The following is a 171,221-nucleotide window of genomic DNA, read 5'->3' as shown; positions in this document are numbered from 1 at the left end:
CCAGCCCCGACGACTCCGGGCAGCGCCTGATGGTGCTGACCGCCGAACCGGGCACCCCCTCCCACGACGCCCTGCGCATCCTCACCTCCTGGACCGCCGCGGAGCCCGGCACCGGCCGGACGGAGGGTGTGACCCGATGACCGCTTGGACACCCGAGGACCAGGCCCTGCTCTCCGAGACCTACGCCCTCACCCTGACCGCCGGGGACGACGGTCGGGACGGCGTGGAGATCGGCATGGTGGTCGTCGACGGCGAGCTGTACGTCCGCGCGTACCGGGGAGTCCGCTCCCGTTGGTACCGGGCGGCGCGGGACCACGGCCACGGACGGATCGAGGTGGCCGGCGTCACCCGGGAGGTCTGCTTCCGGACCCGTGGCCTGGACCTCTCCCCCGGGCTCGAGGCCGCCTTCCGCGCCAAGTACGGCGCGCTCGCCGACGCCCTCGTCGCGAGCCCGCAGGCGCGGGCCGCGACGATCCGCATCGACCCGGCGCCCGTTCCGCACCCCGGCACGGCCCCGGCCCGCCGGGACCCGGCCGGCTGAGGCGCGGCCCGCCGAGCCCCGGCGTACGGTCCGAAGGCCCTGGATGGTTCGCCGGTCCGGGTCCGGGGAGCCCCGGCCGGGCAACCCGGGCGGGGCCGCCCGCGTCCGGTCCCCGCACAGGGGAACGGCCGTCGCAGCCCCCCGCTCCTCGACCGAGCGAGGGGCGTGCACAGGTTACGACGGATCCGGTCGGCCCTGGGCTCACGTTGACGCACGTATGAACGGGTGGACACCTCCGCCACGGTCGCGGCGCGGGGCAGCACATTGACTTACGTCACGTTCCTCTGGCCCCGCGGGGCGGATCTCCGCGTCATCGGCCGCTCCACCGCGCCCCGGCCTTCGACCGTCAAGTGACCGATGTGCGGATCGCGCCCCGGGCGAAGAGTGGGAGGCGCAGGCTTCCTACCACGGAGGGGAACTCCCGTCATGCATCGTGATCAGTCACCACTGCGGGCGCGGTCGACGCCCCGGCACCTGCCTTCGCTGCTCCTGGACCTCGACCAGATGCTCGACGAGTTCACCCGGCAGCCGCTCCAGGCGGAGTTCCGGTTCGACGCGGAGATGCCCGCGGTGATCACCGTCGAGTTCCTGGCGGAGCGGGGACCGAGTCTCATCTGGCGGATCGGCCGTGAGCTGCTGTACCGCGGCCTGACGTCGATGAGCGGCTGCGCGGACGTACGGATGTGGCCGACGCTGCCCGGTGAGCGTCCCTCGTCCTGGCTGCTCCTCGAATCGCAGGAGGTGGAGGCCCTCTTCGAGCTGCCCACCGAGCCGCTCGCCGAGTGGCTGGAGGCCAGCTACCGGATCACCTCGGCGGAGGCGGAGATGGACGGTCTCGACTGGGACGGCTTCCTCCTCCGGTTGCTGGACGCTCCGGCGGCGCCGCCGGAGTGAGCAGGACCGGGCCGGGCAGGGAGGACTTGCACCCCGATGCGTCACCTGTCAGAGTGGTGACGCACAGGCTGGCCGGGAGTGGACCGGTGGGCGGCGTGTCACACGTATGCCGCCCAGGACACCCGAGGACAACGCTGTGCCGCAGGCCGCACCCGCGGCGGACGAGGAGGAATGACGTGAAGAGCAGCAACCCGGTCTTCTCCCGCTGGGGCGCCACCCGTGACGCCGCCCCCGCCGGGGCGCCCACGCGCCACCCGGTGGGCGCCACGGCCGGTGGCCGGCCGGCGGACGACTACCTGACCAACCCCTACGCCCCGGCCGCCGGTGCGGGCCCCGACGCCGGCGCGCGGACCGCGGGGACCGCGGGGACCGCGATCACGATGGACGACGTCGTCGTCCGCACCGCGACCACGCTCGGCACCGTGGTGCTGACGGCCGTGCTGTCCTGGCTCCTGCTGCCCGTCGACGAGGCGAACATCGGCCGGTCGTACGGCATCGCCGTGGGCGCCGCCCTGATCGCCTTCGTCCTGTCGCTGGTCCAGGCGTTCAGGCGGGCGCCGGCCCCGGCGCTGATCCTCGGCTACGCGGCGTTCGAGGGTGTCTTCCTCGGCGTCATCTCCAGCGCCACCTCGACGTACATCGCGCCGGGCGTGGTCGTCCAGGCGGTGCTCGGCACCTTCGCCGTGTCCGCCGGCGTCCTGATCGCCTACCGGATGCGCTGGATCCGCGTCGACCGGCGCTTCGCCGGGTTCGTCGCCGCGGCCGCGACCGGCTTCCTGCTGCTGCTCGTCGCCGACCTGCTCTTCTCCGCCTTCGGCGCGGGCAACGGCCTCGGCTTCCACAGCGGCGGCCTCGGCGTCCTCTTCGGCGTGATCGGCATCCTGCTCGGCGCGGCCTTCCTCGCCCTGGACTTCAAGCAGGTCGAGGACGCCGTCGCCTACGGCGCCCCCCGCGAGGAGGCGTGGCTGGCCGCCTTCGGCCTCACCATGACGCTGGTGTGGATCTACCTCCAGGTGCTCCAGGTGCTGAGCATCCTCAACAGCGACAGCTGAGTTCTCCGGCACCGGAGGGGGCATGCGCGGTGCGCATGCCCCCTCCGGCGTTGCCGGCCGCGCTGAACCGAGGCGGGACCCGGCTCGTTCTCCCCACATGACGACCTGACCGCGCGTCGGGTGCCGGCCGGGACCGCCCCGGGCGGTCCCGGACCGACAGAACGCGAGAGGCATCCATGAGCGCGCAAGAGCACTGCCCGTACCAGGACGGCAGGGTGGTCATCGATCACGCCTTCAAGGCCGACTCCCCCGCACGGTACGCCCGGCTCCGGCAGTTCGGCCCCATCCACCCGGCCGAGTTCCACCTCGGTCTGAAGGGCTGGGTGATCGTCGGCCACGACCTGGCCCGGGAGGCGCTGACCCATCCCGCCCTGCTCAAGGACGCCACGCCCGCCGCCGAGGCCCTGGCAGCCGCCGGATACGTCCTGCACCAGCCCTCGGTGGGACTCGGCGCGCAGATGATGGAGGCCGACCCGCCCGAGCACACCCGCCTGCGCCGGCTGGCCTCGGCCGCCTTCACCCCCCGCCGTACGGCCGAACTCGCCCCGCGCATCGAGCGGATCGCCCACGACCTGATCGACGCCATGCCGCCGTCGGGCGAGCTGGACCTCGTCGAGGCCTTCAACGCCCCGCTGCCCGCCACGGTCATCGCCGAACTCCTCGGCATCCCGCACCGGCACCACCTGGACTTCCGCCGCTGGTCGGGGCAGGCCCTCCAGGTGGCCTCACCCGGGCACCGCCCCGCGCTCGCCGCTCTGCACGCACTGCTGGCCGGGCTGGTCGCCGACAAACGCCGCCGCCCCCAGGACGACCTGCTGTCCGCCCTGGTGGCCGTGCGCGACGAGGAGGACGGCCGGCTCTCCGAGGAGGAACTGGTCGGCACCGCCATGATGCTGGTCGTCGCGGGCCACGAGAGCACGGTGAACCTGCTGGGCAACGCCGTGCTGGCCCTGCTGCGCCACCCCGGCCAGCTGCGGCTGCTGCGCGAGCGGCCCGAACTGGTGCCCGGCGCGGTGGAGGAGTTCCTGCGCTACGACACGTCCGTCGAGCGCTCCACGAGCCGCTACGCCGCGGAGGACCTCGAACTGGGCGGGGTGCCGATCCCCCGGGGCAGCATGGTCGTCGTCGCTCTCGGCTCGGCCGGGCACGACGCCCCGCAGCAGGACGGCGGCGACCCCGCCGTGCTCGACGTGACCCGGCCGAACGCCCGCCATCTGGCCTTCGGCCACGGCATCCACTACTGCCTCGGCGCCCCGCTCGCCCGCCTGGAGACGGCCATCGCGCTGCGCACCCTGCTGTCCCGCGTGCCCGAACTGGAACTGGCCGCACCGCCGGACTCGCTCGACTGGATCGGTTCCGGGATCATCCGGGGCGTGCTGTCCCTCCCGGTGCGCTACCGCGTCGGCTGACCCGGCCGCCGGCGAAGGACCCGGCGCACGACGAAGTCCCGGCCCGCGCCACGGGGCGCGGGCCGGGACGGCACCGGTCGAGGGTCAGACGGTCCGGGTGCGCAGCTGACGGGCCTTCCAGCCCAGCAGCAGGGCCTGGAGGATGAACCACACCCCGCCGCCGGTGGCGTACACGGACAGCACGTCGAGCGAGGGACTGTCGCCCGCGGCCTGGACGTTGTAGAAGAAACCGACCAGGAAGGACAGTCCGCCCGAGATGAGGGTCGGCCACTGCCTGCCCAGCTCGGGACCGCGTCGCCGCAGCCCGACGACCACCTGGGCGGCGCCGGAGACGACGGCCCAGGCACCGAACACGTGGAGCACCGGTGCGACACCGCCGGCCCCGGCGATGCCGACCGCGAGGGCGGCCACGGTGCTGAGCACCCCGTTGAACGCGGTCACCCGGCGCTCGGAACCGTCGGGGGTGGCGCGATAGTCGATCAGCGAGGACACCGCGTCGATCAGCGGGTAGACGACGAGCAGGGTGATGGCCACGGCGTCGACGTTCTCGTGGGCTCCGGCGAACGCCAGGGCCCATGCCACGGCCAGCACGCCGCGGCCCAGGTACAGCCTCAGCAGGGAGGAACGTCCGTCCGCCGCCGTCGGGTTCGACGGTGCGGCTGTCTGCGTGCTCATGAGGGAGGGTGCCTTTCTCGTGGGGTCAGGTGGTCGGCGGCCGGGTCAGTGCCGGGACGGCAGGACGCAGCGGAAGCTGGAGGCGGCGGCCGGGTCGCCGTGGCCGTCGTAGCGCGACACCGACGGGTAGCTGCACAGGTCGCGGGTGACGGTCTTGTGCTCGGCGTTGATCAGGGTGGCGGGCAGCGTCCTGGGGGCCTTGCCCTTCTCGACCCAGGTGCGCAGCGCGCCGAGGTCGTCGGTGGCGGCACCGCTGCCGTTGTTCAGGCCGCAGTGCGCCGTGCCCGGGGCGAGGAAGAGACGGTAGAAGTCGTCGACCTTCCTGGTTCCGCCCAGCTTCCGCTCGACCTGCTCGCGGTACTTCACGGTGCCCTGGTCGGGAATGTACTGGTCGGCCCGGCCGTGCCAGGTCAGCAGCTTGCCGCCGGACTTGCGGAAGGCGGACAGGTCAGGGTCGTCGGTGCCGATGATCTTGTCGTACTCGGCCTCGGACTGCTGGAACAGCCGCGTGAACCGGCTGTAGGTGATCGTGCCGAGGTCGAAGGACGGGTCCTTCTCCAGCCAGGTCCGGACCCAGGCGGCGGGCACCGGGAAGGGAGCGCCCTTGACGGTGCCGTTCGCGTCCGGCGGGGTGACGCCGGCCAGGGCCGACAGGTCGGCGCCGATCGGGACGCCGGCCCACAGCTTCCTGCCCGAGGCGGTGCGCGGGCCGTCCCAGATCTTGCGGACCACGGCCGCGTCGGCCGCCGTGATGGTCAGCTCCTTGCCGTCGCACACCACCTTGGTGCCGATCAGCCGGCGCGGGTCGAAGTCGCACCGGGCCGGGTCGTTGACCAGGCCGTCCTTGACGCCGTCGAGCGGGTCACAGGCCTTGACGGCGGCGTCGGTGAAGGCGGCGAACTCACAGGAGGTCGGGTAGGTCTTCTCGTTGTTCATGACCACCTGCGGCCACAGGGTGGCGACCTCGAACTCGTCCCAGTTGACGGCGGGCGCGTCGGCGAGGATGCCGTCGTAGTCGTCGGGGTGGCGCTGGGCCTCCATGTAGCCCTGGCGTCCGCCGGTGGAGCAGCCGTTGAAGTACGCGTAGGAGGCGGGCCTGCTGTAGAAGCCGTCGATGACGTCCTTCGCGACGACCGCGGCCTCGTGCTCGGAGCGGCTGGCGAAGTTCTTCAGCAGGGTCTTGTCGACCTTGCCCCTGCCGGTCAGGGCCCAGCCGGTGTCGATGTAGGTGCCGACGCCGGCGTCGGTGGTCGCGGCGGCGTACCCGTTCTTGACCGCGGCGGCCAGGCCCGCGCCGTAGTCGCCGGCGGCGTAGGCCGAGCCGCCGATCGTCTGGAGGCGGCCGTTCCAGCCCTTCCGCGGGAGCCACACGCGCACCTTGGCGTGGTCGCCCTGACCCGGGTGGGTCAGCGTCACCGTCACGTCGCAGAACGCCGGTACGTCGGGGACCTGCGCCCCGGGCAGCGGGGTGACCGGAGGCACGTCCACGGTGCCCGCCGCGTGGCTGACCACGGTCACGCTCTCCACCTTGGTGCCGGCGGGGGCCTTCACGGGCAGCGAGCGGCAGCCGAGCGGCGCGGAGGCGGTGTTCGCCGGCTCCGCCGACGCGGTCGGCACCCACACCGCGGCGGCCAGCGGCACACCGGCGGCGAGGGCGGTCAGAAGTGTGCGTCTCATTGGTTTCCATCCCGGAATCAGGTGTGCGCCTCACCGCGGCGGCACAGGTGCACGGCACGTGAGCTGGACAAGGGCCGAGGCCGGCGGGCCTGCGCGGGCGGACGTCCGCACGCGTGCCTCCGCGACCTCGGTACGCGGCCCGAGGCGGTCTCGGGCGCCGAAGACTGAGCCGGACACTATCACCGGTTCAACTGGTGACGAAAGAGCGCGGGTCACATGTTTCGCGACCACATGTCGTACGGCCGCGGGACACCTCGCCCCGCAGCCGTGAGCGTCCCCTCGGCCCGTGCTCCCACTCTGGCCGGGCGCACCCCGGCTGGACCACAGTCAGTTGACGGTCCGTGACCCTGCTTCGGTGCGGGAACCCACCGAGGAACTGTTGGGTCATTCGACGGCCGGGCGGGCGGGCCCTCCGTCCGGCCTTCCGTGCCAGCCGTTGCCTCACCTATCGAAATTCGATAGATTTCCATCGCAACTCGATGGAAGGGCGAGGCATGGGAAAGCTGACGGTGCGTGCACTGCGAGCGGTGCTGGTGGTGGTGCTCACCGGCACCGTGTTCGTACAGGCGTTGATGGTGTGGGCCTTGGCCACCGACAAGGAGGGCGGGTCGCTCCCGCTGACGCCGCTGCGCCTGATCACGATCCTGGGCATGGTGACGGCCCAGGTGGCCCTGGGCTGCGTATGGCGGCTGGTGACGATGGTCCGACGTGGAACCGTGTTCTCCCACGCCGCCTTCCGGTACGTGGACGGCGTGATCGGCGCGATCGTGGCGGCTGCCCTCGTGTGGTTCGCGGTCACCGCCCTCAATGCGCCGGGCCAGCGGGACGACCCGGGCGTCACCCTCATCATGGGCGGGATCGGCGTGGCCATCCTGGGTGTCGCGCTCATCGTGCTCGTGTTGCGGATGCTGCTCGCCCAGGCCGTCGCGCGCGACGTCGAAGCGGCACGGATGCAGGCCGAGCTGGACGAGGTCATCTGATGCCGATCGTCGTCGACATCGACGTGATGCTGGCCCGGCGGAAGATGTCCGTGGGCGAGCTCGCGGACCGCGTGGGGATCACGCCCGCCAACCTCGCGGTACTCAAGAACGGTCGCGCCAAGGCGGTACGGTTCACGACGCTCGCGGCGCTGTGCGAGGTGCTCGAGTGCCAGCCGGGCGACCTGCTGCGCTGGGAGGCCGGGGACGCCGCGGACGGATGAGCCGCGCCTGCCTGCGCGGCGTTCGGCATGTTCTGCTCGCGCTGACATGTGCGCGTTCCGGCCGGAGCGGAACCGCCCCTCCGGCGGTGGGGCAGCGGATCACCGACGCCCCGCCGTCCGTCCAGCAGCGCATCGCCGTGCGGCCCGATCCGCCGCCCCCGTCGCGATGCCTGCCGGCGAAGACGACGGTGCGGCGGCTGCCGAGCCGCGTGGACGGCGACGCGTCGGGGGCCGGGGCCCGGCCCGGAGGTGTCTGCTGTGCGGTGCTACTTCATGCTCGACGGTGGACTGATCAGCCGGTTGGTCATCGCTCCCTGATCCCCGGGCTCCATGCCGCGAGCGTGCCCGAGCGGCACGCGTCCGGTCTTGTACGTTCCTGACCCGAGCGGGCGGCACGGCGGACCAGCGGCCCCGGATCCGGATCAGTGCCTGGCGTCCCCGGTCGCCGGGATCACCGACTCCCCCGCCCACTTCACCGACCACGCCCGGCGGTTGCCGCTCGGGGCGACGGCCCGCCGACGTCACCACCGGTGTCTGCTTCCACGACAAGGCTCATCTGAACCGGCGCTTCGAACGCCACCTGGGTGTTCCGCCCGGACGCTACGTCGCGGGGCGCGGTCATGAGCTGCGACACCCCGCGCTCGGCTGCCTCGGACATCTCCGTCCAGGGGCCTACGCGCCGGGGATGTCCATCTCCAGCCAGACCGTCTTGCCCCGGCCGCTCGGAGAGGTGTTCCACGTGTGCGCCAACGCGTCGACCAGGTACAGGCCGCGGCCGTGTTCCGCCCGTGCGCTGCCCTCCTCGGTGAGCGAGTAGGCGGTGGGCACGGGCGGGTCGCTGTCCGAGTCACGCACCTCGAGACGGACCCGGTGGCCGGACGCCCGCAGCCGTACGTCCACATCGCTGCCCGCGTGGATGAGCGCGTTGGTCACCAGTTCCGAGGTGATGAGTTCGAGGTCGTCGGACAGATCGGCCAGACCCCACTCGCACAGGCACTCGTGCACGAAGCCGCGGGCCTCCCTGACCGCCCGCAGATCACGCCGGTGGACGTGGAAACGCGCGGTCCGGGGTGCGGCGGAGCCGTCCGCCCCCTCGTAGCGGGCCAGCAGCAGCGCGGCGTCGTCGCGCCGGCCGGGCGTACCCGCCAGCAGACGGTCCGCGAGGATCTCCAGGTCGGCGCCCGCCCCGCCGGCACCCAGGCGGGCGCCGATGTCGTCGCGCTCCGGTTCGTGCACGCCGTCCGAGTAGAGCACGACCACGGTTCCGGGCGGGAGCGTGTGCTCCTGGGAGCGGTAGGGAGTGCGCCCGTGCAGTCCGAGCGGCACGTTGGCCGGTGCCCACAGCGGACGGACGGTGCCGTCGGGCAGCCGGGCGAGCGGCGCCGGATGTCCGGCCAGCGCCACCTCGGCCACTCCGGTCCCGGTGTCCACGGCCATCACGCAGCAGGTGGCGAGCAGTTCGGTGCCCAGCCGGGGCAGCAGCCGGTCGGTGCGTTCGAGCAGCGCGGCCGGCCCGTGGCCCTCGGTGGCGTAGGCGGCCACCGAGGTGCGCAACTGGCCCATGACGGCGGCGCTCTCCAGCGTGTGGCCCTCGACGTCCCCGATGACCAGCATCACGCGGTCGTCCGGCATGGTGATCACGTCGTACCAGTCGCCGCCCGCCCCGCTCGCGGCCTGGGCCGGCCGGTACCGGGCCGTGGTGGGCAACCGGGGCGCCTCGGGGAGTGCGGCGGGCAGCAGCCGCCGTTGCATGCCCTCGGCGAGCGCCTGACGTGCGGCGCTGAGCTGGATGCGCTGGACCGCCGCGCCCAGCAGCCCGGCCATCATGGTCAGCACGGCCCGCTCCTCGGGCGGGAACGTCCGCGGCCCGTCGAACGACAGGCAGCAGACCCCGACGACCGGGGCGGTACCCGCCATCGGCAGATCGACCACGTGCCGGCTGCCGACCAGCGGCAGGTAGGCGGCGGCATGCCGCCCGTCGCCCCCGCCGGGCACACCGCTCGACGGATCCCCGGGGCCGGCGTCCGGGACACGGCCCGTGGCCGGCGCGCCGGCGGAACCCGGGACGAACAGTGCCCGCCCCCGCATCGCCCGGGCGGCGGGCGTGCCCGCGTGCAGGGCGCCGCCGTGCAGCTCGGCCACCAGGTCCGCGGAGTCCCCGCTGTGGCCGAGGACCCACAGGCGGCCCTCGGCGGCCGAGGTCAGTGCCAGCGCCCGGGCGCGCATCGGGGCCATGACACAGAACTCCGCCACCCCGACGACGTCCTCCATGGTGGTCGCCCGGTTCAGCATCTCCGTCAGCCGCTGAAGGGCGTACAGCAGGGTCATCCCCGCGGAGCCGGGCACGCCCGGCACACCCCGGACGGCGACCCGCTCCCCGGTCGCGGCCGGCGGTTCGGAACCGAACACCGGCACCAGCACGGGCAGGCTCCCGGGCGCGATCGTGGCGCCGCGGGCGTGGAGACCGGCCAGCAGGACGGCCAGCCGGTCGCCGATCCGCGTGAGCTCCCGGCTGTCCGTGCCGCCGTAGTCCCCGCTGTCCTCGGTGCGCAGTACGGTCAGCGAACCGAAACGGCGCCCTTCCGCCTCCAGGGCGACGGCGGCGACGGTGTACGGGTAGGCCAGCGCCCCGCTCTCCGGTTCGGCGAGCGGATCGGGTTCGGCCAGGAACGCCACGCGCTGCCCGGCCAGGGCGCGCGCGGAGGCGTAGGGGGAGTCCAGCCGCATGCGGCCGGGGAGCGTGAGCACGGACGGCGGGCTGCCGCCGATCACGGCGGCGCGCAGTTCGCCGCCGTCGGGGGTCAGCAGGTACACGGCGGCCGTGACGGCGCGCAGACGGTGAGCGGCCTGGTGCACGGCACGGTGCAGCACCGCCGTCAGCTCGTCCCCGAGCGCTCCGGCGGATCCGGGCTCCCGCGCGTCCGGGAACCCGGCGTCTGGAGCGCTGCGGTCGTCCATGAACCCTTCCGGCCAGAGCCGCCCCTTCTCGGGGGACATGTCACACCTTGTCCGCTTCCTCGGTTTCACCGGTCACGGTACCCATCCGCTCCTCCTTCAGCCACCGGGAGTGGTACCGCTCGGCCCAGGACCGGCTGACGTATCCGGTGCGCATGCCGAGCCTCGCCTCCGGATCCTCGAACGCCCGGCGCATGTGTCCGATCAGCACGAAGGTGATGGCCCAGGCCAGGAGGTCGTGGACGAAGATCGCGCTGGTGCGGGAGATGAAGGGCAGCAGGCCCATGAACCACATCAGCAGACCGGTGGACATCATCACCAGCACGGCGCCGGCGATCCAGCCCGCGTAGATCTTCTGGCCCGCGTTGAACTTGCCGGCCGGCCGTGCCTCGGGCCACTTCCGGCGCTTGCGCACGGCCCGCAGCCACTGCCGGTCGTACACGGCGAAACGGTTCAGCCTGCGCAGATCCGCGCGGAAGTCGGCGGAGAGGAGTCCGAGCAGGGAGGGGACCGGCAGGGAGACGCCCGACCACTCGTGCAGGGTGACCATCAGGTGGCGCCGCCCGACGAGCTGGGCCAGCGGCCCGAGGTACAGGCAGGCGGCGGTGACCAGGCACACGAGCATCAGGTAGCCGGTGGTCCGGTGGACCAGGCGCTCGGCGGTGCTGAACCGGCGCACCCGGCCGGGCGGTTCAGGCCGCGTCGCCGTGCCGGTCGGCGTCGTCGAGCCAGCCGTCGACTGCATAACCGCGTTCCTCCCAGTAGCCGGGAACGACCTTGTCGGTGACCGAGATGCCGGACAGCCACTTGGCCGACTTGTAGAAGTACATGGGGGCCACGTAGAGGCGGACCGGTCCCCCGTGCTCGTGGGTGATGGGCTTGTCCTGCATGTTCAGGGCCACCAGGACGTCCGAGCGGCGGGCCTGTTCCAGGGTGAGGCTCTCGGTGTAGGCGCCGTCGAAACAGGTGAAGCGGACCGCCGCGCCCGGGGAGCGCACCCCGGCGGCGTCCAGGATGTCCGCCAGCTTCACCCCTTCGAAGGGTGTCTTGTCCACCCGCCACCCGTCCGTGCACAGCACGTCGTGGACGACCCGGGTCTGCGGCATCGCACGCAGTTCGTCGAGTGTGTAGGTCTTCGGCTTCTCCACCAGACCGTCGACCTTGAGTGCGTAGTTCGTCGCGTCCTTGTGCGGCACCGAGCCGACGACGCTGTAGTACCGGAAACCGCCCGGGTTGGGCAGCAGACCGGTCAGGCCCGTGGCGTCGACCTGGGAGGCGGCACCGAGGAGCCCCTCCCAGCCGCGCTGGAGGTAGGGCGCGGCGGCGAGCCCGGCGGCACCCGCTCCGAGCATGCCCAGCATCGCCCGCCGTCCCACCGGTGCGCCCCCGGCCCCGCGCTTCGGCTTTCCTGCCATGGTCAGTGTGCTCCTTAGAGGTGGCGACGATCCCGGCGAGGTGCGGCCGGACGCAGGCACCGGTTCGGGCGGGCCCACACGTGTGAACGCGGCCGGCCGTCTCCGGTACCGTCACCTGTTCAACTGGTGACGATGGTGGCATGTTCGTCCAGGACTGTCAACGGACGGGCGCATATGTGTGAACCCTCACTCCAGGGAGACGACGGATGTCCGCCTGCTACACTTGCGCCGACGTTGACCGTGTATCGAGGAGTCGCAGACGTGGTGGGTGACGACGACATCTCCGGGTGAGATCCGGATCTGACGGCCACCGGCCGGTGCTCAGGAGCGCCGCCGACGTGGCCTGTCTCGTCGTACCCCTTTTCCCACGTCTGCCCAGGGCAGAGGTCCAAGCTCTGCCCTCAGTACCTCTGAGGTCGCCTCCATGTCCGACGCCGCCGTCGTCTGCTCGAACCTGTCCTTCGCCTGGCCCGACGACACCCCGGTCTTCCACGACCTGTCCTTCACCGTGACCACCGGCCGCACGGGGCTCGTCGCTCCCAACGGCTCCGGCAAGAGCACCCTGCTCAAGCTGATCGCCGGAGAGCTCAGGCCCGCCACCGGCTCGGTGTCGGTGGCCGGCACGCTCGGCTACCTCCCCCAGAGCCTGCCCCTGACCGGCAACCTCACCGTCGCCGAGGTGCTCGGCGTCGATGCGGTGATCCGCGCCATCGACGCCGTCGAAGCCGGTGACGTGAGCGAGGAGCACTTCACCACCATCGGCGACGACTGGGACATCGAGGAGCGCACCCGCGCCCAGCTCGACCGCCTGGGCCTCGCGGACCTCACCCTGGACCGCAGCCTGAGCACGCTCAGCGGCGGCCAGGTCGTCTCCCTCGGCCTCGCCGCCCAGCTGCTCAAGCGCCCCGACGTGCTGCTGCTCGACGAGCCGACCAACAACCTCGACCTGGAGGCCCGGCGCAAGCTCTACGACGTGCTCGGGGACTTCAACGGCTGTCTGCTGCTCGTCAGCCACGACCGCGCGCTGCTCGACCGCATGGAGCGCATCGCCGAACTCGGCAGCGACGAACTGCGCCTCTACGGCGGCAACTTCACCGAGTACGAGGAGGCCGTGCGCGCCGAGCAGGAGGTCGCCGAGAAGAACGTCCGCAACGCCGAGGCGGAGCTGAAGCGGGAGAAGCGGGAGATGCAGCAGGCCCGCGAGCGCGCCGAACGCCGCGCGAGCAACGCCGCCAGGAACCTCAAGAACGCCGGTCTGCCGAAGATCTTCGCCGGCAACATGAAGCGCGGCGCGCAGGAGGCCGCGGGCAAGGCCGGCACGATGCACGCCTCCCGGGTCAGCGAGGCCAAGGCCCGCCTCGACGAAGCCGGGCGCGCGCTGCGCGACGAGCAGCGCCTCACCCTGGAGCTGCCCGACACCCAGGTGCCCGCCGGACGCAACCTCTTCCTCGGCGAGGCCATGCAGGTCCACCACGCGGGCAAGGCCGTGTTCGCCGACGGCGGGGTCGACCTGTCCATCCGCGGCCCCGAGCGCATCGCGCTGACCGGTCCCAACGGCGCGGGCAAGACCACTCTGCTGCGGCTGATCACCGGCGACCTCGCCCCGGACAGCGGGGAGGTCAAGCGCAACGACGGCCGCATCGCCTACCTCTCGCAGCGCCTGGACCTGCTGGACCTGGACCGCACCGTGGCGGAGAACTTCGCCGGGTTCGCCCCCGAGCGGCCCGAGGCGGAGCGGATGAACCTGCTCGCCCGCTTCCTCTTCCGCGGCGCCCGGGCCCACCTGCCGGTCGGCGTCCTGTCCGGCGGCGAACGGCTGCGCGCCACCCTGGCCTGCGTGCTGTGCGCCGAACCGGCCCCCCACCTGCTCCTGCTCGACGAGCCGACCAACAACCTCGACCTCGTCAGCGCCGGACAGCTGGAGAGCGCGCTCAACTCCTACCAGGGCGCCTTCATGGTGGTCAGCCACGACGAGCGGTTCCTCGCCGAGATCGGGGTGAACCGCTGGCTGCGGCTGGCCGACGGGGCGCTCAAGGAGACCGGGGCCCCGGCGGTGTGAGCCACCGGCGTGTGACGTGGCCCGCGTCCGAGGCCGTGTGCCCGGCGGGCCGACCACCGATCACGTTGGACGGTACCCGTGCCCCGACCCGCCCTGCTCGCCCGCGACATCGTCCGTGCCCTCGGCGGCCGTCGCGTCCTCGACGGCATCTCCCTGACCGCCTCTCCCGGCCACCGCATCGGCCTGATCGGGGAGAACGGCGTCGGCAAGTCCACCCTGCTGCGGGTGCTGGCCGGCGTCGACGAACCCGACGCGGGGAGCGTCACGCGCCCCGGCGACCTCGGCTTCCTGCACCAGGAGATGCCCTTCGACACCGGCTCGACCATCGCCGCGGTGCTCGACGAGGCGCTGCGCGAGGCCCGCGAGGACCTCGCGGAGCTCGAACGGCTCGGCGAGGAACTGGCCCGCGTCCCGGAGGACGATCCCGGCCACGCCGAACTCCTCGAGACCTACGGCAGGCGGCTGGAACAGGCCCAGGACCGCGAGTCCTGGGACGCCGACCGCCGCGCGGCCCTGATGCTGGACGGCCTGGGCCTCGGCTCGCTCGGACACGAGCGCACGCTCGGCTCGCTGTCCGGCGGGCAGCGCGGGCGGCTGGCCCTGGCCGCGCTGCTCGTGCGCAGGCCGTCGGCGCTGCTGCTGGACGAGCCCACCAACCACCTCGACGACACGGCGGCCGCGTTCCTGGAGGAGCAGGTCCGCGGCCTGCCCGGAACCGTGGTCGTCGCCAGTCACGACCGGGCGTTCCTCGACGCGGTCTGCACCGACCTGATCGACCTCGACCCCGCGGTGGACGGCCCGGTCCGCTACGGCGGCACCTACAGCGCCTATCTGGCGGAGAAACGCGCCGAACGGGAGCGCTGGGAACGGCGGTACGCCGAGGAACAGGAGGAACTGGAGGAACTGCGGCAGTCCGCGGGTGTGACCGCGCACCGGGTCGCACCGGACCGGGGCCGCACCGACAACGAGAAGATGGGCTACGGCCACCGGGCCGGCCGGGTGCAGAACCAGATCTCCCGCCGGGTGCGCAACGCCACCCGGCGGCTGGAGGAGCTGGAGCGCACCCGGGTCGCCGAGCCGCCCCGTCCGCTGCGGTTCGCGGCCGGGGAACTGGCCGCCCTCGCGGAGGAGAGCCCCCAGCCGCTGGTGTCCCTGCGCGACGTACGGGTGCCCGGCCGGCTCGCGCTGGACGCGCTGGACGTCCCGCCGACCGACCGGCTGCTGGTCACCGGCGGCAACGGCGCGGGCAAGTCGACCCTGCTCGCCGTGCTCGCCGGCCGGCTGCCGGCCGAGGGGGAGGTGCGCAGGCGACTCCGGCTCACGGTCGGCCTGCTCACCCAGGACACCGTCTTCGACCGGCCCGAACGTACGGTCCGCGACACGTACGAGCTGTCGCTGGGCCCGGCGCGCGCCGAGAAGGTGCCGCTGGGCTCGCTCGGTCTGCTGCACGAGGCGGACCTGGACAGACCCGTCGGCGGGCTGTCCGTGGGTCAGCGCCGGCGGCTCGCGCTGGCCCTCCTGGTGGCCCGCCCGCCGCACCTGCTGCTGCTCGACGAACCCACCAACCACCTGTCCCCCACCCTGTGCGACGAACTGGAGGCCGCACTCGGCACCGGCCCCGGCGCGATCGTCCTGGCCAGCCACGACCGCTGGCTACGACGCCGCTGGCAGGGCCGCGAGATCCATCTGTCGCCGGGCACCGGACAGCGGGACGACCCGGGGCCATCCGGTTCGCGGGGCTGAGCCGGGGGTGCCTTGCGGGGGGCGCCTGCGGGGGCGGGGGCGCCTTGGGGCGCCGGGGAGCGATGCCGGGGGCGGCATGGCGGCGGGCAGTGGCAGGCCGGGTGCAGGGCCGCCTTGCCGGTGCCGGGCTGCCTTGCCGGATCCCGCGCCCCCGACCAGGTTCGGGCGCGCCAGGATGCCGGTCGCCGACCCGGTCCGGAACCCGCACCGGCCGAAACGCGCCCCTCACCCTGTCTCCCCCGCCCCCCAACCGGTACCCGTGATCGCGATCCCTCTGTACTGTGACGACCGAAGCCCGCCCCCGTACGGCACCGCCCGAAACGGTGACGCTTCTTGCGCTCCCCGGCAGTCACCTGTCAAGATGGTGATGTGAACCTTGACCATGTCTTCGTATGCGGGCACCCGGCGCTCGACTTCGCGGCCACTCTCCGCGCCCGGCGCTCGACCCGGTTCGAGATGTTCGTGACACCGGAGCGGCTGAACGCCTGGTACCTGGAGTCCGGACTCGTGGACACGATCACACCGGGCGACGAGGAAGACGTCCGGCAGGCGACGACCGTGCGCGAGGCCATCTACCGCCTCGTCACCAACCGCCGTCTCGGCGAGCAGTTCGACCGCGAGGCACTCGCCGTGGTCAACGGCGCCGCACGCGAGACCCCGGTGACGCCGCAGCTCACCATGGCCGGCCGGCACAACGAGGCGACCCCCGGGCAAGCCCTGGCGACCGTCGCGCGGCAGGCCGTCGAACTGCTCAGCGGCCCGGACGTCCCCCTGATGAAGGAGTGCGGCAACCCCGAGTGCACGCGCGTCTACATCGACCGCTCCCGGGGCATGCGGCGCCAGTGGTGCGGCATGGAGTCCTGCGGCAACAAGATCAAGGCGGCCGCCTACCGCGCACGGAAGAAGACCGCGCCCGCCATGCCCGTCCGCTGATCCGCTCACCCGCTGCCCCAGGCACAGCCCGCAACGCCCGCACCCAGCGGACGCGAGGACGCGGCCCCGGCGGACGTCCGTTCAGTCCGCCGCCAGCGCCCTGAGCGTCCTGCGGAACCTGCCCGCCAGCATCCCCCGGGTCCAGCGCACGGACGGCGGGAGGCCGGCGTACAACCGGTCCCCGCCGGCAAGCGGCTCCGGGTGCTCCAGGAGACCGAGGACCAGATGCGGTCCGCCGTGCGGGACGGCGTCGGCCAGCGCCTCGCGGAGCCGTACGACGTCCTCGTCCAGGATGACGGGCACCAGCGCCCTGAGCAGCGGCTCTTCCACACCGAGGCGTGCGGCCAGCAGGTCCTGGGCCCGGTGCGAGGCGAGCGTCCCCTCCCGCATCGCGTGCCCCCAGCTCAGCGACCCGCCGACCCGGCGCTCCTCGGCGATCCGCGCGATCACGCTCTCCAGTTCGTCGAGCGCCTCGGCCAGCGCGTCGGCGTCCTCGGCCGGCCGGTCGAGTCGGCGGACCCTCTCGGGGAACCGCTCCCGCAGCGCGGGCCAGAACAGCTCGTCCTTGCCGCGGTGGAGACGGCGCACGAAGTCGACGAACCACTGCACGGTCGTCACCAGCGTCTTCGTGTCGACGGCCGCACCGCCCGCCAGCCGCGTGAAGGATCCGGCGACGAGCTGCGCGCCCCGGGTCATGACGCCGTGCACGGCGCACAGTTCCTCGAAGAGACGGGTGCCTTCCTTGGCCGGCACCTGCATGGCGCACATCGGTAGACCTTTCTCGCCGGAGAGCCGGGCCCCGGGCAGGCGTGCCACCCACACACACCGCGCGGGCAGTCGCACGCGATCACCGGACCGGCCGAGCACGGAACGTACCACAGAGACACGTGTCAGGAGATCCTGTGGAGGAGAGGTGTTTCGGCCCTCGTTCCGCGGCACATGCCTCGGTCCCCCGGGCCGGGAAACACCGGCGGTCCCGAGCGGGGGACTCGGGACCGCCGGCGCGGGGACGGTCATCCGTCCGCCAGGGGGATGGACACCCCCCGGCAGGCCCGCCCCGGCCCCACCGTCCGCGTGTCCGACGGCGGGACCTTCCAACTGGACAACGGTCCCGGCGCCGAGAAGGTTCAGCGACCGCCCGAGGGATCCGGGACAGCTCACACGTACAGGGCGCGATGGCTGTGGTAGGCGAACGCGTCACCGAAGCTGAGGATGGTCACGACGTCCTCGCAGTAGCGCCGGTACTCCGCCTCCTCCTCGGCCGGCAGGGTCACGGAGCCGGTCCGGCCCTGGCCCACGACCTGCCGCAAGGCGCCCAGGAGCCGCTGCGGCGGCGGGAGCAGCAACACCTCCATGACGCGCCGGAAGACGTCGACGAGGGTGTCCTTCCGCTCGGAGCGGTCGGCACCCGCATCGGTGTCCGCCCGGCCCGGCTCGGCCCGCCGGGTCCTGCCGGCCGCGGCGAACAGGTCGAGGCAGGCCGTCAGGTGCCCGAGGTCGGCCGCGTCGACGTCGACCGGGTACAGACTCGTCAGCTGGGTGCCGCCCGCGCCGTAGAGGGCGTACCCGTCCGGCTCGCCCGGAGCGTGCCCGGCGGACGTGTCCGTGGCGTGCCACTGGGACCACAGCGGCAGTTTCAGCAGCACCCGCACCCAGCTGTCGTAGGCGTCCGCGATGATCCGCTCGTCGTCGGACTCCGCTCCCGCGCCGTGGAGCAGGTGGAGGTGGCGGAGGAGCGGCTCCTCAAGGCTCTCGAACTTGGCGAAGAACACGGGGTCGTCGGGGACCAGGACGTACAAGGGGGCTCCTCCTGTCACCAGCTCGGCGACGCGTGAAGGCGAGCCGTCGGCCGGACCGGCCGGCCGGCGCAGCAGGCGCCCGCGGCGGCCTCGCGGCCGTGGAAGCCCGTCATGAGGGCGAACGGCGCGGGATTCCGCATGCTTCACCTGCCGTCCTCGCACCATCGGCGTCCCGGCACACTCGACGCCCGCCGAACGCGTACACATGCACACCCGTGTGGGCGGGCACGTGTACACGGGTGGGCGGTGCGGCCCGGCAACCTCCGGCTGTCACCCGGCCATGATCCACCATGCCGGACTGATCCACACCCCTGCTGACGCTCCCCATGTCCTCTCACGCAATCCGTCACCTCCTTGACTGGTGACGCTGCGGGGAGGATGATGAGTCCCGTCCCCATTGACACGTCAGGCGAGGCGCACATGCCGGTCATACACATCCAGGGTCCCGTCACCCGCGGCCCGGACCAGCGTTCGACAGGTCGAGGTGCGCACTTCTATCGTCATGTGACGCATCGGAGACCCGGACGGCGCCGCAACGGCAAGTCGGCGGACTGACACGCCCGCGGCCACCGACTGCCATGCTTGCCCGGTGAGCCCCCCGCCCCGGAACGGCCCGTTCCCACCGGGGGTGCCATGACATGTCTGACACCGCCCCGGGCCTGCCGGGAACCACCTCGCGACGGACGGCCCCGTCCCGGACCGGAGCGATGACCCCGCCGGACGGGCGACCAACGGCACGACGTGAGAATGACGAGGCCAGCGGCGAGATGGACGCGACAGTGCGCTACTCAATCCTCGGCACCGTGCGGGCATCGCGTGGTGACACCGAGATCGACCTGGGCCCTCCGAAGCGACTCGCCCTGCTCGCCCTGTTGCTGCTGCGCGCCCCCGGCCCGCTCACCGTGGGCGAAGCCGTGGACATCCTGTGGGACGACGAGCCACCCGCCAGCGCCGTCAACGTGGTGCACCGGCACATCGGCGCGCTGCGCAGAACACTCGAACCCGAACTCCGCAGCAGGACGCACGCGACACACCTCATCCGCGCCGCGGACGGATACCGCCTGCTCGTCGACACCTCGACCTCGGATCTGCTGCACTTCCGTGACCTGCGCGCCCAGGCGCAGCTCGCGCTCAGCAGCGGCGCGCCGGCGCGGGCCGCACAGCACTTCATGGAAGCGCTACGGCTCTGGCGCGGTCCGACCGTGGCCGCCGGCACCCATGTGGCCCGGCACCCGGTGTTCACGTCGGTGGGGCACGAGTTCGTGGCGACGGTGAAGGAGGCGGCCGACGCCGTCCTCACGGCGGAGCCCGCACTGACCGAGGAAGTGCTGACGATGCTGCGCCGCGCCGTGGAGAGCCACCCCTTCGACGAGGCCCTGCACTGCCGGATCATCGCCGCGCTGGCCGCCAGCGGCCGGCAGGCCGCCGCCCTGGAGCAGTTCGAGAACATCCGCCGGGGACTGGCCGAGGAACTGGGCGTCGAACCCGGACCCGAACTGCGCGCCGCCCAGCAGCACCTGCTCCAGCGCCGGATCGCCGCCGGTACGGACCATCCGGCCCCCCGGCCCGTGGGCGTGCCCAGGCCGGCCCAGTTGCCCGCGGACTGCCTGTCCTTCGCCGGCCGCGAGCAGGCACTGGACCAGTGCCTGGAGCTGCTTCCGCTGGAGGGTGAGAGCCGGCCGCCCACGATGACCGCGGCCATCTGCGGCATGGCGGGTGTGGGCAAGACGACGCTGGCCGTGCACTGGGGCCATCTGGTGGCCGACCACTTCCCCGACGGCCAGATCCACGTCGACCTCCAGGGCCACCACCCGTCCCAGGCCCCTCTGGAACCGGGCGCGGCCATCGCCGAGGTCCTCGAGTCGCTCGGCGCGGACAGCAGCCAGTCGTACCCGAGCACCGCCGCACTCGGCGCCGCCTACCGCAGCGCCCTGGCCGGACGCCGGCTGCTGCTCCTCCTGGACGACGCGGTGGACTGCGAGCAGGTACGGCCGCTGCTGCCCGCCACGCCGGGGTGCCTCGCGATCGTCACGAGCCGGCGGCGGCTGGAGGGCCTCGCCGTCACCGACAACGCCCGGATCATCACACTCGACCCCATGACCCGGCAGGAGGGGCTCGAACTGCTCGACCGGCGGCTGGGCGCCGACCGGACACGTGCCGAGCGGGCCGCCGCGGAGGAGCTGGTCGAGCTGTGCGGCGGGCTGCCGCTGGCACTGGCCGTCGTCGGCGCCCGTGCCCTGACGCAGCCGCGGTTCCCGCTGGCCTCGCTCACGGCCAGACTGCGCGACACGGCCGACAGCCTCGACGCCCTGTCCAGCCGGGACGCCCGCACGAGCACCCGCGACGCCTTCCGCCGCTCCTACGACACTCTGAGCAGCAGCGCCGCACGCCTGTTCCGGCTGCTCGGCCTGCACCCCGCGCGGGACATCGCCCTGCCGGCCGCCGCCAGTCTGGCCGGCACCGATCCGCGCAGGACCCGGCAGGACGTGGCCGAGCTGATGGACCACCACCTGCTCGTCGAGCTGGTCGCCGGGCGGTACACGTGCCACGAACTGCTGCACACCTACGCCGCGGAACTCAGCTCGCTGCTGGACTCGCCGAGCGCCCGGTCGGAAGCGGTCGCCCGCATGGTCGAGCACTACCTGTACAGCGCCGAGGCCGCCACGGCGCTGCTCGCACCGCACCGCAGCACCGTGATCCTGCCGCCGCCGCGACCGGGTGTCCGCCCCCAGCGCTTCGAGGGACGCGCGGACGCCGCCGCGTGGATCGTCGCCGAGCAGTACCTGCTGCCCGAACTCGCCCGCTCGCTGAGTCACCACCCGAGAGGCGACGCCTTCCGGCGGCAACTGACCTCGGCACTGGAGATGTGCGTCGGGGACGAGTAGAGGCCGCGACCGGTTCCACGGGGCCGGTCCGCGCGCGACGTCCATGACGGAGGCGTCGGCTCGAAACCGAGCCTCACACGTCCCGGCCTACGGGCGCGGGCGCGGAGGCCGCCCGGCGGCGGCGCCCTCTCTCCGCCGGGACCGCACGGCTCCCCCGGCGGTCCCGCCGCGAAGACAACGATGTCTAAGCGGCCTCCGGCCGTACGACGGCGCGCAGCTTGCGCAGGGCGTTGTGCTGGCGGCTCTTGACCGTGCCGGCCGGCACACCGAGGATGCCGGCGGTTTCCTGGATGGTGCGGTCACACAGGTAGATGTGGACCAGCACAGCCCGGTGCTCGGGAGACAGCCGGCGCAGCAGCGGCTTGACCACCAGGGCGTCGTGCACCGCCTCGGTGCCGTCCGTACCCGACACGGGGTCGTTGTAGTTGTCTCCGATGACTTCCCTCCGCGCGTGGGGTTTGCGCACCCAGTCGATGACCAGGTGCCGGGTCACGGTGAAGAGCCAGCCGCGGACCGATCCCTCCATCCCCACCAGGCGGTCGATGTTCCGCCAGGCCCGGATGATGGCCTCCTGGACGATGTCCTCGGCCAGTCCGTGGTCACCCAGCATCTTCTCGGCGTACGAGACGAGGCCGTCCCGGTGTTCCCTCGTGATCGTGCCGAGCAGGTCGGACCGGGACATAGCCGTGAGGGGCGTAGCCATAGTGTTCTGAACCATCCTGGTTCTCTGTCGTGCGGCGACCGGGGGCCGGATGTAACCCCCGCTTTCGCACTGTAGGCAGCGGCGAGTGCCAGAAATCTGCTGCTTTTGTGTCGTCGCGGTGCCGTGTCCCCGTCCCACCGGCACATGTGGGCGCACGCAGTCCGAGGCGGAGGGGCGAACCCCTTCTCACCAGGTGGTTTTCTGTTCCGCCGGCTGATTCCCGGTCTTAACGGACTCTAAACACGTACGAACGGTGAGTTGTATGTCACGTGCGTCACGCCGCCTTGACTCGCCGGACGATGCGGCCACCAAGGTAAACACATGTGATCGTCGTGCGGCAATGGGGTGGAGAGTGTGGTGGCCCAGGGCGTCTCCCGCCATGGGTGTGACACTGTCGGCCCGGCACGCGACGCGCGCGGGCACGGTACGGACCCCCAGGTCCCCTGTGCCGACGGCGCCGGTCATCACCGCGTGTTCCAGTGAGCCGGCGCGCCGGCCCGACCGGCCACACCGGCCCCTGCCGACGCGCTGCCGATGCACCTGAAAGGTTTGACCCACATGCGCAAGAACCTGCTGCGCCTGGGAGCGACCATGGCCGCGGCCGTCGCCCTCTCCCTCGGCGCGAACACCGCGTTCGCCACACCGGCCGGTCCCGGTGTGAAGGGCACGGTCATCTCCCGGACGACGTTCGGCGGGAAGGACTACGTCCTCCGCCAGATCACCATTCCCCCGGGCCAGAGCACGGGCTGGCACTACCACGACGGAACCGTCTACGGCCTCGTCCAGCACGGCACCCTCAGCCACTTCGCCTCCGACTGCGCCTCCGACGGCGTGTACCGCGCCGGCAGCAGCATCACGGAGCCGTCCGGCGCCGACCACGTGCACATCGGCCGCAACCTCGGCACGACCGACGTCGTCCTCGACGTGCTCTACGTCCTGCCGCACGGCGCCCCGCTGTCCGAGGACGCCCCCAACCCGGGCTGCGACTTCCAGTAGGCACCGCCCCCGCCCCGCTGACGGGTGCACGAAGAGACCGCCACGGCAGCACGCCGTGGCGGTCTCGCCGTACGAGGAGGCCGAGGGTCGGCTCGGCCATCGACCGGTCCGGCCGGTCACACGCGCCGCTCGTACGACGCCCACGCGATGTGCGACTCGTGCAACGTCACGGCCACCTCGCGGATCCCCCGGGCGCCCTCCCCCAGTGCTCCCGCCTCGATCCGTTCCACCAGACGGTCGGCGATCACCTTGGCGAGGTACTCCGTCGACGTGTTGATCTCCCGGAACTCCTCCTCGTCGTCGAGGTTGCGGTAGTTGAGCGCACCGAGCACCTTGCCGAGTTCCGCGGTGGCGAGACCGATGTCGACGACGATGTTGTCGTCGTCGAGCTCGGGGCGACGGAACGTCGCGTCCACGACGAACGTCGCACCGTGCAGCCGCTGAGCGGGCCCGAAGACCTCGCCCCGGAAGCTGTGGGCGACCATCATGTGGTCACGTACGGTGATGCTGAACAAGAGTCCTCCAAGGTGGGGCCACGGACCGGCGCGACAGACACCTGGCGCACCTGTGACGGAGATGTTTTCATACCTGGCCGCGGCCCGGTGAAAAACGTTTCCAGTTTCCCGGCATGAAAGTCGCCCCGGTAGGTGTCCGCGGCGCACGCGGCCCCCCGGCCGTTTCGAGGTCATGCCGCCGCGCCCGGTCTCACCGGCAGAGGAGGACGATGGACAGACCACCGGGGAGCCGCCTGGAGGCCCTGGAAGGCGCGAGCGGGGACGCACCGCTCGGCCCGGAGCCGATCCGTGACGCACCGTCCGTGCGCCGGCGCCGCCTGGTCCACGAGGCCCACGCGGCGGCGGCCGGCCCCGGCCCGGTCCGGTCCACGAATCGGCGTGGACCAGGCCGTTGTGGGGTCGCCCCGCTACGCCGTCCGCCGGGCCGCACGCTCCCCTGCCGTCGGAGCTGCACGAGGCCGTCAGGGCATTGCGGGATGCCGTGTGCGCCGCGTGGGGCATGCCCTCGCCCACGAGCCGGCGCTGACCGACGGACCTCCCCCGCATACCGGCAGACGTGTTCCCCCGACTCTCCATCATCCGGCCCAAGGAAACCGGCCACCCCGGCGACCGCGACGCCGTGTGGGACGAGGTGCCGCACGCCCGCCGCGGCTTCCTCGATCAGGTGTCGGCCGGACAGGTGCTCGGCCAGGCGTGGCGGCCCGGCGTGCTCCCGTGGGCCGCGCACGCCCTGCGCGCGGGCGGGACCACCCGTGTTCCGGTCCGCGAGCCGCGCGCCTTCCCCGTGCCGGGAGCCCTGGACCTGCCCGGCACCCCCGTTCCGTGCAGACCCCCGGTCACACCAGGGGGCACTGCGCGTATCACCTGCCCGGCAGGGGCATCCTGGTCAGCGGTGACGCCCTGGTGACCGCGCACCCCACGTCACGCCTCCGCGGGCCGCACCTGCTGCCCGACATGTTCCACACCGGCCGCGCCAGGGCTCTTCGGTCCCTCGCGGTGTGGGAGAGGATCGACGGAGACCGCCCGCCTTCATCACCCGCGAACGCGCGGCGATGTGACCTCGGGGACCGGTGGGGCGGATGCTTCCCGTCCCACCGGTGCGCCAGGGTTCGACGACACACTCACCGGGCAGTCTGTCCAAAGGAGGAACCTCGTGCGGGTGGCGGTCACGTCCCGGAAGCCGTGTGAAAAGCCGGCACTTGCCACGTGCATCGGGCGCATCGCGCTTATGGTGAAGAGTGAACATGCCCGGCGAACCGTCCGGCGTCGACACTTATCTGCACGGGACCCTCGGCGTGGGTACCATGCGCAACGTCATCCATATCGAGGGAGTGAACGGTTGTGACCAGCCAATCAGCCGCCACGCTCCGGTCGCGGTACGTGGAACAAGCCGCATCGGACCTGGAGGAGAACCGCCGGCGACAGCAGGAGCTGGAGGAAAGGATCAGGGTGTTGAAGCAGGAGGAGGCCCTCCTGGCGGACATCCTGAACCTCGCCGAGCGGTATGAGGGCTTCGCCGACCCGTCACGTCTGCCCGAGCAGTTGCAGGACGAGCCGGTCCTCGCGAAGGCGAAGCCCGCCTCCGGAACCGCTTCGCGGCGTCCGGCGTCGGTCAGGACCGCGGCGAAGGGCAGGCCGGCGAAGGCCGGTGCGAAGGGGAAGTCGCACCGGCCTCTGCTCGGCGACCTGCTGACGGAACTGCTCGCCGGCTACGACGAGCCGCGCCTGGCGAAGGAGCTGCGGGACGAACTGCTCGAGAAGCACCCGGACCGCAACCCCACCCCGCAGGTGGTCCGGAACACCCTGGAAGCCCTGGTCGCCAAGGGCCGCATCCGGCGTCACAAGCAGCAGCGTTCCGTCATGTACACCCTGGTGAAGCCGGCCTCGGCCCCGACGGAGACCGCCGACTGACACCTGTGCGCCCGTCCCGTCGGCGGTGGTCCCGCCACCGGACACCGGCACGTGTCCGGTGCGGCGGGACTCGCCCCGCGGGACGGGTGAGCCACTTCCGGGCGGAGCGGCAAGGACGCGGCCGACGGCGCGGCGCCCCGTCGGGCGGCCCCCGCCGGACACCTCGGCGCCGGTCCCCACAAGCACGTCTCCCCTCATGTCCGCACCGGCGGGCGGCCCACACGGCTTTCCTCCACCCTCCCTACGTTCACGGACAGGCGAGGCCGAAAGGTTCACCCCGGATCCGCCCCCGCGTCCGACGAACCGGCGGCCCCCGGCGAACGCAGGCACCGCACGAGGCCCGGACCGCCGGCCGCATCCCCGCGTCAACGTGGTGAATCCGTTCGGTTCGCTCATGGGTGTCACGGTCCCTCACCACCGGCATACCAGCCCGGCCGCATGTCGGCCCCGGGACCTCTCGTTCGGATCACGCCGGGCCCACGGGCCCTGGAACCGCGCTCTGATCCCGCCTGACCCGAACGAAGGACCCTAGCCCCGCCACATGTTGTCGAACGCGGCGTTCTCGACGTTCCTGCGCAACCGCAGCGCCTCCAGGCTCGTCACCGCGTCCCCCACGGCGGCCAGCACCGTCGTGACCGCGTCCCCGGTCGCGCTCTCGTCCTCTGCCGATGGGCCGGCGCCGATCCCCACGGCTGCCAGCAGGGCCCCGAGGACGGGCTCGCCCGACTCCCGGCGTTCCTCGGCGCGCGCCCGTTCCGGCGAGTCCGCCGGCACGGTCCGCCCCGACCACAGGTAAAAGCCATGGCGCCGCGGGTGGACGAAGAGCCCGGCCCGGTCCAGGTCGTCGACATAGACCGCGGCGAGTTCCCGGCCGCGGCGCCACAGCCAGTCCTCGACCGTCTCGTGCGGCTCCTGCCCGACGAGCGAGGCGGCCGCCTGGTCCAGCAGACGGTCACCCGTCGCCCTCCGCGGACCGGGGACCATGCGTGCGCCGTCCAGGGTCAGCGCCCCGCTCCCCAGCAGATCGATCGCCTCGGCCCCCGCCAGCGCGAGGGACAGGTCGCCCTGTTCCACGGGCTCGTCGGGCAGCAGCCCCAGGACGACGAGCATGAGGTCCTGTGCGGTGGTCATGAGTCCCTCCACGTCTCCAGCAGGCGCAGCCACACTTCGCTGATGGTGGGGAAGGCGGGTACGGCATGCCACAGGCGCTCGACAGGCACCTCCCCGGTGATGGCGACGGTGGCCGAGTACAGCAGCTCACCGACGCCCGGCCCGACGAACGTGGCGCCGACGACGACGTGGCGGTCACGGTCGATCAGGACGCGGGCGCGGCCCCGGTAGTCGGGGCGGTACTGCACGGCACCCGCGAGGTGGCCGATCTCGTAGTCGACGACGTCGACGGCACGGCCGGCACGCTCGGCCTGATCCGCGGTCAGGCCCACGGAGGCGACCTCCGGATCGGTGAAGACGACGCCGGGAACGGCCTCGAGGTCGGCCGTGCTGCTGTGCGGGGCCCAGCGGCCGGTGTCGAGTTCCTCGCCCCGGGCGCGGGCGGCGATCACGGCTCCGGCGATACGGGCCTGGTACTTGCCCTGATGGGTGAAGAGCGCCCGCCGGTTGACGTCGCCCACGGCGTACAGCCAGTTCCCGGGGACGGAGGTGACGGTCAGGCTGTCGTCGGTGGGGATCCAGTCGCCCGGGGTGAGCCCCACGGTGCCCAGTCCGATGTCCTCGGAACGCGGAGCACGTCCCGTGGCGAAGAGGATCTCGTCGGCGGTGAGTTCGTCCCCGTCCGACAACGTGATCCGCACCTCGCCGTCGTCCGGCCGTCGCGCGGCGACGACCGAGACGTCGAACCGTACGTCCGCGCCGGCCTCGCGCAGACGCTCGGTGACCAGTTCGCCCGCGAAGGGCTCCATGCGCGGGAGCAGCCCGTTCTCGCGGGCGAGCAGGGTCACCCGGCTGCCCAGGGCCTGCCAGGCGGTGGCCATCTCGACGCCCACCACACCGGCGCCCACGATCACCAGGCGCCCCGGCGCCCGCCGGGCGCTGGTCGCCTCCCGGCTGGTCCAGGGCCGCAGCGTGTCGATTCCGGGCAGGTCGGGCAGGGCCGCGCGGCTGCCGGTGCACACCGCGACGGCGTGCCGGGCCCGGAGCCGGACGGTGTCGCCCTCGGGTGTCCGCACCGACACCTCACGAACCCCTTCCAGGCGTCCGTGGCCACGCAGCAGGTCGATGCCGGCCGACTTGATCCACTCGACCTGCCCGTCGTCCTTCCAGTCGGCGGACATGCGATCGCGGTGTGCCAGGACGGCCTCGACGTCCAGCGGGTCCTTCACGGCCGGGTCGAGCCCCGGAACGTGCGCGGCGTCCGCGCGCAGCAGCGCGGGGCGCAGCAGTGCCTTGCTGGGCTCGCAGGCCCAGTACGAGCATTCGCCGCCGGCCAGTTCACTCTCGACGAGCACGGTGCTCAGCCCGGCGGCGACGGTGCGGTCCGCTACGTTCTCGCCGACCGGGCCCGCGCCGATCACGATGACGTCGTAGGTCCGGATGTTCTCGGTCGGCATGTGTCCTCCGGTGGATGCGTGCCGGTCGGGTGGGTGTCGTGGTGCCCGAACACACGGGCGGTCCCGGCGTGACGGGGGTGACGGTCGCGCCGGGACCCGGTCTCAGCGACCGGGCGCGCGCTCGGTGACCTCTTGGAGGAACCACTCGTTGCCGTCGAGGTCCTTGAAGGCGGCGAACGTGCCGTAGCTGGCCCGCTCCGGGTGGAGGCCCGGGACCCGGTGGGAGTCACCGGCGTGGTGAAACGCGCCGGTCTCGTCACGGAACGGCCCGGTGACCTCCACACCGCGCCCGGTCAGCTCCTCCTGGGCCTTGACGATGTCCGTGACGGTCAGCTGGAGACCGTGGAGCGTGCCCGCCGGCTGTTCGGTGAGACCCTCGCCGAAGATGACCGAGCACTCGGAACCGAGTGGCGTGACCTGCACGATCCGGTAACCGTCGTGGATGGGGAAGTCGGCGTCCAGACGCCAGCCCAGCTGCTCCACGTAGAAGCCCTTGGCGCGGTCCACGTCGGAGACGGGGAGGATGACGACTTCGAGCTTCATGTCCATGGGGTATCTCGCTTTCGGTTCGAATGTGGAGGTGGGTCTGCGGACCACGTGTCGACGTACCGGCATTCGCCGTCTCCGTACTCACTGTCGTCCGGAAACGGCAGCCCCGCTTCAGTCACCTGACGGTGTGTTCGGTACGGCCCGGCGAGCCGGCGTCCTAAGCCGCCCGGCCGGGGTGTCCCGGTCCCCCGGCCCGACGCGGCCACGTGTGCCGTGTCACGGCGTCGCGGTCGGGGGCGAAGCGGGTCCCGTGCCGGGGGAAGGGGCACGGGACCCGCGGTCTGGTGGGTGTGGGTGTGAGTATCAGGCGGCGGCGGTGGCGTTGATGATGACGGGGATGTTGTCGCGGGTGGCCTTGGAGTAGGGGCAGATCTGGTGGGCCGCGTGGGCGAGTTCCTCGGCGGTGCTCTGGTCGACGCCGCCGAGGACGGGGTTGAGGACGGCCGAGAGACTGAACTCGCCGTCGTCGCCGTGGGTGAGAGTGATCTCGGCGGTGATGGTGGTGCTGGTCAGGCGGATCTTTCGGGTGGTGGCGGCGCGGCGCAGGGCGCCGAGGAAGCAGGCCGCCCAGCCGGCGGCCAGGAGCTGCTCGGGGTTGGTCGCGGTGCCGGCGCCGCCCAGTTCCTTGGGCAGGGCCAGGCTCGTCTGGAGCAGGCCGTCGGAGGAGCGGACGTGGCCGCCGTTGCGGCCCTCTCCGTCGACGTCGACGACGGCGGTGTAGCTGACTGCCATGGCTGCTGCTCCCGGTCTGGAACGAGTGGTGTGCGGACACCTCGGACCGGACAGTCATGTCACCGGTCGAGGCGGTGACGCAATCATGGCAGGCCTCTTCGTCACCAGTCAAGACGGTGACTTGTATATTCCAGTGGCTTGCCAACGGCTCGACCGTCACCGGCTTCGTCGCTACGGGCGGGCGCCCCAGCACGATCGACCGACACGTGTGACACATATCCCACGTCCATCGGTCATGAGGGAGAGTGTCCACACCGAATTCATTGAACACGTGTCGCGATGTGGTTCATACATGTGCATGGCGGAGTCGTCCGAGGGCGGCTGGTTACGGCAGCCGGAAGCCCAGTTGCTCGGCGGTGGCCGCCAATCCCGCGGGGCCCCACCGCTTCACCTCTTGCTCCGTCGTACGCCCTGCGTGCTCCTCCACGAGGCGCCGGCCCGTCTCGTCCTCGCGGGCCAGAGTGGTCCGGTCCGGACGCGCCACCGCGGCCTGCCAGCCGGACACGCTGAGGCACCCTCGAAACTGACGGCGTTGCGGGTCTTCTCCATCGTCTCGCGCTACCCGTCGTGGGAAGCCGTCCTCTGCCGGAGGACGGGATCACCATCCTGAACTCGGACGACTTCGGGAAGCGACACGTGCGCGTTCTCCGGTGTACGGACGGGCCGCGACGTCAGTATAGAGACACATATCCCAACAACCGCCGCTGCGAAGTCTCCGTACACACGTATGTCGAGGCTCATGCCGGACTGCGGGAGGGAACGGGGACATCGGGCAAGCGGCGCATGATCACGCCGGGCGGGAACAGACCGCCGAGACTGCCGACGCGGAGGCAGAGAAGGGCATGCCGACCCCGGCAGAGCCATGCCGACGGCCGCTGTGGGGCCGCCCTCAGCGCGAAATCGTTCTCGGCTCTCCGGAGGCGTCTACGGGAGAATCGTTCTGAGCGAAGAATCGAACTGTTCGAAAGTCGGGCCGTTATGATGCGATTCGCCCGACTGATACGCATCAGGGATTCCACCCAGGGGCCGAGTGCTCCTCCCCCTCGGAGACGGCTCAGCCCACGACGTCGGCCCGGCCACGGACCAAGAAGGGACCGACAGGGGGCCGACAGGGGGCCCGAAGAGACCGGGATGGGACGGGGATGGGTCAGGGAGAGGACCAGCCCCTTACCAGGACGACAGTCAAAGGCGTCCTACGGATCGCGCCTCATTGACGTGACGTACATCTAGCGCGATCCGCAGACCGCCTCAGATCGATCCGGGGAGCGCCTCAGGTGGCCCGTCGGAACGGGACCACGACCCGCTCCCCCAGCTGCCCCGGGGTCAACCGGTAGTACTTGATGTGACCGATCTTCTCCGTCTGCTCCAGCCACCCCAGTTCGATGACCTGCTTGCGGGTTCTGGAGAAGACGGGTGGCGCCATGCCGACCAGCTTGGCCAGCTGAGCGGCGGTTTCCAGGACGGCGCCTGAGCGATCAGTCGGGTGCAGAGCGTAGAGCATGACGACGAGGCGCTGGTTGGCGGTCATGCCGGCCGTGGCCTCCAGCAGCCTGAGGTTTTGCTGCCTGTCGTCGCTGGTCACTTTGCCTCCCACCGTGCTGGCGTGTTCTCGTCGAAGCCGGGGATGTCTGGTGGATTACATGATTTCACCGCTTCACGCTGTTCCAAGCCTGTGCCGTGGAAAGCGATGTAAGGACTGATGCGGTAAAGGTTGTAATTTCCGATACGTCCACGCACTACCAGGATGCGGTGCTTGGTCAGCTTCCTATTGATTTTCCCCACGGCGTCGGTCGACATGCCCACCCGTTTGGCGATGTCGGCTCCCGTGGCCCTCAACGGCTCCATCCCTTCCGGAGAGACGCCGATCCACCAGAGGACCAGGAACTTCTGGCTGGGCGTGAACGCCTTCGACTCCGTGATGGCCTCGACCCTGGCCTTGTCTACCTGGGTGTGCCTGCCGGAGAAGGCGTATGGCGCATAGAGGACTGGCTCGCCCGTGTCGGCATCGACCAGTCTGCGTGCTGCTCCCAACAGGCCCTCCGTGCATGGGTCATTGCCGCACCGTTCCTTGAGAGCGGCCTTCGAGCCGCCCTCATGAACCTAACGTACATGAGCAGGAAGTCAATCAACTCCGCCTGTCGGCCGTGTCGTCTGTCGTCGCGGATCACTTCGCGAACTGCTCGACACCGATCTACACCTGCGTGAGAGATGTACGTGACGTCAATCTACCGCTGCTGTAGAACAGCGGTACTCAGTTCCTGTGGACGTGGTGGCAGTTCCTGGGAACTGCCTGGCGGTCCCTCAGAACTGCCTGGCGGTTCCTCCAGTCGTGGTGGCGGTCCCTGGGAACTGACTGCCACGATCCGTGGAACCGGGCACTCGGTTCCACGGATCCGCCTCTGCTGTCACAGGAACTGCCTGGCAGTTCACACGGTCTGGGTCCAGACCACTGTTTCCGCAGGTCAGAGCCCTTTTCAGAGGTGTCGCTCTCTTTACTTAAACCCAGCGCCGTACGGGGTTCCTGGACTCGGTTCGGGCCGGTGAACGCAGCTACTGTCACCAATCGCGCACTCCCCTCTCCCCCGCTGCTCCCGCACCACAGAAAGTCAGCCACGACGTACCGGTACGGGCACGATCAGGCGCGCGTGTGTCTCCATCAGCCCCCCACCTGGCTCAGCCACGTTCATCCGATTCCGGGAAGCCACCACCGACTGGCAGCGGTTGACGAGGCCTCAGGCCGCCAGGCCGGGACACCGACTCCATGGCACGCGGCGGAGTCTGAAGGGCTCGCGTCACCGGAGGGGGCGCACGCCCAGGCAGCAGAGCCACGCCGGGTCGGGCGGACGAGTAAAAGGAGACGGTGGCTCAGCCATGGAGAGCTCGGAGTTCGACGGGCTACTCCGTGGGACATCTGGACAGGGGTCGCCAGCGGGGTCCGTGCTCCTCGGTGACGCAGTCGTGTAGGTACCGCTGGCCGGCGCCCGTTCTACCGGCGACCTATTACGGCGTAATAGCTCGGGCCCACTCCCCTAGCCGCCCACTCCCCCGCTCCCTTGCCTTCGACGCCTGGGCGTTGGTGCCGTGCCTGATCGGCTGTGGGAACTGTTCCAACGAGTCGAGCCACCAGGGCTCACATGGTTTGGCGTCAGCAGGCCCCGCGAGCTGAGGGTCGACGACCCTGACCTACACCACGAGCCGCAACCCGTCCTGGCAAAGGTTCGGGTGCCCCGCATTGCGCCGGGCCGGCCACGCGTCCGCCCTGCTCAGTGCGGGCTGACAAGGTGTACGCCTCCGGCGAGAACCGGCGAGGGCGAGGTTGTGCAGGCGCGCAATGCCGTGCATCACGTGGTGGGCGCCTTCGCCTCTGAGACGGCAGTCGCGGAGGATCTTCCAGCCCTTCATGCCGGCGAAGGCGTGCTCGACGCGGACCCGGACCCTGCGGTGGGAGGCGTTGTGCTCCTTCTTCCAGGCTTGGAGTCCGGCCTGCCCGTGTCCGCGGCGGTGAGGGATGACCAGGCCCGTGCCCAGGTAGCCGCCGTCCGTGATCACCATCGTGTCGCCCACGGCGGCTTTCACGCCGGACAGCTCCCACGCCTTGGAGTCGTTGCGGTTGCCAGGCGCGGACCGGCCGACGGCCAGAACGAGACGAGAGCCGACGTCAATGACGGCCTGTGGGGACCAAGGCACCGTCCACGATCAGCAGAGGGCCCCTGCGGAACCGCCTGCGAGTCTGCAGCGCAAGTGACGGCCCGAGGTGGCGGATGATGCGGTCGTCCGGGGACTTTGAGACGCCGAACAGAGGGGTGAGTTGCCGCAGCGTCAGGTTCGTACGCCAGTAAGCGGCGATTACTAGGAGGCGGTCCTCCAGCGGTAGGCCCCACGGGCCAGCCCCTGGGGGGCCGAGCCGGCACCCTCACGCCGCAACGTGAATGGTGGAGCAGGACGAAGCAGCCCCGCAGCTCGCCGTGGCATTTCTCGCGGAGAGCCAGAGCGAGTACGAGCCGTCGCTTGCCATCGACACAGGGCGAGTCCGCCAGAGCAACGGGCTCCTGTTCGTGCCCTATAACTCTGTGCAGTACCTCGCCCCGCGCGACGTGAGAGAGCAAGCTCTTGGACTGCTGGCCCATCCTCGTCGACCTTGAACACGGAGACGTGCGGTTCGGGACCCTGGAGGAGCGGCATCTGTGGAGGAACTCGAACCCCTGACGACGCTGTGGGTGTGCGCCACCACAGTTATGGGACAGCCCTCAGCAGGGCGGTTCCTGCGGATCATCCCGTCGCCGCCGGACCGGAAGCTGAAGCGCGAGAGCGGTGTAGGGATCAACCAGACGGTGGCCGAGCCGGTGCCGAAAGCGACGTCGAGTTGGTTCGCCGGGGTCGACTTCACGATCACCCGTGCGCATCGGGAAGCCGCCGGGCCGCATCAAAAGGTGCTCCTGTCGGCGAGCCTGGCGACCACGCCCCTTGACCCGTCCCGCGGCAGGCCGAGCACAAAAGGTCAGCCTGGTCGCAGACAGCCGCTGTCCCCCGTTCCCGTTCGTCATCACGCCCTGACAGGCAGGTGACCTCCCCGCGTTCGCCCACCTCATGAGCCGACTACGGTCGAGCCTCTACTTCGCCGGGACTGCACCTCGGCTCGATCCCTATCCGGGCTGCAACTGATCCGGAGAGGCGGGCCCAACGGAGCGGGCCCGCGCCCGATGAGACCGGCCGCACAGCTGCGGTGCCCTGCTTCAACGGGGTTCGATGTCCTCCGCGAACCCGAACTTCTGACCCCCTCGTATGCGGCGAAGCTATTACGCCGTAATAGGTCGACAGCGGGAGTGCCGCGCGGAGCCCTGCTGGGCCGTGTATCGAAATGGGGCGGGGAGACCTCACGGACAAGCAGGGGCCGGCCGGCCGCCCGTCTGGCCTCGACGGCAGCTGATCGACGGCATACGGTTCCGGGTCCACAACCTCTTCCGCCGATGGCAGCGGAACGGCACCCGGCACCGCATCCTCACCCGCCTCCAGTCCCTGGCCGATGCGGACGGTGTGATCACGTGGAACCTGAACGTCGACTCCACGGTCTGCCGCGCCCATCAGCATGCGGCCGGGGCCCGCAAGCAGGGTGATCTGCAGAAGGAGCCGCCGGGTGGCGTGTTCGCCGAGCCTCGTGATCACGGGTTGGGCCGCTCGCGCCTCTCCCCGCTGCCCGGCCGTCACCACGATCGCCATGGGCTTCTGATCCTGCTCGACGGCCAGGTGCAGCTTGGTGCTGAACCCGCCGCGCAGTGGCTGTGTCCCTCGGTCGCCACGCGGAGGGATCCGCGTTCCACGCCGCAGGTAGATCGCTGCCGCAGAAGACGCAGACGAAGTCGTCCTCACGGATGATGTTGTGCTCCTGGCACTCGGGGCACCGCCGGAACACCACCTCGTGGGTGAAGCCGGAGGGCCGCTGCAGCTCTACAGCGTTCAAAGCGCGGGCGACCTCGACCCAGGAGGTGACGTCCGGGCAGTACCCGGTGGATTGGTTGCTGACCTCGCTCACGGTCCACCGGCCTGCCTCGCACATGAAGCTGATCTCGCCGGCACTGAGGACTATGTCTCCGCCGGCACAGGCCACGTACTCGCTTCGTCGCGGACCCAGCCGAAGCGCACCGTCCAAAGCGGCTGCCAGATGAGGAAGGCAGCGAGATGGAGTCCTGACTGGTAGGCGATAGCCAGCTTGTTCGTTCACATGGCCAGGCCACACCCTGCTTCGACCGGACGGCGTTGCGCGTCGAAGGCCGGCGGGCGGTCTCCATCACGGCCCCGGCACAGCCGGGGGAGGGCGACCTGTTCGGAGGGCTGGGGGATGACAGAACGGCATCGGGTCGGGTTCTCGGTCATCCAGGTCCTCTCGCGGAACACGGATGTCTGCCATGACCGCCTCAAAGGCAGGTGCGTCGCCCACCTGGATTGCGGTGACGCGGAGGACCAAGGGCCGTGCACGGCTGTCGCGGGAGCGTCCGAGGGCATGGTCGTCAGGTTCGGCCCCGCCTGGCGCCCCTATTCCTGGCACCTGCAGCGCGCCAACCGATCTCGTCCGGCAGGTCCCGCCAGGGAGAGCAGATGCGGTACCTCCACGCGATGACTTCCGAGGTTCGGCGGTGGTCGGCCCTCCGTCGACCGCGGACCGAATCAGCTGGCATCAGCGGCTCGATCCGGTCCCACATCCCGTCAGTGATCACTGATCGGCGCGAGCGGGGTGCCGTGGCGGTCCACGATCACGGGGTGCCTGGAGCTTGGGCGGTTACGGTCCACCGGCGAGGGGCCGACGTGATCCCTCTTTCAAGGCCCTGTCGTGGGAGCCGTCGATCGGTGCCTGACCTGGGGCCGACGATACTTCCGGCACTCCGACTGTTTGATCACCCGAGGATCCAGGCATCGTCGGCATGACCCAGGTGTGCGCCGGCCTGCTCGGCTTGGAGGGTCCCCAACTATTACGGCGTAATAGCCGGAGACCCTGAACGGAACGACACTCACGCGCGACGCGGCACGGCGCTGGGGGAGTCGGGTTCGTGACTGGCCCCCGCCCCTTTCTCTAGTTCCACCGCAGCGTCCAAAGCCAGCCGGGCCTCCTCGGTCAAGGCCGGTGAACGGCCCGTCCGCTTCTCCACCTTGAACAGAGCACGCAGGGCCGCGTCGAGATAGCGGTTGAGGCTCACCATCTGCAGCGGAGTCTGGCAATGGGGGAGTACCGCCTCGATCTCCTCGAACCAGTAGTCGGCGTCCTCGTAGCACCGCAAGGACTCGCGTTGCTCCAGCAGACGAGTGGCTACCGGGACCAACAGCTCATGCCTCCGCTGCGCCGCCTCCTGGGCGCGACGCTCGGCAGCCTCCTCCAAGGCGATCCGTCGCTCAGCATCGAGGACCGCCTCAGGCGTCCGACGTACGGGGTGGGCCTGAGGCGTTCCGTCCATGAGCTGGACGGCCTTCAGCCGCTTCGCCTTGTTGTAGGCGGCGTTCGGTGCGCCGACAGCCAACGCGGGGGCCAGCTCGATCCACTGGGCTCCCGCTCGACGGGCGTCATCCACTGCTCGCGCCTGATGGACCTCGGTCTGCTCACGAAGGTACTCCCAGAGCTGCACACGCTTCAGCGCTGCGGCACGCTGCACTTCAGGTGACTGTCCCCGCAGCGCCTGCACGTGCTTCTCGGCATACACGAGCGCACCGAACAGTTCGTCATCGGCAGGCATGCGCTCCACGTCTGGGTCTTCCGCGTCCTCGTGCATCTTGCGGAGTTCACCGACGACGGCCGGAGCATCAAGGGAGCCGATCCGCATAGGGGGTTTGAGCAGCGGTTTTGTAGGGCGGCTCGCACTTCGCACGCGCTTCTTCATACGCACATCCTGCCCCGCCCGAACGCCGTTTCACAGACTGTGAATCGCCTCCTGCGTCAGCGAGCCGAACAGTATGGAGGGGCGGCTGACCTGCTGTGGGAGGACGTGAGTTCCTTCTTCCGAATGGCGAGTGCCCGGCCCTGCGGGGCTGGCCGAGTGACGACGTGTTGGCCATCTTCCGTTTCCATGCCGACGTCGAAGTCGACTTCGATGTCGACTTGCGGGAGTTGCAGGGCCAGGATCGACCTGATGTGTTCTGTGGCTTCCTTCGGGAGGTCGGGCGACGACTGCGCAAACCCGTGCTGGTGGAACCGGAAGGCGACTGTGGCCACCCAGTGCTCGGCTTCGATGTCGAGGCCGACCGAGCCGTGCTCCTCGCAAACTCACAGATCGGTGACCTGCTGACCATTTCCGAGTGTCGTTCTGCGACGACACTGACGGGCGCCCTGCACGGGGGGACCTCATGCTCGGTCACGTCCACGCCTTGAACGCGATTGCCGACCGTCAGGATGCCGTTCGTCAGCACTGGTACGGGCTGAGCCTGCCGGAGCCTTTTGACGTCACGGATCAAGAGCTGCGGGCCGCCGTACCGTCGCTGCAACCGTTACTGACCGCTGGCCTGACGCCGAGCTCGGTCCAGTCCCACAGCCGACGGATGCGGGACTGGAGGAGGCAGACCCGGGACACTGGGACGCCCAGGGCTGTGCATGGGGGAGGTAGAAGGCTCGTTGAAGGTGCCCTCCAGCTGTTCCCGCTTCACCGGGCCAGCACCTTCCGATGGTCAAGAACGGTGGTCAGAGATGCAGCCATCCTCGGTGCCCGTCGGCCGCAGGGTGGCAGCCAATGCCGGCCAGCCAAGCGGCCTGCGGTGGGAGCACGAAACGTTCCGACAGTGCGAGGGCTACCGGATGCTGTAAAACCCTGCCCCAAGCCCACTCCAGCAACGGAGGATCTGGGGCAGCAGACCGTGCAGTCAGGTCAGGGCACAGGTGGCTCACTGGGACAGGGGTCGGGGATCCGCCGCAACGTCAGATCCGTAGGCCTCTCCATCACGCGCCCGCCCGGGCTTGTCCCAGGACCGAGCTGCCTCATCCACGTTACAGAGAGCCTTTCCGGCTCGGGGGAGTGGTGGTGCTGCGAAGCAGCAGACGGGGGAGGAGGGGCCATCAGCCGCGGAGCTATTACGCCGTAATAGCTCTAGCCGAATGAGTCCGATGTCAGGGGCGGTCACTGAGGCTGGCGGCCACGGTGGTCAGTCGGTACCTGTTCGACGACGATGACCTCCGAGTCTGTGTTCTCCTGCACAACGACCTCGCGGATCTCCTGCGGTTGCGCCGCGCCTGGTTTCGTTCGAACTCGACGCGCCATCGGAGGAACACGATGGATGGAGCGACCGCCCCGGAACTCCTCTCCCTGGCGGGGACTCGGGGCCTGCGGCATGTCACGCTCGACCGTCCAGTGCGCGGAACTGGCGAGCTGAGCCGGCCATGCCTACTGCGCCTCTTCTCCCGTCTTCTGCGGCCTGCGCCTGTATCCGGTCTGCACGCCGAGGACACGCCGATCCTGTGAGCCCTGGCCGATCCGAAGATCTGCGATCGGCAGCTCCTACCCGCGAGGCTCGAGGTCGACGTCGAGTTGGTCGTCCCGATGGGAGGGCGTCCTCACTCTGCCGGAAGGGACTGAAGTCCCGGCGCCTGGGGGCGCAAGACTGACCGGCGGCAGGCTGATGACCCCGCTGTGGCGACGTTCGACCACATTGCAGCGCCGGTTGAACGACTCCGTCAAAACCCCAGCGCCGTTCGTGTCGCCATACCCATCCCGCCGGCTGGGCAATGCATTCCGGGATGGCGGCCTTCACTGTGCGTCTGCGCAAGTAGGGGGGCCGTCCCGGCTCGGGGGACCCGGAGCGGGCGATGATGGCGGGGGCAGCGTCCGTGCACTGTCCTTCCAGGGCCCTCCGCGGCACACCGGTACGGAGCTTGAGCACGATGCCCTTCGGTCTGCACCTCACCGCTCGCGGGGGAGGGCCGACCGGCGACGACGCCGACGCGCGCCTGCGACTCGCGGACTACGGGTGGTTGACAAATGCGCCCTGTCGGTAAAAACCTGTCAAAGAGGGGCTGGTCCCTTCCCTAGGCCGGGTTGGGGCGCGCCAAAGTCCCGGAGGGGGCGACCGCCAAGGACCGAGGAGAAACGTTGCGCCTCCTCAAGGGGAACGAGTGCAGGGACCGAAAAGGTTCAGTCCCTGCTTCGCGGCGCGCCCGGGCGCGGGCGTCGCCAGGGAACGCTGCGCCACAAGGCAAGGGACTCAAGGGCCGAAGGGACTCAAGAGGTTCACAGGGGCCGGCAGGGCAGAACAGGGAGTCCACAGGACGGCCAGGGGCCTACAGGGCCTGACCGCAGGGGCGGGAGGGACTGCGGTTGTTTTGGTCCCTGAGCTTCCGTCCCTGATGTTTGTGCAGGTCAGAGCGGTTACACAGGGTCTGAGAGGGACTGTAGGGACTGAAAAGCGCAATTATGACGTAGAGAAGAGTTGTATTCGTACACGCGCGCGCATACAACACAACACTCAAGTACAGCTCATAATGGCGACGTTGAGTCCCTACAGTCCCTGCCCTGATCAGGCTCAAGGCTCTGACCTGCGGTGATGCTCCCCGACTGGTCAGGGACCGTCCAGATTTCCAGCCCCTGGCCGTTGGTCCCTGGCCCCTTTGGACCCTCGCCCCGCCCCTGGGAACGGGCTCCCACCGCTTCCTCCCCGAAACGCAGGCGAAGTTCACCGTGCTGTTCAGTCCCTTCAGCCCCTAGGGTGGGAGCGGAGCACCTAGCCAGGGACCCAAGGGACCCACGAAACTGATAGAACGGCACGCGGGTCAGACAGACACTCCCTTTTCAGTAAGCGGGCCTTACACTCGTTTGGCATCAGAGTCCCTTCGGTCCCTGGTGGGGGCAACGTCCCACGCCAGGTGTGTGAAGTGATCGGGCAGACAGAAGTGACGAGGACGATTCCCGTGCGCCGCGAAGACGAGAGCAGCCCTAGTGCAGCCGCAGTTGCGCACGTGTCGCCGCGGGCTGTCGCGCGCTGGTGTGCGGCCCAGGGCTGGCCGGTTCACCCGCTGACACCGGGACGCAAGACCCCTGTGGGCAACTGCCCTGGCTGCTCGGGTCGCCGGCACGAACCGGCGGAGTGCCCGTGTATCCCCGCAGGACGGCCTTGTCACGGCTTTCACGCCGCCACCACGGATCCCGGCCTCATCGAGCGTTGGTGGGGCGACACGCCCGCCGCCGGCGTCGGGGTCGCCTGTGGTCCCGCCGGCCTCGTCGTGGTTGACATCGATGCCCACCAGGCCCCCGTGCCGGACCGGGGACGGCTCCTCCCCGGCATCCCGATCCCCGACCAGGTGCAGCTCGCCGGGCTGGCCTCAGGTTTCGACACGCTGGCTCTCCTGGCCGCCTATCGGGGTGAAACCTCCCCTGCCGAGGACGAGAACACATTGCGCGTACGTACTCCCTCAGGTGGTCTGCACGTCTGGTACCGCAATCCCGACACAGCGACGCGGTACAGGTGTTCGACCGGGTCCGCCCGCCATACGGCGCTCGCCTGGCAGGTCGACGTACGGGCCGAAGGCGGCTACATCGTCGCCCCCGGCACCCGCACGCCGCAGGGTGTGTACCGCGCGGAGGGAGCGGCCCGCCGCCCTGCCGTGCTCCCGGAATGGCTCCAGCGCGAGCTGCGTCGTACGGGACACGTGCTCGGGTCCGAGCGCCCCGCTGTGGCCGCTGTGGCCGCCGTTCCGCCCCCGGGGCCCCGGCCGCGGGGCCGAGGCGCCTCCGCGGAGCGGCTGCTCGACCCCCTGATCGCCAGTGTCGCGGAGTGTGCCGCCGCCTCCGAGGGCACAGGGTTCACCGAGAAGCTCAACCGCGCCGCCTACACGGCTGGTGGCCTGGTCGGGGCGGGGCATCTGGACCACGCCACCATTCGTGACCGACTTGTCCGTGTCGCTTCCTACGCCCGGCCGTGGCAGCAGACCAGGAATGAAAAGATCGTCGACGACGCCCTTGCCGTAGGGTCCGTCCGCCCTCTTCACCTCAAAGGACGTCCATGAGCAGCAGCGCCGAAGGCTCACCGCGCTTTGATCCGCAGGCCGCCGCTCAGCAGATGCTCGACCTGGAGACGGTGGAAGTGGTGGCCGCGCCCGCACGTCTGCCCGCGCAGGGCTTCGTCAACGCCCCTGTGGCGTCGTTCGGCAGCGGAGCCGCCTCCTCGGCTCCCTTGTTGCCTCCTTCCCTCTCGGACCGGGGCAACGCGCGCCTGTTCGTGCAGATGCACCGCGATCAGTTCCGGCATGTGGAGGGACTGGGCTGGTTCGCCTGGGACGGCTATCGGTGGAAGCGCGGGGGAGGGGAGAAGGCCGCGCTGTGGGCCGCGGGGGAGATGGCGGAGGACATGCCGGCCACCGACCCGCGGGGGGTCTTCAGCGATCGGGAACTGGCGAACCACAAGCGGCGTACGTTGTCCACCACCGGCCTGAAGGCGCTCCTCACCCAGGCGAAGGCCTCACCGGACATCTCCGTCGCCCCCGACAGGCTGGACGGGGACCCCTACGCCCTGTGCACCCCCGTCGGAGTGGTCGACCTGCACAGCGGGCACCTCCGCAAGCCCGATCCCACCCGTGACTTCCACTCCCGTGCCACCAGCGTCGCCCCGCAGGCCATGGAGACCCCGCGCTGGCACCGGTTCCTCGCCGACACCTTCGGCGAGGACGACGAGGGCCGGGAGATGATCGACTTCCTGCACCTGCTGCTCGGCTACTCCATCACCGGCGACGTGGGCGCGCAGGTGCTGCCCTTCCTGCACGGTGAGGGCAAGAACGGCAAGTCGGTGCTGCTCGACATCATGATCCAGATCCTCGGTGACTACGCGGACGCGGCTCCGCCGGGCTTCCTGATGGACCGCGGGGCCTTCTCGGAGCACTCCACCGAGCTGACCGAACTGCACGGGCGCCGCCTGGTGGTGTGCAGCGAGCTGAAGCCGAACGACAAGTTCGACGAGGCGCGTGTCCGCCTCCTGACGGGCGGCGACAAGATCAAGGCCCGGCGTATGCGGCAGGACTACTTCTCGTTCACCCCGACCCACCACCTGTGGCTGCTGGGCAACCACCGTCCGGAGGTGTCCACGGGCGGCTTCGCGTTCTGGCGGCGCATCCGGCTGCTGCCCTTCACCCGGACGGTTCCGGCGCACCGCAGGATCGACAACCTCGCCTTTGAACTGGTCCGTGACGAGGGGCCGGGAATCCTCCACTGGCTCATCGAGGGGGCACAGCGCTACCTGCGCACCAGGGACCCCCTGGAGGGCCCTGACAGGGTCCGTATCGCCACGACGGCCTACGCCACCACCGAGGACCACATCGGCCGTTTCCTCGCCGAATGCTGCACGCGTGACGGCGAGGGGAAGGACCTGAGGGTGGAGCAGGGGCTCCTCTACTCGGAGTACAGCTCGTGGTGCAACGCGGGCGAGGGGATCCGGCCCGCGACGCCCCGGGCCTTCGCCAACCGCGTCCGCCAGGAGGTGGGTGTGGCCTCGCCCGCCGATATGATCAAGTCAAATGGCCGGAAATATTATCCTGGCATCGCCCTATTGGAGCACTCATGACGGCCTCCGTTTGTCTGCTCTCTCCACCACGTGGCCTACACGGTCGTCGGAGTGCGCTCTACGATGGTGAGCGGGCCCCGGATGCGGTGAGCCCCCGAGAAGCGGCCCGTCCCCCGGGGAAGGGCGGGCCGGAGCGACACGGACAGATGCCCGGCCATGTCCCATGGCCGGGGAGCACGCCGACGAAGGAGAGGCTGCAGCCATGAGTTCGCTGTTGACCGAGAGCGACCTCATCCACGAGGCCGAGGTGGTGTGGCTGGAGAACCTCGAACGGCTCGACTACGTCCGTCAGGCGCTGGACAAGACAAGGCGGCGCAACACCAAGCCGCCGTACGCGCGCGACGGCCGCATGGTCGGGTACGCGCTGCTGGACGAGGACGCCTCCCCGGACCCGGACAGCGGCCTGTACAAGCGCCGGGTGTTCTTCCTGCTGCCCCACGACCGTGACAGCCTGCCCGACGGCCTGTACCGCGAGGGAGCGCCGGGGGAAGCGGTCGACCCGCGCACGATCGCGCCGAAGAAGCCGGGAGCGAAGACGCCCCGGTCCCAGTCCGGTTCCGTGGCCATAGCGACATCCACTCCCTGAGGCAGGGCTCCCCGGCCGGGCGCGGGCCGGGATTCCTCCGCTACGGCGACGAGCGGTGCGGTCTCACGGAGTTCACGTGCGTCCGGGAGGCCGCCGCCCGCAGGTGCCGTCCCGCTCGGCCGACGGGCCTCAGTACCAGTGGTTGGCCTGCCAGAACGTCCAGGCCTGGCAGGGGCTGCCGTAGACGCTGTTCATGTAGTTCAGGCCCCACCTGATCTGGGTGGCCGGGTTGGTCTGCCAGTCGGCGCCGACGGAGGACATCTTGGAGCCGGGCAGGGCCTGGAAGAGACCGTAGGCACCGGAGGAGGCGTTCACCGCGCGGTAGTTCCAGCCGGACTCGCGGGTCACGATGTTGCTGAAGCACTGGAACTGGCCGCCGCCCACCATCTGGCGCGCCATCGCCTGGATCTGTGCCACGGTGTAGCTGCTCTGGACCGGGAAGCCGGAGGAGTCGCGGACGTCGGTCCCACGGCTGGCCGCGGTCTTCGCCTCGGCGCGCTCCTTGGCCTCCTTCTCGGCGAGCTCCTTCTTGGCGATCGCCGTCTCGGCGGCGGCCTTGCGGGCCGCTTCCTCGGCGTCCTTCCTGGCGCTCACGTCCGCGGCGATGGCCTGCGCGTCGGCCTGCTGCGTCAGGGACGCGGTCTGCACCTGCGCCTGCTGACCCGCGGGTATGTCCACGAGGAGCGTCGCGTCCGCTGCCGTCGCCCCGGCGTCGTTGGTCTGCGCGGTGCTGCCCGAGGCGATGCCGACGACGCTTCCGACAGCGGTGACCGTGGTGGCCGTGGCCACCGCCAATCCCCGGACCGAGATCGTGCTCACGCGTGTTCCTTCCGGTTCGTCCGTGACGCCGAGCCGCCGCGCACGCACATGGCTCGTCTGGCGCATGCGGCAGCGAAGCACTCTGCCGTGCCCGGGCGCGCGGCGCAACGGCCGGTGAGGAAGGTGTGGGTGGTCACACAGCATGCCGATCGCGCGGACCTCACGGAAGCCGGGCGGGTCGGCTTCCCGGGACGGAACGAAGCACACTCGGCGCTGTTCCGTGCGTGTTTCCGTGTGTGGCAGCATGTGTGTGTCCCAGCATGAAGAGACATGTGTCGTAGAACAGCGCTCTCCGGAGGCTTCCGTGTCCGCATCGCCACCGAACACCGGCCCTGCTGCGGGCGGCGCCCTGCCGTTCGGTGAGGACCCGGTGGCCGCCCTGGAGGCGGCCGCATGGGCGATGGCCGCCGTGGTGAGCACCCAGCGGCAGGCGCTGTCGCAGCCCCTGCGGGACGTGCTCGCGAGCGACCCGGGGCGTACGGCGGTCCTGGAGAGCGTCGGTCTGGTCCGCAGGGACGCCGACGGTTTCACCGTCCACCCCTCGCTCCTCCAGGCGGACGCCCTGACCGCACGCAGCGCGGTGGAGGCGAAGCTCAGCTCGCTGCGTCAGGCCGTCTCCGCCGCCGCCTCGGACGCGGAGGGCTCCGCGGGACCCGGATGGGGCGCCCAGGACGACGAGGTGCTCCTCGGCCAGGGGCGGGCTTCCGCCGCGACCGGCCGTGCGCTCGCCGGGAAGGTCGTGCCGGAGCTGCCGGGGTGCGCCGAACGGCTTCAGGCGGAGGGCAGCCGCATCCTCGACGTGGGCACCGGTGTCGGCGCGCTGGCCGTGGTGCTGGCCGCCGGCTTCCCCGCGGCCCGGGTGGAGGGCATCGACGTACTGGAGCGGGCCCTGGAGCTGGCGGGAGCGGAACTCGCCGCGGCGGATCCGGCCGTCGCCGCCCGGGTCCGCCTGCGCCGTCAGGACGCGGCGGAGCTGTCGGAGAAGGAGCGCTACGAACTGGTCTGGCTGCCCGCGCCCTTCCTCTCGGAGGAGGCGCTGCGGGCCGCTCTCCCGCGCCTGGCCGCGGCTCTGGTGCCGGGCGCGTGGCTGGTGGCGGGGACCAACCCCGCCGCCGAGGACGCGCTGCGCCGCTCGGTCGGCCGGTGGACCGCGACGCGTGGCGGCGGAAACTCCTTCGACACGGCGCGCATGAGTGACGAGCTCGTCGCCCTCGGGCTGGAGGAGCCGAGGACGTTCCCCACGGTTCCGGGCGGCCCCGTCCTCGTCGCCGCCCGACGTCCCGCGGGCCGGGAGCGTCCCGCGTGATCAGTCGGACGCGGCCTCCCGGCCGTCGAGCAGGTCCGCGGCGGTCGTGTCCCAGTCCATCCCGGCCAGCTCGTGACCGGCGGGAACGAGCTCGTAGGTGTGCTCCAGCCACTCAGCGAGCGGTGGCACCGGCAGTTCGAACAGCGCGGCCATGTCACCGGAGGCGAGCTGGAGCCGCGCCGTGGCCCGTTCCTCCAGGTGCGTCGGCCAGACCTGTACGTCACCGAAGCCGCTCATCGAGTACAGCCCCTGGTGGAGGAGGTCGCGGCCGATCCGCCACAGGACGCGCGGGCCGCCTGCGATGAGGAACTCCACGCACACGATCAAGGGGCGCTCCGGATCGTAGCTGAACTCGGCCCTGATCGCCTGCCGGGCGGAGACGTCCAGCACGCGTTCGATGTCCAAGCTCAGCCGAGGACGACCGTGCGATGCCGTTCGGCTGGCCTGTACACCTGGCTGGTAGCCGCTCATGACGGGTGGATCCTTCCCTGGGGCGGAGGCTGGCCCCACCCACTCTCGCCGTCGCGGGACCGCCGTACATAAGTAACTTGACCGTCGAACACGCATTGCAGTGACGGTGAACGCCGTGACGGCCGCCCGCCAGGCGGACCGCTCTCCGTCTCCGGGCGTCCTGTCCGGGGATCGGGTTGAGGGGCCGGTCCGGGCCCGCGTGCCACGGCCGCGAACATTAAGTCATTCGACTGTCGCCCTTGATCCGTGCCTGAACGATGCTGAAACGGTCGCCGGTGTTCCGGTGCCGGATGGTCGTCATGCTCGGAGGAGCCAGCCGTGGAACGTACTCCCGTCGTCTTCATCCATGGCGCGTGGCTGCACGCGCTCTCCTGGGAGTCGTGGGCGGAACGCTTCGCCAGCCGGGGTTTCCTCGCCCTCGCGCCCGGATGGCCGGGGGAGGCCGCGGCCGCCTCGGACGTGCGCAAGTCCCCGGAACCGCTCGGCGGCATCGGTCTGGACGCGCTGACCGACCACTACGCCGAGATCGTGCGGTCCTTCGAGACCGCGCCGGTGATCGTCGGGCACTCGGTCGGCGGTCTCATCGCGCAGCACCTCATCACCGCCGACGTCGGTCGTGCCGCGGTGGCCATCGCGCCCGCCCCGATCAACGGCGTCCTGATCGACGACGTGCCGCCGCCCGGGGCCGCCGCCCGGCTGTCCTGCTCCGCCGAGCACGATCCCGCCGGGCGGCTGGTGTCCCTGTCGGCGGAGCAGTTCCACCGCGTCTTCGCCAACACGGTGAAGGCGGAGGAGTCCGACCTGCTCTTCGACCGCTACGCGGTGCCGGCGCCGCGGCGCCTGCTCGCCGACATCGGGTGCACGGGTGCGCCCCGCAGCCCGCGCGCCGTGGCGGACGTGGCCAACCCGGAACGCGGCCCGCTGCTGCTGATCTCCGGGCAGGAGGACAGACTCGTACCGGACGCGGCCACCCGCGCGGTGTACAAGCAGTACGGCGACACCACCGCCGTGACCGACCTGAAGCAGTTCGCGGACCGGGGTCACTCGCTGGTCGTCGACGGCGGATGGCGCTTCGTCGCCGATTACGTGCTCGGCTGGCTGGACGGGTACGGCATCCGCGGCCACCCCACGGAGGGCTGACCGCGGCGCCGCCGACGGGCCGTGTCGGTGGGCCACGCGGTCACACCCGGGCCTCACATGTCCTGGCTGTCGGGCATGGTGCCCAGGGCGTCGCGCAGGGCGGCGCGGGAGGTGATGCCGAGTTTGGGGAAGACCCGGTAGAGGTGGGAGCTGACCGTGCGCGGTGACAGGTGCATCCGCTGGCCGATCTCCTTGTTGGTCAGGCCGCCGGCGGCGAGATCGGCGATCCGGCGTTCCTGCCACGTCAGCTCGGCCAGGTGTGCCGGGGAGGCGACGGTGGCCGCACCGGTGGCGCGCAGTTCCGCCCGTGCCCGTTCGGTCCAGGTGGGTGCGCCGAGCCGTTCGAACGTCTCCGCGGCCACGGTCAGCGACACCCGCGCCGCCTTGCGTCCCTGGGTATGGCGGAGGTGGATGCCGTGGGCGAGGCGGATGCGGGCGTGTTCGAAGGGGAAAGTGGCGGCGGCGGGGTGGGTTTCGGCCTGCTGGTAGTGGTGGTCGGCTTCCGTGGGGTCGGTGGTGGTCATGGCGAGGGCGCCGTGGGTGATCAGGGCGAGGCGGGGGGAGATGTCGGGCAGTCGCGCCCGCTGGGCGGCGAGGGCGTGGGCGCGGGCCTGGTCGGTGCGGCCGGTGTGCAGGGCGGCTTCGACCAGGTCCAGGAGGGTGCGGGGGGCTTGGTGGGCGTAGGGGGTGAAGGTGCCGGGGGGCGTGATGCCGATGGCGTGGAGGTAGGCGGCTTCGTAGTCGCCCTCGCTGAGGGCGGCGGTGGTGCCGATGGCGTCGGCGATCTGGGTGAGGAATCCGACGCCGCGGGGGCGGGCCCAGGCGTCGACGGCGGCCTGGAGCTCCCGGGCCCGTTCCCCCTCGCCGCGCATCGCCGCGAGCAGACCGAGGTAGGCCCGTGTGTGATGGGCGAACAGGGCGTGGTGGCGTGATGCCGCCAGTTCCAGGCCGCGCCGGCCGGTGCGTTCGGCCTCGTCCCACTCGCCGACCGCCATCTGGTCGAGCATGATCAGGTGCAGCATGATCATGCCGGACGCCGTGGCCCCCGTCTCCACCTCGCGGTCGACGATGCGCTGGAGGTGCGGCCGGTACCGGCTGAGGGTGTCCACGTGGTACGCGGCGACCGACAGCCGGCTGATGTCCCACGGTTCGAGTGCGCGGAGGTCGGCGAAGGCGCGTTCCACCCGGTCCGCCACCCCGGCACCGCGCCGGACCACGTCCCCCCACGCGTCCTCGTAGACGCGGGAGAGCGGGGACACCAGGTCGCCCAGGGAGCCGAGGAGCGCGTGCGTCCCTTCCCACGACGTCTCGTCGCTGGCGTACTGGTCGATCGCGAGCAGCAGGTTCACCAGCCGGGTGAGCACCTCGTTCGGCTCTGTCACACCGCTGTCCCGGACGCCCTCGATCGCCGCCAGGACCTGGCGGTGCGAGGAGCGGACGTCCCCGTCCTCGTACAGTGCGCCGTAGGCCGACACGACCACCGAGGCCGGAGAGTCGGTCCCACCGGACGCGGTGTCGGAGCCGACCAGCTGCTGGGCCCGGTCCAGCAGACCGGCGTGACCGGCGATGAACGCCGCGCTGCCCAGTCGCCGGGACCGCTCCTCGCGGTCCTCGCTCAGCTCCGCGGCCCGGGTCAGCCAGGCCACGGCGGCCTGGGAGCCGCCGCGCCGGGTCGCGGAGTCGGCCGCCGCCTCCAGCGCGGCCGCCACCTCCTCGTCCGGGTCGACCGTCGAGGCCGCCAGGTGCATGGCACGCCGTTCCACGTCGTCGCGGTGCACGTGCGCGAGCACCGCGTGGGCCGTGCGCCGCTCGTTGGGGGTCGCCGTCTGGACGACCGTCGAGCGCACCAGGGGGTGCCGGAAGACGAACTCGCCGCTGAGCGGGTCGATGTCCAGCAGTCCGCAGGCCGCGGCCTCGTCGGCGTCCCTCATGCGGTAGCGCGTCCTGCGCGTACGGCCCGCGGCCGTGCCCGCTCCCACGCCGTCCAGGGCGCCGCGCAGCAGTTCCGCGCGTACGGCGTCGCCGAGGGCCTGGATGCGGGCGCCGTAGACGTGCCGCAGGCGCAGGGGCAACGGGACGCCGCTGTACCCGACCGTCTCGTCCCGGTCGCCCGCCGTCCGGCCACTGCGTAGCAGGTGGGGCGGCAGTTCCAGCAGTGCCAGCGGGTTGCCCAGCGCCTCGTCCAGGACGAGACGGCGGACCCCGGGGTCCAGCCCGGGGTGGTGCAGGTCCAGGAGCTGCTCGGAGGCCTTCTCGGACAGGGTGGTCACCGGCAGTTGCGGCAGCGCGGCCGTGTCGAAGCCCGAGGGCACGTCGGAGCGCAGGCCGACGGCGAGCTTCACCGAGCTGCCGGTGAGCCGCCGCCCGACGAACCCGCACACCTCGGTGCTGGAGGTGTCGAGCCACTGGCCGTCGTCGAGCACCAGGAGGAGGGGTTCCTGTGACGCCGCGAGGGAGAGCAGGTCGAGGACGGCGATGCCGAGGGTCATGACCGAGGGGGGCGGGCCCTCGCTCCGGCCGAAGACGACATCGAAGACCCCTCGGTGGCTGTCGTCCAGCCGGTCCAGGTGGGGGAGCAGCGGGTAGAGGAACTGGTGCAGGCCGGCGAACGGCAGTTCCGACTCGGCCTCGACCCCGGTCGCCCTGATCACCCGGTGCCGCTCGCCGGCGGCGAGGTCGGCGACGTGGTCCAGCAGGGCGCTCTTGCCGACGCCCGTGTCGCCGCGCAGGACGAGAGCCTGGCCCCCCGGGGCCGTCACGAAGCCGGACAGCACCTCCTGCTCGTGTTCGCGGCCGACCATCGTCCTGTCGATCGACTCCACCGTCCCCCACTCCCTTCCCCGCTGAACCGGCCCGCCCGACGCTGTCGCGCCCGTGCGCACGGATCGCGCCGGCGCGGGGACGAGGACGTCGTCGCTCTCCCCGTGGCGGCGCTTCTGCCCGTGGCCTCTCCTCGGGGCCCCGGGACCGCGCGTGTGCGTGCTCCGTGCGGCCTCCTGGGCAAGTGATCGTGCTCCACGGCGGGCCCGCCGCCCTGCGAGCCGCCTTGAGTCGAAAGACTAGATGCACCTCATGAAGTTCGTCACCTGGTATGGCCGGAAATGCTCTTGTTGCGCGGTCTTCACCGTGACCCTGACGGCGTCGGACGCGGTGGCGCGCACCCGTACGAGCTGTACCTTGCCATCCGCGGCCGTCCGGGGCCACCGTCCGCGACCACTGGAGACACGTGTCATTGGTGCGCCGACTGGGGAACATGTGGGCTAGTGTCGTCCGTGTCCTTCGATACGTGTGTACGGACGCGGCAGGCGGCCCGGCCGGGCTGCCGCAGGGGAGCGAGGCGGGCATGGACTGGGTCGGCCAAGGGCTGTGCCGGGCGCAGCCCGACCGGATGTTCGCCGAAGGCGCCGCGCAGAACGAGGCCAAGGCCGTCTGCGCCGCCTGCCCGGTGCGGCTGGACTGTCTGGCCTACGCCCTGGACCACCGCGAGCAGTACGGCGTGTGGGGCGCGATGACCGAGCGGGAGCGCCGGGCGCTGCTGCGCCGCCGCCCGGCCGTGGCGTCCTGGGCGGAGATCTTCCGCACGGCTGCCGCACACCCGGACGTGGCGCCGGTCGCCATGCCCCGTGGCGTGACCCCGGGGGCGTCGTACCCGACCGCCCCGGCACGCAGGCGGCGGCCGGGTGCGGCACCGGCGGGGTCCGACCGTTGAGGCCGTGACGGGTTCAGGGCCGTAGCGCCTGAAGGGTCAGTTCGCCGTACCTGCGCCACAGTGCCGGATCCCGCTCCTCGAGACGGACCAGTTGCAGGCACATGCCGCACAGCACCACGCGCAGGTCCAGCGGGACGGCGTCCGGGCGGACCCGGCCGGCGGCCCTGGCCTCCGTCATCAGCGCGGCCAGCCGCTGGAGCAGGGGACCGGTGTACGCCGTCGACCGCCCCTCGGCGAGCACCTCGGACAGCAGACGGTCCCGGGCGAGGTTCTCGAAGAGCAGCAGGACGTAGGTGTCGAAGGCCCGCGCCGGCTCGGCCTCGGCCAGAGCGGGCGCGGTGACCCGCTCCAGCTCCGCCAGCCGGTGTCCCACGACCGCTTCCACCAGGTCTTCCTTCGTCGGGTAGCTGCGGTACACCGTCGCCTTCCCCACGTCGGCGCGCTCGGCGACCTGCGGCACGGTGCCCTGGAGCCCGTGCTCCTCGAAGACCTCCAGTGCGGCGGCGAAGACCCGCTCGTGGTTGCGCCGGGCGTCGGCCCGTCTGCGGGGGGCGTCCAGCCCGTTCTGCTGCGGAGTCGTCTGCACCGGATTCACCCGTTCATTGTGCCTGCCGTGCCTCCTGGGGTGTTTCCCGCCGTGTCTCCCGCCGTGCTTCGTCGCCGGGAGCGCAGGGAGCGCCGGTACAAGTGGACCCTTGAGTCCGGTTATGCTGGCGGTGGCAACCGGACCCGTGAGTCCGAATCCTGCTGTTCCTGGAGTGGTGATGACCGCATCGATCAGCGGCGAGCGCGCCCCGCTCACCGATCCGACCCGCCGGCTCGTGGCGGCGACCCGAGAGATCGCCCCCGTGCTGCGCCGTGCCGCGGACGCGGCCGAGCGCGACAGCCGGCTGACGCCCGAGGCCGAGCGGGCGCTGCGGGAGGCGGGCCTGTTCCGCCTCGGCGTGCCGAAGCGCTGGGGCGGTGAGGAGCTCGCGCCCGCCGACAGCCTGGACGTGACGGCCGAAGTGGCGTCGGCCTGTCCGTCGAGCGCCTGGGTGGTGATGGTCTCGTACGTGGCACAGCAGATCGCCGCCTCCTTCGGACAGCGGGCCTGCCAGGACCTGTGGGGCGACGGCCCCGACGTCGCCATGTGCGGGGTGTTCGCCGGCACGGGTGTCGCCTCCGCGCCCGTCGAGGGCGGACTGCTCGTCTCCGGCTCCTGGGCCTGGGCGTCCGGCAGCCACCAGGCCGACTGGGCCCTGCTCGGCGTCCCGCTGCCCGGGGAGGCGGGTGCCGGGACCGAACGAGGACTGGCTCTCGTGCGGATCTCCGCCCTCGCCATCGAGAAGACCTGGGACATGGCGGGCATGCGCGGCACGGGCAGTGACACCCTGGTCGCCGACGAGGTCTTCGTCCCGTACCACCGCCTCCGGCGCTTCGCCGACGTCCTCCAGGGCCGGGGACTGCCCGAGGAGCCGTTGTACCGGATTCCCCCGGGGTCCATGACGGTCGTCTCCATGGGACCGCTGCTGGGCATCGCGAGGGCGGCCCTCCGGCTCACCCTGGAGACCGTCGGGAGCGGCAAGCCGATGGCCATGTCGCTGCACGCCCGGCTCGCCGACTCGCCGAGCGTGCAGGCGGCGCTCGCCGAGGCGGCCACGCTCGTCGACTCCGCCCACCTGCACCTGAGGCGCTCGGCGGAGTTCATCGCCACGGCGGCGGCCTCCGGGAGCACCCCCACGCTGGTCGAACGGGCGCGGGTGCGGATGGACGCGGGACACGCCTCCACGTGCCTGCGCCAGGCGATGCAGGCCCTGCTGACCGTCAGCGGAGCGGGCAGCTTCTCGCTCACCAGGACCCTCCAGCGGCACTGGCGCGATCTGGAGACCGGGTGCCGGCATCCCACGCTCAACCCCGGGCTCGCCAAGGAGATGTACGGCCGTGCGCTGGTGGGCGACGAGCGCCCGGTCAGCCCCATGGTCTGAGGCACCGCCCGCGGCCCCGTACCCGCTCCCACGCCCGCCGGGCGGGCCCATGGCCGTCGCCCGGCGGGCGAGAAAGAAGAGAAGGCACATGTTCGACCTCAGCGCGCCGGCGGACACCGCGGGCGCCGTGCGCGAGGTGCTCGGGCACTTCGCGACGGGCGTGGCCGTCGTCACGGCCGGCGGGCCGGCCGGCCCGCTCGGCTTCACCTGCCAGTCCTTCGTCTCCCTCTCCCTCGAACCCCTGCTCGTCTCCTTCTCCCCGGCCCGTACCTCGCGGACCTGGCCCCGCATCCGTACGGCCGGCACCTTCGGGGTCAACGTCCTGGCCGCCGGCCAGGCGGACGTCAGCGCCGCGTTCGCCGGCTCCGGGAACGACAGGTTCCGCGGGGTCGGATGGTCGCCGGGCCCGGGCGGCGCACCACGGCTGGACGGCGTGTGCGCGTTCGTCTCGTGCGAGCTGTGGGACGAGTACGAGGCCGGTGACCACACCCTGGTCGTCGGCCGCGTCCTCGCGCTCGGCGCGGATCCCGCACGAGAACCGCTCGTCTTCCACCGCGGCCGCTACCGTGCGCTGGACCCGGAACCGCCGCCCCACCCGCAGTGAGCGGGCCGCATGTCGACACGTGTGCAGACCGGGGAAGCCAGACACACGCCCGGGTGACGAGCCTCACATGAACCCCCACGCATGACACATACGTTCTCACAAGTGAGGAAACGAGTACATGCCGACCGAGGCGGTCCCGGACACCGTCGCCGCGTGGACAGGTTCCGCGGGGACGCGGTCCGGCGCGGACATCCCACCGCCGTACGAACGGCCGCACGTCGGTGCCGCTCCACGCGGCACCTGAGCGGGAAGAAGCTGATGCACGATGAAGGACGGCACGACCGTCTGGCTCCCGTACCACCGCAGCCGGACACCCGGCCTGCCGGACGAGCTCACCTACGCGTACTGGGACGGGTCCGGCCCGTTGCCGGGTGACCCCGCCGAGGTCCGCTTCCTCGTCGGCCCGCCGGTCCCCGGCGCCGAACGCGTGCTGCGCCCCGTCCTGCCGCGGATGCGGAACCTGGAGGTGCTTCAGCTGCTCAGCTCCGGCTACGACCACATGCTGCCGCTGCTGGACGCGATGCCGCCCGGAACCCGGCTGAGCACCGGGCGCGGCGTGCACCGCGAGGCCACCGCCGAACTGGCGGTCACCCTGCTGCTGGCCCTGTCCCGGGGGCTCGACGTGTTCGGCGCCCGCCAGGCCGAGGGGACCTGGCGGCCCGAGTACCGCACCTCGCTGGTCGGCAAGCGCGTCCTGGTCATCGGCTACGGCGCCGTCGGCGCGGCCGTCGCCGCCCGGCTCGGCGCGTTCCGGTGCGAGGCGGTCCTCGTGGCCCGCACGGCGCGCACCACACCGGCCGGACGTGTGCACGGGGCGGCGGAACTGCGCGAACTGCTGCCCACGGCGGACGCGGTGGTGCTGTGCGCGCCGCTGACCGAGCGGACGCGCGGCATGTTCGGCGCGGACGCGCTGGCCCTCCTGAAGGAGGGTGCCCTGCTGGTGAACGTCGCCCGGGGCGAACTGGTGGACACCGGCGCGCTGGTCCAGGCGGTGCGGGCGGGCCGGATCCGGGTCGCGCTCGACGTCACCGATCCGGAGCCGCTGCCGCCCGGCCATCCGCTGTGGCACCTGCCCGGCGTCCTGATCACCCCGCACGTGGCGGCCTTCACCGACGCGTTCCCGGCGATGACCGAGGACTTCCTGCGCCGGCAACTGCGCCGGTACGCACGGGGCGAGGAACTGCACAACGTCGTCCTGACGACGGCGGCCGGCGGTGCCGATGTCGGACAGGCGGCGTGAGGCCCATGACGACGTCCACGCACGGTGACCAGCTGCGGGTGCTCGGACCCGACACCGGCCTCGCGCAGGTGTTCGCGTTCTACGAGGGCCACGCCCACGGCGACCCGTCCGCCGCCTGGGAGGCGTTCACCACCGCCTGGAACTGGGCCGCGCCGCTGGCCACCGCCGTAGCCGGCGCGGACGCCCGGGACATGCCGGTGGCGCTGCCTGCCGCAGGCGGCGGCTTCACCCTGTCCGGACGGTGGCACCTGCCGGCGCACGACGGGACCGGACCCTGGCTCGCGCTGCCCCTCGCCGGCGGCGAACGGCCGTCCCGGCCGGTCATGGACTCGCCCGGCGGCCCGGACCTGTTCGCCGTGCCCTCCGAGGTGCTGCGGGGCGCGGTCCATGCCGTCCCGGGCGAGGCCGCCGGGCCCGGACCGGTGTTCCGGCTGGAGGGCGTGCACGTGCCCACGGGGTTCGCGACGCACGCGGCGGCCACCCCGCTGCGCGCCGCGGACGCGCCGTTCCTGTGGACCGCGGTCGCGGCCCAGGCCCTCGGGGCGGCCCGGCGCATCACCGACGCACTGGCCGCCCCGGCCACGGCGTCCGCCCCCGCCACGGCGTCCGGCGCGGCCCGGGGACCGATGCGGCCCGCCACCGTGGCCGCCGAACTGGCCGCCGTGCTGCACGACGAGCGGCTGAGCCTGGCGGCGGCCCTGCACGGCGCGCCCGCCGCGCGGCTGGGTCTCGTCCCGTCCGCCGAGGAGCGGCTCGCCGCGCGTGTGCGGCGGGCCGGGAACGCCGTCCACCAGGTGGTCGCGTCGGCCCTCGACCAGGCACTGGCGTCGTACGGGTACGCCGGTGAGCACCCCCTGGTGCACCTGGTGGAAGCCGGTGCACCGATACTTCAGCAGGTGCGGTACGCGACGCAGCTTCTGCCGCCCGACGACGGGACCTCCTGGAAAGGTGCAAATCTGTGACGACCGTCACATATCAGGGTGAACCTGGCTCCAACTCCGCGACCGCCGCGCGCGCCCTGTACCCCGGGAGCGCCGAACTGCCCAGCACGAGCTTCGAGCAGGCGCTGGACGCGGTGACACTCGGCACCGCCGACGTCGCCGTGATCCCGGTGGACAACTCCGCGGCGGGACGCGTCGCGGACGTGCACCATCTGCTGCCCGAGTCGGGACTGTTCATCGTGGCGGAGTACTTCCTCGCCATCCGCTTCGACCTGATGGGGGTGCCCGGCGCGACCCTGGACCAGGTGGAGTGCGTACGCAGCCACGTCCACGCCCTGGGACAGTGCCGCAAGCTGCTGCGGGAGGGTGGCTGGCGCACCCTCGTCAGCGACGACACGGCGGGAGCGGCCCGCGAGGTGGCCGAGCTGGGCGACCCGCGGCACGCCGCGCTCGCCCCGCCCGCCGCGGCCGGCCTCCACGGCCTGGAGGTGCTGCGCTCCGGCGTCGAGGACGACCCGGACAACACCACGCGGTTCGTCGTGCTGTCCCGGGACGCGGCCCCGGCCCCCGACACCGGGGAGCCGACGATGACGAGTCTGTTCTTCTCCGTGCGCAACATCCCCAGTGCGCTGTACAAGGCGCTCGGCGGATTCGCCAGCAGTGGCGTGAACCTCACCAAGATCGAGAGCTACCAGATCGGCGCGGGGCTCAACGCCAGCCGCTTCTACGTCGAGATCGAGGGGCACCCCGACGACGAGCGCGTCGCCCTCGCCCTGCACGAGCTGCGGTTCTTCTCCTCCGAGGTGCGCATCCTGGGTGTGTACCCGGCACATCCGCACCGGCTGAAGGGCTGAACCGTCACGGGTGGCGCGCCGGGTACCCGCGCGGCCCGGGCCGGGGTCTTCGCCGCCGTCGCCGGGGCGGCGAAGAACCCCTTCACCAGGACAACGCAGTGGCCGCCCGCGAGGTTCACACGGGCGCGGGCGCCGCACATGTGCCTGCCCGGCGAGAAACATGGGCAGGGGGAAACACGACCCGGCCAGAAACATGGTGGCCCGGTGGCACCCCGGATCCGGCGGCCTTCTAGGGTGTGGACATGATCCAGCACCGCAAGGGCCTCGTCCTCGACTTCGGTGGTGTGCTGACGACACCTCTGCTGCCCGCCGCGCTCGCCTTCGAAAAGCGCGCGGGACTCGCCGAGGGCACGCTGCTCACCGGCCTGTACCTGAATCCCGAGGGGATCGGGCTCACCGAGGAACTGGAGCGCGGCACGCTCACCCAGACCCAGTGGAACGAGGCGGCCGGACGGCTGCTCGGCATATCGCCGGACAACCTGATGGGCCGCATCTTCGCCGACCTGCGCCCCGAGACCACGGTGATCGCCGCGGCCGCCGCCGCGCGCCGCGCCGGGGTGAAGGTCGGCATCCTCTCGAACTCCGTCGGCCTGACCCCGTGGAACCTCTACGACGGGTACGAGGTGGACGACCGCTACGACGCCGTGGTGCTGTCCGAACTCCACGGCACGCGCAAGCCGGAGCCGGAGATCTTCCGGCTCGTGCTGGAGCGACTCGGCCTGCCGGCCGAGGAGTGCGTCTTCGTCGACGACACCGAGCAGTACCTTCCCCCCGCGGCCGCACTCGGCTTCACCACCGTCCACGCGGTGGAGCCGGCACGGACGGTCGCCGCCCTGGAGAACCTGCTCGGCGTCGCGCTGACGGACGCGCGTCCCGAGCGGACGACCCCCTGAGGAGACACACATGCGACTGGGTCTGGCCCTTCCCACCTTCGGCCCCGACGCCACGCCGGAAGGCATGCTGCGCGTCTGCCGCACCGCGGAGGAGACGGGGTACGACTCCCTGTGGACGGGCGACCGGGTCCTCGCCCCCCGCGTTCCGGGCGCCCCGTACCCGAGCCGCGACGGCGTGATGCCGCGCGTCTACGAGAACCACATGGACCCCCTGGTGGCGCTCACCTTCGCCGCGTCGCACACGACCCGCGTCCGCCTCGGCACGAGCACGCTGAACGGCCTGTGGCAGCCGCCGATCATGCTGGCGCGTTCGCTGACCACCCTCGACGTCCTCAGCCGGGGGAGGCTCACCGTGGGCCTCGGTCTGGGCTGGATGCCCGACGAGTACACCGCGGTCTCCGTACCCTGGCAGGGCCGGGGCGCGCGGCTCGACGAGACGCTGGACGTCCTCCAGGGGTACTGGGCCGAGGACGTCTTCGCCCACGAGGGACCGCTGTTCACCGTCCCGGAGACCGTGGTGGGGCTCAAGCCGCGCCAGCGCCCCGGGCCCCCGGTGCTGCTCGCCGCGTTCACCCCCAGGGGCCTGCGGCGGATCGGGCGCAGGCTCGACGGCTGGCTGCCCGGTGCGATGCCGCTCGCGCACCTGATGGCCATGTGGGACACGGTCGTGAAGGAGGCGGTGCGGGCGGAGCGGGACCCGTCCACCCTGCACATCGCCCTGCGCGTCAACCCCGAGCTGACCGACTCGAGGACCGCCCCGGATGAGATGCCCCGGGCGGGCACCCTGGACCAGTACGTCGACTACGCGCGGGCCGCGGCCGAGGCAGGGGTGCACGAACTGTTCGTGGACTTCGGCCAGACGCACACCACCCTCACCGAACGGGTGGACCTGGCCGGCCGCTTCCTCGAAGGGGTCCGCGCGGGGTGAACCGCCGGGCGTCGCGGTCAGCGCAGCACCCGGTACACCGACGCCGCCGTGAAGCCGTACGCCAGGTGCGGGACGATGTCCGACACCCACGACGTGAGGCTCCAGGTGGTGGGGTCGGTCACCTTCAGGGCGGTGGCCGGGAGGTCGCTGCCGGCCATGGCCGCGGCGGCGAGCAGCGGCCCGGCCGCCCAGACCGGGAGCTTCCCGTCGCGTCGCGCCAGCCCGTACGCCGCCCCGACCCCGAGGCCGGTGACATAGCCGAGCAGCGCGCCGAGGGCCTCCTCACGATGCTCCTTGTCCTCACCCTCCCCCAGCCGCACCCCGGCTCCGCCGGCGAGTTTCCCCGCGATCGTCGCCGGCACGCTGCTGGACCCCCTGCCGCGCAGCAGCATGTCTCCGTACGAGACGACGTTCAGCGCGGCGGTGCCGGCCGCTCCGGCGAGCAGGCCCTTGGTGAGTGACCGCATGAGATCTCCTTGGCGTGACACATGAGAGCGAGAACCATCCAGCGATACGACAAAAGAGACATTACCCGTATTGTCGCACTCAAGTGGTGTCATGTGTCTGACGAAGGGCACGTCGGGTCGTCACACCTACAGGCAGGGGACGCGGTACCGGGGCGGCCTGGGGCCGGCCGCCCCACCCGGTGCCCGTGTGCCGCAGCGCCGCGTGCCGCCGTGATCAGCGGCAGCCGGTCGCGGTGCGCGTCGTCGCGGCCGTCGGCGCGCCGCCGGCCTGCCGGACCGCGAACTGGTCGACGTCACCCGGCTGTTGGCCGGCCAAGGCAGAGGCGGCACGACAGGTCCCTTCGTAGGACGTGTGGTGCGGACCGGTCCGGCCCGGAATGTGTGTGCGCCCTGGCTGGTTGCCCTTGAACACCCACCCCGTCCGCCCCTTCGGCGCCGCGCGTGCCGCGGGGCGGGTACGGCCGGTCGAACGCATCGATGGGAGAAGCCTTGAAGCGCACCGACTCCGCCCCCCAGCCGTCCCGACTCCGTCGCGTCCGCCTCCCCGGGACCGTGGCCCCGGCCGCGTCGGCGGCGCCCCCGCGCCACCGTGACGAGGAGACACGGCAGACCTCGGGGCCGGACACGGCCCGCCAGGTCGTGGTGTGAGCTGAGCGGCGGCGGACGACCGCACCGCCGCGGCAGCGGCCGACGGGCCCCGGCTGACACATGGGCACATGTGTCACCCGGGGCCCGTCGGTGTGCCGGGAGAGGGGGTCAGGTGGCCCCGACGCCGTTCAGCAGGGTGTCGACGACGAGGTCGGCGGCCTGTCCGGGACTCAGCTCTGGCATCTGCCGGGACACCAGGTGCATCAGCTGGGGCAGCAGCGCGCCGGCCCACCCCTGCGGCAGACCGGGGCGCAGGAGACCCTCGTCGGTGGCGCGGGCGAGGAAGGTCTCGACCTCGCGGACGGCCGCGTCACGGCGTGCGGGGACGGCCTCGTCGGCGAGCATCCGGCTCAGGTCGACCGGCCAGGTGCGGTTGACCACGATGATGTTCTCGACGAAGCGGTGCAGGGCGACGGCGACGGGTGCCTCGCGGAGCCGGGCGTCCTCGATGGCCTTCTCGATGGCCGTGAGGCGGGCGTCGTAGATGGCGGCGAGGAGTTCCTCACGGGAGGCGAAGCGCCGGTAGACGGTGCGTCGGTCCACGCCCGCCTCGGCGGCGATGCTCGCGATGCTCGCGCCGGGGTCGGCGGCGAGCATACGCGCTCCGGTGGTCAGGACGGCTTCCAGGTTGCGTGCTGCGTCGGCTCTCACCGCACCGAGTCTAGGCCAGGAAATGTGGAGCCTCGCACAGTTAAAGCCACTGGAGTGTGTACGTGCACCAAGTAAGTGCTACATTGAAGTGACAGATAAGCGAGGTATTGCGGTTGCGCTGAGGCTCTTGCCTGTGCCGCGGCCGACGCGCCCGCCCACCACTTCCAGAAAGGCACCTTCGATGCCGGAGACACAGCAGTCCACCTCACCCCGCAAGGGGGGTGTCGCCGCCGCGATGAGCGCGCTGATCCTCGCGGTCCTGCTGGCGGCCCTGGACCAGACGATCGTCTCGACGGCGCTGCCCCGGATAGCGGAGGACCTGAACGGGTTCGACGACATCGCGTGGGTCAGCGCCGCGTACCTGCTCGCGTCGACGGCGGTCACCCCGCTGTGGGGCAAGCTCGGCGACATGTTCGGCCGCAAGCGCCTGTACCTGGCCTCGACCTCGATCTTCCTGATCGCGTCGGTGGCCTGCGGCCTCGCGCAGAACCTGCCCGAGCTGATCGGCGCCCGGGTGCTCCAGGGCGTGGGCGGCGGCGGCATGATCGTGCTGACCTTCGCCCTGGTCGGTGACATCGTCGCGCCGGGCGAACGCGGCCGGTACCAGGGCATGTTCGGTTCCGTCTACGGCGTCGCCAGCATCGTCGGCCCCCTGCTCGGCGGTGTCTTCACCGACCAGCTGTCCTGGCGGTGGGCCTTCCTGGTCAACCTGCCGTTCGGCATCGTCGCCCTGGCCGTCGCCGCCCGTGCGCTGCCCGCCGCCGCCCGCGGCACCAAGGCCCGCGTCGACTACGCCGGCGCCACCGTCCTGGCCGGCATCGCCACCGGCCTGGTCCTGATCACCTCGTTCGGCGAGCGCTGGGGCTGGGGTTCACCGGCCATCGTCGGGCTGATCGTCGCCACCGCCGTCCTCGGCGCGCTGCTGGTGCCGGTCGAGCGCCGCGCCGCCGCCCCGGTCCTGCCTCCGGCCATGCTGGGCTCGCGGACCGTGGTCTTCTCCTCGCTGATCGGCTTCTTCGCCAACGCCGCGATGTTCGCCGTCCTGGTCTACCTGCCGACCTACCTCCAGATCGTCCACGGTGTCTCGGCCACCCTGTCCGGCATCTCCATGCTGCCGCTGGTCGCCGGCCTGGTCGTCAGCCAGTCCCTGGCCGGACGCTGGGCCGCGCACGTCGAGCGGCTGCGGATGATCCTGCTCGCGGGTCTGACCGCCAACCTCGCCGGACTGCTCCTGCTGGGCACCATCGGGGCCGGCACCGGCACCCTGGCGCTGAGCGTCTACTTCCTGATCACCGGCATCGGTATCGGCATGGTGCCCATGGTCGTGCTGACCACCGTCCAGAACAGCGTGCCCGCCACCGACCTCGGCGCCGCCAGTGCCGTGGTCACCTTCGCCCGGTCCATCGGCGCGGCCTTCGGCGTCGCGGTCTTCGGCACCCTCCTCAACACCGGCTTCGCCCACCGCACCCACGCGCTGCCCGCCGGCGGCGGCTTCGACGCCGCCCGCCCCGACACCATCGGACAGCTGCCCGCCGCCCCGCGCGAGGCCGCGCTGGACGCCTTCGCCCACGCCACGGCCACGGGTTACCTCTGGATCGCGCCCGCCCTCGCCGTCGGCATCGTCCTCGCCGTCTTCCTCCGGCCCGCCCGGAAGCCCGGGCACACCACCCCCGCCGCCCCCGCGGCCGACGACGCCCGCCTCACCGCCGAGGGCACCGCCCAGGCCGCCTGAACACCCCGCTCCACGCCCTCGAACGGCCGACGCCCGCACCGGGTGCCGGCCGTCGGTGCGTTCGGACGCGCACGGCCACCGGGCCGTGCAGGCTACGCGTCACGCTCCTCCGGGGCGCTTTCGGAGAGCCGCTTGAGCTGCGTGATCCACAGGGTGTTCAGGTGCCGCGCCCACACGGGGGACAGCGCGGCGAGGGACTTGGCCACGGGACCGCGGACGACGTTCTCCGTCACGACATGGGTGCCGTCCGCGACGGCGGTGAACAGCCACGCCTGGTACAGCTGCACACCCGCGCCGACGCCCGACCAGCCGAGCCGGCGGTGCGGCTCGTGCTCCCCCACGAAGATCTCGAAGCGCTGCTCGTGGAAGACCACCTCGAAGGTACGGGGGAGCGCCCCGGTCCGTGCCCCGGTGACGCCCGGGACCCAGTCCGGCCACCGCGTCACATCGGCGAGCAGGGCGAAGGCCGTGGCGGGCGGGGCGTGCACCACCGCCTGCGCCTGGCAGAAGCTGTGGGCCTGATCGGGCGAGAAGCCCGACGGCCAGTGGATGTCCGGATGGCCATCCGGAGCGTCGAGCATCCGGTTCCCCTCTCGCGCGGCCCGGCGGCTCAGGCACGGCCGCCGTGGGAGGACTGTCCGGGCAGGCCGTCCCCGCCTCCACTCTGCGTGGCCGGGCGCGGAACGGCATACGTCAAATGACTGGGCGGACGACCCGTCACCGGCCCTGTCCGGCGGGCGCTCAGCCGTCCTGCCCGAGGTCGAGGCCGGAGAGCGCGTCTCTGAGCGCGGCCCGCGAGGTGATGCCCAGCTTGGGATAGATCTGGTAGAGGTGTGTGCCGATCGTGCGGTGGGACAGGAACAGCCGCTCCGCGATCTGCTTGTTGGTCAGTCCCGTCGCCGCGAGCGTGGCGATCTGCAGTTCCTGCGCGGTCAGCGCCACGGGACCCGGCCTGGTGGCGGCCGGCGCGGACAGGCCGCTCGCGCGCAGCTCGGCCGCCGTGCGGGCCGCCCACGGCTTGGCCCCCAGCCGCTGGAACACCTCCAGCGCCTGGGTCAGCTGTTCCCTGGCCTCCGCGGTGGCACGCAGGCGCCTGAGGCGTTCACCGTGGAAGAGGCGCACCCGTGCCGCGTCGAAGGGCCAGCGCTCCGGTCCCGGCAGGGACAGGGCGCGTTCGAAGAGGGCGACGGACTCCTCGCCGCTGGCGGTCAGCGCCTCGCAGGCCAGGACGAGCAGCTCCAGCCGGGGTGACAGCCCGGCCATCGCGGAGGCGCGCATCGCCGCCGCGTGGGCGGCGGCCTCCTCCTCCCGGCCGGTCCGGACGGCGGCCTCGACCAGGTCCATCGCACCCCACATGGCGATCGGCACGTAGGGGGCCACGGTCCCGGGCGGGCTGAGCGCGCAGGCGTGCTGATAGGCGGTCTCGAAGTCGCCGCTGCCCAGGGCGGCCAGCGCCCTGGCGTGGCAGGCGAAGAACCGGGCGCCGTGGGCCCCGCGGGGCGTCGCCCACCGGACGATGTCCTCGGTCAGTGTCGCGGCGGTCTCCGCGTCGCCCTGCGCCGCGGCCACGGCGGCCTGGATGTAGTCGAAGTACCACGCGAAGAAGCGGTAGTCGTGGTTCGTGCACAGCGTGTGCCCCTCGGCGGCCAGTTGCGCGGCGTCGTCCCAGCGGCCCAGGTGGTAGTAGTCCAGGCCCAGGTGCATCAGCGCGCCCAGGTGCCGGCGGACGGGCGCCGTGCCGGCGCGGCCCTGCTCGATCAGCCGGCGCGTGGCCCACCGGAAGTCCCCGAGCCGGTCGGCGAAGACCGAGGCGGTGCCGACGCGCACCACGCGGGTGGGATCGTCCCCGACGCCGGCGATCAGCTCCGCCAGGCGGGGCAGTGCCGGGGGACCGGTGCGCGCGGGGTCGGCGAAGGTCTGGGAGACGACCCAGAGCAGCTCCGGCGGTCCGGGGACCAGCCGGTCCATGAAGACGAACAGCGGCTGCCACAGCTCGGGGGCACCGCCGTACCAGCACAGCAGCACCAGCAGGTGCAGGGCCTCGATCAGGGCGTCGTCGCAGGCGTCCCAGCCGTGGTCCCCGGACTCGATCGCCCCGACCAGCAGCCGGTACGCGGTGTCGATGTCACCGTCCCTGTTGATCAGCAGGAACGCGGACGCGGCCGCCGCGTGCAGCGACCGCTGTCCGGTGCCGGGATGGACGAGCCGGGCGCCGGCGAGCAGTCGCGAGGCGTCCTCCAGCTCACCGCTGGAGTCCACGCCGACGTAGGCCGCCTCGGCCAGCCGGCGGCTCTCGTCGGCCGCCGTGGGGCTCAGCCCGGCGGCCCGGGTCAGCGCCGTCACCGCGCCGAGGGCGTCCCCGCGCCGCAGCCGGCGGCGCGCGGCCTCCTCCAGCAGGGACGCGACGGTCTCGTCCGGGCCGACGGCCGCCTCGCCCAGGTGCCAGGCACGGCGCTCCAGCTGCTCGCCGAGCACACCGGCGAGCGCCTGGTGGGCCCGTCTGCGTTCCGAGGCGGTCGCCAGCTCCACCACCGCGGAGCCGATCAGCGGGTGCCGGAAGGACAGCCGCCGGTTGTCCGCCGAGACCGTCACCAGCCGGTCGCGTTCGGCGGGGGCCAGGTCGTCGACGCCGGCCCGGCCGGCCGCGGCGGCCTCGATCGCGGCCAGGTCGCCGGTGCCGTCGAGGGCCGCGATCAGCAGCAGCTCACGGCTGCGGTCGGGCAGCGCGGCCACGCGCGAGGCGAACATGGCCTGAAGGCGCTCGGTCAGGGGCAGCACGGTGGGCACCGCCGCCAGGGTCGCCCGCTGCTCGGTGGAGAGCGCCACCGGCAGCTCCACCAGCGCCAGCGGGTTGCCGCGCGCCTCGGCGGCGATGCGGCGCCGTACCGCGGGGGAGATGTCGGGGTGGGCGAGCGCGAGCAGCTCGGCCGACGACGCGTCGTCCAGCGGCCTGAGCCGGTGCTCGGTCAGGCCGCTCGACTCGAAGAAGCTGTCGGCGCCCTCACGGGAGGCCGCGAGGAAGCCGATCCGGCTGCCGACGAGCCGCCGGGCCACGAAACCGAGGACGGCGGTGGTCGCCCGGTCCAGCCACGGCAGGTCGTCCACGACGATCAGCAGCGGCGTCTCGGCGGAGATCAGCCGCAACAGCAGCAGCACCGCGGTGGAGGTCAGGAGGCGGTCGGGAGCCGGTCCGCTGCCGATGCCGACGGCGACCCGCAGGGCGTCGCGGTGCGGGTTGTCCAGGACGTCCAGGTGGTCGAAGAGGGGCACAAGGAGCTGGTTGAGGCCCGCGTAACTGATGTCCGCCTCGAACTGCACGCCGGCCGCGCGCAGCACCCGGACACCGTTGTGCACGGCGCCGGTCGCCACCGCGTCGAGCACGGCGCTCTTGCCCACCCCGGCCTCGCCCGACAGCAGCAGAGCCGCTCCCTGGACCTCGGAGTCGGCGAAGAAGGACTGGATGAACGAGAGGTCCGCTTCGCGTCCGACAAGCCGTGTCGAGGCCGGGCAGACGGTCGGATCCAGGTCATTCATCGGGCGTCCTCCCACGGCCGTCGTACGGAGGCCCGGTGTTCCGTGCCGACCTGGCCGTGCCTGCACCCGGCTCCGTGCGGCCCATGCAATCACTGGAGTCTAAAGGACGTCCATAATCGGCCATTCCTTCTCCGTTGCCGTTCCCCGCCCCGCCTCGCGGCCGGGGCGGGGCCGCTCCCACGCGGAGCTGTACTTATTACGGCGTAATAGCCGGGGCCGGGAGGCGCCGGGAGCGAGGCACGGGGTGACGCGCCGTGGCCGGAAACGGCGTGGCCGGAACGGTGCGGGACGTCCCGTTCGTGCCGTGCGTCGCGCCACGGGATCAGGAACGGCGCAGCAGATCGGCGGCGCGCTCGGCGATCGCGTACACGGTGGCGTTGGTGTTGTTGGAGGGGATGGAGGGGATCACGGAGGCGTCGGCGACCCGCAGGCCGTCCAGCCCGTGCACGCGCAGCGCGGAGTCGACGACGGAGGCGTCGTCCTCGCCCATCATGCAGGTGCCCACGGGGTGGCAGTACGAGCCGAAGTACCGGCGGGCGTGGTCGGCGATGGACTCCTCGTCCACCGCGGCGAGCCCGGGACTGACCTCCTCGATCCCCCACGCGGCGAGCGCGGAGGACCAGGCGATCCCGCGGGCCGTCCTGATGCCCGACAGCACCGCCCGGACGTCCGCCTCCTCGGTGAAGTAGCGGGGGTCGATCGCCGGCGGCGCGTACGGGTCGGCCGAGGTGATCCGCACGGTGCCGCGACTCGCCGGCCGCATCGGCGAGATGCCGATGGTGAAGCCGTTGTCCACCGGGGCGACCGGATTGGGCACCGGGATGTCGATGAAGATGATCTGCACGTCGGGGCCCACGGCGTCGGGGGTGCTGCGCAGCAGCCCCAGGATCTCGCCGTGGTTGTTGCGGGCCGGGGGCACCGGCCGCTGGGCCCGGTAGACGAGGTTGGCCCGCGGGTGGTCGTGCAGGTTGTGCCCCACGCCGGACAGTGCGTGGAAGACCTCGACCCCGGCCTGCCTCAGCTCGTTCTCGGCGCCGATGCCGGAGCGCTGGAGGATCAGGGCCGATCCGATGGCCCCCGCCGTCAGCACCACCTCTCCGGCCGCCCGCACGGTGTGGGTGCGTCCGTGCGCGCCGTACTCCACCCCGACGCAGCGGTGTCCCTCGAAGAGCAGCCGGTGTGCCGCCGCCTCGGTGATCACATGGAGGTTGGGGCGGTCCATGGCCGGGGTCAGGTAGGCGTCGGCGGCGCTCTGCCGGCGTCCGCCGACGATGTTGAGGTCGACCGGGGCGAAGCCCTCCTCCAGGCCTCCGCTGATGTCGTGGGCGCGGCGGTGTCCGGCTTCGAGGGCGCCCTCGAGGCAGGCGAGCAGGATCTCGTTGGGCTGCCGGGCCGGCGCCACGGTGAGCGGGCCGGAGGTGCCGCGCCCGGGAGCCCCGCTGAGGGCGGTCTCGCTGCGCTGGAAGTAGGGGAGCAGGTCGTCGAAGGTCCAGCCCTTGGCGCCGTGCTCGCTCCAGCTGTCGTAGCCGGTGCGGTGGCCGCGGGCGAAGACCATGGCGTTGATGGCGGACGAACCGCCCAGGCCCCTGCCACGCGGCAGCGGCACGGGGGCACCGGAGACCCGCTGGACCACGGTCGTGTCGCCCCAGCCGGCTTCCGAGGCGGCGAGCGAGGGCCAGGCCGGCGGGTGGGCCACCGCGTCCGGAAGCTCGGCGGGGCCGGCCTCCAGCAGCAGCACGTGGAGGTCCGGGTCCTGCGTCAGACGCGCGGCGAGCACGCAGCCGGCCGTTCCGCCGCCGACGATGACGACGTCATAGGCGGAGTCGTGTGAAGACATGGTGGGTCCGTTCTGGCTGAATCAGTGATCCGCACACAACGGTATCATCGGTACGTATCAATGCTCCGTAAATACGTGTACCGGGCGGGCGCACGTTTCCGGAGGCGACACGTATTCAGTTGTCGCGGGTGGGGTAGGACGTACGCACACAACAGAAGGCGAGGGAGTTGCGGTGACGGATCTCGCGGCTGCGGTCGAATCGGTGGAGCAGCTCTCCACGGTCTGGCGCGCCATGGTGCTCGACCGGGACGCGGAGGCGGACGTACGGGACCTGCCGGGTCTCGCCGTCCGCTGGGCCGACTGCCGCTTCGCCTTCTGGAACGCGATCACCCTGAACGAGGCCGGGGCGGACGCGGAACTGCTGGACCGGCGCCTGGGCCAGGCCGCCGACATCATGCGGTCCAAGGAGCGGCCCGGCTTCCTGTGGCTCTTCGAGGACCTGCTCGCGGACGACGCCCGCGCGGCGCTGGAGGAGGCGGCGGGACGCGCCGGACTGGTCCATGCCTTCCCCGGCACCGGCATGGCCGGCGACCTGCTGCCCCTCCCCGAGCCCCACCACCCGGACCTCACCTTCCGGCGAGTGACCACCGGCGCACAGCTGCGCGCCTACGCGGACATCAACTCGCGCGCCTACGGCTTCGACCTGGAGGACGGCCGCGACGGGCTGGCCGGCTCCACGCTGTGGAAGCGGGAGGTGTACGCCTACCTGGCACTGCGGGACGGCGTCCCGGTCGCGTGCGCCGCGACCGTCGAGGCGCGGGGCCGCCTCTTCGTGGTGCTCGTCGCCACCGAGCCGGACCTGCAACGCCGGGGATACGGGGAGGCGGTGACCCGCAAGGCGCTGTACGAGGGTGCCCGCGCCACCGGGCTGACCCGGGCCACCCTGCACGCGACCGCCGCCGGGGCACCCGTGTACCCGAGGATCGGTTTCGAGCCGAACTCGCCGATGCGCTTCTACGCGCTGGCGGACTGATCCGGCACCACGTGCGGTGCCCACCGGCAGCGCGGCGACCGGAGGGCCGGCGACACACCCGGTCCTCGCCCGACGTGGCCGCCGGGACTGCCCGTCGCGAGCGCGGCAACCGCTCCGCGCACCGTCAAGTGACTGATGCGCGCGGTTTGTCCCCTGCGACAGGCTGGGACAGGCCGGTGCTCCGGCGAGCCCGTCGGCTCCGGACCGGCCACGACTGCCGGGAGCGGCACGTCCGACATGAGAAGGGGACCTGGCGTGACACCGATCGAGCAGCAGCCCTCGCTGACGAGCAGCAATCCGATACTCTCCCGGCCGCAGTTCGAACGGCGGGGCGGACAGAAGACGGCGGCCAGGGACCCGCGGGCGGGGACCGCGGTCGTACGGGACCGGATCAGGGTGGGCAGCGACCGGGAGCAGGCGCACGCCGCGGACGCCGCCCCGCTGCCCGTCCACGTCGGCGACCTGATGACGATGGACGACGTCCTGCCCCGCGCGGCGGCGGGGCTCGCGGTCACGGCCCTCACGGCCGCGCTGTCGTGGACCCTGCTGCCGCTCGCCGCGCTCGGTACGGCCGCGTCGTACGGCGTCGCCGCCGGTGCCGCGCTGCTCGCGGCGGCGCTGGTGGTGGTCCAGCGCCGCGGGAACCCGCCGTCCGCGTCCCTGGCCCTGACGTTCGCGGCGTTCCAGGGCGTGTTCCTCGGCGTGCTGTCGACGACGGCCTCCCGCCATCTGTCACCGGGTCTCTTCGTGCAGACCGTGCTCGGGACGATGGCGGCCTGCGCCGCACTCCTCCTCGCCCGCGCACTGCACTGGATGCGGGCGAACCGCCGGTTCCACGGCCTGGCGGGCGCCGCGCTCCTGGGACTCGGCCTCCTCGCCCTGGCGGACTGGTTCCTCCACCCCCTCATGGGCACGGACGGCCTGGGCCTGCGTCCCCTCGGCCTCGGCGTCGTCATGGGGGTCGTGGGCGTCACCCTCGGGGTGTCCTTCCTGCCCCTGCACTTCCGGCAGGTGGAGAACGGCATCACCTACGGCGTCTCCCGCGACCAGTCCTGGCCGGCCGCGTTCGGGCTCACGCTGACCCTGGTGTGGCTGTACGTGGAGACCGCGCGGCTGTTCACCCTCTTCCCGGGCGACGAACTCTACTGAGCCTTGATCAGCACCGTGGCCAGCAGTCCGGCGCCGTACGCGACGCCGTAGTAGCGGAGGACCGGCTGCCGGGGCGAGAGCCACAGCAGGACCAGCGCGAACACCGCTGTCAGGCCGACCACGAACGGATCGAACCCGGCGTTCTCGAAGGCCAGGTTGGCGGTGATGCCCGCGGCGATGAACAGGGCGTTCACGGCGATCAGGACGTTGTCCCAGACACGCGGCGCACGGTCGGTCGGGAAGAGATACTGGGCCAGCATGACCGTGGTGTTCAGCACCGTGAACCCGGCGAGGAAGACGGCGTCGGAGAACACGTCGTCGTTGAAGGCGACCACACGGCAGATCGGGGGCAGGCTCCCGGCGCAGAACCGCCCGTGCAGGTAGTTGGTGACCTCGTGGTCGCCGAAGCTCAGGGCGTACAGGTACGCGCCCGCCGTGAACAGGGCACCGAGCGCGAGCAGGCCGCCGCGCCGCCGCGGCCGGCCGTCCCGCACCAGGTGGGCGGTGACCAGGTAGTACAGCAGGACGGTGCACAGGCCGAGGACCATGTTGTCGATCTCGACCCAGCGCAGGAACCGGTTGTCCGCGACGAAGGCGAGTGTGCCGCCGGCCTTCCTGTTGACCGAGATGAGCACGACCACCAGCGAGTCGAGGGTGAGCAGCAGATGCAGCCTGCCGTGCGCGAGGCGGCGCCCGGGGAGGTTCACGTCCCGCGCCGCGTCTCGCCGGGGCGCTCGGCGTCCTGCGCGGCGGACGCGGGGCACATCCCGCGGATGAGCACGTCGAACAGCCGCGCGGCCCGGGTGGGCTCCTCGTCCTGGGGGCCGACGTGCCACAGGGGGCCGAGCAGCACGAGCACGTCGTCGGCCGTCGTTCCGGGAAGGATGGTTCCGGCGGCCTCGTTGGCGCGCACCAGCGACGTCAGCGCGTCCAGCAGCGGCCGGTACGGCTCACGGCACTGCCCGGTCATGGCCGCGGTGGCCCGCCGCATCGCCTCCGCGAACTCGGGTGTGCTCCGCCCGAGGCTCAGCAGGCGCTCCAGCCACGCCCGCAGCGCGTCCGGCGGCGTCAGGGCCGTCAGGAGCGCGGGCACCGCGGTGACCAGCTCGTCCACCTCCGCTCCGTACACCTCCAGCATCAGGGACTCGCGGGTCGGGAAGTGCCGGTAGAGCGTCCCCTGGCCCACGCCCGCTCTGCGCGCGATGGACTTCAAGGAGGTGTCGCCGGGGCAGGCGAGTGCCTCCGTCGCCGCCTCCAGGATGCGCAGCCGGTTGAAGCGTGCGTCCGATCTCATCGATGCTCCGGTCTCCTTCCGTGGTGATGCCGTCGGGCGGGCTCGGGCGGCGCCCGCTCGGCAGTGTGCCGACATGCCGCACACATGGCTGGGGTCTTCCGGCGCTCCGAGCGGTGACGGCCCGCGTTCGTCGAGCCGGTGCAGCGAACACCTGCGAAACACATATCCTGAGGGAAATCTACACTCCGCCGCCGCCCTTCGGGGCGGTCCGCCCGCGCGGGCACGTCGTCCGGCGAGCTGGACGGACACACCCCACCCGCACCGAGCAGAAGGCCCTCGATACCCATGTCCCATGACGCAGTCGCTCGTGCCGCCGTCCCGCGGCCGCACACGTCGGCGGTGGAACGGCTCGGCGAGCTGACCGCCGCCCTCGCCGAGGACCTCGACGGGGGCAGGTGGGCCCCGGGGCCGCTGGAACGGACCCTGGCGTCCCGCCTGCTCGTGGCCTGCGCCGGGGACGGGCAGTTCACCCCGGCCCGCCTGCGCGAGACCCTCTGGGAGGGCAGCGTCGCCCTGGCGTACGCCGGCGGCGGCCGGCTGGCCCGGCTCCTCGCCCGGCTGTCCGCGGTCACCACACATCCGGTACCGGACGCCGAACCCGCGCTGTCCGCCGGCGCCCGCCTGCTGGAACGGGTCGCACATGGCACACCCGCGGGCGACCCGGACCGGGAACAGTCGGATGACGGATGTGTCCGGAACCGCGTCTCCGGAAGACTCGTGCCATGAACCACACACCGGTCCTGAAGGGGGAGAGAACATGACGAGGTACCACAGGTGCGGCCGACCCTGCTGTGACCCTTCGCCGGTCAGGCCGCCGTCCTCCGCGCGGAGGCCCAGGAGCGCCCGCGCGGGCCGGCCCGTTCTCACCCTGGTGCGGGGCACGGAGACCCGCCGTACCGTCGAACTGTCCACGCTGACGCGCGAACCCATGCCGGCCGACGTCCGGGGCGCGCTCGTGACGCCGGTCGACGGCAGGCTCATGGCCACCTGGATGCCGCTGAGCGCACCGTCCCGCGTCCCGCAGGGCCGGGTCCTGCTCTCCTGGACGCACGCGGGTGAGGACCGGACCGACGTCACCGCGCACCTCGGCCTCGCCGGGGCCCAGGTGCTGCTCGCCGTCTGGCCCGGCCTGCGCGGTGAGTGGTCGGGCGTCGTCCGTCCCACCGTCGCCGAGGTGACGGAGCTGCACGCCGCGCTGCGCCTCGCGACGACGGTCCTGGACCGGCTGGCCGACTGACGGCCGCGGGGGCGTGCGGTGAGGCGCCCCACCACGCCGCGGCCCTCCTCGCGCCGACGGCGCAGTCCGCTGAGCTGTGCGGTGCCGATTGCGGACCTCGCGTGTCGGGCGGCCGGCTGTTACGGCGGTGTGTGTGGCCGTGAGCCTGTCGGCCGGGGTGCCCCGTGCGGGAGCACCAGAGCGGGTCCGTCGGCCCACGGGCCGGCCGCTACGGAGTCCTGTGCTGCGCCGGGTCCGGGGCCGCGTGCGCTGTGGTCCAGGAGGTGAGGATGCGCAGGGCGTCGTGGGAGGGGGTGCCCGGTTCGGCGGTCAGCACCATCAGGCGCTGCCCGGAGTCGTCGGGGCTGGCCCAGGTGTCGCAGTCGAGGGTGAGGTCGCCGACCAGGGGGTGGCGGTAGTGCTTGGTGCCGTAGCCGGCCGTGATGACGCGGTGCTCGGCCCACCAGGTACGGAAGTCGCGGTCCTCGGCGGACAGCTCACGGACGAGGTGGGCGAGTTCGGGGTCGTCGGGGTCGGCCGCGGCCTCCATGCGCAGGGCGGCGACCGCGTCGCGGGCGTCGTGGTGCCAGTCCCGGTGCATGGCCCGGACGGCCGGGTCGGTGAACAGCAGCCGTATGTAGTTGCGGCGGGCCGCCGGGAGTGCGGCGAAGTCGGTGTAGAGGGCCGTGGCGGCCGGGTTCCAGGCCAGGACGTCCAGACGTCTGCCGAGGACGAGCGCGGGGGTGTCGGTGAGCTGTTCGAGCAGGCGGCGCATGGGCGGCCGTACGGGCTGGACGGGCCGGCGCCGGGTTCTCGGCCGGTCGTCGTTGCGGCCGGCGAGTTCGTAGAGGTACTTCTGCTGGTCGTCGTCCAGGCGCAGGGCGCGGGCCAGGGTGGCCAGCACGGGGGCGGAGGCGCGGACGCGGCCCTGTTCGAGGCGGGTGTAGTAGTCCACGCTGATCGCGGCGAGCCGGGCGACCTCCTCGCGGCGCAGCCCGGCGACCCGGCGGGCGGAGTCCGTCTCGGGCAGGCCGCACTCCTGCGGCGTCAGCTGCGCCCGACGCGCCCTGAGAAAGTTCCCCAGCCGACGGGAGTCGGGATGTGGGTTCATGTCGTCCATTCTCACGGAGTGGGCCGTCGTCACGGAGCGGGCCGGACACGAGGGCCGTACGGCCGTGCCCGGTACCGCCGCATCCGGCGGTACCGGGCTCAGGGAACCTGTCGGGCGGTCCGGCGCCGCGGGGGTCAGCGGACGGTGGTGCGGGCGGCCCGCTCGATGACGTCGGCGACGAGGTGCGGGTGGGAGACGGCGACGGAGTGGGAGGCCGCCACCTCGGTGGTGTGGGCGTGGGCGCGCTTGGCCATGAAGCGCTGGACGGCGGCGGGGATGTTCAGGTCCCGGGTGGTGACGATGTCCCAGCTGGGCTTGGTCTTCCAGGCGGCGCTGGTGGCCTTCTCCTCCAGTGCGGCCTGCGCGATGGGGCGCTGCTCGGCGGCCATGAGGGCGGCCTGGCCGGCGGGGACGTCGGCGGCGAACTGGTGGTGGAACTTGTCCTGCCGGATGTACAGGTCGGTGGCGGTGGTGCCGTCGGCCTGCTTGTAGGTGACGGGGTCGAGGGCGTCGGGGAGGGTGGAGCCCGGGTACTTGTTGGTCAGCCCCAGGGCGGTCTCGCCGGGCGCCGGGAGGAAGGCGGCCACGTAGACGAGGGCCTTGACCTGCGGGTCGTTGGTGGCGGCCTCGCTGATGACGCTGCCGCCGTAGGAGTGGCCGACGAGGATCTTGGGGCCCTTGACGTGGTCCAGGAGGGTGCGCAGGGCCGCGGCGTCGGAGGCGGGGCTGCGCAGCGGGTTGGCGGCGGCCACGACGGGGTAGCCGTCGGCGCGCAGGTCCGCGATGACGCCGTTCCAGCTGGAGCCGTCGGCGAAGGCGCCGTGCTCCAGGACGATGGTCGGCTTGACGTGTCGGCCGGCTCCGGCAGCCTCGGCGGACTTGGTCGCCCCGTTGGCGGTGCCGCTGAGGGCGAACGCGCCGAGCGCGAGACCCGCCGTGAGCGTCGAGACCACACCGGTCACCACTCGCTTGCGCCCACCCTTGATGCTCACCACGACTGACCCCTTTCAGGTGTTCCGTTGACGGGCGGCCCGGCTTCGCCGGTGCGTCACCGCCTTGACTGGTGATGAATCTTCCATGCCTGCCGTCACCTGTCAAGCCGGTGACGAACGTTCGGGAGGCTGCCGGACCGGTGGCTACCCGGGCCCGTCGCGTCCGGACACGGGAGCGGCCGGGCAGGGCGTCGCCCCACCCGGCCGCGTGTCCCGGGACCGGACGCACACGTGTCCTGTGTCCTCGGTGCGCGCCCATGGCCCGCGTGTCCTGGGCTCGCGTGACATCGGCGTGTGTCACTGGCCCTGGCTGTGCTCTCCGGCAGGCGTGCGCTACCGCGCCCACGGATCGCGCTGGATGATGTCGGCCAGGGCCCTCGCGCAGCCGGAGAGCATCGTCTCCCCCTTCTGCGGGCTCGCCACCCGGGCGTCGCCCGCGACCCCGGACTTCGTGATCCGGTCGAAGGACACGGCCATGTACACCGGCTCGGTCGACTCCGCGGGCAGGGTGATCCGCGGTCCGTGCGCCTCGGCCAGGTGCTCGTGGTGGATCAGCTCGGGGTAGGCGGCCATCATCATGGACGTCTCCCCCTCACAGGCGTGCATGAGCCCGTCCTGGGTCTCCAGCGTGTCCCGCACCACCTCCCGTCCCGCGCCGAAGTAGCTGGCGAAGGCGATCGGCGTCGCCAGCTCCGCGGTCAGTTCGGTCGTGAGGGCGTTGAGGGCGGTCATGTTCCCGCCGTGCCCGTTGACGATCAGGATGCGTGAGAAACCCGCCCGGGTCACGGAGCGGCAGACGTCACGCAGCAGCGCGTGCAGGGTGGGCAGGGAGAGTGTGAGGGTGCCGCCGAACGCCATGTGGTGCTCCGACAGCCCCGTCGGGATGGAGGGCGTCACCACCACACCGGTGTGTTCGGACGCCAGCAGTGCCGCCCTCCGGCACACCTCGGCGGCCAGGAAGTCGTCCACGCCGGTGGGAAGATGAGGGCCGTGCTGCTCCGTGGCCCCCACGGGCAGCAGCACGACCGCGTCCTGGGCCGCGAGGGCGCGCAGCTGTGCGGCGGTCAGACGGTTCCACTGGACTTCGCTCATCTGTGACTCCTCCTGGGAGTGACCGGTGGGGGACGGTTACCGCGTCGGTGCCGGGCGGGGATCTAGAGGTAGTCGGCGTCGACGACTGCCTGGGCGAAGGTGGTGGGTGCTTCCTGCGGCAGGTTGTGGCCGATGTTCGCGATGGTGCGGTGCTCGTACTTGCCCGTGAAGTGGCTGCGGTAGGCGGTGCCGTCGCCGGGCGGGGTGAAGGGGTCGAGGGCCGGGTCCAGGGTGATGGTGGGAACGTGGATGGGGGGCTGGGCGGCGAGCAGCTTCTCGTAGCGGGCATAGCGGGGCTCGCCCTCGATGAGCCCGATGCGCCAGCGGTAGTTGTAGAGCACGATGGCGGCGTAGTCGGGGTTGTGGAACGCCTGGGCGGTGCGGTCGAAGGTGGCGTCGGAGAAGTTCCAGTTGGGGGAGACCAGGGTCCACACGTAGCGGCAGAGCGCGATGCGGTCGTCGAGGTTCTCCATGGCCTGCTTGCCGCGGTCGGTGGCGAAGTACCACTGGTACCACCAGTTGTGCTCGACGGCCGGGGCGGCGGGCGTCAGCTGCGCCTTGACGTTGGTGATGACGTAGCCGCTGGTGGACACCAGGGCCTTGACGCGCTCGGGCCACAGGGCGGCGATGATGTCGGCGGTGCGCGAACCCCAGTCGAAGCCGGCGAAGACCGCGCGGTGGATCTTGAGCGCGTCCATCAGGGCGATGATGTCCAGGGCGATGGCGGACTGCTCGGCGTTGCGCGGGGTGCGGCTGGACAGGAAGCGGGTGCTGCCGTGGCCCCGCAGGTAGGGGACGATCACGCGGTAGCCCAGGTCGGCGAGGAGCGGGGCGACGTCGACGTAGCTGTGGATGTCGTAGGGCCAGCCGTGCAGGAGGATGACCACCGGGCCGTGCGCGGGGCCGGCCTCGGCGTAGCCGATGTCGAGGACGCCCGCCTTGACCTGCTTCAGCGTGGGGAACGTCGTGTGCGTGCCGGGGGTGATGGTGGGCACGGTGGGCACGGGCCTGCCGCTCGACCCGTGCGAGGTGGCGGCGGACGCCTGGTTCTGCAGGCCGGACAGGGAGACGGCGGCCACGCCGGTGCCCAGGCCGACGGCCTTGCTGAAAGTACGCCTGTTGATCATCTGAAACCCTCCGTCGTGCGTGTTCGATGACCCGTCCGGGCCCGGGGAACCTTCGCTCACATCGGCGGTACGGGGTCACTGCGACTGCTGGCGCGATGACCCTCGCACACGGCCCGTCACCTGTCAAACAGGTGACGGAGAGGCGTTCCCGGCGGGCGGGTGGGAGAGGGGGACCGTCTCCTTTCCGTGCCGGACCGGCGGCACATACTCTGGCCTGTCGCGAATCAGGACACATCAGTCACATGACGGTCCGATGCGGTGACGGATCCGGATGTCCGGCATGCCTCCGGCGGCGCCCCGGCGCACCGCCACGACGGCGCAGGTGGGGGCGCAGATGGCGAGCCCGGCCGCCCCGTACGCGGCTCACCTGCTCCGCGGCCCGGAATCCCGGGGCCTGAGTCATTCGACTGAGAGGCGGACAGCTGCCGCGGCTCGTCGTCCCGGCCGGTCATCGTTACGAGCGGCTCCACGGCACCCCACTCCCTTCCCCACCGGACCCGCCTCGTGCTTCACCTTCCGAGCCTATGTGTGCGCGGTCGTGCTCTCGCGGTGGGAGGACAGGAACACGTGGCCGGGGGTCGTGTGAGCGAGTGTGACGAGATGGTGTGAGCGAGTGTGCGGGCCGACGCCGGAGCGGTGGGGCGACGAGGGCCGCCGTAGTGCTCCCTGCCGGGACGCGGCTCGGTGAGTGCTGCTCGCTCCTCGATCGAGCGCCTCCGGATCTCCGCCTCAGGACGCTCCGACGCCGTGCAGGAACGTGTCGACCACCACGTCGGCGGCCTTCCCCGGTGCCAGGTGCCTGTGCCGGTGCGCCACCAGGTTCACCAGCTCGGGCAGCAGCGGCCCCGCCCAGCCCTCCGGCTGGTCCCGGCGCAGGAGCCCCTCCTCGACGGCCCGCCGCAGGAAGGCGTCGACCTCGGCGATACAGGCGTCCCGGCGCCGGCGGATGGCGTCGTGGGTGAGCATGCGGGCGAGGTCGACGGGCCAGGTGCGGTTGACGACGATGACGTTCTCGACGTAGCGGTGCAGGGCGACGGCGACGGGTGCCTCGCGGAGCCGGGCGTCCTCGATGGCCTTCTCGATGGCGGTGACGCGCGACTCGTAGATGGCGGCGAGGAGTTCCTCGCGGCAGGTGAAGCGCCGGTAGACGGTCCGCCGGTCCACGCCCGCCTCGGCGGCGATGCTCGCGATGCTCGCGCCGGGGTCGGCGGCGAGCATGCGGGCTCCGGTGGTCAGGACGGTTTCCAGGTTGCGTGCAGCGTCGGCCCTCATCCCCTAAGAGTATCTCCGCTGAGGACGATCGTGACTGTGTCGCCATAGCTGTGTGTATGTAACTAGAGGAAGTGCTACATTGAAGTGGCAGTTGGACGAGAGGTCCGAACGAACCGGAGCATGGAAGAGAGAAAGCGCATGATCACCTACGACCGGCTTTTCATCGGAGGATCCTGGGTCGAGCCGAGCGACCCGGAGCTGCTCGACGTCCTCTCGCCGCACGACCAGTCGGTGGTCGCCCGCGCGGCCCAGGCGCAGCCGGCGGACATCGACCGCGCGGTCGCCGCGGCACGGAAGTCCTTCGACGACGGCGGGTGGCGGCTGACCCCGCCGGCGGAGCGGATCGCGGTCCTGCGGCGCTTCAACGCGCTGCGCGAGGAGAACGCGGAGAAGATCGCACACCTGATCTCGCTGGAGAACGGATCCGCCGGCTGGTTCACCCGCGCCGGACAGCCCGGCCTGACCAGGCAGGCGAACGCCTACCTGAAGGCCGCGGAGGAGTTCGGCTGGGAGGAGACGCTCGTCCCCTCCGACCCGGCGTCCCCGGTGCGCAGCGTCGTGCGCCGCGAGGCGGTCGGTGTCGTGGCCGCGGTGATCCCCTGGAACTCGCCGTTCTCCTCGGCCACCTCCAAGATCATCCCAGCCCTGGTGGCGGGCAACTCGGTGATCCTCAAGGTCTCCCCGGAGAACTCCCTGAGCATGGGTTTCCTGGCCGAACTGCTGGAGCGGGTGGGCCTGTCCGAGGGCGTGATCAGCGTCCTGCCCGCGGACCGGGAGACCAGCGAGTACCTGGTCTCGCACCAGGACGTCGACAAGATCGCCTTCACCGGCTCGACGCGGGCCGGCCGCCGCATCGCCTCGATCGCGGGTGAGCAGCTCAAGCGGGTCAGCCTGGAGCTGGGCGGCAAGTCCGCCGCCGTCATCCTGCCGGACGCCGACATCGAGAAGGCGGTCGCGGGCCTGAGGTTCGGCTCCCTGCTCAACAACGGCGAGTCGTGCATCGCCCAGACCCGCATCCTGGCCCCTCGCAGCCGGTACGAGGAGGTCGTGACCGCGCTGAAGGAACTGGTGGAGTCGCTGAAGGTCGGCGACCCGAACGACCCCGACACCTTCATCGGCCCGATGATCCGCCCCGACCAGCAGCAGCGGGTGCGCGACTACATCCGGCTCGGCATCGAGGAGGGAGCCCGCCTGGTCACCGGCGGCCCGCAGATCCCCGAGGGTCTGGAGAAGGGCAACTACGTCACCCCCACCGTCTTCGCCGACGTCGACAACTCCATGCGGATCGCGCAGGAGGAGATCTTCGGCCCGGTCCTCGTGGTCATCGCCTACGACGACGAGGACGACGCCGTCCGCATCGCCAACGACTCCGAGTACGGCCTCTCCGGGGGCGTCTGGTCCTCCGACGAGGAGCACGCCCTGGCGGTCGCCCGCCGTGTCCGCACCGGCACCGTCACGGTCAACGGCGCCTCCGTCGCCTTCGACGGCCCCTTCGGCGGCTTCAAGGCCAGCGGCATCGGCCGCGAGTACGGCGCGGTCGGCCTCGGCACCTACACCGAGTACAAGACCATCACCGTCTGACCCCGGTCGTACGACCCCGTCGCCGGCGAGCGCCGCCGACGGACGAACCCAGGACCACGGAAAACGACGCACAGCACCGCCGACGGCGGCAGGTGGCCCCGCCCGCCTGCCGCCGGCGCGGTGTCGGTGGACACGTGTTCCGACAGCGCCGGCAGCACCTGGCGCGCGCGGAGCGGGCCCGGCCTGTCGCACACCGGAGGCCGTTCACCGGATACAGGAACATATGTTCGTTATGCGCGCCATGTCGGCCGACAGTCTGTCCATACACGCTGTATGGTCTTCCGTAGGATGTCTTGGCGGAAGCGACACGTGTGCGACGTCCCGCCGAGCGCTACCACTCCTCTGAAGGCAGGGCACTGCTATGACACTGACCACCACCCCGTTCGGAATGCGCGCCACCGCCGCCGAGGTGCTCGACGGAGTCGATCTGACCGGGCGCCGGATGATCGTCACCGGAGGGGCCTCCGGTCTCGGTGCCGAGACGGTGCGCGCGCTCGCCGGTGCGGGAGCGCAGGTGACCGTCGCCACCCGGAACCCCGCTGCCGCCGAGCCGCTGGTCGAGGAGTTCCCCGGCACACGGGCCGTCGCACTCGACCTCGCCGACCTGGCTTCCGTGCGTGCCTTCTGTGACGACTGGAGCGGGCCGGTCGACGCCCTCGTCGCCAACGCCGGCGTGATGATGCTCCCGACCCGCCAGGTCAACGCGCAGGGCTGGGAGATGCAGCTCGCCGTCAACTACCTCGGCCACTTCGCCCTGGCCGCCGGCCTGCGCCCGGCCCTCGCGGCGGCCGGGAAGCCGCGCGTGGTCGTGGTCAGCTCCGGCGCCCAGCTGCGGGCGGGCTTCGACTTCGAGGACCCGCAGTTCGAGCGGCGTCCCTACGACCCGTTCGTCGCCTACGCGCAGTCGAAGACCGCCGACGTGCTGCTCGCCGTCGGCATCAGCCGTCGGTGGGCCGAACACGGCATCGCCGCCAACGCCTGCGCCCCGGGGTTCATCCACACCAACCTGCAGCGCCACCTCGACGAGGCGACCATGCGGGCCTTCGGTGCCATGGACGCGGAGGGCAACCTCGTCACCCCCGACTACTACAAGACCCCGGCCCAGGGCGCCGCCACCACGGTGCTGCTGGCCGCGTCACCGCTCGTCGAAGGTGTGAGCGGGAGCTACTTCGAGGACAACCAGGAGTCGGAGGTCGTCGACGGGGGCCCCGAGGTGATGACGGGCGTCGCCAAGTGGTCGGTCGACCCCGCCGCCGCGGACAAGCTGTGGGAGTACGCCCTTCCCGTGGTGCGCTGACCGCCGCCCCCCTGTCCACGCCGCGGGGCCGTCCCGCACGGCCGCACACCGGTACGAAGGAAGAAGACCTCCTCGCCGACCGGGGCTGCCAGATGACGTGCTTCGGCGGCGAGCAGCCGGACTCCGCCCTGGTGGAGGGGGTCGTCCCCCTGCGGCCCCGGACCGCGCTCTCCTTCGCCGAGCCGGTGGACCGTGCCGGACGGAAGACGCCTCCCGCCGGCTGCCTCCTCTGCGGGGACGAACGCGGCCTCCCCGGCCCACCAGGAGCCGTTCGCCGAACGGACGGATGCCACGTACCGCCTCCCCAGCGGTCGCGCCCCGCTGCTCTCCCCGCCCGGCGAGCCGGCCGATCTTCTCGGACAGATCGCGCACGGCGTTCCGGCATAGGGTGCGAGAGCGGCCTGCGGGCCGTGGAACCGCATGATGACCGGAAGGTGCCCGATGAGACCCGTGACCCGACGCCAGGCCGACCACCATGCCGCGCGGTCGGCCGCGACCCGGGCGCAGGTGATGTCCGCCCTGGAGCGGCTGCTCGATTCCGGTGAGGCGTTCTCCGAGATCAGCGTCCAGCGCATCCTCGAGGAGGCGGGCGTGTCCCGGGCCACGTTCTACGCCCACTTCCAGGGCAAGTCGGACGTCCTCGTGCGGCTCACCGACGAGCTGCGCGAGTCACTGCTGGCCCTGGCGCGGCAGTGGGACCCGGGCGCCGGGGGCGGGGCCGACCGGTTCGCCCGGTTCTTCGAGGAGGTCATCACGATCCACCGTGCCCACCAGGGCGTGCTCACCGCGGTCCGCGAGGCGGCGGCCTACGACTCGGCGATCGGCGACTTCTACACCGCCGACCTCGAAGGTTTCGACGAGGCGGTGCTGCGGACGCTGCTGTCCGAACAGGCCGCGGGCTCGACGCCGGCCGACCTCGACGCCGTCGCCGCGAGCCGGATCATCGTCTGGGGAGGCGCCCAGGCGATCGCGCACCACATCCGTGTCGACGACGGCAGCGGTGACACCGCCTTCGCCCGCGAACTCGCCCGGATCTGGTGGCACGGCGCCTACCGACGCCCCGCCGGGCAGTAGACCCCGCCGTTCGGATCGGGGCGGCCGTGGGGTGTGGCGCCCCGGGGCGGCTGGCAGCGTGGTGGGGGGAGGGAGGCGCCGACGCGCGCCTCACGGGCGCGGCCGGGCGTGGGGGAGCCGGCAGCCGAGGACAACGGGGCCGGACGTGTGTGCCAGGCCGCGCGACGCCGGGGTGATCCGAACACGACGGCGGACACCCCGGCCACACGTACCGAACTGGAACCCCGGCTGCTGGACCAGCCGAGGATCACCATGCCCACGGTCACCCCGGGCGGGCAGGCCGACGGCGTCATGAGGTGACCGGCAACACATGCGTCACCGGCTTGACGGGTGACGGAGCGTGGGGCACGCTGAGGAGTGTCCCCGGCAGAAGCGAGGACGCCTTCCACGGTCGACGAAGTGGAGCATGGTCATGAACAAGGAATCCACCAACGACGCCGCCGCCGCGGCACTGCGGCACGCCCGTTTCGGGCACCTTCCCGAGCGCATCCGCTTCGAGGACATGACCCAAGGGGTGAAGGCCGAGGAGGGCGGCGGGGCGAACGCCTCGTACAACCCCGAGGGCTCGTGGCAGTACTTCTCGTGCCTCGCGCTGGACCTGGGACTGTAGACCGGACCCAGCCATCTCCCCGGGGATGGCGCCCCCACACCGGAGCGACGGTCGGCGCGTCACCGCGTCGCCCGCCGCGTCACCGAGTACGGGAGTCACCGCAGCCACCGCGACGCTCCCCCCGGCGCCGCACACGCGCTCACCGTGCCCCTCCGGGCGTCTCACACCCGCCCACCGCGGACACCCCCGGTTCCGCACACCCGGCCCGTGTGAGAGGTGACATACCGAGACGTCCAGGTAGCCAAGCGGACACACGCTACCGGATGATCCGATACGCTGTCGGGTCGTGTGTTGACACGGCACGGACCCACGTACAGCACGGGGGAGGTCCCCTTTCCTCGCAGCACTTGGAGACAGCAGCCCGATGAGCGCCCTGGACCACCAGGCCGGTTCCGCCGCAGGACGGCTGATCGGGCGGGACCAGGACCTGGAGTTCATCCGGTCCCACCTCAACGGCTCCCCGGTCCACGGCGCGTCCCTGCTGCTGACGGGCGAGCCCGGCATGGGCAAGACCGCGGTCCTCGACACGGTGGCGGCGGAAGCCAGGCGGCAGGGCACCCGCGTGCTGCGGGCGAGCGGCGTGCAGTTCGAGGCGGACATCGGCTACGCCGGTCTCAACCAGCTGCTCGTGCCGCTCTTCGACTCCTTCGACCGGCTGGACAGCGGCCACCGCGACGCCCTCCGGGTCGCGGTCGGCATCGGCAGCGGCCCGCCCCCCAACCGTCTGCTGACGTCCACCGCGGCCCTGATGCTGCTGCGCCTGATCGCCGAGGACACGCCGTTGCTGGTCGTCGTCGACGACCTGCCGTGGCTGGACCGCGCCACCTCCTCCGTGCTGGGGTTCGTGGCACGGCGGCTCATCGGCAGCCGCATCAGCTTCCTGGCGGCCTCCCGCGTCACCTCCGACGGCTTCTTCGAGTCGAGCGGCCTCACCGAACACCGGCTCCGGCCGCTGGACGAAGCCGCGTCGGCCGAGTTGCTCACCCGCACACACCCCGGGATGTCCCTCGCGGTGCGGCGCCGGGTCGTGGCGGCGGCACACGGCAACCCCCTCGCGCTGCTGGAGCTGTCCGCGGCCCTGGAGGCCGAGCAACGCACGGCACCGACGGCGGTGCCCTCCGTACTGCCTCTCAGCGAGCGCCTGCAGACACTGTTCGCCTCGCGCGTGGCCCATCTGCCGCAGCCCACCCGGGAGTTGTTGCTGATCGCGGCGCTCGACGGCACGGGCGACCTGGCCGTGATCGAGGCCGCCGGGGCCGGCCGTGCCGTGCTCGACGACCTCGAAGCCGCGGAACGCGACCGGCTGATCACCCTCTCCGCCCCCTCCCGGCGGCTGTCCTTCCGGCACCCGTTGATCGGTTCGGCGGTGGTGGCGCAGGCGACGGCAGCCGACCGCCGCCGGGCGCACCGGGCACTCGCCGCCGTACTCACCGACCAGCCGGAACGCCGCGCCTGCCACCTCGGAGAAGCGGCGACCGGCCCGGACGAGACCGTCGCCGCCCTCCTGGAACAGGCCGCCCTGCTCCGCCTGGCACGCGGGGACGCACTGGGCGCGGTGGCGGCGCTCACCCGCGCCGCGGGGCTCAGCCCGGCACCGGCCGACGAAGGCCGCCGGCTGGCCAAGGCCGCCTACATCGGCGCCGACGCCTGCGGTGAGCTGGCGGACGCCTCACGCCTGCTGGCCGGAGCCCGGCGAGCCGATCCCGGCGCCGGGGAATCGCTGTACGCGGCGGCGACCTCCGCCCTCCTCCTGATCAACAAGGAGGGCGACGTCGACACCGCGCACCGGCTGCTGGCCGGCGCGATCGAGTCGGGAGGGCACGGCTGGGACGCGTCCGACGACGCCCTCGTCGAGGCCCTGTTCACCCTGACCACCCTGTGCTGGTACAGCGGCGACCCGCAGAAGTGGCGGCCCCTGTTCCGGGCGCTCGACCGGCTCACTCCCGCACCCCCCGAGCTGCTGCGGGTGTGCGCCCAGACCTTCGCGGACCCCGCTCGCACCGGGCACCGGGCACGGGAGGCGCTCGACGCACTGCTGGCGGACGTCGGCGAGGACCCGACCCGCGTCATCCGCGTAGGCACCTGTGCCGTCTACCCCGAGCGGCTGGCGGACGTGCGGGGGGCGTCCCAGCGCCTCGTCGAACAGGGCCGGGCCGGCACCGCACCCGTGCGCCGGCACCTGGCCGCACTGCTGCACCTGTGCCTGGACCACTACCAGACGGGCCGCTGGGACGAGGCCGTACGCCTGGCCGGTGAAGGCCTGGTCCTGTGCGAGCAGCACGGCTACCGCTCCTTCGCCTGCAAACTCCAGTACGTGCAGGCGCTGGTGGCCGCGGCACGCGGCGACGCGGAGGCGAGCACGGCCCTGTCCGAGGAGATCGCCGGCTGGGCCGTCCCGCGCGGCGCCCACGGTGTGCAGGCCCTCGCCTTCCACGCCCGGGCGCTGACCGCCCTCGGCGCCGGCGACTTCGAGGCCGCCTACCGGCAGGCCACCGCCCTCGGCCCGCCCGGAACCCTCGCTCCCTACCTGCCGCAGGCCCTGGCCGTCACCATGGACCTGGTGGAGGCGGCCGTCAGAACAGGACGCCCCGCCGAGGCCGCCGCCCACGCGGCGGCCATGCGGGAGTCCTCGATGGCCGAACTTGCGCCGCGCCTCGGTGTGCTCGTGCTCGCCTGCCAGGCCCTGACCACGCCCGGCGACGACGCCTTCGCCCTGTTCGACGAGGCGCTCGGCCGGGCCGAACCCGGCGCCTGGCCGTTCGACGTCGCACGGATACGCCTGTTCCACGGCGAACGCCTTCGCCGCCGGCGCCTCACGAAGGAAGCCCGTGAGCAACTGGCCCGGGCTTTGCGGACGTTCGAGGAGCTGGGCGCGGCCCCCTGGGTGTCCCGCGCCACCGCCGAACTGCGTCCCGGCGGCCACGGCGCGTCGGCCACCGCACAGCCGGGGAAGGGCGCGCTGACCGCCCAGGAGTGGGAGATCGCCACACTGGCGGCCACCGGACTGACCAACAAGCAGATCGCCGAACGGCTGTTCCTGTCGCACCGGACCATAGGCACGCACCTGTACCAGATCTACCCCAAGCTCGGCATCAGCTCGCGGGCCGCGCTGCGCGACGCTCTGGCCGCCCTCGACCTGAACGACGTCGGCTGACGTACGGCACACCGGCCACCGCCGTGCCCTCCTCCGCCGTGCCACCGCCGCTCCCGACGAGCGGCCGGCCCCGGCGGCACCGGGCCCCGCCGAGCCGGCCGGGCCGACCGGGGCACAGGTGTGGAACCGGGCGGGGAGCGTGGTCCTCACGGGATACGGCCCCGGGCCGTCCGGCCTGCTTGGACAGCGCGCGGCGCCCGCCCCGCGGAACAGCGAAGGCCGGCCCGGTACGCGAGGTACCGGACCGGCCCGCGACACAGACGGGGCAGCCGGGCCGACCTGGACGGGGCGTCATGTGTCCCCGGCCGGTCCGGCGGCCGTGCCACGCCGTGAGGGTCAGCGGTGCGAGGAGTGGCGCGGGAGCGCGGTCTCGACGGCCGAGGCCATCACACGCTCACCCGTGGCGTTCGGGTGCACCGGCGCCGCCGGAGTCTCGGGGGCGAAGGTCTCGATCCACCGCTCGCCGGCCGGCTCGCACAGGTCATGGCCGACGGTGGGCGTGTACGTGTCCACGTACCGCGCCCCGCTCTTCCGGGCCTGGCGGGCCAGCATCGCGTTGAGTTCCTTCTCCTTGTCGCGGAGCCAGGCGAAGTCACCCATGGCGAGCGGCACGGTCTTGCCGGTGCAGCCCACGCCGTCGTCGGGGAAGAGGTCGGGGTAGCCGACCACCAGGACCCTGGCGTGCGGCGCACGCTCGTGGATGCCACGCAGCACCTGGGCGACCTCGGGCCCGGTGCGGGCGATCGCGTCCGAGATCCGGTCCGTCCCGGCGCCCGCGAAGTGGGTCCGGCAGGGGGTGCCGGCCGGATCGGCCGCCGTGAGCTGGGCGCAGGTGCCCAGGACGGTCGAGAAGCCGATGTCGTTGCCCCCGACCGTCACGGTGACCAGGTCGGTCCCGCGGTGGACGGCGTCGAGCTGGGCCGGCACGCCGTCGGCCCGGGGTGCCGTCATGTCGGCGGTGGTGGCACCCGAGCAGCTGACGTCGGTCAGCGTGGCGCTCCTGGACTGCGCGACCAGCGAGGGGTAGTTCCGGCTGGAGCGCAGGCAGGTGGCGTCGACCTGGGTGGGCACGAGCGGCGCGGAGGCGTACGAGTCGCCGAGAGCGACGTAGTCCACCTCGCCCCGGCTCGCCGTCACCGTGCTTGCCGCGGCCGTTCCGGCGGGGGCGACAGCGGCCCCGGCGGAGAGCAGGACCGCGCCCACCGTGAGTGCGCGTCCCGCGCGGGTGGTGGGAAACAGTTTCCTCAAGATCTGTCCTTCCGTGATCGGTGGAGGGGCTCTGCCCGGGGCGGTCCGCGGGCGAGCACCCACCCTTCACACGTATGTGAAGGCGCCCGGGTGCCGTGTGTTTCGGTAACGAATCGGGCAGTGCGGTCCCGCGCTGACGGCAGCAGAAAGCCGGGCGTCGTCGGCGCGCACGGACGACGCCCCCGCACGGTTCGTGAGCCATCCGGCGATGGCCGGGTGGACGGGCGCGGCGAGGGAGCGGTGGGAGCGGAGGACCCGCGAGGTAGGCGCAGCGATCCGGACCGAGGGGTCGAGGCGGAGTGCGCTGGTGCACCGGCCCGACGTCGACGTCGACCGTCCGGCCGGCCCGAGGAGAACCCGGGCGCGGGCAGGGAGGCGCGGCCGGGCTGTAGGAGGGGTTCCACCCGTCCCGCGAACACGGCGGTGTCCGGCTGGTGGACAGCCTGCCCGCGGGACTGGCGCGAACGTCAGGCGCCGGGCCTCAGCAGGGTGTACATGACCGAGCGATCCTGCTTGTGACGCCGGATGCGGCCCTTGGCGACCAGCGACTCAAGGGTGTTGCGCACCACCTGCGGGGTGGGGGCGCGGTTCGGGTACTTCGCCATCAGCTCGTCCCGCAGTTCCTTCGCCGGCTGCGGCTCGTCGTGGTGGCCGAGCAGATCCGTGAGCAGGTCACCGAGCAGAGGCTGACGCGACTTCCCCTTCGCGCCCGCCTGCGCGGCGCCGCCCGCGGTGGCGGTCCTGGCCGGTGCCGGCCGCCGTGTGCCGCCTCGGCCCGGAGCGCGCTTCGCCTTCCCGACGGCCGGCTCGTCCTGCAACTGCTCCGGCAGGCGCGACGCGTCCGCGAAGCCCTCGTACCGCTCGGCGAGGTTCAGGATGTCGGCCAGGAGTGCCTCCTCCTGCTTCAACACCTCGATCTTCGACGCCAGCTCCTGCTGCCGTCGGCGGTTCTCCTCCAGGTCCGATGCGGCTTGTTCCACGTACCGCGATCGGAGTGTGGCGGCTGACTGTGTGGTCACGACCATTCACTCCTCGATATGGATGACGTGTGCATGGTACCCACGCGGGGGTCCCGTGCCGGAAAGTGTCGACGCCGGACGGTTCGCCGGGCATGCTCACCGTTCACGATAAGTGCTGACGTGCCCTCGCACGGAAGAGTGATGCGGACGTTTCCTACCCACGTGAGCCGTTCCCCGAACGGAATACCTGGTAGCTGTGCGGGCCAACCGTGCGCGGTAACACGCGTAACGTCGATCGTGCAGCGGTTCAGGGCCGAAGGGGCAGGTTCCGGGGGCGGTCCGCGCTTCGGCGTCCAGCGACATGTGTGCCAGGATGCATGTGACGGGTGGCAGACGGATGAACTCCGCGCGGGGCTGCTCCGTTCATCCTCATGACAGGCTTCCCGCCGCCGGGCGACCGCTCGCCCTCACGAGGCGACGCGCTGGTGAGAGGAAGAGCCCCTTTGCACGTTCTCATCCCCGACGATCCCGTGTTCTTCGCGAAGTTCGAGAGCCTCGAGGAACCCCTTCTCCAGCACCTCCACCGACTGCACAGCGAGGGACTGCGGACCGACGACGAGGACGTCGTCTCGGACGCCTACGACAGCTGGGTCCACGTACTGGTGCAACTGCCGCTGTGGTTCGAGTGGTACGCCGCGAGCCGGTCCGCCGGCCCCGCACCGGGCGACCGGGTCCGGGTCAGGTACGCCCTGTACGGTCCGGGCGGCGACCAGCTCACGAGCCTGTACCCGGTGGAGGTCACGGCGGCCGACCTCGGCAATCTGCTCGCCTGTCTGGAGCTGCTCGCGTCCACCGGGACATCCGCCCCGCCACCAGGGCGTAAGCAGGTCCTGCCCGACGGCCTCCGGCGCGTCCTGGGCGTACTGCTGCTGACGCCGTCGGACAGCCTGTTGCACACCCTGCGGCAGGCGATGGGCCCCGAACCGGTCGTCTCCGTGACGCTGTCCGCCGAACAGGAGACGGACTACCGGCGCTTCTGCGAGGACATCGTCACCATACTCAGCTCGGGCGACGCGTTCGCCTACCGCAACCACCGCGCCCTGTACTTCTGAAGCACGACCGCGTCGCCCGTGCAACCTTCGGCGGACGGCTGCGAAAGCGTGGGAGCGCAGGTCCGGTCGCGGCTGTGGAAGGGGGGACGTTCCGGTTCCGCCGACTTCGTCAGCCTGGAGATGTCCGAGTGCTCGCGCATCCCGGTCGCCACGGTGACGAGTGACGCCATGGCCGGCCTGCTGAACAGCGTCAGACCGGCCGCCGGCACGTGCCCCGCGTGCCCGCGCCGCGCGAACGGCGTCCGGCGCGGCGTCGTCGCCGCCGCGCGTGCGCCGCGCACCGGGGGCACGGGGTCGTAGGTCACGCCGGACCGACGTACGGCCGGACCGGCGCGTCCGCTCCGCGCCATGCCCGCCGGTCTGCCCCCGGCCCCGGACGCGTCGCGCGGCGAGGGCCCGCTGCTCCCCGGGGGCCGCTCCGCCGGGGTTCCCGTGAGGCAGCCTTGCCGGGGTCCCGTGGAGGGTGCCCCCGGCGCAGTCACCGTCGGGTGTGTCCCGCCGGGGTTTCCGTGGGGCAGCCCCGCCGGGCCCACCGTAGGGCGTGTCCCGGCACAGTCCCCGTCGGGTGCGCCCCGCCGGGGTCCCCGTCGGGCGTGTCCCCGCCGGGGGGCACTGTGGAGCGTGCCCCGGCGCAGTCCCCGTCGGGTGTGTCCCGCCGGGGTTTCCGTGGGGCAGCCCCGCCGGGGTCCCGTGAAGCGTGCCCCGCCGGGATCCCGTCGGGTGTGCCCCGCCCGGGTCCCCGTCGGGCGTGTCCCCGCCGGTCACCGCAAAGCGTGCCCCCGCCGCAGTCCCGTCGGGTGTGTCCCGCCGGGGTCCCGTGGAGCGTGTCTCCACCGGGGGCACCGGGGAGCGTCCCCCGCCGCAGTCCCGTCGGGTGCGTCCCGCCGGGGCCCCCGTCGAGCGCGCCCCCGCCGGGGCCCGCGCGGCATGGCAGGTGGGCGCTACGCGGTCCCGCCCCGTGGCGTCGTCTCCCGGACGAAGTCGAGGACCGCGTCCGCGAACCTCCGGGGTTCCTCGACGTGCCCCATGTGACCGCTGTGCTCCAGCACCAGCAGCCGGGAGTCGGGGATCAGTTCGTCCAGTTCCAGACCCCAGCGCAGCCCGCAGATCACGTCGTGACGGCCCACGATCACCAGAGCCGGCACCGTCAGTCCCTTGAGCGCGGCACGGTCGTCGATGACGTCCGGGGTGAGGTCCTCGTCCAGGCCGGAGATGTACGTGGCCCGGACCGCGTCCCGGAAGGGCGCGTACTTCTCCTCGTTCCCCCAGTAGTCGGCGAAGTACGACGGCAGCACACCCCGGGCGACGGCCACGGTGTCCTCGTCACTGGTCATGCCGGACATCGCCTCGAACGCGGCCAGCACGCCCGGCAGTCCCGGGTGGCCGGCGTGCTTCGCCACGAACGCCTCCACCATGCGGGCCGCCTCCGCGCCGTGCTCGGGCCCCGTGACGGGAGCGCCCTCGTAGAGCACGACACCTGCCAGCTGCTCGGACCGGCGCAGGGCGTGGTAGGCGGCCACGAAGGCGCCGTGCGAGTGACCCAGCAGGTGCACCCGGGACACCCCCAGCCGGTTGATCAGTGTCTCCAGGAAGCCGCTGTAGCGCTCCCGGGTGTATCCGTGCGGGTGCGAGGGCAGACGGCTGTCCTCGGCGGTGCCGACGGGCTCGACGTACACCATGGTCAGGTGCTCCTCGAGGGCGGGCATCCGCATGTACTCCCAGTGGATGCCGGGCCCGCCCGAGTGGGCCACGCACACCGGGCCGTCGCCGTGGACGTGGTAGCGCTGCACCAGCCCGGCCAGCCGGTAGGTGTGGGTGCCGGGGGACAGCGGGTCGGTGCCGGGGGTCGAGCCGTCGTGGTGCGTGTGGAACGCGGTCATCGGGGCCTCCATGAGCCGTGTGGACGTGGGTCGCACCGACACGACACCGCCGGGACCGGAAAGTTGGATCCCGGTGAGGTGACCTGCGTCACACGTCCGGGGAGGGGTGGGCTCAGGCCGCCACGGGCTCGGGAAACACCTCCGGGCGGGGGCTGTGGTACAGGCAGACCCGGTCGACGCGGCCCGCGTCCAGCGTCATGATCCAGGCGACGCCCGGCGGGCAGTGGTCCGGGTCGTCCGCCGGGCTGATCAGCTCCATCTCCCACACGACCAGGGACCGGCCGGCCACGACGTGACGGGGCCGCTGGCGCACCCCCGCCGAGAGGTCGAGGTCCATGCCCGACAGCAGCAGGTCGGCACCGCCGAGCCGTTCCCCGCCGACCAGCAGCGAGACCCCGGGGGCGTAGCGGTCCCGGACCACCTTGCCGAACTCGCCGCGTTCGGCGGCCGCCAGCGTGTCGTGTGCCTCCCGCCAGCTCTCCGCCGTGCGGCGCAGCACGTCCTCGTGCCCGGAGTCCGCCGTGTCCGCGAGGGTGCGGGCCAGTGCGGCGCGTGCCTGGTGCAGGCGGCTGCGCACGGTACGCACCGGCACCGCACAGGCCTCGGCGATCTGCTGGTAGGAGGTGATCCCGGTGGAGAAGTAGCGCAGCACCACCGGCAGCCGCAGGGTCGGGGACAGCGACTCGACCGCCTCCCAGATCCAGTCCCGCAGCGCGTGGCCCTCCAGCACCTGCTCGGGAGTTCCGCCGTCCTGCGGCAGCGGCACCTCGTCCAGGGGTTCCGTCCGCCGGGAGGCCCGCAGCAGGCCGCGGCAGTGGTTGCGCACGACCATGCGCAGCCACGGTCCCACCGCTTCGGGATCGCGTACGTCCACGATCCGCCGCAGCGCCACCAGCGCCGTCTCCCGAAGGACGTCGTCCACGTCCGGGCCCGGCCCCAGCAGGCTGAGCGCCACCGCGCGCATCCTCGGCCGGTGCCGCTCCAGCAGCAGCGCCAGCGCCGACACGTCGCCCGCCTGCGCGGCCCGGGTCAGGGCGGCGTCCTCCCACGTCCCGGCGTTCTCCTGCGGCCCGCCCATACCCGTCCTTCACAACGAGACACCGACACTTCCCCCGACTCTAACGCCCTGGGGGACAGGTGTCTCAGTGGGTCCGCGGCCCGCGGCACCCACCAGGCTCATGCGCACCCTCGCCCGCAGCGACACGTGTGACAACAGGGCGCTTTCCGGGGACGGGACGGGGGTGGAGCGGCCGCCCCCACGTCAGGGAAGAACGCGTGGACGGCCGCTCCCTTCCTGCGGCCGGGCCAGCCGATGAACACACCGGCCGCAGGAGTCCTCCTCTGGATCAACGGGACGGAAACCGGCACGGGTTCACGGATCGGCCGACTAATATCCGCCCCGAGCGCTCCCCTCCCCTCGCGCTTTTTCTGTTGCCGGGTGCCCGGCCGTCGGCCGGTGCGTTGTCCCTGATCCCCGTGGTGAGCGGAGTACCGGATGACGAACGACCCGACGGCGGCGCCCGGCCGGAGCCCCCGCCCGGACGCCGGCAGGCTGCGGCGGCACGTGGAGTTCCTCGCAGCGGGCCCGCGCAGCCGGCTCCGGGCGCCGGACATGATGGAACGTGCCGAGGCGTACGTGCACGACGAACTGACCGCCGCGGGCTGGCTGGTGCGGCGGCAGCCGTTCGACGTGCGCTGGCAGGTCGGCGCCACCGACCGGCACGGACACCGGGCCCTCGCCCTCAAGCCCCGGCTCCACCGGCGGCTGCGCGGCGCGAACCTCGTCGCCGAGCTGCCAGGCCGCGGTGCCGGGCCGGCCGTGGTGATCGGCGCGCACCTGGACAGCGTCAGCGGCAGCCCGGGCGCCGACGACAACGCCTCGGGGGTCGCGGTGGTCCTGGAGACGGCACGTCTGCTGGCCTCCTCGCCCGTCGCCCCGCGCGTCGTCCTGGCCGTGTTCGACATGGAGGAGCTGGGCCTCATCGGCTCCCGCCAGGCCGCCCGGGAACTGGTCGGCGACGGCGGTGTGCGCGGGATGATCTGTCTGGAGTCGGTCGGCTACTTCGCCGACGACCCGGGGACCCAGCGCCTGCCGGCCGGCTTCGGGCGCGTCTTTCCCGAAGCGTCCGCCGCGACCCGTGACGAGGGCTACCGGGGCGACTTCACCCTTGTGGTGCACCGCCGTTCCTCGGCCGCCGCGGCCGAGGTGTGGAAGCGGGCCGCCGCGGCGGCCTCGCCGTCCGTCAGCGGCCTGCTGCTGCGCGACCCGCGTCCCGACGGGCTGCTCGGACTGCTGATCGGACTCGCCGTGCCTCCGGCCAGCCACCTGGGGCGCAGCGATCACGCGCCGTTCTGGAACCGGGGTGTTCCCGCGCTCATGCTCACCGACACCGCGAACTTCCGGAACCCCCACTACCACCGGGGCACGGACGTGCCGGAGACGCTCGACTACGACCGGCTCGCCGCCGTCACCGAGGCCACCGCGGTGACGGCCGTGTCGTGGGCGTCACCGTGACGCCGTGCCGTGGGCGTCATCGTGACGCCGTGCCGCGGGTGTCACCGTGTCCCGCGGCCTTGGAACAGATCCGCGGGGCACGGTCCCGGTCGGCCCCGGCCGGTTCGTGCCGGGCCGGAACCGTCCCTTTCCCGGCCTTCCCCTCACACGCTCTGCTCGTCGCGGAGTTTGCCCAGGGCGTCGCGGAGGGCCGCCCGGGAGCTGATGCCCAGCTTGGGGAAGACCCGGTAGAGGTGGGAGCTGACCGTGCGCGGTGACAGGTGCATCCGCTGGCCGATCTCCTTGTTGGTCAGGCCGCCGGCGGCCAGATCGGCGATCCGGCGCTCCTGCCAGGTCAGCGCGGCGAGGTGGGCGGCGGAGGGGTGGGCGGGGGTGCCGGTCGTCCTCAGTTCGGCACGGGCCCGTTCGGTCCAGGTGGTGGCGCCGAGGCGTTCGAAGGCCTCCGCCGCCAGGGTCAGGGGCGGACGCGCGGCCTTGCGTCCCTGGGTGTGGCGCAGCCGGATGCCGCGGGCGAGGCGGATCCGGGCCAGCTCGAAGGGGAAGCGGGTTCCGGCGGGCCGGCTCTCGACCAGGCCGTAGAACTGTTCGGCCTCGGCGGGATCGGCGGCGGTCATGGCGAGGGCGCCGTGGGTGATCAGGGCCAGGCGGGGTGAGATCTCGGGCAGTCGCGCCCGCTGGGCGGCGAGGGCGTGCTCGCGGGCCTGCTCGGAGCGGCCGGTGTGCAGGGCGGCCTCGACGAGGTCGAGCAGGGTACGGGACGCCTGGTGGGAGTACGGCTCGAAGGCGCCCGGCGGTGTGATGCCGATCGCGTGGAGGTAGGCGGCTTCGTAGTCGCCCTCGCTGAGGGCGGCGGTGGTGCCGATGGCGTCGGCGATCTGGGTGAGGAAGCCGATGCCCCGGGGGCGGGCCCAGGCGTCGACGGCGGCCTGGAGCTCCCGGGCCCGTTCCACCTCGCCGCGCATCGCCGCCAGCAGCCCCAGGTACGCCTTGCTGTGATGGGCGAACAACGTGTGCTGGTGCGAGGTCATCAGCTCCAGCCCGCGCTGTCCGGTGCGGTCGGCCTCGTCCCACTCGCCGACGGCGATCTGGTCCAGCATGATCAGGTGCAGCATCGTCATGCCGGAGACCCGGGCCCCGGTCTCCAGTTCGCGCTCCACGACGCGCTGGAGGTGCGGCCGGTACTGACTGAGCGTGTCCACGTGGTAGGCGGCGACCGACAGCCTGCTGATGTCCCAGGGATCCAGCGCGCCGAGGTCCGCGAAGGCCCGCTCCACCCGCTCGTGCACGCCCGCTCCCCGGCGCACCACGTCGCTCCAGGCGTCCTGGTAGACGCGCGAATGCGGGGACACCAGGCCGCCCAGCGAGTCGATGAGGGCGTGCGCCCGCTCCCAGGACGCCGCGTCGCTCGCGTACTGGTTGATGGCCAGCAGCAGGTTCACCAGCCGGGTGAGGACCTCGGTCGGCTCGGTCGCACCGCTGTCCCGGACGCCCTCGATCGCCGCCAGCACCTGGTGCTGGGAGGAGCGGACGTCCCCGTCCTCGTAGAGCGCAACGTAGGCCGATGCCACCACCGAGGCGGGAGAATCGATTCTTCCCGCGGTCGAGTCGGAGCCGACGAGCTGCTGGGCCTGGTCGAGCCGGCCGGCGTGTCCGGCGATGAACGCGGCGTCCCCCAGTCTGCGGGAGCGCTCCTCGTGGCTCTCGCTCAGCTCCGCCGCCCGGGTCAGCCAGGCGACGGCGGCCCGCGCGCCGCCCCGTCGGGTGGCCGACTCCGCGGCCGCCTCCAGCGCGGCGGCGATCTCCTCGTCCGGGTCGACCGCCGAGGCCCCGAGGTGGTACGCGCGCCGTTCCACGTCGGCGCGGTGCACCTCGGCGAGGGACGCGTGCGCCGCCCGCCGCTCGTTCGGGGTGGCGATCTGCACGGCGGTCGACCGGACCAGGGGGTGCCGGAACACGAAGTCGCCGTTGAGCGGGTCGATGTCCAGCAGACCGCAGGCCGCGGCCTCGTCGGCGTCCCTCATGCGGTAGCGCGCACCACGGGCACCGCCGGCCGTGGTGCCGGCCGCGACACCGTCCAGGGCGCCGCGCAGCAGCTCCGCGCGTACGGCGTCCCCGAGACCCTCGATACGTGCGCCGTAGACGTGCTGGAGCCGCAGGGGCAGCGGGACGCCGGTGTAGCCGAACGATTCCCCGGAACTGCGGGCCGAGAGGTTGCCGCGCACATAGGGCGGCAGTTCCAGCAGGGCGAGCGGGTTGCCCTGGGCCTCGTCGAGGACCAGCCGGCGCAGCCGGGGGTCGAGGCCCGGGTGGCGCATGTCCAGCAGCTGCTCGGAGGCCTTCTCGGACAGCGTGGTCACCGGCACGACGGGCAGCGCCGCGGTGTCGAAGCCGGAGGCGAGGTCGGAGCGCAGGCCGACCGCGAGCTTCACCGAGCTGCCGGTGAGCCGGCGGCCCACGAAACCGCACACCTCGATGCTGGAGGAGTCCAGCCACTGGCCGTCGTCCAGGACCAGCAGGAGCGGCTTCTGCGACGCCGCGAGCGAGAGCAGGTCGAGGACGGCGATGCCGAGGGTCATGACCGAGGGGGGCGGGCCCTCGCTCCGGCCGAAGACGACGTCGAACGCTCCTCGGTGGCCGACGTCGAGCCGGTCGACGTAGGACAGCAGCGGGTACAGGAACTGGTGCAGGCCGGCGAAGGGCAGCTCCGACTCGGCCTCGACCCCGGCGGCCCGGATCACGCGGTGTTTCTCGTCCGCGGCGAGGTCGGCGACGCGGTCCAGCAGGGCGCTCTTGCCGACACCCGTGTCGCCCCGCAGAACGAGGGCCCGCCCCTCGGGAGCGGCCACGAACGCGGAGAGCACCTCCTGCTCCCGCTCGCGGCCGACTATCGCTCCGATGCTCGGTTCCACCGTCCCCCACTCCCTCCAGCACCGACCTCACACCCGGTGCGGATCGGCCCACCTGTGCGCACGGGTGCTCCGGGCGCAGTGCGAGGCTACGCCGCCGCTTCCGCTCCGTCGCGGCGACGGCCGCCCGGCCGGTACCGCACCGCCCGCCACCTTTCGACCCCACCAGGGACAGCAGCCTAGATGCCCATGAGGTTTCCGTCACGCGGTATGGCTGAGATGTTTCTTGTGCCCCCTCTGTGCGGGTGACTCCCGGCAGCGGGCAGACGAGCAGCTCAGGGTACGGGTCCGGGTGGCGCCGAGGGGGCCGAGGAGGGCCCGCCGGCCGGCCCGGGGGGATCGTCCGGCAGCCGGTTCACCGATTCACATGTGCGTGTGCGGGCCCGGTGGAGTGAACGATCAGGTGTGCCCGACTCGTTGAGGTGGCGTCAGGGTGTGTCCCTGTGCGTTCCGCCTGCCGGTGCATGGACGGTCCCGGCGGAACGCTCCGCATGTGTGCAGTGAGGTGTGATCAGCGTGGCGAGTGTCAATTTCCGGCCGGAGGACCTGGCGGACCTGAGTGGGTCCGTGCGCGGCCCCGTCCTGGAGCCGGGAGCCGAGGGGTACGAGGAGGAGTGCGCCACGTTCAACCTGACCTGCGCCCTCCGTCCGGCCGTGGTGGTCGGGGCCGCCGACGCCTCCGACGTGCGGGCCGCGGTCCGCTTCGCCGGGCGGCACGGCCTGCCCGTCGCGGTGAAGTCCGCGGCCCACCAGGTGGTCTCGTCGGCCGAGGGCGGCCTGCTGATCACGACGCGGCGGATGCGGGGCATCGTCGTCGACGAGCGGGAACGCCTCGTGCGGGTCGAGGCGGGTGTCCGGTGGGACGACGTGCTGCCGCGCACCGCCGAGCACGGCCTGGCTCCCCTCGTGGGCTCGGCTCCCGGCGTCGGCGTCGTCGGCTACACCCTGGGCGGCGGCCAGAGCCCGCTGCTGGGGCGGAGTCTGGGCTACGCGGCCGACCACGTCCGCCGGCTGACGATGGTCACCGCGGACGGGGAACTGCGCGAGGTGACCCCGGTGAGCGAACCGGACCTGTTCTGGGCCGTGCGCGGCGGCAAGGGCAACTTCGGTGTGGTGACCGAGATCGAGTTCGAGGTGTTCCCGGTCTCCCGCTTCTACGGCGGCTGCATCTACTTCCCCGGTGAGCACCTGGCCCAGGTGCTCACCGCCTGGCGCGCCTGGCTGCCCACGGTGGGGGAGGACACGACCTCCTCCTTGGCCGTCCAGCGACTGCCCGACATCCCGGTGCTGCCCGAGCCGCTGCGCGGCGCCTTCGTCGTCAGCCTGCGGATCGGCTACCTGGGCTCGGCCGCCGACGGCGCCGACCTGATCGCGCTGCTGCGCGCGGCAGCGCCGGCGCTGATCGACCTGGTGGGGGAGAAGCCCTACTCCGCCATCGGCGAGATCCACATGGACCCGGTGGACCCGATGCCGTACTGCGACCGCAGCGTCTGCCTGGACGAGTTCACCGAGGAAACGGAACGGGCACTGCTGGAACTGGTCGGCGCGGAGTCGGGGTGCACGCTGGCGAACGTGGAGATCCGGGCGCTCGGCGGTGCCTTCGACCGGCAGCCGGCCGTCCCCAACGCCGTGTCGAGTCGTGGCCTGCCGTACGTCCTCTTCGCCTTCGCGGTGGGGGCGCCGGGCCATGACGACGCGCTGCGGGCCGACCTCGCCAAGCTGATCGACGGGCTGCGGCCGTGGGCGTCGGGGCGGAACATGGTGAACTTCCTCTCCCCGGACGAGGCGACCGACACCGAGGGGGTGCGCGAGGTGTACGGGGCGGAGCGGTTCGAGCGGCTCGCCGCGGTGAAGAAGCGGTACGACCCGCACAACGTCTTCCGCTTCAACCACAACGTCCTGCCCGCCTGATCCCGGCGGCGCGGCAGGCGCCTTCACCGGCCGTCCGGGCTTACCGGCGGCCGGTGCCGGCCCGGCAGAACTCATGCCCGCTCCGCAGCCGACACCCGCCTCCCTCACCCGGCTGGTGCTGGTGGCAGGACTATTACGACGGCCGGCTCACGGGACACCGACCTGGGGCGCGGCCGGTCCGACGCCCGGAGCCGCGAGCATCGTCTCGCGCGGCGCGGCCACGAACCGGTCGAGCAGCGCGTCGTCGAGGCATCGCCCACGGCACGTCCCGCGACCGCTCCCGGACCGCCGCGCTCGGCATCACGCTGACCCTGGCCTGGCTGTACGTGGCGACCGTGCGGCTGTTCACCCCCTACCGGGCGACGAACCCCGCCGGCCGTCAGAGCACCGCGTTGTCGGCGGCCCCCGGGAAGTCCGTGCTCAGGGCCAGCTCCCGGCCGGCCTCGAACTCGGCCCGCAGCTGTTCGAGCTTCACGCCGATCCGCCGCTGGGCGTCGCTGCCCAGGACGACCCAGTGGGCCGGCTGCGGGGCGGTGACGGCGTCGTAGATCGCCTCGGCGGCGCGCTCCGGGTCACCGGGGAACATGTCCGGCGTGAGGCTGCCCATCATCGCGCGGAAGGCGCCGGCCGTGGCGGCGTAGTCCCCGATGCCCTCGCCGGACACCCTCGTCCGGTTCTCGATGCCGGTGCGGAACGAACCCGGCTGGATGATCATCGCGTGCAGCCCGATCGGCTCGATCTCCTGCCACAGGGCCTCCGTGAAGCCCTCCAGCGCGAACTTGCTCGCGGAGTAGTAGCCGTTGGCGGGCAGGCTCGCCAGGCCGTCCATGGAGGAGACGTTGACGACGGTGCCGCGGCGCCGGGCGCGCATCCCGGGCAGGACCGCCCGGGTGAGGGCGACCGCGCCGAAGAAGTTGACCTCGAACAGCCTGCGGTAGTCGCCCTCCTCCTGCTCCTCCAGGGCGCCGACGAAATCGATCGCGGCGTTGTTGACGAGGACGTCGATGCCGCCGAAGCGCTCCTCGGCGGCACGGACCGCGGCTGCGCGGTCGGCGGCTTCGGTGACGTCCAGCTTGACCGCCAACGCGGTCTGCGGACAGCGCGCGGCCAGTTCGGTGGTGGCCCGCGTGGAGCTGGCGGTCGCCACCACCTGGTCGCCGCGGGCCAGCACGTGTTCGGCCAGGGCCTTGCCGAGGCCGCTGGACGCACCGGTGATGAGCCAGGTCTTGCGAGACATTGGTGATCTCCTTGGTAGGGAGTGGCGGGAAAGGTGACGTGGGGGGAGGAAAGGGCGATCAGGGGAGCGGGGGAGACGTCCGGGGGCGTCTCGCCCGGCGTGCCTACTCCCCGGCCGGGAAGTCCGCCGCGCCGCTGGCCGCGGCCCACTTGCGGGTCTCCGCGGCGCGAGCCTCACCCGCTTCCAGGGCCATGGTCACCGCTTGGGCGCCGAGCAGGAGCCGGCGCGGCGGGTCGTCGTCGCGTACGGCGTCGATGAGCACCTTGGCGGCACGGACCGGGTCGCCGGGCTGGTTGCCGCTGTTCTCCGCCCGGTACTTGTTCATGGCGCCGACCGTGTCCTCGTAGTCGGGTCCCACGGCGTGCAGTTCCATCGAGGAGCCCTGCCAGTCCGTGCGGAAGGCACCCGGTTCCACGATGAGGACCTTCACCCCGAACGGCGCGACCTCGCCCGCCAGGACCTCGGAGAAGCCCTCCACGGCGAACTTCGCGCTCTGGTAGGCACCCATGCCCGGAGTGCCGCCGACCCGGCCGCCCAGCGAGGAGAACTGCACGAACGTGCCCGAGCGCTGCGCGCGCAGCACCGGCAGGGCGGCCCGGGTGACGTTGACGACCCCGAAGAAGTTCGCCTCGAACTGGGCGCGGAAGTCGTCCTCCGCCATCTCCTCGATGGGGGCGTTGTTGGCGTACCCGGCGTTGTTCACCACCACGTCCAGACCGCCGAAGGCGTCGACGCCCGTGCGCACCGCCTCCCGGGCGGCGACGGCGTCGGTGACGTCGAGGGCCACCGCGCGCACCCGGTCGCCGTGGCGGGAGACCAGGTCCGCGAGCTGCTCGGGACGTCGCGCCGTCGCCACCAGCCGGTCACCGCCCGCCAGAACCGCCTCCGCCAGTGCGCGCCCGAACCCCCGGGACGCGCCCGTGATCAGCCATGTGTTCACCATGTTGTAGCCTCTGTCCGTTCTGCCGACGACGACGTGACTGTGCTGGTAGGGCATCCCGGGGCGAGGCGCGTGAGACCGCACCGGACGCCGGCACAGGGGGCGTCTCGCCCGACATACGTATCAACGGGACGTTTCTCAGTCTTGTCCCGCGGCCCGGGACGGGCGACCGTCGTTTGACTGCCGGTCCCGGCGGCACGGGCGGCCCTCGGTACACCTAAGTCACGCGCGCGGTCGCCTTCCGGCGAGGCGAGGGCGCGGCGCGGGGAAAACACAAGTGCCCGGGTCCGCGCCGTCGACGGCGCGGACCCGGGCACTTCGGGGGTTGCGTTACGCGGGGACCACCCGGTAGCTCAGCATCGGGCGGGGAAGGTCGGTCTGGGTCAGCGAGCCGCTGCGCCATGCCGTGGCGCCGCCACAGTCGGACGAGGTGTACAGCTCCACGGACGCCGAGCCGTTGGCGATCTGGATCGACCGCGCCGCCTGGGACAGCGTGTGGCAGGTTCCGAGGTCACCGAGGTCGACCCTCGTCACCGAACCCGTCCCGGTGGTGCCCGAGTAGAGGTAGGCGCCTTCCTGCAGCGGAGGCCAGCCCGCGGCGTTCGCCGCGCCGGCACCGAGGCCGATCAGGGCCGCCGCCATGCCTGCGGCGACGGCAGTGCTCCGCAGCTTCACCCGCGTCCTCATGGTGGACATGTGATCCTCCCATTCCTCGTGCGCCGGAGCCGTGGCGGCTTCGGCGCTACCATTCGGTCAAATACGGCCGGCCGGTTCGGTCACATGCGGCCGACCGGTAAACCCTTGCATGTTCAACCATGTAGGTGAGAGTGCGGATTCGGTCATCCGCACATGTGTGGCTGACCGCCGACCCTGCCGACGGGCAGGGGTCGGCGCTGGTCGCCGGAGAGCGCGCAGGCACACTGATAGCCTGCCCGCAGCGGGCGGCCCTGCGTGCCGAACTGACAGCCGACGAGCGGCAGTTGAACACCACCCAGCATGAACACGTGTTCCCCGATCCACGCTCGCCCACCGGAAGAGAAGAACCGTGACAGTTCTCGACGCGGCCCCACTGGACGTCCTGGACGCCTACCGAACCTGCGAGTTCGCCACTCTCGGACGCGACGGCGCCCCGGCCGCCTGGCCGACGGCCGTACGCCGGAACGAGAACGGCACCCTGCTGCTGACCACCTCACTCGCCTTCGCGCAGAAGGCGCTGAACATCCGCCGTGACGGACGCGTCGGCCTGCTCTTCTCCGACCCCACGGGCAGCGGCCTCACCGACGCGCCGCAGATCTTCGTGGGCGGCGGCGCGGAATGCCCCGACGAGATCATGACGGGCCCCGAAGGCGCCGAGGACTACTGGCGGATGCTCTTCGAGCGGCAGCCGCACAGCCGGTCGTACGTCTCCGCCCCCGCGCGGTGGACGATGGACTGGTACTACCTGCGACTGCTGATCACGGTGACGCCCGAGCAGGTCGTCGTCCGGCCGCCGTTCACCGTGTCCGGGCCGCGGGAGAGCCGGCCGGACGCCGGCCCGGGCCCGCTGCCGGGCGCCGAGCAGCTGTCCCGGTACGCCGGCGCCGTGCTGGCCGCCCGCGACGCGTCCGGAGCGCCCGTGCTCGCCCGTACCCGGCCGGCGCCCGCCGACGGCGGCTACGTCGTGGACGTGCCCGCCGACTGCGCCGTGGTGCCCGGACCCGCCTCGCTGCTGGTGCACCGCCACGACGCGCTGCTGAACGACATGCACAACGCGCTGGTCCGCGGCCGGCTGGAGACAGCCGGTGACCGACTGCTGCTGGTTCCGGAGAAGGTCGTGGAACCGATGGGCTCCGGGCGCGCCGTGGACGCCCTGGGCGTGCTGCGCCGTACGAAGCGGGCCACCGAGCGCTATCTCGAACGGCGCGCGCTGCCCCGGCCCAAGGTGTGCTGGGACGAGTTCCGTGCCCTCGCCGCCGCCGCTCGCCGGGGGAACGGCGACTGAGATCGTCGGCACCCACCAGGAGCAGGACGATGTAGGCCCGCGCCCCCCGGACGGCGGCCGGGACGCCCACCGCGCCGGTGCCGACCGCACACCGGTCGCGCGGTGGGTGTCGACGTCCCGGCAGGCGTGGTCCAGGCCGAACCCGCCGCTCCGCGCACCCGTCGCGCGGCAAGTCCGGGGCGCGCACACTCGATCCCGCGCTGCACCCGGTGGTCGTCCCGGGGGACGCGCCGCGCAGGCACGGTGACCGCCGCGTCCGCCGACGGGAGACGGACCGCCCGTGGCCGGGAGGAACCGGCCACGGGGCGGGGAGTGCGCGGGCGCGACGGACGTCAGGTGACGGGCGGGAGGTTGGGGCCGGTGGTGCCGAGCTGCTCGGTGGACACCACCGGGGGCACCGGCCAGGTCACGCCCTTCGGCGGCCAGCTCTGCCCGGTCGCCTTCAGGAAGCCGGCCGGCGGCTCGTACAGCGGCGGCTGGTTGCCGTCCGGGATCATCGACGCCCATGCGACGCCCTCGGTACGGTCCTTGAACTCCTGCTTCATCGCGTCCAGCCGCTCCGGCTGCTCGATCAGGTCGATCGCGGCCGCCGCCAGGTAGCGGGCGGCCGACAGCAGGGCCTGGTGGCCGATGTTGGTGGCCGCCGTCGCCGTGACACCCCAGTTGTGGTTCGGGATGCCGGGCGGGTAGGCCGCGGACAGCAGCACGGCGGTGGGCGCCTGCCAGCTGATGTCGGCGGTGTCGGTGGCGAGCCCGCCGGTGTAGGCGGCCGCCGGGGGAGCGAGCGGGGTCAGCTCGGTCGGCATGCCCACCTCGGGCTTGCCCAGCGACTTCTGGATGCTCTTGGCCAGGGCGTGGTCGGCGTCGGTGAAGCCGGGGGCGCCGATCTGCCGCATGTTGTCGTTGAGCAGTTCCGCGCCGGCCTTGTTGGCCAGCAGGTTCCACGTCGCGGAGTGGAACTTGTGCACCAGGCGGGTCTGGCTGGCCTGGGCGGCGGCCTTCCCGCACTCCACGATCTTGTCGTAGAGCACCCGGGCGCGTGCCGGGCTGCCCTCGCGGACGAAGAACCAGATGGAGCACATGTCCGGGGTCACATTGGGCGCGCCGCCGCCGTTGACGATCGCGTAGTGGAACCGCCCCGACGGGGCGACGTTCTTCTCCCGCAGGTACTCCGACATCGTCGCCATCAGCAGCGCACCGTCCAGACCGCTCTTGTTGCCGAGCGGGGTGCCGCCGTGACCGGAGGCACCGAGGAAGGTGAACGTGGCCGAGATCAGCGCGCTGGTGGTGTTCCAGAACGGCACCGTGATGTTGAACGGGTGCCAGTCCAGGAACGCGTCGAGACCGTCGTACACGCCCTCCTTGACGGCGTACGCCTTGCCGACGAGCTGCTCCTCGCCCGCGCTGCCGAACAGCTTGACCCGGGCCTTCAGGCCGCCCGCCCGGATCGCCTGGGCGACGGCGATCGCGGCGGCGGTGCCGCCCGCGCCCAGGGCGTTGTGGGCGTCGCCGTGGCCGGCGCCGTACGTCGGGCCGTAAGCGTCGTAGTTGTAGACGAGGGGGTCGTGGCTGCCCACGCCCTTCTTCTGGGAGAGGCCGGGCAGCGCGTCGTACTCGGCGTTGAAGCCGAGGACGGGCCCCTCCGTGCCGTACGTGGCGACGAAGGCGGTCGGGAAGCCCCCCGCGCCCCACTCGACGGTGAAGCCGTTGTCCTTGAGCAGTCCGGCGTGGGCGAGGGAGGACTTCCACTCGCGCAGCGACAGTTCCGCGTGCTGCCACACCTCGTCGCTCAGCTTCTTGACCGCGCCCTCGTTGGCCGAGATCCAGTCGAGCGCGGTCCGCTTGGCCTCGGAGTCCCGCGCCAGCCCCTCGGGGGCCTTGTACGTGGCCGGGGAGACACCGGTCCTCTCGTCGTACCCGAGCGTCGCGGCGAGCACCGGGTCGGCCTGCAGGAGGGTCGCGGTGGTCGCGGTGGCACCCAGTCCGAACATCTTCAGCAGGCGCCGGCGGCCGGGGTGGAAGTCGTTCACGTCAGTCTCGTCCTCGCGGTGTGAGGGCAGAGCCGGACGACCGGCTCCGTGACATGTGGTCGTGGCATGTCGCCGGACGATCATATGTGTCTGTGCGGGGGAACATCAGGTGTTCCTGGCCCCAACCCGGTTGCGGGTACGATGAGTTCGCAGCGGAGCCGAAGGCGGACGGACCGTTCCGGAGCCGAGCCGGCAGATGTGAACCTTCCGGGGCGCCGGATCCGTTGTCGAAGGGGAAGCTCCGCCGCACGATCGAGGTGCGGCGGACCCGGCGGCCGTTCCATCTCCCCCGGCGGAACGGCCGCCTCCCGCCGCGCGTGTCACCGCGCCGTACGCCCCCTGGAGGCCGCGACGGGCACCGCCGACACGAGCTGCTGCGGGCGGGCCGGCCGCTCGCGGAAGGCGCCTTCCCGGGCGGAGACCCGGCCGAGCTGAGAAACATATGTCGATCGGTCATGGCGGACGGGAATCGCCGGGCGCACAGGTGTGTTCGACATGTGTGAGCGGGGCGGTGTGCCGTGGTGCCGCCGCCCGAACCGATCGCACCGAAAGGCGGCCCCGCCATGAGCACCCTGAGCCGAACCTCCGTGGACATCGCCACCGCCGACGGTATCGCCGACGCGTACCTCGTCCGTCCGGACGACGGGACGGCACACCCGGGTGTGCTCCTGTACCAGGACGCGTTCGGGCTGCGCCCGCACCTGAAGGCGATGGCCGACCGGCTGGCGGCGTCCGGCTACACGGTGCTTGTCCCGAACGTCTTCTACCGGCACGGCCCCGCCCCGGTCGTGGAACTGCCCGAGTTCATCGACATGGAGGCCCGCCCGGACATCGTGGAGAGGATCGTCCCGGTCATGGAGTCACTCACGCCGGACCTGACCGAGCGCGACGCCGGGGCCTACCTGGCCTGGCTCGCGGACGCGCCCTCGGTGGCGGAGGGACCGGTGGGCGTCACCGGCTACTGCATCGGCGCCCGGCTCGCGCTGTACACGGCCGGCACCCATCCCGTCCGGGTCGCCGCGGCGGCCGGCTTCCACGGCGGCGGGCTGGCGAGCGACGCGCCCGACAGCCCGCACCTGCTCGCCGGCCGGATCACCGCCGAGCTGTACTTCGCACACGCCGACGACGACCCGTCGATGCCCGAGGACCAGGTCAGCCGCCTGGAGCAGGCACTCACCGAGGCAGGCGTCACGCACCGGTGCGAGGTCTACGAGGGCGCGCACCACGGCTACACCCAGTCCGACACCGCCGCCTACAACCCGGCCGCGGCCGAGCGGCACTGGACCGAGCTCCTCGCCCTGTTCGCCCGCACCCTCTGAGCAACACGAAGCGCGGACCATGGTTGCGATGCCGGTCCCTTCGGTCCCTGTGGCGGTCCACGGTCGGTGACTGATCAGGCCGGCGTTCACGGGCATGGCCGTACCGGAGACGCAGCGTGACGCGTCGGTTGCCCGGGAGAGCACCGCGTCGCCGCCGCCCGCCAGGGTGGCGAGCAGTGCGCGGAGTCCCGGGACGGCTTCGGCGCCGGCGCGCCGCCCGGCCGTCGACGCGTTCACCCGCACGAATTCGCCACGCGGCGGCCGGAGCGCCGTGATACACGATCGACGCGTGGGGCTTCTTGGAGTTCCCCGAGCTCCCGCGGCTGATCCAAGACGGCCCGGCCGCGTTCCGCGCCGCGATCGCGTGACACGGCGGCGGTCGCGGAGCGCAGGGACGCACCGTGCCCGGGATCGGCCCGGGAGGCGTCCTCCAGCAGGGTCGAGGCGCTGCTCAGCGCGCCGATCGCCTCGGCGCGTAGGCGGCCTCCGACAGGCGGCGGGCGCGGTCGGTGTCCAGCAGGCTGAGGTCGGCGGACCGGGTGAGGGCGGCGATCGCGGCCACCGCGTCCCCGTGGTCCAGGATGCGCTGGGCGGTCCGCTCCAGCAGGAGCGCCACCTCCTCGTCGGGCTGCAAGGTCGCCTCCCCCAGATGCCAGGCCCGCCGCTCCGGCTTGGCTGCCAGCACCCGTGCCAGCGCACGGTGCGCCGCACGGCGGGCCCTGCTGGTGGCCGCCGCCACCACGGCCGACGTGATCAGCGGATGCCTGAACAGCAGGCGGCGCGGTGACTCGGCCACGCGTACCAGCCCGTCCTGCCCGGCCGGGTCCAGGCGGTGCCGGGTGCGACCTGCGCGTTTGTCCGTGACCCGGTGATCGGCGGGGTGGGTGAGGGGTGCGGGGCGGTCCCATCGGCTTGCGTGCCGCGGCCCTGGCTCCGCCCCGGGAATACGGGTCGGCACCCGGCCCGGCCAGGGCGACGGCGAGGCGCCGGGTGACGGCACGGGTACGGCGCCCCCGCCGGCGGGCGACGTCACGACACGCATGTCCGGCACCGCCGGTCACGCGGCCCGGGGCAGCCGGGGCATCCCCGCCTCGCCGGTGTTCAGGGGGCGCAGTGCCTGGAGGAGCGCGGTGACCGCCCGGTTCAGCGGGACGTCGATGCCCAGCTTCTCGGCGTGCCGGACCACGGCACCGTTGAGGGCGTCGTGTTCCAGCGGCCTTCCGGCCAGCCGGTCGTACAGCATGGACGTTCCGTTGTCCGCGGCGAAGTCCGCCGTGAAGGCGAGGGTGGCCTGGACGTCCTCCTCCGTGAGCCGGGCGCCGAGCGCGGCACCCACCGCCGCCGCCTCCCGCATCAGCCCGAGGGCGAGTTCACGCACGGACGCGTCCCGGAACACCTCCATGCGGCGCAGGGTGAGCGCGGTGAGGGAGTTCACGGCGATGTTGAGCATCAGCTTGCGCCACATGGCCGTGGTCAGGTCCTCCGCCACGTCCACCGTCATTCCGCTGCCCTCGAACAGCTCGGCCAGCTCCTCGGCCCACGGCCCCCGCGGAACCTGGAAGGTGTTGCCGTAACCGAGCCGGACACGGCCCGGCGCGAGCCTTTCGGCCTGGATGTACACGAGTGCCGGAACCAGGGAACCCCGGGGGGCGAGGTCCTGGACGCCCTCGGTCTGTTCGACCCCGTTCTGGAGGACGACGACGGTGGTGTTCTCGTCGCACAGGGAGCGCAGCCACGGGGCCGCGCCCTCCGTGTCGAACGACTTCACGGCGAGCAGGACCCAGCGCACCGGCTTCAGCTCGCCCGGGTCGGTCACGACCCGCACCGGGAACCGCTCGACTCGCGGACCGTCCTCGATCTGCAGTGCGTCGAAGCCGGTACGCACGCAGACCGTGACGTCGTGGCCCGCTCTGTGCAACGCCGACGCGACCACACCTCCGACGGCACCCGCGCCGATCACGGCGACGGCAGTCCTGGACGACCTTCCGCTCGGACCCATTGTTCTCTCCCGATCAGGTGCAGGATCGCTGCAACATGTACCCACCACGTATCACAACGACATGTGTCCCTTTTCCAGTTCGCACCCAGGCCGAATGTGCCGACAGTCACACACGTATCTGAGGGCGGGATGGGATATTCCCGTTTGCCTGGTTCTGCCCCTGGTGAGGACGTAGTGTTCGTCCAGGTACGTGTGAGACACCCATGGGGAGAGGCGGGACGTCATGGCGGCAGAACCGGTGCGGTTCATCTCCGACGAGCGGCTGGAGGTGGTGACGATCCCCGTGTCCGACGTCGACCGGGCGAAGGAGTTCTATCTGCGGCTCGGCTGGCGACTGGACCGCACCCCACCTGCCAAGGTGCAGGTCACCCCGCCGGGCTCGGCGTGCTCGGTGCAGTTCGGAGCGGGCCTGACCACGGCCGAACCCGGCTCGGCCCAGAACATGTACCTGTGCGTCCCCGACATCGTCGCGGAACGGGACAGGCTGGTGGAGCTGGGGATCGAGGTGGGCGACTACTACCACACCGGGGGGCCCGCCCCCGAGCCCGGACTGCACCCCGAGCGGGAGAGCTACCGTTCGCACTTCCCCTTCCGCGACCCGGACGGCAACGCGTGGCTGGTCCAGGAGGTCACCTCCCGCCTGCCCGGCCGTACCGGTCCCGGCCCGACGGCCTTCACCTCCGCGGACGACCTCGCCCGGGCCCTGCGCCGGGCGGCCGCGGCACACGCCGAACGGCCGGAGAGCACCGGCGACGCCGACCCCGGCTGGGCCGAGTGGTACGCCGCGTACCTGGTGGCCGAGCAGACCGGGAACGGCGACAGCTGACGCGCCGGGCCGGTGCGCGGCCAGTCAGATGACGTATGGACCCGCACGGGCGATGCCGCATGCTGGACAGGGGCATGTCCTGCGGTACGCGTCACGAGCGCCGCCGGAGGGCGACCGGAGCCGGAAGCGACGCGAGAGAGAGTGGGATGCACGACCCCGCAGACAGCCACCCGGACATCCACTGGCCGTCCGGCTTCTCACCCGCCGAGGCCCATGGCTTCCACCACGTCCAGGCCGTCGTGCCCGGCCCGCCCGAGCGGGTCTTCCGCGTGCTCACCGACGCGGCGGGCTGGACCAGCTGGGTTCCGGGATGCGAGGAGGTCAGCACCCGGACCTTCACCCAGACCTTCGAGGTGCTCTGGTGCGGCCACCGGTTCGAGGTCTACGTGGGAGAGAACGAACCGCCCCGCCGCCTCGGCTGGATGTGCCTGGGCACCAGTGTCCGGCTGTACCAGGGGTATCTGCTCACCGAGGTCGGGGACGGCACGGAGATCGTCGTCGAGAGCGCCGTCCGCGCCTCCCTCCCGAAGGCGTTCGACACGTTGACGCCCACCTGGGTGGAGCGCCTGGACGAACTGTGGCACGCGCAGCTCGCCCGGCTGTCGGACGGCCCGCCGCCGAGCGTGTGAGCCGTTCCCCCGCCGCCGGGCACCCTCCGGTGACACGCCCCGGTCGCGCCTTGGCCGGGTGCCGATGTCGGCGAGCCCGACAATGATGATCATCTGTGGAGCCCCGAAGGCGGCGCCGAGCACGGTGGCGAAGGTCTGGTGCTCGTCGTCGCGGAGCGGACGCACGGTCAATGCTCCGGGGCAGCCGTGCGCCATGCGGTGCCGCCTTCTCGCAGAGCAGCTCGATCTCCGTCGCGTACGGCACGTCGGTCACACTCATGATGCCGGCGAGCAGGTGAGCCGCCGGATCGCAGCGTAAGTGACACGTGCGTCCCGGGGGCGGTCCGCCCCATGGGCACATGTGCCGCCCCGTAGTCACGGGCCCGGGCCCCCGGTGCCGGTGCGCTCCCCTGCCCATATTGCGTACTTTGACCGCAAGCCTCGCGCCGGACCGATTCGTGGTGTTCGCGTGCGCCTTTCGCGAGCGGCTTGCAATGGCCGGGGCTCGTGCGGGACGGTTGCCAAAGGAAATCTGTTCCCGTATGGCAGGAAGGTGGTGAGGTGCGCACCGTGCGTGCCTCTGATTGTGACTGCTCTCCGCAGCTGTTCCGCCCGTCGACCCGAGGCCGGCCGGCAGACCGGCCCGGCGTGGACTGAGGCTCCCTACCCTGTGCTGGTCTCCGACCGGCGCGGCCGTCTGGTGGCGGCCCGCTGGGTGACGAGCTCTTCGGGGAGGACCGTCTGAGGCGGGCGCTCGCCGAGTGCGCGGGCATGCCGGCGGAGGCGGTGGTGGAGCGGGTACAGATGCCGGCCGCGCAGTGGCTGGGCACCGGCCGCCACTACGACATGGCCGTCATGGCCATCATCACCCCGACACCGGCGCGTTGAGCACCGTCGACGGCCGTACGAGCGGTGGACCGACCAGGAGGAGCAGGCAGTGAGTGAGCCCACCGCGACAGCCGGTGCGGTGCGACGGCTGTGGCAGGCCGTGATCGACGGTGACGAGCACCGAGCCGTCGCGACCGTCCACGACGCCCTCGCCCAGGGGGTGAGCCAGGAGACGCTCCTGCTCCAGGTCATCGCACCCGTGCAGGAGAAAGTCGGCATCGAATGGGCGGCGGACCGTATCAGCGTCGCCCAGGAGCACGCCGCCACCGCCATCAACGAGCGGGTCATCGCCTCCCTCGCCCACCACCCCGGCGCCGGCCGGCCCGCACCCGACCGCGGGCGGGTGACGGTGGCCTGCGTGGACGGGGAATGGCACGCACTGCCCGCCCGCCTGGTCGCCGAGGTCCTCGCCCTGCACGGCTGGCGGGTGGACTACCTCGGCGCGCAGACACCCACCCCGCACCTGGTCGCCCACCTGCACCTGACCGACCCCGACGCGGTCCTGCTGTCCGGATCGATCCCCACCCACCTGCCCACCGCGCACGCCGCCATCACCGCCTGCCAGGCCATAGGTGTCCCCGTCCTGGCCGGCGGCCGCGCCTTCGGCCCCCGGGGCCGCTACGCCACCGCTCTGGGCGCCGACCGGTGGGCGGCCGACGCGCGGGCCGCGGTCGCGGTCCTGGCGGCGGGCGTGCCGCGGCCGGGCGCCTCGGCGATCCGGCACACGGTGGACGACCTGCCGCACCTGGCCGACCAGGAATACACCCTGGTCGCCCGGTCCCGGCCCCAGATCGTCAAGCAGACCCTGGCCGACCTGGAGGACCGCTTCCCCGCCATGCGCGCCTACAGCGGCGCCCAGCACGAACGCACCGCCGAGGACATCGCCCACATCGTCGACTTCCTGGCCGCCGCCCTCTACGTCGACGACCCCGACCTGTTCACGACCTTCCTCACCTGGACCGCCGGCATCCTCACGGCCAGGGGTGTGCCCGCACACTCGCTGTCGGCAGGACTCGACGCCCTGGCCGGCCAACTCCACGACTTCCCCCGCGCCCTGAACACGCTCGGCCGCGGCAGGACCGCCCTGACCGAGCACACCACCCGTCCTGGCCCCGGCACCCACGCATGACGCACATGCCGCCCGGCGACTTCACCCTGACCGTCCGCCGCGAGTCCACCACGCTGACCGTCCTGGTCAGCGGCGAACTCGACTACGACACCAGCGACGACCTCCTCGACGAGGTCGGTCAGCTGCTCACGGCGGGCGGGCCACCGCCGGCCGAAGTCCGGCTCGACTTCCGCGAGCTGGCGTACATCGACTCCTCCGGGCTGACGGCCCTGCTCATGATCCACCGCCGCACCAGCGCCCTAGGAGCCACCCTCCACCTGGACAACCGGCCGTCCCACCTCGAACGCATGCTGCACGTCACCGACATCCTCGGCCACCTCACCGCACCACCCGCCCCCACCTGACCGTCTCGGCCAGGTCCCCGCGGCCCGGCCCGCGGGCGTCAGGGCCGGGCACCCACCAGGCCGCTGCGACCGTCCTCGTCGTATGCCTCCTTCACGACCTCGTCGCCGAGTTCCACGAGTCCCTCGTCGTCCAGGCCCTTGCAGGCGTTCCTCTCCTTGGCCCGGGTGGTGCCTTCGAGCTGACCGCGCACGGCGTCCTTGAGTGACTTCTCCATGGCGGCCTTGCAGGTAGCCTCTTCGGCCCTGCTGCCGTCGCCGCTGCCGCAAGCCGTGAGAGCCGCGGCGAGAGCGAGCAGACCGGCGCAGGCGGCAGTGGCGACGGCTCTGAACGGTGCCTGTGGCCGTCTTGTGATCCAACGTGCGAGGGCCCGGGGCGTCGTTCTTCCGACCCCGCACGCCCGGTGGACTTACGCGTCGGCGGACCTGCGGGGGGTGTGGGGCGACGATATGACGTCGATCACTTCGGCAAGTTTTCCGCCCCCGCCTGTAAGGAACGGGCCGCAGCGCGCATTGCTCGGTGTGAAAGCCAGGATGAAGGGAGCGCGTCCGTGACAACTGCCGAGCGCTTCCGAGACGTTTACGAGGAGTGCTACCCGCGCGTCCTTGGCTATGCGACGAGCCTCGTCGGACGGCAAGCAGGAGAGGACATCACCAGCGAGACGTTCACGGTCGCCTGGCGGCGAATGCACGACATCCCCGAACCGGCGCTGCCGTGGCTTCTGGGAGTGGCCCGCAACCTGGTGCGAGAACTGCGCCGCCGGGACGCCCTGCGATACGCCATCGCCGCGGAGGAAGCACAGCGCATCAGCCGCGGCGCCCAGTTCCACGTCGGGGACGTCGCGGCGGAGGTCACCGACCGGCACATCGCGTTGAAGGCCCTCGCGAGCCTGTCGGACACCGACCGGGAACTGCTGACTCTGATCGCTTGGCACGGCCTGAGCGCCAAGGAAGCGGCCCAGGTCCTGAACTGCACCGGCGCCACGCTGACGGTCCGGCTGTTCCGAGCCCGCCGCCGTCTGGAGAAGGCCCTGGAGACGGCACAGGCGACAGAGGCGGCGTCCGCACACACCTCCTCGGAGGCCACGATCCACACCCAGCAGCAAGGAGCGCCTGCATGAAGAACTCCGACAAGCGGTCCGGACGGCCCGATGCCATGAAGGTGCTCACCGACGCACGGCCCGACGAACTGAACCCCTCCCGGCTGGTGGACCCGATGCGGCAGCGCCAGATCTACGCGCACATCGTCTCCGACCCCGCGGACGGCCACGTCACGCGCCGGAGGAGCCGGTACCGCCCCCTGGGAGCGGTGGTCCTCGCAGCGGTGGCGGCGTCCGCCGTGGTGACCGTGAACACGCTCGGCGCACATGCGCCGGACGATGGTTCCACGGCCCGACCGCGGTCCTCCGCCGCGACGCGGGCACCGAGCGGTGCCGCGGACGTGGACGGTCGTATCGAACTCCTCAGCGCGGCGAGGAAGGCGGAGGTCTCCGCCGAAGCGACCTACTGGCAGACCACCACGCAATCGCAGTACACGGACGTCGCCGAGGCGAACGGGCAGCTCTTCGCCCTGCGCGTCACGTCGACGGAGGAATGGTCGGTGGGCGTGCGGCCCGGTACCGGGAGCCTGGCGGTCTCGGGGCTGAACTCCGTGACCGAGCCCCGTACCGCGGCGGACCGGACGCGCTGGCACGCAGCGGGCTCACCCCGCGAGGTCGAGACCGAGACGAGTGCGGCATCCGGGACCGTCAGGCACAGCTTCGTGATGGGAACCGGGCGGCCGACGGTCATGCGGACGAACATCGACGACAAGATCTACGCCCTCGGCCCGGACAACGTCTCCTACAAGGAGCTGCGGGCGCTGCCCGCCACCGACGGAGCACTCCGCCACTACCTGGAGAAGCTCTACGCCCAGGACGACAGCGCCGACAACAGCACGTCGGGTCGGAGTACCTGGATGCTGCGACAGGCGGGCAACCTCGTCACCATGCCCGTGAAGCCCGCCGTCCGTGCCGCGGCGTACCGGGTGATGGCCGATCTGCCCGGGGTCCGCGTGCTCGGACGCGTCACCGACGCGCTGGGGCGCGAAGGCGTGGGGGTCGAACCCCCCGCCACGTATCAGACCCCTCTGGGGACCACCAGGCAGCGGCTGGTCTTCGATCCCGCCACCGGCTCCATGCTCAGCGACGAGTACCTGCTGGTGGAACCCTCGGCCAGGGCCGGCAGGGCGGGCCTGGAAGCGGGCACGAGGGTCAACTGCCGGGCGATCACCCGGATGAACTGGGGCGAGCGCCAGATCACCGTGCCCAAGAACGCCCACAGCTGAACCGCGGCCCGGCCGACGACACGGAAGTACACGCGGCAGGCCGGCTTCCCGCGCACACATGTCTCGCACACACGTGTGACGCATCCGGAGGCCTGCCGCCGACGCGGGGCGGCAGGCGGCTGGAGGGACCCGGCTCCCGCCCACGGCCGCCGCGTCGTACGCGGCCTCGGCGCCGCGGCCGGGCCGCGGCACCCCCCCGCGTTGCGGACCGCCCGGGTGAACGGCCGAAGGCCGTGGAACGCCCTCGCATCCCGGGGCTTCTCCCGTGGTCCGGCCGACGAGGTCGAGCACGCCGTGTCTTGCGGTGGCACCACTCGCGCGTCGCGGCACGGCGGCCCCCACGCAAGGTCCCCCAACCCCTCTCGATCGAGAAAGCCTGCACCCATGCGTCTCCACAAGACCTGCCTGTCGGTGACCGCGGCGCTCGTCGTCTCCGCGCTGGGCGTAACCGCCTGCCGGCACCTGCCCGCGGGCACCTCCGCTCCGGCAGCCAGGAGCATCTCCGACGACCAGGCTGCCGCCGGGCCGGACACCGGACAGTCGGCGTCCGCCCCGGCCGCATCGAAGGCGACAACCCGGGCGCGGCCCGAACTCCCCGCCCAACTGCCGGGGCTCGGCCCCGAGACGCTGGCGAAGGTCCCGGCCGACACCCGGCAGGTCGTCCTCGTCACCGGAGCCGGCCGGAAGTCGGCCACCTCGAAAGTCGTACTCTGGCAGCGGACCGACGCCGGCTGGCGTCCCGGGGCGGTGTGGGACGCGCACAACGGCTACAGGGGATGGACCGACGAGCACTACGAGGGCGACCTGCACAGCCCGACAGGAGTGTTCGGCCTCAGTGACGCCGGCGGCCGCCTGCCCGACCCCGGTGCCAAGTTGCCCTACCACCACTCCGGCGCCTTCTGGGTCGGCGGCACCGGCTTCGAGGGCGAACCGCTCGGTGGCTCCTTCGACTACGTCATCGCCATCGACTACAACCGGCTGCCCGGTACGTCGCCGATGGACGGCACTCACCCGATGGGGGCGAACCGCGGCGGAGGCATATGGATCCACGTCGACCACGGCGGCCCCACCCACGCGTGCATCAGCATCTCCAAGACCCACATGAAGCAGCTGCTGCGCACGCTCGACCCCGCCGACCATCCCGTCGTGGTCATGGGCGACGCGGCTTCCCTGGCCCGATGACGGTTCCGCGGCCCACGCCGGGCCCCAGGGCCTCTCGTTTGGATCATGCCGGGCTGATCCGGCCTGCCCCATACGAAAGCCCCCAGCCGTCCGCCCGGCCGGCTAGGGGCCCGCGTGGCCGTTGGTGCCTCGGCGAGTGCCTCCGCCTTGGCGCGCATCTCCGCGGCGCGCGCGACCCGCAACGCGGCGAAGAGCTCGGCCGACCGGACCAGGTTGGCCCGTGCTTCTTCCCTCTCTCCGCGCTCCAACTGGGCGGAGGCCAGGTCGTCGAGCACTTCCGCCTGCTTGTACTCGTCGAGGACCTCCTCGTAGAGCCGCAGCGACGCGCGGTAGTCGGCGATCGCGCCGTCGAGGTCGCCCAGGCGCTGCCGGACGTAGCCGATGTTGCCCCGGGTACCGGCCTCGTCGTGACGGTTCCCGGTCGCCCGCAGCAGGGGCAGCGCTTCCTCACACGCGGCGAGGGCGTCCTGGTACTCGCCGAGGGCGGCGAGGAACCAGCCCGTGATGGCGATCGAGCGCGCGATCTCCCACTGCCCGCCCAGCGACCGGGCGATCGCCAGGCCCTCGGCGTAGCGTCGCTGGAAGCTGCGCACACGGCTGGCGTACCGTTCGGCGAGCATCCGGTCCTTCGGAGGCAGCCGGTCCAGCTGACCGAGCATCAGGGCGACCGGCTCGTCGGCCCCGTCGACGTCCCCCGTCTCGGCCATGGCGATCGACAGGTTCGTACCGGTGCGAGCCACGGACACCGGGTCGTCGAGGATCAGGGCCGCGTCGAGCCCGATGCGCGAGGCCGCAGCGACGACGGTGTTGCCGAGTTCCATGAATGGACCTCACGGTCCGTAGTGCCTGGCGGGGAGACGGCACCGCGATCTCCGCGGTGTGCGAGCCCCATGAGGTGCTACTCCTCGGGCAGCAGTCGTTCGAGGTACCGAAGGAGCTCCGTCTCGTCGGGTTCGACGGCACGCATCCCCACGTACCCGTCCGGCCGGACGACGAGCAGGGTGTCGTCCCCGTCGACGCCGTAGTCGCGGCGGGCCTGCCCTTCGGCGTCGGAGAACGCACCGAGGCCGCTGCGGAGGTGGGCCGCACCGGGCGGCAGAACGGTGAACGACCGCAGCCCACGGGTGAAGTGCCCGGCCAGGGCGTCGGCGACCTCGGCGCTGCGGCGGCCGAAGGCGACGAGGCTGACATGGGTGCCCCGGAACAGGTCGAAGAGCCGGACCGTGGCACCGTCCGGTGCCTCGAGCACAGCGTCCGGCGCCCGGTCGCCCGCTTGGACGAGGCCCCGCGCCTGCCGGTCCGAGCCATTCAGTTCGCTCACCGGGTAGTGCACTCCCAGCTGCCGGGTGTCGGATCCCGTGCCCTCGCCCGGTACGACACCCCTGATCCGGCGTGCGGCCAGCTCGCTGGACAGCTTCAGCACGTCGGCGGCGATCGGAAGCCGTTCCTGCTGGTAGCTGTCGAGCAGAGCCTCGGGGGCGCCACGCAGGACATGGGCGATCTTCCATCCGAGGTTGTAGGCGTCCTGGATTCCCGTGTTCATGCCCAGACCGCCCGCCGGGGGGTGGACATGGGCGGAGTCGCCGGCGAGGAAGACCCGTCCCGACCGGTAGCGGTCCACCATGCGCACGTTGGAGCGCCAGACGGACTGCCACACCACCCGCCGGACTCGGATGTCGGTTCGTCCGGTGCGCTCCCGCACCAGTTCCTGGACGTCGTCGAGGGAGACGTCCCCGGTGACGGCGGGGGCCGGCCCGATCTGCAGCTGGAACATGTCGGTCACCGGCAGCGGACACAGCGCCAGCAGCTTGCCGTCGGAACCGGGCCACCAGTGCCAGACGTCCCGGTCCAGTCCGCTCAGTTCGACATCGGCTGTCAGCATCGTGACCGTCTCGTCGGTGTGTCCGAGGAACCCGACACGCGCCAGCTTCCGCACGGTGCTGGACGCGCCGTCGGCGCCGACGACGTAGTCGAAGGAGGCGGAATCCGGTGCCCCGGCGGCCAGCATGCCGGTGCGGATTCCCCCGCCATCCTGCGCCAGGTCCACCAGTCGCGTCCCGAACTCGACGTGCACCCTCAACTCGTCCAACCGCTCGCGCAGGACCTCCTCCACCCGCCACTGGGGGATCAGCATCGTGCGGGGGTACGGAGTCGCGGCGGTGGGTTCCTTGACGCCGGGATTGACCTCGCTCGTTCCCAGTACCGTCCGGCCCCGGTACCTGCGGATGGGCAGCTGGGAACGGCTGGTGGCCAGAATCCGGCCCGAGACCCCCAGGTCGTCGAAGACCTCGACGCTGCGTGGCTGGATTCCCTTGCCGCGGGAACCCACGGAAGGCCCCGGGGCGGCGTCCACGATACGAACGCCCACATCCCGGCGCGCCAGCTCGATGGCGGCGACCAGTCCGACGGGACCGGCGCCCACCACGAGCACTTCTTCGCCGCGGCCCGCCTCGGGCCCGCCCTCCGACCCGTCGGCATACTCGTTCAGAGCCATCGCTGGAACCCCTCACCTGAATGACGATCCGTGCCTCAGCCCGGACTCCCGAGGCATGCGGCATACGTAGGCCGCACACAACACACATATCTTTGCGCATCCGGTGCATGGGGACACGGCCGGGCAGCCGCGTTCTGCGAGCACAGCCGGGCAACGTGCATACCTGCTGGCTGCCTGCCCGCCGGAGTCAGACACCAGCCGACACGTGTTGCGCATTCTCCCGCGCATCCTCACCCAGGCGACCGCGTTCTGGGTCACCGAGACGATCGGTTCCTCCATCCGCATGTACCGCAACGCCGTCCACTACCCCTGGACGCCGGTGCACGACCGGCACCGAAGGTCGAGCCCCCGGCCGGCTTCACCTTCCTGCTGGGCGACGTCTACCCGCCCGGAGTCCGCACCGTCGAGGAGCGCGTCGCCGCCTTCGAGCACGGGCCCACCGGCGCCTTCTTCAACCCGGTGTACGTCAACGCCCACGCCGAGGGCGGCCACTTCGTCCACTACGAGAACCCCGAAGCACTCGTCGGCGACGTCCGCGAAACCTTCCGTAAGCTCCGCTGAACGCACACCTTCGAGCGGCACACCGGGCACCTGCGTCCTCCAGATGACCAAGACGGCGCTCGTCGGCCCGCTCAAGCGCGTCGGCGAGCCGCGGGAGATCGCGGCACTCATCTCGTTCCCGGCCGGCGAGGAGTCGCGGTACATGACCGGGGCGAGCGTCACCATCGACGGCGGCATCACACTGTGATTCCGTCGGCTGTCCCGCCACGTCTCTTCACGCAGCCTTCTGCGAGGCGGCCGCGTCCGGGCGCAGGTCGTCCAGGGTGAGCTGGTGTGCCGGGGGACCGGGGAGGACGACCTGGTGGGTGAGACGGAGATCGGGGCCGACGTGGAGCAGTTCGCCGGACTCCATCTCGCGCCAGTGCGGGTTGTCGTCCATGCGCTCGCTGGCGACGACGACGGCGGGGAGCTCGGCGAGGTGCGACGAGTGGACGCGCATACGGCCGTGGCTGCCGCTGTGGTCGAGGTGCCGGCTGCCGTGCTGGCCGCCCGCCCGGCGCTGGAGGACGTAGAGGTCGTGGGTGTCCGGGTAGCGCAGCGCCCACAGTTCCTCCGGGGTGACGAGGACCAGGTTGACGGCGTAGACGGGCAGGTGGGCGGCGATCCAGTGGGCGGCGTGCCGGATGCCCTCGGTGACGTCACCGCCGTGCCGCCGGGTCTCCCTGGTGATCAGGGCGAAGAACCGCTCGGAGTCGGTGTCGCCCGCCACGAGCGACCGGTCCTCGCCCAGGTGGTCGTCGAGCTCGTCCAGGCCCTCGATGACCCCGTTGTGGGCGAAGAGCCGCCCGTCCTGCTCGAAGGGATGGGTGTTGCGGACGTCCAGGCTGCCGGTGGAGGCGAAGCGGACGTGGGCGACGAAGGTCGCCGACTCGACCTCGCGGGCCTCCTCGGCGAAGGCGAGGTCGCGGTAGGCGGCGGTGGGGGCCTTGTCGACGCGCGGGGTGCCGTCGGCGGCGAAGTGGCCGAGCCCGGTGCCGTCGGGGTCCCGGTGGCTCTGCCGGCTGAGGCTGTCGGGGGCGTCCAGGAGCCAGAAGGTGGCGCGGGTACGGCGCGGGGCGCTGCTGAGGCCGAAGAGACGGCACACGGCGTTCCTCCAGAGGGACTGGCCGGGCGTGGGGGTTCGGACGGGTCGGCGAAGTCACCGGTTCCCGCTGCTGTGCTGGAGGGCGCACGGGGTGGGGCCGGTGGACGCCGGGCGGGACGGCAGCGGCTGAAGCGGTGTGCAGACGGGCGTGGCGGCGCCGATGAGTTCGACCAGGCCGTCACCGCCGGTGGGCGGGGCCAGCTTGGACCAGTTGTTGGCCAGCCACACGTTGCCGGACTGGTCGAGCTGGACGGCGGTGAGGTGCTGGATGGACTTGCTGCGGAAACCGTCGGGTGGTGACAGCACGGAGCCCGTGGTGGAACCGGGCGGGCAGGCGCCCGTGTTCGCGCCGCACAGGACGGAGACGGACGGGGTGCCGAAGCCGGCCACCCACACCCGGTCGGAACCGTCGACGGCCACGGACCAGGGGGCGATGGCCCGGGACAGCTTGTGCACACCGACGACCTTGCCGTCCGGCCCGATCTCGGTGACCGAGTCGCTGAGGAAATTGGGCACCCAGACGTTGTTCCTGGAGTCGACGGCGAGGCCGAGGGGCCAGTCGAACGAGGCGTCCTTGACGGGCGAGAACGAAGTCGGCTTGAAGTCGGGCCCGATCACGGTGACGCTGCCGCCCGCGTGACCGTCGAGGGGGCGCTTGTCCATCAGCCTGGCGCCGTTGAAGCGGGCGTTGGAGACCCAGGCCCGTCCGTAGCCGTCGATCTGGAGGGCGAACGGGTGGTCGAGGCCGCCGCCGGTGATGGTGATCGCCTTGGAGGGGTCACCGTGCGGGTACACGATCACGCTGCCCTTGCCGCGGTTGCCCTTCAGGCCGTAGAAGTTCGCTATCCAGACGTTGCCCCGCTGGTCGACGGCGGTGCCCTGTGGGTGGTCCAGGCCGCCGTCCCGGAACCCCGTCGCGGGTGACAGCGGTTTCCCGGCCGGCGAGTACTTCGACATGGCGTCACCGCCGTAGCTCGGCACCCAGACGGAACCCTGGTGGTCGATGGCGATGCCCCAGGCCCCGGCCTTCATGCCGCCGCCGCTGATGGGGCTGTTCAGGACCGGGTTGCCCAAGGGGTCCTGGACCGTGACGAAGGTACTGGGGTTCCGTGTGCCGGGCAGCCAGTTGACGGAGGACCAGACGTTCCCCTTGGCGTCGACGGCCATGCGTCCGGGCGCGTAGACGTCGGGCGGGGTGTAGTGCAGGGCCAGGACCCAGGCCGTGGGGGCGGAGGTCAGGGCGGGGCTGTAGGTGTGGGCCCGTCCGGCCAGCGCGTACAGCGTGCCGGTGGACCGTCTCGGGTCGCGGGCGAGGTTGGACACGGCCTGCGCGGTGTCCGAAGGGGCTGCGGCCCCCGGGGGTGCCGCCCCGCGCAGCATGTCCCGGCATCGTCCGGTGTCCGCCCCCGGAGCGCACAGGGAGACCAGGTTGGCCAGGGTGCCCAGGGTGGCGAGGGTGGCGTTCTTGTCGCCGTTGTTGTGGTCCGTGACGACCTTCCCGGGCTTGCCCGTGGCCGGGTCGGCCAGGTTGTACGACGTGGCCGCGGCGTTCTCCAGGCCGGGGCTGGGGCCGGAGACGCCGTGCCGGCCGGTGAACTGGGCGAGGGCGTAGCCGGTGGCGACGGTGGTCAACTCGTTGACGGTGACGGCGGATTCCCTGCGCTGCGGCACAGCGCCGCCCGGGCCGACACCCGCGACGGCACGCAGCCGCAGGGCCGTGTCCCCGGAGGGGACCGCTTCGACGTACTGCACGGAGCCCCCGCGCTGCACGGGGCGGAGCCGGAAGGAGCCGTGCGCGTCGGTGGTGGCGCGCCCCAGTTGCCGGACACCGGTCCGGTCTCCCGCGAAGAGCGTGACGGTGGCGTGGGACAGCGGCTTCCCCGCGCTGGTGACCGTCCCGCGCAGGACGCCCGCGGTGCCGGGCGGTGCCGCGGCGGGAAGCGCCGTGAGGGTGAGGGCCAGGGTGGCGGACGCGGCCAGGGCGGGACCGCGCAGGGCGGGGCGGGACGTGGACTTCCGAGCGGTGCCCGGGTTGCGGAGCGTCGCTCCGTGGATGCGTGTGACGGGGAACAAGGTGGGGGCCTTTCGTCAGGGCGGCACGGTGCGGGCCCTCGCACGGCGCCGGGCCCGACCTGCCGGCGGTTCTGGTGCCGGACGGCCGAGGGAAGCGGTAGGGGCGTTCTAGGGTCTTTCGTTTGGATCGGGCCGGTGAGAGGCCCTAGCCCCGCACGCCGCCGGGGGCGCGCAGGGTGAACCAGCCGATCTTGTGGCCGGCCAGCCAGATCAGCCCCAGGTACAGGTCCGGGTCGACCTGGCGGAGTTCGTCCCGTACGGACCCGAACACCATGGACGTGTGGGAGTAGTCGATGACGATGCACTCGCGGTCGTCCAGGCGGCTGGGTCCGGGCCCGACCATGGCGAGGATGGACAGGATGTCCAGCGCTGTGAGCCGGTTGCTGAGGTAACCCTCCGGGCTGAAGACCTTGCCCCGCCACAAGAACCGGTTCACCACGCCGGCGAGCACCCGTGCCCCCGCGCGCCCGGCCCCCGGGATGATGGCCACGCCCTCCATCGGGCCCCGGGGGACCTCGCCCGCCGGACTCTTGCGGAACAGCTCCTCGATCTGCTTGTCGTCGCTCCTGAGCAACTCGGTCTCGGTAGGCATCGCGATCTTCCTCCTGACCGTCGCCGGCACCCCGCGCGGCACCTGCGGGCACGGTCCGCGACCGGAGACGGGCGAGCCGCGCGCGTGGGCTCGTGGAGACGGGAGTCCCGTCGCGGCCGGACCGACGGGTCGTGGCCGCGCACCCGCCCGCAGGCCCCCACCCGGTACCCGTCGGGGCCGCCCGCGCACTCGCGGCGAACCGTGCGGGAGGGGCAGGAGCATGTCCGCGGCGACCAGTCGAGCGCGGTGGTCGTTTGTGGATTTCCGTGCGCCGCTCCCTCCATCGTGAACCCCCCGGGGGCGGCTCACCACCGCTGGGCGGTGCGACAGGAACCGCGCGAGGACCGTTCGGGTGCCTGACGCGCGGCCTGGGCGGGCGCGGGCGCGGCAGCGGTGCGAGCGTGGAAGCACAGGGGGGAGTACGGGCGCTGGACGACACGGGACGGAGCACGGTCATGGCTCGGGCGATCTGGTCAGGGGTGATCACCTTCGGGCTCGTCACCGTCCCCGTCGGCCTCTACACGGCGACCGAGGACCACACCGTCCACTTCCACCAGTTGCAGCGGGGCACCTCGGACCGGGTCCGCAACAAGCGGGTGAACGAGCGCACCGGTGACGAGGTCGGCACCGGTGACATCGTCAAGGGCTACGAGCTGGAGGAGGGGCAGTACGTCGTGGTCGAGCCGGACGAGCTGGACGAGATCGCGCCGGGCCGCTCGCAGACCATCGACATCACCGACTTCGTCGACCTCGACCGGATCGAGCCGGTCTACTTCGACCGCACCTACTACATCGCCCCGCGCGGCAAGGAGTACGCCGAGGTCTACGAGCTGCTGCGCGCCGCGCTGGCGGAGACGAACAAGGCGGGGATCGCCACCTTCGTCATGCGCGACAAGCAGTACCTGACCGCGTTGCGCGCGGAGGACGACGTGCTGGTGCTCCAGACGCTGCACTGGGCGGACGAGGTCCGTGACCCGGGCCGGGAGCTGCCCGAGCTTCCCTCCGGCCGGGCGGGGCGGGGCAAGCGGCTGGACATGGCGCTGCAACTGGTCGACGCGCTCAGCTCCGACTGGGATCCCTCCCGTTACCGCGACACCTACCAGGAGAAGGTGCGCGAGCTGGTGAAGGCGAAGGCCGAGGGTCAGGAGATCGCGGCGGCCGAGGAGCCGCCGGAGGCGACGAACGTGATCGACCTGATGAAGGTCCTCGAAGGCAGCCTGAAGGCCGCCCGGTCCGGCCGGGGTGGCGAGGAGCCCGCCGGCGGGCGCGAGGAGGAGGCCGCACCGCGCAAGGCGGCCGCCCGGTCCCCGGCGGGCGGGTCGGCGAAGGCGCGGGCGCGGAAGGCTCCGCCGAAGGAGGCCGGGGCGGCGCGGTCCCGCGGCCGCGGGGCGGGCGGCAAGCGGGAGCTGCAGAAGCTGAGCAAGGCGGAGCTGTACCGGCGGGCGACCGAACAGGACGTTCCCGGCCGGTCGAGGATGAGCCGCGAGGAGCTCGTCGACGCGCTCGCCTCCCGCGGCCGCCGCAAGAAGACCGCCGCCTGACCGCTCCCGGACCGCGGACGCCGCCCGTCGTCACAGGTATCGCGGGGCGAGCGTGCCGGTGGCCGAGGCGCGGAGCGCCGCTTCCGCCGCGGCGACGCGGTCCACCGCCTCGCCGTCGACCAGGCCGGGCACGCACACGACCTCGCCGGTTTCCAGGGCCCTCAAGGAAGCGGTCACCACGTCCTCGGCGGGCATGCCTCCGTCGTCGTGCACGCGTGCCGCGTCACCGGGTACCGGATCCTGTCCCTGGGTGAGGTGGAACTCGGTCGCGGTCAGCCCGGGGCACAGCACCTGGACACGGACCGGCGCCCCGTCCAGCTCCGCGGCGAGGGTCCGGCTGAAGGTGACGACGTAGCCCTTGGTCCCCGCGTAGACCGCCCGCACCGGCAGCGGGCCCGGCGGGAGCGAACCGGCGAAGGCGAGGGTGGAAGCCACGTTCACCACGGCGCCGTGGCCGCGCGCCAGCATGCCCGGCACGGCCGCACGAGCGAGCCGGGTGAGCGCCACCACGTTCACGGCCATCACCTTCTCCAGCAGCGCCGCGTCGGTCTCGGCGAAGGGGCCGTAGCCGTTGATGCCCGCGTTGTTCACCAGCAGCCCGACGTCGTCCCCGGCGGCTCGCCGCGCGACCCGGTCCAGGTCGCCGGCCTCGCTGAGATCCGCGACGACGGTGTCCACGCGCACGTCGTGCCGCCCGGTCAGCTCCGCGGCGAGGGCGCGGAGACGCTCCGCCCGACGCGCCACCAGGACCAGATCGTGGCCCTGGGCGGCGAGCCGACGCGCGTAGGCCGCACCGATGCCCGAGGAGGCACCGGTCACGACGGCTGTTCCCCCGGCGTGAAGGGATTCGGGACGGTTGGGCATGGCTCCTCCTCGTACGCGTCGAGAGCACGACACGCCGGTACCCGTCGATCCGCCCCGGCACGCAGGGGACTCATACGGTGCGCAGGGTCCAGCTCCAGCGGTGCACCCCCGGTGCGACGAGGTAGGCGGGGAAGGTGTCGGGGCCGCAGGAGGCCGTACCGAGGCCCCGGTGCGCGGCGTCGATGTGGACCACACAGCCGGCCCGCGGTGTGAGTTCGTCGTGGTGCGCGGCGGCGGCGAGGTCCTCGGCGCGGTAGCGGGTGACGGAGACCTGGCGGGGCTCGTCCAGCTCGACCGCGAGTCCGGTCGCGCCGGGAGACGACAGCGTGAACCGCCGCACGCCGTGCCGGCCGCCGCTCTCCTGGGGGCGCAGGTACGGGGTGAACAGGTCGTCGACGGGCAGCGCGTGGTGGCCGACCGGTGCCCCGGCGGCCCGGTCCGGGTACGACTCCCAGGGGCCCTGTCCGAACCACTCCATCCGGTCGAGCCCGGCCACCGTCTCGAAGACCGAGCCGACCCGGGCCACGTCGTGGAACTCCTCGGGCAGTTCGGCCGACTCGTCGACCCGGACGCCGCCCTCGACGGGCGTGAACGTCTGCCGGTGCCGTACCGCTCCGAGCGTGCAGGCGTATGCGGCCTCGACGGTCACCCGTTCGCCGTCCCGGCGGACCGAGACCACCGTACGCACCAGCCGGTCCAGGCCCCAGGCGCGCCAGCGCGCCGCCATCCCGCCCAGCTCGTCGTTGTCGGTGGGCGCCCGCCACAGTGACAGCGTCGGGGCGGCGGTCAGCAGCGGGTGGCGCAGCAGCCCCTCGGGGTCCACGTCGACGGCCGGTCCGGCCACGGCCGGCTGCCTCGGGGCGTCCGCCGCCCGCAACCGGATCCGGGGCGTGCACACCTCCGTACCGGCCGGTGCCCAGGACTGGTCCTCGGCCGTCGTCACCCGCAGCGTCAGCCATGCCTCGCCGCCGTCGGCCGGCACCGCGAACGGCAGCGGTACGGCCGCGGTCTCGCCCGGCCGCAGACCGGGCAGTTCGGCCGGACCGGTCAGGGTACGGCCGTTGGCCAGCGCCAGCTCCCAGGTGCCGGTCAGCCAGTCCAGGCCGCGGAAGTGCTGGTGGTTGGCGAGGACGACGCCCTCGTGCCGGAAGGACCGGATGCGGACCGGTGCCGCGATCTCCCGGTGCTCGTACATCGCGGGCTTGGGGGTGCGGTCGGGGAAGACGATCCCGTCCGCGACGAACGCCCCGTCGTGCAGGGCCTCGCCGAAGTCACCGCCGTACGCCCAGCGGTGGCCGGGCGCGGCGACACCGTTGCCGTACAGTCCGGCGCCCGCGCGCCCGACCGGCCTGCCGTCGCTCACGCGCTGGAGGATTCCGTGGTCCCGGAACTCCCAGATGAACCCGCCCTGAAGGCCCGCGGTGGCCTCGATGGCGGCCCAGTGGTCGGCCAGCGTGCCGTTGCTGTTGCCCATCGCGTGCGAGTACTCGCACTGGATCAGCGGCTTGGTCTGCCGCCCGGACAGCGCGTGGTCCAGGCAGTCCTCCAGCGGCGCGTACATGGGGCAGGCGATGTCGGATGCCACGTCCGGGTCCGCCCAGCCGCGCTTGGCCGCGCCCTCGTACTGGATCGGCCGGGTGGGATCGTGCCGGCGCACCCAGCCGGCCGCCGCGTCGTGGTTGGCGCCGTAGTCGGACTCGTTGCCCAGCGACCAGACGATGACCGAGGGGTGGTTCCTGTCGCGCAGCACCATGCGCGCGACGCGGTCCACGAAGGCGTTGAGGTAGCGCGGGTCGTCGGCGATCTCGTGGGCGTGGTCGTGGGACTCGATGTCGGCCTCGTCGACGACGTAGAAGCCCAGTTCGTCGGCGAGGTCGTACAGCCACGGGTCGTTCGGGTAGTGGGAGGTGCGGATCGCGTTGAAGCCGAACCGCTTCAGCAGCACCAGGTCCGCGCGCATGTCGTCGTACGACACCGTGCGCCCGGTCAGCGGGTGGAAGTCGTGCCGGTTGACGCCGCGGATGAAGACCCGCTCGCCGTTGACCAGCAGGTCCCGGCCGACGATGCCGACGTCCCGGAAGCCGATGCGGTGGTGCGAGGAGTCGGCGACCGTGCCGTCCGGCCGGTGCAGCCGGACGGTCAGCCCGTACAGCTCGGGCTGCTCCGCGTTCCAGGTGCGCACCCCGGGCACGACGGCGTGGATACGGGCCTCGCCCAGGAAGTCGGAGACCCGTTCGTCCTCGGCGTTGAGCCGGTCGAACCCGGCGTCCTGGGCGAGGGGATCGCCGTCCAGGTCACCGGTGACGTACCAGCCCTCGGGCAGCGCCCCGTCGCCCGCCGCGTTGCGCACCAGGCAGTCCACGCGCAGGTCGCCGTCCCGGCGTGCCCGTACGCTCACGTCCGCGAGGTGCAGGGGATCGGTCGTGTACAGCAGCACGGACCGGGTGATCCCGCCGTGCCACCACTGGTCCTGGTCCTCGATGTGCGAGGCGTCGGACCACTTGACCACCGTCAGCCGTACGACCGAGGGCTCCCCGGGGCGTACGACGCCGGTCAGGTCGAACTCGGCGGCCAGGTGGGAGTCCTTGGAGATCCCGACGGGCCGTCCGTCGACGTGCACCAGCAGCACGCTCTCGGCGGCCCCGACCTGCAGGACGATCCGGCGGCCGGCCCAGTCGGCGGGGACGTCCACGTGTCGTTCGTACACACCGGTGGGATTGGCGGCGGGCGCCAGCGGAGGGAACTGTGCGAACGGCATGCGGACGTTCGTGTACTGCGGCAGGTCGTCGGTGTCCTGCATGGTCCACGCGCCCGGGACGTGTGCCGTCGACCAGGTGCCGTCGACCGTCGCCTCCGGTGTCGGCAGCAGCTGGAAGCGCCAGTCGCCGTCCAGGCAGAGGGCGCCGGAGCGCCGGTCGACGGCGTTCATGGGCAGCCGCCCCCAGGAGGTCACCTCCGGTGCCTGCCAGGGGCGCAGTGCCAGGAGTGGGTCCGTCAACGGATGGCCCCCTTGCCGAGGTCGCCGATGATCTGCTTGGCGCCGATCGCGAAGACGATCAGCAGCGGGATGAGGGCGAGGAGCGCGCCGGTCACGACGATGCCGTAGTCGGTGGTGCCGTGCGTGCCGTTGAGCTGGGACAGGGCCACCTGGAGGGTGACGTTGTCCGGGTTGGTGAGGGCGATCAGGGGCCAGGCGTAGTCGTTCCACTGGCCCATGAAGGTGAAGATGCCGAGGAAGGCCAGGCCGGGCCGGACCACCGGCAGGGCCACGTGCCAGTACTGGCGCAGGAAGTTCGCGCCGTCGATGCGGGAGGCGTCGAGGAGTTCGTCGTGGATGGCGCCCCTCATGTACTGGCGCATCCAGAAGATGCCGAACGCGTTGGCCGCGGCGGGCACGATCAGCGAGGTCATCGTGCCGATCCAGCCCAGCTTCGCCATGATCACGAACTGCGGGATGGCGGACAGCTGCGCCGGCACCATGAAGATGAGCATCAGCAGCGCGAACAGCGCGTTCTTGCCGGGGAAGTCGAACTTGGCGAAGACGAAGGCCGCCAGCGAGTCGAAGAACAGGACCAGGAAGGTCACCGAGCCCGCCACCAGCAGCGAGTTCCACATCGAGCCGAAGAAGGCGACGCTGTGGAAGAGGTTGCGGACGTTCTCCAGGAAGTGCGAGCCCGGCAGCAGCTTCGGCGGATAGGCGAATATCTCCGACGACGTGTGCGTCGACATGACGACGGCCCAGTAGAACGGGAAGGCCGACAGCAGCAGACCGACGACGAGTACGGCGTGCAGGGCGATGCCCCGGGTGCGGGTCCCCTGTATGCGCCTGGGCCGGCGGGTTCCTTGGATGGATGCCATGGTGATGGGCCTTCCTAGTCTTCGCCCCGGCGCTGCACCAGGCGCCAGTTGATGATCGAGAAGAGGATGACGACGAGGAAGACGCCCCACGCCACGGCGGCTCCGTAGCCGAAGTCGTTGTTGTCGAAGGTCTGCTGGAAGAAGTAGAGGACCATCGTCCGGCCCGCGTGGCCGGGGCCGCCGGAGAACGTGGACTCGTTGGCGGTGTTCTGCAGCAGCACCTGCGGTTCGGAGAAGCTCTGCAGGCCGGTGACCGTGGACACGACGAGCACGAACAGCAGCACGGGGCGCAGCATCGGCAGCGTGATCCGGAAGAAGGTCTGCACCGGACCGGCGCCGTCCATGCGGGCCGCCTCGTACAGCTCGCCCGGGACGGTCTGGAGGCCGGCCAGGAAGATGATCGCGTTGTAGCCGGTCCACTGCCAGGTCATCAGCGTGGCGACGGCGATCTTGATGCCCCACGGCGTGTTCAGCCACGCCACCTGATCGAGGCCGACCGCCTGCAAGAGGGCGTTGACCAGGCCGAAGTTGGTGGAGAAGACCGAGCCGAAGACGATCGCGACGGCCACCACCGAGGTGACGTTGGGCAGGAAGTAGGCGAAGCGGTAGACGTTCTTGAAGCGGACCGCCGAGTTCAGCATCACGGCCGTCACCATCGCCAGAAAGATCATGGGGAAGGTGGCCAGCGCCCAGATGACGATCGTGTTCCCGACCGACTGCCAGAAGTCGCCGTCGCTCAGCAGGTACTGGTACTGCGACAGGCCCGCCCACTCCATCGAGCCGAGGCCGTCCCAGCGGTGCAGGGAGACGTAGAGCGAGAAGCCGACCGGTATCAGGCCGAAACAGAGGAAGAGGAGGTAGAACGGGGAGATCGCGGCGTAGAGGTGCCAGTACCGGCGCAGACCCGTGCGGGGGCGGCCGGCCGGCAGGCTTGCCACGGTCGGTGCGGGCTTCTCGAGTGCGGTGGCCATCAGTGGCTCACCCCCAGGTGTTCGGCGATCCGGCGGCACTTGCTCATGGCGTCGCTCCAGGCCTTGTCCGGGTCCTTGCCGAGGACGCCGACGTTCTTGATCTCGTCGAGGATGGGCTGCGAGAGCGCCACGTCGTAGGGGCTGTTGTAGGCGACCGCGATCTTCTGCGCGGCGGGCCCGAAGACGTCGGTGGTGACCTGACCGCCGAAGAAGGGGTCCGGCTCCCGCAGTTGCCTCATCTCGTACGTGGCGGGGGTGGAGGGGAACAGTCCCGCGTCGACGTACCCCTGGGCCTGGTTGGCGGCGTCCAGGATCCAGGTGATGATCTGGAACGCCTGCTCGGGCTCCCGGCACGCCCTGGTGATCGACAGGAACGATCCGCCGCTGTTGGAGGGCCGGACCGGCATCTGCGCCACGCGCCACTTGCCCTTGGTCTTCGGCACCCCGCTCTTGAGGTCGTACGTGGCCCAGGAGGCACCGAGCTGGCTGGGCAGCTTGCCGTCCTGCACGGCCGACAGCTGGTCCGGTGTGCCGGTGACCAGGTCGGACACGATCTTCCGCTGCTTGGCCTCCACCGCCAGCGCCCAGGCGTCGCGCACATGCGCCTGGTCGCCGATGAAGTGCCGGTCCTTGTCGACGTACCGCTTGCCGCCCTGCTGCACCACGTTGGTGAAGACGGACGTGATGTCGGTGAGCAGGCAGGTCCCCGGGATCCGCTTCCTGAGCTGCTCGCCGGCCGCGAAGAACTTCTCCCAGGTGTTCAGCTCACGGGAGACGTCGTCGGGTTCGTAGGGCAGCCCCGCCTCGCGGAAGACGGTGTACTGGTAGAAGTGCGCGACCGGCCCGCAGTCGATCGGGAAGCCGACCATCGTGCCGTCGTCGGCGAGACCCTGCTCCCACTTCCACGGCAGGTACCGGCTCCTGTACGTGTCGGCGCCCAGGGTCCTGAGGTCGACGAACTGGTCGGCGTCGGGCAGGTAGGACGCCATGTCCTCGCCCTTGAGGCCCGCGATGTCGGGGATGTGGGCGCGGCCGGTCATGGTGGTGAGCAGTTTCGACCGGTAGTAGCCGCCGATCTTGATGGCCTGGAGGTCGACGTTCGCGTCGTAGCGGGCCTTCGCCTTCCGCACGACCGTGTCGCCGAGACCGCCGTCCCAGTACCACAGGACCATGTTCCGGCCGGTGGAACCGGTCGGGACGGCACAGCCGGACGCCAGGCCGCCGAGCGCCGTGGCGGCCGTGCCGGCCAGGCCCGCGCGCAGCAGGCCTCTACGTGAGAGCCGCACTGCTCCCACCGCCTTTCGGATCTTTTCGTGACTTCGCATGAGCGTGGGGTGGGGTCAGCCGTGCGGTGCGGGGGGAGTGACGGGGGCGTACCGCACCGGTGGTCCGGGGTCGGCCGGAAGCCGGTCCGCGAGGAAGCCGTAGGCACTCGCCAGGCCGGGGTCGGTGAGCGCGCGGCGCCACCAGCGGTCGACGCCGTACCAGCCGGGGGCGGCGAGTGCGCCGCCGTGGTGCTGGACGGACAGTCCGGCGGCGAGGACGGCGAACCGCAGCCGTTCCGTCAGCGGCCAGCCGCCCAGCGAGGCGGCGACGAAGCTCGCCCCGAACACGTCCCCGGCGCCCGTCGCGTCGAGGACGTCCACGTCGAGGGCCGGCACCTCCGCGTACTCGCCGGTCGTCTGGTCGACGGCCACCGCGCCGTGACCGCCGCGCGTCACCACCGCCACCGGGACCAGTTCCGCGAGGGCGCGCAGCGCGGCGGCCGCGGTGTCGGTGCGGGTGTAGGCCATGGCCTCGTGCTCGTTGGGGAGGAAGGCGTGGCACAGCGCGAGCTGGTCGAGGAGGTCGCGGGACCACTGCTGGGTGGGGTCCCAGCCGACGTCCGCGTAGACGCGGGTGCCGTTCGCGGCCGCCTTGGCGATCCACTCGCGGGGCTCGGCCTCGAGGTGCACCAGGGCGGTGCGCGCCTCGGGCGGGTCGCCCATCAGCGCGTCCTGCGAGTACGGCGGCTCCTGGCCGTGGGTGACGAGGGCGCGGTCGCCGCCGTGTGCGAGGGAGACGGTGACCGGGGTGGGCCGGCCCTCCGCGGTGCGGGACAGCGAGAGGTCGACGCCCTCCTGGTCGCGCAGCACCTCCCGGCAGTGCGCGCCGTAGAAGTCGTCGCCGAAGACCGTGGCCAGCGAGGTGCGCAGACCGAACCGGGACGCGGCCACCGCGAGGTTCGCGATCCCGCCGGGGCCGCAGCCCATGCCGGCCGTCCAGATCTCCTCGCCCGGTGTCGGCGGCTTCGCGAGCCCCGTGAGGACGAGGTCGTAGAAGAGCAGCCCGGTCAGCAGCACATCGGGCCTGTCGTCGTCCACACGCCACCCTCTCGTCAGAACGCGTCAATTTCGATGACCGGAATCGTGCGCCGCTCACCGAGATTGGTCAATAGTCGAGCAGAAGTGAGCATGGATTTGATTGAAGATGAAGAGTAGTGTTCACGTCGTGCTGGCAGAACGACGACACCAACTCATCCTGCGGGCCCTGCGCTCGGGTGGTCCCGCCGCCGTGACCGATCTCTCCGAGCAGTTGGGCGTGAGCCCCGCCACGATCCGGCGCGACCTCGTCAAGCTGGAGGAGGACGGGCTGCTCACGCGGGTGCACGGCGGCGCGGTCGTGGAGGAGGGCGACCAGCCCTTCGCCGAGGTCGCCGAGGTGCGCGTGGCCGAGAAGGACGCCATAGCGGAGCGCGCGGCGGCCATGGTCGCCGACGGCCAGTCGGTGCTGCTCGACATCGGCACCACCGCCTACCGGCTGGCCCGCCAGTTGCACGGCCGCCGCCTCACGGTCATCACCAGCAACCTGGTGGTCTACGAGGAGCTCGCCGACGACGAGGGCATCGAACTGGTGCTGCTCGGCGGCATGGTCCGGCGCGAGTACCGGTCCCTGGTCGGCTTCCTCACCGAGGACAACCTGCGCCAGCTGCACGCCGACTGGCTGTTCCTCGGCACCAGCGGGGTCCGCCCGGGCGGACAGGTGATGGACACGACGGTCGTGGAGGTGCCGGTCAAGCGGGCCATGATCGACGCGAGCGACAAGGTCGTGCTGCTCGCCGACGCGGCCAAGTTCCCGGGTACGGGCATGGCGAAGGTGTGCGGTCCAGAGCACCTGGACATCGTGGTGACCAACGCCCCCATCGACCCGGCGACCCGGTCCTCCCTGGAGGAGGCCGGCGTCGAGGTGGTCATGACAGGAGCAGGAGAGGTGCGGACGTGAAACTGACGATCCTGGGCGGCGGCGGATTCCGGGTGCCCCTGGTGTACGGGGCACTGCTGACGGACCGCGGCGAAGGGCGGGTGACCGAGGTCGTCCTGCACGACCTCGACGACGGCCGGCTGCGGGCGGTCGCCCGTGTGCTGGCCGAGCAGGCGTCGACCGTGGCCGACGCCCCGGCCGTGACCGTCAGCACGTCCCTGGACGAGGCCCTGCGCGGCGCCGACTTCGTCTTCTCCGCGATCCGCGTCGGCGGCCTGGAGGGCCGCGCGGACGACGAGCGGGTCGCGCTGGACGAGGGCGTCCTCGGCCAGGAGACGGTCGGCGCGGGCGGGATCGCCTACGGTCTGCGGACGGTCCCCGTCGCCGTCGACATCGCCCGGCGGGTGGCCCGCCTCGCCCCCGACGCCTGGGTCATCAACTTCACCAACCCCGCCGGACTGGTCACCGAGGCCATGTCCCGCCACCTCGGGGACCGCGTCATCGGCATCTGCGACTCCCCGGTCGGCCTCGGCCGCCGCATCGCCCGGGTCCTCGGTGCCGATCCGCGGGAGGCCTGGATCGACTACGTCGGCCTCAACCACCTCGGCTGGGTACGCGGTCTGCGCGTCGCGGGCCGGGACGAACTCCCGCGCCTGCTCGCCGACCCCGGCCTGCTCGGCTCCTTCGAGGAGGGCAAGCTCTTCGGCGCCGACTGGCTGCGGTCCCTCGGCGCGATCCCCAACGAGTACCTGCACTACTACTACTTCAACCGCGAGGCCGTCCGCGCCTACCAGCAGGCCGAGAAGACCCGCGGCGCCTTCCTGCGCGACCAGCAGGCACGCTTCTACCAGGAGGTCGGGGACCCGGACCGGAAGGCCCTCGACGTCTGGAACCGCACCCGCGCCGAGCGCGAGGCGACCTACATGGCCGAGAACCGCGAGACCGCGGGCGCCGGCGAACGCGACGCCGACGACCTCTCCGGCGGCTACGAGAAGGTCGCCCTCGCCCTGATGCGCGCCATCGCCCGCGACGAGCGCACCACCCTGATCCTCAACGTCCGCAACCGAGGCACCCTGTCGGTGCTCGACGGCGAGGCCGTCATCGAGGTGCCCTGCTTCGTCGACGCCAACGGCGCCCACCCGGTCGCCGTCGACCCGCTGCCCGGCCACGCCACCGGCCTCGTCTGCGCTGTGAAGGCCGTCGAGCGCGAGGTGCTCGCGGCCGCCGAGTCCGGCTCCCGCGCGACGGCCGTGAAGGCGTTCGCGCTGCACCCGCTGGTCGACTCGGTCAACGTCGCCCGCCGCCTGGTCGAGGGCTACACCGCGGTCCACCCCGGCCTGGCCTACCTCACCTAGGGCCTCTCGTCTGGATCACGCCGGTCCGCTCAGCCGGTGCTTCCCGCCCTCTTCTGGAGACCTCCATGCACGACGAACGCCGCCGGATCGAGGAGCGCGCAGAGCGCCTCCACACCCAGCGCATCAAGCCCGCGGTCCACGCGGCCACCGTCCCCTTCGAGGTGGCGGCCTGGCAGGCCCCCGGGGAGCCGGTGCCCTTCGAGGAGGCCGCCGCCGCCCCGTACGAGCCGTTCGCCACGGGCACCCCGTGGGGGCCGCCCTGGGGCACCACCTGGTTCCGGCTGCACGGCCGGGTGCCCGCCGAGTTCGCGGGCCGCCGCGTCGAGGCCGTCATCGACCTCGGCTTCGTGGGCGACTGGCCCGGCAACCAGGCCGAGGCCCTCGTCCACCTCACCGACGGGACCCCGCTGAAGGCGGTCAACCCGCTCAACCAGTACGTGCCGATCGCCCACCCGGCGACCGGCGGCGAGGCCGTCGAGTACCTGCTGGAGGCCGCCTCCAACCCGGACATCCTCGCGGGCGACTTCGCGGCCCCGACCCCGCTCGGCGACGTCCTGACGGCCGGCGACAAGCCGCTCTACACCTTCAGGCGCGCCGACATCGCCGTCCTCGACGAAGAGGTCTGGCACCTCGACCTGGACCTTCAGGTGCTCCGTGAGCTGATGGTGGAGCTGGGCGAGCACGACCCGCGCCGGCACGAGATCACGCACGCCCTCGACCACGCGCTGGACCTGCTCGACCTGGACGACGTCTCCGGCTCGGCACCCGCCGTCCGCGAGGCCCTGAAGCCGGTGCTGTCGAAACCGGCGCACGCGAGCGCCCACCGCATCTCCGGCGTGGGCCACGCGCACATCGACTCGGCCTGGCTGTGGCCGATCCGCGAGACCAAGCGCAAGACCTCCCGGACCTTCTCCAACGTCACCTCGCTGGCGGACGAGTACGAGGAGTTCGTCTTCGCCTGCTCACAGGCCCAGCAGTACGAGTGGGTGCGCGACAACCACCCGCGCGTGTGGGCCCGCATCCAGGAGTCGGTCAAGAAGGGCCAGTGGGCGCCGGTCGGCGGCATGTGGGTGGAGGCCGACGGCAACCTGCCCGGCGGCGAGGCCGTCGCCCGCCAGTTCGTGCACGGCAAGCGGTTCTTCATCGAGCACTTCGGCATCGAGACCAAGGGCGTCTGGCTGCCCGACTCCTTCGGCTACAACGCGGCCTACCCGCAGCTCGCCAAGCTGGCCGGCAACGAGTGGTTCCTCACCCAGAAGATCTCCTGGAACCAGACCAACAAGTTCCCCCACCACACCTTCTGGTGGGAGGGCATCGACGGCACCCGCATCTTCACCCACTTCCCGCCGGTCGACACCTACAACGCCTGCTTCAGCGGCGAGGAGATGGCCCGCGCCGTCCGCAACTACGCCGAGAAGGGCGCCGCGACCCGGTCGCTGGCCCCGTTCGGCTGGGGCGACGGCGGCGGCGGCCCCACCCGCGAGATCATGGAGCGCGCCCGGCGCCTGAGGAACCTGGAGGGCTCCCCGCGGGTCGAGATCGAGCACCCGGACGCCTTCTTCGCCAAGGCCCGTGCCGAGTACGAGGACGCACCGGTCTGGGTCGGCGAGCTCTACCTGGAGCTGCACCGCGCCACCTACACCTCCCAGGCCCGCACCAAGCAGGGCAACCGGCGCAGCGAACACAAGTTGCGCGAGGCGGAGTTGTGGGCCACGACCGCCGCCCTGCACGCGCCCGGCTACCGGTACCCGCACGACAAGCTGGACCGGCTCTGGAAGACCGTCCTGCTCCACCAGTTCCACGACATCCTGCCGGGCTCCTCGATCGCCTGGGTGCACCGCGAGGCCGAGGCCGAGTACGCGCGCGTCGCCGGGGAACTGGAGGCGCTGACCGCCGAGGCGATCGCCGCGCTGGGCACCGGCACCGCCCGGGTCTTCAACACCAGCCCCTACGCCCGCGCCGAGGTCGTCCGCGACGGCGCGGGTACGCCGGTGTACGTCGAGGTCCCGGCGAGCGGCAGCGCGCCCCTGACGGGCGGCGCCGAGGCTCCGCGGCCGGTGACGGTCGACGGCCGGGTCCTCGACAACGGCCTGGTGCGCGTGCGGATCGCGGACGACGGCACCCTGTCCTCCGTGTACGACCTGCGGGCCGGCCGCGAGGTCCTCGCCGGCCAGGGCAACCTGCTGCGCCTGCACACCGACCTGCCGAACTACTGGGACGCCTGGGACGTCGACAAGCACTACAGGAACCGTTACACGGACCTGCTGGACCCCTCGGAGATCACGGTCGTCGAACAGGACCCGCTGCTCGGCGCGATCCGGGTCAGCCGCTCCTTCGGCAACGGCTCGAAGATCACGCAGACGGTCACCCTCCGGGCCGGCAGCCCCCGGATCGACTTCGAGACGGACATCGACTGGCACGAGGCCGAGAAGTTCCTCAAGGCCGGCTTCCCGGTGGACATCCGCGCCCCGCACTCCTCCGCCGAGATCCAGTTCGGCCACGTCCAACGGCCCACCCACACCAACACCAGCTGGGAGGCGGCCCGTTTCGAGGTCTCCGGGCACCGCTGGCTGCACATCGCGGAGCCCGGCTACGGCGTCGCCGTCATCAACGACTCGACGTACGGCCACGACGTCTCCCGCACGGTCCGCGAGGACGGCGGTACGACGACCACCGTCCGCCTCTCCCTGGTCCGCGCCCCGCGCATCCCGGACCCGGGGGCCGACCAGGGCCGGCACCGCCTGACCTACTCCCTCCTGCCCGGCGCGAGCATCGCGGACGCGGTCGCCGAGGGCTACGCCCTCAACCTGCCGCTGCGGGTCGCCGAGGCCGCGGGCGAGCCGCGGCCCGTCGTCTCCGTGGACGGCGAAGGAGTGACCGTCGAGGCGGTCAAGCTCGCCGACGACTCCTCCGGCGATGTCGTGGTCCGCCTCTACGAGTCCCGCGGCGGCCGCGCCCGGGGCCTCCTGCGCACCGGCTTCCCCCTGGCCGCCGCCCAGGTCACCGACCTGCTGGAGCGCCCCCTTGAGGACGCCGCCACCGACGGCGACACCGTGCCCGTCCAGCTGCGCCCCTTCCAGATCCTCACCCTCCGCCTGCGCAGGAGCTGACCGATGGCGATGCAACCCTGGTTCACCGACGCCAAGTTGGGAATCTTCGTGCACTGGGGCATCTACGCCGTCGACGGGGTCCAGGAGTCCTGGTCCTTCTACGACGACATCGTGCCGCACGACCGGTACATGTCCCAGCTGGAGCGCTTCACCGGCGCCCGCTACGACCCCCGGGCGTGGGCGGACCTGTTCGCCCGCGCGGGCGCCGGGTACGCCGTCCTGACCAGCCGCCACCACGACGGCGTCGCCCTGTGGGACACGGCGTACGGCGACCTCGGCCTCGGCAGGGACTACGTCGGCCCGTACGCCGACGCGCTGCGCGAAAGGGGCCTGAAGGTCGGCCTGTACTACTCGCACTCCGACTGGAACCACCCCGACTACGCCAGCACCCGCAAGCCGGGCCGCCCGCCGGAGCTGGAGGACAACCGCTACTCGGAAGTGGCCGCCGAGGACGAGGACCTGGACGCCTGGGAGCGGTTCATCGCCTACCGGGACGGCCAGGTACGGGAGCTGGCCTCCCGCTACCGGCCGGACCTGATGTGGTTCGACGGCGAGTGGGAGCGCAGCGAGGAGCAGTGGCGCATCCCCGAACTGGCCGCGCTCATCCGCTCCTACGTCCCGCACGTCGTCTTCAACGCACGCATGCTCGGCGAGGGCGACTACGCCACCCCCGAACAGGGCGCCCCCGTCGTACCCCCGGACGGCCCCTGGGAACTGTGCCTGACGATCAACGACTCGTGGGGCTACCAGCACCACGACCACAACCACAAGTCACTCGCCCAGCTGATCCGCTACTTCACCGAGACCATCGGCGGCGGCGGCAACCTGCTGCTCGACGTCGGTCCCATGGAGGACGGCACCATCCCGCGGCCGCAGGTCGAGCGGCTGGAAGGGCTGGGGGAGTGGATCCGCAGACACGCGGAGGCGGTGTACGGCACCGTGCGCGGCCTGCCGGCCGGGCACCACTACGGTCCCAGCACCCTCTCTCCCGACCGGCGCACCCTCTACCTCACCGTGTTCGACGCCCCGCGCGCCGAGATCGGCGTCCGGGGCCTGGTCACCAAGGTCAACAGGGTCACCGTCCTCGGCACCGGTACCGAACTGGGCCACCGGGTGATCGGCGGACTCCACGAGGCGGTCGGGGTGCTGTGGATCGACCCGCCGGCCGAGTCCGACCTCGACCCGCACGCCACCGTCCTCGCCGTCGAACTGGACGGCGAACTGGAGCTGTACCGGGGGGCGGGCCGATTCTGACCCGGGTGCCGCTTCCCGGTCGGCGCCGCACGGGACCCCTCACCGTTCGACCGGTTGTGACAGGGCGCTCTTGACCTGCCGGGTCCGCTCGTCGGTGAGGACCTCGGCCCGGTCGTGCGCCAGCGCGTCCATGGTCTGCTCGGCGACGTCCTCCACACTGATCTTCGACGCGTCCGTGAAGGAGCTGAGGCCGGTCTCCACGAAACCGGCGTGGACCCCGATCACGAGGGTCCCCTGCTCGCGCAGGCCCTCCCGCAGCGCGCCCGTCAAGGACCACTGGGCCGCTTTGGAGGCCGCGTACCCGGGATAGTCCGGCCGGGAGGCCCATGACGCGGCCGACAGCATGTTGACCAGTGCGCCGCCGCCGTTGCGGGCCAGAACCGGGGCGAAGGCACGGGAGACGGCCCAGGTGCCGAAGTAGTTGATCTCCATCGCCTCGCGCGCGCCGTCGAAGGAGCCCGTCAGCAGCTTGGTGTCGAAACCTCCGACGCCCGCGTTGTTGATCACGATGGTGACGTCGTCGGCGGCCTCTGCCGCCGCGGCGACCTCCTCCGGCGCGGTGACGTCCAGACGCAGCGCGATCAGGTCCTCGTCGCTCACGCTCGCCGGATCGCGGACACCGGCGTAGACCTTCGCCGCTCCCCGTGCGATCAGCGCGCGGGCGAACGCGTGGCCGATGCCGCGGTTCGCCCCGGTCACCAGGGCGGCCGATCCTTCGATCTCCATCACACTTCCTTCCCGCTGCCGCCCGCCGACCGCAGCCGGCACCCGGCGAGGGGTCCGCTTCTCTCCACCACCAGCGTGCATCGAACGCCGTACCGCCGCACGTGCGACAGCGCCCGGCCCGCGGGCCCGCCGTCACCGTCCCCAACCGGCCACATCGCCGCCGGCCGACGCCGGGAGGCCTTGCAGACCTGGGGACCCCGTCCGGCCGTCCGGGCCGACGACCTGGCCGGACGGCACGCACCGGGCCGAGCTCACCGAAAAGGTTGAAGCCTCATCCCCGGGGTCGGACAACTCTCCGGCCGTTGTGCACCGGTGACGGTCGCTCGGCCTGGCCGCACCCGCCTTCGCGGGAAGCGAGGTGCCCCCGCCTGCCGCCCCGGCTTGCGTGGCGATGTACGAGAGCTGGCGCTACACCACCGCCGCCAACGACTGCGACGACACCGTCAGCGTCTTCGTGACCTACCAGGACGGGGCGACCGGCTACTGCGCCACCCTCCCCCCGGGCGCCGTCACCACGGTCGGAGAGGGCTACCTGGGCCGGCACGGCCATCCGGACCACCTGGCAACGTGCCGGCCGGACTGAAGTGGTGCGCTCGCCCAGGCCCGTCGGACACCCGGTGCCGCGCTTCAGCAGGCCGCCGTCGCCGGGTGCGCAGTGCGACCGGTGTGGTGACGGCGCGTCCGGTGGAAGGGGACCAGGGCCAGGGAGCGGACGGCGACGGCTCCGACGACACCGGTGGCGACGGCGACCACGGCCCAGCCCAGCGGGGTGCTCCACGGCGCCGCGGTGAGGGACAGCAGCCGTATCCCGTAGGTCGCACTCGCAGCGGTGGTGAAGGTGAGGGCCCAGAAACCGAGGCCGAAGGGGAGCCGCAGGTAGTCCCTCACCAGGACGAGCTGGGGCAGGAGCAGGGCGGCCATCGTGCCGAGCAGGATCTCGTGCACCGTTCCGGGCCGGCCCCCGGTGATCACCCACCAGGCGTTGCCCGCGACGGCGGGCGGCGCCGAGAAGATCGCCAGGGTCGGCAGCAGCGGCCGCGGGAGTGCGGGGCCGGTCGCGAAGCGGGCCAGCAGCAGGCTCCCCGTCAGCAGCCAGAACAGGATGCCTGCGGCGAACAACACCTTCGCCGCACCGGGGTGACCGATCGTCGCGACGGACTGGGCCGAGATCAGGGACGCCGCGACCGTGGGCAGCAGATGACCGCCGTGCAGCGTCGCCGGGTCGCGCGGCACGGTCAGCAGCCTGGCGACGAACCAGGCGCCGAAGCCGGCGCCGAGGGCCACCACGACCCACACCAGCCCGCTCCCCACCAGGGGGAACGACACGGCAAGCCGGGCCGACATCAGTGAGGCGGCGGCGGGCACGAGGGCGGCGAACGGGCCGAGAACGGGATGGCGCAGATCGTCGGCGACCTCGTGGGGTCCGAGTCCGGCCGCGGCGTAGCGCAGCACGGTGACCAGCCACGCGGTCGCGGCCACCAGCCAGAGGGCGGTCCCGATCAACCGCGGTGCCCCGAGGCCGGCTGCGGCCGTCCAGGTCCCCGCCAGCCCGGACAGGCCGAAGGAGATGCCGAAGGCGTTGAGCGGGAGCCTGGCCCGGGCGCGGCGCGCGGCGCCGGCGGACCGGTCCGGACGGACGGTGGATGCGGACATCGGGACTCCAGTGGTAAGGGCGGTTGACGTCCTGTTTCCGAGGACGCCCCGATCTTGCGCTCGCGATGCCACATGAGTCCAAGGAATGGTTTTCATCGTTCCGATAGGCGTGGCGCATGAAGTGTCCGCAGTGACGGCCGCCATGCACGCAATCTATGGAGCCGAGCACATCCAGTCATTGGATTCATCTTGCCCGCGGTACCAGGCTGATGCGGAACGCAACCCGAGGTGACCTTCTTCGCGAAGGCCCCAGCACAGTTGGGAGCCAGTCCTGATGCGTACCCCCCATCCCGCTTCGACGACGGGCCCGGACCGGCGTACGGTGCTTGCCGTGCCACTCGCCGTGGGCGCGGCCCTGGCGGTCGGCACCGGACGGGCGGAGGCCGCCCCGCGGCCGGGCGGCGGTGCGCCGCAAGCGCACCCGCACGCGCCGCGGTTGGAGACGGTGGCCACGTTCGACGGCGCGATGCCGACCGGTGTCACGGTCTCGCGAGGCGGCCGTGTCTTCGTGAACTTCCCCCGGTGGGGCGACGAGGTGCCGTTCACCGTGGCGGAGATCCGGCACGGCAAGCCCGTCGCCTACCCGGACCGGGAGATCAACACCCCTGACACGGCCGCCCCGGAGCGGCACTTCCTGGGCGTGCAGAGCGTCGTCGTGGACGCCGCCGACCGGCTGTGGGTGGTCGACACCGGCCGAGTGGAGTGGGCCGACGCCCCCTACGGCGGGCCCAAGCTGGTGGCCGTCGACCTGGCCACCGACACGGTGGTGCGCACCATCGTCCTCCCCGCGTCGGTGGCCGGTCCGCGCAGCTTCGTCAACGACGTGCGCTTCGACCTGGTCCACGGCTGCGCCTATCTCACCGACGCCACACCGGACGGCCCGAACGGGCTGATCGTCGTGAACCTGGCCACGGGCGAGTCGTGGCGGCACCTGGACGACGCCCCGTCGACGCTGCCGGAGCCGGGTTTCGTGCCGACGGTCGACGGCCGGCCCCTGCTCGACCGCCCGGACGGCACGTCCGCGGGGACACCCATCGGCATCGGCGTGGACGGCATCGCGCTGAGCCCCGACGGTGAGTGGCTGTACTACTGCCCGCTGTCCAGCCGGCGGCTGTACGCGGTGCGCACCCGCGACCTCACCCGTCCCCGGAAGACCGCCATCGAGGTGCACGACCTGGGGGTGAAGGGGATGTCCGACGGCCTGGAGACCGACCGCGCGGGGCGCGTGTACGCGGGTGACATCGAGCGCAAGGCCATCGTCCGCCGCGACACCGACGGCACCTACCACACGCTGGTGCGGGACGAGCGGCTCAGCTGGCCCGACACGTTCTCCGTCGGCTACGACCACAAGCTCTACGTCGTCGCCAATCAGCTCAACCGCCAGGCCGCCTACAACGGGGGCACCGACCTCCGCCGCAAGCCGTACGTGCTCTACCGCCTGCCCATCGGCAGCGGACCGGCGCGCCGCTGACCCGAACCGGCTCAGGCCGGGCAACCCCTTGCGCAACCGATCGACCGAGAGGCAGATACCCGCATGTCCCGCAAGCTCACTCGTGCCGCGGTGGCCGTTGTCGCCGCCGCCGCCGTCGCGACCGGCACCGCGCTGGCCGCACAGCCGTCCGTCGCCAAGGACCAGCAGCGGACCGGCTCCCACGCCTGGCCCTGGAAGCTGGTCGACGGCTCGCCCGACCTGGTGAGGCCGACGGCACTGACGGTGGACCGCTCGATCGGCGAGCGCCGGGCGGCGCTGGAGGTACGTCTCGCGCAGCAGCTGTACACCTTCTGGAACACGGGCGAGAAGAAGTACCTCGACGCGTCGGTCAGCCCGGACTTCGTGGACAACACCCTGCCGCCCGGCCGGCCTCAGGGGCCCGAAGGCCCGGTGTCCGCGTCCCGGAACTTCCGCGCCGCCGTGCCCGATCTGACGTGCGAACTGGCAGACCTGCTGATCACCGGTGACAAGATCACCGCTCGTCTCGTCTTCAGGGGCCACTTCACCGGCACCTTCGACGGCATCCAGGGCAAGGGGCAGAAGGTGGACTTCAACGCCATCGACATCCAGCACGCCGGCGAGCGGCGGATCGTCGAGGACTGGCACATCGAGGACAACCAGACCCTGCTGTCCCAGCTCGGCGTCGGCTGACCGACTGACTGACGGGCGCGGTACCGGACCGACCGTGCCCTTCCCGGCAGGGGCGCCGACGGGCATCGCGTCGGGGGGAGGGCGGGCCGCACATGCGGGCCACGGAACCGGTTCCACGCCCCTCCCAGGCGCGCCGGTCCCGCGGTGCCTGCCTCGTCGGCAGGAGATGTGGCCCGGTGTGCCCTTAGGTCCGGCACGCCGGCCGTCACATGATCGCCGCGGGGCGCTGGCCCACCTCCTGATGCCCGTCCCGCTCGTCCAGATTGACGCACTTGGCGAGGCACCGGGTGCGGGAGAGTGTGAAGACGCCGTACGCCAAGAGCGCCAGACCGGCGAGGGCCGGTACGAGCCACAGTCCGTGCCGGGGCGACTCCGCGTACAACGTCACACCCAGAGCGAAGCTGACCGCGGCGTCACCCAGGGTCAGGGCCGGCTGGGAGGCGATGAGCGGCCCGCCCTGCATGGCGTACCCGAGCAACACGATGGAGAGCGATCCCGCGACGGCGAAGCCGTACGTCTGCCAGGCGAGGAGGAAACCGGCCGCGCCGTCCCGGGACAGGACGTCCATGGCGGACTTCACCAGGGCCGCCGTGAGCGCGTTGCCGATGGCTGCCGCGGCCGCCAGGCAGGCGGCCCTGGCCAGACCGGGCGGCCGGCGCAGACCGATCACGGCCAGCGCCGCCTCCACCGCGCCGACGACGGCGATCGTCGGTGGCCACCACAGGCCGGGCACCTGGTCGCGTCCGCCCGTGGGGGAGGCCGAGAACAGGAAGACCGCCAGCCCCGCGAAGATGCAGAGCACGCTCCACCACGCCTTGCCGGACACCTGCACCCGGAAGACGAAGCTGCCGAACAGCAGGGCCATCGGCAGCTCCAGGATGAAGACGGGCTGCACCGCCGCCAGTGATCCGGCGCTCAGGGCCAGTGCCTGGAAGAGGGCCGAGAGGGTCACTCCGAGAATGCCGCCGAGCCACGCCGGTCTGTGTAGCAGACCGGCGAGGAGCCGGAGGGGTGACCGTGAGACGGGAACGCCGCCGGCGGCACGCCGCTGCAGGACGGTTCCCCACGCGTTGCTGCCCGCGGCCAGCACGGCAAAGACGATCGCCAGCATCATGTCCGGTGGCACCGCTTCCCATCGTCGTGCGCGTGCGGTGAGGACGGAGCGTCGCCGCACGGCCGACCAGCGAGGTGTTCTGCTCCCTGGCGAGAAAACACCCCGACAAGTCTAGTCCCGGCCGTCGCGCTCGAACCGCTCTCCGTCGCCGCCGCCCGGTCGGGTCCGGCGGAGCCGGTGCGTCGCCTTCAAAGCGGCGCCCGAGCCCGAGCCCGCCCGTCCGGACACGTCATCCGAGCGTGGCCACCAGCGTGCCGAGGCGGGCGAGCCCCTCACGCAGTTCGTCCGCCGCCGCGGCGCAGGAAAGCCGGACATGGGTGTCGGCCGTGCGGACGCCGAAGTCCCTGCCGGGGGTCAGGGCGACGTGTGCCTCGCGCAGGGCCCGTTCGCAGAACTCCCAGGAGGTTAGCCCGGTGCTGCTGACGTCGAAGTACACGTAGAACGCGCCGTCGGGGCGCACGGGCACCGGCAGGCCGATGCCTTCCAGGCCCTCGACGGCAAGGGCGCGGCGCCGGACGAACTCCTCGCGGCGCGCCTCGCAGACCGCGAGCGACTCGCGGGTGAAACAGGCCAGCGCGGCCTGCTGGGCGGGCGCCGACGCGCACAGGAAGTAGTTCTGGGCGAGGCGCTCCATCACGGGTACGCACGCCTCGGGGAGGACGCACCAGCCGAGCCGCCAGCCGGTCATGCCGAAGTACTTCGAGAAACTGTTGACGACCACGGCGTCGGGGTCGGACGCCAGCACGCTCGCCGGCGGCTGGCCGTGCTCGTCATGGTCGCCCAGGTCGAGGTAGATCTCGTCGACCAGACGCCACGCGCCGCGCTCGCGGGCCGTGGCGCAGATCGCGGCGAGCTCGGCGGACGGCACGGACGTACCGGTCGGGTTGGACGGTGTGGCGACCATGACTCCGCGGGTCCGGTCCGTCCACTGCGACCGCACGGACGCGGCGTCCAGTTGGAAGCGGCCGGCGGCGGTGGTGGGCACGAGGACGGCCCGGGCGCCGAAGCTCTCCATGATCTGGCGGTTGCAGGGGTACGACGGGTCCGCGATGAGGACCTCATCCCCGGGGTCGACGAGGGCGGCGGCTGCGAGGACCAGGGCGGCGGAGGCACCGGCGGTCACCACGATCCGGCCGGGATCGACCTGCACGCCGTGCGCGTCCCGGTAGAAGCCGGCGATGGCCTGCCGCAACGCGGGCAGGCCGAGGGCGGGCGTGTACGGCAGGGGCCTCCCGTCCATGGCCTCCCGCATGGCCGCCAGGACGGCCGGGGGCGCACCGAAGTCGGGTTCGCCGAGGCTGAGCTTGACGACATGGTGCCCTTGGGCCTCCAGCGCGGCGGCGTGCTTGCCGAACTCCATGGCGTAGAAGGGCGCGACGGCTCGCGCGCGGCGCGAGATGCGCGGGGTGTCCATTACGTCTGCCTCCGGCATGAGAGCGGGCCCCGCGTCCCCGGTGGACTGGACGGCCGGGAGCCCCTGTGTGGTGGTGCCCGCGGCGGCGAGGACGGCGCTTGCCTCACCCCGGACCGGCCCGATGGTGGTCGTCCAGCATATGCGCGGCCGCACCGGTGACGGGCGGAGCCCTCGGTCGGCCGCCGGCGACGAAGCCCCCGCCTCGTTGAACGCCTCGGTCGGGCTGCGGCGGGTGCAGACGGTGCCGCCCGGCCCGGGCCACCGTGTTGATCAACTCTTGGGAGTCGACGCCGCCCAGGAGGAGGTGACCGACCCCGGCTCGGAGATCGTGAGCGCTGGCCTCGATCATGTTCGCGGCAATGTGGCTGTACCGCATCCGTCGTGCTGCCACGGTCGCTGACTTCCCCCGACCCCCGCTCCCGAGCGGTACGACCAGGAGCCGGAGGCCGGCCCCCGGGAGGTGATCGGCCGCATGGTCTGCGCGCCTTGCGGGCGGCCTGCTCGGAGGTCGAGACCCTCGACCTCACAGCCGAGCCGCTGCGCCACCTGCGCGGGGCACCGCCGCGCCGCCCCCCGCCCGCCATCGCGACCGCCGGCGATCCGACGTCACGCCAGGGCGAGGTCCGGGCGGAGCAGGGCGGACCGGAGCTGGACGGTGACGCTGGACGTGAACGCCTCGTGGCCGTCCTGCATGCCGGTGACGTCGACGGTGTCGGGGCTGCCGTCGGCGGTACTGCGGCGTGTCGTGGTGATGAGGCAGGGCTTGTCGAGTTCGACGTAGCGCAGGAACGTGGTGTCGAAGCGGGTGGGCACGGCACGCAGCGGATGGACGGTGGCGATGGCGGCCTGGCCGCACGCCTCCAGCAGCACCATGCCGGGCACGTGGTCGTGCGGATGGTCGAACAGCACCGGGTGGGTCGTGTCGACCCGCAGCAGCCAGGAGCGGGGAACCCGGGTGGCGGTGAGGACGACGTCGCCGGGTCGGCGGTTTCCCGTCAGGATGGGTGCCGGTGCGGACAGCGGGAGCGCACGCGACGTGGCCGTACAAGGGTCGGCGTAGGGGCCGCGCAGTCGGTCGTAGATCGCTGGGGGGTGCGCGCTGTAGGTCACGTGGGCTGATCCGAGGTGGTGACCGTCGCGGGTCGCCTCGACGGACGCGGTGAGGCGGACGGACCCCCGCTTGCGTGGGGTGACGTGCGAATGAGTGACCGTCAGGCGTATGTCCGGGTCGCCTTCCTCGGTGTACAGCCGGCTCGCCGCCACCGCTAAGTTGAAGGTCTGCCAGCCCATGCGGCTGGACAGGGGGACTCCGAAGGCCGTCCTGGAGATGAGCGCCAGGGCCTGCCTGATGCTCTCGGTGAGGATGTGAGGGGCGTAGCCGCTCGGGTCGGAGGTGTAGTAGCGGTGGATTCGGGGCCATTGGGCGGTGACGACGTGCGTGTCGTCGGTCTTCGCGGCCAGTGCGCGGACGAGCACCTCGCTCACGTCTGTCTTGCCGACGTAGCGGTGCAGGTCAGGCGGTAGGGAAGCCATGCTGCTGTGAGACATGTGATCCTTTCCGGAACATCATCGTTCGAGCCGCGTCTCCGCCGGGAAACATTCGAAGATAAAAATAGATACGGTTATGTTTCTTGTCGAGAGGGTGACTGGAGACGTGGGACAGATGACGGGTAGAAGGTCGGCGCCGCAGCAGGCGAGGGCGCAGCGCACGCGCGCCGAACTCCTGCGGGCGGCGGCCGAGATCTTCGCCGAGCAGGGCTTCTTCGCGACGACCCTGACGAAGATCACGGATCGTGCCGGAGTGACGCTGGGGGCGATGTACTTCCATTTCCGGAACAAGGAGGAACTCGCGCGGGAAATCGTTCAGCTACAACCGGAACGGCTACGGCCGGTCCTTGACGATCTGGAGTCGGAGGGACTCCAGTTCTCCGTCGACGTCACGCTCAGCTGGGCTCACCAGATGGTGGACGACGTCTTTCTGCTGGCGGGCGCGCGCCTGGTGATGGACCAGGAGTTCTTCATGAACGGCGAACAGAACTCGCATCAGCAGTGGACGAGGGTGCTGGTGGAGAGCCTCCGGGAGGCCCAACGCCGGCGTGAGGTGCGGGCGGCCGCGGAGGTCGAGGCAGTGGCGCGGTTGATCGTCAACGCCTGCACGGGCGCGCAGATGCACGCGCATCTGGAGACGGAACGCCAGGACCTGCCACTGCGCGTGCGCGACATGTGGCGGTGCCTGCTTCCCGCCATCGCCACGCCGTCCGCGGCAGGCAAGGTGGCGATGGGCGAAGAGCGCTACCTGTCCCGTTAGCCGCCGTGGCGCGCGATCCGGGAGTGAGTCCGGAGGCAGCGATCGCTTCGAACGTCTCGAACCCGGTCAACTCAACGGCGGATCGGTGTAGTTGGGAGCGGACGACGGTGGTCTCGTGCCACTGTGTGCGAAGTGGTGTCGCTGTCGGTTCTTCCACGCTCACTTCACGGGGGGTCGCGTGCTCGCGGGAAAGACGATCATGATTTCGGGTGCTTCCAGCGGTATCGGGGCGGCAGCCGCTCGCCTCTTCGCGCGCAAGGGAGCCCAGCTCGTGCTGATGGCGCGCCGGGCGGAGTCGCTGCGCGAACTGGCCGAGGAACTCACCGCTGACGGAGCGCGGGCTCGTGCTGTCGTTGGGGACGTGACGTCGGTGGAGGACGTCAGGCGCGCCGTCGACGAGGCCGTCCGGCACTTCGGCCGTCTCGACGCCGCGTTCAACAACGCCGGCTGGGGCACGGCGGGCCCCGCCCTGCACGAGGTTCCCGACGCCATGTACGACCAGATCATGGACGTCAACGTCCGTGGGGTCTTCAACTGTCTGCGCGAGCAGATACCGGTCATGCTCCGGCAGGGGGAGGGCGGGGCGATCGTCAACACCTCCTCGACGGCGGGACAGCTGGCCACCGGCGCGGTGGCGCCCTACGTCGCGGCCAAGCACGCGGTGATCGGTCTGACGAAGGCGGCGGCGGCGGACTACGGGGGCCAGGGAATCCGCGTCAACGCGCTGGTCGTCGGGAGTACCAGGACACCGCTGATGGAGGCCGCAATGCGCGTGATGCCGTCGGAGGAGACCGCCTACACGCGGGCGATCCAGCGGCGACTCGCCCTCCCGGAGGAGGTGGCCGAGGCCGCCGCGTGGCTGTGCAGCGATCAGGCTTCGTTCGTGACGGGGGCCGCGATGGCCGTGGACGGCGGGGTCGGCGCGGTCTGACCGACCGCCCTCGGCGACGTACGCCGTCCAGCGCGGCGCTGCCGGTGCCTGAGCTGCCGCGCTCCAGCACGCGAAGCGGACGCTCAGGCCGGTACGCCGCGCAGCGCCCGGCCGGAACGCAGGGGAGTGCCTGCCAGCCGCCGGTAGGCGTGAGCCGCCGACATCAGCGTCATGAAGTGGTGCCAGCCCGGGTAGGAGCGGCCCTCGAAGTCCAGCAGCCCGAAGTCCTCCTCCAGCTCACGGACGCATTCGGCCGCGGGGACGAGGTGCTCGGTGAGCAGGCGCAGGTCGCTCAGGCGGCGGCGAACCATGTTGGTCAGCCAGATCCGCTCGGGCCGATGCGGGTCGGTGAACAGACGCAGGACGCCCTGCCGCCACGCGCCCCCGGTGGGGAGGGGCAGCCGGGCCAGGCAGGTCAGTCCGCGTCCTGCGCGCTGTCCGTGCCGCAGGGCGCTGCGGGCGTGGAGGACGGTGCTGGCGGAAGGGGACAGCATCAGCGTGCGCCGGCCGTCCGAGGAGGGCAGCTGTGCCAGTCCCGTGGCGGACGGGTCGATGACCATGACGGGCAAGGCGGGCGGCACGGCGATCACGAACTCGTTGCGCTGGCGCAGCAGTGCACAGGCCAGGTCGGCCGTCGGCTTCGCGCCGCTCATGTCGGCCACGAGCGGGGCCGGTGTCACACCGTGGCACCGCCTGAGCCTGTCCGCCATCTCCAAGGCGTCGGCCCACGGGGGTAATGACCGGGCGTCGCCGGGAATCCGTGCCCGCCGGCGCAGCTGGGGGTGCATCCAGCGTTCGGGGAGGTGCAGACGCCAGTCCACGGGTACCGCCGTCGTGCCGTCCGACATGAAGAGCCCGACGGACATCTGGCCGTTGACGTGCTGGCCGAGATGGGGCACGAAGCGCCGATGCACACCGCAGGAGTGATCGCCCCGCTTCGCGGCGACCGTCGTGGAGACGGTCCACGCACGAGGGGACAGGCGTGCGTCGCTCCAGCGCGCCAGCTCGCCCCGCACCGGCTCCCACTCCCAGGGGCTGGAGTTGACGAACTGCTGAAGCGACTGGAACGCCGTCGGGGACTCCGTGGAGGCCGCGGCCAGGCGCCGGACGGTCTTCTTGCCCGGGACCGTCAGAAGACCCTGGAGGTAGGCGTGGCCCCAGCGCCTCTGGTCCGCGCGCTGCAGGTGGGCGAACACGGTGTCCGTGAAGGCGGACAGGTGGTCGGCGGCGCCGCGCCGGCCGACCGGGGGCGGGTAGAGCAAGGACATGACACGACCCCTTCTCTCTGGACCACATAGAATAATTGAGTCAACTATGTTTTTGGCGAGTCGGGAATCGGACATTGCGCTGCGGGGCAAACCGCGAGAGTGGAAGGCCACGGCGGCGCGCGCGAGCCGAAACAGGCCATCTCGGCCGAGCGTGTGGGGAAGTTGGACTTGTGGCAACGGCCAGGTGACCGCGAGGCTTGGTGTTCCGTTGCAAGATCGTTCAAGGGGATGCGGGATGCCAGCCGCTGACCGCGTCGCCGCAGTGGTGAGTCCGGTCGGCAGCCCTCGCGCAGCCCTGGGGGAGGCCCGCGCACGCGACCGTGGCTGCCAGACAACCAGATAGCGTCCCGGAGCACAGATGCAGGAAAGAGCAGCGCGTACACGGCGGGCGTTGGTGCAGGCGGCCGCGTCGGAGTTCGACCGCTACGGCTACGCCGGCACCTCCCTGGTGCAAGTGTGCAAGACGGCAGGCATCACCACCGGTGCTCTCACCTTCCACTTCCGCAGCAAGAGCGAACTGGCCGACGCCGTCCAGGCGGAAGGGTGCACGGCCATCCGGCGCGTCGTCGAGCACTTCGCCAGGGGGCACAGCCCCGCCCTCGAGCGACTGGTCGAGCTCACCCTCTCGCTGGCCCGGCTCCTGGAGGACGAGACGGCTGTACGGTCCGCGGCGCGGCTGACCCGGGAGCGGCCTGCCAACGACCTCGGCTGGGCGTCCTGCTGGCTGCCGGCCGTGGGGGAACTGGCGTACCGAGCCCAGCGCACGGGTCAGCTGCGTGCCGGCACCCAGCCCGCGGCGGTGGCCCACCTCGCGGCCTACCTCCTGGTCGGAGCCGAGATGCGCGTACGGACCTCGCTGCAGGCCGCCCGCGAACCGGACGCGGTGAAGCAGCTGGAGCAGATGTGGAACCTCGCCCTGCGCGGCATCATGCCGTGAGGCGCTAGCCGTGAGCCGGCCCTGATCCCGGCCCCGGCCGTCTTCGGCCTCTCCCGAAGCCTGTCGCCCACAACGCTCCAGCCGCTCGGGGCACACCGCCGAGTCCGGGCATCGGCGGACGGCCGGCCCGGGCCGGGCGACGGGGCGGAATCCCCGCGCGAGCACTCGCCGGTGCGGCCGGCGGACTCCTCCCCGTGCGGGCGGTGCCGTCCGCCGGCACCCGGAACACGTGCGGGTGAGGGCGTCCGAGGACCGCGCCCGCCCCACTTGAGCAAGTCGCCGTTGGCGACCGCGCGTCCAGGGGGCAGGCTGGCCCACGTCACAGCCGGCACGATGACGCGTCCGACGGGCAGCGCAGGAAACTCCCGCATTCGGCGCGTCAGTAAATGTTCAGGCATCGATGACGCCGGAGGGCGGTCCTGCTGACCCAAACTGGACGACGAATGTCACATACACCTCTCGTGCGGGCCCGAAGAGATAGCAAGGATTAACCCGTCACCACCCGGCAAAACTCGGCTGAGATTTCGGTCAGCCATGTCAGGCATGCCCTCATAACGGCGTACAGGAGGATTGATGGCGGAAACCGAGCGCTTCGACGTGGTCGTCGTCGGCGGTGGTATAGCCGGATCCGCGCTGGCAGCAGCCCTGGCCGGCGACGGATACGAGGTGATGCTCCTCGAGCGGCAGACCTCCTACCGGGACAAAGTACGAGGCGAAGTCATCAACTGCTGGGGCGTGCAGGAACTCATCGACCTGGGCCTCGAAGAATGCATTCTGAAAGCCGGCGGAACCTACGTCGACCGGTTCATCGGTTTCGACGAGATCGTCGATCCCGAAACCGCGAAGTCCAAGGCGCTGCACCTCGACCGGATGTTGCCCGGAATTCGCGGAGTTCTCGATGTGGGGCACCCGGCCGCCTGTGAAGCGCTGTCCACCGCCGCCGAGGAGGCGGGCGCCACCGTCGTACGGGGAATCGGCGACGTCCTGGTGAGCGGGGGAGACGATCCCACCGTCCGTTACGAGCTCAACGACATGGAACACCAGGTGTCGTGCCGGCTGATCGCGGGCGCGGACGGCAGGATGTCCACGGTGCGCCGCCAGCTGGGCATCGGGCTGACACAGACACCGCCCAACTCGCTGGGCGGGGGAATGCTGGTGGAGGACCTGCACGACTGGCCGGTCAACGTCACCTCCATCGGCACCGAGAACGACCTGCTCTACTTCGTCTTCCCGCGGGAGGGTGGCCGCGCCCGCCTCTACCTCCTGCACGACGTCGGTCAGAAGGGCCGCTTCGCCGGCCCGAACCGTCATGCCGAGTTCCTCCAGGCCTTCCAGCTCGACTGCATCCCCGGCAGCGAGATGTTCGCGGCGGCGACCCCCACCGCCGTGTGCGCCTTCTACCCGATGAACGACGCATGGGCCGACACCCCCGCCGTGCCCGGCGCCGTGCTGCTCGGGGACGCCGCGGGCTGGTCCGACCCGGTGATCGGACAAGGGCTGTCCATCGCCCTGCGCGACGCACGCATGATCCGCGACTGCCTGCGCACCGCCGGCACCTGGGACGCGAAGATCTTCGAGTCCTACGCCGAGGAGCGCAAGGAACGCATGCGCCGCCTGGAGATCTCCGGCTCGGTACGCACCACGATGAACATGACCTTCACGGCACAGGGCAGGGCCCGGCGCTCGGCCTACGCCGAGGTGTGGCCCAGCGACCCCGTCCTGGCGGGGTCCCGGCTGGCCACCTTCCAGGGGCCCTTCCACGTGCCCGCCGAATCGTTCGCACCCGACACCATCGAGCGCCTGTTCGCCCTGGGGTGAGGCAAGCACCCCGCGCGGCAGACGCCGGACGAGAGGAACCACATGCACGTCAAGACCAGCGCCGGCGACGAGCTGATCCGCAAGAACGGCTGTGACATCCGCCAGCTCTACCCCTGGGAAGGTGTCGTCACCCCGCCGTGGAACAGCACCCTGTGCTCCATCCGGCCCGACGAGTCCAGCACCCCGCACGGCCACGCCACCGACGAGACGTTCATCTTCGTCAGCGGTCAGGGACGCGCCCGGGTGGGGGACGAGGAGCGACAGGTCGTACCCGGGGACGTGATCTACATCCCGCACGGAACCAACCACATCGTCACGAACACGAGTTCGAGCGAGCCGCTGACGTTCGTGTCCATCTACTGGCTCCAGCCCACCGACTAAGGGGGATCCTCCCTCATGACCGACGCCCCTTCAGGCCGGCGACGCATCAACGTCACCTTCTCTCCCCCCACCCCCAACGGCGACCTCCACCTCGGCCACCTCGCCGGCCCGGTGCTCGCCAGCGACGTCTGCGCCCGCTCCCAGAAGATCCTCGGACACGACGTCGCCTTCGGCACCAGCACCGACGACAACCAGACCTACGTCGTCACCACGGCCGAGCGGATAGGAACCGACCCCGAGTCGCTCATCCGGCACGCCTACGACAGCATCAGCCGCACGCTGAGCCTCGCGGCCGTCGACGTCGACCTCTTCGAACGCCCGGACGGCGACTACACCGCCTTCGTGCGGGACTTCTTCACCCGCCTGTGGGAGAACGGCGCCTTCGACCGGCGCGAAGTGGAACTGCCCTACGACGCCGCCACCGGCACCTACAAGGCCGAGGCCTTCGTCACCGGGCGCTGCCCCACCTGCCTGGCACACGCCAGGGCCGGCGTCTGCGAGGCCTGCGGCCTGTACAACCTGCCCGGCGCCCTGCTGCCCACCGGCGGAACGGGCGGAGAGCTGCCGCGCCGGCCCGTCTCCATCTGGGTCCTGGACCTGGAGCGCCACCGCTCCCTGCTCACCGACTGGTACGAGGACTCCGACGTACAGCTGCGCCCCGACCTGGCCCGGGTGGTCGCGCAGACACTCGCCGGCCCCCTGCCGTACATCCCGATCACCTATCCGCTGACCTGGGGCATCACCGTCGACTGGGACGGCGCCGACCAGATCGGGCAGACCATCAACGCCTGGCCCGAGATCTACGTGGGCCACGTCTACTGGCTGCGGCAGACCCGCGGCGGAGACCGGGAGAGCGTCGACGAACTGGTCCAGTTCATCGGCATCGACAACGGCTTCTACAACGCCTTCGTCTACGTGGCGCTGTCCCTGCTCGCCGCCCGCCACGGACTGCCCGTCGAACCGACCAGGACACGCACCCTCACCAACCAGTACTACCTGCTGGAGGGCCGCAAGTTCTCCACCAGCAAGGGAGACGTCCGCTGGGCGGGGGAGTACCTGGAGAGCGTCGGCCGCGACCGCACCCGGTTCGTACTGTCCCTGACCAGCCCCGAACTCCAGCAGTCGGAGTTCAGCGAGCCCGTGGCCGCCTCCACGATCACCACACGGTTCGACACCCCGCTGGCGAAGATCCGCAGCGCCCTGGCGGAGACCGCGACCGGCCGGCGCGTCGACACCGACCCCTCCGCGTGGTGGGTGACCGCCCTCACCGCCTCCCGGCAGCGCTTCGAGGACGCCTACCGGCTCGAGTCGTTCTCCATCCGCAAGGCCGCCGAAGCGCTCGCTCTGCACCTGGAAGTCCTCGCCCTGCGCTGCGAGAACCTCGACGCCGACGACCCGGCCGACGTCAGCGGCGCCCTCCAGTTCCTGTGGAGCCTGCGCACACTCGCCTGGCCGCTCACCCCCGACCTGTGCCGGCACATCACCGCGGCCTTCGGCGCCACCGCCGAGACCGCCCCGCCGCTGCTCGCCGATCTCCACGACCGGCCCCCCGGCGCCTTCGCCGGCCTGACGGACTCCCTGCCGTAACAGGCCCGCCCGAATCCCCGGCCCCCGGCCGCGGAACGCGCCCTCACACCACCTGCCGCAACCGACCGGCATCACACACCCGCAAAAGGAGCCGCACCATGCTGCGCACGTTCATGCACTCGAAGATCCACCGCGCGACCGTCACCGACAGCAACCTCAACTACGTCGGGTCCATCACCATCTCGCCGGAACTGCTCGAAGCCGCCGGCATCGGCGTCCACGAACTGGTGCACGTCGTCAACATCAACAACGGTGCGCGCTTCGAGACCTACACCATCCTCGACGAGTCTCCGCAGGCGCCCAAGGGACACGTCGTCATCAACGGGGCCGCGGCCCGGCTCGTCCAGCCCGGCGACAAGGTCATCATCATCAGCTACGCCCAGCTCGACGAAGAGGAGCGGATCGGGTTCAAGTCCCGGGTCGTCCACGTCAACGACGCCAACGAGATCACCGACACGGCGCTGCTGAGTTCCTGACCGCAGACCGGCCCCGCTGCATCGCGCAGCCCCCCACGCGCAGAACCTGCCGGCGCCGCAGGGCCGCTCACGGCACCTGCGGCAGCCAGGGCCTCTCGTGCGGATCATGCCGGGCTCGCGCCTGATCCGCACGGAAGACCCCGGCCGCAGGTGCCTGCCGCCGCCTTTGCACGCACGACAAGCCGAGGGACATCACACGATGAAACAGAAAGTCCACCCCGTTCTGGGCATCGGATTCGGACCGGCGAACCTCTCCCTGGCCGTGATCCTCGAAGAGGTCGGACGCCTGAGCGACGCCCATTTCATCGAACGCTCACCCGGCTTCCAGTGGCAGGACGAACAGCTCCTGTCCGGCGCGGACATCCAGAACAACCCGTTCCGCGACCTCGCGATGCAGCGCAACCAGGACAGTCCCCACACGTTCATCAAGTACCTGGCCTCCCGTGGAGCGCTGACCGACTACCTCCACCTCAACGCCAAGTTCCCGCTGCGCCGCGAGTACGGCGCCTACCTCGCCTGGGTCGCCGGCGCGTTCGCCGACCAGGTCGACTACGGACGGAGCGCCGTGCAGCTCACGCTCCAGGACGACCAGGACGGCAACGAGGTGTTCTGTGTCAAGACCCAGGACGACCAGCACTACTTAGGCCAGACACTCATCCTGGGAACCGGGCGCTCCCCCCGCATCCCCCACCCCTTCCCCGCCAGCCTCGGCGACACCGTGTTCCACTCCACCCGCTACCTGTCCTCCATCAACGCCTTCAACGACCAGGACATCCGCGTCGCCGTCATCGGAGCCAGCCAGAGCGCCATCGAGATCGTGCTCAACCTGCTGGAACGGCCCAACGTCCGCCAGGTGACCTCCATCCACCGCAGCATCGGCTTCCGCCTCAAGGACACCAGCCCCTACAGCCGCCAGGTGTTCCTGCCCGAATTCGTCGACTACTTCCACCCGCTGCCCGCGGCGGTCAAACGCCGCCTGCGCACCGACCTGCGCTCCATCAACTACGCCGCCTGCGACCAGGACGTCATCGACCGCCTCGTCACCGTGCAGCGCGAGTACGACCTGATCGGCTCCAACCGCCTGCGTCTGCGCCCCTTCACCGAGGTCACGGAGATCGACGCCCCCTCCGGCGGCGGACCCCACCGCCTGACCATGCGCGAGATCAACCACCACACCCACGACAGCCTCGACGCGGACGTCGTCATCCTCGCCACCGGATTCAAGGACTTCGGCATCAGCGCCGACGACGAGCGCTACCACCCCCTGCTCGAAGGCGTGGCCCACCGGCTCCCTCTCGACGAGGAGGGCATCCCCGAGGTGGGACGCGACTACGCCATCGAACTCAAGGCCCCCGAGACCGCCTCCCGGCCGCTGAGGATCTACCTGAACGGCCTGTGCGAAGCCAGTCACGGCATGGGCGACGCCGGCGCCCTGGCCATGCTCTCCGCCCGCGCCTCGGACATCGCCGACTCCCTCCTGACACCCCCCGCCCCCACCCTGCCCCACCCCGCGCACGAGGCACTGCGATGACGGCAGCGCTGAGGGCGGACGTCGCCATCGTCGGCGCCGGAATCACCGGCCTGGCCAGCGCCGAACGGCTCACCGCCCACGGCGCCCGCGTCATCGTCATCGACGACTCCGCCACCGACGCGGCCACGCTCGTCTCCGGCGGCCTGATACGCGCCTTCGACCCGGCCGGCGCCTACGCCACCTGGCCCGTCGAAAGCTGCGCCCGCTACCTGGCCCGCGGCCGGCACGGCTCCTGGCCCGCCGTCCGCCGGCACGGCAGCCTCACCCTGATCGACGAGGGCGACCTCGGCCGGGTCACACCCCGCATCGAGGCGGTGCGCGGCGCCGGACTCCCTGTCGAGGTCCTCGACGCCGACGACATCGCCGAGCGCCACCCGCAGCTCACCGTCCCCCGCCACCTCGTGGGCGTGATGGAGCCACGGGCCGGATGGCTGCCGGCCGCCGAGACCCTCCAGGCCCTGCACCGCGACGCGGGCCCCGGACTGCGCCTGCTCCGCGCCCGGGCCCTCAGCCTCACGCACTCCTCCTCGCGCGTCCAGGGCGTGCGGACCTCCGGCGGCGCGGACGTCCACGCCGACGCGGTGCTCCTCGCCGCCGGAGTGGGCAGCACGCCCCTCGCGGCGTCCGCCGGCGTCGACCTTCCGCTGCGCACGAGAGCAGTGAGCTACTGCCTGTTCCGCGTCGAGGACACCACCGGCCTGCCCACCCTGGTCGACCACACCACAGGCGCCTGGCTGCGCCGATGGGACACGGACCGCACCGTCCTGGCCGGCGTCCCCTCGACCCGCACCGACGTACCCGCCCGCACCCGCGACGGCGTCGACCCGGCCGAGACGGAACGCGTCCGCGCCGTCGTCGCGCAGCGCTTTCCGCAGCTCGCCGGCGCCACCGCCGTCGGCGGTGTCACGGCCTACGACGCGATGGTGCCGGCAGCCGGTCCCGGATCGGTGACCAGCTGGCCCCGTCCGCACGGACTGGTGACCGCGGCCGGCTGGAACGGGGGCGGGTTCAAAATCGCCCCCGCCGTGGGCCGCCAGGCCGCCGACCACCTCCTGGAGGCGCTGCAACGATGACGCGCGCGACACGGTGGCGTCTGAACTCCACCGACGAAATGCTGCACCAGGCCGCCACGGCACTGGGCTCCTCCCGCATCGTCCAGGTCCTGTGGCGCCTGCCCGGTCCGCTGCCCGAGAGCGAACTGAACGCCGAATGGCAGCGCCTCAACCGTGGCCTGCTCAGCCGTACCGCGGCCGGCAGCTCGGTCCCCGCCGCCCGCCGCAAGTGGGTCATGGCCTCCAACACGCACCACCTGGCGATCGACCGCACCCCCCTGACACCGGACACCGCACTCGCATGGGCCGACGCCCAGACCCTCACGCCCCTGCCGGCGGACTCCGGCCGGCTGTGGCGTCTGGCGGCCGCCCCCTACGGCGACGGCTCCCTCGTGTCGCTGACCGTCCCGCACTTCCGGAGCGACGGCCTGGGCCTGCTCCACGCGATCGCCGCACGCACACCGGCACAACAGCCCCCTGACAGCGACCTCACCGACGCGCTGGGACAGACCACCCGGGCACTGACACGGACGGCGTCCTGGCTGCTGCGCCGGCCACGGCACCAACGGCTTGCCGTCCTGCGGGCCCTCGCCACCCTCTCCGCGCCCCGCCACGGCCCCCAGCCGGCCTCGACGCCCCGCTACTTCACCACGGCCATCGTCACGGCCCAGACCGAGGCGTGGCAGGCCGCCGCACGCCGCCACCACGGCACCGTCAACACCCTCCTCGTGGAGATCGCCGCCAACCTCACCCGCGCCCACGTCCCGCGCACAGACCGCCAGGACGTGCACGTCGGCATCCCCATGAGCCTGCGCCGCTCCGCCGCCGACGAACAGGCCAACGCACTCGTGGTCGTCCCGCTGCGCCTTCCCGGCGGCGCCGCGAACCACCAGGACCTCCAGCCCACCCGGCACGCCACCAAAGAGCTGCTACGGCAATCCGGACTGCACAGCGCCACCCTCGTCCCCGAAGCCCTCTGGCACCTGCTGCCGTCCCGCGCCGCCGCGGCCCTGAAGACCCCCGGAGCGCAACAGACCGACGTCGTCGCGTCCAACTTCGGCGACGTCGACCACGACGTGCTGCACTTCGCCGGCCGCACCGCCGACTCCCTCGCGCTGCGCACCATGAACGTGCCGGGTGTCCTGCCGGACCGAGCCCGCCTGAGGGCCTCGCTGTGCCTGGTGCGAAGCGGCCGGCAGATGACGGTCACCGTGACCGGCATGCCCGAGCACTTCGGGGACGCCGCCCACCTGCACCACCTCGTGAGCGAGGAGTTCGCGGCCTGGGGCATACCCGTGCAGCCCTGGTGGACCTCGACCCCCTACCCCGTGCAGAAAGGCTGACCGATGCCCCGCCCCACGCAGCCTGCCGACCCCGAGCGCTGGTTCCGCAGCCGCCCCGATTCCTCCGTCCTGACCCGGCCGCGCCTGCTGGCCCGTTCACTGATCCCGTTGCCGGACCTGGACGAGCACATCGGCCACTACGAGCGCCTCCTCGGCGTTCCGGCCGACCTGCGCATGCCCATCCCCGACTTCGGGGGCCTGGAACTGGCCGCCGTCGGCAACGTCCTGCTCATCGCCAGCACCCGTCCCTTCACCCCGATCCAGCGGCAGACGCGCTACTCCCTCATCGTGCCCCACCTGGGCCGGCAGCTCGACCTGCTCGAAGCCACCCGCACCACCGTGGTGGAACCGCCCGAGCCGATCCTTCCCGGCGCGCGGGCACGGGTCCGCTACCCCGACGGAACGCTGGCCGAACTCGTCGAACACCGGCCCTGGTCCGGCGAGCAGCCACGGACGGCCATGCCTGGCGGCACACGCCCGCGACCGCGGGAGACCGGCCTGCGACTGCTGCCCCGGCACGCCGTCACCGAGACCGAGTTCCCCGCCACCGTAGGGCTGTACGAAAAGCTCCTCCAGGCCCCCGCCCGTCCCGCCGGCCATCTGACGGGACCCGCACACGCACACGCCGCCACCGTGGGGGACCTCCTCGTCGTCGGCCTGCCGGACACCGCCTTCACCGACGCCGCTCAGCCGCGGGCAGCACTGATCGTGCCCGCGTCCGCCCCCGACCCCACCGCCGGTACAGTCCTCCTCGCCGGTCAGCTGGGAGCGGAGATCTGGACCGAGAAGGCCCCGGCGGCCTCCCGGCCCGCCCCGCGGGTGCGGCCCGGAGCGAGTCATGCCTGAGCCCGGCGGCGCGGCGCGTCACACCAAACCCACACGCCGACTGCACCAGGTGGTCATCCGCTTCGCCGGTGACTCCGGCGACGGCATGCAGCTCACCGGCGACCGCTTCACCTCGCAGACGGCGGCCTTCGGCAACGACCTGTCGACCCTGCCGAACTTTCCCGCGGAGATCAGGGCTCCCGCCGGGACCCTTCCCGGCGTCTCGAGTTTCCAGCTGCACTTCGCCGACCACGACATCCTCACCCCCGGCGACGCCCCCGACGTGCTGGTCGCCATGAACCCCGCGGCGCTCAAGGCCAACCTGCCCGACGTGCCGGCCGGGGCGGACGTCATTGTCGACAGCGACGCGTTCACCCCCCGCGCGCTGCAGAAGGTCGGCTACGGCACCTCACCGCTCGAAAGCGGCGCCCTGGACCGCTTCAACGCGCACGCCGTACCGCTGACCGCGCTGACCACCGAAGCGCTGAAAGACTTCGCGCTGCCGCGCAAGGACGCCGACCGGTGCAAGAACATGTTCGCCCTCGGCCTGCTGTCGTGGATGTACCACCGCCCCACGGCCGGCACCGAGACGTTCCTGAAGCGCAAGTTCGCGACGCGCCCCCACCTCGCCGAGGCGAACATCGCCGCACTGCGCGCGGGATGGAACTTCGGCGAGACGACCGAGACCTTCGCGGCCTCCTACGAAGTCCCGCCCGCGGCCACCGCCTTCCCGCCGGGCACCTACCGCAACATCTCGGGAAACCTCGCCCTGTCCTACGGCCTGATCGCCGCAGGCAGGCGAGCGGACCTCCCTGTCTACCTGGGCTCCTACCCGATCACCCCGGCCTCCGACATCCTGCACGAGCTGAGCCGCCACAAGAACTTCGGCGTGCGCGCCTTCCAGGCGGAGGACGAGATCGCGGCCATCGGCGCCGCGCTGGGCGCCGCCTTCGGCGGATCCCTCGCCGTCACCACCACCTCGGGTCCGGGGATGGCGCTGAAATCGGAGACGGTCGGTCTCGCCGTCTCCCTCGAACTGCCCCTGCTGGTCATCGACATCCAGCGCGGCGGACCCTCCACCGGGCTGCCCACCAAAACGGAACAGGCCGATCTCCTGCAGGCGATGTACGGCCGCAACGGCGAGGCCCCCGTGCCCGTCGTCGCCCCCCGCACCCCGGCCGACTGCTTCGACACGGTGATCGAGGCCGCCCGCATCGCCCTCACCTACCGCACACCGGTCTTCCTGCTGTCCGACGGCTACCTCGCCCACGGCAGCGAACCCTGGAAGATCCCCAGCCCGGACGAACTGCCCGACCTGCGGCAGCAGTTCGCGGTCAGGCCGAACCACACCACCGACGACGGAACCAAAGTCTTCTGGCCCTACAAACGCCACCCCGACACGCTCGCCCGCCCCTGGGCCGTCCCCGGCACACCCGGCCTGGAGCACCGCATCGGAGGCATCGAGAAACAGGACGGCACGGGCCACATCTCCTACGACCCCGGCAACCACGACCACATGGTCCGCGTCCGCCAGGCGAAGATCGACGGCATCGGCGTCCCCGACCTCCTCGTCGACGACCCCACCGGCGACGCCGACCTCCTCGTCCTGGGCTGGGGCTCCAGCTACGGACCCATCACCGCCGCCGTACGCCGGCTGCGCGGCGAGGGCGAGCACATCGCGCAGGCACATCTGCGCCACCTCAATCCCCGGCCCCGCAACCTCGGGACCGTCCTCGCCCGCTACCGCCGTGTCCTGGTTCCCGAGATGAACCTCGGACAGCTGTCGACACTGCTGCGCGCCGCGTATCTGAAGGACGTCACCGCGCACACACAGGTGACCGGAATGCCCTTCAGCGCGGAACGACTCGCCACGACCCTGCGGGAGGCCCTCCATGCCCGGTGACCCGCTGCCCCTGGTGCCCAGGGCCGAGACCAGGCAGTCCGCGACGGAGTTCAAGTCCGACCAGGAGGTGCGCTGGTGCCCCGGCTGCGGTGACTACGCCGTCCTCGCCGCGGTACAGGGGTTCCTCCCCGAACTCGGCCTGGCCCGGGAGAACATCGTCTTCGTCTCGGGGATCGGCTGCTCCAGCCGCTTCCCCTACTACATGAACACCTACGGCATGCACTCCATCCACGGTCGTGCCCCCGCCATCGCCACCGGCCTCGCCACCTCCCGCACCGACCTGAGCGTGTGGGTCGTCACCGGCGACGGCGACGCCCTGTCCATCGGCGGCAACCACCTCATCCACGCCCTGCGCCGCAACGTCAACCTGAAGATCCTGCTGTTCAACAACCGGATCTACGGCCTGACCAAGGGGCAGTACTCGCCGACCTCGGAAACCGGGAAGATCACCAAGTCCACGCCGATGGGATCCCTCGAAACCCCGTTCAACCCGGCTTCCCTGGCCATCGGCGCGGAGGCCACCTTCATCGCCCGCACCCTCGACTCCGACCGCCACCACCTGGTCGACGTGCTGCGCCGGGCGGCCGTCCACCAGGGCACCGCGCTCGTGGAGATCTACCAGAACTGCAACATCTTCAACGACGGCGCCTTCGCCGTCCTCAAGGACAAGCGGAGCGCCCAGGAAGCCGTGATCCGTCTGGAGCACGGCAAACCGATCCGGTTCGGCCACGCGGGCGGCAAGGGCGTCATCCGAGACACGGCCACCGGCCAGTTGCGCGTGGTCCCCGTCACCCCCGGCAACGAGGCCGACGTCCTCGTGCACGACGCGCACGCGACCGACCCCGGCACCGCCTTCGCGCTGTCCCGCCTCGCCGACCCGCACACCCTGCACCACACACCGATCGGCGTCCTGCGCCAGGTCGAACGGCCCGACTACGACACGCAGATGGCCGGCCAGCTCGACGCCGCCGTCGAACGTGACGGCAAGGGCGACCTCGCGGCGCTGCTCGCCGGCACCGACACCTGGACCGTCAAGGAGTAGTTCCATGACCTACGTCATCGCGCAGCCGTGCATCGACGTCAAAGACAAGGCGTGCATCGAGGAATGCCCCGTCGACTGCATCTACGAAGGCCCCCGGAAGATGTACATCCAGCCCGACGAATGCGTGGACTGCGGCGCGTGCGAACCGGTCTGCCCGGTGGAGGCCGTGTTCTACCAGGACGACCTGCCCGCCCCCTGGGCGAACTACCTCGGCGTGGAGAGGGACTTCTTCGCGACCGTCGGCGCCCCCGGCGGAGCCGCCTCCCAGCCCCCGCTCGAGACGGACCACCCCTCCGTGGCCGGCGAACCCCAGCGCACCCCCTCCTCCTGAGACCCCACCGCCGTTCCCCTACCGGAATCGAGCCCCATGACAACCCCCATCGTGCTCCTGGCCGAAGCCCTCGCACCGGCCACCATCGACGCGCTCGGCCCCCAGGTGGAGATCCGCCACTGCGACGGCACCGACCGCACACGGCTGCTGGCGGCCGTCCGCGACGCGGACGCCCTCCTCGTGCGCTCGGCGACCCGGGTGGACGCCGAAGTACTCGCCGCCGCCCCGCGCCTGCGGGTCGTCGGACGGGCCGGGGTCGGCCTCGACAACGTGGACCTGGACGCCGCGACACGAGCCGGCGTCACCGTCGTCAACGCCCCCGCGTCCAACAGCGTCACCGCGGCCGAGCTCGCCTGCGGGCTCATCATCTCGGTGGCCCGCCACATCCCCCAGGCCAACGCCTCGCTGAAACGGGGGCAGTGGCAGCGCAGCCGCTACACCGGTGTGGAACTGGCGGACAAGACCCTGGGCGTCGTGGGACTCGGGCGCATCGGACGGCTGGTGGCCTACCGCATGCGCGCCTTCGGCATGCGGGTCATCGCCTACGACCCCTACCTGTCCCCGTCCCAGGCGGCCGAGGCGGGCGCGAAGCCGGTGACGCTGGACGAACTCCTCGCCGAGTCCGACTTCATCACGGTGCACCTGCCCAGAACGGCCGAGACGACCGGCCTCATCGGCCGTGAGGAGTTACGACGGGTCAAGCCGGGCGTGCGCATCGTCAACGCGGCCCGCGGCGGCATCGTGGACGAACAGGCCCTGGCCGCCGCGCTGACGGAGGGCCGCGTCGCCGGGGCGGCCCTGGACGTCTTCGCCACCGAGCCCTGCACCGACTCACCCCTGCCGGCCCTCGACAACGTGGTGGCCACTCCGCACCTGGGCGCCTCGACCGTCGAGGCCCAGGACAGGGCCGGCACCACGGTCGCCCACGCCGTCCGGCGGACCCTCGCCGGGGAGCTGGTTCCCGACGCCGTCAATCTGCACGTCACCGCTCCCCTCACCGAGGTGACGCGCTTCCTCCCCCTCGCCGGTGACCTCGGCCGCATCTTCACGGCCCTGGCCGGTGGGCAGCCCCCCGTGGAACTCGACGTCGAGGTGCATGGCCCGATCACCCGGCACGACGTCTCCGTACTGGAACGCGGTGTGCTCGCGGGCATGTTCGCCGACGGCCGGCGGGTCACCCTGGTGAACGCTCCCCTCGTCGCCCGGCAGCGCATCGACGCGGTCCGCTTCGTCACCAGCTCCGAAAGCGCGTCCCACACTGACCAGATCACCCTGCGCGGCACCCTGGCCGACGGCCGTGCGCTCGCGGTCTCCGGAGCCCTGTCCGGGCCCCGGAACATCCGGAAACTCACCGGGATCGCCGACTACGACATCGAGCTGGAGATCACCGACCGGATGCTGTTCCTCCAGTACAAGGACGTGCCCGGCATGATCGGCACCATCGGACGGATCCTGGGCGAGGCAGGAGTCAACATCGCCGTGATGCAGGTGGCGCGGGACACCGAAGGAGGCGAGGCAGCTGTCGCGCTGACGGTCGACAGCATCGTCTCCCCGGCCGTGCTGCACAGGATCAGCGAGGTGGTCCGTCCTTCCTGGGCGCACTTCGTGGACCTGACCGCCTGAGTGCCACCGCGTCGTACGCACGACGGGGGTGACGGCCGGCGCGGCCCCGCGCCGGCCGTCACGCGTTGCGTGCGCGGAGCGCCGAGGGGGGCGGCGAGGTGATGTCGCGGGCGGGCATCTCGTTCACAGGGTGATCTCCCGTGGCCCACAGGTACTGCACGGCATAGCCGCGCCAGGGCTGCCACAGCCGGGCGCGGCGCAGCAGCGCGGCCGGTGTGCCCGGCAGCCCCAGGGCGGCGGCGGCCAGCTTGACGCCGAGGTCCGTGGCGGGGAAGGCGTCGGGATCCCCCAAGGCGCGCAGGGCGATCGTCTCCACCGTCCACGGCCCCACACCGGGCAGCGCGCCGAGCCTGGCACGTGCCTCCTGCCAGTCGCTGCCCGCGCCGAGGTCGAGGCGCCCCGACGCCAGCGCGCCGACCATGGCGAGCACGGCGTCCCTGCGTGTGCGCGGCAGGGCCAGGACGGCCGGGTCGAGGGCCGACAGGGCCGCGGGGGAGGGGAACAGATGCGTCAGACCGCCCGTCGCGTCCACCACCGGATCGCCGTGAGCGCGCACCAGACGCGCGGCGTGTGTGCGGGCGGCGGCCGTGGACACCTGCTGCCCCAGCATGGCGCGGATCGCGAACTCCGCACCGTCGACCGTCTGCGGGATGCGCCGGCCCGGGCTCTTGCGGACCAGCGGGGCGAGCACGTCGTCGTCGTGCAGCGCTTCACCGTAGGCCACCGGATCGGCGTCGAGGTCCAGCAGGCGCCGGCACCTGTTGATGGCGATGGTCAGGTCGCGCAGGTCGGACAGATGCAGCGTGCACTGGATGTACGGCGCCCCCGTCGGCCTCAGTTCGGCGATGCCGTGCCCATGAGGCAGCCGCAGCGTGCGGCGGTACGCGCCGGCACGCCATTCCTCCACCCCCGGCACGCCCGTGACGGCCAGATGCCCGAACAAGCTGTCGGGGCACAACGGGGAACGGAACGGCAGACGCAGTGCCACCGCACCCGCGGTGGCCGAGGGACGGCCGCGACGGCGGAGTTCGGAGGGCGTCATGCCGAACACGCTCTGCACCGTGTCGTTGAACGTGCGGATGGACGCGAAGCCTGACGCGAACGCCACCTCCGCCATCGGCAGCGTGCTGGTCTCGATCAGCAGACGAGCGGCCTGGGCGCGCTGGGCACGCGCCAGGGCCGCGGGCCCGGCTCCGACCTCCGCCTGCAACTGCCGCTCCACCTGGCGCGTCGAATACCCCAGACGGGCCGCGAGGCCGGGCACGCCCTCCCGGTCCACGACGCCGTCCTTGATCAGCCGCATCGCGCGCGCGGCGAGACTGGCCCGCACGTTCCATTCGGGCGACCCCGGCGTGGCGTCGGGACGGCAGCGCTTGCAGGCCCGGAACCCTGCCTGCTGGGCGGCTGCCGCGCTGGGATAGAAGACCATGTTCCGGGGCTTGGGCGGGACCACCGGGCAGCTGGGCCGGCAGTAGATCTTCGTGGTCAGCACCGCCGTGAAGAACCAGCCGTCGAACCGCGCGTCCTTGGACTGCACTGCCCGGACGCAGTGTTCCGCATTCTCATGCATGGGCCCATCCTGAGTCTCCGCCCCCAAGAGGGCTGGCACGTTTACGACATCAACCTCGAGGCGCCTCGTGCGGCGCCGCGGCCCCCGCCCACGGCGCCCGCGAGACACCGGCACGGCAGAACGACGCGAACGCCGCCGCCCGTTGGGTCACGTGCGCGCCCTCCAGACGCGCCAGTCCCACATCGAGGGGCGGCACCTCGTCGGCGATCCGGCACACCTGCACGGCCCGGCCCTCGTAGCTGACGTTCAGGGCGGGGCGCTGGATGAGCAGGGAGTAGCCGGCGCCCCGCGCCACGAGGCCGCGGACCACCTCGAAGCTGGACGTGCTGTGGCGTACCACCGGAGCGATCCCCGCCCGCGTGAGCAGATCGCTGAAGTAGCGGCGGCTGGGCGGCACGTCGAGCATCACCATGTCGAGGCCGGCCAGATCGGAAAGACGCACGCTGTCCTGGTCCGCCAGCGGATGGTGCTGCGGCAGGAGGACGTGCGGCTCGACGGAGTGCAGCCTGTCGAACGTGATGCCGTCGTCCACGTCCACTCCGTACAGCAGCGCCACCTCGCAGCGCCCGTCCCGGAGCAGGCGCTGCAACGTGGTCGCGGAGCCCTCGACGAAGTCCAGGGTCACGCCGGGGTGGGCGAAGGGGAACTCCGCCAGCAGCCACGGCACCAGGAACGGGGCCAGCGTCGTGAAGCAACCGGTCACCAGGTGCCCGGTCGGACGACGCCCCACCTCCTGCACGCTGGCGCGCAGTTGCTCGCTGCTCGCCAGCAGGGCCTTGGCCTGGGGCAGGAAGAGGCGTCCGGCGGCCGTCAGGGTGAGCCCTTTGGCCCTGGCCCGCAGCAGCAGCTGCACCCCTACCCGGTGCTCGAGCTCGCCGATACCGGCGGACACCGCCGAGGGCGACACGTACAGCAGTTCCGCCGCGCCGGTCAGCGTTCCGGCTTCGGCTGCCGCGACGAAATAGTCCAGCTGCCGCAGGCTTATTCGCTCAGACATAAAAAACCCCGCTTGATGCCCAGAATTTTCCGGTTTTCAAAACGGTCGGCGACGGGCGAGACTGAAGGCCGCCGAGCCCTGGGAGTTTCGTTATGACGGACATGACGGCATGCCCGGTAAACCACAGCTTCAACCCGCTGGGTGACGCCTACGTCGAGGACCCTTACCCGATATTGTCCGCCGTGCGTGAAGAAGGACCCGCCTTCTACGCGCCGGCGATAGACATGTGGGTGATAACCGGGTACGAGGACATCCAAAGCGCGTTGATGAACCCGCGCGTCTTCTCCGCCGCCGTCGGGCAGCGCCCGGTGTTTCCCCTGACGCAGGAGGCCCAGAGCATCGTCAAGGCCGGATTCCATGCCTATCCGGTCATGTCGGACTGCGACCCTCCGCGCCACACCCGCATTCGCCGGCACAACCAGAAGGCGTTCTCCGCCCGGCGGATCTCGGTCCTGGAGCCCAAGGTGTGGGCCAAGGCGACGGAACTGGTCGACGAGATCCGGCCCGGGATCGTGGACCTCGTCCCGGCGCTGACCTACCCGCTGCCCGCCTACATGATCTTCACCTTCATCGGATTCCCCGATGAGGACATGGACATGCTCAAGTCGTGGTGCGGTAACCGCATCGCCTTCAGCTGGGGCAAGCCGACCCCCGCCGAACAGCGCGACATCGCCAACAACATGGTCAACTACTGGCGTTACTGCGAGGAGTTCGTCGCCAAGCGCGCGGCCGACCCCGTCGACGACTTCACGAGCGACCTCGTCCGGATCCACCGGGAGGATCCCGAGAGCCTCTCGATCGCGGACATCACCAACGTCGCCTACGGCCTCAGCTTCGCCGGGCACGAGACGACCACCAGCTTCACCGGGAACGCCGTGCGCCGGCTGCTGGCCAACCGCACCCAGTGGGAGGAGCTGTGCGCCGACCGCTCGCTCATCCCCAAGGCGGTCGAGGAAGTGCTCCGCTACGACAGCAGCATCCCGGCCTGGCGGCGCATCACCACCGAGGCCGTCACGGTCGGCGGCGTCGAGATCCCCGCGCAGGCGAAGATCCTGCTGCTGCTGGGCGCGGCCAACCGCGACCCCGCCCACTTCGCCGAGCCCGAGGCCTTCGACATCCACCGCGCGGACTCCCGCAAGCACCTCGCCTTCGGCCAGGGCATCCACTACTGCATCGGCGCCGCCCTGGCCCGTATGGAGGCCCGCATCGCCCTCGACCTCCTGGCGCGGCGCGCCCCCGGCATGCAGGTCGTCGAGGACCAGGACTTCGACTTCCCCGCGAACGTCTCCTTCCGCGGCCCGCGCAAGCTGCTGGTCTCCTGGCCCGGCTAGGACGCCGGGCGAAAGCCGCCGGCGGTGGGTGGGGCGGCCCGTGCGCACGGCACGGGCCGCCCCGCGTTCACCGCTCATTGACCAGCAGTGTCTGCGTCACCTGGCCGCACTCGCCGCTCTCGTCGTACAACTGCCCGACCGCAAGCCCCGACCCGCCGGGGCTGGCCGCCGTGGCCGAGCGCACGCACAGCCACGCCCCGGCCGGCGGCCGGTGCAGCGCGAGGGTCACGTCCGTGTTGATGACGAGCCGGCGGTGGTGGTCCAGCTCGAACGCGACGGCCCAGCTGCTGTCCGCCAACGTCAGCGCGCGGGTGAGCGCGGTGTCCGCGGCCCCCGCCACCAGCGGGATCCGCTGACGCGCCCACGCCACCCCCGGCCCTGGCACGTCGAAACCGCCGCCCGCCTCGAAGCGCCACTCCATGGCCGCGATGTAGCCGTCGAGATGCGCCCCCGCCATGGTGTGCGGGGTCTGGGCGCCGGGCAGCGCGGGCGCGGGCGGATGGGGTCGCAGTGCGGGCGTGTCGGCCGGGCTGGCAGCCACCCGCCAGGCCCTGGCCAGCATCACCGGACCGGCGTCCGAGCTGATCTCCCCTTCCAGCAGCTCGACGCGCCGGCCCGCGTGGACGGTCCGCACCGAGACCCGCAGGTCCGCCACGGGAACGGGGCGCGGCAGTTCCACGGTCACGCGGGCGATGTGGAAGCCCTCACGCGGTTCGTGCTCCTCCATGGCGCGGCCCAGCAGCGCCGACGGTGGACCGCCGTGCTGCCATTTCGGGCTCCACGGGCCGGCCGTGGCCGTACTGCTCTCGAAACGGCCGCGTCCCAGGTCGTGGTAGAAGGCGTCCGGTAACGCCGGAGCCGGGTGGTTCGTCACACGCTTCCCTTTCCTCGGTGAACGGCGGGCGGGGCAGCGCCGGCCGCCGACGACGCACGGCACGCGTCACGCGGCACCTCGGGGCCGCCCCGGCGCGCTCAGGCCCGGCTGGGCGGGCTGCCCGCCCCCTTGGCGCGGAACCAACGACGATAGGCGTCCGGCGACAGGCCCGTGGTCCGGTTGAAGTGCCGGCGCAGGGTCGCCCCGGTTCCCATCCCGCACTGCGTCGCGATCTGCTCGACGCTCATGGCCGTCGTCTCCAGCAGACGCTGGGCCCGGTGCACACGCTGCGACAGGACCCACTGCAACGGCGCCATGCCGGTGTGCGAGCGGAAGTGGCGAGTCAGCGTGCGACGGCTGACACGGGCCTGCTCGGCCATGTCGTCCACGGTCAGCTCGTGCTCCAGTCGCTCCGAGACCCACGGCAGGATCTGCGCGAGGACCTCGTCCCTCTCGTGCTCGACGACCGCGGGGGCGTCGGCGTCCGGGTCGGCGAAAGGAGCGAACAGGCGGCGGGCCAGCGCCTTCGCGACGGCGCTGCCGTGATCGAGGCCGACCATGTGCAGGAAGAGCTCGAGACTGGCGGCGCCGCCCACGGACGTGAGCAGGTCGCCGTCGTCCAGGTACCGCGCAGCCGGGTCGGGCTCGACCCGCGGGTAGCGGGCGGTCAGAGCGTCGGCGTGCGCCCAGTGCACACTCGCCCGGCGGCCGTCCAGCAGCCCGGCCGCCGCGAGCACGAACACCCCCGTCGACGCGGCGACGACACGGGATCCCGCGCCATGTGCGGTCCGCAGCGCCCGGACGAGGGCGGCCGGCGGTTCCTCGTGCACGTCCGGCCAGGCCGGCACCACGATGGTGTGCGCCTTCGGCAGCTGATCTGTGCTCCACAGCCGCTCCACACGGCAGGCATCGCAGTTCCGGGCGTCGTCCGGGGCCCAGCCGGCGAATTCGTACCACGGGTCGACCAGATCCGAACGGTCGACGCCGAAAACCTCACGGGCTGCTGAGATGTCCAATCCAGCAACTATTGAAGGGAAAATTAGAGCCACGGATATCGGCATGGAGCCCACCCTCATCCGGCTCTCCGCACCGGTCAACGCAATCTTGCCGAAGTCGCACATGAGTACGCCCAGAGCGCACATATGCACGGCAATGCGCGTGCGTCGCGGAAGGAACTTGCCCAAGTCGCGCATGAACCGCGCGGCGTCGGATCTCCGCCGTAGAGCCCCCGCATCAAACCGGTGACCTGCGACGACCGCGGAAACGCCCATGAGCGGATTTCCGACGCCACCCTTCGGAACGGCGCTCATGTCGCAGATCTGCCAGCCCCAGCCCCGCTCCGCCTGCTGAACTGATCAGGCAACAGCACACACATCACAGGACGGAATTCATGGCTGCATCCACCACCGCCACCACGCGCGATCCTGGCGGGGCCGATTCACCGCACCGCTCCCCGGTGATCGGATGGCTGGCCGTCGTCGCGGTGATGCTGGGCATCTTCTCCATCGTCACCACGGAAATCCTCCCCATCGGACTTCTCACGAAGATCGGTGCGAGCTTCACCATCTCCGACGGCATGGCCGGACTGATGATGACCATGCCCGGCTTCCTCGCGGCGATCGCCGCACCCGTCGTCACCGTCGCCACCGCGCGGATCGACCGCCGCCTGATGCTGTGCGCCTTCATGGTCCTGCTCGCCGCGGCGAACTTCCTGGCGGCGGCAGCCCCCGACTACTGGCTGGTCCTGGTCTCCCGCGTCATCGTCGGCATCGTCATCGGCGGCTTCTGGTCCATCGGCGCCTCACTGGCCGAACGCCTGGTCCCCGCCGAATCCGTCGGCCGGGCCACAGCGGTGATCTTCTCCGCGGTGCCCCTGGGTTCCGTACTCGGGGTACCGGCCGGCACGTTCATCGGCGACCTGGCCGGATGGCGTACCGCGTTCATCGCCATGGGCGGCCTCACCGTCGGCGTACTGATCATGCTGCTGATCGTCACGCCGCCACTGCCGCCGCACCAGACCACCCGCCTGGGCGTCCTGCGGGGCATGCTCAACAGCGTCGCCACCCGCTTCGCCCTGCTCCTGACCGTACTGGTCGTGCTGGCGCACTTCGGCACGTACACCTACGTCACACCGTTCCTCGAGCAGGTCACCGACGCGGGCTCCGGGCTCATCACCGTCTTCCTGCTGATCTACGGCGCGGCGGGCATCCTCGGCAACTTCCTGGGCGGCTCCCTGGTCGCACGCCACCCGCGGGCCACCTTCGGCACCGCCGCCGGCCTGATCGCCGCCGCCACCCTGCTCCTGCCCGTTCTGGGCCAGTGGAAGGCCGGAGCGGTCGCCCTCCTGATCGTCTGGGGCGTGGCCTACGGGGCGGTGCCCGTCTCCTCCCAGACGTGGTTCACCAAGGCGAGTCCCGACACCCCCGAAGCCGCTTCCGTCATGTTCACCGCGTCGTTCCAGGCCACGATCTCCCTCGGCGCCCTGACCGGCGGAATCGTCGTCGACGCCAGCTCGCCCTCGACGGTCATGACCCTGGGCGGCACGACGGCCGTCCTCATGGTCATCGCCGTGTGGGTCCACTACGCCCGACGCCTGACCTGGCCGGACAACGCCTGACCCGCCCCGGCCCTCGCGAAGACCTGGCACGCCCGGACCTTGCCGCACCGCGAACGGTCCGGGCGCCCGGTCGCAGACCTCCGGTCCCCAACACACCAACGAGAGGACACCACACATGTGCGGAATCGCCGGATGGGTGGACTTCGAACGTGATCTGACCCGCGAACGTGCGACGGCAGACGCGATGACCCAGACCATGGCCTGCCGCGGCCCCGACGCCAGCGGCCTGTGGACGGACCGTCACGCCGCCATCGGCCACCGCCGGCTGTCCGTGATCGACCTCGAAGGCGGCAAGCAGCCCATGCTCGCCGAGGACGACGGCCGCGTCCTGGCCGTCCTGACCTTCAGCGGGGAGATCTACAACTACCGGGAACTGCGCTCCGACCTCGTCTCCCGCGGTCACCGCTTCCTGACCCAGAGCGACACCGAAGTGGTCCTGCGTGCCTACCTGCAGTGGGGCGTGGACTTCGTGACCAAGCTCAACGGCATGTTCGCCTTCGCCATCTGGGACACCCGCCGCGAGGAGCTGCTCCTGGTCCGCGACCGCATGGGCGTCAAGCCGCTCTACTACTTCCCCACCCCCCACGGTGTCCTC

Annotated in this window: 141 protein-coding genes and 10 pseudogenes (1 of these 151 only partly in view); 80 read left to right on the top strand and 71 right to left on the bottom strand. The window is 71.8% G+C overall.

The annotated features are described in order from the left end of the window. The 5 genes and pseudogenes from AB0946_RS23295 to AB0946_RS23275 all read left to right on the top strand — a co-directional run. Positions 1 to 140: pseudogene (locus tag AB0946_RS23295) on the top strand (transcriptional regulator); the annotation flags it as partial. Next, the gene (locus AB0946_RS23290; protein WP_366762548.1) at positions 137 to 541 is read left to right on the top strand and encodes a DUF2255 family protein; all 405 of its coding nucleotides are present in this window, start codon (positions 137 to 139) and stop codon (positions 539 to 541) included. The pseudogene AB0946_RS23295 and the gene AB0946_RS23290, both read left to right, overlap by 4 nt. Before the next feature lie 426 nt (positions 542 to 967). Next, positions 968 to 1,435 carry an SsgA family sporulation/cell division regulator gene (locus AB0946_RS23285; protein WP_366762547.1) on the top strand — a complete coding sequence of 156 codons (468 nt, stop codon included), beginning with the start codon at positions 968 to 970 and terminating at the stop codon, positions 1,433 to 1,435. A 176-nt stretch (positions 1,436 to 1,611) separates the two neighbouring features. Next, positions 1,612 to 2,487, top strand: a complete 876-nt coding sequence (locus AB0946_RS23280; protein ID WP_366762546.1) for a Bax inhibitor-1/YccA family protein — start codon at positions 1,612 to 1,614, stop codon at positions 2,485 to 2,487. 176 nt (positions 2,488 to 2,663) lie between these two features. Further along, positions 2,664 to 3,896, top strand: coding sequence for a cytochrome P450 (locus AB0946_RS23275; protein WP_366762545.1), 1,233 nt, complete (start codon positions 2,664 to 2,666; stop codon positions 3,894 to 3,896). Between the two features lie 84 nt (positions 3,897 to 3,980). On the opposite strand, the gene AB0946_RS23270 is transcribed toward AB0946_RS23275, so the two are convergent. After that, positions 3,981 to 4,571: a DUF308 domain-containing protein gene (locus AB0946_RS23270; protein WP_366762544.1), complete on the bottom strand. Its 591-nt coding sequence runs from the start codon at positions 4,569 to 4,571 to the stop codon at positions 3,981 to 3,983. A gap of 45 nt (positions 4,572 to 4,616) precedes the next feature. Then, a complete protein-coding gene (locus AB0946_RS23265; RefSeq protein WP_366762543.1) occupies positions 4,617 to 6,248 on the bottom strand; it encodes a tannase/feruloyl esterase family alpha/beta hydrolase in 1,632 nt (543 codons plus the stop codon). Positions 6,249 to 6,742: 494 nt separating this feature from the next. Between AB0946_RS23265 and AB0946_RS23260 the strand changes: the two genes are divergently transcribed. Beyond that, positions 6,743 to 7,228 (top strand): DUF2975 domain-containing protein, encoded by a 486-nt coding sequence (locus AB0946_RS23260; RefSeq protein ID WP_366762542.1) that lies wholly within the window; start codon positions 6,743 to 6,745, stop codon positions 7,226 to 7,228. Further along, positions 7,228 to 7,449, top strand: coding sequence for a helix-turn-helix transcriptional regulator (locus tag AB0946_RS23255; RefSeq protein WP_366762541.1), 222 nt, complete (start codon positions 7,228 to 7,230; stop codon positions 7,447 to 7,449). Before AB0946_RS23260 ends, AB0946_RS23255 begins: the two co-directional genes overlap by 1 nt. Before the next feature lie 672 nt (positions 7,450 to 8,121). Here AB0946_RS23255 and AB0946_RS23250 read toward each other — a convergent pair. Genes AB0946_RS23250 through AB0946_RS23240 form a run of 3 tightly spaced genes read right to left on the bottom strand, consistent with a single transcriptional unit; the run spans position 8,122 to position 11,819 of the window. Then, positions 8,122 to 10,446, bottom strand: a complete 2,325-nt coding sequence (locus AB0946_RS23250) for a SpoIIE family protein phosphatase (protein ID WP_366762540.1) — start codon at positions 10,444 to 10,446, stop codon at positions 8,122 to 8,124. A 1-nt stretch (position 10,447) separates the two neighbouring features. After that, a complete protein-coding gene (locus tag AB0946_RS23245; protein WP_366762539.1) occupies positions 10,448 to 11,149 on the bottom strand; it encodes a cytochrome b/b6 domain-containing protein in 702 nt (233 codons plus the stop codon). Then, positions 11,097 to 11,819, bottom strand: a complete 723-nt coding sequence (locus tag AB0946_RS23240) for a molybdopterin-dependent oxidoreductase (protein ID WP_366762538.1) — start codon at positions 11,817 to 11,819, stop codon at positions 11,097 to 11,099. Before AB0946_RS23240 ends, AB0946_RS23245 begins: the two co-directional genes overlap by 53 nt. A gap of 424 nt (positions 11,820 to 12,243) precedes the next feature. Here AB0946_RS23240 and abc-f point away from each other — a divergent pair, with 424 nt between their 5' ends. The 3 genes from abc-f to AB0946_RS23225 all read left to right on the top strand — a co-directional run bounded on the left by abc-f (position 12,244) and on the right by AB0946_RS23225 (position 16,554). Next, positions 12,244 to 13,878 carry a ribosomal protection-like ABC-F family protein gene (gene abc-f / locus AB0946_RS23235; protein ID WP_366762537.1) on the top strand — a complete coding sequence of 545 codons (1,635 nt, stop codon included), beginning with the start codon at positions 12,244 to 12,246 and terminating at the stop codon, positions 13,876 to 13,878. A gap of 78 nt (positions 13,879 to 13,956) precedes the next feature. Continuing rightward, positions 13,957 to 15,621 carry an ABC-F family ATP-binding cassette domain-containing protein gene (locus tag AB0946_RS23230; RefSeq protein ID WP_366762536.1) on the top strand — a complete coding sequence of 555 codons (1,665 nt, stop codon included), beginning with the start codon at positions 13,957 to 13,959 and terminating at the stop codon, positions 15,619 to 15,621. Positions 15,622 to 15,990: 369 nt separating this feature from the next. After that, positions 15,991 to 16,554, top strand: coding sequence for a CGNR zinc finger domain-containing protein (locus AB0946_RS23225; RefSeq protein ID WP_366762535.1), 564 nt, complete (start codon positions 15,991 to 15,993; stop codon positions 16,552 to 16,554). A gap of 81 nt (positions 16,555 to 16,635) precedes the next feature. On the opposite strand, the gene AB0946_RS23220 is transcribed toward AB0946_RS23225, so the two are convergent. Continuing rightward, complete coding sequence (locus AB0946_RS23220) at positions 16,636 to 17,322, bottom strand: hemerythrin domain-containing protein (RefSeq protein ID WP_366762534.1); 687 nt, start codon at positions 17,320 to 17,322, stop codon at positions 16,636 to 16,638. Positions 17,323 to 17,711: 389 nt separating this feature from the next. After that, the gene (locus AB0946_RS23215; protein WP_366762533.1) at positions 17,712 to 18,353 is read right to left on the bottom strand and encodes a hypothetical protein; all 642 of its coding nucleotides are present in this window, start codon (positions 18,351 to 18,353) and stop codon (positions 17,712 to 17,714) included. An 803-nt stretch (positions 18,354 to 19,156) separates the two neighbouring features. On the opposite strand from AB0946_RS23215, the gene AB0946_RS23210 reads away from it, so the two are divergent. After that, complete coding sequence (locus AB0946_RS23210; protein ID WP_366762532.1) at positions 19,157 to 21,238, top strand: BTAD domain-containing putative transcriptional regulator; 2,082 nt, start codon at positions 19,157 to 19,159, stop codon at positions 21,236 to 21,238. Positions 21,239 to 21,422: 184 nt separating this feature from the next. On the opposite strand, the gene AB0946_RS23205 is transcribed toward AB0946_RS23210, so the two are convergent. Beyond that, positions 21,423 to 21,920, bottom strand: a complete 498-nt coding sequence (locus tag AB0946_RS23205; RefSeq protein ID WP_366762531.1) for a sigma-70 family RNA polymerase sigma factor — start codon at positions 21,918 to 21,920, stop codon at positions 21,423 to 21,425. A gap of 612 nt (positions 21,921 to 22,532) precedes the next feature. On the opposite strand from AB0946_RS23205, the gene AB0946_RS23200 reads away from it, so the two are divergent. After that, positions 22,533 to 22,937, top strand: a complete 405-nt coding sequence (locus AB0946_RS23200) for a cupin domain-containing protein (RefSeq protein ID WP_366762567.1) — start codon at positions 22,533 to 22,535, stop codon at positions 22,935 to 22,937. A gap of 116 nt (positions 22,938 to 23,053) precedes the next feature. Here the strand turns inward: AB0946_RS23200 and AB0946_RS23195 are convergent, their stop codons facing one another. Beyond that, a complete protein-coding gene (locus AB0946_RS23195; protein WP_366762530.1) occupies positions 23,054 to 23,452 on the bottom strand; it encodes a 6-carboxytetrahydropterin synthase in 399 nt (132 codons plus the stop codon). 628 nt (positions 23,453 to 24,080) lie between these two features. On the opposite strand from AB0946_RS23195, the pseudogene AB0946_RS23190 reads away from it, so the two are divergent. Together AB0946_RS23190 and AB0946_RS23185 are read left to right on the top strand one after the other, a co-directional pair. Further along, positions 24,081 to 24,472: pseudogene (locus AB0946_RS23190) on the top strand (MBL fold metallo-hydrolase); the annotation flags it as partial. 321 nt (positions 24,473 to 24,793) lie between these two features. Next, on the top strand, positions 24,794 to 25,363 hold the full coding sequence (locus tag AB0946_RS23185) for a hypothetical protein (protein WP_366762529.1): 570 nt from the start codon (positions 24,794 to 24,796) through the stop codon (positions 25,361 to 25,363). Between the two features lie 528 nt (positions 25,364 to 25,891). Here the strand turns inward: AB0946_RS23185 and AB0946_RS23180 are convergent. From AB0946_RS23180 to AB0946_RS23145, 8 genes and pseudogenes are all read right to left on the bottom strand, one after another. Then, complete coding sequence (locus AB0946_RS23180; RefSeq protein ID WP_366762528.1) at positions 25,892 to 26,494, bottom strand: GPP34 family phosphoprotein; 603 nt, start codon at positions 26,492 to 26,494, stop codon at positions 25,892 to 25,894. Beyond that, entirely contained in the window at positions 26,491 to 27,930 is a 1,440-nt protein-coding gene (locus tag AB0946_RS23175) for an NAD(P)/FAD-dependent oxidoreductase (RefSeq protein WP_366762527.1), read from the bottom strand. Before AB0946_RS23175 ends, AB0946_RS23180 begins: the two co-directional genes overlap by 4 nt. A gap of 102 nt (positions 27,931 to 28,032) precedes the next feature. After that, a complete protein-coding gene (locus AB0946_RS23170; RefSeq protein WP_366762526.1) occupies positions 28,033 to 28,479 on the bottom strand; it encodes a VOC family protein in 447 nt (148 codons plus the stop codon). A gap of 303 nt (positions 28,480 to 28,782) precedes the next feature. Continuing rightward, positions 28,783 to 29,211, bottom strand: a complete 429-nt coding sequence (locus AB0946_RS23165; protein WP_366762525.1) for an organic hydroperoxide resistance protein — start codon at positions 29,209 to 29,211, stop codon at positions 28,783 to 28,785. Between the two features lie 325 nt (positions 29,212 to 29,536). Further along, positions 29,537 to 29,716: a hypothetical protein gene (locus AB0946_RS23160; protein ID WP_366762524.1), complete on the bottom strand. Its 180-nt coding sequence runs from the start codon at positions 29,714 to 29,716 to the stop codon at positions 29,537 to 29,539. A 765-nt stretch (positions 29,717 to 30,481) separates the two neighbouring features. Further along, on the bottom strand, positions 30,482 to 30,793 hold the full coding sequence (locus AB0946_RS23155) for a replication initiation protein, RepL2 (RefSeq protein WP_014669002.1): 312 nt from the start codon (positions 30,791 to 30,793) through the stop codon (positions 30,482 to 30,484). After that, positions 30,790 to 31,242, bottom strand: coding sequence for a MarR family transcriptional regulator (locus AB0946_RS23150; protein ID WP_078611565.1), 453 nt, complete (start codon positions 31,240 to 31,242; stop codon positions 30,790 to 30,792). The genes AB0946_RS23155 and AB0946_RS23150 overlap by 4 nt, the downstream gene beginning before the upstream one ends. Before the next feature lie 1,269 nt (positions 31,243 to 32,511). After that, positions 32,512 to 33,135, bottom strand: a pseudogene (locus AB0946_RS23145) (transposase); the annotation flags it as partial. 260 nt (positions 33,136 to 33,395) lie between these two features. On the opposite strand from AB0946_RS23145, the gene AB0946_RS23140 reads away from it, so the two are divergent. Beyond that, positions 33,396 to 33,776 carry a hypothetical protein gene (locus AB0946_RS23140; protein ID WP_366762523.1) on the top strand — a complete coding sequence of 127 codons (381 nt, stop codon included), beginning with the start codon at positions 33,396 to 33,398 and terminating at the stop codon, positions 33,774 to 33,776. Between the two features lie 734 nt (positions 33,777 to 34,510). Here AB0946_RS23140 and AB0946_RS23135 read toward each other — a convergent pair. The 4 genes and pseudogenes from AB0946_RS23135 to AB0946_RS23120 all read right to left on the bottom strand — a co-directional run. Continuing rightward, positions 34,511 to 34,858 (bottom strand): annotated as a pseudogene (locus tag AB0946_RS23135) (hypothetical protein); the annotation flags it as partial. Then, positions 34,792 to 35,408, bottom strand: a pseudogene (locus tag AB0946_RS23130) (transposase). The pseudogenes AB0946_RS23135 and AB0946_RS23130, both read right to left, overlap by 67 nt. A gap of 22 nt (positions 35,409 to 35,430) precedes the next feature. Beyond that, a pseudogene (locus AB0946_RS23125) lies at positions 35,431 to 35,551 on the bottom strand (IS5/IS1182 family transposase); the annotation flags it as partial. Between the two features lie 163 nt (positions 35,552 to 35,714). Then, a complete protein-coding gene (locus tag AB0946_RS23120; protein ID WP_366762522.1) occupies positions 35,715 to 36,575 on the bottom strand; it encodes a hypothetical protein in 861 nt (286 codons plus the stop codon). 122 nt (positions 36,576 to 36,697) lie between these two features. Here AB0946_RS23120 and AB0946_RS23115 point away from each other — a divergent pair. From AB0946_RS23115 to AB0946_RS23100, 4 genes and pseudogenes are all read left to right on the top strand, one after another. Further along, positions 36,698 to 36,955 (top strand): annotated as a pseudogene (locus AB0946_RS23115) (hypothetical protein); the annotation flags it as partial. Between the two features lie 2,586 nt (positions 36,956 to 39,541). After that, positions 39,542 to 40,681 carry a bifunctional DNA primase/polymerase gene (locus AB0946_RS23110; RefSeq protein ID WP_366762521.1) on the top strand — a complete coding sequence of 380 codons (1,140 nt, stop codon included), beginning with the start codon at positions 39,542 to 39,544 and terminating at the stop codon, positions 40,679 to 40,681. Then, entirely contained in the window at positions 40,678 to 42,228 is a 1,551-nt protein-coding gene (locus tag AB0946_RS23105; RefSeq protein ID WP_366762519.1) for a phage/plasmid primase, P4 family, read from the top strand. Before AB0946_RS23110 ends, AB0946_RS23105 begins: the two co-directional genes overlap by 4 nt. Before the next feature lie 202 nt (positions 42,229 to 42,430). Then, positions 42,431 to 42,814: a DUF6009 family protein gene (locus AB0946_RS23100; protein ID WP_014669013.1), complete on the top strand. Its 384-nt coding sequence runs from the start codon at positions 42,431 to 42,433 to the stop codon at positions 42,812 to 42,814. Positions 42,815 to 42,943: 129 nt separating this feature from the next. Here AB0946_RS23100 and AB0946_RS23095 read toward each other — a convergent pair whose 3' ends face one another. Continuing rightward, positions 42,944 to 43,633 carry a transglycosylase SLT domain-containing protein gene (locus tag AB0946_RS23095; RefSeq protein ID WP_366762518.1) on the bottom strand — a complete coding sequence of 230 codons (690 nt, stop codon included), beginning with the start codon at positions 43,631 to 43,633 and terminating at the stop codon, positions 42,944 to 42,946. Between the two features lie 304 nt (positions 43,634 to 43,937). Here AB0946_RS23095 and AB0946_RS23090 point away from each other — a divergent pair, with 304 nt between their 5' ends. Continuing rightward, a complete protein-coding gene (locus AB0946_RS23090; RefSeq protein WP_366762517.1) occupies positions 43,938 to 44,939 on the top strand; it encodes a methyltransferase domain-containing protein in 1,002 nt (333 codons plus the stop codon). On the opposite strand, the gene AB0946_RS23085 is transcribed toward AB0946_RS23090, so the two are convergent. Beyond that, entirely contained in the window at positions 44,940 to 45,410 is a 471-nt protein-coding gene (locus tag AB0946_RS23085; RefSeq protein WP_366762516.1) for an SsgA family sporulation/cell division regulator, read from the bottom strand. It abuts the gene before it with no gap. A gap of 318 nt (positions 45,411 to 45,728) precedes the next feature. Here AB0946_RS23085 and AB0946_RS23080 point away from each other — a divergent pair, with 318 nt between their 5' ends. After that, positions 45,729 to 46,550, top strand: coding sequence for an alpha/beta hydrolase (locus AB0946_RS23080; protein WP_366762515.1), 822 nt, complete (start codon positions 45,729 to 45,731; stop codon positions 46,548 to 46,550). 53 nt (positions 46,551 to 46,603) lie between these two features. On the opposite strand, the gene AB0946_RS23075 is transcribed toward AB0946_RS23080, so the two are convergent. Continuing rightward, complete coding sequence (locus AB0946_RS23075) at positions 46,604 to 49,351, bottom strand: AAA family ATPase (RefSeq protein WP_366762566.1); 2,748 nt, start codon at positions 49,349 to 49,351, stop codon at positions 46,604 to 46,606. A gap of 542 nt (positions 49,352 to 49,893) precedes the next feature. Between AB0946_RS23075 and AB0946_RS23070 the strand changes: the two genes are divergently transcribed. Next, complete coding sequence (locus AB0946_RS23070) at positions 49,894 to 50,259, top strand: WhiB family transcriptional regulator (RefSeq protein WP_366762565.1); 366 nt, start codon at positions 49,894 to 49,896, stop codon at positions 50,257 to 50,259. Between the two features lie 13 nt (positions 50,260 to 50,272). Here the strand turns inward: AB0946_RS23070 and AB0946_RS23065 are convergent, their stop codons facing one another. Then, complete coding sequence (locus AB0946_RS23065) at positions 50,273 to 50,854, bottom strand: helix-turn-helix domain-containing protein (RefSeq protein ID WP_366762514.1); 582 nt, start codon at positions 50,852 to 50,854, stop codon at positions 50,273 to 50,275. 169 nt (positions 50,855 to 51,023) lie between these two features. On the opposite strand from AB0946_RS23065, the gene AB0946_RS23060 reads away from it, so the two are divergent. The 7 genes from AB0946_RS23060 to AB0946_RS23030 all read left to right on the top strand — a co-directional run bounded on the left by AB0946_RS23060 (position 51,024) and on the right by AB0946_RS23030 (position 57,686). Then, entirely contained in the window at positions 51,024 to 52,226 is a 1,203-nt protein-coding gene (locus AB0946_RS23060; RefSeq protein WP_366762513.1) for an acyl-CoA dehydrogenase family protein, read from the top strand. Positions 52,227 to 52,314: 88 nt separating this feature from the next. Then, entirely contained in the window at positions 52,315 to 52,830 is a 516-nt protein-coding gene (locus tag AB0946_RS23055; RefSeq protein WP_366762512.1) for a flavin reductase family protein, read from the top strand. 265 nt (positions 52,831 to 53,095) lie between these two features. Further along, on the top strand, positions 53,096 to 54,070 hold the full coding sequence (locus AB0946_RS23050; RefSeq protein ID WP_366762511.1) for an NAD(P)-dependent oxidoreductase: 975 nt from the start codon (positions 53,096 to 53,098) through the stop codon (positions 54,068 to 54,070). A gap of 5 nt (positions 54,071 to 54,075) precedes the next feature. Beyond that, complete coding sequence (locus AB0946_RS23045; RefSeq protein WP_366762510.1) at positions 54,076 to 55,032, top strand: hypothetical protein; 957 nt, start codon at positions 54,076 to 54,078, stop codon at positions 55,030 to 55,032. Beyond that, positions 55,029 to 55,865, top strand: coding sequence for a prephenate dehydratase (locus tag AB0946_RS23040; RefSeq protein ID WP_366762509.1), 837 nt, complete (start codon positions 55,029 to 55,031; stop codon positions 55,863 to 55,865). The genes AB0946_RS23045 and AB0946_RS23040 overlap by 4 nt, the downstream gene beginning before the upstream one ends. Positions 55,866 to 56,107: 242 nt before the next feature. Continuing rightward, positions 56,108 to 56,758, top strand: coding sequence for an HAD-IA family hydrolase (locus tag AB0946_RS23035; RefSeq protein WP_366762508.1), 651 nt, complete (start codon positions 56,108 to 56,110; stop codon positions 56,756 to 56,758). A gap of 10 nt (positions 56,759 to 56,768) precedes the next feature. Continuing rightward, positions 56,769 to 57,686: a TIGR03619 family F420-dependent LLM class oxidoreductase gene (locus AB0946_RS23030; protein ID WP_366762507.1), complete on the top strand. Its 918-nt coding sequence runs from the start codon at positions 56,769 to 56,771 to the stop codon at positions 57,684 to 57,686. Between the two features lie 17 nt (positions 57,687 to 57,703). Here the strand turns inward: AB0946_RS23030 and AB0946_RS23025 are convergent, their stop codons facing one another. Both AB0946_RS23025 and AB0946_RS23020 read right to left on the bottom strand, forming a co-directional pair. Then, positions 57,704 to 58,153, bottom strand: coding sequence for a hypothetical protein (locus tag AB0946_RS23025; RefSeq protein WP_366762506.1), 450 nt, complete (start codon positions 58,151 to 58,153; stop codon positions 57,704 to 57,706). A 756-nt stretch (positions 58,154 to 58,909) separates the two neighbouring features. Further along, positions 58,910 to 59,398, bottom strand: coding sequence for a TetR/AcrR family transcriptional regulator (locus tag AB0946_RS23020; protein WP_366762564.1), 489 nt, complete (start codon positions 59,396 to 59,398; stop codon positions 58,910 to 58,912). A 235-nt stretch (positions 59,399 to 59,633) separates the two neighbouring features. Here AB0946_RS23020 and AB0946_RS23015 point away from each other — a divergent pair, with 235 nt between their 5' ends. Next, the gene (locus AB0946_RS23015) at positions 59,634 to 61,184 is read left to right on the top strand and encodes an MDR family MFS transporter (RefSeq protein WP_366762505.1); all 1,551 of its coding nucleotides are present in this window, start codon (positions 59,634 to 59,636) and stop codon (positions 61,182 to 61,184) included. Positions 61,185 to 61,276: 92 nt separating this feature from the next. On the opposite strand, the gene AB0946_RS23010 is transcribed toward AB0946_RS23015, so the two are convergent. The 3 genes from AB0946_RS23010 to AB0946_RS23000 all read right to left on the bottom strand — a co-directional run bounded on the left by AB0946_RS23010 (position 61,277) and on the right by AB0946_RS23000 (position 66,555). Further along, complete coding sequence (locus AB0946_RS23010) at positions 61,277 to 61,765, bottom strand: SRPBCC family protein (RefSeq protein ID WP_366762504.1); 489 nt, start codon at positions 61,763 to 61,765, stop codon at positions 61,277 to 61,279. A gap of 160 nt (positions 61,766 to 61,925) precedes the next feature. After that, complete coding sequence (locus tag AB0946_RS23005; RefSeq protein WP_366762503.1) at positions 61,926 to 64,718, bottom strand: AAA family ATPase; 2,793 nt, start codon at positions 64,716 to 64,718, stop codon at positions 61,926 to 61,928. A 322-nt stretch (positions 64,719 to 65,040) separates the two neighbouring features. Then, positions 65,041 to 66,555: a GMC family oxidoreductase N-terminal domain-containing protein gene (locus tag AB0946_RS23000; protein WP_366762502.1), complete on the bottom strand. Its 1,515-nt coding sequence runs from the start codon at positions 66,553 to 66,555 to the stop codon at positions 65,041 to 65,043. Between the two features lie 172 nt (positions 66,556 to 66,727). On the opposite strand from AB0946_RS23000, the gene AB0946_RS22995 reads away from it, so the two are divergent. Together AB0946_RS22995 and AB0946_RS22990 are read left to right on the top strand one after the other, a co-directional pair. Beyond that, the gene (locus AB0946_RS22995; RefSeq protein ID WP_366762501.1) at positions 66,728 to 67,528 is read left to right on the top strand and encodes a GNAT family N-acetyltransferase; all 801 of its coding nucleotides are present in this window, start codon (positions 66,728 to 66,730) and stop codon (positions 67,526 to 67,528) included. A gap of 255 nt (positions 67,529 to 67,783) precedes the next feature. Continuing rightward, positions 67,784 to 68,677, top strand: coding sequence for a Bax inhibitor-1/YccA family protein (locus AB0946_RS22990; protein ID WP_366762500.1), 894 nt, complete (start codon positions 67,784 to 67,786; stop codon positions 68,675 to 68,677). Here the strand turns inward: AB0946_RS22990 and AB0946_RS22985 are convergent. Together AB0946_RS22985 and AB0946_RS22980 are read right to left on the bottom strand one after the other, a co-directional pair. After that, the gene (locus AB0946_RS22985) at positions 68,671 to 69,384 is read right to left on the bottom strand and encodes a hypothetical protein (protein ID WP_366762499.1); all 714 of its coding nucleotides are present in this window, start codon (positions 69,382 to 69,384) and stop codon (positions 68,671 to 68,673) included. The genes AB0946_RS22990 and AB0946_RS22985 overlap by 7 nt on opposite strands. Further along, positions 69,381 to 69,971 carry a helix-turn-helix domain-containing protein gene (locus tag AB0946_RS22980; protein WP_366762498.1) on the bottom strand — a complete coding sequence of 197 codons (591 nt, stop codon included), beginning with the start codon at positions 69,969 to 69,971 and terminating at the stop codon, positions 69,381 to 69,383. The genes AB0946_RS22985 and AB0946_RS22980 overlap by 4 nt, the downstream gene beginning before the upstream one ends. Positions 69,972 to 70,256: 285 nt before the next feature. On the opposite strand from AB0946_RS22980, the gene AB0946_RS22975 reads away from it, so the two are divergent. Together AB0946_RS22975 and AB0946_RS22970 are read left to right on the top strand one after the other, a co-directional pair. Then, positions 70,257 to 70,697 (top strand): hypothetical protein, encoded by a 441-nt coding sequence (locus AB0946_RS22975; protein ID WP_366762497.1) that lies wholly within the window; start codon positions 70,257 to 70,259, stop codon positions 70,695 to 70,697. Between the two features lie 145 nt (positions 70,698 to 70,842). After that, positions 70,843 to 71,208, top strand: coding sequence for a hypothetical protein (locus AB0946_RS22970; protein ID WP_366762496.1), 366 nt, complete (start codon positions 70,843 to 70,845; stop codon positions 71,206 to 71,208). Positions 71,209 to 71,416: 208 nt separating this feature from the next. Here AB0946_RS22970 and AB0946_RS22965 read toward each other — a convergent pair whose 3' ends face one another. The 5 genes from AB0946_RS22965 to AB0946_RS22945 all read right to left on the bottom strand — a co-directional run bounded on the left by AB0946_RS22965 (position 71,417) and on the right by AB0946_RS22945 (position 76,727). Further along, positions 71,417 to 72,298, bottom strand: coding sequence for a helix-turn-helix domain-containing protein (locus AB0946_RS22965; protein WP_366762495.1), 882 nt, complete (start codon positions 72,296 to 72,298; stop codon positions 71,417 to 71,419). Between the two features lie 134 nt (positions 72,299 to 72,432). Beyond that, entirely contained in the window at positions 72,433 to 73,293 is an 861-nt protein-coding gene (locus AB0946_RS22960) for an alpha/beta hydrolase (protein WP_366762494.1), read from the bottom strand. A gap of 330 nt (positions 73,294 to 73,623) precedes the next feature. Beyond that, positions 73,624 to 74,382 carry a creatininase family protein gene (locus AB0946_RS22955; RefSeq protein WP_366762493.1) on the bottom strand — a complete coding sequence of 253 codons (759 nt, stop codon included), beginning with the start codon at positions 74,380 to 74,382 and terminating at the stop codon, positions 73,624 to 73,626. A 62-nt stretch (positions 74,383 to 74,444) separates the two neighbouring features. Continuing rightward, positions 74,445 to 75,509 (bottom strand): alpha/beta hydrolase, encoded by a 1,065-nt coding sequence (locus tag AB0946_RS22950; RefSeq protein WP_366762492.1) that lies wholly within the window; start codon positions 75,507 to 75,509, stop codon positions 74,445 to 74,447. Positions 75,510 to 76,238: 729 nt separating this feature from the next. Continuing rightward, positions 76,239 to 76,727 carry a TetR/AcrR family transcriptional regulator gene (locus tag AB0946_RS22945; protein WP_366762563.1) on the bottom strand — a complete coding sequence of 163 codons (489 nt, stop codon included), beginning with the start codon at positions 76,725 to 76,727 and terminating at the stop codon, positions 76,239 to 76,241. Between the two features lie 192 nt (positions 76,728 to 76,919). Here AB0946_RS22945 and AB0946_RS22940 point away from each other — a divergent pair, with 192 nt between their 5' ends. The 6 genes from AB0946_RS22940 (at position 76,920) to AB0946_RS22915 (ending at position 84,497) form a co-directional block, all read left to right on the top strand. Then, complete coding sequence (locus AB0946_RS22940) at positions 76,920 to 78,362, top strand: aldehyde dehydrogenase (RefSeq protein WP_366762562.1); 1,443 nt, start codon at positions 76,920 to 76,922, stop codon at positions 78,360 to 78,362. Between the two features lie 361 nt (positions 78,363 to 78,723). After that, entirely contained in the window at positions 78,724 to 79,659 is a 936-nt protein-coding gene (locus AB0946_RS22935; RefSeq protein WP_366762491.1) for an SDR family NAD(P)-dependent oxidoreductase, read from the top strand. 441 nt (positions 79,660 to 80,100) lie between these two features. Next, positions 80,101 to 80,733, top strand: coding sequence for a TetR family transcriptional regulator (locus AB0946_RS22930; protein ID WP_366762490.1), 633 nt, complete (start codon positions 80,101 to 80,103; stop codon positions 80,731 to 80,733). 108 nt (positions 80,734 to 80,841) lie between these two features. After that, on the top strand, positions 80,842 to 81,033 hold the full coding sequence (locus tag AB0946_RS22925) for a hypothetical protein (RefSeq protein WP_366762489.1): 192 nt from the start codon (positions 80,842 to 80,844) through the stop codon (positions 81,031 to 81,033). Between the two features lie 112 nt (positions 81,034 to 81,145). Then, positions 81,146 to 81,343 carry a hypothetical protein gene (locus AB0946_RS22920; protein ID WP_366762488.1) on the top strand — a complete coding sequence of 66 codons (198 nt, stop codon included), beginning with the start codon at positions 81,146 to 81,148 and terminating at the stop codon, positions 81,341 to 81,343. Between the two features lie 364 nt (positions 81,344 to 81,707). Further along, the gene (locus AB0946_RS22915; protein WP_366762487.1) at positions 81,708 to 84,497 is read left to right on the top strand and encodes an AAA family ATPase; all 2,790 of its coding nucleotides are present in this window, start codon (positions 81,708 to 81,710) and stop codon (positions 84,495 to 84,497) included. Positions 84,498 to 84,833: 336 nt separating this feature from the next. On the opposite strand, the gene AB0946_RS22910 is transcribed toward AB0946_RS22915, so the two are convergent. Together AB0946_RS22910 and AB0946_RS22905 are read right to left on the bottom strand one after the other, a co-directional pair. After that, positions 84,834 to 85,700, bottom strand: coding sequence for an SGNH/GDSL hydrolase family protein (locus AB0946_RS22910; protein ID WP_366762561.1), 867 nt, complete (start codon positions 85,698 to 85,700; stop codon positions 84,834 to 84,836). A gap of 512 nt (positions 85,701 to 86,212) precedes the next feature. Beyond that, entirely contained in the window at positions 86,213 to 86,764 is a 552-nt protein-coding gene (locus AB0946_RS22905; protein WP_366762486.1) for a hypothetical protein, read from the bottom strand. Between the two features lie 443 nt (positions 86,765 to 87,207). Here AB0946_RS22905 and AB0946_RS22900 point away from each other — a divergent pair, with 443 nt between their 5' ends. Further along, entirely contained in the window at positions 87,208 to 87,816 is a 609-nt protein-coding gene (locus tag AB0946_RS22900) for a hypothetical protein (protein ID WP_366762485.1), read from the top strand. Between the two features lie 941 nt (positions 87,817 to 88,757). Here the strand turns inward: AB0946_RS22900 and AB0946_RS22895 are convergent. After that, the gene (locus AB0946_RS22895; RefSeq protein ID WP_366762484.1) at positions 88,758 to 89,696 is read right to left on the bottom strand and encodes an alpha/beta hydrolase; all 939 of its coding nucleotides are present in this window, start codon (positions 89,694 to 89,696) and stop codon (positions 88,758 to 88,760) included. 112 nt (positions 89,697 to 89,808) lie between these two features. Then, positions 89,809 to 90,774, bottom strand: a complete 966-nt coding sequence (locus AB0946_RS22890; RefSeq protein WP_366762483.1) for a sigma-70 family RNA polymerase sigma factor — start codon at positions 90,772 to 90,774, stop codon at positions 89,809 to 89,811. A gap of 417 nt (positions 90,775 to 91,191) precedes the next feature. Here AB0946_RS22890 and AB0946_RS22885 point away from each other — a divergent pair, with 417 nt between their 5' ends. After that, positions 91,192 to 92,211 carry a M28 family peptidase gene (locus AB0946_RS22885; protein WP_366762482.1) on the top strand — a complete coding sequence of 340 codons (1,020 nt, stop codon included), beginning with the start codon at positions 91,192 to 91,194 and terminating at the stop codon, positions 92,209 to 92,211. Between the two features lie 143 nt (positions 92,212 to 92,354). Here AB0946_RS22885 and AB0946_RS22880 read toward each other — a convergent pair whose 3' ends face one another. Beyond that, on the bottom strand, positions 92,355 to 95,120 hold the full coding sequence (locus AB0946_RS22880; protein WP_366762481.1) for an AAA family ATPase: 2,766 nt from the start codon (positions 95,118 to 95,120) through the stop codon (positions 92,355 to 92,357). Positions 95,121 to 95,633: 513 nt separating this feature from the next. Between AB0946_RS22880 and AB0946_RS22875 the strand changes: the two genes are divergently transcribed. Then, the gene (locus tag AB0946_RS22875; protein WP_366762480.1) at positions 95,634 to 97,028 is read left to right on the top strand and encodes an FAD-binding oxidoreductase; all 1,395 of its coding nucleotides are present in this window, start codon (positions 95,634 to 95,636) and stop codon (positions 97,026 to 97,028) included. A 150-nt stretch (positions 97,029 to 97,178) separates the two neighbouring features. On the opposite strand, the pseudogene AB0946_RS22870 reads toward AB0946_RS22875, so the two are convergent. The 4 genes and pseudogenes from AB0946_RS22870 to AB0946_RS22855 form a co-directional block, all read right to left on the bottom strand. After that, a pseudogene (locus AB0946_RS22870) lies at positions 97,179 to 97,277 on the bottom strand (peptide deformylase); the annotation flags it as partial. A 130-nt stretch (positions 97,278 to 97,407) separates the two neighbouring features. Continuing rightward, a complete protein-coding gene (locus tag AB0946_RS22865; protein WP_366762479.1) occupies positions 97,408 to 98,265 on the bottom strand; it encodes an oxidoreductase in 858 nt (285 codons plus the stop codon). Positions 98,266 to 98,368: 103 nt separating this feature from the next. Further along, entirely contained in the window at positions 98,369 to 99,208 is an 840-nt protein-coding gene (locus tag AB0946_RS22860) for an oxidoreductase (RefSeq protein ID WP_366762478.1), read from the bottom strand. Positions 99,209 to 99,535: 327 nt separating this feature from the next. Further along, a complete protein-coding gene (locus tag AB0946_RS22855; RefSeq protein ID WP_366762477.1) occupies positions 99,536 to 99,901 on the bottom strand; it encodes a hypothetical protein in 366 nt (121 codons plus the stop codon). A gap of 349 nt (positions 99,902 to 100,250) precedes the next feature. Between AB0946_RS22855 and AB0946_RS22850 the strand changes: the two genes are divergently transcribed. Continuing rightward, a complete protein-coding gene (locus tag AB0946_RS22850) occupies positions 100,251 to 101,186 on the top strand; it encodes a pyridoxamine 5'-phosphate oxidase family protein (RefSeq protein ID WP_366762476.1) in 936 nt (311 codons plus the stop codon). Positions 101,187 to 101,518: 332 nt separating this feature from the next. On the opposite strand, the gene AB0946_RS22845 is transcribed toward AB0946_RS22850, so the two are convergent. Further along, positions 101,519 to 103,216, bottom strand: a complete 1,698-nt coding sequence (locus AB0946_RS22845; protein ID WP_366762475.1) for an amidohydrolase — start codon at positions 103,214 to 103,216, stop codon at positions 101,519 to 101,521. Between the two features lie 563 nt (positions 103,217 to 103,779). Here AB0946_RS22845 and AB0946_RS22840 point away from each other — a divergent pair. Beyond that, positions 103,780 to 104,535, top strand: a complete 756-nt coding sequence (locus AB0946_RS22840; RefSeq protein ID WP_366762474.1) for a dienelactone hydrolase family protein — start codon at positions 103,780 to 103,782, stop codon at positions 104,533 to 104,535. Between the two features lie 451 nt (positions 104,536 to 104,986). Here the strand turns inward: AB0946_RS22840 and AB0946_RS22835 are convergent, their stop codons facing one another. Together AB0946_RS22835 and AB0946_RS22830 are read right to left on the bottom strand one after the other, a co-directional pair. Next, positions 104,987 to 105,331: a hypothetical protein gene (locus AB0946_RS22835; protein WP_366762473.1), complete on the bottom strand. Its 345-nt coding sequence runs from the start codon at positions 105,329 to 105,331 to the stop codon at positions 104,987 to 104,989. 261 nt (positions 105,332 to 105,592) lie between these two features. Further along, positions 105,593 to 106,534, bottom strand: a complete 942-nt coding sequence (locus AB0946_RS22830; protein ID WP_366762472.1) for a 2-dehydropantoate 2-reductase — start codon at positions 106,532 to 106,534, stop codon at positions 105,593 to 105,595. A 223-nt stretch (positions 106,535 to 106,757) separates the two neighbouring features. Between AB0946_RS22830 and AB0946_RS22825 the strand changes: the two genes are divergently transcribed. The 5 genes and pseudogenes from AB0946_RS22825 (at position 106,758) to AB0946_RS22805 (ending at position 110,329) form a co-directional block, all read left to right on the top strand. After that, positions 106,758 to 107,360 (top strand): VOC family protein, encoded by a 603-nt coding sequence (locus AB0946_RS22825; RefSeq protein WP_366762471.1) that lies wholly within the window; start codon positions 106,758 to 106,760, stop codon positions 107,358 to 107,360. A gap of 146 nt (positions 107,361 to 107,506) precedes the next feature. Then, complete coding sequence (locus tag AB0946_RS22820; RefSeq protein ID WP_366762470.1) at positions 107,507 to 107,989, top strand: SRPBCC family protein; 483 nt, start codon at positions 107,507 to 107,509, stop codon at positions 107,987 to 107,989. 675 nt (positions 107,990 to 108,664) lie between these two features. After that, positions 108,665 to 108,909, top strand: a pseudogene (locus tag AB0946_RS22815) (serine/threonine protein phosphatase); the annotation flags it as partial. Beyond that, positions 108,906 to 109,985 (top strand): cobalamin-dependent protein, encoded by a 1,080-nt coding sequence (locus tag AB0946_RS22810; RefSeq protein ID WP_366762469.1) that lies wholly within the window; start codon positions 108,906 to 108,908, stop codon positions 109,983 to 109,985. The pseudogene AB0946_RS22815 and the gene AB0946_RS22810, both read left to right, overlap by 4 nt. Further along, positions 109,982 to 110,329, top strand: a complete 348-nt coding sequence (locus tag AB0946_RS22805) for an STAS domain-containing protein (RefSeq protein ID WP_366762468.1) — start codon at positions 109,982 to 109,984, stop codon at positions 110,327 to 110,329. Before AB0946_RS22810 ends, AB0946_RS22805 begins: the two co-directional genes overlap by 4 nt. 38 nt (positions 110,330 to 110,367) lie before the next feature. Here the strand turns inward: AB0946_RS22805 and AB0946_RS22800 are convergent, their stop codons facing one another. Beyond that, positions 110,368 to 110,544, bottom strand: a complete 177-nt coding sequence (locus tag AB0946_RS22800) for a hypothetical protein (RefSeq protein ID WP_366762467.1) — start codon at positions 110,542 to 110,544, stop codon at positions 110,368 to 110,370. 333 nt (positions 110,545 to 110,877) lie between these two features. Here AB0946_RS22800 and AB0946_RS22795 point away from each other — a divergent pair, with 333 nt between their 5' ends. The 3 genes from AB0946_RS22795 to AB0946_RS22785 all read left to right on the top strand — a co-directional run bounded on the left by AB0946_RS22795 (position 110,878) and on the right by AB0946_RS22785 (position 113,834). Next, positions 110,878 to 111,447, top strand: a complete 570-nt coding sequence (locus AB0946_RS22795; protein WP_366762466.1) for a sigma-70 family RNA polymerase sigma factor — start codon at positions 110,878 to 110,880, stop codon at positions 111,445 to 111,447. Further along, positions 111,444 to 112,652 carry a CU044_5270 family protein gene (locus AB0946_RS22790; protein ID WP_366762465.1) on the top strand — a complete coding sequence of 403 codons (1,209 nt, stop codon included), beginning with the start codon at positions 111,444 to 111,446 and terminating at the stop codon, positions 112,650 to 112,652. Before AB0946_RS22795 ends, AB0946_RS22790 begins: the two co-directional genes overlap by 4 nt. Positions 112,653 to 113,036: 384 nt before the next feature. Next, positions 113,037 to 113,834, top strand: a complete 798-nt coding sequence (locus tag AB0946_RS22785; RefSeq protein ID WP_366762463.1) for a L,D-transpeptidase family protein — start codon at positions 113,037 to 113,039, stop codon at positions 113,832 to 113,834. Between the two features lie 200 nt (positions 113,835 to 114,034). Here the strand turns inward: AB0946_RS22785 and AB0946_RS22780 are convergent. Beyond that, positions 114,035 to 114,454, bottom strand: a pseudogene (locus tag AB0946_RS22780) (tetratricopeptide repeat protein); the annotation flags it as partial. A gap of 278 nt (positions 114,455 to 114,732) precedes the next feature. Then, positions 114,733 to 116,328, bottom strand: coding sequence for an FAD-dependent monooxygenase (locus tag AB0946_RS22775; protein WP_366762462.1), 1,596 nt, complete (start codon positions 116,326 to 116,328; stop codon positions 114,733 to 114,735). 604 nt (positions 116,329 to 116,932) lie between these two features. On the opposite strand from AB0946_RS22775, the gene AB0946_RS22770 reads away from it, so the two are divergent. Next, positions 116,933 to 117,076 (top strand): SDR family oxidoreductase, encoded by a 144-nt coding sequence (locus tag AB0946_RS22770; RefSeq protein WP_366762461.1) that lies wholly within the window; start codon positions 116,933 to 116,935, stop codon positions 117,074 to 117,076. Positions 117,077 to 117,103: 27 nt separating this feature from the next. On the opposite strand, the gene AB0946_RS22765 is transcribed toward AB0946_RS22770, so the two are convergent. The 3 genes from AB0946_RS22765 to AB0946_RS22755 all read right to left on the bottom strand — a co-directional run bounded on the left by AB0946_RS22765 (position 117,104) and on the right by AB0946_RS22755 (position 120,638). Next, complete coding sequence (locus AB0946_RS22765) at positions 117,104 to 117,973, bottom strand: class II glutamine amidotransferase (protein ID WP_366762460.1); 870 nt, start codon at positions 117,971 to 117,973, stop codon at positions 117,104 to 117,106. A gap of 54 nt (positions 117,974 to 118,027) precedes the next feature. After that, on the bottom strand, positions 118,028 to 120,046 hold the full coding sequence (locus AB0946_RS22760) for a hypothetical protein (protein ID WP_366762459.1): 2,019 nt from the start codon (positions 120,044 to 120,046) through the stop codon (positions 118,028 to 118,030). Positions 120,047 to 120,191: 145 nt separating this feature from the next. After that, on the bottom strand, positions 120,192 to 120,638 hold the full coding sequence (locus tag AB0946_RS22755; protein WP_366762458.1) for a hypothetical protein: 447 nt from the start codon (positions 120,636 to 120,638) through the stop codon (positions 120,192 to 120,194). Between the two features lie 455 nt (positions 120,639 to 121,093). Here AB0946_RS22755 and AB0946_RS22750 point away from each other — a divergent pair, with 455 nt between their 5' ends. Then, a complete protein-coding gene (locus AB0946_RS22750) occupies positions 121,094 to 122,179 on the top strand; it encodes a Ku protein (RefSeq protein WP_366762457.1) in 1,086 nt (361 codons plus the stop codon). Between the two features lie 30 nt (positions 122,180 to 122,209). Here AB0946_RS22750 and AB0946_RS22745 read toward each other — a convergent pair whose 3' ends face one another. From AB0946_RS22745 to AB0946_RS22720, 6 genes are all read right to left on the bottom strand, one after another. Beyond that, positions 122,210 to 123,043, bottom strand: a complete 834-nt coding sequence (locus tag AB0946_RS22745; RefSeq protein WP_366762456.1) for an SDR family oxidoreductase — start codon at positions 123,041 to 123,043, stop codon at positions 122,210 to 122,212. A 70-nt stretch (positions 123,044 to 123,113) separates the two neighbouring features. Then, the gene (locus AB0946_RS22740) at positions 123,114 to 126,041 is read right to left on the bottom strand and encodes a glycoside hydrolase family 2 TIM barrel-domain containing protein (protein WP_366762455.1); all 2,928 of its coding nucleotides are present in this window, start codon (positions 126,039 to 126,041) and stop codon (positions 123,114 to 123,116) included. Continuing rightward, the gene (locus AB0946_RS22735) at positions 126,038 to 126,901 is read right to left on the bottom strand and encodes a carbohydrate ABC transporter permease (RefSeq protein WP_366762454.1); all 864 of its coding nucleotides are present in this window, start codon (positions 126,899 to 126,901) and stop codon (positions 126,038 to 126,040) included. The genes AB0946_RS22740 and AB0946_RS22735 overlap by 4 nt, the downstream gene beginning before the upstream one ends. 14 nt (positions 126,902 to 126,915) lie before the next feature. Continuing rightward, complete coding sequence (locus AB0946_RS22730; protein ID WP_366762453.1) at positions 126,916 to 127,872, bottom strand: sugar ABC transporter permease; 957 nt, start codon at positions 127,870 to 127,872, stop codon at positions 126,916 to 126,918. Further along, positions 127,872 to 129,158, bottom strand: a complete 1,287-nt coding sequence (locus AB0946_RS22725) for an extracellular solute-binding protein (RefSeq protein WP_366762452.1) — start codon at positions 129,156 to 129,158, stop codon at positions 127,872 to 127,874. Before AB0946_RS22725 ends, AB0946_RS22730 begins: the two co-directional genes overlap by 1 nt. A gap of 54 nt (positions 129,159 to 129,212) precedes the next feature. After that, positions 129,213 to 130,235 (bottom strand): carbohydrate kinase family protein, encoded by a 1,023-nt coding sequence (locus tag AB0946_RS22720; RefSeq protein WP_366762451.1) that lies wholly within the window; start codon positions 130,233 to 130,235, stop codon positions 129,213 to 129,215. Between the two features lie 127 nt (positions 130,236 to 130,362). Here AB0946_RS22720 and AB0946_RS22715 point away from each other — a divergent pair, with 127 nt between their 5' ends. The 4 genes from AB0946_RS22715 to AB0946_RS22700 all read left to right on the top strand — a co-directional run bounded on the left by AB0946_RS22715 (position 130,363) and on the right by AB0946_RS22700 (position 136,831). After that, complete coding sequence (locus AB0946_RS22715) at positions 130,363 to 131,133, top strand: DeoR/GlpR family DNA-binding transcription regulator (RefSeq protein ID WP_366762560.1); 771 nt, start codon at positions 130,363 to 130,365, stop codon at positions 131,131 to 131,133. Then, entirely contained in the window at positions 131,130 to 132,467 is a 1,338-nt protein-coding gene (locus AB0946_RS22710; RefSeq protein WP_366762450.1) for a 6-phospho-beta-glucosidase, read from the top strand. Before AB0946_RS22715 ends, AB0946_RS22710 begins: the two co-directional genes overlap by 4 nt. A 65-nt stretch (positions 132,468 to 132,532) precedes the next feature. Further along, positions 132,533 to 135,577 carry a glycoside hydrolase family 38 C-terminal domain-containing protein gene (locus AB0946_RS22705; protein WP_366762449.1) on the top strand — a complete coding sequence of 1,015 codons (3,045 nt, stop codon included), beginning with the start codon at positions 132,533 to 132,535 and terminating at the stop codon, positions 135,575 to 135,577. A 3-nt stretch (positions 135,578 to 135,580) separates the two neighbouring features. Next, a complete protein-coding gene (locus AB0946_RS22700; RefSeq protein ID WP_366762448.1) occupies positions 135,581 to 136,831 on the top strand; it encodes an alpha-L-fucosidase in 1,251 nt (416 codons plus the stop codon). Between the two features lie 39 nt (positions 136,832 to 136,870). Here the strand turns inward: AB0946_RS22700 and AB0946_RS22695 are convergent, their stop codons facing one another. Then, complete coding sequence (locus AB0946_RS22695) at positions 136,871 to 137,557, bottom strand: SDR family oxidoreductase (RefSeq protein WP_366762447.1); 687 nt, start codon at positions 137,555 to 137,557, stop codon at positions 136,871 to 136,873. A gap of 358 nt (positions 137,558 to 137,915) precedes the next feature. On the opposite strand from AB0946_RS22695, the gene AB0946_RS22690 reads away from it, so the two are divergent. Further along, the gene (locus tag AB0946_RS22690; protein ID WP_366762446.1) at positions 137,916 to 138,140 is read left to right on the top strand and encodes a hypothetical protein; all 225 of its coding nucleotides are present in this window, start codon (positions 137,916 to 137,918) and stop codon (positions 138,138 to 138,140) included. A 44-nt stretch (positions 138,141 to 138,184) separates the two neighbouring features. Here AB0946_RS22690 and AB0946_RS22685 read toward each other — a convergent pair whose 3' ends face one another. Then, the gene (locus tag AB0946_RS22685) at positions 138,185 to 139,210 is read right to left on the bottom strand and encodes a C4-dicarboxylate transporter (RefSeq protein ID WP_366762445.1); all 1,026 of its coding nucleotides are present in this window, start codon (positions 139,208 to 139,210) and stop codon (positions 138,185 to 138,187) included. A 331-nt stretch (positions 139,211 to 139,541) separates the two neighbouring features. Here AB0946_RS22685 and AB0946_RS22680 point away from each other — a divergent pair, with 331 nt between their 5' ends. Together AB0946_RS22680 and AB0946_RS22675 are read left to right on the top strand one after the other, a co-directional pair. Continuing rightward, on the top strand, positions 139,542 to 140,681 hold the full coding sequence (locus AB0946_RS22680; protein ID WP_366762444.1) for an L-dopachrome tautomerase-related protein: 1,140 nt from the start codon (positions 139,542 to 139,544) through the stop codon (positions 140,679 to 140,681). 63 nt (positions 140,682 to 140,744) lie between these two features. After that, positions 140,745 to 141,353, top strand: coding sequence for an ester cyclase (locus AB0946_RS22675; protein WP_366762443.1), 609 nt, complete (start codon positions 140,745 to 140,747; stop codon positions 141,351 to 141,353). 205 nt (positions 141,354 to 141,558) lie between these two features. Here the strand turns inward: AB0946_RS22675 and AB0946_RS22670 are convergent, their stop codons facing one another. The 3 genes from AB0946_RS22670 to AB0946_RS22660 form a co-directional block, all read right to left on the bottom strand. After that, positions 141,559 to 142,467: a DMT family transporter gene (locus tag AB0946_RS22670; RefSeq protein ID WP_366762558.1), complete on the bottom strand. Its 909-nt coding sequence runs from the start codon at positions 142,465 to 142,467 to the stop codon at positions 141,559 to 141,561. Positions 142,468 to 142,696: 229 nt separating this feature from the next. Continuing rightward, positions 142,697 to 143,881: a pyridoxal phosphate-dependent aminotransferase gene (locus AB0946_RS22665; protein WP_366762442.1), complete on the bottom strand. Its 1,185-nt coding sequence runs from the start codon at positions 143,879 to 143,881 to the stop codon at positions 142,697 to 142,699. Positions 143,882 to 144,487: 606 nt separating this feature from the next. Continuing rightward, positions 144,488 to 145,429 carry a ScbA/BarX family gamma-butyrolactone biosynthesis protein gene (locus tag AB0946_RS22660; RefSeq protein WP_366762441.1) on the bottom strand — a complete coding sequence of 314 codons (942 nt, stop codon included), beginning with the start codon at positions 145,427 to 145,429 and terminating at the stop codon, positions 144,488 to 144,490. A 115-nt stretch (positions 145,430 to 145,544) separates the two neighbouring features. Here AB0946_RS22660 and AB0946_RS22655 point away from each other — a divergent pair, with 115 nt between their 5' ends. Further along, positions 145,545 to 146,189: a ScbR family autoregulator-binding transcription factor gene (locus AB0946_RS22655; protein ID WP_366762557.1), complete on the top strand. Its 645-nt coding sequence runs from the start codon at positions 145,545 to 145,547 to the stop codon at positions 146,187 to 146,189. 178 nt (positions 146,190 to 146,367) lie between these two features. After that, positions 146,368 to 147,120, top strand: coding sequence for an SDR family oxidoreductase (locus AB0946_RS22650; RefSeq protein ID WP_366762440.1), 753 nt, complete (start codon positions 146,368 to 146,370; stop codon positions 147,118 to 147,120). An 83-nt stretch (positions 147,121 to 147,203) separates the two neighbouring features. On the opposite strand, the gene AB0946_RS22645 is transcribed toward AB0946_RS22650, so the two are convergent. After that, a complete protein-coding gene (locus AB0946_RS22645; RefSeq protein ID WP_366762439.1) occupies positions 147,204 to 148,388 on the bottom strand; it encodes a transposase in 1,185 nt (394 codons plus the stop codon). Positions 148,389 to 148,746: 358 nt separating this feature from the next. Between AB0946_RS22645 and AB0946_RS22640 the strand changes: the two genes are divergently transcribed. The 13 genes from AB0946_RS22640 to serA all read left to right on the top strand — a co-directional run bounded on the left by AB0946_RS22640 (position 148,747) and on the right by serA (position 163,237). Then, positions 148,747 to 149,325, top strand: coding sequence for a ScbR family autoregulator-binding transcription factor (locus AB0946_RS22640; protein ID WP_366762438.1), 579 nt, complete (start codon positions 148,747 to 148,749; stop codon positions 149,323 to 149,325). 573 nt (positions 149,326 to 149,898) lie between these two features. Then, positions 149,899 to 151,143: an FAD-dependent oxidoreductase gene (locus tag AB0946_RS22635; protein ID WP_366762437.1), complete on the top strand. Its 1,245-nt coding sequence runs from the start codon at positions 149,899 to 149,901 to the stop codon at positions 151,141 to 151,143. A 42-nt stretch (positions 151,144 to 151,185) separates the two neighbouring features. Then, the gene (locus AB0946_RS22630; RefSeq protein ID WP_366762436.1) at positions 151,186 to 151,524 is read left to right on the top strand and encodes a cupin domain-containing protein; all 339 of its coding nucleotides are present in this window, start codon (positions 151,186 to 151,188) and stop codon (positions 151,522 to 151,524) included. A 15-nt stretch (positions 151,525 to 151,539) separates the two neighbouring features. Further along, positions 151,540 to 153,111: a class I tRNA ligase family protein gene (locus tag AB0946_RS22625; RefSeq protein WP_366762435.1), complete on the top strand. Its 1,572-nt coding sequence runs from the start codon at positions 151,540 to 151,542 to the stop codon at positions 153,109 to 153,111. Positions 153,112 to 153,209: 98 nt separating this feature from the next. Further along, positions 153,210 to 153,587: an aspartate 1-decarboxylase gene (panD, locus tag AB0946_RS22620; protein WP_366762434.1), complete on the top strand. Its 378-nt coding sequence runs from the start codon at positions 153,210 to 153,212 to the stop codon at positions 153,585 to 153,587. A 199-nt stretch (positions 153,588 to 153,786) separates the two neighbouring features. Further along, on the top strand, positions 153,787 to 155,118 hold the full coding sequence (locus AB0946_RS22615; RefSeq protein WP_366762433.1) for a SidA/IucD/PvdA family monooxygenase: 1,332 nt from the start codon (positions 153,787 to 153,789) through the stop codon (positions 155,116 to 155,118). Then, positions 155,115 to 156,191 carry an FAD-dependent oxidoreductase gene (locus AB0946_RS22610; protein ID WP_366762432.1) on the top strand — a complete coding sequence of 359 codons (1,077 nt, stop codon included), beginning with the start codon at positions 155,115 to 155,117 and terminating at the stop codon, positions 156,189 to 156,191. Before AB0946_RS22615 ends, AB0946_RS22610 begins: the two co-directional genes overlap by 4 nt. After that, entirely contained in the window at positions 156,188 to 157,513 is a 1,326-nt protein-coding gene (locus tag AB0946_RS22605; protein WP_366762431.1) for a hypothetical protein, read from the top strand. Before AB0946_RS22610 ends, AB0946_RS22605 begins: the two co-directional genes overlap by 4 nt. 3 nt (positions 157,514 to 157,516) lie before the next feature. Next, the gene (locus AB0946_RS22600) at positions 157,517 to 158,359 is read left to right on the top strand and encodes a lactoylglutathione lyase (protein WP_366762430.1); all 843 of its coding nucleotides are present in this window, start codon (positions 157,517 to 157,519) and stop codon (positions 158,357 to 158,359) included. After that, a complete protein-coding gene (locus tag AB0946_RS22595) occupies positions 158,352 to 160,241 on the top strand; it encodes a 2-oxoacid:acceptor oxidoreductase subunit alpha (protein WP_366762429.1) in 1,890 nt (629 codons plus the stop codon). Before AB0946_RS22600 ends, AB0946_RS22595 begins: the two co-directional genes overlap by 8 nt. After that, a complete protein-coding gene (locus AB0946_RS22590; protein ID WP_366762428.1) occupies positions 160,231 to 161,283 on the top strand; it encodes a 2-oxoacid:ferredoxin oxidoreductase subunit beta in 1,053 nt (350 codons plus the stop codon). The genes AB0946_RS22595 and AB0946_RS22590 overlap by 11 nt, the downstream gene beginning before the upstream one ends. Positions 161,284 to 161,287: 4 nt before the next feature. Beyond that, positions 161,288 to 161,614, top strand: a complete 327-nt coding sequence (gene fdxA, locus AB0946_RS22585; protein ID WP_366762427.1) for a ferredoxin — start codon at positions 161,288 to 161,290, stop codon at positions 161,612 to 161,614. Between the two features lie 36 nt (positions 161,615 to 161,650). Further along, on the top strand, positions 161,651 to 163,237 hold the full coding sequence (gene serA, locus AB0946_RS22580) for a phosphoglycerate dehydrogenase (protein WP_366762426.1): 1,587 nt from the start codon (positions 161,651 to 161,653) through the stop codon (positions 163,235 to 163,237). A 58-nt stretch (positions 163,238 to 163,295) separates the two neighbouring features. Here serA and AB0946_RS22575 read toward each other — a convergent pair whose 3' ends face one another. Beyond that, positions 163,296 to 164,807: an AlkA N-terminal domain-containing protein gene (locus AB0946_RS22575; protein ID WP_366762425.1), complete on the bottom strand. Its 1,512-nt coding sequence runs from the start codon at positions 164,805 to 164,807 to the stop codon at positions 163,296 to 163,298. Positions 164,808 to 164,856: 49 nt separating this feature from the next. Further along, entirely contained in the window at positions 164,857 to 165,804 is a 948-nt protein-coding gene (locus AB0946_RS22570) for a LysR family transcriptional regulator (protein ID WP_366762424.1), read from the bottom strand. Positions 165,805 to 165,986: 182 nt separating this feature from the next. On the opposite strand from AB0946_RS22570, the gene AB0946_RS22565 reads away from it, so the two are divergent. Beyond that, the gene (locus tag AB0946_RS22565; RefSeq protein ID WP_366762423.1) at positions 165,987 to 167,135 is read left to right on the top strand and encodes a cytochrome P450; all 1,149 of its coding nucleotides are present in this window, start codon (positions 165,987 to 165,989) and stop codon (positions 167,133 to 167,135) included. A 67-nt stretch (positions 167,136 to 167,202) separates the two neighbouring features. On the opposite strand, the gene AB0946_RS22560 is transcribed toward AB0946_RS22565, so the two are convergent. Next, positions 167,203 to 168,009 carry a thioesterase family protein gene (locus tag AB0946_RS22560; protein ID WP_366762422.1) on the bottom strand — a complete coding sequence of 269 codons (807 nt, stop codon included), beginning with the start codon at positions 168,007 to 168,009 and terminating at the stop codon, positions 167,203 to 167,205. Between the two features lie 98 nt (positions 168,010 to 168,107). Continuing rightward, complete coding sequence (locus AB0946_RS22555; protein WP_366762421.1) at positions 168,108 to 169,025, bottom strand: helix-turn-helix domain-containing protein; 918 nt, start codon at positions 169,023 to 169,025, stop codon at positions 168,108 to 168,110. A 374-nt stretch (positions 169,026 to 169,399) separates the two neighbouring features. Between AB0946_RS22555 and AB0946_RS22550 the strand changes: the two genes are divergently transcribed. Next, the gene (locus AB0946_RS22550) at positions 169,400 to 170,626 is read left to right on the top strand and encodes an MFS transporter (RefSeq protein ID WP_366762420.1); all 1,227 of its coding nucleotides are present in this window, start codon (positions 169,400 to 169,402) and stop codon (positions 170,624 to 170,626) included. Positions 170,627 to 170,741: 115 nt separating this feature from the next. Further along, a protein-coding gene (asnB, locus tag AB0946_RS22545) for an asparagine synthase (glutamine-hydrolyzing) (RefSeq protein ID WP_366762419.1) crosses the window boundary here: on the top strand, positions 170,742 to 171,221 show its start. Its footprint extends 1,371 nt past the window's final position; the window shows 480 of its 1,851 coding nt (coding positions 1-480); it begins with the start codon at positions 170,742 to 170,744; its stop codon lies beyond the right edge, outside the window.

This window comes from Streptomyces sp. NPDC046870 (assembly GCF_040704595.1).
GTDB lineage: Bacteria > Actinomycetota > Actinomycetes > Streptomycetales > Streptomycetaceae > Streptomyces > Streptomyces argyrophylli.
This window is presented reverse-complemented; position numbering and strand designations above follow the sequence as displayed.

Excerpts from the sequence above, each read along its gene's own strand:
- AB0946_RS23290 (WP_366762548.1), top strand. The coding sequence starts at position 137 with ATGACCGCTTGGACACCCGAGGACCAGGCCCTGCTCTCCGAGACCTAC.
- AB0946_RS23285 (WP_366762547.1), top strand. The coding sequence starts at position 968 with ATGCATCGTGATCAGTCACCACTGCGGGCGCGGTCGACGCCCCGGCAC.
- AB0946_RS23275 (WP_366762545.1), top strand. The coding sequence starts at position 2,664 with ATGAGCGCGCAAGAGCACTGCCCGTACCAGGACGGCAGGGTGGTCATC.
- AB0946_RS23270 (WP_366762544.1), bottom strand. The coding sequence starts at position 4,571 with ATGAGCACGCAGACAGCCGCACCGTCGAACCCGACGGCGGCGGACGGA.
- AB0946_RS23265 (WP_366762543.1), bottom strand. The coding sequence starts at position 6,248 with ATGAGACGCACACTTCTGACCGCCCTCGCCGCCGGTGTGCCGCTGGCC.
- AB0946_RS23260 (WP_366762542.1), top strand. The coding sequence starts at position 6,743 with ATGGGAAAGCTGACGGTGCGTGCACTGCGAGCGGTGCTGGTGGTGGTG.
- AB0946_RS23255 (WP_366762541.1), top strand. The coding sequence starts at position 7,228 with ATGCCGATCGTCGTCGACATCGACGTGATGCTGGCCCGGCGGAAGATG.
- AB0946_RS23250 (WP_366762540.1), bottom strand. The coding sequence starts at position 10,446 with ATGTCCCCCGAGAAGGGGCGGCTCTGGCCGGAAGGGTTCATGGACGAC.
- AB0946_RS23245 (WP_366762539.1), bottom strand. The coding sequence starts at position 11,149 with ATGCAGTCGACGGCTGGCTCGACGACGCCGACCGGCACGGCGACGCGG.
- AB0946_RS23240 (WP_366762538.1), bottom strand. The coding sequence starts at position 11,819 with ATGGCAGGAAAGCCGAAGCGCGGGGCCGGGGGCGCACCGGTGGGACGG.
- abc-f (WP_366762537.1), top strand. The coding sequence starts at position 12,244 with ATGTCCGACGCCGCCGTCGTCTGCTCGAACCTGTCCTTCGCCTGGCCC.
- AB0946_RS23220 (WP_366762534.1), bottom strand. The coding sequence starts at position 17,322 with ATGTGCGCCATGCAGGTGCCGGCCAAGGAAGGCACCCGTCTCTTCGAG.
- AB0946_RS23205 (WP_366762531.1), bottom strand. The coding sequence starts at position 21,920 with ATGTCCCGGTCCGACCTGCTCGGCACGATCACGAGGGAACACCGGGAC.
- AB0946_RS23200 (WP_366762567.1), top strand. The coding sequence starts at position 22,533 with ATGGCCGCGGCCGTCGCCCTCTCCCTCGGCGCGAACACCGCGTTCGCC.
- AB0946_RS23180 (WP_366762528.1), bottom strand. The coding sequence starts at position 26,494 with ATGACCACCGCACAGGACCTCATGCTCGTCGTCCTGGGGCTGCTGCCC.
- AB0946_RS23175 (WP_366762527.1), bottom strand. The coding sequence starts at position 27,930 with ATGCCGACCGAGAACATCCGGACCTACGACGTCATCGTGATCGGCGCG.
- AB0946_RS23170 (WP_366762526.1), bottom strand. The coding sequence starts at position 28,479 with ATGGACATGAAGCTCGAAGTCGTCATCCTCCCCGTCTCCGACGTGGAC.
- AB0946_RS23165 (WP_366762525.1), bottom strand. The coding sequence starts at position 29,211 with ATGGCAGTCAGCTACACCGCCGTCGTCGACGTCGACGGAGAGGGCCGC.
- AB0946_RS23120 (WP_366762522.1), bottom strand. The coding sequence starts at position 36,575 with ATGAAGAAGCGCGTGCGAAGTGCGAGCCGCCCTACAAAACCGCTGCTC.
- AB0946_RS23105 (WP_366762519.1), top strand. The coding sequence starts at position 40,678 with ATGAGCAGCAGCGCCGAAGGCTCACCGCGCTTTGATCCGCAGGCCGCC.
- AB0946_RS23100 (WP_014669013.1), top strand. The coding sequence starts at position 42,431 with ATGAGTTCGCTGTTGACCGAGAGCGACCTCATCCACGAGGCCGAGGTG.
- AB0946_RS23085 (WP_366762516.1), bottom strand. The coding sequence starts at position 45,410 with ATGAGCGGCTACCAGCCAGGTGTACAGGCCAGCCGAACGGCATCGCAC.
- AB0946_RS23075 (WP_366762566.1), bottom strand. The coding sequence starts at position 49,351 with ATGGTCGGCCGCGAACACGAGCAGGAGGTGCTGTCCGGCTTCGTGACG.
- AB0946_RS23070 (WP_366762565.1), top strand. The coding sequence starts at position 49,894 with ATGGACTGGGTCGGCCAAGGGCTGTGCCGGGCGCAGCCCGACCGGATG.
- AB0946_RS23060 (WP_366762513.1), top strand. The coding sequence starts at position 51,024 with ATGACCGCATCGATCAGCGGCGAGCGCGCCCCGCTCACCGATCCGACC.
- AB0946_RS23055 (WP_366762512.1), top strand. The coding sequence starts at position 52,315 with ATGTTCGACCTCAGCGCGCCGGCGGACACCGCGGGCGCCGTGCGCGAG.
- AB0946_RS23050 (WP_366762511.1), top strand. The coding sequence starts at position 53,096 with ATGAAGGACGGCACGACCGTCTGGCTCCCGTACCACCGCAGCCGGACA.
- AB0946_RS23045 (WP_366762510.1), top strand. The coding sequence starts at position 54,076 with ATGACGACGTCCACGCACGGTGACCAGCTGCGGGTGCTCGGACCCGAC.
- AB0946_RS23035 (WP_366762508.1), top strand. The coding sequence starts at position 56,108 with ATGATCCAGCACCGCAAGGGCCTCGTCCTCGACTTCGGTGGTGTGCTG.
- AB0946_RS23030 (WP_366762507.1), top strand. The coding sequence starts at position 56,769 with ATGCGACTGGGTCTGGCCCTTCCCACCTTCGGCCCCGACGCCACGCCG.
- AB0946_RS23025 (WP_366762506.1), bottom strand. The coding sequence starts at position 58,153 with ATGCGGTCACTCACCAAGGGCCTGCTCGCCGGAGCGGCCGGCACCGCC.
- AB0946_RS23020 (WP_366762564.1), bottom strand. The coding sequence starts at position 59,398 with ATGCTCGCCGCCGACCCCGGCGCGAGCATCGCGAGCATCGCCGCCGAG.
- AB0946_RS23015 (WP_366762505.1), top strand. The coding sequence starts at position 59,634 with ATGCCGGAGACACAGCAGTCCACCTCACCCCGCAAGGGGGGTGTCGCC.
- AB0946_RS23010 (WP_366762504.1), bottom strand. The coding sequence starts at position 61,765 with ATGCTCGACGCTCCGGATGGCCATCCGGACATCCACTGGCCGTCGGGC.
- AB0946_RS23005 (WP_366762503.1), bottom strand. The coding sequence starts at position 64,718 with ATGAATGACCTGGATCCGACCGTCTGCCCGGCCTCGACACGGCTTGTC.
- AB0946_RS23000 (WP_366762502.1), bottom strand. The coding sequence starts at position 66,555 with ATGTCTTCACACGACTCCGCCTATGACGTCGTCATCGTCGGCGGCGGA.
- AB0946_RS22980 (WP_366762498.1), bottom strand. The coding sequence starts at position 69,971 with ATGAGATCGGACGCACGCTTCAACCGGCTGCGCATCCTGGAGGCGGCG.
- AB0946_RS22975 (WP_366762497.1), top strand. The coding sequence starts at position 70,257 with ATGTCCCATGACGCAGTCGCTCGTGCCGCCGTCCCGCGGCCGCACACG.
- AB0946_RS22965 (WP_366762495.1), bottom strand. The coding sequence starts at position 72,298 with ATGAACCCACATCCCGACTCCCGTCGGCTGGGGAACTTTCTCAGGGCG.
- AB0946_RS22955 (WP_366762493.1), bottom strand. The coding sequence starts at position 74,382 with ATGAGCGAAGTCCAGTGGAACCGTCTGACCGCCGCACAGCTGCGCGCC.
- AB0946_RS22950 (WP_366762492.1), bottom strand. The coding sequence starts at position 75,509 with ATGATCAACAGGCGTACTTTCAGCAAGGCCGTCGGCCTGGGCACCGGC.
- AB0946_RS22945 (WP_366762563.1), bottom strand. The coding sequence starts at position 76,727 with ATGCTCGCCGCCGACCCCGGCGCGAGCATCGCGAGCATCGCCGCCGAG.
- AB0946_RS22940 (WP_366762562.1), top strand. The coding sequence starts at position 76,920 with ATGATCACCTACGACCGGCTTTTCATCGGAGGATCCTGGGTCGAGCCG.
- AB0946_RS22935 (WP_366762491.1), top strand. The coding sequence starts at position 78,724 with ATGACACTGACCACCACCCCGTTCGGAATGCGCGCCACCGCCGCCGAG.
- AB0946_RS22930 (WP_366762490.1), top strand. The coding sequence starts at position 80,101 with ATGAGACCCGTGACCCGACGCCAGGCCGACCACCATGCCGCGCGGTCG.
- AB0946_RS22920 (WP_366762488.1), top strand. The coding sequence starts at position 81,146 with ATGAACAAGGAATCCACCAACGACGCCGCCGCCGCGGCACTGCGGCAC.
- AB0946_RS22915 (WP_366762487.1), top strand. The coding sequence starts at position 81,708 with ATGAGCGCCCTGGACCACCAGGCCGGTTCCGCCGCAGGACGGCTGATC.
- AB0946_RS22895 (WP_366762484.1), bottom strand. The coding sequence starts at position 89,696 with ATGACCGCGTTCCACACGCACCACGACGGCTCGACCCCCGGCACCGAC.
- AB0946_RS22890 (WP_366762483.1), bottom strand. The coding sequence starts at position 90,774 with ATGGGCGGGCCGCAGGAGAACGCCGGGACGTGGGAGGACGCCGCCCTG.
- AB0946_RS22885 (WP_366762482.1), top strand. The coding sequence starts at position 91,192 with ATGACGAACGACCCGACGGCGGCGCCCGGCCGGAGCCCCCGCCCGGAC.
- AB0946_RS22865 (WP_366762479.1), bottom strand. The coding sequence starts at position 98,265 with ATGTCTCGCAAGACCTGGCTCATCACCGGTGCGTCCAGCGGCCTCGGC.
- AB0946_RS22860 (WP_366762478.1), bottom strand. The coding sequence starts at position 99,208 with ATGGTGAACACATGGCTGATCACGGGCGCGTCCCGGGGGTTCGGGCGC.
- AB0946_RS22855 (WP_366762477.1), bottom strand. The coding sequence starts at position 99,901 with ATGTCCACCATGAGGACGCGGGTGAAGCTGCGGAGCACTGCCGTCGCC.
- AB0946_RS22840 (WP_366762474.1), top strand. The coding sequence starts at position 103,780 with ATGAGCACCCTGAGCCGAACCTCCGTGGACATCGCCACCGCCGACGGT.
- AB0946_RS22830 (WP_366762472.1), bottom strand. The coding sequence starts at position 106,534 with ATGGGTCCGAGCGGAAGGTCGTCCAGGACTGCCGTCGCCGTGATCGGC.
- AB0946_RS22825 (WP_366762471.1), top strand. The coding sequence starts at position 106,758 with ATGGCGGCAGAACCGGTGCGGTTCATCTCCGACGAGCGGCTGGAGGTG.
- AB0946_RS22820 (WP_366762470.1), top strand. The coding sequence starts at position 107,507 with ATGCACGACCCCGCAGACAGCCACCCGGACATCCACTGGCCGTCCGGC.
- AB0946_RS22805 (WP_366762468.1), top strand. The coding sequence starts at position 109,982 with ATGACGCACATGCCGCCCGGCGACTTCACCCTGACCGTCCGCCGCGAG.
- AB0946_RS22800 (WP_366762467.1), bottom strand. The coding sequence starts at position 110,544 with ATGGAGAAGTCACTCAAGGACGCCGTGCGCGGTCAGCTCGAAGGCACC.
- AB0946_RS22790 (WP_366762465.1), top strand. The coding sequence starts at position 111,444 with ATGAAGAACTCCGACAAGCGGTCCGGACGGCCCGATGCCATGAAGGTG.
- AB0946_RS22785 (WP_366762463.1), top strand. The coding sequence starts at position 113,037 with ATGCGTCTCCACAAGACCTGCCTGTCGGTGACCGCGGCGCTCGTCGTC.
- AB0946_RS22775 (WP_366762462.1), bottom strand. The coding sequence starts at position 116,328 with ATGGCTCTGAACGAGTATGCCGACGGGTCGGAGGGCGGGCCCGAGGCG.
- AB0946_RS22770 (WP_366762461.1), top strand. The coding sequence starts at position 116,933 with ATGACCAAGACGGCGCTCGTCGGCCCGCTCAAGCGCGTCGGCGAGCCG.
- AB0946_RS22755 (WP_366762458.1), bottom strand. The coding sequence starts at position 120,638 with ATGCCTACCGAGACCGAGTTGCTCAGGAGCGACGACAAGCAGATCGAG.
- AB0946_RS22750 (WP_366762457.1), top strand. The coding sequence starts at position 121,094 with ATGGCTCGGGCGATCTGGTCAGGGGTGATCACCTTCGGGCTCGTCACC.
- AB0946_RS22745 (WP_366762456.1), bottom strand. The coding sequence starts at position 123,043 with ATGCCCAACCGTCCCGAATCCCTTCACGCCGGGGGAACAGCCGTCGTG.
- AB0946_RS22735 (WP_366762454.1), bottom strand. The coding sequence starts at position 126,901 with ATGGCATCCATCCAAGGAACCCGCCGGCCCAGGCGCATACAGGGGACC.
- AB0946_RS22730 (WP_366762453.1), bottom strand. The coding sequence starts at position 127,872 with ATGGCCACCGCACTCGAGAAGCCCGCACCGACCGTGGCAAGCCTGCCG.
- AB0946_RS22705 (WP_366762449.1), top strand. The coding sequence starts at position 132,533 with ATGCACGACGAACGCCGCCGGATCGAGGAGCGCGCAGAGCGCCTCCAC.
- AB0946_RS22700 (WP_366762448.1), top strand. The coding sequence starts at position 135,581 with ATGGCGATGCAACCCTGGTTCACCGACGCCAAGTTGGGAATCTTCGTG.
- AB0946_RS22695 (WP_366762447.1), bottom strand. The coding sequence starts at position 137,557 with ATGGAGATCGAAGGATCGGCCGCCCTGGTGACCGGGGCGAACCGCGGC.
- AB0946_RS22685 (WP_366762445.1), bottom strand. The coding sequence starts at position 139,210 with ATGTCCGCATCCACCGTCCGTCCGGACCGGTCCGCCGGCGCCGCGCGC.
- AB0946_RS22675 (WP_366762443.1), top strand. The coding sequence starts at position 140,745 with ATGTCCCGCAAGCTCACTCGTGCCGCGGTGGCCGTTGTCGCCGCCGCC.
- AB0946_RS22670 (WP_366762558.1), bottom strand. The coding sequence starts at position 142,467 with ATGATGCTGGCGATCGTCTTTGCCGTGCTGGCCGCGGGCAGCAACGCG.
- AB0946_RS22665 (WP_366762442.1), bottom strand. The coding sequence starts at position 143,881 with ATGGACACCCCGCGCATCTCGCGCCGCGCGCGAGCCGTCGCGCCCTTC.
- AB0946_RS22660 (WP_366762441.1), bottom strand. The coding sequence starts at position 145,429 with ATGTCTCACAGCAGCATGGCTTCCCTACCGCCTGACCTGCACCGCTAC.
- AB0946_RS22655 (WP_366762557.1), top strand. The coding sequence starts at position 145,545 with ATGACGGGTAGAAGGTCGGCGCCGCAGCAGGCGAGGGCGCAGCGCACG.
- AB0946_RS22645 (WP_366762439.1), bottom strand. The coding sequence starts at position 148,388 with ATGTCCTTGCTCTACCCGCCCCCGGTCGGCCGGCGCGGCGCCGCCGAC.
- AB0946_RS22640 (WP_366762438.1), top strand. The coding sequence starts at position 148,747 with ATGCAGGAAAGAGCAGCGCGTACACGGCGGGCGTTGGTGCAGGCGGCC.
- AB0946_RS22635 (WP_366762437.1), top strand. The coding sequence starts at position 149,899 with ATGGCGGAAACCGAGCGCTTCGACGTGGTCGTCGTCGGCGGTGGTATA.
- AB0946_RS22630 (WP_366762436.1), top strand. The coding sequence starts at position 151,186 with ATGCACGTCAAGACCAGCGCCGGCGACGAGCTGATCCGCAAGAACGGC.
- AB0946_RS22625 (WP_366762435.1), top strand. The coding sequence starts at position 151,540 with ATGACCGACGCCCCTTCAGGCCGGCGACGCATCAACGTCACCTTCTCT.
- panD (WP_366762434.1), top strand. The coding sequence starts at position 153,210 with ATGCTGCGCACGTTCATGCACTCGAAGATCCACCGCGCGACCGTCACC.
- AB0946_RS22615 (WP_366762433.1), top strand. The coding sequence starts at position 153,787 with ATGAAACAGAAAGTCCACCCCGTTCTGGGCATCGGATTCGGACCGGCG.
- AB0946_RS22610 (WP_366762432.1), top strand. The coding sequence starts at position 155,115 with ATGACGGCAGCGCTGAGGGCGGACGTCGCCATCGTCGGCGCCGGAATC.
- AB0946_RS22605 (WP_366762431.1), top strand. The coding sequence starts at position 156,188 with ATGACGCGCGCGACACGGTGGCGTCTGAACTCCACCGACGAAATGCTG.
- AB0946_RS22600 (WP_366762430.1), top strand. The coding sequence starts at position 157,517 with ATGCCCCGCCCCACGCAGCCTGCCGACCCCGAGCGCTGGTTCCGCAGC.
- AB0946_RS22595 (WP_366762429.1), top strand. The coding sequence starts at position 158,352 with ATGCCTGAGCCCGGCGGCGCGGCGCGTCACACCAAACCCACACGCCGA.
- AB0946_RS22590 (WP_366762428.1), top strand. The coding sequence starts at position 160,231 with ATGCCCGGTGACCCGCTGCCCCTGGTGCCCAGGGCCGAGACCAGGCAG.
- fdxA (WP_366762427.1), top strand. The coding sequence starts at position 161,288 with ATGACCTACGTCATCGCGCAGCCGTGCATCGACGTCAAAGACAAGGCG.
- serA (WP_366762426.1), top strand. The coding sequence starts at position 161,651 with ATGACAACCCCCATCGTGCTCCTGGCCGAAGCCCTCGCACCGGCCACC.
- AB0946_RS22575 (WP_366762425.1), bottom strand. The coding sequence starts at position 164,807 with ATGCATGAGAATGCGGAACACTGCGTCCGGGCAGTGCAGTCCAAGGAC.
- AB0946_RS22570 (WP_366762424.1), bottom strand. The coding sequence starts at position 165,804 with ATGTCTGAGCGAATAAGCCTGCGGCAGCTGGACTATTTCGTCGCGGCA.
- AB0946_RS22550 (WP_366762420.1), top strand. The coding sequence starts at position 169,400 with ATGGCTGCATCCACCACCGCCACCACGCGCGATCCTGGCGGGGCCGAT.